General features: G+C 54.7%; 179 protein-coding genes, 2 pseudogenes and 1 other annotated feature (2 of these 182 running past the window's edge). Of the genes and pseudogenes, 46 read left to right on the forward strand and 135 right to left on the reverse strand.

The features are described 5' to 3' along the window. From ACKGJP_RS28005 to ACKGJP_RS28050, 10 genes are all read right to left on the reverse strand, one after another. Positions 1-827 carry the 5' portion of a response regulator gene (locus tag ACKGJP_RS28005; protein WP_409342067.1) on the reverse strand. It extends 826 nt beyond the left edge of the window, so the window shows 827 of its 1653 coding nt (coding positions 1-827); its start codon is at positions 825-827; its stop codon lies beyond the left edge, outside the window. Then, complete coding sequence (locus ACKGJP_RS28010) at positions 824-2578, reverse strand: sensor histidine kinase (protein WP_409342068.1); 1755 nt, start codon at positions 2576-2578, stop codon at positions 824-826. The genes ACKGJP_RS28005 and ACKGJP_RS28010 overlap by 4 nt, the downstream gene beginning before the upstream one ends. A gap of 96 nt (positions 2579-2674) precedes the next feature. Further along, the gene (locus tag ACKGJP_RS28015) at positions 2675-3559 is read right to left on the reverse strand and encodes a carbohydrate ABC transporter permease (RefSeq protein ID WP_409342069.1); all 885 of its coding nucleotides are present in this window, start codon (positions 3557-3559) and stop codon (positions 2675-2677) included. Positions 3560-3652: 93 nt separating this feature from the next. After that, positions 3653-4552, reverse strand: coding sequence for an ABC transporter permease (locus tag ACKGJP_RS28020; protein ID WP_409342070.1), 900 nt, complete (start codon positions 4550-4552; stop codon positions 3653-3655). 175 nt (positions 4553-4727) lie between these two features. Continuing rightward, positions 4728-6407, reverse strand: a complete 1680-nt coding sequence (locus tag ACKGJP_RS28025; RefSeq protein ID WP_409342071.1) for an extracellular solute-binding protein — start codon at positions 6405-6407, stop codon at positions 4728-4730. Between the two features lie 240 nt (positions 6408-6647). Next, positions 6648-8657 (reverse strand): hypothetical protein, encoded by a 2010-nt coding sequence (locus ACKGJP_RS28030; protein WP_409342072.1) that lies wholly within the window; start codon positions 8655-8657, stop codon positions 6648-6650. Positions 8658-8669: 12 nt separating this feature from the next. Then, positions 8670-9836, reverse strand: coding sequence for a M20 family metallopeptidase (locus ACKGJP_RS28035; RefSeq protein ID WP_409342073.1), 1167 nt, complete (start codon positions 9834-9836; stop codon positions 8670-8672). A gap of 501 nt (positions 9837-10337) precedes the next feature. Then, a complete protein-coding gene (locus ACKGJP_RS28040; RefSeq protein ID WP_409342074.1) occupies positions 10338-11780 on the reverse strand; it encodes a sialate O-acetylesterase in 1443 nt (480 codons plus the stop codon). A gap of 231 nt (positions 11781-12011) precedes the next feature. Continuing rightward, positions 12012-13745 (reverse strand): dihydroxy-acid dehydratase, encoded by a 1734-nt coding sequence (locus tag ACKGJP_RS28045; RefSeq protein WP_409342075.1) that lies wholly within the window; start codon positions 13743-13745, stop codon positions 12012-12014. Positions 13746-14160: 415 nt separating this feature from the next. Further along, entirely contained in the window at positions 14161-16485 is a 2325-nt protein-coding gene (locus ACKGJP_RS28050) for an AraC family transcriptional regulator (protein WP_409342076.1), read from the reverse strand. A gap of 217 nt (positions 16486-16702) precedes the next feature. Between ACKGJP_RS28050 and ACKGJP_RS28055 the strand changes: the two genes are divergently transcribed. From ACKGJP_RS28055 to ACKGJP_RS28075, 5 genes are all read left to right on the forward strand, one after another. Beyond that, positions 16703-18235: an extracellular solute-binding protein gene (locus ACKGJP_RS28055; RefSeq protein ID WP_409342077.1), complete on the forward strand. Its 1533-nt coding sequence runs from the start codon at positions 16703-16705 to the stop codon at positions 18233-18235. A gap of 21 nt (positions 18236-18256) precedes the next feature. Continuing rightward, positions 18257-19165: an ABC transporter permease gene (locus ACKGJP_RS28060; protein ID WP_409342078.1), complete on the forward strand. Its 909-nt coding sequence runs from the start codon at positions 18257-18259 to the stop codon at positions 19163-19165. Continuing rightward, the gene (locus tag ACKGJP_RS28065; RefSeq protein WP_409342079.1) at positions 19159-20010 is read left to right on the forward strand and encodes a carbohydrate ABC transporter permease; all 852 of its coding nucleotides are present in this window, start codon (positions 19159-19161) and stop codon (positions 20008-20010) included. The genes ACKGJP_RS28060 and ACKGJP_RS28065 overlap by 7 nt, the downstream gene beginning before the upstream one ends. Positions 20011-20059: 49 nt before the next feature. Continuing rightward, a complete protein-coding gene (locus ACKGJP_RS28070; RefSeq protein WP_409342080.1) occupies positions 20060-21421 on the forward strand; it encodes a hypothetical protein in 1362 nt (453 codons plus the stop codon). Between the two features lie 79 nt (positions 21422-21500). Next, complete coding sequence (locus tag ACKGJP_RS28075; RefSeq protein ID WP_409342081.1) at positions 21501-23600, forward strand: exo-alpha-sialidase; 2100 nt, start codon at positions 21501-21503, stop codon at positions 23598-23600. A gap of 81 nt (positions 23601-23681) precedes the next feature. Here the strand turns inward: ACKGJP_RS28075 and ACKGJP_RS28080 are convergent, their stop codons facing one another. The 6 genes from ACKGJP_RS28080 to ACKGJP_RS28105 form a co-directional block, all read right to left on the reverse strand. After that, the gene (locus ACKGJP_RS28080) at positions 23682-23801 is read right to left on the reverse strand and encodes a hypothetical protein (protein ID WP_409342082.1); all 120 of its coding nucleotides are present in this window, start codon (positions 23799-23801) and stop codon (positions 23682-23684) included. Between the two features lie 27 nt (positions 23802-23828). Beyond that, the gene (locus ACKGJP_RS28085; protein WP_409342083.1) at positions 23829-29267 is read right to left on the reverse strand and encodes an Ig-like domain-containing protein; all 5439 of its coding nucleotides are present in this window, start codon (positions 29265-29267) and stop codon (positions 23829-23831) included. 29 nt (positions 29268-29296) lie between these two features. Further along, on the reverse strand, positions 29297-30184 hold the full coding sequence (locus ACKGJP_RS28090; RefSeq protein WP_409342084.1) for a carbohydrate ABC transporter permease: 888 nt from the start codon (positions 30182-30184) through the stop codon (positions 29297-29299). 24 nt (positions 30185-30208) lie between these two features. Beyond that, complete coding sequence (locus tag ACKGJP_RS28095) at positions 30209-31111, reverse strand: ABC transporter permease (RefSeq protein WP_409342085.1); 903 nt, start codon at positions 31109-31111, stop codon at positions 30209-30211. Further along, complete coding sequence (locus ACKGJP_RS28100) at positions 31104-32105, reverse strand: zinc-dependent alcohol dehydrogenase (RefSeq protein WP_409342086.1); 1002 nt, start codon at positions 32103-32105, stop codon at positions 31104-31106. The genes ACKGJP_RS28095 and ACKGJP_RS28100 overlap by 8 nt, the downstream gene beginning before the upstream one ends. A 220-nt stretch (positions 32106-32325) precedes the next feature. Further along, a complete protein-coding gene (locus ACKGJP_RS28105; RefSeq protein WP_409342087.1) occupies positions 32326-33981 on the reverse strand; it encodes an extracellular solute-binding protein in 1656 nt (551 codons plus the stop codon). 412 nt (positions 33982-34393) lie between these two features. On the opposite strand from ACKGJP_RS28105, the gene ACKGJP_RS28110 reads away from it, so the two are divergent. Beyond that, positions 34394-35770: an extracellular solute-binding protein gene (locus ACKGJP_RS28110; RefSeq protein WP_409342088.1), complete on the forward strand. Its 1377-nt coding sequence runs from the start codon at positions 34394-34396 to the stop codon at positions 35768-35770. Between the two features lie 66 nt (positions 35771-35836). Here the strand turns inward: ACKGJP_RS28110 and pdaA are convergent, their stop codons facing one another. From pdaA to bioA, 6 genes are all read right to left on the reverse strand, one after another. Further along, complete coding sequence (gene pdaA / locus ACKGJP_RS28115) at positions 35837-36664, reverse strand: delta-lactam-biosynthetic de-N-acetylase (RefSeq protein ID WP_409342089.1); 828 nt, start codon at positions 36662-36664, stop codon at positions 35837-35839. A 79-nt stretch (positions 36665-36743) separates the two neighbouring features. Next, on the reverse strand, positions 36744-37583 hold the full coding sequence (gene bioC, locus ACKGJP_RS28120) for a malonyl-ACP O-methyltransferase BioC (protein WP_409342090.1): 840 nt from the start codon (positions 37581-37583) through the stop codon (positions 36744-36746). After that, positions 37577-38380, reverse strand: coding sequence for an alpha/beta fold hydrolase (locus ACKGJP_RS28125; protein WP_409342091.1), 804 nt, complete (start codon positions 38378-38380; stop codon positions 37577-37579). The genes bioC and ACKGJP_RS28125 overlap by 7 nt, the downstream gene beginning before the upstream one ends. Next, entirely contained in the window at positions 38381-39565 is a 1185-nt protein-coding gene (gene bioF, locus ACKGJP_RS28130; protein ID WP_409342092.1) for an 8-amino-7-oxononanoate synthase, read from the reverse strand. It abuts the gene before it with no gap. Beyond that, on the reverse strand, positions 39558-40271 hold the full coding sequence (gene bioD / locus ACKGJP_RS28135) for a dethiobiotin synthase (RefSeq protein ID WP_409342093.1): 714 nt from the start codon (positions 40269-40271) through the stop codon (positions 39558-39560). The genes bioF and bioD overlap by 8 nt, the downstream gene beginning before the upstream one ends. Continuing rightward, positions 40268-41623 carry an adenosylmethionine--8-amino-7-oxononanoate transaminase gene (gene bioA, locus ACKGJP_RS28140; protein WP_409347271.1) on the reverse strand — a complete coding sequence of 452 codons (1356 nt, stop codon included), beginning with the start codon at positions 41621-41623 and terminating at the stop codon, positions 40268-40270. The genes bioD and bioA overlap by 4 nt, the downstream gene beginning before the upstream one ends. A 193-nt stretch (positions 41624-41816) precedes the next feature. On the opposite strand from bioA, the gene ACKGJP_RS28145 reads away from it, so the two are divergent. Beyond that, positions 41817-43244: an amino acid permease gene (locus tag ACKGJP_RS28145; RefSeq protein ID WP_409342094.1), complete on the forward strand. Its 1428-nt coding sequence runs from the start codon at positions 41817-41819 to the stop codon at positions 43242-43244. Between the two features lie 883 nt (positions 43245-44127). Here ACKGJP_RS28145 and ACKGJP_RS28150 read toward each other — a convergent pair. Beyond that, a complete protein-coding gene (locus tag ACKGJP_RS28150; RefSeq protein ID WP_409342095.1) occupies positions 44128-46014 on the reverse strand; it encodes a family 20 glycosylhydrolase in 1887 nt (628 codons plus the stop codon). Between the two features lie 134 nt (positions 46015-46148). Here ACKGJP_RS28150 and ACKGJP_RS28155 point away from each other — a divergent pair, with 134 nt between their 5' ends. Continuing rightward, on the forward strand, positions 46149-47063 hold the full coding sequence (locus tag ACKGJP_RS28155) for an AraC family transcriptional regulator (protein ID WP_409342096.1): 915 nt from the start codon (positions 46149-46151) through the stop codon (positions 47061-47063). A 68-nt stretch (positions 47064-47131) separates the two neighbouring features. Next, complete coding sequence (locus ACKGJP_RS28160) at positions 47132-47470, forward strand: L,D-transpeptidase (protein ID WP_409342097.1); 339 nt, start codon at positions 47132-47134, stop codon at positions 47468-47470. Positions 47471-47506: 36 nt separating this feature from the next. Here ACKGJP_RS28160 and ACKGJP_RS28165 read toward each other — a convergent pair whose 3' ends face one another. Genes ACKGJP_RS28165 through ACKGJP_RS28185 form a run of 5 tightly spaced genes read right to left on the reverse strand, consistent with a single transcriptional unit; the run spans position 47507 to position 53522 of the window. After that, on the reverse strand, positions 47507-48628 hold the full coding sequence (locus ACKGJP_RS28165) for a Ger(x)C family spore germination protein (RefSeq protein WP_409342098.1): 1122 nt from the start codon (positions 48626-48628) through the stop codon (positions 47507-47509). Continuing rightward, entirely contained in the window at positions 48625-49722 is a 1098-nt protein-coding gene (locus tag ACKGJP_RS28170) for an endospore germination permease (RefSeq protein WP_409342099.1), read from the reverse strand. The genes ACKGJP_RS28165 and ACKGJP_RS28170 overlap by 4 nt, the downstream gene beginning before the upstream one ends. Positions 49723-49765: 43 nt before the next feature. Next, positions 49766-50887, reverse strand: coding sequence for a Ger(x)C family spore germination protein (locus tag ACKGJP_RS28175; protein WP_409342100.1), 1122 nt, complete (start codon positions 50885-50887; stop codon positions 49766-49768). Continuing rightward, positions 50884-51984 (reverse strand): endospore germination permease, encoded by a 1101-nt coding sequence (locus tag ACKGJP_RS28180; protein ID WP_409342101.1) that lies wholly within the window; start codon positions 51982-51984, stop codon positions 50884-50886. The genes ACKGJP_RS28175 and ACKGJP_RS28180 overlap by 4 nt, the downstream gene beginning before the upstream one ends. Continuing rightward, entirely contained in the window at positions 51984-53522 is a 1539-nt protein-coding gene (locus ACKGJP_RS28185) for a spore germination protein (RefSeq protein WP_409342102.1), read from the reverse strand. The genes ACKGJP_RS28180 and ACKGJP_RS28185 overlap by 1 nt, the downstream gene beginning before the upstream one ends. 284 nt (positions 53523-53806) lie before the next feature. On the opposite strand from ACKGJP_RS28185, the gene ACKGJP_RS28190 reads away from it, so the two are divergent. After that, entirely contained in the window at positions 53807-54625 is an 819-nt protein-coding gene (locus ACKGJP_RS28190; RefSeq protein ID WP_409342103.1) for an MBL fold metallo-hydrolase, read from the forward strand. Between the two features lie 159 nt (positions 54626-54784). Here the strand turns inward: ACKGJP_RS28190 and ACKGJP_RS28195 are convergent, their stop codons facing one another. Beyond that, a complete protein-coding gene (locus ACKGJP_RS28195; protein ID WP_409342104.1) occupies positions 54785-54970 on the reverse strand; it encodes a hypothetical protein in 186 nt (61 codons plus the stop codon). A 218-nt stretch (positions 54971-55188) separates the two neighbouring features. Here ACKGJP_RS28195 and ACKGJP_RS28200 point away from each other — a divergent pair, with 218 nt between their 5' ends. The 3 genes from ACKGJP_RS28200 to ACKGJP_RS28210 all read left to right on the forward strand — a co-directional run bounded on the left by ACKGJP_RS28200 (position 55189) and on the right by ACKGJP_RS28210 (position 58229). Further along, positions 55189-55803 carry a nitroreductase family protein gene (locus ACKGJP_RS28200; protein ID WP_409342105.1) on the forward strand — a complete coding sequence of 205 codons (615 nt, stop codon included), beginning with the start codon at positions 55189-55191 and terminating at the stop codon, positions 55801-55803. Positions 55804-56104: 301 nt separating this feature from the next. Further along, positions 56105-57025, forward strand: coding sequence for an ATP-binding cassette domain-containing protein (locus ACKGJP_RS28205; RefSeq protein ID WP_409342106.1), 921 nt, complete (start codon positions 56105-56107; stop codon positions 57023-57025). A 49-nt stretch (positions 57026-57074) separates the two neighbouring features. Beyond that, positions 57075-58229, forward strand: a complete 1155-nt coding sequence (locus ACKGJP_RS28210; RefSeq protein WP_409342107.1) for an ABC transporter permease — start codon at positions 57075-57077, stop codon at positions 58227-58229. Between the two features lie 231 nt (positions 58230-58460). On the opposite strand, the gene ACKGJP_RS28215 is transcribed toward ACKGJP_RS28210, so the two are convergent. Together ACKGJP_RS28215 and ACKGJP_RS28220 are read right to left on the reverse strand one after the other, a co-directional pair. Then, positions 58461-58982 carry a DoxX family membrane protein gene (locus tag ACKGJP_RS28215; RefSeq protein WP_409342108.1) on the reverse strand — a complete coding sequence of 174 codons (522 nt, stop codon included), beginning with the start codon at positions 58980-58982 and terminating at the stop codon, positions 58461-58463. A gap of 819 nt (positions 58983-59801) precedes the next feature. Next, positions 59802-60818 (reverse strand): CobW family GTP-binding protein, encoded by a 1017-nt coding sequence (locus ACKGJP_RS28220; protein WP_409342109.1) that lies wholly within the window; start codon positions 60816-60818, stop codon positions 59802-59804. A 228-nt stretch (positions 60819-61046) separates the two neighbouring features. Between ACKGJP_RS28220 and ACKGJP_RS28225 the strand changes: the two are divergent. Beyond that, a pseudogene (locus ACKGJP_RS28225) lies at positions 61047-61385 on the forward strand (ArsB/NhaD family transporter); the annotation flags it as partial. An 89-nt stretch (positions 61386-61474) separates the two neighbouring features. Here the strand turns inward: ACKGJP_RS28225 and ACKGJP_RS28230 are convergent. The 10 genes from ACKGJP_RS28230 to ACKGJP_RS28275 all read right to left on the reverse strand — a co-directional run bounded on the left by ACKGJP_RS28230 (position 61475) and on the right by ACKGJP_RS28275 (position 72715). Then, positions 61475-62797, reverse strand: coding sequence for a uracil/xanthine transporter (locus ACKGJP_RS28230; protein WP_409342110.1), 1323 nt, complete (start codon positions 62795-62797; stop codon positions 61475-61477). Between the two features lie 199 nt (positions 62798-62996). Beyond that, positions 62997-64022, reverse strand: a complete 1026-nt coding sequence (locus ACKGJP_RS28235) for an asparaginase (protein ID WP_409342111.1) — start codon at positions 64020-64022, stop codon at positions 62997-62999. Next, positions 64009-65721, reverse strand: a complete 1713-nt coding sequence (locus ACKGJP_RS28240) for an adenine deaminase (protein ID WP_409342112.1) — start codon at positions 65719-65721, stop codon at positions 64009-64011. The genes ACKGJP_RS28235 and ACKGJP_RS28240 overlap by 14 nt, the downstream gene beginning before the upstream one ends. Positions 65722-65739: 18 nt before the next feature. After that, a complete protein-coding gene (locus ACKGJP_RS28245; protein ID WP_409342113.1) occupies positions 65740-66795 on the reverse strand; it encodes an ABC transporter ATP-binding protein in 1056 nt (351 codons plus the stop codon). Positions 66796-66858: 63 nt separating this feature from the next. Next, positions 66859-67644, reverse strand: a complete 786-nt coding sequence (locus ACKGJP_RS28250) for an ABC transporter permease (protein ID WP_409342114.1) — start codon at positions 67642-67644, stop codon at positions 66859-66861. A 14-nt stretch (positions 67645-67658) separates the two neighbouring features. Then, on the reverse strand, positions 67659-68477 hold the full coding sequence (locus ACKGJP_RS28255; RefSeq protein ID WP_409342115.1) for an ABC transporter permease: 819 nt from the start codon (positions 68475-68477) through the stop codon (positions 67659-67661). Next, positions 68478-69404 carry a ribokinase gene (gene rbsK / locus ACKGJP_RS28260; RefSeq protein ID WP_409342116.1) on the reverse strand — a complete coding sequence of 309 codons (927 nt, stop codon included), beginning with the start codon at positions 69402-69404 and terminating at the stop codon, positions 68478-68480. It lies immediately after the preceding gene. Positions 69405-69425: 21 nt separating this feature from the next. Beyond that, on the reverse strand, positions 69426-70349 hold the full coding sequence (locus ACKGJP_RS28265; protein ID WP_409342117.1) for a nucleoside hydrolase: 924 nt from the start codon (positions 70347-70349) through the stop codon (positions 69426-69428). 4 nt (positions 70350-70353) lie between these two features. Further along, positions 70354-71541: a M20 family metallopeptidase gene (locus ACKGJP_RS28270; RefSeq protein WP_409347272.1), complete on the reverse strand. Its 1188-nt coding sequence runs from the start codon at positions 71539-71541 to the stop codon at positions 70354-70356. A gap of 103 nt (positions 71542-71644) precedes the next feature. Continuing rightward, the gene (locus tag ACKGJP_RS28275) at positions 71645-72715 is read right to left on the reverse strand and encodes an ABC transporter substrate-binding protein (protein WP_409342118.1); all 1071 of its coding nucleotides are present in this window, start codon (positions 72713-72715) and stop codon (positions 71645-71647) included. Positions 72716-73178: 463 nt separating this feature from the next. Between ACKGJP_RS28275 and ACKGJP_RS28280 the strand changes: the two genes are divergently transcribed. After that, entirely contained in the window at positions 73179-74369 is a 1191-nt protein-coding gene (locus tag ACKGJP_RS28280; RefSeq protein WP_409342119.1) for an MFS transporter, read from the forward strand. A gap of 365 nt (positions 74370-74734) precedes the next feature. Here ACKGJP_RS28280 and ACKGJP_RS28285 read toward each other — a convergent pair whose 3' ends face one another. From ACKGJP_RS28285 to ACKGJP_RS28305, 5 genes are all read right to left on the reverse strand, one after another. Next, positions 74735-75745, reverse strand: a complete 1011-nt coding sequence (locus ACKGJP_RS28285; RefSeq protein ID WP_409342120.1) for a LacI family DNA-binding transcriptional regulator — start codon at positions 75743-75745, stop codon at positions 74735-74737. A gap of 208 nt (positions 75746-75953) precedes the next feature. Beyond that, positions 75954-77381 (reverse strand): sulfatase, encoded by a 1428-nt coding sequence (locus ACKGJP_RS28290; RefSeq protein WP_409342121.1) that lies wholly within the window; start codon positions 77379-77381, stop codon positions 75954-75956. A 104-nt stretch (positions 77382-77485) separates the two neighbouring features. Then, positions 77486-78361: a carbohydrate ABC transporter permease gene (locus tag ACKGJP_RS28295; protein ID WP_409342122.1), complete on the reverse strand. Its 876-nt coding sequence runs from the start codon at positions 78359-78361 to the stop codon at positions 77486-77488. Between the two features lie 20 nt (positions 78362-78381). After that, positions 78382-79269 carry a carbohydrate ABC transporter permease gene (locus ACKGJP_RS28300; RefSeq protein ID WP_409342123.1) on the reverse strand — a complete coding sequence of 296 codons (888 nt, stop codon included), beginning with the start codon at positions 79267-79269 and terminating at the stop codon, positions 78382-78384. 179 nt (positions 79270-79448) lie between these two features. After that, a complete protein-coding gene (locus ACKGJP_RS28305) occupies positions 79449-80762 on the reverse strand; it encodes an ABC transporter substrate-binding protein (RefSeq protein WP_409342124.1) in 1314 nt (437 codons plus the stop codon). 126 nt (positions 80763-80888) lie between these two features. Here ACKGJP_RS28305 and ACKGJP_RS28310 point away from each other — a divergent pair, with 126 nt between their 5' ends. The 5 genes from ACKGJP_RS28310 (at position 80889) to ACKGJP_RS28330 (ending at position 87377) form a co-directional block, all read left to right on the forward strand. Further along, positions 80889-82394 (forward strand): sensor histidine kinase, encoded by a 1506-nt coding sequence (locus ACKGJP_RS28310; protein WP_409342125.1) that lies wholly within the window; start codon positions 80889-80891, stop codon positions 82392-82394. A gap of 86 nt (positions 82395-82480) precedes the next feature. After that, positions 82481-83164 carry a response regulator gene (locus tag ACKGJP_RS28315; protein ID WP_409342126.1) on the forward strand — a complete coding sequence of 228 codons (684 nt, stop codon included), beginning with the start codon at positions 82481-82483 and terminating at the stop codon, positions 83162-83164. 151 nt (positions 83165-83315) lie between these two features. After that, the gene (locus ACKGJP_RS28320; protein ID WP_409342127.1) at positions 83316-83789 is read left to right on the forward strand and encodes a MarR family winged helix-turn-helix transcriptional regulator; all 474 of its coding nucleotides are present in this window, start codon (positions 83316-83318) and stop codon (positions 83787-83789) included. Next, on the forward strand, positions 83786-85519 hold the full coding sequence (locus ACKGJP_RS28325) for an ABC transporter ATP-binding protein (RefSeq protein ID WP_409342128.1): 1734 nt from the start codon (positions 83786-83788) through the stop codon (positions 85517-85519). The genes ACKGJP_RS28320 and ACKGJP_RS28325 overlap by 4 nt, the downstream gene beginning before the upstream one ends. A gap of 46 nt (positions 85520-85565) precedes the next feature. Further along, positions 85566-87377: an ABC transporter ATP-binding protein gene (locus ACKGJP_RS28330; protein WP_409347273.1), complete on the forward strand. Its 1812-nt coding sequence runs from the start codon at positions 85566-85568 to the stop codon at positions 87375-87377. Positions 87378-87538: 161 nt separating this feature from the next. Here ACKGJP_RS28330 and ACKGJP_RS28335 read toward each other — a convergent pair whose 3' ends face one another. The 9 genes from ACKGJP_RS28335 to ACKGJP_RS28375 all read right to left on the reverse strand — a co-directional run bounded on the left by ACKGJP_RS28335 (position 87539) and on the right by ACKGJP_RS28375 (position 98451). Then, positions 87539-89500, reverse strand: a complete 1962-nt coding sequence (locus tag ACKGJP_RS28335) for an FAD-dependent oxidoreductase (RefSeq protein WP_409342129.1) — start codon at positions 89498-89500, stop codon at positions 87539-87541. A 27-nt stretch (positions 89501-89527) separates the two neighbouring features. Beyond that, positions 89528-89923 carry a DUF2304 domain-containing protein gene (locus tag ACKGJP_RS28340; protein ID WP_409342130.1) on the reverse strand — a complete coding sequence of 132 codons (396 nt, stop codon included), beginning with the start codon at positions 89921-89923 and terminating at the stop codon, positions 89528-89530. Then, positions 89920-90651: a glycosyltransferase family 2 protein gene (locus tag ACKGJP_RS28345; RefSeq protein WP_409342131.1), complete on the reverse strand. Its 732-nt coding sequence runs from the start codon at positions 90649-90651 to the stop codon at positions 89920-89922. Before ACKGJP_RS28345 ends, ACKGJP_RS28340 begins: the two co-directional genes overlap by 4 nt. Next, positions 90632-91861 (reverse strand): glycosyltransferase family 39 protein, encoded by a 1230-nt coding sequence (locus ACKGJP_RS28350; protein WP_409342132.1) that lies wholly within the window; start codon positions 91859-91861, stop codon positions 90632-90634. Before ACKGJP_RS28350 ends, ACKGJP_RS28345 begins: the two co-directional genes overlap by 20 nt. A gap of 174 nt (positions 91862-92035) precedes the next feature. After that, positions 92036-93136, reverse strand: a complete 1101-nt coding sequence (locus tag ACKGJP_RS28355; protein ID WP_409347274.1) for an ATP-binding protein — start codon at positions 93134-93136, stop codon at positions 92036-92038. Positions 93137-93208: 72 nt separating this feature from the next. After that, positions 93209-93901: a response regulator transcription factor gene (locus ACKGJP_RS28360; RefSeq protein ID WP_409342133.1), complete on the reverse strand. Its 693-nt coding sequence runs from the start codon at positions 93899-93901 to the stop codon at positions 93209-93211. Between the two features lie 227 nt (positions 93902-94128). Next, complete coding sequence (gene dnaI / locus ACKGJP_RS28365; protein WP_409342134.1) at positions 94129-95079, reverse strand: primosomal protein DnaI; 951 nt, start codon at positions 95077-95079, stop codon at positions 94129-94131. Positions 95080-95115: 36 nt separating this feature from the next. Then, a complete protein-coding gene (locus ACKGJP_RS28370; protein ID WP_409347275.1) occupies positions 95116-96657 on the reverse strand; it encodes a helicase DnaB in 1542 nt (513 codons plus the stop codon). A gap of 579 nt (positions 96658-97236) precedes the next feature. Beyond that, positions 97237-98451: a DegT/DnrJ/EryC1/StrS family aminotransferase gene (locus tag ACKGJP_RS28375; RefSeq protein ID WP_409342135.1), complete on the reverse strand. Its 1215-nt coding sequence runs from the start codon at positions 98449-98451 to the stop codon at positions 97237-97239. Positions 98452-98681: 230 nt separating this feature from the next. Between ACKGJP_RS28375 and ACKGJP_RS28380 the strand changes: the two genes are divergently transcribed. Continuing rightward, positions 98682-99575: a helix-turn-helix domain-containing protein gene (locus ACKGJP_RS28380; RefSeq protein WP_409342136.1), complete on the forward strand. Its 894-nt coding sequence runs from the start codon at positions 98682-98684 to the stop codon at positions 99573-99575. Between the two features lie 133 nt (positions 99576-99708). After that, positions 99709-100524, forward strand: coding sequence for a hypothetical protein (locus ACKGJP_RS28385; RefSeq protein WP_409342137.1), 816 nt, complete (start codon positions 99709-99711; stop codon positions 100522-100524). 137 nt (positions 100525-100661) lie between these two features. Here ACKGJP_RS28385 and ACKGJP_RS28390 read toward each other — a convergent pair whose 3' ends face one another. The 6 genes from ACKGJP_RS28390 to ACKGJP_RS28415 all read right to left on the reverse strand — a co-directional run bounded on the left by ACKGJP_RS28390 (position 100662) and on the right by ACKGJP_RS28415 (position 105732). Beyond that, a complete protein-coding gene (locus tag ACKGJP_RS28390) occupies positions 100662-100850 on the reverse strand; it encodes a twin-arginine translocase TatA/TatE family subunit (RefSeq protein WP_409342138.1) in 189 nt (62 codons plus the stop codon). 34 nt (positions 100851-100884) lie between these two features. After that, entirely contained in the window at positions 100885-101616 is a 732-nt protein-coding gene (gene tatC / locus ACKGJP_RS28395; protein WP_409342139.1) for a twin-arginine translocase subunit TatC, read from the reverse strand. A gap of 90 nt (positions 101617-101706) precedes the next feature. Further along, positions 101707-103428 (reverse strand): GMC family oxidoreductase, encoded by a 1722-nt coding sequence (locus ACKGJP_RS28400; protein ID WP_409342140.1) that lies wholly within the window; start codon positions 103426-103428, stop codon positions 101707-101709. A 12-nt stretch (positions 103429-103440) separates the two neighbouring features. Further along, positions 103441-104211, reverse strand: a complete 771-nt coding sequence (locus ACKGJP_RS28405; RefSeq protein ID WP_409342141.1) for a gluconate 2-dehydrogenase subunit 3 family protein — start codon at positions 104209-104211, stop codon at positions 103441-103443. Positions 104212-104387: 176 nt separating this feature from the next. Next, positions 104388-105281, reverse strand: coding sequence for an alpha/beta fold hydrolase (locus ACKGJP_RS28410; RefSeq protein WP_409342142.1), 894 nt, complete (start codon positions 105279-105281; stop codon positions 104388-104390). Between the two features lie 169 nt (positions 105282-105450). Beyond that, positions 105451-105732, reverse strand: coding sequence for a YuiB family protein (locus ACKGJP_RS28415; RefSeq protein ID WP_409347276.1), 282 nt, complete (start codon positions 105730-105732; stop codon positions 105451-105453). A gap of 193 nt (positions 105733-105925) precedes the next feature. Between ACKGJP_RS28415 and hemQ the strand changes: the two genes are divergently transcribed. After that, on the forward strand, positions 105926-106672 hold the full coding sequence (hemQ, locus tag ACKGJP_RS28420) for a hydrogen peroxide-dependent heme synthase (RefSeq protein WP_409342143.1): 747 nt from the start codon (positions 105926-105928) through the stop codon (positions 106670-106672). 125 nt (positions 106673-106797) lie between these two features. Here the strand turns inward: hemQ and ACKGJP_RS28425 are convergent, their stop codons facing one another. Both ACKGJP_RS28425 and ACKGJP_RS28430 read right to left on the reverse strand, forming a co-directional pair. Next, complete coding sequence (locus tag ACKGJP_RS28425) at positions 106798-107058, reverse strand: hypothetical protein (protein ID WP_409342144.1); 261 nt, start codon at positions 107056-107058, stop codon at positions 106798-106800. 146 nt (positions 107059-107204) lie between these two features. Next, the gene (locus tag ACKGJP_RS28430) at positions 107205-108395 is read right to left on the reverse strand and encodes an NAD(P)/FAD-dependent oxidoreductase (protein WP_409342145.1); all 1191 of its coding nucleotides are present in this window, start codon (positions 108393-108395) and stop codon (positions 107205-107207) included. A gap of 421 nt (positions 108396-108816) precedes the next feature. Here ACKGJP_RS28430 and ACKGJP_RS28435 point away from each other — a divergent pair, with 421 nt between their 5' ends. Both ACKGJP_RS28435 and ACKGJP_RS28440 read left to right on the forward strand, forming a co-directional pair. Further along, positions 108817-109815, forward strand: coding sequence for an NAD(P)/FAD-dependent oxidoreductase (locus tag ACKGJP_RS28435; RefSeq protein ID WP_409342146.1), 999 nt, complete (start codon positions 108817-108819; stop codon positions 109813-109815). Between the two features lie 133 nt (positions 109816-109948). Next, positions 109949-110203 carry a hypothetical protein gene (locus tag ACKGJP_RS28440; RefSeq protein ID WP_409342147.1) on the forward strand — a complete coding sequence of 85 codons (255 nt, stop codon included), beginning with the start codon at positions 109949-109951 and terminating at the stop codon, positions 110201-110203. Positions 110204-110214: 11 nt separating this feature from the next. Here ACKGJP_RS28440 and ACKGJP_RS28445 read toward each other — a convergent pair whose 3' ends face one another. The 4 genes from ACKGJP_RS28445 to ACKGJP_RS28460 form a co-directional block, all read right to left on the reverse strand. Further along, positions 110215-110358: a sporulation histidine kinase inhibitor Sda gene (locus ACKGJP_RS28445; protein ID WP_409342148.1), complete on the reverse strand. Its 144-nt coding sequence runs from the start codon at positions 110356-110358 to the stop codon at positions 110215-110217. A 230-nt stretch (positions 110359-110588) separates the two neighbouring features. Then, positions 110589-110780 carry a hypothetical protein gene (locus tag ACKGJP_RS28450; RefSeq protein WP_409342149.1) on the reverse strand — a complete coding sequence of 64 codons (192 nt, stop codon included), beginning with the start codon at positions 110778-110780 and terminating at the stop codon, positions 110589-110591. Positions 110781-111013: 233 nt separating this feature from the next. Further along, positions 111014-111373: an iron-sulfur cluster insertion protein ErpA gene (erpA, locus tag ACKGJP_RS28455; protein WP_409342150.1), complete on the reverse strand. Its 360-nt coding sequence runs from the start codon at positions 111371-111373 to the stop codon at positions 111014-111016. A 136-nt stretch (positions 111374-111509) separates the two neighbouring features. Continuing rightward, positions 111510-112454, reverse strand: a complete 945-nt coding sequence (locus ACKGJP_RS28460) for a DMT family transporter (RefSeq protein WP_409342151.1) — start codon at positions 112452-112454, stop codon at positions 111510-111512. Positions 112455-112600: 146 nt separating this feature from the next. On the opposite strand from ACKGJP_RS28460, the gene ACKGJP_RS28465 reads away from it, so the two are divergent. Beyond that, a complete protein-coding gene (locus ACKGJP_RS28465; RefSeq protein ID WP_409342152.1) occupies positions 112601-113965 on the forward strand; it encodes a PLP-dependent aminotransferase family protein in 1365 nt (454 codons plus the stop codon). A gap of 57 nt (positions 113966-114022) precedes the next feature. On the opposite strand, the gene ACKGJP_RS28470 is transcribed toward ACKGJP_RS28465, so the two are convergent. Beyond that, on the reverse strand, positions 114023-114205 hold the full coding sequence (locus ACKGJP_RS28470; RefSeq protein WP_409347277.1) for an aspartyl-phosphate phosphatase Spo0E family protein: 183 nt from the start codon (positions 114203-114205) through the stop codon (positions 114023-114025). 384 nt (positions 114206-114589) lie between these two features. Between ACKGJP_RS28470 and mqnE the strand changes: the two genes are divergently transcribed. The 3 genes from mqnE (at position 114590) to ACKGJP_RS28485 (ending at position 117831) form a co-directional block, all read left to right on the forward strand. Continuing rightward, positions 114590-115696 carry an aminofutalosine synthase MqnE gene (gene mqnE, locus ACKGJP_RS28475; protein WP_409342153.1) on the forward strand — a complete coding sequence of 369 codons (1107 nt, stop codon included), beginning with the start codon at positions 114590-114592 and terminating at the stop codon, positions 115694-115696. A 113-nt stretch (positions 115697-115809) separates the two neighbouring features. Further along, entirely contained in the window at positions 115810-116706 is an 897-nt protein-coding gene (locus ACKGJP_RS28480; protein WP_409342154.1) for a M23 family metallopeptidase, read from the forward strand. Between the two features lie 60 nt (positions 116707-116766). After that, complete coding sequence (locus ACKGJP_RS28485) at positions 116767-117831, forward strand: NAD(P)/FAD-dependent oxidoreductase (protein ID WP_409342155.1); 1065 nt, start codon at positions 116767-116769, stop codon at positions 117829-117831. Positions 117832-117836: 5 nt separating this feature from the next. Here the strand turns inward: ACKGJP_RS28485 and ACKGJP_RS28490 are convergent, their stop codons facing one another. Continuing rightward, positions 117837-118091: a YuzB family protein gene (locus ACKGJP_RS28490; protein ID WP_409342156.1), complete on the reverse strand. Its 255-nt coding sequence runs from the start codon at positions 118089-118091 to the stop codon at positions 117837-117839. 95 nt (positions 118092-118186) lie between these two features. Between ACKGJP_RS28490 and ACKGJP_RS28495 the strand changes: the two genes are divergently transcribed. Both ACKGJP_RS28495 and ACKGJP_RS28500 read left to right on the forward strand, forming a co-directional pair. Further along, the gene (locus ACKGJP_RS28495; protein ID WP_409342157.1) at positions 118187-118432 is read left to right on the forward strand and encodes a NifU family protein; all 246 of its coding nucleotides are present in this window, start codon (positions 118187-118189) and stop codon (positions 118430-118432) included. A gap of 187 nt (positions 118433-118619) precedes the next feature. Continuing rightward, positions 118620-119873, forward strand: a complete 1254-nt coding sequence (locus ACKGJP_RS28500; protein ID WP_409342158.1) for an alpha-L-fucosidase — start codon at positions 118620-118622, stop codon at positions 119871-119873. Positions 119874-119894: 21 nt separating this feature from the next. Here the strand turns inward: ACKGJP_RS28500 and ACKGJP_RS28505 are convergent, their stop codons facing one another. From ACKGJP_RS28505 to ACKGJP_RS28540, 8 genes are all read right to left on the reverse strand, one after another. Continuing rightward, entirely contained in the window at positions 119895-120359 is a 465-nt protein-coding gene (locus ACKGJP_RS28505; protein WP_409342159.1) for a YdeI/OmpD-associated family protein, read from the reverse strand. 51 nt (positions 120360-120410) lie between these two features. Next, entirely contained in the window at positions 120411-121193 is a 783-nt protein-coding gene (locus ACKGJP_RS28510; RefSeq protein WP_409342160.1) for an SDR family oxidoreductase, read from the reverse strand. A gap of 30 nt (positions 121194-121223) precedes the next feature. Next, positions 121224-121934 carry a Cthe_2314 family HEPN domain-containing protein gene (locus tag ACKGJP_RS28515; RefSeq protein ID WP_409342161.1) on the reverse strand — a complete coding sequence of 237 codons (711 nt, stop codon included), beginning with the start codon at positions 121932-121934 and terminating at the stop codon, positions 121224-121226. Between the two features lie 5 nt (positions 121935-121939). After that, a complete protein-coding gene (locus ACKGJP_RS28520; RefSeq protein WP_409342162.1) occupies positions 121940-122977 on the reverse strand; it encodes a DMT family transporter in 1038 nt (345 codons plus the stop codon). After that, positions 122937-124703 (reverse strand): UbiD family decarboxylase, encoded by a 1767-nt coding sequence (locus ACKGJP_RS28525; RefSeq protein ID WP_409342163.1) that lies wholly within the window; start codon positions 124701-124703, stop codon positions 122937-122939. Before ACKGJP_RS28525 ends, ACKGJP_RS28520 begins: the two co-directional genes overlap by 41 nt. Before the next feature lie 132 nt (positions 124704-124835). Continuing rightward, entirely contained in the window at positions 124836-125744 is a 909-nt protein-coding gene (locus ACKGJP_RS28530; protein ID WP_409347278.1) for a COX15/CtaA family protein, read from the reverse strand. A 269-nt stretch (positions 125745-126013) separates the two neighbouring features. Continuing rightward, complete coding sequence (locus tag ACKGJP_RS28535) at positions 126014-126355, reverse strand: thioredoxin family protein (RefSeq protein ID WP_409342164.1); 342 nt, start codon at positions 126353-126355, stop codon at positions 126014-126016. Between the two features lie 269 nt (positions 126356-126624). Further along, positions 126625-127125, reverse strand: coding sequence for a hypothetical protein (locus ACKGJP_RS28540; RefSeq protein ID WP_409342165.1), 501 nt, complete (start codon positions 127123-127125; stop codon positions 126625-126627). An 80-nt stretch (positions 127126-127205) separates the two neighbouring features. Between ACKGJP_RS28540 and ACKGJP_RS28545 the strand changes: the two genes are divergently transcribed. The 3 genes from ACKGJP_RS28545 to ACKGJP_RS28555 all read left to right on the forward strand — a co-directional run bounded on the left by ACKGJP_RS28545 (position 127206) and on the right by ACKGJP_RS28555 (position 129459). Further along, on the forward strand, positions 127206-128264 hold the full coding sequence (locus tag ACKGJP_RS28545) for a CotH kinase family protein (protein ID WP_409342166.1): 1059 nt from the start codon (positions 127206-127208) through the stop codon (positions 128262-128264). Positions 128265-128406: 142 nt separating this feature from the next. Further along, positions 128407-129249: an SPFH domain-containing protein gene (locus ACKGJP_RS28550; RefSeq protein WP_409342167.1), complete on the forward strand. Its 843-nt coding sequence runs from the start codon at positions 128407-128409 to the stop codon at positions 129247-129249. Positions 129250-129264: 15 nt separating this feature from the next. Next, complete coding sequence (locus ACKGJP_RS28555) at positions 129265-129459, forward strand: hypothetical protein (RefSeq protein ID WP_409342168.1); 195 nt, start codon at positions 129265-129267, stop codon at positions 129457-129459. A gap of 171 nt (positions 129460-129630) precedes the next feature. Here the strand turns inward: ACKGJP_RS28555 and ACKGJP_RS28560 are convergent, their stop codons facing one another. The 4 genes from ACKGJP_RS28560 to ACKGJP_RS28575 form a co-directional block, all read right to left on the reverse strand. Beyond that, entirely contained in the window at positions 129631-129837 is a 207-nt protein-coding gene (locus ACKGJP_RS28560; RefSeq protein ID WP_409342169.1) for a hypothetical protein, read from the reverse strand. 94 nt (positions 129838-129931) lie between these two features. Beyond that, the gene (locus ACKGJP_RS28565) at positions 129932-131194 is read right to left on the reverse strand and encodes an MFS transporter (protein WP_409342170.1); all 1263 of its coding nucleotides are present in this window, start codon (positions 131192-131194) and stop codon (positions 129932-129934) included. A 22-nt stretch (positions 131195-131216) separates the two neighbouring features. Further along, the gene (locus ACKGJP_RS28570; protein WP_409342171.1) at positions 131217-131669 is read right to left on the reverse strand and encodes a MarR family winged helix-turn-helix transcriptional regulator; all 453 of its coding nucleotides are present in this window, start codon (positions 131667-131669) and stop codon (positions 131217-131219) included. Positions 131670-131886: 217 nt separating this feature from the next. Further along, positions 131887-133368 (reverse strand): copper amine oxidase N-terminal domain-containing protein, encoded by a 1482-nt coding sequence (locus ACKGJP_RS28575; protein WP_409342172.1) that lies wholly within the window; start codon positions 133366-133368, stop codon positions 131887-131889. A gap of 185 nt (positions 133369-133553) precedes the next feature. Here ACKGJP_RS28575 and ACKGJP_RS28580 point away from each other — a divergent pair, with 185 nt between their 5' ends. After that, the gene (locus ACKGJP_RS28580; RefSeq protein ID WP_409342173.1) at positions 133554-134915 is read left to right on the forward strand and encodes a DUF2515 family protein; all 1362 of its coding nucleotides are present in this window, start codon (positions 133554-133556) and stop codon (positions 134913-134915) included. Between the two features lie 937 nt (positions 134916-135852). Here the strand turns inward: ACKGJP_RS28580 and ACKGJP_RS28585 are convergent. The 5 genes and pseudogenes from ACKGJP_RS28585 to asnB form a co-directional block, all read right to left on the reverse strand. After that, positions 135853-137484 (reverse strand): oligosaccharide flippase family protein, encoded by a 1632-nt coding sequence (locus ACKGJP_RS28585; RefSeq protein ID WP_409342174.1) that lies wholly within the window; start codon positions 137482-137484, stop codon positions 135853-135855. A 77-nt stretch (positions 137485-137561) separates the two neighbouring features. Then, positions 137562-138041 (reverse strand): DUF456 domain-containing protein, encoded by a 480-nt coding sequence (locus ACKGJP_RS28590; protein ID WP_409342175.1) that lies wholly within the window; start codon positions 138039-138041, stop codon positions 137562-137564. A gap of 51 nt (positions 138042-138092) precedes the next feature. Next, a pseudogene (locus ACKGJP_RS28595) lies at positions 138093-138185 on the reverse strand (GNAT family N-acetyltransferase); the annotation flags it as partial. A 55-nt stretch (positions 138186-138240) separates the two neighbouring features. Next, positions 138241-138987, reverse strand: a complete 747-nt coding sequence (locus ACKGJP_RS28600) for a Cof-type HAD-IIB family hydrolase (protein ID WP_409342176.1) — start codon at positions 138985-138987, stop codon at positions 138241-138243. A gap of 149 nt (positions 138988-139136) precedes the next feature. Next, positions 139137-141011: an asparagine synthase (glutamine-hydrolyzing) gene (gene asnB, locus ACKGJP_RS28605; RefSeq protein ID WP_409342177.1), complete on the reverse strand. Its 1875-nt coding sequence runs from the start codon at positions 141009-141011 to the stop codon at positions 139137-139139. Between the two features lie 389 nt (positions 141012-141400). Here asnB and ACKGJP_RS28610 point away from each other — a divergent pair, with 389 nt between their 5' ends. Then, positions 141401-142249, forward strand: coding sequence for a sugar phosphate isomerase/epimerase family protein (locus ACKGJP_RS28610; RefSeq protein ID WP_409342178.1), 849 nt, complete (start codon positions 141401-141403; stop codon positions 142247-142249). A 114-nt stretch (positions 142250-142363) separates the two neighbouring features. Here the strand turns inward: ACKGJP_RS28610 and ACKGJP_RS28615 are convergent, their stop codons facing one another. From ACKGJP_RS28615 to ACKGJP_RS28655, 9 genes are all read right to left on the reverse strand, one after another. After that, a complete protein-coding gene (locus ACKGJP_RS28615) occupies positions 142364-143260 on the reverse strand; it encodes a metal ABC transporter permease (protein WP_409342179.1) in 897 nt (298 codons plus the stop codon). Continuing rightward, positions 143257-144189, reverse strand: coding sequence for a metal ABC transporter permease (locus ACKGJP_RS28620; RefSeq protein ID WP_409342180.1), 933 nt, complete (start codon positions 144187-144189; stop codon positions 143257-143259). The genes ACKGJP_RS28615 and ACKGJP_RS28620 overlap by 4 nt, the downstream gene beginning before the upstream one ends. A 5-nt stretch (positions 144190-144194) precedes the next feature. Then, positions 144195-144956 (reverse strand): metal ABC transporter ATP-binding protein, encoded by a 762-nt coding sequence (locus ACKGJP_RS28625; protein ID WP_409342181.1) that lies wholly within the window; start codon positions 144954-144956, stop codon positions 144195-144197. A 31-nt stretch (positions 144957-144987) separates the two neighbouring features. Continuing rightward, positions 144988-145941 (reverse strand): metal ABC transporter solute-binding protein, Zn/Mn family, encoded by a 954-nt coding sequence (locus ACKGJP_RS28630; RefSeq protein WP_409342182.1) that lies wholly within the window; start codon positions 145939-145941, stop codon positions 144988-144990. 218 nt (positions 145942-146159) lie between these two features. Further along, positions 146160-148214 carry a peptidoglycan D,D-transpeptidase FtsI family protein gene (locus ACKGJP_RS28635; RefSeq protein WP_409342183.1) on the reverse strand — a complete coding sequence of 685 codons (2055 nt, stop codon included), beginning with the start codon at positions 148212-148214 and terminating at the stop codon, positions 146160-146162. 58 nt (positions 148215-148272) lie between these two features. Continuing rightward, positions 148273-148977 (reverse strand): HAD-IA family hydrolase, encoded by a 705-nt coding sequence (locus ACKGJP_RS28640; RefSeq protein WP_409342184.1) that lies wholly within the window; start codon positions 148975-148977, stop codon positions 148273-148275. 215 nt (positions 148978-149192) lie between these two features. After that, a complete protein-coding gene (locus ACKGJP_RS28645) occupies positions 149193-150311 on the reverse strand; it encodes a transglutaminase domain-containing protein (protein ID WP_409347279.1) in 1119 nt (372 codons plus the stop codon). A 167-nt stretch (positions 150312-150478) separates the two neighbouring features. Continuing rightward, positions 150479-150910: a hypothetical protein gene (locus ACKGJP_RS28650; RefSeq protein WP_409342185.1), complete on the reverse strand. Its 432-nt coding sequence runs from the start codon at positions 150908-150910 to the stop codon at positions 150479-150481. Positions 150911-150954: 44 nt separating this feature from the next. Continuing rightward, positions 150955-151104 (reverse strand): hypothetical protein, encoded by a 150-nt coding sequence (locus ACKGJP_RS28655; RefSeq protein ID WP_409342186.1) that lies wholly within the window; start codon positions 151102-151104, stop codon positions 150955-150957. 163 nt (positions 151105-151267) lie between these two features. Here ACKGJP_RS28655 and ACKGJP_RS28660 point away from each other — a divergent pair, with 163 nt between their 5' ends. Beyond that, positions 151268-152455, forward strand: coding sequence for an MFS transporter (locus tag ACKGJP_RS28660; protein ID WP_409342187.1), 1188 nt, complete (start codon positions 151268-151270; stop codon positions 152453-152455). 361 nt (positions 152456-152816) lie between these two features. Here ACKGJP_RS28660 and ACKGJP_RS28665 read toward each other — a convergent pair whose 3' ends face one another. The 3 genes from ACKGJP_RS28665 to ACKGJP_RS28675 form a co-directional block, all read right to left on the reverse strand. Then, positions 152817-154451, reverse strand: a complete 1635-nt coding sequence (locus ACKGJP_RS28665) for an S-layer homology domain-containing protein (protein WP_409342188.1) — start codon at positions 154449-154451, stop codon at positions 152817-152819. Positions 154452-154620: 169 nt separating this feature from the next. Next, complete coding sequence (locus tag ACKGJP_RS28670) at positions 154621-155640, reverse strand: Gfo/Idh/MocA family protein (RefSeq protein ID WP_409342189.1); 1020 nt, start codon at positions 155638-155640, stop codon at positions 154621-154623. A 55-nt stretch (positions 155641-155695) separates the two neighbouring features. After that, positions 155696-156469 (reverse strand): sugar phosphate isomerase/epimerase family protein, encoded by a 774-nt coding sequence (locus ACKGJP_RS28675; protein ID WP_409342190.1) that lies wholly within the window; start codon positions 156467-156469, stop codon positions 155696-155698. A gap of 131 nt (positions 156470-156600) precedes the next feature. Here ACKGJP_RS28675 and ACKGJP_RS28680 point away from each other — a divergent pair, with 131 nt between their 5' ends. Continuing rightward, a complete protein-coding gene (locus ACKGJP_RS28680) occupies positions 156601-157419 on the forward strand; it encodes a helix-turn-helix domain-containing protein (protein WP_409342191.1) in 819 nt (272 codons plus the stop codon). Positions 157420-157574: 155 nt separating this feature from the next. After that, positions 157575-157928, forward strand: a complete 354-nt coding sequence (locus tag ACKGJP_RS28685) for a toprim domain-containing protein (protein WP_409342192.1) — start codon at positions 157575-157577, stop codon at positions 157926-157928. Positions 157929-158316: 388 nt separating this feature from the next. Here the strand turns inward: ACKGJP_RS28685 and ACKGJP_RS28690 are convergent, their stop codons facing one another. The 3 genes from ACKGJP_RS28690 to cyoE all read right to left on the reverse strand — a co-directional run bounded on the left by ACKGJP_RS28690 (position 158317) and on the right by cyoE (position 160947). Then, positions 158317-159240 (reverse strand): AEC family transporter, encoded by a 924-nt coding sequence (locus ACKGJP_RS28690; RefSeq protein WP_409342193.1) that lies wholly within the window; start codon positions 159238-159240, stop codon positions 158317-158319. A 34-nt stretch (positions 159241-159274) separates the two neighbouring features. Further along, complete coding sequence (locus ACKGJP_RS28695; RefSeq protein WP_409342194.1) at positions 159275-159895, reverse strand: SCO family protein; 621 nt, start codon at positions 159893-159895, stop codon at positions 159275-159277. Positions 159896-160005: 110 nt separating this feature from the next. After that, on the reverse strand, positions 160006-160947 hold the full coding sequence (gene cyoE, locus ACKGJP_RS28700) for a heme o synthase (RefSeq protein WP_409342195.1): 942 nt from the start codon (positions 160945-160947) through the stop codon (positions 160006-160008). A 365-nt stretch (positions 160948-161312) separates the two neighbouring features. On the opposite strand from cyoE, the gene gerQ reads away from it, so the two are divergent. Then, on the forward strand, positions 161313-161825 hold the full coding sequence (gerQ, locus tag ACKGJP_RS28705) for a spore coat protein GerQ (RefSeq protein ID WP_409347280.1): 513 nt from the start codon (positions 161313-161315) through the stop codon (positions 161823-161825). Positions 161826-161886: 61 nt separating this feature from the next. On the opposite strand, the gene ACKGJP_RS28710 is transcribed toward gerQ, so the two are convergent. The 13 genes from ACKGJP_RS28710 to ACKGJP_RS28770 all read right to left on the reverse strand — a co-directional run bounded on the left by ACKGJP_RS28710 (position 161887) and on the right by ACKGJP_RS28770 (position 187521). Continuing rightward, positions 161887-162489 carry a GTP pyrophosphokinase family protein gene (locus ACKGJP_RS28710; RefSeq protein ID WP_409347281.1) on the reverse strand — a complete coding sequence of 201 codons (603 nt, stop codon included), beginning with the start codon at positions 162487-162489 and terminating at the stop codon, positions 161887-161889. A 218-nt stretch (positions 162490-162707) separates the two neighbouring features. Next, positions 162708-164501 carry a carbon starvation protein CstA gene (gene cstA, locus ACKGJP_RS28715; RefSeq protein WP_409342196.1) on the reverse strand — a complete coding sequence of 598 codons (1794 nt, stop codon included), beginning with the start codon at positions 164499-164501 and terminating at the stop codon, positions 162708-162710. A 150-nt stretch (positions 164502-164651) separates the two neighbouring features. Next, positions 164652-165398: a LytR/AlgR family response regulator transcription factor gene (locus ACKGJP_RS28720; RefSeq protein WP_409347282.1), complete on the reverse strand. Its 747-nt coding sequence runs from the start codon at positions 165396-165398 to the stop codon at positions 164652-164654. Further along, on the reverse strand, positions 165373-167160 hold the full coding sequence (locus tag ACKGJP_RS28725; RefSeq protein WP_409342197.1) for a LytS/YhcK type 5TM receptor domain-containing protein: 1788 nt from the start codon (positions 167158-167160) through the stop codon (positions 165373-165375). The genes ACKGJP_RS28720 and ACKGJP_RS28725 overlap by 26 nt, the downstream gene beginning before the upstream one ends. A 199-nt stretch (positions 167161-167359) precedes the next feature. Beyond that, complete coding sequence (ileS, locus tag ACKGJP_RS28730) at positions 167360-170440, reverse strand: isoleucine--tRNA ligase (RefSeq protein ID WP_409342198.1); 3081 nt, start codon at positions 170438-170440, stop codon at positions 167360-167362. Positions 170441-170493: 53 nt separating this feature from the next. After that, positions 170494-170751: a binding site (T-box leader), on the reverse strand. Between the two features lie 91 nt (positions 170752-170842). After that, positions 170843-172477 (reverse strand): response regulator, encoded by a 1635-nt coding sequence (locus ACKGJP_RS28735; protein WP_409342199.1) that lies wholly within the window; start codon positions 172475-172477, stop codon positions 170843-170845. A gap of 108 nt (positions 172478-172585) precedes the next feature. Continuing rightward, entirely contained in the window at positions 172586-174337 is a 1752-nt protein-coding gene (locus ACKGJP_RS28740) for a histidine kinase (RefSeq protein ID WP_409342200.1), read from the reverse strand. Between the two features lie 118 nt (positions 174338-174455). Next, positions 174456-176069, reverse strand: coding sequence for a hypothetical protein (locus tag ACKGJP_RS28745; protein ID WP_409342201.1), 1614 nt, complete (start codon positions 176067-176069; stop codon positions 174456-174458). A 106-nt stretch (positions 176070-176175) separates the two neighbouring features. Then, the gene (locus tag ACKGJP_RS28750; RefSeq protein WP_409342202.1) at positions 176176-177063 is read right to left on the reverse strand and encodes a carbohydrate ABC transporter permease; all 888 of its coding nucleotides are present in this window, start codon (positions 177061-177063) and stop codon (positions 176176-176178) included. A gap of 192 nt (positions 177064-177255) precedes the next feature. Then, positions 177256-178221 (reverse strand): ABC transporter permease, encoded by a 966-nt coding sequence (locus ACKGJP_RS28755; protein ID WP_409342203.1) that lies wholly within the window; start codon positions 178219-178221, stop codon positions 177256-177258. A gap of 239 nt (positions 178222-178460) precedes the next feature. Further along, a complete protein-coding gene (locus ACKGJP_RS28760; protein ID WP_409347283.1) occupies positions 178461-184490 on the reverse strand; it encodes an FIMAH domain-containing protein in 6030 nt (2009 codons plus the stop codon). Positions 184491-184877: 387 nt separating this feature from the next. After that, positions 184878-186488: a diguanylate cyclase gene (locus tag ACKGJP_RS28765; protein ID WP_409342204.1), complete on the reverse strand. Its 1611-nt coding sequence runs from the start codon at positions 186486-186488 to the stop codon at positions 184878-184880. Between the two features lie 142 nt (positions 186489-186630). Continuing rightward, positions 186631-187521 carry a LysR family transcriptional regulator gene (locus tag ACKGJP_RS28770; protein ID WP_409342205.1) on the reverse strand — a complete coding sequence of 297 codons (891 nt, stop codon included), beginning with the start codon at positions 187519-187521 and terminating at the stop codon, positions 186631-186633. A gap of 142 nt (positions 187522-187663) precedes the next feature. Here ACKGJP_RS28770 and ACKGJP_RS28775 point away from each other — a divergent pair, with 142 nt between their 5' ends. Both ACKGJP_RS28775 and apgM read left to right on the forward strand, forming a co-directional pair. Then, entirely contained in the window at positions 187664-189151 is a 1488-nt protein-coding gene (locus tag ACKGJP_RS28775) for an SLC13 family permease (RefSeq protein ID WP_409342206.1), read from the forward strand. A gap of 38 nt (positions 189152-189189) precedes the next feature. Continuing rightward, on the forward strand, positions 189190-190431 hold the full coding sequence (gene apgM / locus ACKGJP_RS28780; protein ID WP_409342207.1) for a 2,3-bisphosphoglycerate-independent phosphoglycerate mutase: 1242 nt from the start codon (positions 189190-189192) through the stop codon (positions 190429-190431). A 1039-nt stretch (positions 190432-191470) separates the two neighbouring features. On the opposite strand, the gene ACKGJP_RS28785 is transcribed toward apgM, so the two are convergent. From ACKGJP_RS28785 to ACKGJP_RS28840, 12 genes are all read right to left on the reverse strand, one after another. After that, complete coding sequence (locus ACKGJP_RS28785) at positions 191471-192535, reverse strand: FAD-dependent oxidoreductase (protein ID WP_409342208.1); 1065 nt, start codon at positions 192533-192535, stop codon at positions 191471-191473. Further along, a complete protein-coding gene (locus ACKGJP_RS28790; RefSeq protein ID WP_409342209.1) occupies positions 192532-194436 on the reverse strand; it encodes an FAD-dependent oxidoreductase in 1905 nt (634 codons plus the stop codon). Before ACKGJP_RS28790 ends, ACKGJP_RS28785 begins: the two co-directional genes overlap by 4 nt. Positions 194437-194522: 86 nt before the next feature. After that, entirely contained in the window at positions 194523-196403 is a 1881-nt protein-coding gene (locus tag ACKGJP_RS28795; RefSeq protein ID WP_409342210.1) for a cadherin-like domain-containing protein, read from the reverse strand. Positions 196404-196416: 13 nt separating this feature from the next. Further along, entirely contained in the window at positions 196417-198531 is a 2115-nt protein-coding gene (locus ACKGJP_RS28800; protein ID WP_409342211.1) for a hypothetical protein, read from the reverse strand. Positions 198532-199310: 779 nt separating this feature from the next. Then, entirely contained in the window at positions 199311-200294 is a 984-nt protein-coding gene (locus ACKGJP_RS28805) for a carbohydrate ABC transporter permease (RefSeq protein WP_409342212.1), read from the reverse strand. After that, positions 200291-201187: a carbohydrate ABC transporter permease gene (locus tag ACKGJP_RS28810; RefSeq protein ID WP_409342213.1), complete on the reverse strand. Its 897-nt coding sequence runs from the start codon at positions 201185-201187 to the stop codon at positions 200291-200293. The genes ACKGJP_RS28805 and ACKGJP_RS28810 overlap by 4 nt, the downstream gene beginning before the upstream one ends. Further along, positions 201184-203445, reverse strand: a complete 2262-nt coding sequence (locus tag ACKGJP_RS28815) for a DUF5696 domain-containing protein (protein ID WP_409342214.1) — start codon at positions 203443-203445, stop codon at positions 201184-201186. The genes ACKGJP_RS28810 and ACKGJP_RS28815 overlap by 4 nt, the downstream gene beginning before the upstream one ends. Continuing rightward, positions 203438-205495 (reverse strand): YIP1 family protein, encoded by a 2058-nt coding sequence (locus ACKGJP_RS28820; RefSeq protein WP_409342215.1) that lies wholly within the window; start codon positions 205493-205495, stop codon positions 203438-203440. The genes ACKGJP_RS28815 and ACKGJP_RS28820 overlap by 8 nt, the downstream gene beginning before the upstream one ends. 27 nt (positions 205496-205522) lie before the next feature. Further along, the gene (locus tag ACKGJP_RS28825; RefSeq protein ID WP_409342216.1) at positions 205523-206380 is read right to left on the reverse strand and encodes a carbohydrate ABC transporter permease; all 858 of its coding nucleotides are present in this window, start codon (positions 206378-206380) and stop codon (positions 205523-205525) included. Next, on the reverse strand, positions 206381-207355 hold the full coding sequence (locus ACKGJP_RS28830) for a carbohydrate ABC transporter permease (RefSeq protein WP_409342217.1): 975 nt from the start codon (positions 207353-207355) through the stop codon (positions 206381-206383). It lies immediately after the preceding gene. A gap of 3 nt (positions 207356-207358) precedes the next feature. Next, complete coding sequence (locus tag ACKGJP_RS28835) at positions 207359-210349, reverse strand: extracellular solute-binding protein (RefSeq protein ID WP_409342218.1); 2991 nt, start codon at positions 210347-210349, stop codon at positions 207359-207361. After that, positions 210346-211479, reverse strand: coding sequence for an ABC transporter ATP-binding protein (locus ACKGJP_RS28840; protein WP_409342219.1), 1134 nt, complete (start codon positions 211477-211479; stop codon positions 210346-210348). Before ACKGJP_RS28840 ends, ACKGJP_RS28835 begins: the two co-directional genes overlap by 4 nt. Positions 211480-211840: 361 nt before the next feature. On the opposite strand from ACKGJP_RS28840, the gene ACKGJP_RS28845 reads away from it, so the two are divergent. Next, positions 211841-213217: an extracellular solute-binding protein gene (locus ACKGJP_RS28845; protein ID WP_409342220.1), complete on the forward strand. Its 1377-nt coding sequence runs from the start codon at positions 211841-211843 to the stop codon at positions 213215-213217. Between the two features lie 116 nt (positions 213218-213333). Next, positions 213334-213702 carry a RidA family protein gene (locus ACKGJP_RS28850; protein ID WP_409342221.1) on the forward strand — a complete coding sequence of 123 codons (369 nt, stop codon included), beginning with the start codon at positions 213334-213336 and terminating at the stop codon, positions 213700-213702. 733 nt (positions 213703-214435) lie between these two features. Here ACKGJP_RS28850 and ACKGJP_RS28855 read toward each other — a convergent pair. The 8 genes from ACKGJP_RS28855 to ACKGJP_RS28890 form a co-directional block, all read right to left on the reverse strand. Beyond that, positions 214436-215587: a hypothetical protein gene (locus ACKGJP_RS28855; protein WP_409342222.1), complete on the reverse strand. Its 1152-nt coding sequence runs from the start codon at positions 215585-215587 to the stop codon at positions 214436-214438. After that, on the reverse strand, positions 215584-216345 hold the full coding sequence (locus ACKGJP_RS28860) for an SDR family NAD(P)-dependent oxidoreductase (protein ID WP_409342223.1): 762 nt from the start codon (positions 216343-216345) through the stop codon (positions 215584-215586). The genes ACKGJP_RS28855 and ACKGJP_RS28860 overlap by 4 nt, the downstream gene beginning before the upstream one ends. Positions 216346-216408: 63 nt before the next feature. Next, positions 216409-218733 carry an FAD-dependent oxidoreductase gene (locus ACKGJP_RS28865; protein WP_409342224.1) on the reverse strand — a complete coding sequence of 775 codons (2325 nt, stop codon included), beginning with the start codon at positions 218731-218733 and terminating at the stop codon, positions 216409-216411. Positions 218734-218759: 26 nt separating this feature from the next. Next, entirely contained in the window at positions 218760-219506 is a 747-nt protein-coding gene (locus ACKGJP_RS28870; protein ID WP_409342225.1) for a glycerophosphodiester phosphodiesterase, read from the reverse strand. Beyond that, entirely contained in the window at positions 219503-221743 is a 2241-nt protein-coding gene (locus ACKGJP_RS28875) for a hypothetical protein (protein WP_409342226.1), read from the reverse strand. Before ACKGJP_RS28875 ends, ACKGJP_RS28870 begins: the two co-directional genes overlap by 4 nt. Positions 221744-221745: 2 nt before the next feature. Further along, on the reverse strand, positions 221746-222861 hold the full coding sequence (locus ACKGJP_RS28880; RefSeq protein WP_409342227.1) for a hypothetical protein: 1116 nt from the start codon (positions 222859-222861) through the stop codon (positions 221746-221748). A gap of 444 nt (positions 222862-223305) precedes the next feature. Then, complete coding sequence (locus tag ACKGJP_RS28885; protein ID WP_409342228.1) at positions 223306-224076, reverse strand: IclR family transcriptional regulator; 771 nt, start codon at positions 224074-224076, stop codon at positions 223306-223308. A gap of 73 nt (positions 224077-224149) precedes the next feature. Further along, positions 224150-224935, reverse strand: coding sequence for a creatininase family protein (locus tag ACKGJP_RS28890; protein WP_409342229.1), 786 nt, complete (start codon positions 224933-224935; stop codon positions 224150-224152). Between the two features lie 110 nt (positions 224936-225045). On the opposite strand from ACKGJP_RS28890, the gene ACKGJP_RS28895 reads away from it, so the two are divergent. After that, the gene (locus tag ACKGJP_RS28895) at positions 225046-227946 is read left to right on the forward strand and encodes an ABC transporter permease (protein WP_409342230.1); all 2901 of its coding nucleotides are present in this window, start codon (positions 225046-225048) and stop codon (positions 227944-227946) included. A 131-nt stretch (positions 227947-228077) separates the two neighbouring features. Here ACKGJP_RS28895 and ACKGJP_RS28900 read toward each other — a convergent pair whose 3' ends face one another. Then, complete coding sequence (locus ACKGJP_RS28900; RefSeq protein WP_409342231.1) at positions 228078-229685, reverse strand: diguanylate cyclase; 1608 nt, start codon at positions 229683-229685, stop codon at positions 228078-228080. A 915-nt stretch (positions 229686-230600) separates the two neighbouring features. Here ACKGJP_RS28900 and ACKGJP_RS28905 point away from each other — a divergent pair. Continuing rightward, positions 230601-230686, forward strand: the start of a protein-coding gene (locus tag ACKGJP_RS28905) for a response regulator (RefSeq protein ID WP_409342232.1). The gene runs 1060 nt beyond the window's last position; the window shows 86 of its 1146 coding nt (coding positions 1-86); the start codon lies at positions 230601-230603; its stop codon lies off the right edge, out of view.

A 230686-nucleotide genomic window follows, 5' to 3' on the forward strand; every position in this document is an offset into this window, starting at 1 on the left:
GATACGGACAATTTCAACAGCTCCTGGCACTTTCGCTGAATTCTCTCTAGCACGCCGTTGACATCGTGGAACGTTTTTTCCCAATCTTCGTTCTCCGTAGCCTTCGGCTGCAAAACCCACACCATCTTGGACGATTCATAGACGAGAGACAGCATCTGAGCGGACTCGGCTAAAAATTCCTCGGCGATATTTTGCACGGCATAAATGATGAGCGCTTTATCGGGCGCTTTCGTGATTTCCTTCCAGTCGTCCACCCGGCAGATCAGCAGAAACACGGGATACTTCGCTCGGAAAGGCAGTCGGATATTGCCGAAGTGCTCCGCCAGCTCTTCGGGCTCCACCTTTTTGCCTTGCAGCAGCGACCATACGTAGTCCTTCTGCAAGGTCGGCAGCGCCAGCTTCATATGCGCCTCTGCCTTCTCGATCAGCCGTCTCTCGTCATCCTCCTTATCAAGAAACTGGATGGCTTTCTCCACGCAGTGGACGATTTTCTCGTCGCCCTCCGTCTTTAGAATGTACTCCAGTCCGCCGAGCGACATCGCGTTCTGTACGTAATGAAAATCGTTATGGCTCGTCAGCAGGATCACTTTGCACGCCGGCCATTTGCCGCGAATGTCGCGCAGCAGCTCGATTCCGTCCATTCCGGGCATCAGGATGTCGGACAACACGATGTCGATCCGATGCTTCTTCATCAGCTCAAGCGCCTCGAAGCCGGAGTATGCTTTATACACCTCCAGTTGCAAATGCGTTTCCTTCGCGAACTGCTCCGCCAAGCCGTCCGTAATGATCGGCAAATCGTCCACAATCAGCAGTCGGTACAAAGTCATTCCCCTCCTTCCTTCAAAGACAACCGGATCGCTGTGCGAAGTCCGCCGAGCTCGGAGCGCGACATCAGGAGCCCGTACTCGGAGCCGTACTTGATCTGAATGCGCCGGTGAACATTGATTAGACCCGTCGTATCCTCGATCGATTGGGCGGATCGGCTCAGCTTCCGGTTCAAGCTCTCCAGATCGTCGTCCGTTAAGTTGCCGCCGCTGTCTTCCATGTAGATCGTCAGCTCGTCGCCGTCGTAGTCCATATGAATCCACAGCTTGCCGCCGCCCAGCATATGGGATACGGCATGCTTATACATGTTCTCGACGATCGGCTGGAGGATAAGCCGCGGTACTCTTCGCTTCGCGTAAGCCGGATCCAGCTCGTCGAACTGCACCTGTATTCTCGATCCGTAGCACACCTTCTGAATGTCGACATACGTGCCCGCGTGCTTCATTTCCGTCTGCAGCGGCACCTCGTCGGAATCGTCCCTCGTAATGTATTGAAAATAATCGCCGACATACTGGCAGAACCGGTAAGAGAGCTCCAAATCCTCCGATTTGATCAGTCGGCACAGCACGAAGAAGCAATTGTACAGGAAATGCGGATTGATTTGCGATTGCAGCCTTTTGAGCTCGGAGCGCTGGCTGTGAATCTTCTCTTCGTAATTTTCGCGGATGAGCGTCTTCAGATGGATCGCCGTTTCGTTGTAGGCCGTATAGAGGTAGCCGAATTCGTCGTGCCGCTTGACGTTCCCGATCGGTTCGATATCGCCGTTTCGCATGCGCCTGAACGCGCCGATCAGTCCTTTGAGCGGACTGTGGATCATCCGGTAGATCGACATGGAGAAGAAGAGGACGATGAAGACCGAAAGCACCGAAACGCCGAGAATCCACATTTGATATTTGCCGATGGGTCCGGTAATATGGCTCTCCGGAACGTAGCTGACCAAATAGCTTTCGAGCGCATCCGAATACGTGTAGGAAACGAGGTAAGGCATGCCGCCGAACCGCAGCGTATCGTATCCCGCCCGCATATCTTGCATCGACGGATCGCTCAAATAGCTACGAATAGCGGAGAGGATCGAGTCGTCCGTTTCGCTTGAAACGGTCCAGTTCTGCTTCACGTTCAGGAGCGCCGCATTCCCGCGAGGCAAGCTGATCATCCCGCTGAGCGACTGCTTGAGCTTCCCGACCGACATCTCTACGCCGACCAGGAACAACGGCTTACGGCCCGCGATAAGCGGGTACTGCATACCGACGAACAGCCGGTCATTCCAGTACGTCAACGCTTTGCCATGCGTGCTGTCCAGCTTCAGGGCGTTGAATTCGTCCGCATCGACCGACGTATCGATGGTCGCGCTGAGTATCGTTCTTTCGATCAGCGGGATATAAGCTCTCACTTCCTGAATGTAGTGGCTGTTGTATTTGATCAGATTCAAGCGCCGCTGAATCGCGACGATATTGTCAATTTTCTCGTAATCGCTTATAAAATTACCCGCGGTGCTTAGCGCCATCAGGTCCTTATCCACGACATACTCCGGAAGCACCCGAAGCACCCGCTCGACTTCCAGCTGCAGCATGTTCAAATAGAAATCGTTCCGGCTCGCCAGCGATTGCGAAATTTCTTTGCGAATGCTGTCCGCACCTTTCTCGTTGATGACGAGCGTCAGCAAATAGAGCGGCGCGAGCACCGCGACGAACGTCAGCATCAGCTTGGCGAAAATCGTTTGACGGTTTTGCTTCAGCGCATTCCGAATTCCCATGAGTAGTCCCCCTGCTTGGAGCGTGTCGATGTCGGTTCCTTATCCCTATCGCTCTCTATCACACTCTATCATACAAGCCGGGAACCGAATCGCCTATTATTCCTTCACGCTGCCGAGCACGATACCCTTGATGAAAAACCGCTGAAGGAACGGGTAAACCATCAAGATAGGAAAAGATGCCACGAAAATTTGCGCCGCCGTGCTCGTTCGATCCGAAATCATCCTCAGCAGCTCCAAATCCTCCGTACGGAGAAATCGGGTATCTTTCATGATCACGATCGTTTGCAGAAACGTCTGGAGCGGATAATGCTCCGGCCTGTTCATCAGAATGAGACCGTCGAACCAACTGTTCCAATGCGCCACCATCGTAAACAAGCCGACCGTCGCCAAAGCCGGTTTGGACAAAGGCACGTAGATGCTCCACAGCGTACGGAAATGTCCCGCTCCGTCCATTCTCGCCGACTCGTCCAGCTCCTTAGGAAGTCCCCGGTAAAAATTCAGCAGCAAAATGATGTTGAATACCGCAAGCGCCCCAGGCAGCACGAGCGCCCATATCGTGTCCATCAAGCCGAGCGTCTTGATCGTGATAAACCAGGGTATCAGACCGCCGCCAAACAGAATCGTGAATACGAAAAACCATGTATACAGCGTCCGGAACTGAAAGGCACGCGGTTCCTTCGAAAGCGGGTAAGCCGTTATTACGGTAATGACTAAGCTGATCGAAGTGCCGAGAACGAGCCGCTGCGCCGAGATCCAGAACGCATTCAAATATTGCGGCTTGTTCAAAATATTGCGGTAAGCCGCCGTATTGAAATCCACGGGCCACAAGCTGACTTCTCCCGCCGATGCGGCCGAGCCCGAGCTGAACGATAAAGCGAGAATATGAACCAAAGGAAGAATGCACAAGACGGAGAGGGCGGTCAGAAACGTATAGTTGACTGCCAGAAACACTCTTCTTCCCGCGGTTGGACGTGATGTCAAGCTGATCTCCCCTCTTTCCGGGAACTCCGTAAAGCCGCGCAAGCATGTAAAGCGTCTGCCCTGCCGCTTACGCGGAGCCCCTCTATATCTTTTTTAGAAAATGCGGTAGCCTGCATAGCGGTAAGCCATGAAATAAGACACCGATAAAAGGATGAACGAAACGACCGATTTCATAAGCCCTACCGCCGTGGCCAGGCCGTATTGCACCTTCTCGATGCCCATGCGGTAAACGAACGTATCGATGATGTCGCCGCTCTCGTAAACCGGCGGGCTGTACAAATTGAAAATTTGCTCGAAGCCTGCGTTCAAAATATTGCCTATGCTAAGCGTAGCCATGAGCACGATAATCGGCATCATGCCGGGCAGCGTAATATGCCACGTTTGCTTCCAGCGGTTCGCTCCGTCCATCTCGGCCGCTTCGTACAAGGATGGATTGATGCTTGTAAGAGCCGCCAAATAGACGATCGTGCCGAAGCCGAATTCCTTCCAAATATCCGAAACGACGAGCGTGATCGGAAACCAGCCGTTGCTTGCAAGAAAGTAAACCGGGTCGATGCCGAACAGCTTCAAAGCCTGATTCACGATACCGGTCGAAGGCGATAAAATATCGATCAGAATGCCGCCGAGCAGCACCCATGAAAGGAAATGCGGCAAATAGACGAGCGTTTGTACGGTCCGTTTGAACGCCGCTATGCGCAGCTCGTTCAACAGTATAGCGATCGTGATCGGAACGAAAAGCCCGCCGGCGATTTTGAGTAAAGCGATGTAGATCGTATTGAACATGACCCGGCCTATGTCGGGATAATTGAACATCATTTCAAAATTGCTCCAGCCGACCCAAGGCGATCCGAAAATGCCCTTCGTCGGGATAAATCGTTCGAAGGCGATCAGAATGCCCGCCATCGGCACATAGCTGAATATAACGGCTAGCACGACCCCCGGCACCAGCAGGAGATGAAGCGGCCATTCCTTGGCAAATCTCTTGATGATCACAGCGGACCTCCTCTACACTCCCCATAATTGCTGTCCTCCGCAGTTGCGAGCGAAGGTTTCCTGCATTCGGGCGAGTTTCCGAAACAGATGATTTCTCTATGGCACTGCATAGGATGTAAAACATGGGGGCTTTTGCGAATACCTTTTGCGAAAAGCCCCATCCCCTTGCTGCCCTCTACTTTTTAGCTGATTTGGCGTACAATTTGTTGACTTCTTCCGTCATTGCATCGCCGCCGATTTTCTTCCAATCCGCTACGAATTTGTCGAATTCGTCGATCGGGAGCTGGTTCATGATGATTTTGATGTAAATTTCGTTCATCTTCGTCTCGAGCACCGGCTTTTTCTCCGTCATCACGGGACCCGGAGCGCCGGTGTAGCCGTTGATTTGATACCTTTTATCCTTCAAATATCCGCTCATGATCGAGAAGGAGCCGCCCTGACCGGAGATCGCCCACTCGCCCCACTGGGTAAGATCGCCGCCCAAATATTTCATTACCTTGTTGTAACGGTCGAGCTGATCCGCGTCGCCTTGCACCAACGATTGATCCTTCGCTTGAATCGCTTTCGGCAACACATCGCCGTTTCTTACGTTCTGATCCTGGGAGAACACGCGAATCGGATTAAGCAGCCAGTAACCTTGAGCATCGGCGTTGCTCAGCAAATACGTTTTCTTGTCTTGATCCGTCGGTTTGGTCAACACTTGAACCCACTTGTTCAGGAGCTTGATGACCGCTTCCGGATTTTTGGCTTTCTTGGAAACGACCCAGTAGCCGTCGACGCCCAGTTCGGCTTGCGTCATAGCCGGCTTGTCGTCTATCGAGACGATCGGATAAGGGACCCAGTTTTGCACGAGCTTGCCGTCTTTGACCGCATTGTCCAGCAGCGGGTAAACGCTGAGCCAGAATGGGCCGTACACGACGCCGATTTTGTTCGAGGCCACCAGCTCGTTCTCTTTCACCATATCTTTAACGGCGAATTCCGGATCGATCTGGCCCGCTTTATACATGTCCTGCAGCTGCTTGAGAGCGGCCTTCATTTCAGGCTGAACGCTTCCAAATACAAGCTTCCCGGAGGCGTCTTTGACCCATTGACCCGGATAGGCATGGAAGCCGTTAAAAAATCCCGTAATGGCAAAGGCATCTGCCGCGGCATCGATAAATACGTTCTTCGTCAGCGGAAGACCGTATGATTTGCCGGTTCCGCCCGGATCCTGTTTCGTAAAGGCCTCGGTTATTTTCAAAAGCTCCTGCATCGTTTTCGGCTGGGCAAGTCCGAGTTTATCCAGCCAGTCTTTCCGGATCCATATTTCCGAGGCGGCATTGTAAGGACTGTTCGTCGCCGGAATGGCAAGAAGCTTTCCGCCTTGCTTCGCGGATTCCATTTGCAGGCCGCCGTCGCCTGTTAAATACGCTTTCGTTTCCGGGGATGCCGTTTTTTCGTATATGGCGTTCAAATCCATCAGCATGTCGGCTTCGATCAGCTGCTGAAACTGATTCGCGTTGACGAACATCAAATCCGGGATATCGTTCGAGGAAATGCTCATTTGCAGTTTTTGCTGGTACTGCGAGCTATCCGCCACCCACAAGTTTTTGATTTTGATGCCCAGTTCTTTTTCGTACGCATCGGAAACGGCGTTTTTGTCCACCGATTCGCCGTTAAGGAACTTGATAGCTCCGGATTGCTCCCGGACCATCGTGACTTCAACCGTTTTGGCGCTCTCATTGCCGGCCGTTGCCGCAGGCGAGCTGCTCTTCGCCGGATCGGGCGCTTTCTCCTTCGTTTCGTTGCTGCTGCACGCCGCTAACAGCGCCGGAACCAACATACAGGATAATGCCGCTTTGCTCACACGCTTCATACTCTAACGCCCCCTGGTCATGTAGTATTAAAACGCTTTCATTCGAATGGGATTTTGTGTCAGTTAGCTTCACTTTGTAAGTAAATCTATCTGACACATTCCTTCCTCTTATCTTCATTATAGGCAACGCATGTTTCTGGCTCTATACACTTGACTTGACATTCATGGACTTTTGTTTACGAGATTTGACGATGCATTAGCATTTGCCGATCCTTGCGATCGGAGCAAACCCGCCCCGTTCTATTGCACGGTTCTGTGCAGCACCATGAGGGATAAAGGCGCTACTCTGCAGTTAACGAGCGTACCGCTTCCCGTGCTTCGCAAGACCGTATTTCGCCCTTCCGGCTCCGTTCGGCTGTATTGTTTCCAGCTGTCCCCGCTTACATCCGCACCGGCAAATTCCATGCTCTCTACCTCGTCCAACGAATGGTTCGCAATGGCGATCGTATGCTTGTCTTCCGAACGGAACTCATATACGGACACATGCGGACAATAGCTGCGGATCATGAGCGGAGCGCTTTCTGCAAGCTGCAGCAGGAACTCTTGGATAACGGCGCGCCGGATCGGGTTGAGCAGCGCGGCTTGCGCATGGTAGCCCGAGTAAGGCAGAACGAACACGCTTCCGTTTACGACCGTCATGCCCGTGCATAGGACCTCGCCGCTCACGCTATGAATATTCGAGACGACGGCTGCCGCTCCCTGCTCGTAACTCACATCCAAGCAGCGTCCCATGCTGAGATAAGGCCTCAACCGCCCGGCTTGAATGCCGGCGTATTGGCGATCGCCTTGGATTTGTTCGTACGCCTGAACGTTCCGCCATTCCGCCTGCAGCGCCCCGCATAACGAACCCAGCCCCATTTCGCACAGCGTCCTAACCGCTTCTCCCTCCAGCAGAACGGCATGCTCGGCGAACAGTTTGCGTATTTCTTCCTCGCCGTAATTGCGCAGCACTTGTCCCGACAAGGCTACGACGCTTCCTTTGCCGCTCGCCTTCGACGTATACCGGTTTGCCACGCCGAACGCGGACAGAAGGCTGCTCCAGAACGTTTCCCGCGGATACATCTCTTCCATCGAAGAGCCTTTCGACGTATGCAAATGATAGGAGGATTGCTCGTTCACAAGCACTTGCACCCCCGACAAAGCTTGAACGCGAAGCTGCAATGCCGCTACCGCCTGCAAGAAAGGCTTCTCCTCGCCGAGCCACTCCTCGGCGCGTTCTTCCGGATAAATGCCGTTGCCGGCCATGTCGATGATATTCAGCGTAATGCCGCGGCTCCCAAGCAATAGGGACGTCTCCAACTGGTATTTCTGAAAGCCGGCGGATTTGGAGAAAAGCGTATACGGCACATTTTCCAACTCCGGGAATGCCTCCGTCTCTGCCGGAAGGAACGCTGCCGTCAAAGCCGCCGCATGCAAATCCCAGGCGTACTGCATACCCGACGCTTCCCTATACGCCGGCAAGTGCGGACGGACGATCGCGGATCCCGGACGTTTGCCGTCGAAAGCGCCGAATAGACCGTGCCAATCCCTGCCTTCCGCGGCATGCACGATCGGCGAGCTCGTCATGAGGCCGATCCGGGTTTCCGGCGATACGCGGTGTACCGCCTCCGCTATTTCTTTGGCCAGCTCCGGCATCGTCCGTCTGCAGGAATCCAGCCATATTTTCCTGTATCCGTGCGGATCGCCCCGCTTAAGCATTCCTTGAACGAAGTCCTCCCGCTCTAGCGAAGGAACGCCGGCTTGACGGGCAAACTCGCGCAGATGCGTCTCGCAGAAACAGCCTCCCCATGCAAGCGGCTCGTGGTTATGGAAGCGGAAATCGTCCTCCACCCACAGCGAGTACGGGCGAACCGTCGCATAGAACGCGTACATATCCTTTATATAGCGGCGCCACTCGGGACAAAGCGGACATACCGCAACCGACGAGCGCTTTCCGTTTGGATCCGTCATCAGCCGAAAATGCTGGCCTTCCAGCAGCGAATTGGCGGCGGAATCATGAATGAGCGAATTCAGCGGATTGACCGAGGCGGTCACGCCGTAAGGAGCAAGCTTATGCTTGGCTCGCGTGATCGTCTCCAGCCATGGCTCGACCTCCGCCTGCGTCATGTGGCGCAAATTCATCGGATCGATGAAAAACATGACATCGTCGATACCCGCCGAACGGCAAAACGCGATAAGCTCTTCCAGCCGCTCCTCTTCCAAATGACCCGGCTGCAGCACGAAGCGCAGCATGTAACGATAGGTTGTCATCCCGATTCCTCCTCAGGCCGTTTCGATGAACTCGGCAATAAATTGCAGGTATACCTTGACCGTAAGGTCAAGCTCTTGCATTTCCACATATTCCACATCACCGTGAGCGGTGCGAAAATCCGGCCCGTGACAAAGCGCGGGAACGCCCAAAGAGCGGGCAAAAATGCCGGCATCCGTCACGACCTTCTTGCCTGTGGCCGGACAATCGATGCCCCTGACGGCTGAGACGGCGCGGCGCAGCGCGAGAACGGCCGGACTTTTTTTGTCGATCCGGTAGCCGTCCCTTACTTTCTTCATATCCAGCCGAATCCTTACGCCGTAGCTTGCGGCAATCGCATCAAGCCCGCTTCTCATCGCGCGCTCCACGTCCTCGTACGTTTCCGCCGGATCGTAGCGCCTCACGCCCGTTAGAGCCGCTTCTTTCGGAAGCTGGTTATAGAACTGCCCGCTCTCGATCGCCCCCACGAAGAAGGATGCATACCCGATATCCTCGATTTCCGTCAGCTCCAGTTCGCGGTTCCATTCGTCAAGCCGGCGGACGATCGCGGCCGCGACCGTTATCGGATGCGGCGTGCCGGTCGGCGCAGACAATTGATGGCAAGGCTCCCCGCCGCGGTCGATCGCGATTTCGAAGGTGGCCGAGCCAAGCTGGGCCACGGTGCAATCCGTCGTAGCGCCTTCCATGACGACGACCGCGTCCGCCTGCAGCGGCACTTTCTCCATCAGGGCGATCAGGTCCTCGCCTCGTCCGCCCGGACTCTCGTGCAGGCTGTTCGCGACCACAACCAGCCGGCCGGGCAGCTTAGTCTTTGTTTCCTGCAAGCAGCGCAGCACCTCCAGGATGCAGGCGAGCGAGCCTTTCATATCGCAGGCTCCCCTCCCGTACACGCGCCCGTCCCGTACCTCCGGCGCATCATGGGCAAGCGGCACGACGTCCATGTGGCCGTTGAACAGGATCGCCGGACCCCCGTTGTCCTCTCCGTAAACCGCGACAAGCGTCGGATTGTTCGGAATAAATTCGTAGCGCCGCACCGTACAGCCGGCTTCCTTCAACATTTGCTCATAGCGGTCGGCTAAACGCCTCGTATCGCCGGTTGCGCTTTCAATCGAGACGAGCTCAAGCGTATCCTGCACGACGCGATGTACATCCACCTGCTCCGTCATTCGGGAAAGTGACATCGAAGTACGCCTTCTTTCTCTTAGTATTGATTGACCGATTCTAGGTTGTTTCTGTCAATAGAGGACGGAATCTCGCCGAGTCGGCGCGTTCTTTCCTTGCCGATTGTCTCTTGCCAATTGCCTAAAAAGCCGCCTCCCGGTTTCCGCCTAACGTCGCTCCCATACCCGGCAAAATCCCCCGCAAACGCTCTCCCGGACGTTTTAGACGACCCTAGAGACTCCTATTCCCTGCGAAACAGGGCAATTGCGCCGATTAGACGACGTCAAAGACTCCTATTCCGAGTAAAATCCCCCGCTGACGCACTGCCGGACGTTTTAGACGACCCTAGAGACTCCTATTTCCTCCGAAACGTACAAAATGCGCCGATTAGACGACGTCAAAGACTCCTATTCCGAGTAAAATCCCCCACTGACGCACTGCCGGACGTTTTAGACGACGCCAGAGACTCCTATTTCCTGCGAAACAGGGCAAACGCGCCGATTAGACGACGTCAAAGACTCCTATTCCGCTGAATATTCACCAGGCTGTGATTGCTCAACCCTGAGCCCGTAAAAAGCAAGCATCGGCATCTGCGTCACCGTGTCGATCGGCAACAATGCCGCCGGATTCGCTTCGTAAGCGCCATGGACTACGGTCCGACCTTCTGCCGTTCTTGGCAGCTCCAGTTCAATCCGGTCTTTGCCTGCGATCCGCCAGCTTGAGATCGGCATGATGCCGTTCCGGTCCTCAATGGAAAATACGAGCTCCCGCGGGCCGATAGCGAACAGCTCTCCGGCGACATCCGTAAACGTCAACCTAACCGTTTTCTTGCCATCCGCAGGATCGGGGCCGAATTTCGCTTCCTTCACGCTCGGAGCCCGGTACGCCATCGGTTTGCCGTATATGCCGGCAAGCGCCGCTCTGGCCGAACGCTCGCCAATCACCAAATTGCCCGCCGGGCTGTTGTGGATCGTATCCGATAACGGACAATCCAGCGCCGGCACGACAAACACATTAGGGATCTGCGCAGCGGCCGTCCGCTGCGCTTCGCGAACGATGCCCCAGCAGCGATTCCCTTCTTCCCCGTCCGCATATGCTGCGTATCGGTTCAACTGCACCGTCAGCACGGGAAGTTCGGCATCGCCCAAGTCGTCTCGCCAATGTTGCACCACGCGCGTAAACCTTTCCAGATAGGTGCCCGCATGGCCGGCATCGCAGTCGCTGCACCCTTGATACCACAGCACGCCTTTCACGCGTCCGCCCGCCGACTCGATTACGGTCATCATATTGCGGTATAGATCGCCAATTTCGTCAGGGTTCCACCGTTCCAGCGGTGACCCTCCCAGCGCGGTTTGAAGAAGCCCGATCGGTATTCCCGTCTCCTTCTTGACCAGCCTCGCGAATGCCAGATAAGGAGAATGGCCCGGATTAACGGGCTCTCCATTCAACGGCTGCACCGATTCCGTCGATTCGTTGAAAGGATGCGTGGCCATGTCCCAGCGTCCGCTGTGGCGCAGCAAATGAATGCCAGGCTCCGGCGGATCGCTAACGGGTCCTCTGCCATACCCCGCCGCATTACTTTGTCCCGCGATCACCCAGATGTCGCCGACGCCGATATGATGAATCATGTCTCCGCGCGTCGCGAGCTCCATCTGTTGCTCGGCGAACAGCATCAGGCACGTTTCGACCCGGTACAAGCCGCCTGCAGGAATACCCGAAAGGACGGCGCTCCACTTCTCCTCGCCGCTCATCGAACAGGGCTGCCACGGAACGATCATACCGCCTTCGTCTTCTCTTACGACGCGAGCATATACACGGGCATTGACCGATTCGATAGCGCCGGCCCCGCTTTTCTTGGACCAAAATCCCTTCACCGCAATGGTCCCGAAGCCTTCCCGCTGCTGAATAATGGCCCAGTGCTGCGGCCCTTCGGTTATGTGAACGCCGAATCGTGCGATTGACATTGGCGCCTCCATTCTCTCCCCGCGCGACGAGGGGGGGAACAAATTTAAGCTTCTTCTGCCCTAACTTGGCGGGCTGAAGCCTACCTTCCCGGCCATTCCGGTCAAGTGCACTTCATTACTAGGAATAGCCCACTGCCGGGCTGGAAACTACCTCACTCCATACCCCGGCCATTCCGGCCGATTACACTTCGAGCTGCCTTATCAGCCCACGGGCTGGATCTATCCGAATCCCTACCCCCGGCCAACAATCGGCGGGACGAACGCCGCCTCTTCCTTGCTGTTCGGACGCAGCACGTCCAGGTCGCAGCCTTCCGGCGCCTGCAGCGTATGCTCCGCGAACAAACGCGGATAGCCGCGCTTGTGCTGCGCTTCCGGCGGCTGCCACGCCGCGAGCCTTGCGGCAATCTCGCTGTCCTCGAGCATCAGGCTTATCGTCGCCGCCTCGATGTCCAGCTCGATCCAGTCGCCGTTCCTCACGATCGCGAGCGGCCCTCCGATCGCGGCCTCAGGCGCGGCATGCAGGATGACGGCGCCATAGCTCGTGCCGCTCATTCGCGCGTCGCTGATCCGCACCATATCGCGCACGCCTTGCTTCAGCAGCTTCGCCGGGATCGGAATGGAGCCCCATTCGGGCATTCCTATCGCCACCGGTCCGCAGTACTTGAGCACGAGCACATGCTCCTCTGTTACCTCAAGATCGTCGCTGTCGATCCGCGCCAGCATGTCCGAGTAGCTCTCGAAGACGACGGCCTGCCCGCGATGCTTGAACAAATGCGGAGAGACGGCCGACTTTTTGATAACCGCGCCCTGCGGCGCCAAATTCCCTTTCAAAATGCCCAGTCCCGCACGCTCCTTGAACGGAGCCTCGAGACAGGCAATGACTTCCGCGGTCGACTCGTACTCCGGCTGCTCCGAGCCGTAAATGCGGCCGATCGTTTCGCCCGTGCATCCCAGGCAATCCCGGTCGAGCAGCGGCAGCAGCCTGTGGATAACGCGCTGCAAGCCTCCCGCTTTATGAAAATCGTCCATGCTGTAAGCCCCGCTCGGCTGCAGGTTGACGATCAGAGGTACGTCTTCGGTCAGCTCCGCATAACGCTCGATCGGAATGCGGATGCCGAATCTGCCCGCAATGGCGGTCAAATGAATCGCCGCATTCGTCGAGCCGCCCATCGCCGCGAGCAGCTTGATCGCATTGTGGAATGCCTCTTCGGTCATTAAACGGGATGGAGTAAGGTTTGTCCGCACCATCTCGACGATTCGCATGCCGGTCGCTTCCGCCGCTATTTTGCGTCTGGCGTCGGTAGCCGGAATGCTCGACGTCCCCGGCAGCATCATGCCGAGCATCTCGGACAAGCTCTTCATCGTAGAAGCCGATCCCATCACCGGGCAGCCGCCCAGCGTACAGGAGATGGACTGCTCCAGCTCCCGCCATTCCTCTTCGGAAAGCAGTCCCGCTTTATAGTCGTCCGAATACTTCCACAGGTCCGTCCCGTAATTGACCGTCCGGCCGCGAAAGCTGCCGGACGACCGGTGACCCGCCGCTAATTGCAAAGCCGGCAGGTCGCAGCTTGCCGCCGCCATCAGCTGGCCCGGCGCCGTTTTATCGCATTCGCATAGGAGCACGACCCCGTCGATCGGCTGAGAACGCACGCTTTCCTCGAGATCCATCGCGAGCAGATTGCGGTATAGCAGATCGGACGGCTTCATAAAATCGGACGGCGTCGAGATCGTATGCAGTTCGATCGGATAGCCTCCGGCGAGCAGCACGCCTTTTTTGACGTATTCCACAAGCTCCTTATGCGGATAGTTGCAGCTGTTGAAGTCGTTCCACGCGTTGAAAATACCGATAATCGGCTTGCCGGCGAACGTCTCCGGATTATGTCCCATCGCCCGCATCGCGGAACGATGCTGGAAGGTTAGTTCCGCATTCTCATTATTGAACCACTCGCTGCTGCGTAGCTTCATGACTCTCCCCTTTCGCTCCTGCTTCATTGCTGTAGTGTCATTCGCACTTTCCCAGTCTGAACCCGCCCCGTAACCGGGAGAAAGCACCTTTCATCATTTGCCGGGAAGCTCTCAAATCTACCTCCCGTCTGCCAATGCCGCCGTACGGCGGAAAAACAAAAAAACACCCGCAACACCGCATCGCGCCTTGCAAACGGCGGAATGACGGCTGCTTGAGTGTATTATAGGTTCGAACGACGAGGCTTCTCTATAACCTTGTCTTTACTTTCATGCACAATCCTTTACCACATTTGCGCCGTTAGGAGCGGCATGTTGCCTGGTGATTTCTCCGTTTCACCTGCGTGCCGGTCCGCAGCATAAAGCCGTATCTTGTACGAAACGCAGCAGGTTTTCCTGCATCGCCGCCCTCTTCGCGTCAAGTCGCGTCGCCCGGCATTCCGGTGCGCAGCCGGCTTTCGCCATCCCGGTATTCGCCTGGGGTCAAGCCCGTCTGTTCCTTGAACAGCTTGATGAAATAATGTCCCGTTTTGAAGCCGACTTTCTCGCCGATTTCATAGATTTTCAGATCGGTATCCACCAGCAGCGCCTTAGCCCGGTCAATGCGCAGCGCGTTTATATAATCAAGCAGGGAGATGCCTTTGTCCTTCTTAAACACCCGTCCGATATACGTCGTGCTCAGGTCGAACGTTTCGGACAACAACGTCATCGATAAATCGGGATTGGCGTAATGCGTTTGAACGAAGCTTGAAATCTTACCGGCCCAGCCGCTCACCTCGACCGTCGTTTGGCGGCTGTAATAACCGGAAATACTATCGATCAGCCTGTGAAACCAAGCTTTGACGGCCGGCCAATTGTTTAAACGAAGCAATTCCTCGTATACATGGCGGTCATCCCCGAGCAGCTCCTTCCTGGCTCCCGGATCCGCATCCAGTACCGTGATCACCGTATGCAGCAGCTTGACCAGCTGCTCTTGAACCCTTGCAGGGTCGGGATAATGCTGAAGCGGCGCAAGAAACGCTTCCGCGCATTCCCAGGCTTGCTCCCCGCTTCCCGTTATGAGCAAATTCGGAATTTTGTCGCTGTCCAGCTTCAGCTGCCGAAGCGGCGGAACTTCTCCCGTACCGGCTCTTTCCTGAATATTCATGATGATGCCGGTGCCGAGACTGATCTTATACTTGAACAAATCGCAAATCTGCTCGAAGCAGCGGCCAACTTCCAGCAAACCCCCGCCGCTTTTGCCGACGCCGCAGGATACAGCAACCGCCAGCCGGTTCTCCGCCTGTTCCTGCATCTCCTTGCACAGCGCGAAGGCAAACTGGTTAAACTCCCCGTCCTCCATATCCGTAGCGACGAATGCAGCCGCCCAGCGGTCTTTCCCCACCTCCACCATGCATAGCGGCGACCTTGGCAAATCCAGATTTTCGAACAGGTCCAAAAACAGAAGGCGTACCGCCTGCTGCTCCTCGCTTTTACCGTGCGGCGGGAAATCCAGCTCCATCACGACGAGTCCAAGCGTCTCTTTCTCTATAGGAAGGGCGAGCAGCGCGAGCTGTTCTTCGATCGCGGACACGGACGTATATTGGCCCGTAAACAGCCGGAAGAAAAACCTGTCCTTGATCTGCGGCAGAAACTTGCGATACGTTTGGCTCAGCTGTTTATTTTCGGTAAGCATCGTTTCGACGGAGAAACGGATCGACTCCAGTTCTTCCCGTAAGGGTGCGGGCTTCTCCCCTGTCTGCTCGCCGGATAACATCCTCTTGATGCCGGCAACGGCAAGGCCGAGCGGCCCGTACAAGTATTGAGACAGAAAACGGGCCACCGCCAGGCTGAGGAGGAACCAGACCACATTGCCGGCGATAATGACGAGCTTGAACATGTATTCCGTACGAAACCATTCCCGTTCAGGCGCGACTTTGACAATCATGCCTCCGAATGATTGAATTTCTTTATGCAGGCGAAGCATGGTTTTCCCGTTATTATCGAATCGCTCCGCAGCTGCTTCATTCGCGGCTTCGCTAGCAAGAGGCGGCGCAGACGACGCGAACAGTCCCGAGAACGGACGATCCAGGTAAGGGAGGGGCCGCAGTACAAGCCCCTGATCGTTGACGAAATATAGGCTGCGGTCCTCCCAGTCCATATCCGTCGTTTGATCGATAAGGACGCCGATATCCACGTTGATCAGCATCATGCTCGTCTTGTTGAGCGAATAATACGGCATTCTTATCCCTATGCTGGATAGAACGCTTTCCGAGCTTCCGGAATCGGGACTGGCAACCGTAGGCATAATTTCTAGAGACTGACGCGACGTCCGAAAAACGTCCCGCCATTTCGGATCGACGCTCACCCGGAAGCCGGAAGTAGACGGATCAAGGACGGATAACGCTTGATCCGCATTTTCGTGCAGGAAGACGATGGACCGGATATACGGGTTGGATAACCGGATTTCGTCAAGCTTATTGATCAGACGCAGCGTTTCCACCTGCCCGGCATGGGGGAATTGAGCGGCCAATTCGTTCAATTCCCCGTCCGATCCGTAAGCGCCGGCCTTCTCCAGTATTTGCTCGTACGCCATGCGGATCTGTTTCTCGTATTGGTCAAGAATGAGCTGCTCGGTTTGCAGCTTCTGGCCGATCGCCTTCGTAACATTTTTTTGATATAAAATGACGCTGAACACGATGCTGGGAAGAACAAGGCTGGCAAATACAACGAAATAGAACCTTTGCGGCAACCTGACTTTCATGATTCTCCCCCCTCCAGTGCAAACGGTTTCAAATTTGACTTCATACTACTACAGCCCCTTTCTTTTTTCAATCTTCCAGTTTAAGGAATAGCAGGAATCGCGTAATTTTGTTATCCGGTCAAAAAGTTTGTATGTACACATCCGAAAATCCCCATGTAGGATGGGGGTGTCAATCGTAACAAACCAATCAAGCCACTACACAGCAGGGGGAGATGCAATGGTTCAAAAGGGAAAGAAAGCGCTAACAGGAGCCGCGGCCGTTTTATTGACGCTGACCGCAGCGGCCGGCTGCTCCAATACGGATGCGCCATCCGGTTCGAAACCGTCCGATTCGGGCGCCGGCAACGATTTCGGGAAAATAGTTTTGGTGCAAAAAGCGATTTACAACAAGTCCGGCGTCCAGAAAGTTGCGGATTACATTAAGAAAGAAAGCGGCGTCTCCATCGAAAGCGTCTATGCGGACGATACGCCGACCAAATTCAACCTCATGATTACGTCGAAGGAGCCGGTGGATGCCATCCTGCTCGACCGCAACAACTATTTGAAAGCGCTGAACAAAGGCCTCCTGATGCCGCTGGACGAATTTCTGGACAAATACGGGCCGACGATCAAACAAAAGGTGAATCCGAATTTGTGGAAGTGGTCGAAGGGCAGCGACGGCAAAATATACGGCATTCCAAGCGAAAGCATCGCTTCGCCTTACACGCCGATGATCCGCACGGACTGGCTCAAAGCAGTCAATCTGCCCTTGCCCAAAACGATCGGCGAATTCGAGCAAGCGCTTCAAGCGATCAAGAAAGCAAGTCCCTCCAAGAAGCAGAACCAGGAGCTTTATCCGCTGTTTATCGGGCCTACCCAGACGGACGAAGCGTTCTTGGGCGCTTTCCTGCCGAAAGGCATGTCCTGGTGGAAAAACGCGGACAACACGTATTTGCCCCCGGAGATGGCTCCCGAATACAAAACGTATTTGGAAACGCTGCAGCGATGGTATAAGGAGAAGCTGATCCATCCCGAATCGTTTATCGTCATGTCCAAGGGCAAGCTGAACGATTTCGTCACGCAGGACTTGGTCGCGGCTACGGCCGGCTGGTATTCGCAGCCGTTCGTCGGCGAGTTCGACAAGCTTCTCGCGCTCGCTCCGGATGCCAATTACGACGCCGCTCCGCTAAGCGGAAGCTTCGACAACGGCCTTATGAAGATTGAGGTCCCGAACAATATGATGGCCATCAGCGCCACTTCCAAAAATCCGGAAAGCGTCGTACGCATCGTCGAATGGATCGCCAAAACCCGCGAAAACATGATCGTATCGCGCATCGGGCTGCCCGGCATGATGTACGAGTATTCGAACAAAGACAAGTATGAAATCAAGACGCTCGCGGCTCCGGACCCGAATGCGGCCTTCACGCCGGGAACGTTCGAATTTCTGGACTTTCAGCCGCAGCCCGATACGACGGAAGTGAATACGAATAATCCCCGGACGCTCCTTTACTACAAAACCTGGAAGACGCTAAGCCCGGTCAAAAAGTACGCCACGCTCGATACCGAGCTCGCACTGGATGAAGCCGGACTCGCTTCGACGGTCAAGTACAAAGCGACGCTCGACACCGCCAAGCAGGAGCAGTTCATCCGCATCGTGACCGGAGAAAAGCCGGTTTCCGATTGGGACGCCTTCCTCGCCGGCTGGCGCAAAATGGGCATGGACGAGATTATCAAGGAAAAGAATGAACTGTACCGAAAAGCGGGGAAATAAACGCATGCGAGGGCCGGACACATGATTTTAACGATGAGAAGATATAGCGCTTTTTACCTGATGGCGATTCCCGGCCTGCTCTATTACTTTATTTTTCACTATTTGCCTATGGCGGGCGTATTGATCGCTTTTCAAGATTATTCGCCGCTTCTCGGGATCAAAGGCGTATTTACGTCCCCGTGGGTCGGGCTGCAGCACTTCGAAACGTTTTTCAGCTCGCCCTATTTTATTCGTATTTTACAAAATACGGTCATCATCAGCGGGTTAAAGCTGCTTTTCGGCTTTCCCGCTCCCGTTCTGCTCGCGCTCCTGCTGAACGAGCTGCGCGGCCGAATCGTCAAGCGGTTCGTGCAGACGATCTCTTACCTGCCGCATTTTCTTTCCTGGGTCGTCGTTGCCGGCATGATGATTCTGCTGATGTCGCCTTCGCTCGGCATCGCGAACCCGATCCTCGAACGGCTCGGCTTTGACGGAAACGCCAATCTGCTCGGATCGTCCGGCACGTTCCGTACCGTGCTCGTGGCAAGCAGCGTCTGGAAGGAAATCGGCTGGAACAGCATCATTTATTTGGCCGCCATCAGCGGAATCAATCCCCAGCTCTACGAAGCGGCCGAAATGGACGGCGCCTCCCGCTGGAAACAAGTCCGGCACATTACGATTCCAAGCCTGCGCCATGTAATGAGCATCCTGTTTATATTACAGGTCGGCCATTTGCTCGACGCCGGGTTCGAACAGGTGTTTCTTCTCTATTCTCCTGCCGTTTACGCGGTCGGCGACATTATCGATACGTATGTGTACCGGGAAGGACTTATCGGGCTGAACTATAGCTTCGCGTCCGCAGTAGGCCTTTTCAAGTCCGTCATCGCGATGATCCTGATCTTGTCGGCAAACCGCCTGGCGAAGCGTTTGGAGGCGGAAGGCTTATGGTAAGCAGAATATCCCAAGTTTTCATAAGCGCGGCATTGCTGGCTTTGACGGTCAGCATCCTATTCCCTTTCCTCTATTTGCTTGCCGTATCGCTTACGAATGAAACGCAGCTAACCAACATGGCTTTATCGAAGCTGTCGCTCGAATCTTACCGGATCTTACTGGCATCCAACGACCAGCTGCTGAGGGCATTCGGCATGTCCGTCATTCGCACGGCGCTCGGAACCTTACTCAATATGGCCTGCTCCGTGCTTCTGGCATACAGTCTTTCCAAACCGGCCATGCCGGGGCGTAAAGGTCTGACGATCTACATGATCGCAACCATGGTGTTTTCCGGCGGACTGATTCCGGTTTACATGATCGTCACCTCGCTCGGGCTAAACAATACGATTTGGTCCATGGTGCTCCCTACGCTGGTCAGCGCGTACAACGTGATATTGCTTCGCAACTTTTTCATGGACGTTCCGGCAGCGCTTGAGGAATCCGCCAAAATCGACGGGGCATCCGACTGGCTCGTTCTGGGCCGGATCATCCTGCCCCTATCGAAGCCGGTGCTGGCGACCATTACGCTGTTCTATGCGGTTTATCACTGGAATGAATGGTTCCAGATCATGCTTTACGTCGGGAATCCCAAGCTGTGGACCATCCAGGTATTCCTGCGGAACCTGATCATGGAGAGCACGCAGATGGACAACATGATGCAGGTCGGCAGCGAGCTGATGAGCGTATCGCCCGAATCGATCAAGATGGCGACGATCCTAGTCGTGACCATCCCCGTTGCGGCGGTTTACCCGTTCGTCCAAAAATATTTCGTCAGCGGCATCCAGCTCGGGGCCGTTAAAGAGTAATGCCAAGACGCAAGCATTATCCAATACGAATGATCGGGAGGAAAACAAAGTGAAAGAAACGGTGGAAATCGGCACGCGCGTAGAGATGTTCGTGGACGACTGGCTGATCGAGGATATGCGGGGACTGTCCCTTAAGCTTCACCAGCCGGTGAAGCGCGAAGTCGTTCTGGTTCTCGACAAACCGTGGGAAGGCAAGTTTTGCTGTTATTTTACGGTGATGCAGGAAAAGGACCGCATTCGCCTCTATTACCGAGGTAACTGCTTCCACGATGACGACGATACGCAGGTCGCTTGTTATGCCGAAAGCCGGGACGGCGTTCATTTTGAGCGGCCCGATCTCGGACTGTGCGAATTCGGAGGTTCCAGAGCAAACAATATTATGCTGACGGGCATGGATGCACACAACTTCGCACCGTTTCTCGACGCAAATCCCGACGCTCCTCCGCAGCAAAAGTACAAAGCCGTCGCCGGCTTCGGCCCCAAGGGACAATCGGTGTACTTGAACCAAGGGTATTTGATCGGGTATTACTCTGCGGACGGGATTCACTGGAGGAAATGGGAGGAGCCGATTATCCGGGACGGCGGCTTCGATTCTTTGAACGTTGCATTCTGGGATAAGGTTCGCGGGGAATACCGCTGCTATTCGCGATCGTTCACGGCGGATAAAATCCGTGTGATCCAGAGTGCCACGTCAGCCGATTTCCTACACTGGGGCGGCCATGAACCGAACCGCTATGCGGAGAACGTTCCGCTGGAGCAGTTTTATACGAACGCCACGCTGCCGTGTCCGGGTGCGGAGCATACGTACCTCTCCTTCCCCATGCGGATCGATTTCGAACGCAAAAAGGTGCGGGAACATCTGTACGACGGCGTTTCCGATGCCGTATTCATGAGCAGCCGGGACGGGAGGAACTGGGACCGCCGGTTCATGGAAGCCTGGGCAAGGCCCGGCGGCGACATCCGCAACTGGACCGACCGCAACTCGATGACCGCTTGGGGTATCGTCGAAACCGCTCCTGACGAGTTCTCCATGTATATCAGCGAGCATTACCGCTGGAACGACAACCGGCTTCGCCGTTTGACCGTCCGCAAGCACGGATTTGCTTCCGTCAACGCGAATTATGGCGGCGGCGAAATGGTCACGCGACCGCTTGTTTTTTCCGGCAGCCGTCTGCTTCTCAATTACGCTACTTCCGCGGTCGGGTCGATCCGGGTCGAAGTGCAGGATGCGTCCGGCAAGCCGCTTGAAGGCTTCGCCTTGGAGGATATGGACGACATGTTCGGGGACGAGATTTCCGGAGAGGTCAATTGGAACAAAGGAAACCGGTTGGAGGAGGTGAAAGGCCGGGTTGTGAGATTCCGCTTTGTCATGAAAGACGCGGATCTATATGCCATGCAGACTAGCGATTGATCTTCCGTTCGGAAGGACGCCAAGGAACGCCGGCAGAGGATAAGCATGGGAATGATTTGAAAGAAGGAGGATTTGCACGATGCGAAAGCTCATGAGGTGGAAAGGCGTCTTGCTCGTGGCTGTATTGTTCATGGGGATGGTACCCGAAACCGGTTTGGCCGCCGGTCCCCAAGTCGACGATCCAACTATTCCCGATGTCATCATCGAGTCACCGCAAAATACCGAATGCGTTCCATGGGATAAAGATAAAAGCCGGCCGGAGAATGAAACCGTCGTCTGCCCTTGGTTCCCTTCCATGGTGAAATTGGCGAACGGCGACCTGTATCTCGCTAATTATGAATCGATCAGCCATTCCCACAGCGGAGTCATCGTAGCCCGGCGCAGTACGGACGACGGGCTGACATGGTCGAGTCCGACCGTCATCGTGGACGATACGGTCGACGATCGGGAGCCCAACCTTCTCGTTCTCCGGAATGGCAATATGCTTATGTCCTACTATGATTACGTCCCTTCCCGAATCAATCGCCGTAGGGTGTATGTCAGAATGTCGACGGATAACGGCGCGACCTGGGGCCCCCCCGCGATTCCTCCGACGCTTGCTTACGATAATATAAGAGGGCAAGCCGCCGCGAGCGGAGAACCGGTCGAGCTGAATAATGGCGATATTCTGCTGCCCATTTACGTTATCCGGTCCCATGACGGCAACCTAGGTAAATGGGGCACTCACGTGCTGCGGAGCCGCGACGGCGGACATACGTGGCTGAAGGAGGATGAACGCGTCGTGATGTGGGACGGCGTGGGCGGCACGACCGATTATACGGAGCCCGCACTGGCCGACCTCGGCAACGGCCATATCATGATGGTCGCCCGGACAGCCAGGCCGGTAGGCGATCCGAATGCGGATATCGCAAAGATCAGCCACTCCTACGATTACGGCGAAACATGGACAACGCCGGTTGACGAACCCTCCCTGAAGCCGCATGGCCCCCATATACTGAAGCTGAAGGGCGGCAGCCATTTTCTGACTTACGGCGACCGTTCGAACGTTTGGGGACAGGGGAGGCCGGTTGTCGGCCGGATGTACTTGGATACCAAAGGGTGGTCCTATACCGAGAGCAAGCTAATCTACAACACTTCCGGCGTTTTCTTCGACATGGCTTACCCGACCAGCGTGGAATTGGATGACGGCCGCATTTTCACCGTGTACTACGACCGGTGGCGGGGCATTCTTGCCGGCACTTATACCCGGCCAACCCCTTACAAGCTTGATTTATGGAAAATGTTCTTGAACGGCAAGGCGACTTATCAGACCGATCTGACGCACACGGCTTCAAGCAGGCCGATGATGCAGCCTTGGGCGCCTTTGGACGGCAATATTTCTTACTGGAACGGCGCGACGGCAAACGCTGCCGCACCGCCCGCTAAATATTGGCAGGTTACGTTCGATCAAGCGTATCCCGTAACGGATATCGGCGTCGTGCTGAAGCCCGGTTACAAGGAATCGGCGACGGTGTCCGTGTCCACTTACGGAACCGGAGACTGGCAAACGGTTAAGACTTACACAATGAAGCAGACCGACGACTACGATTGGACGGCGCTGCGGCCCGAGCAGGATGTCAAGCAAGTGCGGGTCGATATTACCGACACGTCGGGCAACGGGGATGCGATGTTCAATGACCTGGCGATAAAGGTAGCGCCTACTACCTTCGAGCGTTCCCGGTCGCTCAAGATGGACCTCTGGCAAATGATGCGAACGGGCCGGGCAGCGATCGGAGGCAGCATGAACTATCTCGATCCGACTACCGCCAACCCCGGGCTCAACCCGCTTGGCCCGATCGACGGAAAGGCGAACTACTTGTATGCCGCCACCGCAAGCTGCAGTCCGACCTGCGCCGGAACCTGGCAGGTGTCGCTCGATCAGGCGTACGCGGTAAATAAAGTCGGCTTGATGCTGAAGCCCGGTTATTCGGAATCGGCCGTAGTCGAGACTTCCGCCGACGGAGTCGCGTGGAACGCCGTTGCCAGTCTTACCATGGCCAATACGGCGGCGGTTCAGTACTTCACCTTTCCTGAAACATCCGCCAAATTCGTAAGGGTAACCGTGACCGCAGTCAGCAGCGGCTGGCCGCTGCTCGCGGAGTTCGAACTTTTTACGGCTACCCCCATGATCCAGCCTTAGCCGTACATCAAGTAGGGCAGTATCCGATTCGACGGACACTGCCCTTTTTCATTTTATACATTCTTCATGCAATAAGAACGCTCAGTTGCTCCCCCACGCGGCAATCAACGCATTCACATCATTCGCCAACGCCTGTTTAGCTGTCGGTTCGATAAGGAACTGCATGTTCGGATGGTTCCAATGATCCATAAAATCACCCATATGCTTGATCTCCTATGCCGTTCTCCCCTATTTACTGCTCGACAACATCCGGGCATCTCTGAGCAAGTAATCGGCGGCATCGCCGGAGATGTGCTTCCCGGCCAACGCTTCGATTTGATTGATAAAACTGCCGATGCTGCCATGTTCCAGCTTCTGCTGCAGGCTGTTCTCGATACCTTTGTTATCAATCCATCCGCTTTCCGCGAAACGGGCAACAAGCGCCTTTAACGAAGCGATGCTTGCAGCGGTTTGAAACGTCACCGTCTTGGTTACGCTGTTCCCCGCCTTGTCGGCCGCCGTTAACGTCAACGTATGCGAACCAAGCGGCAGCTCATACAGCGCAACTGTCTCTCCCCGCTCCAGCGAGCGACCGTCCAGCGTCCCAGCCATCATGGCATCATCGACGCCGGACATATCGTCCGTCACCTCAAACTGCAGCGTCAAATCTTCCGCATCGTTGTAGGTTTGCCCTTCAAGAAAAGAAGAGGATATTATCGGGGCGGATACGTCCACGGCAAAGCTAACCGTCTTCATGACCTCCGTATTCCCGAGCAAATCTGCGGATCGATAGCCAAGGGTATAGTCACCGCTCCGATCAAACGCAATCGGCGCAGTATAGACTACCCAGTTGACGCCCCCATCCAGGCTGTATTCGGTCTTCGATACCCCGGACCGGTTTTCTTGCGCCGATAAACGAACGGTTACCGGCTGCATATACCAGCTATTCTGACCATCCGGCTGTTCAGGTGAAACGGCAGCGGTTGTACTGGGAGCTGCCGCGCACAAACAGTCATACACGTTTACCTCGCGGATGGATGTGAACGCAGACGCTGTATTCCCATGCCCCCGGAGTCGAACGAATCGGGCAGCACGTTCCGGGAAGCTATAGAACTCTTCGTTCTCAGTCGTACCGCTGCTATACCCCGACCAAACATTACTCCATGTTGATCCGTCCTCGGATACATCGATATCGAACGAGTACTTCCGCTGGTGGCCCAAATACCAGGCAATCGAGACTTGATTCACCATATGGACGCTGCCGAGATCGTATTTGGAGAAATTTTCACCGTTTACAGCCCAGTACGTATTTAGCGAATCATCGTATAAATGCGTAATCGGAAATGCCGACGAACTATCGGATGTAACGGAACGGTAACTGAGCAGGCTGGTATTTTCCAACTTAATCACGTAGTCCACCTCCGCAGTGCCGTCCGCCGACGTCACGTGAAGACGCAGTTCCCGTTCGGGCTGGCCTGACGTGACAACCGTTACCTTCGCGTTTCGGTCGCTTGGAATGCCCGCAACCGGAGCAATCTCCCGTTTCCATGTTTTCGGTATCGAGTATGAATGCGTATTCGGGCTAAATTCTTGCAACGGATTACCGTTCACGAATATTTGGGAAAGCGTCGCATCAGCGCCGGAAGGTTTGGCAGCCGGACCGGTCGTAACCGAATCGTCGGACAAATCGAGACTTACAGCTTTGTCCCCTACTTCAAACCTCCATATATTGCCGTTTTCCGTAAATTTAACGTTCGCCGGAACGTGCTGTCCATCCGAGAAGGTGAAAGCAACGGCATTGCGCCATTTTGTTTGGCCGCTGGTCTGAAACCGCAACGCCAGCTTGTCGGCAGGCGTATTGTAATAGTCGTAAACGGGAACCTTCTCCGCGGATACACTAGTTCCGGGCGATGACGTTAACGGCATCACGTTGAAGTTCGTCTTCAAGCCAGGTATCCAGAAACTGCCGTCTGCAAGTGAATATGCTTGCTGCTTCTCTGGGTAAAATCTAAGTTCCAGCTGTTTCGGCTGTTCCGTCTCAATATCGTCTACGACGATCAGAATGTCCGGCTTGACATAAAGCAAATGCCGTTTATACGTTTTCAATGTTGAAGCGGACGGATAAGCTTGCGCCGCATCTCCGATCATATGGCTGTATTCCGACGTTGAAACGGCCTTGAGAATTCGGGGCTCCGCTTTTACGCTTTGCGGTTCAGCCGCGGCGAACCACAGTTTTCCTTCGCCCAACTGCCCTTTGCCGTCTATAAGCAGCGTATTTTGGTTCGACGTATATTTGTAGTTGTATCCGTCGTCCCGGATTAACCAATCGCCGTTCCCGTACCAAACAAAATGGTTCGCATCGGGGTGAGCGTGTCCCCCTCCCCAATCGTCGAGCGAGTCATTCTCGTGTAAGGCCTTATGCCCGATATAGGGGCCGCTTTTGAAAGCGATGACAGATTCATTGCCTGACCAGTCCGAGCGATCCATTACGATTCCCATATCCTCGAAATGCCGCATAGTCGGCAATTGGCTTAGCGGTATTTCCTCCACTTCCGGGTCATACCAAAGTATCCCCATCCATTCCGAGATTGGATTGCTTACACCGCTCTGTGCGGATACTCTTGCCATCCACTGCGCATAGCCGTTCTTGTATTCACTTGCCAGTACGCGAAGCAAATAGTCCGGTCCGTTAAAATTAAACCTGTCTTCGTCAGCGAAATTGATATGATTGTCTTGATTCCACCAGCTATTGACCGGAAGCGACAAATAAATTTGGTAGTAGGCCGCATTCTTAACCCATTCTGTCGAGAACTTATCTGCGCCTAAAAACTTTCTTGACAGATCCAAATATTTCAATAACGCTTCCAGACCGTACTGCGCGTATCCGTAACCTTCCTGACTAGCCCCGTCTGGGCCAAGCAGCCCGGTCGTACGAAGTAAAAGCCCCTGACCGGCCTTCAGCCAGGCTTCGACTTCCGGCGCTTCGTCGTAGACTGCCAACCCGGCAGCAAGCAGTCCCGTAAGCGCAATCCAATTATGATTTTGCAAATATTGCCGGTTCCAGTGCCAACTATCCGGACGGGTCGCCGCTTTATACATGTCGTTTCCCCGGCTTAGCAGCGTCTCCCGCAACTTTTTCCTTGTGGAATCGTCCAAATCGTTATACAGCCAGTCGTAGACAAGCGCCACGCTATAAAGCATATGGCCGCCCGACAGATCGGTATTTTGCGCAGGTGGCCGCCCCCATGTCGGATAATTGCAAGCCGCTAGCGCCCAAGCTTTCGCCGCATTGAAATACTTGCTGTCACCGGTTAGTAGGTAGGCATATGCCGCATTGATCATCGTAAAAGAAACGTCCCTCTGCCATAGCTCTTCAACCGACGGATCCACATAGTAAACCGGCGGAGCCACGCTGATCTGTTTATCCACTCGAGATTTGAACGCATTCCACAGCTCAGCGTGCGTTCCTCCCGGAACAATCACCGGTTTCAGCGCATCGATCCTTTGCCCGTCGAGGTGGAGCCGCGGATGAATTTGTTTATAAGGCTCTAAAGTAAAAGCCGGGAGACTGACGGTAACGGTAATTTCCGCCGCAGCATATCCTCCGGTGCCATCCGCTGCCGATACGAGAAAGCGGTCTGTTCCGGCAAATTGCGGCTTGGGCGAGTAGGTCCATGTCCCGTCAGGTTGAACCAAAGCCGTTCCGTGTTCAGGGTCCGTCACTTTCCGATAAGTCAATACTTGCGAGTTCTCGCTTATACCCGATATCCGCTGCGTGATCGGAGTGGCGATCGCAGTTATGACCGACATATCGGTCAAGGTAATTCCGGTCATTCGCCCTACGATGAGCGCTTTCGTCTCGCGATAACCTCCCTCGACAGACGAAACGGTAACTGCCGCAACACCTTCTCCGATCGCCGTTGCAATTCCGCCGGATACAATGGCGACAGCGGGATCCGATGAGGACCACGTCAGCCGCTGATCATTCGCATCCGCCGGGATCACGGAGGCGGTTAACGGCACGCTCTGCCCGACATGAAGCGGATTGGGAGCAGGAGCAAGCGTTACTCCGGTGACCGGCTTCCACGGGACGATGCGCAAATCGTCGAACCAGGCCTTCCCCTTTCCTGTGTTCAAAATATTTTCCAGACGCATTCTCACCGTATTCGCCGGAATTTGGAAGATGCCTTCCGCATACGTCCAATCGGTCGTACCGGTCAGTTTGCCGAACGAAATCTCGCTGCCGGTAAGCGTATCGCTGCTGCTCATAAAGTTGATTCTTGCGTAGGCGCCCCCGGCGGTTGATACAACCTGATCCGTCCGGAACCAGCCGCTGAATTTATATATTTCCCCTGGCTTCATGGAGGTCATATCCTGAAACGCGGTTACTTTGCTCGTCTGCTCCGCGCTAATCTGCAGCGACTTGCCGCCCGCGCGGTATACCGTATCGCTTACGGTTACGACAGGAGTGCCGCTGAAGCTGCCGAACACATACGGGATCCATCCGTTCGCGGCACGCCCCGTCCATCCGCCGCTTGGCGCGGACACCATCTCAAAGCTGCCGTTGAGAAGAACATTCTGGTTAACCGTGACGTCAAAAGAAGCGGAATACCCGCTGCTGACAGACGTTGCCGTAATTCGAGCGGTCCCCGGTGCGACCGCTGTCACGATTCCCCCTGCCGCTGTTGCGACTGCAGGATTGGACGAAGACCACATGAGCCGTTTATCCGATGCGCCTGCAGGCAGCACTTCCGCATCGGCCGGAAAACTGTCTCCCGGCAGCAGAACCGTGTTCTTGCTGCGAATCACAACACCCGTTACCGGTACGTATGAAGTTCCTACCGTTACAACAGCGGTCGCCGAAAATCCGCCGTTGGACGTCTTTGCGGTAATATACGCCGTTCCTTGACCAACCCCAAAGACCTCTCCCTCTTTGACTGTCGCAACAGCCGGGTTCGATGTGGACCATACGACTTTTGGATCCGTAGCGTCCGCTGGAGACACTAAGGCATTCAGAAAAGCAAGCTCTCCGACAGCGATGGAGACGACCTCCCGGTCAAGTTCAATTCCCGTGGCCGGCTTCCACGGGACGATGCGCAGATCGTCAAACCAGGCCGTCCCCGTTCCTATGTTCAAAATGTTTTCCAGACGCATTCTCACCGTGTTCGCCGGAATTTGGAAGATGCCTTCCGCATACGTCCAGCCGGTCGTGCCGGTCAGTTTGCCGAATGAAATCTCGCTGCCGGTAATCGTGTCGCTGCTGCTCATGAAGTTGATTCTTGCATAGGCGCCCCCGGCGGTCGATACAACCTGATCCGTCCGGAACCAGCCGCTGAATCTGTACATTTCCCCCGGCTTCACGGAGGTCATATCCTGAAACGCGGTTACTTTGCTCGTCTGCTCGGCGCTGATTTGCAGCGACTTGCCGCCCGCGCGGTATACCGTATCGCTAACGGTTACGACAGGGGTGCCACTGAAGCCGCCGAACACATACGGGATCCATCCGTTTGCGGCATAGCGCGTCCATCCGCCGCTCGGCGCGGACACCGTCTCAAAGCTGCCGTTGACGAGCAAACTGCTTTCAGCCGTCTCGGCACGGGAATCGAACGAATCGATCGGGATGATTGCAACCATAAGCAACACCGCAATCAACAACCGGATGAATGGTTTTTGCCATCGCGTAAACATAGCTTCCCTCCCTCATTCTATTGAGATCATTACCCCTTGATCGCCCCGATCAGCATGCCTTTGATGAAATACCGCTGCAGAAAAGGATAAATGGCCAGAACCGGCAAAATCGCAACAACGACGGTTGCCATTTTTACCGTTTCCGGAGGCAACTGCTGCAGCTCGCTTACCGACACCATCAGCTCCTGGCTGACGCTCGGCGTCTGGATCATGTTTCGCAGCACGACCTGGATCGGATAAAGCGACTTATTGGTCAAGTACATGATGCCGCCAAAGTAAGCATTCCAATGCCCTACCCCGTAAAAAAGCCCGATCGTCGCCATGATCGGCATGGATAGCGGAAGCACGATCCGATAAAGCGTCGAGACGTCGCCGCAGCCGTCTACCTTCGCCGCTTCCTCCACTTCAGACGGAAGCCCTTCGAAATACGTTTTCATGATCAGCATGTTGAACGTGGAGACGAGCCCGGGCACGATCAGCGCCCAAATCGTATTTGTCAGGCCGGTCGCCCGGACGATCAAATAGAGCGGAATCAGTCCTCCGGAAAACAGCATCGTAAAAACGATGCCGAGCAAAATCGCGTTGCGCCCCGGAACCGCCCTCTTGGACAGCGGATAAGCAAGCAGCGTCGTTACAGCCAAGTTGCAGAACGTGCCGAGCAGCGTAACGGTTACCGTAATCTTGAGCGCTTGCGGAATGACGGAACTTCCAAATATCGAGCGATAAGCTTCAAAGGTCATTTTGCCGGGCAGCACGATAAACCCTCCGTTGCGCAGCACCTCCGTATACGGCGTTACCGACATAATGAAGACGTAGTAAAGCGGAAACAGCGTCACAAGCGCGAACAGGGCCAGCACGGCGTAGATGACCGTATCTGCAAGCCGGTCGGATTTCGTTTTATGAATGACGAATGACATGATTGCTTCCTCCCGACCGTTTGCTTACCATATCCCGGAGCCTCCGAGTTTTTTGCCGAGCCGATTCGCGCCGACGACAAGCACAAAACCAACGACCGATTTGAATAAACCCGTAGCCGCCGCAATGCTGAAATTCAGCTCCTCAAGCCCCCGGCGGAACACCCATGTGTCGATAATATCGCCGACTTCGTACACCCTTGCATTGAGGAAAATGTAAATCTGTTCGAAGCCCGCGTCCAAAATATGGCCGATTCGCAAAATGACCAGCAGCAAGAACACATCCTTGATACCCGGAAGCGTAATGTGCCACATTTGCCGCCACCGCCCCGCCCCGTCTACAACTGCGGCTTCGTACAGCTCGTGATTGATCGCCGCCAGCGCGGCCAAATAAATAATCGCGCCGAAGCCCGTGCTTTTCCAAATGTCCGTCACGATTATAAGAGGCCGAAAATAATCGGTGTCGGTAAGCACGTTCAGCGTCCCCCAGCCCGCATCGCGAAACCATGTGCTAATCAACCCGGAGTCGGGTGCGAGAAACGAAAACGCAAGCCCGTACACGATAATCCACGATAGAAAATATGGCCCGTACGTCACCGTCTGTACAGCCCGTTTGAACCATTTGACGCGAATTTCGTTCAGCATGAGCGCCAGCAGCACGTCCGGTATCATATTGAACATAATCCGGTACAAGCTTATAATGAGCGTATTTTTAAGCAGCACGAAAAAATCCGGCGTTTGAAACATCTCGCGGAAATACTTCAGTCCAGCCCACGGGCTGTCCCAAATCCCCTTGATCAAATTGTAGTCCTTGAAGGCGATCAAGAGTCCGCCCATCGGCAAGTAATGATAGACGACATAGTACAGCAGCCCCGGCAGCATCATCGCATAAAACCAGCGAAAGCGGTAAAACCTCCGGTAACTAGGCATACGCAAATACCACCCCGAGCGTTTGGTGCGGATCATTGACAAACCGCTCGTAAACGAAGGAAGCGTCCTCCAGTGGTACTTGGTGCGTGATGAGCTGGGCAACAGCGATACGCCGGCTCGCAAGCAACCGCAAATACTCGGCCATGTTCCGTCCTTCCGTCCACCGGACGAAGCCGATCGGGTAGTCGAATCCTTGCGCCTCGTAGACCGGATCGTATCGGCCTGGGCCGCCCGCCCGCGATATAAGCAGCTGCGCCTCCTTTTGAAACATCAGTTCCCGGGTACACGTCATATCAAGATCGCCGACGATGACCACTTTGCCCCGATCGCGGAGCCACTTGAGGCTCTGATCGATAAGCCAGGTTTCCCGGCCGCTCGCGCAGACGATCACCGCATCGACGCCCGCGCCGCCGGTTTGCAAGCGGATCGCTTCTTCGGTCTCTTCCACGGAAGTGCAGACCGTGATGCTTCCCGTCCCGCGCAGCCTATCGCAGCGCCCCTGAAGCACGTCATATGCGATAACCTGAGCGGATGCGGCATCGGCAAGCTGCGCAACGAGCTGGCCGAGCAGCCCGAGGCCGATGACGACGACATGCTCGCCGAACCGCAAATCCGCCTGCCGCAGCGCATGGACGGCAATCGTCCCGAGCCCGACCGTCGACGCTTCGAGCAGACCGACCCCGTGAGGCACAGGAACCACTAAATGTTTAGGCACCAAAATGTATTCGGCATGCTTCACATACGGGCTCCCGTAACAAGCGACGCGATCGTTCGCCTTAACATGCCGTACTCCGCCGCCGACTTCGGCGACGGTCCCCGCCGCGCTGTAGCCTAGCGATGCAAAGGACGTACCCGCATATTTGAGGCCCGTCATTTCCGTGCCCGCGCTGATTGCCGAAAACGCCGTTTTCACTAGGACGAAGCCCTCTTTCACTTCTTGAACGTTCTCTTCGATAACTAGCGCCTTTCCGTACTGTCCTACAACTGCTCTCATTCTTTTCTCTCTCCTCCGTCCGATCCCGGCAAAAGCAACCTTCACATCCGATTCCGGAAAATTTGCAGCAAGTTCGGTATTCAAAAAAAACAAAACGAAACATAACCGCGGGAGCAGCGGGTAACAAAGGCCGTACGCAAGCTCCTCTTGCAGAGCAAGTTCCGGGCTTTGCTGCCCCGCTCCCGAAGCGGATATCTTTCGCAATCACGACTAGTTGCTTTTATTTGAACGGAACCAGCTTTTTGCCGGTCGCCTCGTTCGTCTGATCGACATAAGCCTGAAATATTTTTTGGCCGTTATATTTCGTCATCAGTTCTTCCCGGTATTTTGGCCAGTTCGATGCGTCCTTGTCGTCGAAAATGACCTTCATCTGCATCTTCGCCATTTCCTTGCGGAAGTCGCCGATGTTCATGCCTTGCGGCGGCGCCGGACTGATCGGAAGACCTTTATGCTTCGGATAGCCGTAAATCGTTTTAAGAATCGACCTGTCGCGATCGGACATGCGGGGATCGATGTATTCGAGCCCGAGAACGTCCGGCGTTACCCGCATAAAAAAGCTGTATAGGCCGTCGAGGAAGTTGCCGTTTTTGGCGATATCCCGCTCGTACGCTTCGGGAATGAGCGTAATTTTTTTGCCGTCCTTTTTGTAGTGCGTTCCCTCGATCCCGTAGTGGGTCAACAGGTAGCCCTCTTCGCTCGCCAGCCAGTCGAGAATGTCGATGACGCGCTGAATTTTCTCCGGATTTTTGTCTGCCACCGCTTTCGGGAACATGAACGGCGCGGCGTTGCCCGGCCCGTTCTCGGAACCGATATACGGGGTATTGAACGGAAAAATCGGCAGCCATTCCGCCTTCGGATTGAGCGCTTTCGTCTTGCTCTGCACGCTATTCGGATCGCTGTCAAGCGCGAAATTGCGGTCGCCGCTCGAGTAAATGACGCCGATTTTGCCCTGAATCGCCTTGTCGATATGAGACGGCGATTTGCCGACAAACCAGTCGGGATCGACGATTCCTTCCTTTATCATATCTTTCACGCCCTGCAGCACCTCTTGCATCTTCGGGCTCGTTACATTGTCGCTGAATTCGTCGCCGGTTATCTGAAAGCTTCCCGCGAGTCCTTGCTGTAGCAATTGCGGGAAATCCATCGGCAATCTGTCGCCGCCGGCAGCCGCGGAGAAGCCGTACGTATCCTTTTTGCCGTTGCCGTCCGGGTCGTCGTTCGTAAACTTGCGCATAGCCTGAAGCAGCTCGTCGTACGTTTTCGGCGGAGTCAAACCGAATTTGTCGAGCCAATCTTTGCGGATGTAATACGAAACCGGCATATTCCGTTCCCAAGGGATCGGGGCGCGGCCGAATACGGCGCCTTTCAGCTGGTAGCTCTTTACTTCGTCCTGCTGAATGACTTTAAAGTAGTTAGGCATCCTCTGCGGCGTCAAATAGGAGCTCAGGTCGGCGACGAGGCCGTCGTTCACATATTTTTGCGATACGCCCGCATCGGCAATGAAAAAGTCGGGCAGATCGCCTCCGGCCAGCATCACGTTCAGCTTGTTGTTGAAATCGGCCCCGTACGTCATATAATCGATTTTTAAGTCCACATTGAATTTCTCTTCGATTTTCTTCTTCACGAAATCGTTCGCGGCCGGCGGCAGCGCCGTCTTGCTGTCAAATACGTAAAGCATGAACTTTAAGCCAAGCTTCTGCGCGTACTTCGTATTGGCCGCTTGCGTTTCTTTCGGACTTTGCGATGGGGGCGCCGACGATGACGGCGAAGACGTGCTTCCTTCCTTTCCTCCGGCAGAGCAAGCGCTTGCAAGTAGCGATATGGCCAGCAGTGCGAAACCGGCAGCCTTCGGTTTGGCGAAAGTAAAATGTTTCACGGAAAAATCCCCTTTTCAGCAAATATGTACACAACATAAGTACAAGAAAAATAAGAAGTGATTCTTACCTACTTCCCCTTGCGACCTCCTGTTCCGCATTAATATGATCCGCATTTTGTTTTCCCTTCCATACAAGAAACGCTTAATCATGTTCATATCTTGTATTTATTATCATGATAACGGATACATTTGAATGTAGTCAATACATGTTTTTCTTTATTTTAAGCTACTTCGTTTCCATATCGTACTTTACTTGTCTTTATCTTTTCAATCAGCAACAACCCGCGCATGACAAACCGTTCATATATCGGTATAATATAACCGTATTGGGCCGCTATTTCTTCGATATTGCACAATAAATATAAACCTGATATGCACAATGATTCATTGGAATATTGCAGAGGTGAATAATATGACCGAAAAACCGAAACGGACGACGTTTCGCAACCGAATGGAAGAAATGGCCGCTTCGCTGCGGGAAGATATTATTACGGGTCGACGAACGGCCGGAGACTATCTGCCCTCGGAATCATCTCTGGCCGAGCAGTTTCAATTAAGCCGCAATTCGATCCGCAAGGCACTCGAGCAGCTTGTTTCCGAAGGATATGTCGAAAAGGTGCCGCGAAAAGGCAACCGAATCGTCGGACCGGACAGGAACAATGTCGTAACGCTGCGCTTCGGCTATTATCCTTCGCTTGTCGAAGAGGCTGACATTCTGACGCTCGTCGATCTTTTTCAGAAAAAATATCCGCATATTGCCGTTGATCCGCTTCCGATGCCGCACTCGCATCAGCATTTGACCATTCGCGACTTTCTGCAAAACGATCTGGTAGACGTGCTGACGGTCAACGTTGACAATTTCACGTTCGTTTTCAACCCTGGCGAACAAGCGCAGATGCTGGAACCATTGGAAGGTACCTACGACTTGTATCCGTATTTAACGAAGCCTTTTATGCACGGTGATGCGACCTACGTGCAGCCGCTCATTTTCTCGCCGATCATTCTGTGCTACAACAAGGATCATTTTGCGGAGAAGGAATTGTCGGAGCCCGACAGTAGCTGGAACTGGGACGATCTGCTTAAAGCGACCAGCTTGCTTGCCGACGGCAAAGAAAGGTTCGGCTTCGGCTTTCACTTGTTTTCCGACAACCGCTGGCCGATTTTCCTTCTCCAAAGCGGCATCAGGCTGGAGCGGGACGAATCGGGAAAGTACGACCTGGCGAACGAAAAGCTGCTCGAAGGTATGCGCCTCAGCAAGAAGGTAATTGAAAACGAGGGAACGTTCCCGTACTTTCTGTGCGAGAACGACACGGAAGCGGAAAAGTTTTTCCTGCAGCGGAAAATTTCTATGGTGATGTCCAGCTATTTTCGTTTGAATATGATCAAAAACGCGGACATCGACTTCGATATCGCAACGCTGCCGCACGGCGAGCAGCCGAGCACATTGCTGATCATCATCGGTCTCGCCATCAGCAAGCAATCGAAGCAAAAGCTGGCAGCCCAAACGTTCATCGACTTTATGTTGTCGTACGAAGCACAGCTGCATATCCGGCTTAGCCGGCTCAGCATTCCGGCGCTTAAAAAAGCTGCCGAATACAAAACTTCGGACAACCCTCCCATGCCTTCGCGGTTTCATCTTTACCGGGAAATTTCCCCGACGTTCCGGCTGCATACCGATCTGAATATCCACTTCACGCAGCTGGACAGGATACGCAAGGAACTCAAGCTATACTGGTCCGATCTGAGCGATCTCGATACCGTCCGCCGCAAGCTGGAAGAGGAACTGTAACGAAAATGACCGATAAACTCCAAAAAACGCCGGATCCGTATCACATCACGGACCGACGTTTTTTTGTTACAGAGCACCCGGAATTTCGTTCTCCGGCCTGATCTCTTTCAATTGATGCAAGCTGTAAAACTCGTAGCCCTGCTTCCGCGCGCCGTCGATAATCCGGCCGAGCGCTTCCGCATTGTCCCGCGAGATCGAGTGCAGCAGCATGACCGCTCCCGGGTGCAGCTGGCTCATCACTTTCTCGTAAGCATATTGGGCGCCTTTCTGGGCGTTAACGTCCCAATCCATATAAGCTAACGACCAGAACACGTTCGTATAACCCATATTTTTGGTTACGGCCAGCGTCCGCTCGCTGAAAATACCGCGAGGAGGGCGAAGAAACGTCATATCCGGCTGCCCGGTAACCCGAAGCGCCGCTTCTTTGACCTTATCCAGCTCTTCCTTGATTTTGGCATCGGAAATGGTCGTCATATCCGGATGGCTCCACGAGTGGTTGCCGATAATATGCCCTTCCGCCGTCATCCGCTTCAACAGCTCCGGCTGCTCCCGCACGAATTGCCCCGTGACGAAGAACGCAGCCGGCACCTTTTTCTCCTTCAAGGTGTCCAAAATACGCGGCGAAAATCCGTTTTCGTAGCCGTTATCGAAGGTCAGGTAGAGCGCTTTGCTGCCCGTATCGCCGAGAAATACCGCGCCATGCTTATCGATAATATCCTTGAAGCCTTCTTCATTGATCGAAGGAAGCTGGCCGTTCCTGCTCTTCTTGAACCCGAAATGGTAAGGCCCCCGATCCTGCGCGGAAACGGTAAAAGCGAGCGCCAGCGACAGAACGAGAACCGGCAACAATACTATCCGCAAACGTTTCAACCTTACATACACTCCTTGCCGCATAGGGTTTGCGCGAGCCGGACGCTCGCTGTCTTGTTGTATTTTTCCACATGAGGCAACGAATTATGTACCGGGCGACGATTCAATTGCGGTATCCCGATATTTCAATCGTTTCGTACGTGGCATACACGCCTGCCGCCGACTTGAATCGGCGATCGTAACGATCCATCACTTCGAGCAACAGTCTTCTGGCTGCGCCGATGCTCTCGCTGCTTTCGCTGTAGCTCGCGCCGACGGCTTTGATCGAACGAAGGAAGCTGCGGCAATCGTCGAAATGCCAGGTTTCGCACCGGGCATGGACGGCAACGTCGCGCATTCCCGCAGCCAGCAGGAACGCTTCCCATTCTCCGGCTTCGCGGAGCGGCAAGCTGTGACGGCGCTGCGGCATTTGCCTTTCGTCCTCGACTTCCCGAAAGAGCGCGTTCAGCTCCCGGAACGTCTGCGGCCCGAAGGTCGACGCAAGGAGACGTCCGCCCGGCCTCAGACAGCCGGCCAATGCTCGAATCGTATCCGAGGGGTGCTTGAACCACTGGAAGGCCGCATTCGAGACGACCAAATCGAATCCGGACGGATCCGGCCACTCCATCGTTTCCGCGTCGCCTGCAATGAAGCGGACACGCGATCCCGGAGCCAGATTCTCTTGTGCCGTGCGAATCATCTGCTCGGCGATATCCACTGCGGTAATCGCCGACTCAGGCGACTTCTCAAGCAGCAGCCGCGTCAGCAAGCCGGTTCCGCAGCCTATTTCGAGGATATCGCTCCAAGGCTTGTCCGATCCTGCTTCAGGGCATATGGCGTAGCCCGCGCTAGGGTTGAATGCCTTCGCCGCAAGCCGCTCCGCCATCCTTTTCTGAACGGAAGCATGCTCTTCATAAACGCCGGATGCCCGGTTGAACTGCTTGGCCACAACCGGATTCAGCATAGACGGTCACGCATCCATTCATAAAAGCGGTCCGGCTCCGTCCAGAAAGGCAGATGGCCGGCATGCTTCCAGCATGTGAACTCGCAGTACGGCATGCTCCCCGCAAGCTGCTCGGCACCTTCGGGCGGGCAAACAACGTCCTCCCCGCCTGTCAGCAAATGGACCGGTATCCGCAGCCGATCCAGAGACGGGTAAATGTCAAATGCGCTTAAATAAGCAAGTCCGGCAATAAGCGCGGCTGGGGAGACGAAACGCTTGTTGGAGGCATCCCTCCACGCATCGAGGAATCCGGCCGCGGACTCCGTATGCGAAAACATACGCCCATCGAAATCTCTAAGCATGTCCTCAGTATCGTGTGCGGTTGCGGATAGCCGGTCACGCTCCAGCCGCTTGACCATCCGATCGACGATCCGCCGGTCCCAGCCGTAAGGACAATCGGCAGACCGGACGAATGCTCCCGTTCCGCCGACGGCAACGACCGCAATGGCTTCGTCCGGATGGCGAAGCGCCAGTTCCAGAGCGACCATAGCTCCGAGCGACCAGCCGATCAGCACGACAGGCTTTCGCTTTAACCGGAGGAAGGCCGCCTCCGCGCTCGCGAAGACATCGCTTGCCGTGTGGCAATCCGTGAAATCGATTATCACGTGCTCATGATCCGGCCAACGCTTCGCCTGAGCTTCCCATACGTTCTTCTCCGCCGACCAGCCCGATAACCATAGAAACGAGCAGTCCCGCTTGATTCCCTTCAAACGAATTCCCTTCTCCTCTCGAATGCTTCGAACGAAGCTTTCCTGCATTCAGATCACCTCCAGCTGTTTGCCGATATCGGCAATCGCCGGCAGCGCCCGCTCCAGATCGGCATCTTCATGGGCCGCCGTTACGGTGAAACGGATGCGGGACGTCCCGCCCGGCACCGTAGGCGGGCGGATGGCGACGGCCATAATGCCGCTCTCGGACAGCATGCGGCTGAACGCGAGCGTTCTCTGTTCATCCCCTACGAGAAGCGGCACGATCGGCGTTTCCGAGCCTCCCGTATCGAAGCCGTATGCACATAAGCCGGCGCGGAATCGGGCGCTTTTCGCCAAGACGTCTTTGCGCAAATCGTCCCTATGCTCTACCAGCTCGAGCGCCTGACGAATGCCCCCGATAACCGCTGGCGGAAGCGCCGTCGAAAAGATGAAGCTTCGGCACGTTTGGATGAGATACCGGATCCACTCCCGGCTTCCTGTCACATACGCCCCGTACACGCCGAACGCTTTGCTGAAAGTACCCATGTGCAGATCCACGCCCCCCTCCAGCCCCAAATGGTGCGCAATCCCTTGTCCATGCGGTCCGTACACGCCGCTCCCGTGCGCTTCGTCAACCATGAGTGCGGCGCCGTATTTTTCTTTCAGCGACACGATATCGCGGAGAGGCGCGATATCGCCGTCCATGCTGAACACCGTATCGGTGACGATCAGCTTGCGTTTGACGCCTTTGCGGTCCGCTTGACGGAGCAGCGACTCCAGATGGTCCATATCCCCGTGCCGGTAGCGAAAATGGTTCGCTCCGCTCAGACGGATGCCGTCCACGATGCTCGCGTGATTGTACCGGTCGCTAAACGCCGCGTCATGCCGTCCGAGCAAGGCCGGCAAAATCCCTACGTTCGCCATATAACCGTTCGCCATCACCAGTGCGGACTCCGCTCCCTTGAACCGGGCAATGCTTCGCTCCAAATCGTCATGCGCCAAATCGCTGCCGACGATCAGGCGAGATGCCGTCGCCCCGGCTCCGCGCTTCGCCGCCGCTCGTTCGGCCTCCATAATCGCCGGGTGTCCTGCCAACCCCAAGTAATTGTTGGAGGATAAGTTCAGTTGCGGGCGGCCTTGATGCATCAGGATGGGACGGGAAGCGTCCTCGATCGTCCGTAGCTCCCGGCGAAGTCCGGCGGACGTCAACTGGTCCATATGTTCCCGTATGGAATGAAGCCAGACGTCACTCACCCGCTTCACTCCCCTCCCTAAGCGGAGATAGATCGACATGACGAGCAAAGGCTGACATCAGTTCCTCCGGACCTTCCCCGCGTTCCAGCCAGGGCAAGGTGCCGAGAACCGGGACGCCGCCGAACGCTTCGATCAGCCGCGCATTGTCCTTCACGCTAACGTCCGCCGCGGCGTCTCCGCTCCGCAAGCCGTTCAGGATGACGCCCGCGGGATGCAGTCCGAGCTGCCGCGCGGCCATTATCGTAAGGACCGTATGATTGACGGTGCCCAGACCCGGCCGCGCGACGATCAGAAGCGGGAATCCGATCGCTTTCGCCATATCCGCCACCGTCCAATCCGCGCCGAGCGGGACCATTAAACCGCCCGCTCCTTCCACCAACAGAAGATCGTATCGTTTGCTCAGCCGTATGGCCTGCTCCACGATACGCTCCGGCCGGATCGCCACGCCTTCTTGCTCCGCCGCCAAGCCTGGCGCAACGGGCTTCCGAAAGCTGTAGCCGACGATATCTTCGATCGGATCGGCGGCGCTCGTTAGCCGTTTCAGCCGCATCCCGTCCCCGTCCGGATCGTCGGCCACATGTCCGCTTTGTACCGGCTTCATCACGCCTGCCCGTAAACCTCTAGCTTGCAGCGCTAGCGAGAGACCGGCCGTCACGACCGTTTTGCCGACCTCCGTATCGGTCGCGGTTATAAAATAGCCTCTCATGCCTCCGTCACCTCTTCGATCGCGCGGGCGATGATGGCGGTCATGTCCTGCAGCTCCGCAAGCGTTGCGGCCAGCGGCGGCAGGAAGGTGATGACATTGCCGAGCGGCCTCGTCAGCAACCCGAGGTCGCGGGCACGGCGGCATACGCGGACGCCCGTCGCCTCCGCCCATTCGTATGGCGTCTTCGCTAGCTTGTCCTTCACGAGCTCGATGCCGATCATGAGCCCGAGCTGCCGGACTTCGCCGACATGGCGAAGCTGTTCCATCCGTTTAAGGTCCGGCGCAAGCTCCGCACTCGCCCGTTGCACGTGCGCGATCAGCCCTTCTTTTTCATACAGGTCCAGGTTGGCGAGCGCGACGGCGCAGCCAAGCTGATTGCCCGTGTACGAATGGCCGTGAAAAAACGTTTTGGCCTCCTCGTAATCCCCGTAGAAGGCGTTATAAATATCGTCCGACGCCAGCGTCGCCGCGACCGGCAAATAGCCGCCGGTCAGCTTCTTCCCGAGCGTCAGCAGATCGGGCTGTACGCCTTCATGCTCGCAGGCGAACATCGTGCCCGTGCGACCGAAGCCGGTCGCCACTTCATCGGCGATCAGCAGCACGCCGTATTCCCGGCATAGCTTCTCGACCCCCGACAAATACCCGGGCGGCGAGATGACGATGCCGCTCGCGCCTTGCACCATCGGCTCGACGACGACGCCCGCGATTTCATCCGCTTTTTGCTCAAGAAGCTCCCGCAGCTCCTTCAGGCAGGCATCCCGGCATTCGTCCGCACTTCCCTCATAGCGGTAGACGTAAGGGAACGGCACTTTCTCCGTCTTAAACAGCAATCGTTCGAACGCGGCATGAAACTGATCGATTCCGCCGACGCTTACCGCACCTACGGTGTCGCCGTGATAAGCGTCCTTCATGCTGACGAACGTCTGTTTCTCCGGACGCCCGCGATGCTTCCAGTACATATAGGCCATCTTGAGCGCGATTTCCACCGCTTCTGCCCCGCTATCCGAATAGAACACCTTTTGAAGTCGCTCGGGCGTCAGCCCCGCCAGCCGTTCGGCCAGCAAAATAGCCGGTACGTTAGCCGCTCCGAGCAGCGTGGAATGCGCGATTTTGCCAAGCTGCAGGGTAATGGCGTCGTTCAGCTCCTTGCGGTTATGCCCGTGCGGATTCAGCCAGACCGAAGCGAACGCGTCGTAATATTCGTTTCCGTTAACGTCGATCAATTTCACGCCGTTTCCCCGCTCGATGATAAGCGGTTCGTCCTGCAAATACGTCTTCATCTGCGTAAAAGGATTCCATAAGTAAGCGCGGTTTTTGTCCAAAAGCTCTTCATAGGTAAACGTCACGCCGATTTCCCCCGATCCGAAACAAATAAACGTTAACCAAAATAATAATTGGTAGTTAACATATCGTTTCCGAGTATACCATGGGCGTTCAGGCGTGTAAATTCCATCATTTTTTTAACGCGTTTTTTTGTAGGATTATGTAGTTTTCGAAGGGAATACGCTTACAATCGGAGAAACATCGGAGAAAGCGGGAATTCTCATGAATCTTTTTCGCAAAAAAACGATCGCATCGCTTATCGCCCAGTCGGAAACCAAAGGGGCTTCGTTAAAAAAAGAGCTGGGCGCTTTCGATCTGACCATGCTCGGCATCGGCGCGATTGTCGGTACGGGCGTATTCGTGCTGACGGGCGTAGCCGCCGCCGACCATGCCGGGCCCGCACTCGTGCTTTCATTCATGATGGCGGGACTCGTTTGCGCCTTTGCCGCGCTTTGCTACGCGGAGTTCGCGTCGACCGTCCCGGTATCCGGCAGCGTCTATACGTACAGCTATGCCACCTTCGGCGAGCTATTCGCATGGATATTGGGCTGGGATTTGCTTTTGGAGTACGGTATTGCCTCGTCGGCGGTTGCCAGCGGCTGGTCCGGTTATTTTCAAGGACTGTTGTCCGGCTTCGGCATTCATCTGCCTACTGCGCTAAGCGGAGCGTATAGCCCGGATAAAGGGACGTTCGTGGACCTTCCGTCCGTGCTGATCGTGCTGGTCATCACCTTGCTGCTGACGCGCGGCGCCAAAAAATCGGCGAGATTCAATACGATCCTCGTCATCATCAAAATCGTCGTTATTTTGCTGTTTATCGGCGTCGGCGTCTGGTACGTCAAACCGGAAAACTGGTCTCCGTTCATGCCTTTCGGCTTTTCCGGCATCACGTCGGGAGCGGCCACCGTGTTTTTCGCCTTTATCGGGTTCGATGCGGTTTCAACGGCTGCGGAAGAAGTCAAAAATCCGAAGCGAAACATGCCTATAGGCATAATCGCCTCGCTCGCCGTATGCACCGTGCTGTATATTATCGTATCGCTCATTTTGACGGGCATCGTGCCTTACGGGCAGCTCGGCGTGTCTAACCCGGTCGCTTTCGCTCTCCAGTTTATCGAACAGGATTGGGTTGCCGGCTTTATTTCGCTTGGAGCCATCGCGGGTATTACGACGGTGTTGCTCGTCTTGCTGTATGGTCAAACCCGGCTTTTCTACGCGATCAGCCGCGACGGGTTTTTGCCGAAAGCCTTGTCATCGGTTCATCCCAAAACCAAAACCCCCGTCTTCAATACGTGGCTAACGGGAGGGATGGTCGCCTTTCTCGCCGGCGTGCTGCCCTTGAACGTCTTGGCTCAACTGACCAACATGGGGACGTTGTTCGCATTCGCGGTCGTATCCGTCGGGATCATCGTCCTGCGAAAGTCCGAGCCGGATTTGCAGCGCAGCTTCAAGGTGCCGCTCGTCCCGTGGATTCCGCTGCTAAGCGTTCTTTTCTGCGGATTTCTGATCATGCAGCTCCCTCTCTCCACCTGGATCGCGTTCGGCGTATGGCTGGTGATCGGGCTCGCCATCTATTTCGGCTACGGCTACAGAAACAGCGCGCTCGTCAAAGCGGTCGCGCCGATGCGGCAGCCTGACGGGTCTGCCGGCTGATTGAAGAGGGACAGGCTATGTGCCCGGTTGATAAGCAAAAAAAGGTTGAGCAGCATACGATGCTTGCTCGACCTTATTTCGAAAATTGCTGGGAGGTCCATCGGCCATCGTTTCCTTTGCAGGGAAGCTGTACTTCACGGCTTCACTACGATCTCCATCTGATCGTTTAATGAATCTGAGTTCACTATTAGTGAACCTACATTCACTAAAATTACTCCATTCCCCCTTATTCGAGCAGATAGTGAACCAAACGGGACTATTTGGCCGTAAGGTTCACTAATAGTGAAGTTTACTTCACTATTTCGCATGGGGGCATGTTTTGGAGTCCGGATAGTGAACTTAGGTTCAGTAATAGTGAACTTTGGTTCACTATCCTGTCATGACATCCTCAGTTTGCCGTGGCTTTGCTTAGACGGCTGTTCGGCCCCTGTTTAGAAACCGCTGTTTAGTCCTCTGTTTGGTCCTCTGTTTGGTCCTCTGTTTGCTCCTCTGTTTGCTCCTCTGTTTGGTCCTCTGTTTGCTCCTCTGTTGCTCCTCTGTTTAGAGTCCTCTGTTTAGTCCTCTGTTTAGTCCTCTGTTTAGTCCTCTGTTTAGTCCTCTGTTTAGTCCTCTGTTTAGTCCTCTGTTTAGTCCTCTGTTTAGTCCTCTGTTTAGTCCTCTGTTTGGTCCTCTGTTTGGTCCTCTGTTTGGTCCTCTGTTTGGTCCTCTGTTTAGTCCTCTGTTTAGTCCTCTGTTTGGTCCTCTGTTTGGTCCTCTGTTTGGTCCTCTGTTTGGTCCTCTGTTTAGTCCTCTGTTTAGTCCTCTGTTTAGTCCTCTGTTTAGTCCTCTGTTTGGTCCGCTGTTTGGTCTTCTGTTTGCTCCTCTGTTTAGTCCGCCGTTTGTATTAAAAATGCTGCGCCACCCGGCTCGCCGACGGCATGTAATGATAAAAGTAGCAATCCACGAGTCCGTCCTTGCCGTTGAACGGCAAACGCTCCTCCTCGAGCTCCTCCAGCCGGTCCAAGCGGCCCGCCGTGAAATCGCCGATTCGCTCGGCCGCCGTATCGATGCTCATCAGCAGGCCGCCGTAACGGACGTCCATGACGTCCCAGCCGAACGCCTTATTCGCCCGATGCCAGCATATGCGGTGATACTCGCGCAGCGAGCGCACCCTGGCATACAGCTCCGGCAGCTCCCTCTTCGCAATGGCGGACAGCAGGCCGTTGTCCCCCGCTTTGTACGCGTCGGCGATGCGATTGCCCATATCCGCCTTCATGCTAAGCACCGCGCACAGCTTGTGGTACAGCTCGAAGACGAAGCTGAGCCCGCCGTTCCGGCCGGCGTACGTTTTCATTTCCTGCGCCCATTTGGCGTAGTGTTCGGACATGCCGAGCCCGCGAACGTTCCGATCGAATAGGCCGGCCATCACGTTCTGCCACAGCAGGTAGCGCGAAGTGTTGTACGTTTCGAGGTTCCCCGGCGAAATGCCCGGCGTCTCGTCCACATACTTGATGTTCATGAAGTCGTCGTACCGCGCTCCCGTGCAAAACTCGAACCGGCGCTTCAGCTTCGCCTCGTCCAGCTTCTCCGCGTATCCGTGCTCCGCGAACAGCTGCAGGCCGAGCATGGCCGCGTGCCAATCGCACTCCGTGCCGTCGTCGCCCCAGAGCGTAGCGATAATTTCCGTGACGCCCTTACGTTTGCATACGTTGAGTGCGGCTTCCGTCGAAGCGAAGGTCGCGCCGTAGTTGAGGCAGAACCCTTTCCAGTTCCAAATGCCGCCGGCGAACACCGGCTTGGAGCCGAACCGTTCATGCCGCTCGATCCACTCCTCGTAGAACGCCTCGTCGTAATGATAGTAGTCCCAGTACACCTGCTGGACGCCCTTCGGCATATCTTGAATGACCTCGTCCGGGATCACGCACGCCTTATCGTAATAACCGCCCGTTCGGGAGCCCGCGCGGAAGTACATGTCGCTCCACATCATCGGCTTCAGCCCATGCTTTTCGGTGATCGCCAAAACCCGCTTCACATGCTGGTTCATGATCTCGAACTTGGTGCGGTACCCGTTCTGCTCCAGGTAACGGCCAAGCCCCAGCTTCCAGGCTTCGTCCAGCCCGATATGAATGCGCTTCGTACGGACCGGCGCCATCGCGGCGGTTATCATCTGCTCGATGAATTCGTAGGTTCGCTCGAAGCCGACCAGCATCGTTTCCTCGTCGTCCTTCAGGTCGGCGAAGGCTTTCCATTTCAAGACATCCCGCAAATGGCTGAGCGTCTGGATGCACGGAATCATTTCGATGCCGAGATGATCCGCATAGTCGTCAAGCTCCTTCAGCTCCGCTTGCGAATACCGTCCCCGCATATAGCCGAAATACGGCTGCTCGGCAACGTCATAGCTATCCTCCGTATACAGCATGATCATGTTCATGCCCATGAGCGCCATTTTGCGCATAAACAGCTTGACCGTGTCCACCTTCATAACCGCATTGCCCTGCGATACGTCGAACATCGGGCCGTTCGTCGCGAATTGCGCCGTTTCTTCGATCCGGAACGCGCCGTTCTCGCGCGCCGCTTCAGCCAACAAACCGAACGCCCGGAAAAAATGCGCCTTCTCGCCGTATACGATACGGAATTCGCTGCCGACTCCGCTAACCTCAAGCTTATCCGGCGCACCGCGCAGAACGCGAACCTGCCGTCCGCTCTCCCCGAGCTCGATGCCGAGCTCCTCCGCCACAATCGCGGCTCCTTGCTCCAACCCTTCCGTATCTCCGGTAAAATACAGCTTCATATGTCCCGCTCCCCTCGGTCGATTTCATTCGCGTCACGGGTCGTTCCCCTGCCGCTCTCCACATTCATCTGGTAAAATAAGATCAATTACACCCCTTACATTAACAGGCGGAACGAACGGAGGGTATGCTTGCCATGACCAAGTTATTGGACTATATGGTCAGTCCGCTCCCGATTCGCATCGAGGAGCTGAAGGTCGATCGCGCGCTGCTGCGGATCAAGGGCTTGACCGTGTCCCAGTTCGGGCACCTTCCCGGAAGAACGCTGCGGAACAAAGTCACGCCTCACCGGCACTGGGCGTTCACTTACATCGTGAGGGGAACAGGCTTCTACCAGGCCGGAGACGGTCCTGCGCAAAAGCTGGAGACGGGCAGCTTGTTCTGGGAATGGCCGGGGACTACGTTCCGGTACGGACCGGAGGAGGGCGAAGGCTGGGACGAGTACTACGTCATCTTCGACGGAGGCCGGGTTCAAGAGTGGCTTGACAACCGGATTTTGGAACCGGGCAGCGTGTGCCGGATCGGGGTGGACAGTACGTGGGTCCGCAAAATCGAAACGATCGGCGACTATCTCGAGAGCGGCATCCCGGACAATGCCGACCGCGCCGCGCTGCTGCTGGAATCGCTTGTATACGATTTCTCGATTGCCGGCGCCGGCTTTAAAGCTAGCGGCAGGCCGACCCGAAAACCCGAGTTCGTCCTGCGGGTGCTGGAGGATATCGCCAACAGCCTGTACCAGCCGTGGGACGAGCGGCAGGTGCAGGAACGCAACCATGTGTCTAGATCCACCTTGCGCAGAATCGTCAGGCAAAATACCGGCTACGCGCTGAACGAATACGTAAACCGGCTCAAAATCGCCGAGGCCAAGAAGCTTCTGCGGTTGACGCCGCTGCAAATCAAGGAAATCGCGCACATGCTCGGGTACGAGGATCATGCTTACTTCTCCCGCCTGTTCAGGAAGTTTACCGGCATGACCGCAGCCGCATACCGCACCGAACTCCCTAACCAACGCAGCGGCAACTTCTCAATGGAACACGTTTCAACCGAATAGAGCCGGCGAATGAAAGAGGGGAGCATTTCCCCGCCTCTCCACATAGGCTGTAAACAGAGGTGATAGGAATGCCGGACTACAGAATCATCGTAGACCTGTCGGATCGTCATCTGTACTTGATCGACGACCATATGATCGTCAAATCGTATCCGGTCGGCATCGGAAGGATGGTTACGCAGACGCCTACGGGCGAATATACGATCATCAATAAAGCCCCTGATCCGGGCGGACCGTTCGGGGCGTTCTGGATGGGATTGTCGAGGCCGCATTACGGAATCCACGGAACGAATGATCCTTCGTCCATCGGGAAGCTAGTCTCCCACGGCTGCATTCGCATGCAGAACCGCGATGTGCTGGAATTGTCCAAGCTCGTCCCGATCGGCACCAGGGTGACGATTCGGCCTTAGCGCCGCAAGGACACTCGCCGAGAGTGTCCTTGCGCATTATCTGATGGATCCCATGCTTCGTATTCGCACATGAACGGCAACGTCGGTATCCGATTGGGCGAACGCCTTCCCCCATTCGTTCTGTACGCCCTTCCAAGCTTCATATTGATAGGCTCTCGCATACAAGCCGAAGCCGACCGGATCGATTTCCGCCTTCTTTAATTTGCCGAGAATACTGGTAAACTGTTTCTCAAGCTGCTCGGCAATCATACGCTCCAGCTCTTCTCCGCGCTTAAGAACATCGAAAGGAAATAGCCGCTCGCTTAACCCTCCCGATAATTGGACATCGACGGCAAACCGGAATTTGCCGCCTTCGTAGCCGCATCTGATTTTTGTCCGAACCTTATCGGTAACGATCGTGAGCTTGTCCGTTTGGATAGGGACCCCTTTCTCTTTCCCTTGTCCCGGGATATCCATCGTCAAGGTCATCTCTTTATGATTGATTCGCTGCATGATACGCAGCAGCTTATTTTCCTCCGGATTCACCTCCGTCATGAACTTCCCCTTCTGGTTCAGCAGCGCCGTCCCCTTTACTTCAATCTGCTGCCTCTTGCCGAGAAAAGTAAAAAACGGAGTAATCCCTCTCTCGTACATTTGCCTGTGCAGCTGCTGCAGGGTCGTTTTCGTCGTGAGGTTGCGTCTGTCTGCGGTATCGATCAGCTTGGAGAGATGCAACGGAACCGGCGGCTTGTCTTTCCGAAACGTATATACGATATCCTCGACCGGACCGTCAACGGCCACAATTCTCGTGTTGACGGCGAATTTGGCGTCGCGGTACAGCACATCGAACAGCGTAAACCAATCCTCGTGCTCCAACACCCGCTTTCCGAGCAGACAAACTTGATATTTCCCGCCGACCACCAAGGTATGATTCAGCGAATCGAATTTCATTCTGACCTGACGCAACGAGCTCCCCGTCGCTTCGTACTCTTCATTCTTTTTCCGGGCCTCTTTGCCAAATACCGGGCTCGAGAAATAGAAGACCAGCTCATTGCTCTCATCCACATCGATTCCGAACACAAGCCCTAGCGAAATGTCTTCCAAAATCAATCGGTCTGGACTTCCGGGGATCAGGAGGACAATCATGGCCGCAACGAACCATGCGCTTAACCGCTTCATGAAGGTCTCCTCCCGAGAATCATTTGGCGGATGCGCAAATATCCCCACAAGCAGACCGGGAACACATAGGCAAACCCAATGATGAACCGGCTATACAGCTCTTGCCAGCGGTCGTTTTCATTGAAATACGGACGATGGAACAGCAGGATAACGAACATCGCAAGCAGCAGAACGATCAGCGTTCTGTTCGAATGGGTAATGCCGAACAGCCGGTTTGCGGCAGTGGCGCTCCAGAACAGGAAAGGCATCCATGTCGTGGAGACCACGAACAAATAGAAGGCTAGGAAGATGAGCTCCAAACGTTCGAGAAAATGGAATTCGATAACTTTCAAAATAGTAAGTGTCGGTTCGTTCGTATCGAGTATTCCTTCCGGGCTGAAAAAGACGAAGCAGATGACTGTGATGCCCATATAAACTAGCATCGTAAGGGTGTTCGCAATCACGATGCCGGCGGATGCGGACTCTTTTTTCCGGAGAAACGGATATAGGAAAAAAGCAATCTCGAAACCGTCGAAGGAAGTGACCGTATCGGGGACGGCTTTCAACACAGGCATCCAGCCTTCCTTCAATACGGGAAGCAGGTAGAGCCAATGAAAATCCGGAAAGGCGAACAAATAGAAGAAAGGCATCCAGATCAAGATGAGAAAGACGAGCTCCGAGTATCTGCCCAACACGCGAACGCCTTTGCTTAAAATAAGGTAGGTGGGAATCGCAAACAGCAGGAAGAGCATGTAATCGGCGGTACGCGGCAATATAAACGCTTTGATGAACAAGATGGCGCGGAACATAACCGTCATCGTAGCAAAAGCGAAAGCGGCGGCGATGACGAGCGCTCCCGTTTTCGCCGCCCATTTGCCGAAGACGCGATCCAGCAAATCGATAATCGTGCCTTGGGGATACATCGCCATTATTTGCACAATGAGCAGACTTACCGCCATCGATAGCAGCCAGCTGACACCAATCGCAATCCAGCCGTCCGTGCCGGCCTTCTCCGCCAGCATACGGGGCATTTGCAGAATGCCGATGCCGACCTGCGAACCATGGATGATAAAAATATATTGCATCAGCGTGATTTCATGCCGCTTGAAATTCATGATCTGCCACCTCCCGAAACGGTGAGCCAGCCCGCTCCTGCCGTCATTTGACAGCACCCATGTATTTGATCTTCGCCTTTACCTCGACTTGAATATCCGCTTGAGCAAGCGCAGCGCCCCAGCGATTCTGCACTTGCTTCCATTCCGGGTAACGGTACGCGCGGGCGTATGAGCCCAGGCCGAGCGGATCGATACGGTAACGCTGGATCTTTTCGATGAGCTCTTGAAATTTCAACCGCAGCTGTTCCTCGATCATTTGCTCCAGTTTCTCCTGCTCTTTCCTGACATCGAAAGGAAACAGTTTCTCCAATATTCGAACGGTCACCCGGACTTTCATGTCGAAATGAAAGCGTCCGTTCCGGTAATCCGTCGTCACTTTAACGGAAGGGTTATAGACGGCGAGCGTGAGCTGGTTTCGATCGAAGAGGTCTTTCTTCTGACCGGCGGGAACCTTCAGCGCGAGCGAAATATCCCCCTTTTGCTTCCGCAAAATTTGCAGCAGCGCACTGTCCTGAAAACTCACGTCGGCCGCGAACTTCCCTTGCTCGTCAAGCAGCGCCGTTCCTAACAGCTCGACGTCGCCATCCTTCCTGATTTGCGAGATGGCGGGGGTTACCGCCTTGTCCGTCATTTGCCGGCGCAGTTCTTGCAGCGTCGTATTCACCGTCAGTTGTCTCCGGTTACCCGTATCGATCAGTTTGGACAGGAAGGTCGGCAGGCGGGGCTTGTCCGGCTTCATGTATTGAATGATATCCGAAACGGGCCCGTCCACGGCAACGATCCTTGCGGTGACGTTTGTTTGCGAGTCGCGGTAGAAATGATCGAGAAGCTTGGTCCACCCCTTCTGCTCCAACAATTTTTTGCCGACCAGAATGACCTCCGTCTTCCCGTAAACGGTGAGCGCAGTTACGCTCGAATCGAACTTCTCTCTCGCTTCGCGAAACGTCGTCGCCCTGTAGCCGATTTCTTCCTCCTTGTCTTTGGCGTTCTTGTTGAACACCGGGCTGGATTCGTAAATAACCAGCTTGCCCTCGCTGTCGAGATCGATACCAAGGACAAGGGCGATCGTCAAATCTTCCAGGTCTCGCCTATCCCCGCAACCAACAGTCAACAGGATAAGCGCGGCAAACAGCAAAAAGAGGCATAACGCTTTAACGCGTATCATCCGCTTCTCCTCCCTTGAATCCGATCGTACACGAAGAAGTACGCAGCCAGCAGCACCGGCACCCCGAAAGCGCCGAACAATGCGAAGGAGCTTGCCGCCTTCATCCACTTTTCCACCAGCATGAAGGAAGGATCCAGAATGGCGGCCGTCGCAACCAGCGAGCCGATCAGCAGCGCCAAATACGTCTTCGGATCAATCCGCGAAAACAGCTTGTTCCCACAGTACGCAATAACGAACATGTCGGGGATCCACGATGTAGAGATCATGAACATGTAAACGGCCAAGAAGACGATATCCAATCGTTCCACGAAGCGGAATTCGATCACCTTGAGCAGGTTAAGTGCCGGCTGATTGTACTCGATGATTTCATCTGGACTGAAATACAAGAAACATGTCAACGTAATGACGAGATACACGATCAAGGAAAACGTATTCCCGAGGACGACGCCGAGCGCCGCCGACTTTTTATTTTTCAAATACGGATACGCGAAAAACGCGATTTCGAAGCCGGCAAACGACAACACGGTCGCCCGGACCGAATGAAGCACCGGTCCCCAGCCGTCCTTGAACAGCGGCAGCAGGTGCAGCGGATTGCTGTCGCTTAACGGCATCAGCAGGAAAGCGGACAGCGGGATAAACATGTAAAAAACGAGCTCGGCGTATCGGCTCATCGCCTGCATGCCTTTCGAAACGATGATAAAACTCGGGATCGCCAATAAAACAATCAGCATATACAGAGGGGTTCTTTGAATCAGCCAGCTTTTGATGATTTGTGTCGCACTGAACATGATCTCGTAGGCGAACAAGCAATAGTAAACGGCATATACCGCCGCGCCGAGCTTTCCGATCCATTTGCCGAAATAGTGCTCGAGCAGGTCGATCAACGTACCGTCCGGTCTTCTGCGCATGACGCGAATGATCAGCAGGCTAGCCGCAACGGAAATCGCGTAACCGATAAATAAAGCCAGCCAGCTGGACGATCCGCCCTTCATCGCCAGCTCCCTCGGGAGCGACAGCTGGCCGATGCCGACCTGAAGGCCGTGAATCAAGCAAGCGAATTGCAAAAAGCTAATCTTTTGCGCTGAACGGTTGTTCATCAGCCGTCGCCCTCCGGCCCGCTTGTCCCTTTTCTTCGCGATTGGATCGCTTTGGTGCCATGCGGCCGCTTTATCATTCTCCACAGCGGGAGACGAACGACCGTATCCTTCCAATCGGCAAACCGGACCGGCGCGAATGGAATGCCGTATGGCATGCCGAGCGACTCCAGCGCGATCAAATGGCCGATGAGCGTCATCAGCCCGATTACGATGCCGACGATACCGAACATATACGAGATCAGCATCATCGGGAACCGCAGCAAACGAATCGCGGCCGCCATGTCGTAATTCGGTATGATGAACGAAGCGATCGCCGTGAACGCTACGACGATGACCATGATATTGCTGACGATCCCCGCTTGCACCGCCGCCTGACCGATGACGATACCGCCGACGATGCCGACCGTCTGACCGATCGGAGCGGGAAGACGAACCCCCGCTTCCCGCAGCATCTCGAGCGTTACCTCCATAAGCAGCGCTTCGACGATCGGCGGGAAGGGGACCCGCTCTCGCGATTCGCCTATCGACAGAAGCAATTTCAGCGGAATGACCTCGTAATTGAAGGAAATGACGGAAATATAAACCGCCGGCAAAAAAATGGCGATAATAAATCCCAATAACCGAAGCAGCCGGATAAACGTAGCGACCAGCCAGCGAGTGCTGTAGTCGTCTACACTCTGGAAGAAGGCCATGAAGCTGACCGGTCCGATCAGAACGCTTGGCGAGCGGTCGACCACCAGCACGTATCTGCCCTGCAAAATTTGCGACGCCGCCGCATCCGGCCGTTCCGTCAAGACGAATTGCGGAAAGGGAGAATACGCATTGTCTTCGATATATTCGACCAGCTCGCCGGTATTGATGATGGAATCGAGATTCAGCCTTCCGATACGATCCGTCAGCTCCTGCAGCAGCTCCGGACTGGCGACGTCTCCAAGATATAAAATTGTGATACTCGTCTTCCCTCTCTGTCCGACGAACATCTCCTTAATTTTGAGCTCCCGGTTCGGAATGTACCGTCTAATCAAGGCAATGTTCATGCTTGCCGTTTCGACGAATCCCTGATGGGCTCCCTTCAAGGACGATTCGATCTGCGGATCTTCGATAGCCCGCTGCGGCCAGCCGTGCGTATCGAATATATACGCTTCATGGCTGCCGTCGATAAACAAGACGCTGCAGCCCGTTAAAATGACCGTTTCGAGCTGTGACCAGCTGCTCTCTCTACGGATGTGGCCGACCGTAACCGGCAAGTCGCCTTCCGGATCCCCTCCGTGAGTTCCACTCTGCAAGGGTCTGATCACATCGTTATTGATAGCATTTTTATCCGTAAGCCCATCAAAAAAAGCGAGCACCGCTTCACTGCCCGACTGGGCAATCGTCAATCGCCTCAAGATAAGATCGGGGCTATGGCTGAACTGTTTATGCAGTACCTCGATATTGTCCGCCAGCGTATCGCTAATGGGACGGTCACCATGATAGCCGGCAGTTTGGCGAACCGGCTGCTTCTTTTGACCTTTGAGCAAGCTGCGCCATAATCCCACGTTCATCCCCTCCTCTGTCCGGACCTCGTTTTCTGGCGAAATGCCGCCCTACCGAGTTAGGATGCAATTGGGAAGGAAAAGTTATGCATTGCGGCCGTTTTTACCCTTATGTAAAGAAACGCATAGGTTTGCCGAAATGGCAGATGGCGCATCTGCCACTGGAACAAATACGTCGTCACGCTCGAAAAAATGCGGTGAAAGATCACTTGACTATTTACAAATCCCGTCTCGAAAGGTATATGAAAAAGTAGGCTCGTCATTACGCATAGGAGTGTGAGGGATCGATGAAGGTACATTTTCTGGGAACGGCGGCGGCCGAAGGGTTTCCGAACGTATTCTGCCGTTGCGAGGCGTGTCTGCATGCGAAGAAGCTTGGCGGCAAAAACATTCGCACGAGGGCTTCAGTAATCGTAGACGATGTGTGGAAGTTCGACTATTCCGCAGATTCGCAGATGCAGGCTTTGCGCGATCAAGTCGATTTGGGACGAATCGAGCATTTACTTGTCACGCACACCCACTACGATCATTTTTATCCCAAAGATTTAATTAGCCGCATCGAAGGCTTCGCACACGGAATCGAGCACCCCTTGAACATTTACGGCAACGATCTTGTGATGTATCATGCCAGGCAGGCATTGGAACGGTTCGAGGGCCCGCGGTTCGACTTCCGGCACATGAAGCCTTTCCATCCGGTTTCGATCGGGAACGCAACCGTCACCCCGCTTCGGGCGGATCACGACCCTATGGAAACATGCCTGCTCTACTTCGTCGAGAAAGACGGACAGACTTTGTTTTACGGCAATGATACGGGCTGGCTCCCGGACGACACGTGGGCATGGCTTAAGGGGAAGAGGATCGACATGGCGATACTGGACTGTACGCACGGCCTCACGGGAAACAGCCGTCAGCGCGGTCACATGAGTGCGGAAACGATTCTGGAGGTTCAAGGCGAATTCCTCAAGGAACGAATCATAACGCCGGACAGCCTTTTGTACGTAACGCATTTCACCCACAACTCCGGTCTGCTGCACGAAGACTGGGTGAAGCTATTCGAGCCTAACGGCATTCGCGTCGCATACGACGGGTTGACTGTCCGATTCTAAACCTTACAGGAGCATTCACGAACGAACGGTCCCCGCAATTCCTCCGGGATACCGCAACCGCGGATATGGCGTACGTTTCCGGGAAACAGCGCTAACCATTGCCTCCTTACATAAAAAACTCGCCGGCCACGATTAATCGTGACAGGCGAGTTTTTGGCGTTAGTCGTCCATTCCGGCGCGGCAATTGGAATCCGGTACGTCCCCGCCCTCATGACTTTTCTTGCTGTAGGCGATCAAATTTACCGGATATCCGAGCGATTCCGTCATTTTGGCTTCCAAATGGATAAGTTCGTCGATTAAGTCTTGGCGGTGGTGAAGATCGGTATAGTCGTATGGAACTGACATAGTTTCTCCTTTTTGCGGATTGTCCGTTGGTTAAGTAAGCTTCTGCCCTCTTGCGTCAGCATCTAGTATGGGCAGCTTGCTTGAGATTTAATCATCCGTACGGATTCCATGCAGCGCTTTTGTTGACAAAGGATAGACGTCTAGTGTAATATAGTTACGAAAAGTTAGTAACAAACAAAAACGCATAAAACATACGATTGGGAAGGGATGAGACCATCATGGAATTGCAACAATTGTTGGAAGCACGCATTTCCGTTAATAATTTTGACCCTGCCGGCGAAATCAGCCGCGAGCAGCTTGAGGCGATCCTTAAAGCCGCTACATCCGCTCCTTCCGCCTATAATCTGCAGCACTGGCATTTCCTTGCCGTGACGGATAAAGACCGTAAGCTTGCGCTCAAGCAAGCGGCGTTCAATCAGCAAAAAATCGAGGATGCGTCGGCAGCCGTCGTCGTTCTCGGAGATCTCGACGCTTACAAGAAAGCCGGTCTTATCGCCGACGATTTGTCGGCCAAAGGATATTTGCCCGAAGCGTATAAAGACAACCTGATCAATACGCTGCACGGCGCCTACGGCAATGAGAGCACGCAGCGCGAAGAAGCGATCCGCGCCTCGTCCTTCGCAGCCATGACCCTGATGCTTGCGGCTAAAGACAACGGCTTCGGCACTTGCCCGATGACCGGCTTCAGCCCGGATGCCGTTCGCGAAGCGTTCAACATTCCGGCTAACCTGTTCCCGGTTCTGATCGTAACGATCGGCAAAGAGCTGGAAGAAACGCGTCCGCAAAAGTTCCGCCACTCGGTTGCAGAAGTTACGACTTTTAACGGATTCTAATTCTATCCGGCAGGACCGTATCCTATAGGGATGCGGTCCTTTTTTTTGCGCAAGCCGTTCCTGTGTTCCAGGGAGCGGCTTTTTTGGGCATGGAATGACGGACGTCAGCTTCCGTATATATCCAGCATGACTTTTGTCATATGTAGATCATGACGATATCTACCTTTGCCCGAAGCGATCCTCAGGTAAGATAGGTTCACAAGGATAAACGAGTTTGGCAAGTCATCCCAACGAAGTTCTCCCGAGATTCGCAGGGAAATCAGACACGGCAACCGGGTATATATTTAGGAGGAATCAATCGATGAGCAAAGTGCTGGAAGTCAATCAACTGGTGAAACGATACGGGGATCATACGGCCCTCCACGGCGTATCTTTCTCGGTGAACGCAGGAAGCTGCTTCGGGCTGCTTGGACCGAATGGAGCCGGGAAATCGACGACGATGAAAATCATCACAAGCATCATCGAATCGAATGAAGGAACGACGAGCGTGTTCGGCAAGGACATACGCAAAGAAGCGGACGCGATTCGCCGCCAGGTCGGCTACGTGCCGCAGGATATCACCCTGTTCGAGAAGCTGAGCGCACGCGACAACCTGACGTTCTTCGGGGAAATGTACGGCGTCCGCGGCAAAGAGCTGAAGACGCGCATACACGACGTGCTCGAGCAAGTCGGGCTGACCGAGCGCGCCGGGGATGCGATCGGCACGTTCTCGGGCGGCATGAAGCGGCGCATCAACATAGCGGCCGCACTGCTGCACAAGCCGAAGCTGGTCATACTCGACGAGCCTACGGTCGGCATCGACCCGCAGTCGCGCAACCATATTTTCGAAATGATACGGGAGCTTAAAGCATCGGGCGTATCCATGATCTATTCGACCCACTACATGGAAGAAGTCGAGGCACTCTGCGACGATATCGCCATCATCGATCACGGCAAAGTCATCGTACAGGGCAGCCTGGATCAGCTGCTGGCGACGTATGCGACCAAAGCGATCTATATGGAGGCCGAAGGACTGACGCAAGCCCCGGCGCTTCCGGGTGTCGGCAAGACGTACGCGGAAGGCAAAGGCTGGGTATATGAATGCGGCGACGTATTGCAAACGATGGCCGAAGCGAGCCGGACTCTCGCGGAACGGGGTCTGACGGTCAAGGCGCTGGAAATATTGCGGCCGTCTCTCGAGAGCGTGTTCCTCAAGCTGACTGGCACGACGCTTCGCGACTAGTTTACGGCGATCCCGACCGAAATACCATCGACAAAGGAGAATTAATCCTATGATTTCTACGATAATCCGCAAGGAACTGAAGCAATTGCTGAAAGAAAAAGGTACGTTTTTCTGGCTGATCGGCCTTCCGATTCTATTCATCGTCCTCTTCTCTTCCATCTTCAGCAACGCAAAAGATACGTTTACGATCAACTATTACGACGCCGATCAATCGCCGCAATCGCAGCAAATGATCGCCCAGCTGTCCGAAATCAAGGGCTTCGAGATGAAAATCGACGCTTCGCTCTCCCTCGACGACCAGCTCGCCAAAATCAAATCCGGCAAAATGACCTCCCTGCTCGTGTTTCCCAAGGGATTCGGCGCGAGCGTTCAGTCGGGCGGCAAGCAGCAAGGAACGTTCGATCTGTACCGGGACTCGGCGGCCGATACGGCTGTGGCTCCTATTCGCGCGCTGCTCGACAGCTTCGCCGCCAAATCCGGCGAAATGAAGCTGCAAGGCGTCCTCAAATCGGTAGGCATGAACGATACGCAAGTCAAAGAAACGATGCAGTCTCCGATTACCATCAATGAAATCAAAGAAAACGCGACGACAACGAACGCTTTAACGCAATACATTCCGGGCTACACCGTTATGTTCGTCTTTTTCATCATCATCACGATGGTTCGCAACTTCATTAAAGACCGCGAATCCGGTATGGTCGCAAGACTGCGCAGCACACCGATGAAGCCGGTCACCTATTTGATCGGCATGTGGGTGCCGAACATCATCGTGGTTCTGATCCAGTGCGCCGTCCTGCTCGGCTTCGGCAAGCTCGTTTACGATGTGGAGCTCGGCGACCTGGCATCGATCGCAGCCGTCGTCATCTGCCTGGCGATTTGCGCGACCGGCATCGGCTTGATGCTGACCATGCTCGTCAAGAGCGAGAATCAAGGTCTTGCTTTTACGCAAATTTTGACGATGGGTGGCGCCGTACTCGGCGGTCTTTGGTTCCCGTACGATTTTATGCCCGACTTCATGCAGCTGATCGGCAAAATCACGCCGCAGTACTGGGCGCAGCATTCCTTTCAAGACATCATGGTCCGCGGCGCGCATCTCTCCGATATTTTGCCGACCGTCGCTGTGCTGATCGGCTACGGATTGCTCGGCCTCGCCATTGCGAGCCTACGCTTCAAGAAGTTCATTCAAACGGCTACGCAAGGGTAGTACGCTGGCGCCGTGCGGTTGACGGCGGACATGTAGCCCTCCTCCGCTCGCTGGGAGGTGCGCGCAGTACACAAGGATAAACGCCTGCCGGCGTCTTATGACGCCGTGCATTTACCGGTGAAATATAAGCGCTTATCGTGTGAAACCTATAAATTCTTATATTTTAAAGAAAGAGCCTTTCCTATCGCCCGAGGGCGTAGGAAGGCTCTTTTCGTTTCTTGTACCTGCCGGCTATCCTTTTATATCGGTACCGCCGCCGATGCGGTCAAGCTTCAGCCATTTGCGCACATAAGGGAGAACGAAGCGGTCTCCGCCGAACCGTCCGGCATTCGCGCCGGCAATCAGGATGACGAAGCCGAAGAGCATCAGCCAAGGATTCGTCGAGACGGTACCGGCCAGCATAAACATAAAGTTAAGCAGAAGACCGAAGAACGCAGCCGCCGTCGTCAGTACGCCGAGAATCAATCCGAGCCCGATAAGAAACTCGCCCCATGGGATAAGCACATTGATCAGCTTCACGTTCGGCAAAGCGAAATTATCGATAAACTTAGTAAACGTCGGGTATACCAATTCCTTCGTACCGCTGTCGACGATCGGCTTCTCGATCGCTTTCTTCAGAAAGCCCGAAGCGTCGAAGCCGTCCCCTGTAATTTTGTGCCAGCCCGCATCCAGCCACTTCCACCCCAGATACAGTCTCGCTATCGCTAAGATTGCCGAAGCATACACATTTTCGCGGATCCATTTCATCACCATGCCGGTCACGCTCCCTGTTTGCTAATGTTTTCCTTATGCCTTCATCCTACACCGATGCGCGGGTCGGCGTTGTGACAATCGTCACAGGTTCGGCGGAAAATGAGCGGATTTCGTGACTTGTTCGCTTATGCAAACAATCTCATCTTGTGCTGCCCAGTTTGAGGGATAGTGAACCAGGGTTCACTAATAATGAACCTAAGTTCATTATTTTTGTTGGAAAAAGGCTTGACGGGGACATAGTGAGCCTGGCTTCACTATTTGTGAACCTCACGGCCAAATAGTCCTCTCCGGTTCACTATTCCTTCAAAAATCCGATAAGGAGCAGCAAATAATGAAGTTAGGTTCACTGTTAGTGAATCTAACTTCATTATTTTACTGTTGCGTACCTTGGTTTCTAGCCTCCTGCTTCTCCATAAGAAGCTTTTGCCCGATTGTGTTTGCCGAAAACCGTATCGCGGCTTCTAAGCCTACTGCTTCTCCATAAGGAGCATTTCTTCACTTATTTTGCTGTGAACCAAGGTCATAATTTGCTGAAACATACCTTGGCTTCTCCCCCTGCTGCGTACCTTTGTGAGGAACAAACGCAGCTATACTCACTACTTTGGTGAACGAATGGAGGTGAGATCGGCCAGGTCCCTAATTCCGGAGAGCTGCAGAGGGAGAAAAATCGTAAACCGAAAGGGGAATCAGTTCCTTCACCTTGTGCCGCTCATCTTCATACACCATTAACGGAAATGAGACAAACCAAGGCACATTACATAATTAAAGCTGCCCCTCCGTCATTAGCATGACGTTGGGGCAGCTCCTTTTTGGTGCAAGTTACAGGTTATCCAGAGCCTCGCGCAACTGCTCTTTCGGCATATGCTCGCCGATCAGGACGACGACGTCCTGGACGTCGCCCTGCGGCGTTATTTTCATAAAATCGGCTTCCCGGTACGCATACTGGAACAAAAAGCGGCTGTTCCCCGTATCCGCAAATGTTAGCACGCCTTTACCGCGGTAGACGCTTGCCGGCAGCCCGGCTATAAACTGCTCGAACTTCTCGCTGTCGACCGGCCCGCTCAAATAATGAGTGTAGACCATCACATGCTCGTGCGAGTGATGGTGCTGCGCGCGGCCTTCGCCGTGTTCGTGTTCGTGATCGTGGCGGCAGTTGACGCCGCATTCGTACGCGTCTTGGCTGGGGATACCGCCATGACCGGCATGGTCCGGGAGTCTGCCGTTTCCCCGCTCCGCCTCGTCGAACAGACGCATATCCGCCTCGCATTTGACCGTATGCATCACCTCGGCATACTCGTTCCAGTCGCGGATCAGCCGCTCGATTTCCGCCAGCTCGTCCGCCGAAACGAGATCCGTCTTGTTCAACAACAGCGTCGACGCGCAGCGGACTTGATCCTGCATGAGCCGGAACGTCTTGCCCGTTCCCTTGCGGCTGAGCTCAAGCAAGTGACGGCAATCAACGACGGTCACAACGCCTTTCGTCTCCGCACGGGCGAGCAGAGACGCTTCGGTTACTCCCTCCAGCGTTTCGATCGGATTCGCGACGCCCGTCGATTCGATGAAGATGACGTCCGGCTGCTGCTCTTGGATCATCGACATGATCGTCATGCCGAGGTCGCCGCGTACCGTGCAGCAAATACAGCCGCTAAGCATCTCCGTCATGGGCACCTGCACATCCACCAGCAATCCGTCCAAGTTGACGTCACCCAGCTCATTCATAATAACAGCGGGCAGCTTTCCCTGCGCCTTGTAGTGATCGATTGCCCTCGTTAAAAGCGTCGTCTTTCCGCTGCCGAGAAACCCGGACAAAACGAAAACCGGTACCGGTTTGTTCATGTAAAACCACTCTCTTCTCTTGCTTATTTTCAATTTCCAGAAGGTTACCACTATGTGCTGAAGGCCGTTCCTTTTCTGCAACCGTAAGCTTCCCTCTATTATCGGCCAATCCGCGGCCCGAAACAACATCCGAAAATTAAAAGTAATATTTACGATAAAAACACATTATTTACTATACCGCCGCTTCCTTACCATGTCAACGAATGACAACTTATCGGATCCGCTTCTTACGCCTCTACAGTGGGAATGAGCTTCCTGTCGGCCGTTCTCTCCTCCGTGATGAACAATTTGCCCTCCGTCATGGTCGGCGCGCTCGCGATCGACGGCTCGGGCGCAACCGGCATGATCAGAGAAGCGCTTATTTACGCCAACGTCATCGGCTGCGATCTGGGCCCCAAAATGACGCCGATCGGCTCGCTCGCCACGATGATCTGGCTACATATTTTGGCCAAAAAAGGCGTCCGCATCACATGGGGCTACTATTTCCGAATCGGCGTGGTCCTGACGATCCCGACCTTGCTCGTCACTGCGGCCGGACTGTATCTGTCGCTGATCATGTTCGGCTGAGCGAGTTCTCTAGCGGTCACGCACAAGACGAAAAGACATTTCCGCCTTCCGCGAAGATGTCTTTTCGTCTGTTTGTCCTTATCGCCTTATCATCTCTTTACACTAGCTCCGGTTTCGGGCAGCCGCCCTTCATACCTCGACCAATCGACCGTTAGCTCAAGCACGATTGCAAGCAAAACGCCCATCAAAAGTCCGTTGCCGACAATCGGACGGATCATGCCGGGCAAAGCGGCAAACGCTTCGGCCGGCACATTCAGGATCGATATGCCAAGCAAAGCGGGCGCCGCAATCCGGTAAACGGTTTTCGGATTGAACGTGAACCCTTGCAAATTTCGGAACGCCGAGCCGAACAGCTGCAAATAAATGACGAATAGCACCGCATTCCCTACGCTGACCGGCATCGATGCGAAAAACGCCCCGAATGCCGGGACAAATCCGAGCGTAACAAACAGGGCGCCACCCAATACAAGAGCCGACCGGTCCAAAATTTTGGTGCTCTCGAGAAAACCGATCGACGACGTATAAGGACCGTACGGCACCAAGCCGAACAGCCCGGCCAGCACCGAATGAAAGCCCGTCAAATGAAAGGCCCGCTTGTACTGCGAAGACGTGCTTACGGTGTCATACAACTTCTCCGCCGTGCTCAGCGCTGCGATCGTGTTGGTCATGTTGATCAATCCCGCAAGCATCGCGGCGATCATGATGCCGAGCTCGAAATGCGGCGTCCCCCATGGAAACAGTTCGAAGACGAACCCGCCGCCGGCGCTTCCGGATTCCGCTACCGCTCCCGGAAAGAGGAGGCGATATGCCGCCCACCCGGCCGTCATCCCGATCAAAATCGAAAAGTTCGCGAGCTTTCCCCTTCCGGTAACGCCGATCCAACCTACCAGCAGAGCGACGGCGCCGGACAAGGCAGCTACGGGGAGGTTCATGCGGCCGTCTTCCAAGCCGATCATCCCTCTGAAAAACTCGGCAATCAATTGACAAGATAGAAGAAATAAATACACGAACATGACGATCTGCGTAAACGCTTTTTTCAGCACACGGGCGAAGCCGAGCGCTCCCAGCAGCGAAGTGGCGGCTCCGGAAGCAAGAATCCCGACGGTAAGCGCGCCTCCCAATTGCTCCAAACTCATCCCCATCGACGGGGCGGCAGCCGCCAAGCTCAGAATGAGCCCCCACCATAGCCCTGCCGGTCCTTCCATCAGCGCGTACCGGTGTCCGATGAGCGCTTGCAGAATGCTTGCCGCACCGGTAACGACGAACGTGACCTTCACGACGGAAGCCGTCAGCTCGGACGAGAAACCGAAGGCGGCTCCGACCGTCAAAGGCACCATAATCGTATTGGCGAACAAAAAGAAAAACCACTGCACGCCTGCCAGCCAGAACGATGCGGAGGTTAATTTTGTCATGATGCTCCCTCCCTATGTCGTCATTGGCGCGATATTTGAATTGAAACGATAGCGAAGAAAACAGCTCCGGCGGAGTGCGCCCGATTTCACGCGGATACCCGAAGCTGACGGAAAGCGAATAGGCGTTTTCAGGCAGCACAAAGTACGGACCGCTGCCTGCCATCCGGTTTCCCGGCATGACGCACAGCGATCCGTATCATCAGTACGTATCGAACAGACGCTGAACCCGCGCCGTATCGGCCGTTTGCGTAAGCGCCAGCATCAGCAAAATGCGCGCCTTCTGCGGGTTCAGGGTGTCGGCGGTCACGAAGCCTTCCTGCAGGTCGGCGGGTTTCGCCGTTACGAGTCCGCTGCCCGTACGGGAAGCGCTGACTACGACGATCCCCCGCTTGACGGCATCCGCAAGCGCTTCGCGGACGGCGGGAAACATCCCGCCGTTCCCCATGCCCGCGTGAACGATGCCTTTGGCGCCTGCAGCCGCTGCGGCATCGACGAGCTCGCGGCTGCCGCTGCCGTGGCCGTACAAGATGTCGACCCGGGGCAATTCGCGCAGACCGCTCGTCAGAAATCCGCTATCCTTCGTATGCGCCCGCATGCTTTTGTAATAAAAGCGGGGCTTGCCGTCCACCATGTACCCGAGCATGCCGAAATCGGGTGCGCCGAACGCATCCGCGGCCGTCGTATTGAGCTTCGACATGTCGCGGGCCGAGCCGATTTTGTCGTTCAGCATGATCATGACGCCCTGTCCGGCCGCCGCTTCGCTTGCCGCAAGGGCTACCGCGTTGTACAGATTTAGCGGGCCGTCGGCGCTTATCGCCGTTGCCGGCCGCATCGCGCCGGTTACGACGACAGGCTTATCGCTTTTGACGGTCAGGTTGAGAAAATAGGCCGTCTCCTCAAGCGTATCGGTCCCGTGCGTGATGACGATGCCGTCGCAGCCGCCGCCTTCCAATTCCGTATTCACTTGTTCGGCGAGCTCCAGCCATAACCCGTCGGTAGCGGCGAAGCTCGGCATGTTGGCCACTTGCTTCCAGCCGATGTCCGCCAGCTCTTTGATTTGCGGAACTTCGGCAAGCAAGCTGTCGATGCCGATCACGCCGGCGTCGTACTGCGTCGTCCTGCCGCTGTCGCTCCCTTTTCCCGCAATCGTCCCGCCGACGGCAAGCACTTTAATCCGCGGAATACGGGCTTGCGTTTCGCCATGATGCCGTTCACTGCTGCTCAAACAGATCGACAACCTTTCCTTCCTTCGTCCGGATCAGGCCGAAGTCGGTAATTTTAAGCGCCGGACTTACCGGCAAGGACAGCGTACTGAGCGACATGATCGGGTTGTAGTGCCGGTAACCGAGCCGCTCCATCGCTTTCCGCAGCCGGCCGGTCGCTTCCGCCAGCTCGTCCAGCGGTGCTTCGGAGAGAATGCCGCCTACCGGCAGCGGGAGAAACTCCAGAACCTCACCGTTCTCAACCACACAATAGCCTCCCTGGCTTTCGATGATCGTATTCGCGGCGAGCTCCATGTCCGCTTTGTTCCTGCCAAGTACGAGCAAGTTATGATTGTCGTGGGCATAAGTCGTCGCTATGGCGCCCCGCTTGATCGCGTCCCCTCCGACCAAACCGAAGGCGCGGTTGCCGTTCTTGCCGTAGCGTTCCATAATCGCGATAAGCGCGTACGGACTTTGCTCCCAGATAAGCTCGCTGTCGTTTACGGGAATCGCTTCCACATGCTCCCTAGTAAACGTCGAGCCGTCCCCGACCAGCATCACCCGGCAGTTCGCCTGACCCGATACGAGCGGCGCCGCGACGGTAAAATCGGCCTTCTCCACCTTCGGCAGCTTGACGCTCTCGTAAAAATCGGCGGGGAACTGACGGCCGGCGGGCTTTTCTTCGTAAGCCTCACCGGCGTCATACACCTTATTGCCGTTCTTGTAAACTTCGCCGACGGCAAATCCGGCAAGATCGTCAAGCAGGACGAAGTCGGCGATCCGGTTCGGCGCAATCCGTCCGCGGTCCTGCAGATTCATCCGCTTCGCCGGCGTCATCGTAGCGGCATATATCGCCGCCTCCGGCTGCATGCCCATCCGAATCGCTTTCCGCACCAAATGATTCAAATGGCCGTGCGCAACGAACGTATCCGGCATGACGTCGTCCGTCACGAAGCAAAAATGCTCGCTCCGGTCGTTCGCGATCAGATGGCCGATCAGCTCGGGCGACATCGATTTCTCCTGGATCTCAATGAACATGCCTGCGCTGATGCGCTCCTCGAATTCCTCGACCGTTTGCTGCGTGTGATCGGAGTCGATGCCCGCGAACACGAACCGGTTCAGCTCGACATCCGATACTTTGGGGCAATGCCCTTCGATGATAAGCTGCGGATAACGCGTCCGAACATGGCGCAAAATCCGGTTCATTCTTCCGTCCGGGTTTGCCGCCATATCGGCGTAATCCATCACTTCGCCAAGGCAAATGACGTTATCGACCTTCAGCAATTCGTCGATTTCCGCCACGTCGATCGCGCCGCCCGTCGTTTCAAGAAGCGTGGCGGGCACCGAGCTCGGAATCCCCCAGAAAATATCCGCCGTGCAATCGCGGCCCGCATCGATCATTTCGCGGACGCCGCGGATGCCGAACACGTTCGCCATCTCATGCGGATCCGCCACGATCGACGTCACCCCGCAGCGAAGAATCCCGTGCGAGAACGTGCGCGGCGTCACCATCGTGCTCTCGATGTGAAGATGAATGTCGATGAGTCCGGGAATCATGAAGCGCCCCCGGCCGTCGATTACTTCGCCAGCCTCGAACGTTTCCGCCCCTTTGTCCCCGATGTAGAGAAAGCGGCCTCCGGCGATCGCGACGTTTCCTTCGCGGAACGTTTTCAGCGCGCTGTTGTAAACCTTAACGTTGACGATCAGTTTATCCGCCTTCATGATATCCCCTTCGTTTCCTTATAGTACGGTTACCAGCTTGTCCTTGGGGAAGCTTAGCATGACCCGGTCGCCGTGCTCGAACGGTACGGTATTATCGCTGTTGACGATAAACTCGCCGATCGCCGTATCGACGACATATTGGTATTTGCGTCCGAGATAGGTCGTTACCTTGATTTTGCCTTTTGCGGCATTCTCCCCCGATTGCTCGCCGTCTCCGTATTCGATCCGGATATCGTCGGGACGGATGGCGCATTTGATTCCGCCCTTCGAATCCGCCGTGCCTTCGATTGTGAACGGACTGCCGTCCTTAGCCTGGTAGCGCGATGAGCCCGTAGCGGACAGCGCCAGCTCGATAATGTTCTCGAAGCCGACGAAGCGTGCGACGAATTCCGTTTTCGGCTGCTTGTAGATCACTTGCGGCGTATCGAGCTGCTCGATGACGCCCTTGTTCATGATGGCGACCTTATCCGAGATCGAGAAGCATTCCTCCTGATCGTGGGAAACGTAAACGGTCGTCACCTTGAGCTCCTTCTGGATACGGCGAATTTCCATCCGCATCTGCACCTTCAGGTTGGCGTCGAGGCTGCTGAGCGGCTCGTCGAACATAAGCAGATCGGGCCGGATAACGAGGCTGCGCGCGATCGCCACCCTCTGCCGCTGACCGCCGGACAGTTGGGAAGGATACCGTTTCTCGAAGCCTTTCAAGTTTACCGCTTCCAGCATGTCCAGCACTTTCTTTTTCGTTTCCTGCGCGTCCGTTTTCCGGAGCTTCAGACCGAAGGCGACATTCTCGAAAATCGTAAGATGCGGAAACAGCGCATGGCTTTGAAAGACGAAGCCGAATTGCCGCTTGTGAACCGGCACTTTCGTATAGTCTTGGCCGTCGAACAGAAATTGTCCGTCCTTCGCCTCGTTGAAACCGGCGATCAGCCGCAGCGTCGTCGTTTTTCCGCAGCCGCTCGGGCCGAGCAGCGATACGAACTCGCCTTTTTCGATCGACAGGTTGAAGTTTTGCAAAATATTGTTTTTCTGGTCGTAGGCAACCGTAATGTTTTTCAATTCGATCAGCGCCATATTCATACCTCCAGCTTTAGTAGGGTGATGCGGCATCGTCTTTTCACAAGGGCCGGACAACCGTTATTTCGTAAAGAAACGCAGTCCGAGCGTCCGTTCGATCGCTGCGATCAGCAAGGCTGTCATCAGCATAAGCAGCACCGAAATGGCGGCAATCGTCGGGTCGAAATAATATTCCACGTAATTCAGCATGCTGATGGGCAGCGTACTGACGCCCGGGCCCGTCATGAATACGGAGACGTCCACGTTGTTGAACGATTCCAGGAACGCCAGCAAAATGCCCGCGATAATGCCGGACCGGATATTCGGAAGCACGACGACGAAAAACGTTTTGAGCCGGCTGGCCCCGAGACTCATCGCCGCCTCTTCGACGGAATAATCGAAATTCATCAGACTGGACGAAATAACCCGGATCACATAAGGAATCATGATGACGACATGCCCGATGAGAACGCCCGGAAAAATCGGAATATGGTACGTAATGACGAGATATTTCAGCAAGCCGTAGCCGAACACGATTCCCGGAATGATGATCGGGGAAATGAAAAAGGACGTGAAAAAGCTTTTTCCTTTAAACTGGTAACGGCTAAGCGCATACGCTGCGGGTACGCCGAACAGAAACGAGATGATTATGCCTAAGAAAGCGATCAGCATGCTGATCTTGAATGAACTCCAGAACATTTCCACATGAAAAATGTTTTCGTACCATTTGAGCGAGAACCCCTTGGGCGGAAAGGCCAAATAGTTATCGGGTCCGAATGAAGCGCCGATAATGATGACAAGAGGAGCCAGCAAAAATAAATAAACGACAAACGTAATCGAGCCGAGCAGCGTTTGTTTTTCCTTCATCGTCTACCCCCCTGCTAACCGTTCGGGTTAAGTTTTTTGGCTAACGCATTCATGATCCCGATCAGTAGGAACGTGATGGCAATCATGATCGTCGCAATGATCGAGGCCGCTTTCCAGTCGTTCAGCGTCATCGTGTTCTGAAATAGGAGCGTCGCGAGCACCCGTTTCTTCCCGCCGAGCAGCTGCGGAGTGGCATAGGCCGTTAGGCTGCCGACCAGCACCAGCGTGCTTCCCACAAGAAGACCCGGAATGCTGAGAGGCAGAATGACCTTGACGAACGACTTGAACCGGGAAGCGCCGAGACTTGCAGCCGCTTTCACCAGATCGCCGTCGATGTTCTCCATAACGCCGATCAGCGAAATGATCATAAGGGGCAGAAACAGATGGACCATCCCGATAATGATGGACGTTTCGGTATACAAAATTTGCAACGGTTTATCGATGATATGCAAATCGAGCAGCAAATTGTTGATAAGTCCGGTTTTGCCTAGCGTCACCATCCAGCTGAACGAACGGACAATCGCGCTTGTGAGCAGCGGAAAAATGGCGAGGGCCAAATAAATGCCGCGGCGGCTCACTTTGGTCCGGGAAATATAATAGGCGGTCGGATAGCCGAGTAAAATGCATATGACCGTCGAGATCAGGCTGATTTTCATAGTCGTCCACAAAATGCCGAGCGTGTACGAGTCCGTGAAGAACGAGCCGTACCCGGCCAAACTGAAGCTTCCGTCATTCTGAAACGTGGACAAAATGATCATGGCGATAGGAATGACCATAAAAACGGTCAAGAACAGCGCGCCCGGTAACACAAGCAAATAAGCGGGTTTCTTCATCTAGCGTTCCGCCCCCCATAATTGTTCAAATCTCCCGGCTTCTTCCTCCGTCGGGAGCGCCGCTTGCGCACCCAGCTTCATTACCGTTATCGCGGAAACTTTGATCGCATAGCGGATCGCATCCTCGACCGCCTCCCCGCGCGACAAACGGCTGGCGAAAGCGCCGACGAACGAATCTCCCGCCCCGGTCGTATCGACCGCTTTCACCCGGTAAGCGGGGAACCGGTCGACCCGGACATCGCCGATATGCGCGGCGCCGTCCGCACCGAGCGTCAGCACCACATGCTTGCAAGGCAGCGCCTTCAGCCCAGCGGACAATCGATCGAAATCGGTTACGGAAATGCCGGTCAGCTCCTCGGCTTCCACTTCATTCACGATCAAGTAGTCGACATTCCCTAAAGCCTCGGCCGGCAAAGGCTGCATGGGCGCCAAGTTGAGCACGACGGTTTTGCCGAGCTGCTTGGCCTTCTCTATGCTGTAAAGGACGACATCCAGCGGAATTTCCATCTGCAGGACGACAACGTCGCAAGCTTCGAACAGCTCCAAATGCCCGTCGATATCGTGTTCCTTGAGATGGCTGTTCGCTCCGGGCACGACGACGATCGAATTGGCTCCGTTCTGATCGACGACGATCTGCGCCGTACCGGAGGAAACGTTATCCACCTTGCGGATGCCTCCGGTATCGATGTGCTCGCGCGACAGCGAAGTCCGCATGTTGTCGCCGAACGCATCGCTGCCGAAGCAGCCGATCATCGCTACCTTCGAGCCGAGCCTTGCGGCGGCAACCGCTTGATTCGCGCCTTTGCCGCCCATCATCATATCAAAGCTATGCCCGATAATCGTTTCGCCTATTCTGGGCATGCTGCGGACCTGCGCCACCAAATCCATATTGAGACTGCCGATCACCAAGACAGATCCGTTCTTCATCGCAAGTACTCCTTGATTGATTTATTGTTTCAACGCCCCGACAAACATATCCAAGAAACGGTCCGAATCCACTTGCAGGCAAACGTCGATATTCGGCGTACGCTTCAGCCGGTTCTGAAAATCGCAAACCGTTTGGCCGTCGCACAGCTCGCTTCGCGTTTCCACATCGACGAATAGCTTGCGGGTTTGCACGATGCTTTTGTCGATCGCTACGCCGACGGCGAGCGGATCGTGCAGCGCGCACGCCCGGATCCCGTTCACCTGGCTGTACCGGTCGATATAATGACGCGTGCAGGTTTGTACGAAATCCCCCACCTCGTTCCCCAGCAATTGCTCGATATGCCCTTCGTGCAGCAGCGCCTTCCGGGTGACGTCGAGGCCGACGAGCGTAATCGGGATACCCGAATGGAAGACGATTCTAGCCGCTTCCGGATCGACGTAGATGTTGTATTCCGCGACCGGGGACATATTGCCGTGAGCGGATACGACGCCGCCCATAATGATCAGCTCTTGAACCCACTCGGCAAGCCTAGGCTCCTTGCGAAGCGCAAGCGCCATATTCGTCAGCGGCGTCATCAGGATGAGCGCAAGCTCCCCTTTATGCTTTTGCGCCTGCTCGATGATGAAATCCGGAGCGAACCCTTCGTCAGCGGGATCCGCCTCCATGTTCTCAAGCGCTCCGCCGAGCCCGCAAGACCCGTGCACGCTCGTTTCGAAGAGAGGTTCGCGCATAAGCGGCCGGGATGCTCCGCGAATCACGGGAATGTCTTTATCCTTGCCGAGCAGCTTCAGCACTTTCTTCGTGTTGGCGGTCGCTTGGTCCAACGAAACGTTGCCGCAAACCGTCGTGACGCCCACAATGTCGAGCTTTTCGCTTCTGACCGCCAGCAGCAGCGCCAGCGCATCGTCAATGCCCGTATCCGCGTCGATAATCACTTTACGCATGCCGTCATTCCCCTCCCTGCAGGTAATTTACAATCGATTGCGAAACGACCGCGACTCCGTATTTCAAGGCGTCCTGATTGACGCGGAATTGCGCATTATGCCAAGCGGCCCCTTGGCCGGGCTGCGCATCCGGACCGCCGGTTCCCCATTCGATAAACACGGACGGCACTTCTTTCGCAATGTAAGCAAAATCGTCGGCGCTCATGTAACCGTCCTTCAGCTCGACGACGCTGGCGGAGCCGAGGCACTCGGCAGCCGTTCGTCTTATCAGATCGGTCATGCCCTTGTCGTTCCACGTAATCGGATAGCCGCGCACGTAATCGTACGTGAACGTCCCTCCCCAATTGGCTGCGATGCTTTCCAGCAAACGCCCGAGCTTCGCCTCGATCCGGTCCTGCGTTTCCGCTCGAACCGTTCGCACCGTCCCGGACACGTATACCCGTTCGGCAATCGTATTCGGCGTCGTACCGCCTCTGATTTCGCCGATCGTGACGACGGCATTATCGAACGGCGATACTTGGCGGGCGACGATGTTCTGTACGGACACGATCAATTGTCCCGCCATCGCCACCGCATCCACGCATTCATGCGGCGAGGCGGCATGTCCGCCCTTGCCGATCAGCTGAATATAGAAACGGTCGGCGTTCGCAAGGATACATCCGTCCTTCAAGCCGAACGTGCCTGCAGGCAAATAAGGATTCGTATGGATGCCGATGGCGGCATCCACCTGCGGATTCGCCAAAATCCCTTCGGCAATCATCGGCTTGGCGCCGCCGGGATGCTTCTCCTCGGATGGCTGGAACATCAGCTTGACGGTTCCGGCCAGCTCTTCCCGGATCTCGCTCAGCATGGACGCCACGCCGAGAGCGACCGTCATATGGGCGTCGTGTCCGCATGCATGCATGACGCCTTCGTGCCGTGAGGCGTACGGAAGATCCGTCGCTTCCTGGATCGGCAGCGCATCGATATCCGCCCGCAGCAGGATCGTCTTGCCGGGACGCCCCCCGCGAATTTCGGCGCATAGTCCCGTTCCCGCCATCTCCTTGTAAGGGATGCCCAGCCGGTCCAGCTCGCCCTTCAAATAAGATTGCGTGGCGAATTCTAGTCCGCTCAGTTCGGGATTCCCGTGAAGATGCTCGAACGCTTCCCGCAAATAGCCGCCAAGCTTCTCTTCTACAAGTTCTACAGTCATTCGTTTCACCGCATTTCACTCCGCTTCCATGCTTTTGGCTTTTGCGAACCTTCCCATAATTTGTTGAAGCGGCTCACGGATGAGCCGCTTCAAGGTATTCTCTTTATTTCGATACGACCTCTCGGTTCCACTTGTCGATCCATGTTTTCATGTTTTTGTTGACCGTATTCCAGTCGACGCGCTTCAGATTGTTCATGATATCCGCGCCGTAGGTAAGTCCTTCCGCTTCCTGTGCCGTAAGCTTGACGTTCTTGTTCGCCGGGGAGTCGACCTTGTCGATCGCATTGGCCTTCTGAACCTGCTCGCTGAGCCACCAGTCGATGAATTTCTCGCCCATTTCTTTATTTTTCGTGCCTTTGACGATATTCATCATGTTCAGAACGGCGTACGAGCCTTCCTTCGGAGTCACCCATTCGACGTTCGGATTCGCCTTTTTGACCGTGGCGAGTACGAAGTTCTGAACCGTCGCGATAGCGATTTCCTTCTGGTTGAACATATTGGCGAGGTCGGAGCTCTTCATGTAGAACTTCAAGACGTTCGGCCCGATCGTTTTCAGTTGTCCGAACGCTTTATCCGTATCCAGCGTTTGCGAGCCCGCTACCTTCGAAGCGAAGTCGACGACGAACGCGCCGTCCGTTGTCGAGATGTCGGGAAGCGACAGCTTGCCTTTAAATTCCGGCCGCCACAAATCCGCATAAGAGGTTACAGGCGTGCTTGTCGCCGTTTTGTCGTAAATGATGCCCGAGCTACCGATCGTATAGGCCGGACCGTAGTCTTCGCCGAGCGGCGCTTTGGCGATATCGTACAAATTGTTCACATTCGGAATTTTCGTGCGGTCGATCTTCTCGAACAGCCCTTCCTCGATCCCTTGCGCGGCAAAGCCTTCGGCCAGCATGATGACGTCGACTTGATGCGCTTTCATTCTTACTTTGTTCAAGCGGTCCGCATTGTTGCCGACCTCGAGCGTGATTTTTACATTGTTCGCTTTTTCGAACGGCTCGAACACGTTTTTCTTCAGCAGGTCTTCATTGAAGCCCCATGTCGAAATAACGAGTTCCTTCGTTTGGCCGCCGCTTTGCGCTCCGCCTTCTTCTTTCTTGGACGAAGAGCAGCCCGTCAGAGCCATGGAAGCGATTATCGTTGCAGCGAGCGAGACAGTCCACATTTTCTTCATGACATATACCTCCCGATGATGGTTGAGATCTTAGCAAAGCTTTCCCTTGATCGCGATTGTTTATCGCATTTTCCCTTGCGGAAATGCCGACTCGCTCATCGCCCCCTCTTGACGCCGCTTTACGGCGGCTTGTCTACCCCTTCGATCAGATCCTTGCAGATGGCCGCTTTCCGGAAATGATTTCAATCGCCGGAAAACGTATATAGGTAACCTGTTACATATTCAATAAATCCACTATATAAAGCTTTGTTTATTGAATTGCGGTAACGGTTACATATATAATAAAGTCCTATTCGAAGCTTGTCAATGACAGAAAACGCCACCATTCGACACTTCTCTTTTAGAGGATTCCAAGCACGTTACATATATAACCGATTCGAAAACGAGCAGCCGCCATGACATAAAGGCAATCTTGCGTTGACTCTTTACGAGCACCTACTAATCGAATGGAGATGACTGACAAATGGCAAGATGGCAAATCAATTTGGCCGTGCTCGGCACCGGACAATTTTTCGTCAATGCCGGGATGACGATGATTATTCCGTTCCTTCCCCTGTATTTGCAGGAGATGGGCATGCGCGATAACCATCAGATCGCCTTATGGGCGAGCATTATTTTTTCCGCCAACTTTCTGACTTCCTTCGTTTTTCAGCCGATATGGGGGAATTTGGCCGACCGCTACGGCTGTAAATTGATGGTGCTGCGCTCCGGCTTCGGCATGGCGGTCGTCATGACGCTGATGGGCTTTGCAGGCGGAGCCTGGCATCTGCTGCTGCTGCGGCTGATCAACGGCATCGTATCGGGCTTCTCGCCCGCTTCCATTTCGCTCATGTCCAAAAACACGCCGCGCGATAAAATCGGCTTCACGATGGGCACCCTGCAGGCGGGCGGCGTAGCCGGCACGATACTCGGTCCGTTTCTCGGCGGCATGCTGGCCGGCCGGTTCGGCTATCGTCCGATCTTTTACATGACAGGCGGGCTTATCCTGATCGCCTCGCTCCTTGCCTTGCTGCTCGTCAAAGAGGAAAGACCGGTCAAATCAATGAAAGAGCGGGCGAACTCCCCGCTGTTCGGAGGGTTTCGCCCGCTCTTTCAAATTCCGGAGCTGTTCATGCTCAATACTACGACGGTCGTCATTCAATTGGCGCTTCTGAGCCCGATCGCGCTTATTCCGCTGTTTGTGCAGGAACTGCACCAGCAGGCGGCGTCGGTAGCCTTCTATGCCGGTCTCGCTAGCTCCGTTAACGGCTTGTCTAACATTTTCGCTTCGCCTCTGCTCGGCAAGCTCGGCGACAAGGTCGGCGCCTCCCGCATCCTTTATTTCTCGCTGATCGGGTCAGCCGTCGTCTGCATTCCGCAAGCGTTCGTTACGGACATTTGGCAGCTGCTTGCCGTCCGATTCCTGCTCGGCTTGTTTATGGGCGGTCTCCTGCCTTCCATCAACACGCTGATCGGCAGCTACACGCCCGAAGCGGCCGAAAGCCGTTCCTACAGCCTAAACTCCAGCATGTATGCGCTTGGAAGCCTGCTCGGTCCGCTGATCGGAGGCGCGGTGTCGGAATCGTTCTCCATCCGCGGCGTCTTCTTGCTTTCAGCCTTCTTGCTCGCAGGCTGCGCCCTATGGGTAAGGATATACGCCATTCGGCGTATTTGAAGCCAAACGTTTGCCGGGAAATGGAACAATCAGCGGAGGATATTTGAAGCGTATTCCGACTACTTTGCAGAGAGCGCCGGATTTATTTCTTTAGTAGAGGTTGTTTAAAAAGCCCCCTTTTGATAACGAAGCAGAACTGTGGGTTATTCGACATCGAATCTTGCATTCATCCGGTAACTGCGGTACTCACGTAGGTTTTGCCTACGCTCCGTGTCCTCGTTCCTCGGATTCATCCAACCTTCTCGGTTCTGAAAAGTGGCCTTTTTAAACACGCACTAATAATAAAAAAACAATGCCGGAGCATGATGCTTCCGGCATTGCCAAAAAAGGGCAGGACCTCCGCCGGCATCCGTTCCCCGCCGGGGCTATTCCCCGGTAAGGACCGGACGCCGCGTCGATCCTCTGGCGAGCAGCGTAACGTCGCATTCGTAAGCTTCGTTGCCGACGTTCTCGCCTTCGATCCGCTTGATGAGGAGCCGAGTCGCCAGCGCGCCGATTTCGTATATCGGCTGCGCGATCGTCGTTATTTCAGGCTCGGTGATGACGGTCAAGTCAATGCCGTCGAAACCGACAAGCGACACTTGCCCGGGGACGGAAATGCCGAGCTGCTGCAGCTTTTTGAGCACCCCGAGCGCCATCAGGTCGTTCCCGACGAAGATGCCGTCGATGTCGGGATGCCGCCCGATCAACCGTTCGACGGCTTCCATTCCCCCCTCGATGCTGAACCGGCCGGGCTCCATCAACGTCGGCGTATACCAGGCGAACGAGCGCACCGCTTCTTCGTATCCGATCAGCCGTTCTTTGGCCGTCGCCGTTTCCTGAGGTCCGTAGATGTGGGCGATTTTGGCGCATCCGGTTTCCAGTAAATGGTTGACAGCCATCTTCGCCCCTTCGTTGTTTTTGGAGCGTACGACCAAGCAAGGGACATCCGCCGGAGCCCGGTCAAGAACGACAAGCGGAATAAGCGCTTTGTTGAGCGTGACGACATCGGCGGTCCGCAGCGTATGGCTGGCGAACAAAATACCGTCGACGTAACGGCTTTTCATTACCTGAATGTAGCGCTGCTCCTTGTCCGTATCGTTATCGGAGTTGCAAAGGACGACCGTGTACCCGTACATTTGGGCGACGTCTTCCACGGCTCTCGCCACTTCGGCAAAGAACGGGTTGGAGATGTCCGGCAAAATAAGCGCCAGCGTTTCCGTCCTTTTGCTGGCGAGGCCTTTGGCCATCGTATTCGGCTCATACTGCAGCATTTTAATTGCCTGCTGCACCTTTTCTTTCGTTTCTTTATTTACATAGCCATTGTTGTTCAGCACTCGTGACACCGTGGCAACGGATACTTCCGCAAGCTTTGCCACGTCTCTGATCGTCGCCATTCCGCACCTCTGATCCCATTCGTCCGAATAATGTGTAACATATGTGGTATCGGTTACATAAATCATTTTCATCTTACCGGAACGCGCGACGGGTTGTCAAACGGTGGAAACGGTATTCTGCCGATCCGGATTATGTTCGTTCCGCATGTCGAAGCTAGAAAAAAAGACATTCGCGCCAGCCGGCGAAAATGTCCTTTTTCCAATTCAATCACAGCTCGAACGGATCGTTCGTCCTCGCCAGCCAGCCCCGCAGCTCGCTGTCCAGCCATTCGGTTACGACGTGGCGCACAGGGTCCTCGACCCGCTCCGGAGCAACCTGGTAAGGATCCGACTTTAAGTCATACAGCAGCCGATCGACAGGGGCGTCAGGCGCGTAGCCGCGGTGGACGACGTACGTATAGCGCTTCGTGCGAACGCCGCGCCAGCCGTAACGCTTGTTATCGAGGCTCGCAGCCTCGAACTCGCGGATTGCCGGCAGCCGTCCCGGAAAGGCCGACAGGAACGCCGACGTCACTAGAGGCGGCGTACCGCCCCGTAACGAAGCCGACAAGTCGGTTCCCTCCACCGCAGGCGGCACCTCGCAGCCGGCCAGCGTCAGCAGCGTCGGCATGTGGTCGACGCTGTTCAGCAGGATGTCGGACGTTCCTGCCCGAATCCGGTCCGGCCAGCGGATCAAGAACGGAATGCCGATCGACTCCTCGTGCCACGAATGTTTCGCCATCAGCCCGTGGGCCCCCATTAACTCGCCGTGGTCCGCAGTTAGGACGACGATCGTGTCGCCCTCCAGTCCGAGCTTCCGAAGCGTCTCCAGCAATCTGCCGAACTGCTCGTCGATGCCGGTAACCGCGGCGAAGTAATCGCGCATATATTGCTGCAGCTTGTCTACCCCGCCTTCCATCGTCTCGCCGGTATGCGCCGTCAGCGGTTCGGCCTTCACGTTCGGCCGCAGCGGCATATTCCGGCCCTCGTACAGCTTCCTGTACTTGTCCGGCACCAGCTCGAAAGGGCTGTGAGGCGGGTTCCACGAGATAAACAGCGCGAACGGCTTATCCTCCGCGCCTCGTGCTTTGCGCGATTCCAAGAAGGAGATCGCCACATCCGTCTCGTGCTCCGGCGACCACTGCTTCACGCCGATCATCTCAGGCGTGTCGCGCCAGTAATGCGGCTCGAGATGATGATCGTAAGCGCCGTAAGAATACCAGAAATCGAAGCCATGGCGCTTCGGTCCGGGCGGCGTGTAGGCATCCCAGTCGCGGGCGCCGGAAGGCGGCTCCGGCGTCACATTCTGCTCCGGCAAATCAAGATGCCACTTGCCGATATACCCGGTATCGTAGCCGGCTTTCTTGAGCACGTCGCCGATGCCGGTTTCGTCCTCGCGCAGCATGATATCCGCGCCCAGCTTGCAGTTCGTATACACGCCGGTCGTCAGCGGATATTTGCCGGTCAGCAGCGCGGCGCGATGCGGCGAGCACAAGGGCGTGCAGCTCAGAGCATTGCCGAGCGACAAGCTTTCTTCCGCAAAACGGTCCATATGCGGCGTTATAACCGGGTCCTCATTGCGAAACCCTACCGCCTGTCTCCGCCATTGATCGGCGAACACGTATAAAATATTCGGTTTCTTGCCAGCTTGCGTCATGAACATTCCTCCAGCTGTCGACTCTAAGTTGGGGGGGGGGCCGCAAAGGACCCGATATTCTCATCTAAGGATCGAGTCATTGGGAAAAGCTTACGCCCCGTCACTTACCCCTTCACCGCACCCGCCGAGATACCTTCGATGAAATGGTCCTGCGCCATGAAGTATACGACCAGCGTCGGCACGATCGCCGATACGGCCGCCCCCATAAGCAGTGCGTATTCCGTCCCGTATTCCGATTGAAAATGCTGCATGCCGAGCTGCAGCGTAAACAGCTTATCCGAGTTTATATAAATGAGCGGCCCGAGAAAATCGTTCCATGAATGCATAAAGGTGAAAATGACCAAACTCGCGATCGCCGGCCGCATAAGCGGCATCAGAATGCGCAGGTAAATGCCGAACTCGCTTAAGCCGTCGATCCGCGCCGCCTCCGACAATTCCTCCGGAACCGACATATAGAACTGGCGAAACAGAAACACGCCGAACGGGCTGAACGCCCCGAGCAAAATAAGCGACCAGTGTGAATTGATCAAGCCGAACTGCTTCATCAGCAAAAATTGCGGAATCATCATTACCTGGAACGGAATCATCATCGTCGCCAAATACACCACGAACAGCTTATCCCGCTCGGGAAAACGCACCTTCGCGAACGCGTATGCGGCCATAGAGCAGGTAATCACCTGCAGCACCGTCGTGATGACGGCGATTTTGACCGTATTCAAATAGTAGGTAAGAAACGGAACCTGCGTCCAAACTTTGACGTAATTATCCCAATAGATGGTGCTCGGAATCCACTTGATCGGAAACCCGAATATTTCCGCCTCCGCCTTAAGCGACGCCGACAGCATCCATACGAAGGGCACGACCATCGACAGCGAAACGATCGTCAACAGCCCGTACAAGATTCCTCTCCGGAGCAGCGCGCCCGGCTTATTTTTGCTGCGCGAACCGGCGGCACCTCCGCTTCGAATCACTGCTTCCATATTGCGTCACCTCGCTTGCTCTAGTAGTTAACCCATTTCTTCTGGCCCCGGAACTGAATGAGGGTAATAACCAGAATGAGCGCAAACAGCACGTATGCCATCGACGACGCATAGCCGTACTCGTAGCGCTGGAAGGCCGTATAGTAAATATCGTAGACGAGCACGCGCGTCGCACGCCCCGGTCCGCCCTGCGTCAGGACGTATATCAAGTCGAACACCTTGAACGAATTGATGATGCCGATAATAACGGTAAAAAAAATGACGGGCGACAGCATCGGCAGCGTTATTTTACGGAATCGAACAAACGCGCCTGCACCGTCGAGCTCGGCCGCCTCGTATAAATCTGCAGGAATTCCTTGCAGCCCTGCCAAATACAAAATCATATAATAACCGACGGAATGCCAGATGTTCACGATAATGACGGATAGGAGCGCCCATTGCGAGGAGGCGAACCAGCCTGGAGGATGATCGATCCCGATGCTGTGCAAAAACCCGTTGATCGGCCCCATCGTAGGGTTGAACAGCAGCTGCCACACGACCGCTACTGCGATTGTCGATGTAATGTGAGGAAGAAACAGCGCCGTACGGAAAAACTTGATGCCTTTAATCCCTTTATTTAGCGCCACTGCGGCGACAATCGCCAAAAAAAGCGTGGCCGGCACCGTGATCACGGTCATAATGATGCTGTTGAGAAACGAAATGCGGAAGCTTTCGTCCGACCAGAGCCGGATGTAGTTATCCAATCCGATAAAGCGGATGTCGCCGAAGCCGTTCCATTCGGTAAAGCTCATGCCGAACGAGGCGAGGACGGGAAATAAAATAAAGACGACGAATCCGATGATGTTCGGCAGCAAAAAGCCGTAGCCGATCAGCCGGCTGCGCCTTACGGCCGCTTTGGCGCTCTTCATGAAGCTCAACCCCTTTTAAGATAACCCCACAAAGCGAGTGGAGCCTTCGTAGCGAATTCTTATTCCATTGCGGGGAGCCCCCGAAAACATTCTGTGTTAAAGGGCATGCGCTTCCGTTTTCGGACCTCACAAAACGGTTCGGCGCATGCCCCGATTGGCAACGACCATTAGCCGGATAGTTACTTTTTACCTGCCGTAAAATCTTTGCCGTACTTATCGGCCCATTCCTTCTGAACGCGCTCGGCGATTTTCTCAATCGCCTTGTCGACGGATTGCTCTCCGGTCAGCGCAAGCTGCGTCTCCTGCGTAAACACCGTGTTGACGATGATGTTTTTCACGCCAGGCAGGAAAGGATACTCCGGATATTCTTTTTGTTCAAGGAAATAGTGCAGGTTTTTCGGTTTGCGGCTGCCATCGCCGATGTACGCTTTCTTGATATCGTCGTTCGTGTAGCCGGTCAGGAATCCTTTGGAGACGAACTGCTTGGCGCCTTTCGGACCTGCCAGGTACTGCAGCACTTTATAGGCTTCGTCCTTATGCTTCGACTTTTTGTTGATCATGATCGATACGGGATTCGCGAGACTCGTATTGGCCGGCGAGCCTTCCGGATGCGGAACCGGAACGACGTCCCAGTCGAAGCTTATTTTCTTCTCGTCCTCAGCTTGGCGCAGCTGCGCGACATGCCAATCGCCGATCAAATTCATGGCGACGTTGCCCTTCTGGAAAGCGGCGTTGTAATGCGCCGAAGTCGTAATTTGCTCCGCCCATGGCATGATCGAGCCGTCCTTCTCCATATCGAGGCGGAGCTGCAGCCCTTTTTTGAACGGGGTCAAATCCTTGTCGATAATCGAAGCTCCGGCCTGGACCGACTGCATGTACCACGTTTGCGGCCACTGCTGCACATAAGCGCCGTAAACTTTATTCGCGCCTTCGCCCTTGGTCATCTTCTTCGAAAGCTCGCGGAATTCGTTCCACGTCATATCGGCTTTCGGATAAGGAATGCCGGCTTGATCGAACAGCGTTTTGTTGTAATACAGCATGTAATTCGATTTGCGGTAAGGCAGGCCGTACGTCTTGCCGTTTACCTTCGAACCGTCGTAGAGCGGTCCGTAGCCGGAAACGTCAGTATTGTTTTTCTTGATGTAGCCGTCGAGCTCTTCAAGAATGTTCGTATCGAGAAACACGTCCATCGTCCCGCCGATCAAATCGATATCTTCGCCCGAGGAAAGCTGCATTCTCACCTTCTCGTAATATTGCTTGACCGGAACGGTTTCAAAATTGACCGTAATATTCGGATTCTCTTTTTTGAACTCCTCATACGCCGCTTTCATCGTTTCGAGATCGTCCGGCAGCACCGACATGCGGAGCGTGACCGGCTTTTGCTCGCCCTCCGCGCCTGCGGCCGGCGTTGGTTCCGCTTTCTTTTCGCCGCAGCCTGCTAGAATCCCGCCCGTCAGCACGACGGATAATGCAAGGGACAACGTTTTTTTCATTGCCATTTCCCCCTTACTCTATGATAAGATTTTGTGTACAAGGCAATTATATAGAGCAGCATGATAGGACATAAGGTGAAAGTTTTATGCCCCTTTCCCTCCTACAGGCCTCAAGGGGGTGTATCGATGATTTTTTTGACGGTACTGTTTCTCATCTTTTCGGTGTTGTTTACGTACAAACATTTGACAAGCGTGTCAACCCGGTTCCTGTACGGCATTATGCTGGGCTGGGTGCTTTCGTTCGTTTCGTTTATTTTGTACCTAAGCAAATTCAACTATTATTACAACGTGATCAGCCGTTTTTTTGACTTCAGCCCCGGAACGTGGAACCATCTCGTTCTCGTCAATTTCAATCCCGACGTACTGATCCGGATGCTGAACGGCGGCGTTATTTTGTTTCAATTCTCTTTCCTCTGTTACGCGGTCTCGTTCGTCAAACGGTCCAAAAAAGGGAAGTCCCTGTACGTGTACGCGCTCATCGGACTCGTCTCCGCCATTCAGCTGGCATACTACGATCCAAGCATCAACCTGCTTCTGCAGGACCGGTTCGGCGGTACCTCCGCGGAAGGCCGCGCCCTGTTCGCCGCGGTGACCCAAACGCTCAACACCGGCTTTCAGCTGGCCAATTACGGCTATTTGCTGCTCGCTTTCGGACTGCTGCTGAACGATTATTTCAATACGCCCAAAATCAAATTTTTGAAAAACTACGCCCTGTTCAATATTCTCACCCTCGTCCCGGTCGCGGCCATTCACGCGCTTACGTTCAACTGGGCGCCGAAGGTGCTGGTCAAAGCGACGGTCATGCCGGGCTATCACAATTATTTGCAGCCACAGATCGGCACGTATACGGCGGTATTCAACGTCTTTCCGTATGTGGCGTTCGCCGCGCTCGCCTTCATGATTGCAGTTATCGTCAAATACAGCTCGATCGAAACGTATCACCGCAACCGCGACGTGCAGATAAGCAAAAGCATCGACACCGCATCCCTTGGCGTCAGGGCGTTCACCCACGCGCTCAAAAACCATCTTCTTGCCATTCGTTCGGAAGCGGAGTTTTTGAAGGAAAAGCATGCAAACGACAATGAAACCGCATACAGCCTGGAGCTGATGCTCGATTCCTGCGCCAAATCGTTTGAAAGCATCGATTATGCTGCCGATAAGCTCAAAACGATCGAGCTTAATCTCCAGCATACGGTGCTCGATGCCCCCGTCCGAACGGCGCTGGCACGATTTCAAGCGTCGAAGCGCCAGCATGCGCAGATCCATTTCCGTCTGTCCGGCGACATCCCGGCTGTGTACATGGACGAGTTCCATATGAGCGAAGCGGTGTTCAATATCGTCGAAAACGCGCTCGAATCGTTCGGGGACAGGCAGGACGGCGTCATCGAAATCGAGATCGGCCAGCAGAACGGCTGGGGGGTCATCTCGATCCGCGACAACGGTCAGGGCGTACCGTCCGAGCATCTGGACAGCATTTTCTCTCCCTTCTTTACGACCAAGTCGTCCGTAACCAACTGGGGGATCGGCTTGTCGTACTGCCACAAAATCGTAGCCGCGCACGATGGCGACATTACAGTCGAAAGCGGGCCGCAGGCGGGCACGTTGTTCAAAATCGTCTTGCCAACGATCTGATCCGCAGGCATAGGGGGAATAAAACATTCCCCTTGCCAACCGTTCCAAAGCTAACTATAGATAGTTCAGAGGGAGGCGAACGCGTCATGGAGCCTAAAATCAAACTGCTCGTGGTCGACGACATGGAAGCGCACCGCAGACGGCTCGAAAGAATTGTCGCGGAATGTCCCGACATGGAGGTCCTCGCATCGGCGAAGTCGGGCTACGAAGCCGTGCTCGACGCGGCCATGCATCAACCCGATATCGTGCTGATGGATATCGAAATGGAAGACGCCATGGCGGGCATCAAGGCGGCGAAGCAAATCCACGAAAAACTGCCGCACATCAAAATCATCGTATTGACGGTGCATAAGGACGACAATTTTATTTTTGCCGCTTTTCAGTCGGGCATTATGGATTACGTCCTCAAGACCGCGCCCAAGGAGGAAATCGTCGAAGCTATCCGCTCCGCCTATCAGGACCGTTCGCCCATCCGGCCGATGATCGCCCAGAAAATAAGAAGCGAATTCCAGCGCGTCAAGAAGACGGAGCAAAGTCTGCTGTACGTCATTCAAATCATATCCGAGCTGACGCCAAGCGAGCTGCATGTGCTGAAGCTGCTGTGCGAGAACAAGCCGCGCAAAAAGATCGCTGAAGAACGCAGCGTCGAGGCCGAAACCATCAAGAAACAGATCGGCAGCATTCTCAAAAAGTTCCAAATGGACAATATCGCCTCCGTTATCGCAAGCGTCAATGAACTGAACATTTTTGAAATATTGAAAAAACTGTAGAAAACGAAGGCGAACCGCCTTCGTTTTCTACGTTTCTCCCTTCCGTCATTCGATAGTTTCCTTCTTGACGGTCTAATGGAAGCCGGCTTACACTATTGTTTAGCCGACTAACGTTTAGTCGGCTAACTAATAGCCGAAACCGGAGGAAACGATGAATCTTCACCAAACCAATTCGCTCACTCACCTGCTCGTGCAAGTGATGAAGCTGCACCGCCATAGCATTCATCTGCTTATCCGCGACTTCGACGTGCATCCCGGTCAGCCGCCGCTGCTCCGCCATTTATCGGAGCGAGACGGACAGAGCCAGAAGGAGCTGGCCGGCAGCATGCAGATAGCCCCTGCGACGATGACGGTCATGCTGAAGCGCATGGAGAAAGCGGGACTCGTCTACCGGCGGCCGGACGAACGCGATCAGCGGGTTATCCGGGTCTACTTGACGAAGCAGGGCTGCGAAGCGCACGAAGCCGTAAGGGAAGCGCTGCGTGAACTGGAGGCGAAATGCTTCGAGCATTTTACGGAAGAGGAAAAAAGCTCGCTCCGTCACATGATGCTCCGTGCGCATGAAAACTTGACGGCCGTCCCCGGCACCATGCAGCCTATTCGCAAACGAGGTGCCGATGCATGAGAAACCTGATCGTTTATGTAAAGCCTTACTGGAAGGCGGCTGTCTTAGCGCCTTTATTTATGCTGCTTGAGGTATACATGGATTTGCTGCAGCCGAAGCTCATGGCCCAAATCGTCAACGTCGGCGTTGCGGAACGCGACCTGGCCAATATCTGGCAATCCGGCGGCATGATGCTCGGCATTGCGGTTATCGGGCTGATCGGGGGCGTAGGCTGCACGATATTTTCCAGCATCGCATCCCAGCACTTCGGCGCCGACGTCCGCAAAGATTTGTTTCAAACGGTGCAAACGTTCTCGTTTCGCAATCTGGATACATTCCAAACGGGCTCGCTTGTCACCCGCTTGACCAACGACGTCGTTCAATTGCAAACATTCGTGCAAATGACGCTGCGCATTTTCGTCCGTGCGCCGTTTCTGTCGCTTGGCAGCGTGATCATGGCGATCACGATCAGTCCACGGCTCGCCCTTATTATGGCCGTATCGATTCCTATCCTGTTCGTCGTCTTGTTTCTGGTCATCCGCTATGCCTTTCCTCTTTTCTCCAAAGTGCAGAGCAAGCTCGACGGCGTCAATACCGTCCTGCAGGAGAATCTGACGGGCATCCGCGTCGTTAAAGCGTTCGTCCGTTCGGAGTTCGAAGGCGAGCGGTTCGGCCGCGCCAATCGGGATTATATGGATATGGCCATGAAGGCGACCCGAGCGATTGCGCTCAACATGCCGATCATGCAGCTGATCATGAATGCAAGCGTCGTCGCTGTGCTTTGGTACGGGGGCCAGCGCTATTGGACGGGAGACATGCCGATCGGCGACTTGATCGCCTTCCTCAATTATGTGACGCAGGTGCTGTTCTCTCTGCTGATGGTGGGCATGATGATCATGTCCGTTTCTCGCGCCAAGGTTTCGGCGGCACGCATCAACGAGGTGCTGGAGACGCGGCCGGAAATTACCGATACGGCTGACGCCGAAGGAAATTCGGTGCGCGCCGGCAAAGTCGCGTTCAACGATGTTTCGTTCGGCTACGATACCGGGCGGGAGCCGGTGCTGCGCAATATTTCCTTTACGGCCCAGCCCGGTCAAACGGTTGCCATACTCGGCGCCACCGGCTCGGGCAAATCGAGCCTCGTCGGTCTAATCCCTCGCCTTTATGAAGCTTCGTCAGGCAGCGTGACGATCGACGGCACCGATGTCCGCCATATCGCGCTCGATCACCTGAGAAGCCGGATCGGCATGGTATTTCAGGAATCCATGCTGTTCACCGGCACGATTCGCGACAACATCCGCTTCGGCAGAACGGACGCATCGCAGGAAGAAGTCGAAGCCGCGGCACAAGCCGCTCAAGCGCACAACTTCATCTCCCTCATGCCGGATGGCTACGATACGGTTCTCGGGCAGCGGGGCGTCAATTTGTCCGGCGGACAAAAGCAGCGGGTTTGCATCGCGCGGGCGCTGCTCGTCAAGCCCGGCATTCTGATTCTGGACGACAGCACGAGCGCCGTCGATCTCGGTACGGAATCCCGCATACAGAAGGCGCTCAAGGAATTGATCCGCGACAGCACCTGCTTTCTGATCGCACAGCGCATCTCCTCGGTTCTGGATGCCGATACGATCATTTTGCTCGAGGAAGGACGCATTGCCGCGCAAGGCACGCATCGCGAGCTTATGGCCGTAAGCCCGATGTACCGGGATATTTACCGCTCGCAGCTGGGGAAGGAGGATGTCGTTTATGTCTGATTCTCCTAAACGCGAAGAAGGAGCCTTCAAGCAGCAGGGACCCGGAATGGGACATCCCCCGGGCATGCCGGGCGGTCCGGGACCGGGCGGCGGTCGCGGCATGATACCGAAGGTGCGCGCGAAGAATACGTCCGCTACGCTGCTGAGAATTTGGCGCTATTTGGGCAGACAGCGGGCCGGGTTGGTCGGGGTGTCGGTTCTAACCGTGCTGAGCTCCGCGACGGCATTTCTCGGGCCTTACTTGATCGGGATTTCCGTCGACCGCTACATCGTGTCGCGCGACGAGCAAGGCCTGCTCTGGCTATGCATGCTGCTGCTCGGCGTTTATGCATTCAGCTCGGTTATGGCCTGGGTACAGGCGTATGTCATGGCCGGCATCTCGCAAAGAACCGTATGGGAAATGCGCCGCGATCTGTTCGAACGGCTTCAGAAGCTGCCGCTTCGCTTCTTTGACGGCAAGACGCACGGCGAACTGATGAGCCGGACGACGAACGACATCGAGAACGTCACGAACGTGCTCAACCAGAGCGTGACGCAGCTGCTGACCAGTATCCTGACGCTTGCCGGCTCCCTAGTCGTCATGCTTGGCCTCGACATCCGGCTTACCCTGCTCTGTCTCGCGACGATTCCGCTCGTCACGCTCGTGACCGGGCGTATCGCCAAGTACACCCGCAAACATTTTACCGGGCAGCAGAAGCACCTGGGCGAATTGAACGGATTTATCGAAGAAACGATTTCGGGGCAGAAGGTCGTGAAGGCGTTCCGCCGCGAGCGCATTTCGACGGAAGCGTTCCAGTCGATCAACGGCAAGCTGCGCGATTCCGGAACGAAAGCCCAGATCGTATCCGGCCTGATGGGGCCGGTCATGAACGTGTTCAACAACGTGAGCTTTGCGCTGATTGCGGCCGTCGGCGGCTGGATGGTGCTCCGGGATTGGACGACGATCGGCGTCGTCGTCAGCTTTCTTAACTACTCGAAGCAGTTCGGCAGGCCGATCAACGAGCTGGCCAACCAGTTCAACATGATCCAATCGGCCGTTGCCGGCGCCGAGCGGGTATTCGAAATCCTCGATACCGAGACCGAATATCAGGCGGACGCCTCGGCACGCAAGCTGGAGAGGGTTAGCGGCGAGGTCGCGTTCGAGAACGTCTCCTTCGGATACAAGGAAGGCTCGCCCGTCCTGAAGAACGTTTCGCTCAAGGCGAAGCCCGGCGATACCATCGCCCTCGTCGGGCCGACCGGCGCCGGGAAAACGACGGTCGTCAATCTGCTCACCCGCTTCTACGACATTGAGAGCGGCACGGTGACGATCGACGGCGAAAGCTTAAACGCCTACGACAAAAACAGCCTGCGGCAGCAGCTTGGAATCGTCCTCCAGGACGCCTATCTGTTTTCGGATACCATTCGCGAAAACATTCGCTACGGGAAGCTGACCGCTACCGACGCGGAAGTCGAAGCCGCCGCAGGGCTGGCGAATGCGGACGGCTTTATCCGTAAGCTTCCTTACGGCTACGATACGATGCTGACGGCGGAAGGCGGCAACCTGAGCCAAGGCCAGCGGCAGCTCGTCACGATTGCCCGGGCAATATTGGCGGATCCCGCCATCCTCATCCTAGACGAGGCGACAAGCAGCATCGATACGCGGACCGAAATGCATATTCAGGAAGCGATGAAAACGCTGATGCGCGGACGTACCAGCTTTGTCATCGCGCACAGGCTCAGCACGATCCGCGATGCCGACGCGATTCTCGTCATAAGCGGCGGCGAAATTATCGAACGCGGCACGCACGAACAGCTTTTGGAGCGGCAGGGCTTCTATTACGAGCTGTATACGAGCCAGTTCAAGCGCGTGGTATAAGCACGATAAGTACGATAAATTACGATACGCTGCGAACTCGCGCGACTTCACGTTACGAAGCCTATAATCACGAAGAAGGAGCTGCCCTAATCGGCAGCTCCTTCTTCGGTTCTTCGTCGTCAACATCCCCCTGGACTAAAGCGGATGGACGATCCCAAACGTCAAAACGTATTCCCCGTCTTCTTCTCGACGGCGTCCTTCAACATCATGAACACGTCCCCGTCGGTCAGCTTCTCTTTATTGCCGATCCCATCCACCGTCGCTTTACTGAGCATGCCCTTGCTCTCCAGTTCGGCCTGAGCGTCGTCCTTCCCGGCTTGCAAGCCCGCAGCCAGCGCGATCGTCAAGCTTGCCTGCTGCAAGCTAAGCGACTTTTTGGCAGGCTCCTCCAGCCCTTTCAAAGCAGCGGACGGATCGCCCTTGAAATGGTCCTTATACATCCTCCGCACGCTGTTCATTTGATTGACTGCTCGCTGCGGATTGGATACGTTGTCCAATTGAAACGCCTCGTTGTTGTAGGAGCCATAAGCAATTCCCATATAAACGGCCGCTTTGAGTCCGGAATACGCTTTATGCTTCATGAACGGCTGCTTCTCCAGCTCATAAGGCTTCAGCTCCATGCCTTGCTCGTTCAGCCGCTTCTGCAGCTCCGCGACGAGCGGCTTCGATTCGGATAGCTTCCGGAACGAAACCCCCTGCTCCACGGCCAGCTTGGCTGCCGCTCCCGCCGCTTGCCCTTCCGCCATGCCGACCGGGATGACCCGGGAGCTGCCGTGCGCAAGCGTATCGTAGCTGGCGGATCGTCCGACGACCAGCAGGCCGTCCACATTCGGCGGCACGATGCTGCGGAACGGCACCGTATACCGGAGCGGATGAACGACGACGGCGCCGTTGTCGTTCGGCGATAGACGCTGAATATCCGCCGGGTAAGAGCCGAAGGCAATGCGGTCCCACTGATCGCGGTTTTCCAGCAGATCGACGATCGAAAGCCGGTAAAGTCCCTCCATATGCCGCGTTTCGCGAACGTACAGCTCCGGCGCTACGGCATCCAGCTCCACGTTCTTGAACTCTTTATACTGCTTCAAATAGGCGACGACGTTAGGAATTTCCTTGTTGGCGATTTCGAACGCCTCTTTGCGCGACTCCTCCTTCAGTCCGTCGATCTCGAATATTTGCAGCGCATTGATTAAAATAGTGCCGTCAAGCTGCCTGCCGATGTTCAGCCCGCGCATTTTCGCGCGTTGCTCGTTAACCGGTTTGTAGCCTTTCATTTCTTCGCCGTATCCCCAAGCGGACATTTTGCTGACGCCGGTGTTGCTGTCTCCGTCCCCGTTTAGGCGTTTGGCGATAAGCTCCCATTCCTGATCGCCGACATTGCGCAAACGAAAAATGGCCGTGACCGCCATTCGCGCATTTTTGTCCCCGATATCCTCGCGTCCTAGCGTGAACGGAACCCCCGCCGCTGCGGCGACGTCCGCATCCTGGGTCGCGTCGATGACCGCTTTCGCCGTTACTTGGCTTTTGGTTCCGTCCGCCTTGGTGACGGCAACCCCTTCGAGCTGCGACGACGCTCCTTGCTTGGCAACGATCGGCTCGACCGCCTTCGCCGTCATATAGAGATCGATGTTCGCCTCCGCCCGAACGATATCGTAGAAGGCGTTCGCCGCAGTCGTAACATCGAACGAGTGGCCTTCCGTCTTTTTGTACCATTCCGTAAAAATCCCCTTGTTCAAATGATCCTGCTCCCGGCCCGGCAGCGGAGCCGACGTCCGATCCCAGTTCATGTCGATGCTGTTCAGCCAGCCTGCCGTCATCAGTCCGCCAAGCACCTCCCGGCCCCTGCTGTCGACCAGCAGCGTCTTAAGTCCGTTGCGCGCTGCCGAAACGGCGGCGCTGATTCCTTCCGGGTCCGTACCGACGACGACGACGTCATAGCCGCTTTTCAGCTCGTTAACGGAATCGACCTTCTTCAGTTCCCGCTTCTCCGGCTTTGCGGAGCCCGAGTAGCCTGCGCCCGGAACGCCGTCCGCCCCGTCCTTTTGACCTCCGTAATAGAGCATGGCTCCTCCGGCAGCAAACAATATACAAATCGATATAACGAGCAAAATCCATTTACGCGACATGATGCACCTCGAATTAATGTATTTGATTTAATGATCGATTTCCGGCGGCCGCTCGGCATCCCTTAGCCGATCGTTCCGCTCTTTCATTTGGTGAAGCTGCTCCTCGCAGAGGGATAAGGCTTGCGCCAGCGTAATCGTCCGCTCCGTCAGGGCGGAAACGACCAGCGTCACATGCAGCAAAATCGACATGATGGCCACGATCGCCAGCACGTACAGAAGCGAAGGCGCATACGAGACCTGCAGCCAGCCGGCTACCCGGTCCAGCCCGCTAGGGAATAAGGAGGCGAGCATCATCAGTCCGCTTAGGGCGAGCCACAAAAGCGAATACTGCTCCCTCAGCTTCTTCTTGCGGATCAAGCCGAGCGTAACGAGGAAGAAGACCAGGCTCAGCGCAAAGCACATATAAAAAACCGAAGCGCTCATACCGTTTCCTCCGCTTTCAGCCGCCGGGATTGCAGGAGAAGCACGGCCAGCGTTACCTTGATCATGTAGTACGCCGATTTCAGCGCTGTTATGCTCGACTGTCCGTACAGCCGGGGACGCATGCTGACCGGGCATTCGACGAAGCGCAGTCCGTGCTTATGCAGCAAAACGAGCGCCTCCACCTCAGGGTAGTCGGTCGGATACCGGTCCGCGAACAGCGCAATGGCCTTACGGCCGCATACGCGGAAGCCCGATGTCGTATCGGTCGCCTTGCGGCCGGTCAAGCGCGTCACGAGCCCCGACAGGAAGCGGATGCCGACCTGTCTCATCCGCGTGGACTGGTAGCCCGTCTTATGCAGAAAGCGGGACCCGACGGCCATATCCGCTCCGCTATCTTGTAATGCCTGCATGAGCTTATCCAGCTCGGCCGGATCGTGCTGGCCGTCCCCGTCGATTTGCACCGCGAACGCGTAGCCGCCTTTGCGCGCATAGCGGTATCCCGTCTGAACGGCTCCCCCGATGCCGAGGTTATACGGCAAATCGAGCACCGCGACGCCGGTTTGCCGCGCCCGCTCCAGCGTATCGTCCTTCGAGCCGTCATTGACGACGACGATGTCCGCATGAGGGACGTGAAGCTTTATATTTTGAATGACTTGCGCTATTTGGCCCGATTCGTTATAGGCCGGCACGATTATAAGCGTACTGGCGTCAGACTGGGAAAGCGGCATCGTTATCCCCCTTCGTTTTGCGTAAAAGTCCGTATGCCCACTTCGCCAGTCCGATCGCGGCAACGCCGACCACGATGATAATGAGCGGCATGGACATGACGTTGTATCGGTATTCCGGCACGAACGCGAGCCGGATCATCGTCATGGCTGCGACGACGGCAATGAGCAAGGTCGCCGCTTGCTTCCAGCGCCAGAGAAGCGCCAGTGCGGCTGCCAGACCGAGATAGACGAGCCAGCGGTGAAAGACATTCGGCTTGATCGCGGGCGGAAGGATGTTGTCATAAGGCTGGTGACCGCCCCCGAAATAGGCGCTGGAGTAAATGTAATCGAGCTTGCCGATCGTATACCATTCGATATATAGCCAGGGCTGTGTCGAAAAGCCTTTCTTCAGCCGTTCCACCGCTACCTCCATCTCCGTCTTTCCCTCCGGATCGACCAAGCCGTCATCGTAATTTTTGTACGGGTACGTACCGGCTTTGAACGGATTGGCTTGCGTTGCGGTTACGACCCATTCGTTCAACGTGACGACATTGCGGACCCACCACGGCATTAGTACGAGCGCAAGGCCCGCGGCCGAGCAGGCGAAAAGTTTGAGCGTTCTTTTCATATCCCGCTTCCATAACCAATAGAAGCCATAGTTCACCAGGAGCAGCGGCAAAAATTCCGGACGGACGAGAACGGTCAGCCCTAACAGCAGCCCCGAAACGAAAGCAAGCGGCCCGCCCGGCGAGCGAAACGTCCGGATTTGCGCGAACACATGGCCAAGCATCAGGAAGATGCCGAGCACCTCCGTCAACACTGCACCATTCGCCCATACGAATGGCGGATATACCGCCGCGGCGAATGCGGCTGCCAGACCGGCGGCGTCATTCGATAGCTCTTTGCCGATCCGGTATATGAGCCAGAGGGAAGCCACGCTTAGCAGCACTTGGATGTACCGAATCCAAGGCAGCGGATCATGCAGCCGATAATCGGCCAGCTTGTACACGGCGGCCATAAAAAGCGGATAACCCGGCGTTATTTTCGCATTCGGCTCCGTATCGGCATACGCGTAAACCCCATCCTCCAGAAGCTGTCTCGTCATGGCGTCATAATTGATCGAATCGGGGGACATTTCATGCTCGACCGACCTTAAGAAGTCGACTCGCAGCCAGCCTCCCGCAAGTAAAATGACAAGCAGCGCAACTGTGGCCGCAATTTTTCGCCTCATCTCTCCATCTCCCTCCGCTTCACTCCTGCAGTATACAAGGGCGGCATTAAGGACCTGTGAGGAGCGGCTTGCGAACCGCTTAAGCGTTTCTTAATAAAAATTAAGAACTTCCCTCTAAAAAATCCCATAAAAAAGAGGCCCGTTTTGGAAACGGCCCTCAACTTAAAAGCTTTTCTATTCGGCGGCGTTCGTCATCAGCGGAAATCTCGTTTCGAACACGGTTTGCTCCCGGCTGCTCCGAACCGTAATGCGCCCCCCGTTCAGCTCCATAATGCTTTTCGTAATCGCAAGGCCGAGCCCGGATCCGCCGGATTCCGACGAACGCGATTTTTCCGCCCGGTAAAAGCGGTCGAAAATATGAGGCAAATCCCGCGCCGGTATCGGTTCGCCATAGTTGACGATCTGGATGACCGCCTCGCCGCCGTTTCGCCCGATCCGGATGTCGACGAATTTGCCTTCCTTTCCGTAACGCACGGCATTCGAAATGATATTCTCGTACGCGCGCATCAGCTGATTGCCGTCCGCGTGAATGTACAGCGTCTCGTCATCGGCATTCATCCGATACGCCATGCCCGCCTTCGTCAAAATCGGCATAAATTCTTCAGCAAGCTGCTTCAGCAGGCCGTTGATGTTTATTTTTTTCATTTCGAGCATCGGGCCTTTGTCGTGAATCGACGTGTATTCGAACAGATCGTCGATCAGCTTTTTGAGCCGTTTGGCTTTCTCGTAGGCGACGTTGGTGTAGTAGCGGAATTCGACCTCGTCCTGATAACGGTCGTTTTCGATCAGCTCGAGATAGCCTAGAATCGAAGTAAGCGGGGTGCGAAGATCGTGGGATACCCCGGTGATCAGCTCGTTTTTGGACCGCTCGGCGTTTCGTTCCTCTTCGATCGACTTTTTCAGCTGCTTCGTCATGCCGTTGATCGTTTCGGCCAGCATGCCGAGCTCGTCGGACGATTTGGCGGCGATTTCGTAAGTAAGATTTCCTTTCGCAATCTCCTGCAGGCCGTGCATGATTTCGCCCAGATAACGGATCATTTTGCTGCTCAACATAAAGAAAAGCGCAAGGAACAGGAAGGCGCCGCCGACCACCATGACCGGAAGCGAACCGGTTTTCCCTATCAACCAATTGATCGGAGGCCTGTACACGTCCATTTTCGCCAGCCACGTACACAGTTGATAGAAGAGCAACACGATCGCCACGGATAAGCCCGCGCTGAGCACGAACACAAAGATAAATTTCCAGCGTATGGTGCGGATGAAGCTGTTTTTCATTCGGATCTCCTCGGATTCGATAAATTCGTTCGATACCGTTATTGGGCTCTGCTCGATCATGCAATCACCCGGTCACTCGATCACATACCCGATCCCCCATACGGTCTTGATGATTTGCGGGCTGCTCGGGTCCTTCTCGATTTTTTCGCGGATCTTGCGGATATGAACCATCAGGGTATTGTTGGACTCCAGAAAAGGGTCGTTCCACACCTCTTCATAAATTTGCTCCATGCTGAGCACGATTCCCCGGTTTCTGGCCAACACCTCCAGAATCGCGAATTCCCGCGGCGTCAGCCTGACTTCGTTCTGATCCACGCTTACTTTATGGGTCGCCACGTTGATCACGAGCTCGTCGATGACGATTTCGTTATCGTTCTTCGTGCGGGAAACGTTCAGCTGCCTGTACCTTCTGAGCTGCGATTTCACGCGGGCGATCATTTCGAGCGGGCTGAACGGCTTCGTGACATAATCGTCGGCGCCGATGCTGAGTCCCGTTATTTTATCGATCTCCTGCGTTTTGGCCGACAGCATGATGATCGGCATCTGCTTCTCTTCCCGAATTTTCATGCAGGCTTGTATGCCGTCCATCTGCGGCATCATGACGTCCAGGATGATCAGATCGACGTCGTGCTTCGTTAAGAGCTCAAGCGCCTCGGCACCGTTGCTCGCTTTTAGAAGCGTATACCCCTCGTTTTTCAAATAAATTTCCAAGAGGTCGATAATTTCCTTCTCATCGTCAACGAGGAGAATCGTTCCTCCAAACATGCCGAGCCCTCCGTTCCAGTAGATTGTCCCTATTATACAGCATGGGGTGATAAGGCAACTCTTAAAAAAAATTAAGGAGCCGCATTCCTTCAGCAGAGAATAAGCCGAAGAGAAGAGCGTATTCCCCTTCCTATCCTCGCATAGAAAAAGAACCTTCCACGACAGAAAGGCGTCCGGCGCCCGCACATCGTGTCCGGTTCTCTACTTCCATCCCTTACAGCCTGCCGCTACGACCCCCGCTTGTTCCGGCCCTTCACGTACACCGTATCGACAAAAGGCCGAATCCGGTCCATGATGCGCTGGCCCTTCAATTCCTCTTCGCCGTCCTTGCTCGTAAAGCTGAAGTGCTTCTCCAGCGCGTCCAGCTCGTAGTTCGACGTAAAGAAGGTCGGCTTCCGGTTCATCCGGTAGTTGAGGATCGCCCCCAAAACATGGTCCCGCAGCCAAGGGTTCATGTTTTCGGCCCCGATATCGTCGAGCACGAGCAGATCCGTCTCCTTCAGGAGATCGATCGTTTCCTTCAGCTTCTGCGGCTCCCCGAACATGCTCTTCAAGTCCTCGACGAATTCCGGCATGTATACGATGGCGCCGGTCATGCCGACTTTGGCCAGCTCATGCAGCATGTAGCACATCAAGAACGTTTTGCCGGTGCCGAACTTTCCGACCATGTACAGGCCGCGCGGCTGCAGCCCTTTTTCTTGCGTAAGAAAAATGTAGTCGATGATTTGATCGACCGCTTTGACGCGTTCCATATCGTTGTTGACGATCTCGTCCAACGAATATCCCTGCTGCAGCAGCCGGTCATCGACATTGAAGCTGTGGATGCGGCTCTTCAGCGCTTCCTGCGACTGACGAGCCGTAAACTTCCGGCAAGCGACTTTATGATCATAGATTTGCGAAGTCCCGGCGTTCTCGTCGATCGAGAGCATCGTGTAGTGCCCCTCCAGATCGTTCGGACACTTCTCAAGCCCCGGGCAATTGGCGCAATGATTCATTTCGAGCACGTATTGATGAATTTTATTTAAATTGAGACGGATGTCGTGGTCGGTTACATTCGTATATTTTTGCCGCCATTTGACGACGAGGGGGTCGGCCAGCAGCTCCAGCCGTCTTTGCTCCGCCCTCTCCAAGTATGCGCGGCTCGGTATCGATTTGAGCAAATCGCCCAGCGATTCCATGCACTACCCCTCCCTTACCGTAAAAATAGTTTCCCGTCAGGATCTATTTCGTTCCAGCCGCTGCGCCTTGCGCCTGATTTCTTCCAGCTCCTCCTGCGTAACGGGCGTGTCGTTCGGCTCGTTTGCGACCATCGGGATTTGCGGCTTTTGCTTGCCGCCTCCCCGCGTTCCGCGCTGGGAATAGCCGGGCCTGCGGTCCTTCTCTTGCGCGGCGCGCGCCGCCGCCTGCTCGCGGAAGCGCATTTTCTCGCGGATATAGTCGACCGCCTGCTCATAGCTGACGATTTGCTTGCCCAGCATGTCCGACGCAACCGCCTCGATCGAGGATTTGGCCCAAGAACGGCGGTCCGCATGAATGAAATGAATGAGGACGTTGATGACTTCTTCGTGAAGCTTATAGTTTAAATCTATTTTCTCGAAAATGTCGAGCACGCCGTCAGGCACGGAGCCTTGGGCGAAATAGCGCTTCAGAACCAGCGTATAAGGCTCGTTGCGGAGCAGCATATTATACTGATGAACGTTGCACTGGCCTTGAAAAATGGTCGGGACTTCGAGGTAGAAGGCCATTTCGACGGTTCTTTCCGCTTCATCCGGATTCGTTTCGGAAGACGGCTCGCCTTCCGTCGACGAAGCCATTGCGGAAGAACGGCCGCCGTCGATCGCTTCCATCTTGCGCACATACCGCTCCGCCTGCTCGTCCCGCCGCTTGTCCTGCCGAAAAAACAAGTTCGCCTTATACTGCATCAAATCGATCTGGAGCTCGCCTTCTTCATCGAACACGCCGTCCTCGTCAAGCAATCGGCAAGTTTCCTGCAGCGACAAATGATATTTCTTCGCTACGATATTGACCGCCGCAAGCTGGTCGGTCCGGAATTTGAGCGCTTCGACGCATACCCGGTTACGGGAGCCGCGCGGAAAGCGCATGATGATCTCGCTATAATCGAAGCCTTTGCTCGTTACGTCCAGTGCCGCCTTCGTTTGTCTTGCGGGAGCCGTCTGATAAAGCGCCTGCTCCAGCTCGTAATCGATCACCTGCGTGTTCAAACGGAATAAATCGTAGAACGGCACCGACAGCTGCTCCGCCTGCGACGCGGCCAGCTCCTCCGGCTCTTCGGCGATCAGGTGGTCGCGCAGCGAAAGCACCATATATTTGCCCACCTTGTCGCGAAGCAGGAGCGTCAGATGCTGGTTTTTGAAAAACTCGTTCGGCGATAGCGGCTGGGCCAACTGGTACTCGTAAATGTAATCTTCGCTTTCCTGCATAAACCGCCGCGACGTTTGAAGGAGGCCTACCGCTTCGAGCTTCGAAGTCTGTTCGACGAAAAACTTCCTGCCCCGTTCGCCCGGTTCAAGCTCAAGCGATAAAAACAGCCTACGCTGCTGCTCCAGCTCCGAAAATCCCGCCTTCTCCCCGGCAAGCTGCTGATAGAGCGTGGTGTAAACGCCTACGGCAAAAGCGCCGATCATCGGCTGATATATATTCGTGAGCATCCGGTAATCCATCCCGCTAAGCGCAAAATCGCGATAGACGCAAAACCTGTGGTGCTCGGTAAAGTGATGCATATTCGTCATTCGCATAATGCACAGGCTCCATCCGCTCCATAGTTTGTCCCTCCATTTTAACATAGAATCGGCCGCCCGGGGCAATGAAACTTCTTCAAGTCACGTACATCCGACGACTTCTCCGCCGCACTAACTGTAATTCCTCACGTTATTTTACTCCACGCTGCTTTTTAGGAGGACTAACTGTATTCCCTACATTTATTTTCCCAAAAACCAGCCATTTTCCTTTCCATCGCATTGATTACATGCATGTTTTCCAGTTAGTTCATTCATTCCTCCATAAAATGCAAAAAACAACTGTAGGTTTTACATTTGCTTTTCCGGCGGCTCAGACATCTTGCCTTACACTACTGTAAAAATTCCACAATTGAAGCTTCGAAACTTCCGAACATCCGCACTCCTTTTAGCCCTCCAAATCGCCAACTTCCAACCTCCAACCTCCAACCTCCAACTTCCAACTTCCAACCCCCAACCTACCGCGAAGTCATTGATTACCGCCCCTTCTTGCCTTGTGAAACAGCTCTTGCCGGCTGCTCCCGTCTTTCCAGCAAAAAAGCGCCTCCCGCAGGAAGCGCCTTACTGCCTTACATTCCGTTAGACCAGCGAAGCCGTAACCTTCTTCAACGCACGCGCAATGTCATGCATCGCCTGCTCGTCGGCCAGCAGCACGTTCTGATGCAGCCAGACCACTTCCTTCTCGCAGAGCCGCTCGCAAACCGGACAATCGTCGATCCGTTCTTCGCCGGTCCACTGCCGCACCTTCTCCAAGACCGCTTTGTTGCGGTTCAGCGGAATGTAGCCCGAGGTAGCCGGAATGCCCTCCGCCTGCAGCCTGCCGAGAATCTCCTCCTTGCCGGTCTTAGCGGTGAGCGCTTCATCCAGCTTGAACATATAGAGATGCCAAGCATGCCGCGTTACGCGCGGATCCCGCTTCAGCAGCCGTATACCGCCGATTTCGCCGAGCAAGCCGTTCAACATCTCCGCGTTGCGTTCCCTAAGCGCCATCTGCTCCTCCAGCCTGGACATCTGAGCCAGCAGAACGGCCGCCTGAAACTCCGTCATCCGCAGGTTCAAGCCGAAGCGTTCGTGCTGGTACCAGCCTCCTTCCGGTATGCGGCCGACGTTGCAGAAGGACCAAGCTTGCTCCCACAGCTCTCTATCATTAGTCAAAATGACGCCGCCTTCTCCGGCATTCACATTTTTGCTCGACTGAAAACTGAAGGTGCCGAAATCGCCGATTGCCCCGACGCCGCGGCCTTCCCATTGAGCGCCGACCGCTTGTGCGGAATCCTCGATCAGCCTTAGTCCGTGCTTGTCGGCTATCGCCTTCAGCCTCGTCAGATCCGCCGGCGCTCCGCCGATATGGACCGCAACGATCGCTTTCGTCCTCGGCGTGATGGCTTGCTCGGCTTTGACGGGGTCCAGCAGCAGCGTATCCTCCTCGACATCGGCGAATACCGGAATGACGCCGTATAGCAGGGCGGACGTCGCCGTCGCAATAAACGTGTACGGGGGCATGATAACCTCGTCGCCCGGCCCTACGCCCGCCGCATGAAGCGCCGCGGTAATGGCGATCGTCCCGTTGACCACCGGCACCGCATACGACGCATCGTGCAGCTGGCGGAACGCTGTTTCGAATAACGGCAGCTTTGCTTGGTACCCTTCCGTTTGAACGGCTCCCGAACCGCCCCATTTGCCTGACCGCAGCGCTTCGATCAGCAGCTTTTCCTCCAGCTCTCCGTAAACCGGCCATGCCGGAAACGGTTGTTGACGTACCGGAGTTCCTCCGTAAACCGCCAGTTTCTCCATCCCGAGCTCCCCCATTCGCTTCGATCTCCGTCCTTCTTTGGACGAGACCGGTCGTTATTGCTTCTTAGCCACTATCCTAATCGGAATGAAGGTGAACGATAGGCCAAAACCGAAACGATGTCAGCCATTTTTTAGCCTGCAAGACAAAAGATACTCCCGAACGACGGAGCCCGGCTGTATAATAGCACTAAACATAGATTCGCACTCGAGACGGGCCGGGAGGACGGGACGTGACCATTTATCCGGAATATCAGGACTTGCTGGAAGCGCTCGATATTAAAAAGGATCAGCTGCCGTTCTACATCGGCATTCATACGGTCGAGTCGTCCCCGCTGCATCATCACGACTTTGTGGAGCTGTCCTACGTATTTGAAGGCTCCGGGACGGAAACGATCAACGGGCGGCCGTACGCCCTTAAACCCGGCTGCGTCTCGTTTCTCCAGACGCATCATATGCACCGGATCGACAGCGACCCGGGAAAGCCGATCCGGAAGTACTGCTGCATGTTCGATATCAATATGCTGATAGGCTCGCCGTTCGACCATGAATGGTACCGTCCTTTATTCCGGCCAGGCGGCGCAGTGCAGCCGATTTTCAAGCTGTCTGCAGCCGACGCCGAACGGATGAACGGCATTTGCGAAGCTTTGCTGGCGGAGTACGGGAGCGAGGCGAAAATGGGGCGGAACAGCTTCCTGTGCACCAAGCTTGTCGAAGCGCTGCTCCTGTATGTTCGGAGCGGAAGCGCTGCCGAAGCGAAGCATGCCGGCGTTAGCCGCAGCATAGAGGGGGAAGGAGGCATATGGCCGATCCTTCAGCACGTGCACACCCACTATGCCGAGAAGCTGACGCTTGAAGATCTGTCCAAACGGTTTCATCTGAGCGTGCCGCACATAAGCCGTGCCTTCAAAGAGAAAGTGGGCAAAAGCTATCTCGACTACGTGCACGAGCTGCGTGTCGAAAGCGCCGCCACTCTTCTCATCTCCACCGATATGAGCATTACGGACATTGCCGTCGAAGCCGGCTTCGAGTCGTTTCGGACGTTCTCCCGCGTGTTTCGCGAATTCAAGGGCATGACTCCGAGCGAATATCGCGAATTGCCCAAACTCCAGTCCGCGAAAGCTTGACACCCGAACAAACGTACGGTATATTGGGAACAAATAAACAGTTGCGGCCTACGGAAGCACCGTAAGTCAAGGCATATTCGCCTTGCTTACCGGTGCTTTTTGCTATGTCCGCAACTGCAAGGAGGAATCGTTCATGAAGAAAATCGCTCAAACGCTAATCGGTATCGCCCTGCTCTCGTCCGTCGCTCTTACCCCACTCACGGCTTTCGCAGCCTCGTATGAGCTGTCGCCAACGATGAAGACCGCCTTTGACAAAATGGCGGCTGCCGACGGCAAACTTAGCGATAAATTGCCGAATCAATATGCCGAAATGGTAGAGCTGCAGAAGCAGGCTCTCGACTTGGATGCGTCCATCAAGTCTCTGCATGACGGCAATGAAGAAGCCGCAGCGGCCGTCCGCAAGCAGCTGAAGCTCATCGATGCCGATAAGCTGGACAAATTGAAGAAGGACGTCGAGCAAACGAAGGCGCGCTACAAGCCGGCGATGGACACGTACACGGCCATGAACAAGCAAATCGCCGCCGCCCGGCCGTTAAAGAACAAAGACTTGAACGCCATGCTTCGCATGCAAGCGGATAGTCTGAAAGTTGCGGTGCAGCTGGCCAGGCAAGATATCAAGCTAAAGGAAGCCTCGCTCAAGAAAGCGAAGGATTCGGCTGCCTCCGCCCAGAAGAAAATTACCGATTCCCTCAAGGGCATCGATCCGCTGGAGGACAAAATCAAAGCCGAGCGTGCAGCTGCGAGCAGCGTCAAGAAGCAGGCGGACGCCACATGGAAAGCATTCACCCCGCTCGTTAAAGCCGGCTCAGCCAAGCCTTCGTCAGATTCTCTCTCCGCCTTGGGCTCGCAGTTCCGGCAGATCGTTAACCATAAGCAAACGATCGTCAGCCTGGAGAGAAAAATCGGCGACATCCTATCGAATGCGAAAGCGCAGCTTCCGGCTAGCTAAACGTCTACCGCATGCGGCAATACGAAAGCGATAAACCCGCTTCGTCATCTGCAGAAACGCAAGCAGAGCGCACATAATAGCTCCGCTGCGCGCAAAAGCCGTCAGCGCTTGCGCCCTGACGGCTTTATAAGAAAATACTATTGAAGCCTCTTCGGTTCTTCCTTCTCGTCTTCCTCTACGTCGACGATGCCTTTGGTCGAATTGCGGAATTCGCGGAGCGTGTCGCCGAACGCCCTGCCGAGCTGCGGCAGCTTAGCCGGCCCGAACACGACGAGCGCAATCAGCAAAATGATAACAAGTCCCGATACGCCGATATTATTAAACATAATCGGTTCCTCCCTTCTTAAGCCTTGGCCTCAGCTATGTGATTGCTTGCCGGTAAGCGATTTTACGGGCATACCATCCGGAGACCAGAACGCTAAACTCGAATAACACGATGAGCGGAATCGTCACCGACAAATGCGAAACGAAGTCCGGCGGCGAAATGCAGGAGCCGATGATCGCCAGCGCCAGATAAGCGTACTTGCGCGTCTGGCGCAGCCTGCTAGGCGTCAGGAGACCTAGCCTCGTCAGAAACATAGCGACGACCGGCATCTCGAACGCCAATCCGAGCGGCAGCATCAGATTGAACAGAAACGAGAAATAGCGGTCGATCCCATACGTTTCCACGGCACCGATGCTCTGATTCATCGTCGTCATGAACCGGATCATCATCGGAAACACGACGTAATAACTGAACGATACGCCGGCCACGAACAACAGGAACGAGACCGGCACGTAAATGAGCGCGCCTTTTGATTCGCTCTCGGTCAAGCCGGGTCTCACGAACGCCCATATTTGATACAAAATGACCGGCAGCGTGAACAGCAGCGCGAACAAAAAGGCGCAGCGCATGTAGACGAACAAGCCGTCCGTAAACGCAAACACATTCCATTCGACCGGAGCAGCCAGCGGACGGGATTTCAAATAGCGCAAAATATCGGGCGCCGCATAAAACCCGAGAATCAGCGCCAATAGAAACGCGCCGCCGGCGATCATCAGCCTTTTGCGCAGCTCGGTCAAATGGACGATCACATCGTCCTGGATGTTCATAAGGTACCCCCGCAACCGATTCCCCGCCAGCGAAGCTAAATGGTGCGGCGGGGAACCCGTTTCATCTGAAACATGTTGTTGCAAATCTCGCTAAACCAGAGCGCCCGGCTGCTTCAAATATTTCGCTATGCCTTCCGCCGCCCGGTACGAGAATGCCGTCATCGTGCCGGTCGGATTGTAGCCGCTGTTATGCGCGAAAGCCGAAGCGCCGACGACGAATACGTTCTCGGCGTCCCACATCTGAAGGTAGTTATTGATTGCGGATGTCTTCGGATCCGCTCCCATCACGACGCCTCCGGTATTGTGAGTCGATTGATACGGCACGATGTTGTAGTTGGTCATCGAAGCGTTCGATTCCAGCTTCGCCGGATTCATTTCCTTCATGATCGCCGCTGTTTTCGTAGCGAGGAATTTGACCATTTCCTTGTCCTGATCCTCGAAATCGTACGTTATCCGGATAAGCGGGGTCCCGTACACATCCTTATATTCCGGATCGAGATCCATATAGTGATGCCGCCACGGCATGTTGCTGCCTTGCGCCCCTACGGAGAGTACGCGGTTCCAATACTTGACCGAGGCTTGCTTAAAATCTTTTCCCCAGCTGGGCGTTCCTTGAGGAGTCGGATTGACCGCGATCGGCCGCGTGCCGGTTTGCGTGAAGCTGATGTTGGCACCGTGAATGAAATTCAGATCCTTATGGTCGAAATTGTCCGCGTTGAAATCGTCGAGACAAATGCCCAGCGCGCCGGCCCCCATGAACGTATTGAACTCTTTGTCGTCAAAATAACCGACGGTGCTCCCCCCGAGAATCTGATAAGCGTAGTTGCGGCCGATGACGCCGGTGCCGTCGGTAGGGTTATACGGCTTGCCTAGCTTGGAAGTCAGCAGCAGCCGTACGTTATTGAACACGTAAGAAGCGAGCACCACCACGTCGGCAGGCTGTTCGAATTCTTCCCCGGTCATCGTATTGATATAAACGACACCGCTTGCTTTCTTGCCGTCATGCAGCACCTTCGTTACGTTCGAGAACGTCCGCAGCTCCAAATTGCCCGTTTTCTCGGCAACCGGCAGCACGGTGACGACGGGATCCGCCTTCGCCCCGTATTCGCAGCCGAATCGCTCGCAGAACGAGCAATATTGGCAAGCTGCGCGGGAAATGCCGTCCGGATTCGTATAGTTATCCGACAGATTCGCAGACGGCATCATGTAAGGGTGATAGCCGAGCTTCTTGGCTGCCTCTTCGAACATCTTTATGCCCGGCGTCTTCTTCATAGGTGGAGTAGGGAAAGGGCTCGACCGTTTGCCGACCATCGGATTTTGCTCCGGCTCCCCGGAGATGCCCGCCATTTTCTCGAATTTGTCGAAGTAGGGCTCAAGCTCGTCATAGGTGATGCCCCAGTCTTGAATGATCATGCCATCGGGTATTTTGTTCTTCCCGTAGCGCTCTACCGTCTTCGAATAGATTTCGAAGTCATAGGGCTGAAACCGGAACAGTTGTCCGTTCCAATGAATGCCCGCTCCGCCGAGACCGTCGCCCAGCAAGAAGGAGCCGTACGTACGCATGGGTAACGCCCGGAATTTTTCGCTATTGCGAAAAGTGATCGTCTCGCGGGAAAGATCCTGCATCAGATCGTAACGCTGCGCGTACCTCAGCTCATCATGGACCATAAAATAGTCTTCCGTCTTCCGGCCTTTCCCGCGCTCCAGTCCGACTACCTTGACGCCCGCTTTCGTGAGCTCGGCGGCCATGATGCCGCCCGCCCATCCCATGCCGACTATGACAACCGGCACTTTCGGTAATTTCGTAGCCACGCTCATGTCTCCTTAATGGTTCATATGGTTATGCAAGCTGGACGGCTCCATACGGAACGGTGCGTCTTGTTCAATAACGTTGTAATAGCTCATTTGGTCGCCCGGGTAATTTTTCATTTTCCAGCCCATCATATTTTGGTTTCCGCCATATAGCGGATCCGCATATACCCCCTCGATCGCGAGCGAACGAAACAAGCTGAAAAACACTTTGGAGGACAAGCCGTACGACTGTACCTCTTCGCCCTTCTCGAGCACCTTGAGTACTTCGTCCTGCTCCGCTTCGCCGAGCTCATCGAATGACTTAGAATATTTCTTCTGGCTGTATTCCTTCATGGCCATCAGCCCGTTCGTCACAAGCTCATGACGCTTGAAGCTGGATTGGTAGCCTTGCGTGGCTTCGGCTTTATAGAATGGCCCGATCATGTAATCCCTGGCATTCATGCCGTAAGGACCCGCCATTTGGTGATCGATATAGTAGGCGACTCCAAGCTCCTTGGCGCCCGGACCGATGTCATCCTTCGGAAAAATACGCTCCGCAGCCGCTTCGGCCAGCCGAAACTGTTCCTGTGTAAAAAACATAAGCGCTTGATTGTAATTGACGCTTTGCTCTTGGCCTTTGTCCGGGGTTGTCTCCTGCTTCGCCTCTTCCTTCTTTTTGAAGCCCCCCGTTAGAGCTGTCCCGACAACGCCGCCTACCACAAGTCCGCCGATGGCGAGTCCCGAATTCTTCAAAAAATTACGTCTGGAGTCGTCTCTCGGTTGATTGGAATGCTCTTCCGCCATGCTGCAACCTCCGATTTCCTTGTTCGAATATAGTAAAGGTAACCGTAGTATGAGCAGCCGAACGTTTTTTATTCCACATTAAGGGTTACTTGTCAAAATCATCTCCGTATAGCTCCGGCAAAAGAAAAAAGCAAACCGATTGCCCGCCTGTGCGGATAAAGGTTTGCCTTATAGAACTACGTATCGTGCAGTCGGTTTTCCCCGTCCTGAAAGCATTGCCCGGTATCGAAAGCCGCAGCCGCATACTCATCCGGCATGCATCCCGGCGCCGTCTCCTGCTTCCCTCCCGGCTGCTCGATGCCTAGACGCTGCGTGATCCAGCACTGAATGAGTCCGTTCATACGGGATGCCGCTTTTGTCGGTATTTGATGCTTGGTTCCTTTTAAATACAACAAACTGCTGTTTGGCAGCCCGCAGCGGAGAATTTGCGCATACCGGTGGAATAGACGGTCGTCCTCTCCGTACAGCAGCAGCATCGGGTGACGGATTTCATGCAACCGGGACGTACAGGAATAGCGGAGACTGCAGCGGAAATACTGCATGGCATTTTTCATATGATCCTGTACCGCGTATTTGTACATGTTTGCGAACGTCGCGGATTGATCCGCATTCCCCCTCGCGATCGCCCACGACAGCAGCCGCTTGGCTTCCCAGCCGGCAAGCTTCGTCCCGACATAGATTCGGCTCTTGAGCTGCCAATCGCTTACCTCCGACATCGCGCTGATCAAGATTCCCCCGTGGAAACGGCTCGGATAGCGCAGGAGGGCCTCCAGGGCCACGGATCCACCGGACGAATAACCTGCGACAAATGCTTTTTCCACCCCTAGCTTATCCAGCAGCTGGACGAGATCTTCGGCGATTAGCGGGTACGTAATGGGCGTTTCGGACGGGGCGCTTTTGCCGTGTCCGCGAATATCGAACAAAATAACCTTGAATAAATCCGGCAGCTGCGCCTTCTGGTAAGCAAAAACGGATTGACCCAGCAACGGCGGATGGATGAACACGATCGGAATGCCCGTCCCTTTGACATGGACATGCAGCCGCGTTCCGTTAACGTCGACGATCGGCATGCAGCCCCCTCCTTCTGTCTTCGTTCCTTCCTGTTAGATTTTCCCGTAAACAGGCAGGCCATACGGGGACGCCTGCATGGTCTGCCGTATAGGGAACAGCTTCTCCCTCTTACGTTTTGATAGTTCACCAAAAAAAGAGCCTTCCCGGTCACGGGAAAGCCCTTGCGTATTAAAACATTTTAAACCCTTTTACTCGAAGCACCCGTATCGTATGGCCGCTGGTGATCGCGCCTCCAAGACCGCTGATAAGCGGCAGCACGTCGGCAACCGTATACCCTTTCAAGTTCGTCCAGAACGACTCGGCGCCCCAGGACCAATAGACGAGAAAAATAACGAATGCAATATATGCGTAGATCGGGAACCAGGTCGTTTTCATCAGCATGTTGATTATGAAGCCAAGCCCGAAAAACATCGTAAACGCCAAAAAGATTAGCACGACCAATTGAAGCAAATCGATAATCACGAACGTACACTCCTTCCTACAGTTATGGTACAAATCAAGCGGACAAAAGTCAATTGGGGCGGTTGTGTACCTTTTGTGACAAATAGGCCGTGCGTTTGCTCTCGCCTCTTCCAATCGGCTACAATAAATAGCAGGAAACGTCGATCCTAGCGATCGAACGGCATACGAAAGGGTGTTACCGATGAGCGAAGCGGTTCAAACGTTAGAGGGCTGGTACTGTCTGCATGATTTCCGTACGATCAATTGGTCCTCCTGGAAATACATTTCCGAGGAAGAGCGCCGTCAAGCGCTCGATGAGCTTCAGTCCTTGTTCGCCGAATGGCGGCAGGTAGGCGAGAGCAAGCAAGGAAGCACCGCGACCTACACGATCGTAGGCCAAAAAGCGGACATCGCGTTCATGCATCTGCGCGAAACGCTGGAAGAGCTGAACGAGCTTGAAACGGCGTTCAACAAGTCGCTGTTTGCCCAGCATACGATTCCGACCTACTCCTACGTTTCGGTTGTCGAGCTTAGCAGCTACATGGCGAAGCCCGGTACGAATCCGATGGAGGATCCGGAAATTATGGCCCGCCTCAAGCCGGCGCTTCCGCAAACCAAGCATATTTGCTTCTACCCGATGAACAAACGCCGCGAAGGGAACGACAACTGGTACATGCTTTCCATGGAAGAGCGCCGCGGTTTTATGCGCAGCCACGGCATGATCGGCCGCAGCTATGCCGGACGCGTCAAACAGATCATTACCGGCTCGGTCGGACTCGACGACTGGGAATGGGGCGTCACGCTGTTCAGCGACGATCCGCTTACATTCAAGAAGCTCGTCTACGAAATGCGTTTTGACGAAGCCAGCGCGCGCTTCGGAGAATTCGGCGACTTCTATGTCGGCAACCTGCTTACCGCGGACAAGCTGACCCAAATGCTTAGCGACTAGCCTTCTTTATATCAATAGACAAACAAAAGAAACCTCCGAACCGCTTTTGAAGCGATCGGAGGTTTCCTTGTTTATGTTTGTACAGACGGAACTTGGCTCATTAAAGCGCAGCCAGATCGAATTGACTATTCGTCGTCGTCCTCGTCATCAAGCAGTTGCTCTTTGCTGCGCAAATATTCCTCGGTATCCCTGTCGCGCTGGCGCCCCTTCTCTTTCAGCCGTTCGATTGCGGGTAAAATAAGCGTGTCGATTTCCTTCTGAACCGTATAAACAAAATCATACCGGTTTTGCGTTTCTAGGAAATGGCCGACCTCGATGAGCGCGTTGTAACGGTCCAGCTCTTCGCGGGTCAGCAATCCGCGTACTTGCACGCTGCAGTGCCGCACTTCGTTTCCTCCTTGCTTCTCCATATCGTAACGGATCGTCCAAGCATAGTCGGTTACCCCGTATGCTCCCCGGCCCGGTTAAGCCGGGTTTCAAAAAATGCCCGGGCTTTCACCCGGGCATTCGCCGCTTTCATCCAAGCTATGTTTTAGAAGCGTCCTTTTTTCAATACGAGCGGAATGCCGCCAATAATGTACAAGTAACGCATATCGACGATCTTCTTCATCAGTGCGGCGCTACCGCCCTTGATTTTGCGGGAGCCGACGATACCGATCGCTTCCCCTTTGCCGAGAGACGCCACAACGCCTTTGTTCGAGAACTTGAACTCCTTCAGCGGCGCGTTGCGAATCGAGGCGACAAGGTTATTCGCGCAAATTTCGCCCTGCTGCGTAGCGATTTGAGCGGTTGGCGGGTACGGTCTGCCTTCCGGATTCATCACGATCGAGCAGTCTCCTACGATGAAAATATTGTCATGACCCGGCGCGCGCAGATGCTCGTCAACCTTGATCCGTCCGCGCATCGTTTCAAATCCGGCTTCCTCCAGCATATGATTGCCGCGGATGCCGCCGGTCCAGACGACGGTGGACGATTTGATCACTTCGCCCGTAGCGAGCACGACGCCGTCCGGCGTACATTCTTTGATCGCCGTTGCGATTTTGAACGTGACGCCCTTGTCGGCAAGCACCTTCATGCCGTATTCGACAAGCTCAGGATCGAAGCCTGGAAGCGCGCTTGGGGCCGCCTCGATATTGTAAATTTTCACGAGCGACGGCTCCACGTCAAACTCTTTACACAGCTCCGGAATGCGGTCCGCCAGCTCGCCGACGAATTCGATGCCTGTAAATCCGGCTCCGCCGACGATGAATGTCAAGTAGTCCGTCCGGGAAGGCTCGCGTTTGAATTTGGCAAATTGATATTCGATATGTTCACGGATGAGACGAACGCTGTTAATGCTTCGGATGTTCATCGCGTACTCGCGCAAGCCCGGAATGCCGAACGTTTCCGGTTCTCCGCCAAGACCGACGACCAAATAGTCGTAAGACAGCGTGCTCTCTTCAAGCACGACCTTACGTTCCTGCGGCTTGATTTGCAGGACGGTCCCTTTGACAAAGTCAATTTTAAATTCGTCGATCAGTTTCGAAATATCGACCCGGGCGTTCTCCGGGTTGTCCGTTCCGGCTGCCGGCATATGCAAATGCGTTGTAATATAGTGGTAGTCATGCTTGTTTACCAAGGTTACATCCGCTTCGTTATAATTTAATTCCTTCTGTAGACGAATCGCGGTTACAATACCGCCATATCCGGCTCCCAGAATGACGATTCTTGGTATACGGCTCATCTCATATCCCATCCGATTCTGTATATTTTGTACGGTCCCTATATGTGAAATTTTACACAATGCCTCTCAAAAAAAGATGTTCATTGCGTCCTTAGTATCCACGATGCTGGTCCGGATTATGAAAACCGCATGTTTCGACAAAAAGATTTCACGATAAGGCGACCTATTCTTATGAAATGATATAAAAATTCATGTTAAATAGCAAGAAGCATTTTTGGCTAAAAACCGAACATTATCGCACAATAAAGAGGGAAAACGGACCGTACCCCTCGAATGCTTACGATATTGTTCACAAATGTTGGTTTTGCACCCTGAAGATGATCAAAATTTCAAAATGTTATGAAAAAATGGTTTTCTTCCCCGTATGCTTCCGCTTATAATTGATAACGATTGTCATTTCGAACCGGAGGTGTCTTCGTACGTGGCAGAACAGCAGCAGCACGAATTTGTTGACGTAATCATAATTGGTGGCGGTCCTGCGGGAATGTTCGCCGCTTTTTATGGCGGTATGCGCCAAGCGAGCGTAAAAATAATCGAAAGCATGCCGCAATTGGGCGGACAGCTTGCGGCATTGTATCCGGAAAAATACATTTACGACGTAGCAGGCTTCCCTAAGGTACGGGCGCAGGAATTGGTCGATAGTCTGAGCGAGCAGATGAAGCATTTTCCGATCGAAACCTGCCTGGAAGAAAAAGTCGTGCAGGTGGAGAAGAAAGAAGAGCGGCACTTCATCGTCACAACGGATAAAGGCGTGCATCATTCCCGGGCCGTTATCATTACCGCCGGCGTAGGCGCTTTCGAGCCGAGACGCCTGGAGCTTCCCGAGGCGGCTCGCTTCGAGAAGAAAAACCTGCACTATTTCGTAAACGATTTGAACGCCTTCCGCGGACAAAAGGTGCTCATCAGCGGAGGCGGAGACTCCGCCGTGGATTGGGCGCTTATGCTCGAGCCGATCGCCGAAGAGGTTACGCTTATTCACCGCCGCGATAAATTCCGCGCGCACGAGCACAGCGTAGAAAATTTGATGAACTCGAAAGTGAAGGTCGTCACCCCGAAAGAAATCACAGCGCTGCACGGAACGGACCGTATCGAGAAATTGACGCTTACCGACTGCAAATCGGGTGAAGAAACGATTCTGGACGTCGATGCGGTTATCGTCAATTTTGGTTTTATCTCCTCCCTCGGACCGATCGCCGAATGGGGACTGGAGATCGACAACGGCTCCATCATCGTCGATTCCCGTATGGAAACGAGCATCCCCGGCTTTTTCGCCGCCGGAGACATCACAACATACCCCGGCAAGCTTAAATTGATCGCCGTCGGCTTCGGCGAAGCGCCTACCGCCATCAACAACGCCAAAGTATACATCGATCCGGAAGCGAAGCTTTCGCCTGGACACAGCAGCAACATGAAATTTTGATCGTTCCTCTTGCAACGGCAGATTGTCTGCTGAAGATTCTGCTCCCATGAACGGCATCCCGACAGCTTTCCGGAATAATGGAAGACGAAACAAGGGTATTCTATTCCCAAACGATGCTTGGGGAGGAATACCCTTGTCCTATTATTGTCCGGTATGCAACGGGTTACAGAATGCTGCCATCCGCTGTCCCAAATGTATGGAAAATGCGAAGGATTGCGGACGCTTCAACGATTTTCTCGGTCCATACGCGCCTTACCGCGCAATCGACGACATGAATCTGAGCAATGGCTTCTACGATATGGCCAATCATGTCTGCGTGCATGTCATGCACTGCGAATCGTGCGGTCATGAATTTCAGACCTATATCCATGAATGGGCGCAAGCGTAAAAACGTAGGGGCTACTGTGCTTGATTGTAGTAGGGAATATGCAGGTTTCTTCGCCTGATCTCCTTAAGCAGCAGGTTGATGAAATCCTGCTCCAGCTTCAAATCCACCGCTCGAAAATACGAGTCTACGAGTAGTTCGTTGCTGAGCAATTTCATCGCGATCACCCTTTACATCATTTTACAAATTATAATAGCATGTCCCAAAAAGGAGAACAAGCGTTCGAAATATCCACACCCCCTTGTGCATATCCTGTGAATACCATGTGTATAATCGTCATAATCCGCATATTTTCGCGTGTTAATATTGTGGGTAAGGTTATGCACAGCCGCTGATTCACTCTATTTATGTCGAAAAATATTTTCAGAAAGGTTCGATTAATTAGGTTCTATTCCTGTTCTTCCCCTTCAGCAACCTCCCATTCGATCCGGATCCGGTCATTTGCCCAATTTTTTACAAGAATTTCGATCGCCGCTTCGATTTCTTCTTCCGAAAGCTCTTCCAATTTATAATCATCAATCTCAATCATCCCGTCGATTTGCGCTTCTTCTCCCACTTTCATGCTGACCTTGACCTTCATGTGCGCCCTCCTTCCCGCTTCAGAAATCCTGACTCTTTATCCACAGCCATCTGTTCGTAACCGTGGATAGACTGGGGATATCACCCCTCATTCCCCGCACTGTCGCCTGTGAACATTGTGCACAATGTTATACACAAGCATGGGGATAACTGCACTCAAAAAGCCTCCCCCAATCGATTCCTGAAAAGAAATCGTTCGGAAGAGGCTGATTCCTCGTGAATCGGCTTATCGCCTTAGTCGTCGCATTTCTCCGGCGTACCTTCGTAGCCGGCCGGCTTAAACGAAGATCCGCAGCCGCAGGACGCTACCGCGTTCGGGTTGTGAATCGTGAAGCCCCCGCCCATGCCGGAGTCCTTGTAGTCGATCTCTACGCCGTACAAATATTTGGCGCTTTCTCCGTCTACGACGATGCGCAATCCGTTTTGTTCCAGCCACTTATCGTCAGCCTTCTCTTCGTCGTCAAAACCCATCCCGTATGAAAAGCCGCTGCATCCGCCCTCTTTAACTCCGACTCGCAGGAACAAGTTCGGCGTTTCTTCGGCGGCCAGCATTTCTTTAATTTTCTCGGCAGCTGAATCGCTGATAGTAATCATAAAACGATCTCCCTCCTCATGCTACATGGTTCGAAGCATTATTCGGACCTCTGCCTCAAGTATACCCCTAAAAAGGCGAGCTAACAAGAGGAAGCGGATGTTTCCGCGGTCCTCCCGCCGCCAGCCGCATTCCCGTTTACGCCGTTTTGCCGGCGCTAACTGCAGGCTTCGGGGCGCCTTGCTTGCTTCTCCCGAAACGGTTCATCCCGATGACGCCGGCAATGATCAGCACAGAGCCGATCAGGTGATAAACCGTAATCTCCTCGCCGAGAAAGAGCGCGCCCGCTGCGATCGATACGACAGTGGACAGATTGGAGAATACGCTCATTTTGGACGCCTCCAGCTTCGAGAGCACGTAATTGGACAATAGCGAGGTGATTAAGGACGAAATCACGCCCAAAAACAAGATCGCGATAAGGAACTTCCCATCGGCAAGCGGTGAGAAGTAGCCGGACAGCGTGCCATTCGAAACATGCCCCCAGACCGAGAAAGCCAAAAAGGTAACGAAGCCGAACCCCAGCGTCGCATAGCTCAGCTCGGTGGGACGAAACTGTTTGGTCAGCGACCGCGCAAGTACGCCGTATCCGGCGAATGTGAGGCAGGACATAAACAGCAGCGCGATGCCCGTCATGCTTTTGAGCTCGATGCCGCTTCCTTTCATGGCAAAAATGAAGACGACCCCGAACGCGGAAAGCAGCAAAGCCAGCTTCTGCTTCCCATTCGTCCTTTCCTTGAGCACGGCCGAGGCCAGCAGCGTCGTCAGCACGGGGGTGAAGGCATATAGTATGCCGCCTTCCGCCGATGAAGCATGAACGAGTCCGAACGCCTGCAGGGCGAAGAACGATGCCGGATAAAACAGTGCCAGCAGCAGCAGCTTCCCTAGCGGCTTTCCCTTGTAATCGAGCTTAATCCACCCGAATGCAACCGGTATCGTCATGACGGCGAAGGACGCGATGAAGCGAAACGCGAGCGTATCCATAGGACTTGCGGATTCCAGCGCTTGCTTGGTAAACAGAAACGAAAAGCCGATTATCGCCGCATTCGCGACTGCGCAAATATAAGCGAGCCATAGTCTTTGCATGGGGATCCGCCTCCTGGTCGGTCTAGTGTATGTTGCCTTACCCTGTATTTAAAATATGGCAAATCAACCGGCTGAACAATAACGTTTTGCGCTAATTGTATCGATACAGTACACTGATAAGAACACATTGGCCGAAGGAGCCCTCTATGAACAAATACGCCGAAATCATGAATGATATCGAACATAAAATAAAGACGGGCACCTACCCTTCCGGGCAAAGGCTGCCTTCGGTCCGGGCGGCGGCGGCGCATTACGGCTGCGGCGTCGGCACCATCGTTCGCGCTTATGCGGAGCTGGAGAAGCGTCACGCGCTGTATGCGATGCCTCAAAGCGGCTATTACGTCGTCCACAAGGAAAAGCCGCAGGCGCCGGAAGCGTCCGACGATACGATCGATTTTGCCTCGGCATCGCCCGATCCTGACGTCTTTCCTTATTTGGATTTCCAGCACTGCCTGAACAAAGCGATCGACACGCACAAATACGATTTGTTCACATACGGCGATTCGCGCGGACTGAAGACGCTCCGGCAAACGCTCGTTTCCCATCTGGCGAACGACCAGGTTTTTACCCGCGCCGATCATATGATCATTACCTCCGGGGTCCAGCAGGCGCTGATGATCGTCACGCGGATGCCTTTTCCGAACGGGAAAAAGACGATTTTGGTCGAGCAGCCGAGCTACGATATTTATTTGCGCTATTTGGAGATGGAACATGTTCCGGTTATGGGGATCCGAAGGTCTGCGGCAGGCATCGATCTGGAGCGGCTGGAGCATCTGTTTCAAGACGGGGAAATTAAATTTTTCTACACGATGTCAAGGCATCATAACCCTCTCGGCCTGTCGCTCAGCGCGAGCGAACGGAAAAAAATCGCGCAGTTCGCAGCCAAATACGACGTGTATGTCGTAGAAGACGACTATATGGCCGATCTTGCTCCCGACAGCGGCTTCGACCCGATCTACGCATACGACCGGTCCTCTCGCGTCATTTACTTAAAGAGCTTCTCCAAAATCATTTTTCCGGGCTTGCGCATCGGCGTGGCCGTTCTGCCCGAGCTTCTGGTGGATTCGTTTCACTTGCACAAAAAATATGCCGACATCGACACCTCTTTCCTCTCGCAGGCATCGCTCGACATTTATATCAAGAACGGGATGTATGAACGCCATAAGCATAAAATAGGGGCGATGTACGCAGAAAGAATCGCTGCGCTCACCGAGGCGCTGCGGCCGTACGGCGGCATGAACGTCAACCCGGACGGAAAAGGCAAGGAATTGCCCCATTCCGGCGTTTACAAGCAGCTTCCATTGCCCTCGACCATCAATCTGGACAGACTGATAAAACGTTTACAAAAACGCAAAATAAGCACCGTCGCAGGGACGGGCTTTTACTTGAGGGAGTCTATGGAGCGGGAAAAGTTTCTGCGTATCAGCATTTCAAGGTCTTCCGCAGAGAAGATCGGCTTGGGCGTACGAGCCATCATCGAGGAAATCAAAAGAAGCGGACCGGGGTATTGAGAAGCGTCGCGCACCGGCAAGACCCGATTACCTGGTTTGGACGGTCGAAGTCCCAGCTTAATTTTTGTGCCTGCGGCGTTTCTCCATCGCATAATGCTGAATCAACAGCTTGTCCAATTGTTGGCTGCATTTCATAACTTCCGGATGAAGCAGCCCATGCGAGCAGCCGAGCACGTTCATCTGCTGCCGAACTTGTTCGATTTCGCTGCAAATATCTTCGGAGTGACTGTGCACCATCATCGTTTTCACCGTATTCTCACCTTTAATAGGAGTGCATTAGTTCGTCTAGGTCATCGCCCGCGTGCCCGGAGAGCGTTTGTTAATTGCCGTTCAGACATGGGAAAATTTAACGTTAACACTAGTACCGTGAGATAGTATACCTTATTTTCAAGAAAATAGGAAACATTATTTCAACAAAAAAAGCCAATAACCGCGTTACATTTTGTATCCTTCCATTTTCACAAATTTGTCGAACTTTACACAGTCCCCTGTCACACTTTTGTCACCTGTATTGCCCCTGCCGGATAGGAGGTTTATAATGTGGGAAGTGAAGAAACCAATGGTCTACACGATGTAGCGGAATTTGGTTTCATTTAGCTCGTTTAAAGACATTGGAGGGATACCATGAACATAGCTATTCGAACGCCGGACAAGCAAATGGCCGAAATTGCCGAGAAAGTGAAAAACGGCGAGAGGCTGACGAAGCAGGACGGCTTGTTCCTGTATGAATCCGACGACCTGCTGACGATCGGGCAGCTGGCCAACGAGGTAAACCTGCGCAAGAACGGCAACAAGGTTTATTTCATCGAGAACATGAGTCTTTACTTCACGAACGTGTGCGAAGCGCACTGCGCATTCTGCAATTTCCGCAAGGATTTGGGAGACGAAGGCGCTTATACGCTCAGCGGCGACGAAATGGTCGAATACGTCTCCAAGCATTATCATCCGGGCGTTCGCGAATTCCACATCGTCGGCGGACACAATCAGCACATGCCTTTTCAATATTATGTCGATTCGATCAAAGCGCTCAAAAAGAGCTTCCCGTCCGTGACGATCAAAGCGTATACGGCGGCGGAGATCGAGTTCTACACCCGCATCAGCGGACTGTCGATCAAAGAAGTTCTCCAAGCCCTTATCGATGCAGGACTGGAGTCGTTGACCGGCGGCGGCGCAGAAATTTTATCCGACCGCTACCGCGACAAAATGCATGTCGACAAAGCATCCTCCTCGCAATATTTGGAAGTCCACCGGACCGCGCATGAGCTCGGGCTGCGCACGCATACGACGATGCTATACGGCTCCCCTGTCGAGACGCTTGAGGAACGCATCCAGCATATGATGTATTTGCGCGAGCTGCAGGACGAAACGAACGGCTTTCTCGTCTTCATTCCTCTGGCGCTGCAGCCGATCAATCCGAATGCGGGCATCAAACGCAGAAACTCCGCCTTCGACGATCTCAAAACGATTGCCATCAGCCGGCTGATGCTGGACAATTTCCAGCACATCAAAGCGTATTTCATCAACATCGGTACGCAGCTGACGCAGGTGGCGCTCACCTTCGGCGCATCCGATGCTCACGGCACGATCATCAAGGAGCGCATCAGCCATGCGGCAGGCGCGGTTACCCCCGCCGGTTTGACGCGCGACGAGCTGATCTGGCTGATTAAAGGCGCAGGCCGCATCCCGGTCGAACGCGATACGTTCTACAATGAAGTAAAAGTTTACGAGTAGTTTGGCATACTAAGGCATACACCCGTTAAGCGGCTGCTGAAGTTTAGAAACCCGTTTCCGCCGCTTTGCGGGAAGCCCCATAACAACTCTAATTACCAGCGAGGTCAAGAGGCGTGGACTGGATACTTGCATTGTTCCTGGTTTGGGGATCGCTGACCGCAGCCGCCGACGAGCAAGCCCGGCTGGATGCGGTGCAGCGTGAAGCGGTCGCGAAAGAGGAAGCCGCATTGTTTCAAGAGCAGGCGGACGCCGTACTCAAGGAAGATGTCGCCCTTCTTCCCGATACGACGTATCCGGGCGATGCCGTGCTCGTCCGTTCCAAGTCGCAGGGCGATATCGTTTGGCAAAATAAAACGTATCCCCTTCAGCCTTATGCGAACGGCTTTTACGCGATGTTGCCCGTAGCGATCGATGCCAAGCCTGGAACCTATACGATCGCCGGCAAAAAGCTGCAAATCAAAGCCAAAACGTTCGATGTCGACCGGCTTACGGTAACGAAAGAGCAGGAGCAGATGCGTCAGGATACGCAGCGGATCGCCAAAGATCAAGCGAAGATCGATTTAGCCCGAAGCAAGTCCGAGCCCGACTTCCTCTACAAGGAACCGTTTATTCTGCCTGTAGCAGGCCGTTTGACCACACCGTACGGCTACACCCGTTACGTGAACGGAACGTTTAGCGGCACGCACGCCGCGCTCGATTTGGCAGCCCCGACAGGCACGCCCGTCAAAGCGACGAACGCCGGCAAGGTCGTGCTGTCCGAAGAGCTTTACTTAACCGGGAATTCGATTTATATCGATCACGGCATGAATTTATTTTCACAATACGCGCATTTATCCAAGCTGCTCGTGAAGGCGGGCGACGAGGTAAAAGCGGGCGACGTCATCGGGGAAGTCGGCTCAACCGGCTTCTCAACGGGACCTCACTTGCATTTTACGTTCTGGGTCGGGAACAATCCGGTCAATCCGAATTTATTTTTCGACACGGTTCCCTTCCGCTGGAAACCGAAATGACCGGCCGGCCAGAAGGATAAATGACTGTAAATTTCGCACAGAGAGGGTTTCGCGCCAATCATGAAAAAGCTTGTCATTCTCGGCGGTGGGTACGGGGGTCTTACCATCGCGCATTCACTTCTAGAAAAGGATACCCCGGACGACATTTCGATCACGCTGGTGGACAGGATGCCGTATCAAGGCCTCAAAACTGAATATTACGCCCTTGCGGCAGGCACCGTTTCGGATCTCGCGGTCCGCGTTTCTTTTCCCGTCGATCCGCGCATCACGCTGAAGTACGGGGAAGTTACCGAAGCGAATCTGGAGCAAAAAGAAGTCGTATTCGCAAATGGAGAGTCGCTGGGATACGATTGGCTGATTATTGCACTCGGCTGTGTCGACAAATACCACAGCATCCCGGGAGCCGAAGCTTATTCCAACAGCATTCAAACGCTCTCCTCCACCCGCATCACGTATCAGCGCATCAACGACGTCGCTCCATACGGCCAAGTTTCCATTATCGGTGGCGGCCTGAGCGGCGTTGAAATCGCAGCGGAGCTGCGGGAAAGCCGTCCGGACCTGAACATCCGTACGATGGACCGCGGTCCGAGCGTTCTATCCGCATTTCCGGGCAAAGCGCAGCGTTTCGTTAGAGATTGGTTCCAGGAGCACGATATCGAGATGCTGACTAACGCGGGCATTACGCGTCTGGAGGATGGCGTGATCTACAACCGAGAGGACGAGGTGTTGTCGGACGTAGTCGTCTGGACGGCCGGCATACAGCCAAGCCCGATCGTGCAAAAGCTGAATGTGGAGAAGGATTCGCAGGGGCGCGTCGTGATTGACGCCTATCATCAAATCCCGGGGCATTCCGGCGTATTTGTCGTCGGCGACTGCGCCAGCCTTCCGTTTTCGCCAAGCGCGCAAGCGGCCGAAGGCCAAGGCAAGCAGGTTGCGGAAGTGCTGAAGGCCTACTGGAAAGGAGAAACCCCCAAGCTCGGACAAATCAAGCTGAAGGGGGTTCTCGGATCGCTCGGCAAAAAATGCGGGTTCGGCCTCATGGGCAAGTCTACCGTCATGACCGGCAAAGTGCCGCGGGCCATTAAAAGCGGCGTTCTCTGGATGTCGAAGCATCATTTCGGCTGATACGTCTATTCCCCCAAGAGATCGAACATGGCTTCGATCTCTTTAATTTTGACCATAATTTGCTCATATAGCTCGTCTGCGGTCGGCGCCGCCACGATTTCTCCGTTGACTAGCGCATAAGGGAACAAGGAGCATTCGCCGCAGTTGCCCAGGCAGCCGTATTCGATGACGTCGTAGTCCGGATTTTCCTCCAGCTTTTTCATGACGTCTCCGGTGCCGTGATGCATATTGTTCACGCAAAATTCGATAATAGGTCTCATGAAGTCCACCTTTGCTTTTGGATAACCGATAGATGACGACCATTTTATTTTTGCCCGTTATGTACTATAATAAAGGAAGAAGGGAGATGAAACAAATGAGTGAACAAACACAAAGCACGATGTATGATGAAGTTCTCGAGGTTTTAGATAAATTGCGTCCGTTCCTGCAGCGCGACGGCGGTGACGTGGAGCTCGTCGACGTAGAAGACGGTATCGTCAAGCTGAAGCTGATGGGTGCTTGCGGCAGCTGCCCGAGCTCCACAATTACGCTGAAAGCCGGTATCGAGCGCGCGCTGCTTGAAGAAGTAGAAGGCGTGCAAGAGGTCATGCAAGTATTCTAAATCGACCCGACTCCCCTATCGCAGCCAGCTGCCGATAGGGGAGTTTTTTTGCGTTTTGCTGCGGTTACCGAGCTAAAAATGGGTATTGTCGGGTGGATCGAACATCAGCTATGATGGAGGAGTAACTTATCATATAACCTGATAAGTGAACGGATGAGCGATTCTTACATACCGAAGGAGTGTTACGGTGAACACACAATTGCGCCTGAAGCCTACAGCAAGACAGCTAGCCTATCAGGACTGGGAATTCGGACTGTTCCTGCACTTTGGCCTGCGTACCTTCTATGAAGGCTATGTCGATTTCGACAAGCGGCCGATGTCTACATCCGCCTTTAACCCGTTTAACCTGGACTGCGAGCAATGGATCCGGACAGCCAAGGAAGCCGGCATGGAGTATGCCGTGCTGACCGCCAAGCATCACGACGGATTTTCCAACTGGCCGACCCGGTATTCCAGCTTCACGGTGGCCCAAACGCCTTGGAAGAACGGAAAAGGCGACGTCGTCAAGGAATTCGTCGATGCCTGCCGCAAGTACGACGTTAAGCCCGGGCTCTACTATTCCCCTTACGATGGCTCCGCCGACTTCTACGCGCAGGACGAGAAGGCCTATGACGATTATTTCGTCAATCAGATCACCGAGCTGCTGACGAATTACGGCGATATCGATATATTATGGTTCGACGGCTGCGGCTCCGAAGGCCACGAATATGATTGGAAGCGCATCACCCGCGAAATTCGCCGCATGCAGCCGAACATCCTCATCTTCAACATGGGAGATCCGGATTTCCGCTGGGTCGGCAATGAAGACGGCATCGCGCCTGTCCCTTGCTGGAACGTGGTCGACTCCACGGCATTCTCCATCATGACGGAGAATGTGGATAAGTTGGGAGAGCGGCTGTGGCTGCCGGCGGAATGCGACGTACAGCTGCGCAAAAACTGGTTCTACAGCGATAGCGACGAGTATTCGGTGAAAAGCGTCGAGGAGTTAATGGGGCTTTATTATCATTCGGTCGGACGCGGGGCCAATCTGCTGCTGAATATCGGTCCGGACCGCGAGGGAAGGCTCCCTCAGCTCGACGCGGAGCGGCTGCTCGCCTTCGGCGAGGAAATCAGGAGCCGTTTCGCCAACCCAGTCGCAACTGCAGAGCAATTTAAGCAGGATGGTGCCAAATGGGTGTACGAAGCGGCAACGCCGCACTTGATCGATCATCTCGTCATCGAAGAGGATTTAACGGACGGTGAAAGCATCCGTCGCTATACCGTGACGATCGTCACCGCCAAATCTTGGCGTCCGTTCACGGTATTCGAAGGACGCAACGTCGGTCATAAAGCGATCGTTCGCATCCCCGCCGTCAAGGTGAAAGGGATCATCGTCGAAGCGACGGAGCACGACGGAGAACCGGCTCTCCGCAGCATTACCGCGCATCATGTCGGGGAGTAGAAGGCAACGGCATATAGCGGATTAACGAACCTTTAACCCTGCGGCAAGCCGCTCCAGCGCTTTCCGGATGCGGTTGTCGCGGGTTTCTTGCTTTTTGGCGGAGGCGACCCAAACGGCGTACTCCTTCTGGTTCGTATAAGAAAGACGCTCATAAGCATCCTTGGCGGCTTCGTTGAGGCTCAGCGCATGGCGAAGCTCTTCCGGGAGCTCGACTTTACGCGGCTCGTCGTCACGCTCCATTTCTACGGCTACGACATCGCCCGCCGAAACACCCATCGTTTCGCGCATGGCTTTATTGATCCCCATATAGTGAATGCCTCCATAGGGGTGAATCGAGCTGCGGAACGGATGGCCGTTGATCGTTCCCCGAACCTTTATCTGTCCTGACGTTCCGAACGCCGCTCTCACGTCGAACGGCACCGCCAGTCCGATCCCGCTAGAGTCTTCATCCTGAAACAGCTTTACTTCGAAGCGCTGTCTGCTCACCCTGTCGTCCTCCTCCGGTTATTCAAAAAAAGCGAGCCGCCATTCCGGCGCTCAGCTTTTTTTGTTCGTGCTTGGTATGGGCCGGATCGGATCGAGCCCGCCCGATATATCCATAATGTTACCGGTGATGAAATCGGATTGCGGCAAGCAAAGAAACGCAATGACGCGGGCGATATCTTCGCCCGTCCCCGGACGGCCGCGCGGCGACTCCTCGTCGATCACATGCTCGACGTCCTGGATATGCTTCTCTTTGTTGGCACCGCGAATATCGCCCGGACAAATCATATTCACGGTCACGCCGTTGCCCGCTTCCTCTACGGCCAGCGTCTTGGTAAACGATACGAGACCGACCTTGGCTGCGGCATAAACCGCGCGATGCGGCCAAGCTCTCGCTTCCGCGGCATGTCCGAAGCCGAAATGGATCACTCGGCCCCAGCGCTTGCGGCGCATTAACGGCAGCACCAAATGATCCAGCTCGATAACGCCCAGCAAATTTCCGCGCATTAAATAATCGATCTCTTCCGGCGTATAGTCGGCAAACAAGCGGCGTTCCCGTATAAAAGGCCCTGCATTATTAATTAAAATGTCGATGCCGCCGAGACGGTTCTCCGCTTCCTCCACTAAGCTGCGCATTTCCGCCGAACGCGTAACGTCCCCTTTGACGGCTATGCACCGCGCACCTTTCCGCTCAATGGCTTGCTGCAGCTCCTCCGCTTCATCGCGGCTATGTACGTAGTTCACGACGATATCGCAGCCTTGATCGGCGAGCGTAAGCGCCGTCATTTTGCCAAGGCCCTTGGCGCTTCCCGTAATGAGCGCAACCTTTCGTTCCATGCCAACCCCCCAGAACGACCGACAGGTCGGTTAACAAATTTTCTTGCTTTTCAAATGTGTAAAGGCAAGCAAAAGCGTCCGGCATACCATCTCGTAGCTTGCGGCCAAATCGTTCATGTTGGCTTTCAAGTTTTCAACGGGCGTAAGCCCGTCGTCATCGCCGCTCTCGGCATTTTTGACGTCGTCCGCCATTTCCGCGTTGAGCGAATGGATTTCCATGTTCCGCTGCGAACGAAGTCTGCCCAGCGCATCCTGATTTTTGGTTTTCAGCTCGAACAGTTTCATTTCCAGCTCCGGCAGCGTCTTTCTCTCATGCATTTGCCGCAAAACCGTAAAGTAGGAGTACCGCGATTTGACCCGCTCGGTTTTGAGCTCAAGCACCTGATTCAAAATAAAGCCGAGTTTGTCCAAAATGGAAAACACGCGAATAAACCCGTTTTTGTAGAAGTATACGTGTCTGCGGTATTGCTCCCACTCTTCGTCATCCATCTCTTCGAGGTGCCGTTTATGGATAGCGGCGGCTGATCGTTCGCAAGCATACTTGCTCTGCTCCAGCTCGTCAAGCGCACGCTCGAAGCCATGGATTTGGAGCTCAAGCTTATTCAGCGAGTAAGGTCTGCGCATGCGGCTCTGTTCCTGCTGCTTAAGGATAAAGGCCCGGTAGGCTTGTATCGCTTTCATCGTATCGAGCAGCAATCCCTCGTCGATCCTTTTCTCCTGGCCAAACATGGCTCTGAGCATGAACGTCACCCCTTATGTTGGTGTTCGGCTGCTGAACGGCTGATCGGATCTCCTGCCCGTTTCTGGTATCTGTCCCTCTGCACGATATACATAGCCGCCAAGACTCCCGTTCCCCCGATAAGCTGATAGGCCGAAAGCGACTCGTTAAGCAGCACGTAGCCGGCGATCGCAGCCATGACGGGCAGCAAAAAGCCGTAAACGGACGCTTTCACCGGCCCCAGCTTGCCGAGACTCCAATTATGCGCGTAGAAGCCGAGCACGGTACCGAACAAGGCCGTATAGGCCAAGCTGATCCAGCCGCTTGCGGACATCGAAGTCAGCATATTCGCATCTACCTGGATAAGCACGGCAGGCAGCAGCGCAGCGGCTCCGGCGGTCATTTCGATAGCCACCAGCAGCGGCAGCGGGTATTTTTTGACCAGCCGGTTCATGCCGATCAAATATAGGGCGCCAAGGATGCTGCGCAGCAAAAGAAGAACGTCGCCACGCAGCGTTTCCGCGGTAAAATGAAGACCTTCGCTTCCGCCTGCGACAACGATCGCCACGCAGCAGATGGCAAGCGGCAATCCGACGAGCAGCCGCGGAGTCAGGCGTATTTCGCGCAGCCAGAGGGCGAAGAGCACGGTAATGACCGGCATAAAACCCCGCCCCAGCACGGCGCCGTTGGCCGCGTTGGAATACTGCAAAGCGTACGAGAACATCGCTTCCAAGCCTACGGCCGACAGGACGCCTAATCCGATAACCAGCCATAAGTCGCGGCGTTCCATCCGGTAGGAAACAGCCTCTCCTGCCGGCCGGCTGCGATTGGCGCTATACCGGTAATACAAAGCGTAACCCCAAAGAACGGGTAATATGCTTGCATACCGCAAACCGTTGAATACCAGGGGCTCCCACTCTCGGCCGCCCACTTTCATCGATATGATGTTGATGCCCCAAAGCATGAAGGAAGCGACGAGAGCCAGGTGCGGCAGCGCGGACTGCGGCTTGTTGTCGATCATCCGCTTAAGACCGCGGGAAATATTCCATCCAGCGCTGATCGACAAGCTTGACGATGTCTTCCCGCGGGAACAGCTCCTCCGGATAGCCCGGCTTCATTCTCGCATCGATGACTAGCGGCGGTTCGTAGCCGACGTGATGACGGCTGACGCGCGACTCGGCGTATATGTCCGATGCCGGATTAAAGCGGGTAAAAACGGTCCATAAGAAGGCCGTTTGACCGCGGGCGACGTCGGCGTCGTCGACGAGCACGACGAGCGGCCACTCGCGCAAGCGATCCGCGGAATGCTCCACGACTCGCTTCGCCAGCTCCGGCTCCTCTTCGTAGGACGCGCCTGCGATAACGAGACAGCCTCCGCAATAAACCTGCACGTCGTCGATTTCCGGAAGCTCTCCGCCCGTGTAAGCGCGCGGCAAGCTGCGTACGGGATCGCCTACCCCAAGAAGCAAAGCTTTGCTGCCATGGTTCAGCTTATGTCCGGTATAGTCGAGCGTATCGTGAGACGTGTTGCTGAATATAAACAAATCCTGCCTCAGGTCGGCGCGTTCCAGAACCGCTTCCAGCAGCGTCGGGAAATTTTCCAGATCGACGGCTTGATCGGTGAGGATGAGAAATTTCGTCAGCGTAAGCTGCCCTTCCCCGAGAATACGGAACGCGGTTCCGAGCGCTTCCCTGCTGTAGCTTTCTCTTACGATTGCCGCCGCAAGCGCATGGAATCCGGTTTCCGCGTAAGTCCACAGCTCTTTCACGCCCGGCATGACAAGCGGGAAAGCAGGCGACAGGAGCCGCTGCAAAAACTCGCCCATGTAATAATCTTCCTGGCGCGGCTTGCCGACGATCGTCGCCGGGTAGATGGCGTCTTTGCGGTGCCAAACATGGCTAACGTTAAACACCGGGAAATCATGCGTTAAGGAGTAATAGCCGTAATGGTCGCCGAACGGTCCTTCCGGTCTGCGAATATGCGGCGGAACGGTTCCGCAAATGGCGAATTCCGCTTCGGCTACAAGCTTGTGCTTGCCGTGCGGGTCCGCAGTCACCGGCAGCTTTTGGCCGAGAATGAGCGATGTGAGCAGAAGCTCCGGAAGATGCTCGGGAGCCGGCGCGATCGCCGAGGCGATCAGAGCGGGCGGGCCGCCGAGAAACACCGTCACCGGAAGGGCTTCGCCCCGTTTCTCGGCCTCGTGATAGTGGAAACCTCCGCCTTTATGTATCTGCCAGTGCATGCCCGTCGTATTGCCGTCGTACACCTGCATGCGGTACATGCCGAGATTGTGGTCGCCGCCTTCGGGATGCTCCGTATAAACGAGCGGAAGCGTAACGAACGGGCCGCCGTCCTCCTGCCAGCTGGTCAGCACCGGCAGCTTCGACATCGGCGATACGCGGTCGCACACTTGAAGGACCGGGGCTTCCGCCGGGGAGACCGTTTTCGTGCCGACCTTCGCGAGGCCGAACAGCAGATCGCGTTCGTTCCAAAGCGCCTTCGGCGTCGGCGGAATGAGCGTATCTTTCGCTGCCAAAATGCGCCGCATGAACTGCTCCGGACGAGGACCGAACGCGAGATCGACCCGACGGCTCGTGCCGAACAAATTCGTGACGACCGGAAAGGAGCTCCCTTTCACATTCGTGAACAACAGCGCGGGGCCTTCTTCGTCGATAACCCGGCGGTGAATTTCCGCCAGCTCCAGATTCGGATCCACAGGGGCCGTTATTTCCACTAGCTGCTTTTCGGCGCGAAGCACACCGATAAAGTCGCGAAGGTTACGATGAATCATGCAGCAGGTACTCTCCCTTTTTTCATGAGATTTGTTGGTAATCTTGTACGAATGTCTTAAGGAATGCGCGAGCGTTGGCTGACTTTCGGAAAGACCTCAAAAAGTCGACAAGCGGGCGCCGCGAAAGGACGGTTAACCCGTCCGTTTCGTTGAACCCGCTGGAATGACGATGACGCTTAAATAACATAAGATGGAGAACAAACATGAAATAATGACCGTATGCAGCAAGCTCGCCAGAAGGTACCAGTCGGAACCGAAGGCGAACGTGACGAACGCTCCGCTGAACACCTGTAAAGCCACCAGATAGAGCGCCCATTTCCCGGAAAGCTTGATCCGTTTCGGCATGTCCGATTTGGACGAAGCGTAAGCGAGAAACGCGATGACGATAAACAGCAGCAGCGCGCCGACGCGGTGCATGAAAACGACGCCCGTTGCGCCGGAAAGTTCCGGCACGACTTCCCCGTTGCAGAGCGGCCAGCCGACGCAGCCGCCGGACGACTCCGTATGCCGGATGTAGGCACCCAAGTACACGACTACATAACAATAAGCGAGCGTCAACCACACAAGCCTGCGGAAGCCCTTGGCCACCTGGACGGCACCCGGATTCCAGCCGGAAGGTTGAGGCCGCTTCGCGCCTGCGCCCGATGAATCCTGTTTATTTTCTTCCCGGATCGCAAAATACAGCAGGACCGTAAAGGCGAACGCGAGCAGCGAAATGCCGAAATGCAGCGCCAGCACCGCGGAGGATTGCGGCCACATGACCGCCATGGCCCCTAACGCGGCCTGAACAATCGTAAAGAAAAGTACGCCGGAGGCGTGAATTTTGGCATCGAGCCGTTTGCTTCTCCGCAATACGACTAGGAAAGCCGCGAACACGATCAAGCCGACGATCCCGGTCACAAACCGGTGGCTGTATTCAATCATCGAATCGATGGTGTAAGCCGGCACAAATTTGCCGTTGCATAGGGGCCAATCGTCCCCGCAGCCGCGTCCTGATTCGGTCTTCGTAACGAGCGCGCCCATCAGCAGCACCAGAAACATGCCTACCGAGTTCGCCAAGCACAATCGCAGTATAAACTTGTTGTTCAACCCAAGCACCTTCTTTGCTGGTTCGAAGTTAAAATGCCGGTTCGTAACCGTGTTGTTATACAGGCAGCATCATGTCTCATTATAGCGATATTTGTCGGGCAAATCCATTCGCAAATGTGACAATGCATTGAATACCCGGAAGCCTGCCAGAGCAGCCCTAAAAGTGCAAAAACGCGCCCATAAAGGACGCGTTTTTGGCATTTGCGGCTGTATGCCGCCGGTTATCCGATTGCTCCGGCAACCTCTACGGAACGGTCGAGGAATTGCTCGATTTCTTCCCGCGTTTTGCGCAGCTTGCTGACAAAGCGCGTGAGCTCTTTGCCCCCGCGGAACGCGATAAAGCTTGGAATGCCCAGAATATTCAATTGCTCGCATAAATCCGGGAGCTCATCCCGGTCGATTTGGATGAATGTCAGCTTGTCCGCATAATCTTGCTCTACTTGAGGCATGAACGGGTCGATAAAATGACAGTCCTTGCACCAATCCGCTTTAAAAATGGCGAGGGTCGGTTTGTCGCTTGCGATATGCTCATGAAAAGCCTGCTCCGTTTTCACTTGAATCATGGCAGGGCCTCCTTCTTTCGAAACGATTTCCCTCTTTATAGCATGCGGCCTTGCGAAAGTCAATTCGATAACCGGATCGGCCGGTATCCCCTATAGATCGGCGGCATCCGGCCTTTCTTCCCCTCTACCATCTTTCGTCCTTTCTATCTTTTCCCCTTCTAATCTCCCGCCTTTTTTTGAGTTGCTAAACTACTAACCAAGCAGCGCTCTACCCTCGGCCATAGAATGAAGCATATCAAATGAAGGGGGGATTTTTTCGATGTCGAGTCCTAGAATCGATGATTTGTCCAACGGCCTCGTATACGAAAGCTGCTGGGATTGCTGTGATAACTGGGGACGTGAGGACAAATCGGATTGCAGTAAATCGGATGTAAAATCCGATAGATCCGGAAGGTCCGATCGCTCGGGTCGCTCGAGAAGCCGTCGTTCGGGTCGTTCCCGTAGCGGGCGTCCGGGTCGTTCCGGTCGTTCCCGTAGCGGGCGTTCCCGCAGCGGACGTTCCGGTAGCGGACGTTCCGGCAGCGGACGTTCCGGCAGCGGGCGTTCCGGCAGCGGGCGTTCCGGCAGCGGACGTTCCGGCAGCGGGCGTTCCGGCAGCGGGCGTTCCGGCAGCGGACGTTCCGGGCATTCCGGACATTCCGGACGTTCCGGCCGTTCTGGACGTTCCGGCCGTTCCGGCAGCGGGCGTTCGGGTCGTTCGGGTCGTTCGGGAGGACGCAGCCGTTCGAGACGTTCCGGCCGTTCCGGGCGCAGCTAACGCGTCTTTTCAAACAAATAGGCGAAAAACCTATCGGTTTCTTCTCAACTGATAGGTTTTTCAACGACTATTTCCAGAGGCTGGTGCCGCGCTATGAGCTTACCTGTCCGACGTGTCGTCATCTCCGAATCGCAGATGAAAAAGCTGCAGGAGGACGTATGGAGCGATGTTTTCGTGAAAGCCACAATGATAACCGGATCCGGCCGACGCGAGTCGATCCGTATTCGGTATCGGGGAAATCATACGCGCAAATACAACAAAAAATCGTATGAAATCACCAACGGCTACAAAACGCTCCACCTCAACTCGGAATTCGACGACCCTTCGATGATCCGTAACGCGCTGTCCTTTACCTATTTGCGCTGGATTGGGCTTACCTGTCCGGTGGTCAGGCATATTCGGCTGGATCTTAATGGACAAGACCTGGGCGTCTACCTCGAGATCGAAGGCGTGAACCGGCGCTTTTTTAACCGCAGGGGCATCCCCTTCTCGCTGCTCGTTTACGCGGTTAACGATGATGCGAATTTCGGGCTGAACGGCTACGATTCGTCCCGGCGCAAATCGTCGCTGTTTAACGGCTACGAGCATATCATCGGTACGACGACGGAACGTAAACGGCTGCTGGAGTTTATTCGTAACATCAACACGCTGCGCGGCCAGAAGCTGTTTAAATATTTAAAGCTGCGCCTGGACGTCGACAATTATTTGAAATGGCTGGCGGGCGCCGTGTTTACCAGCAATTATGACGGATTTGAACAAAACTACGCGTTATACAAGCACAAAACCAAGCTGAAATACAGGATGCTTCCCTGGGATTATGAAGGCACGTGGGGACGCAACTGTTACGGCCGGAAGACGGCCAGCGACATGGTCAAAGCGACCGGCTATAACGAGCTGACCCGGATATTGCTTTCCATCCGCCCGTTCCGGGAACGGTATAAGCAAATTTTGCTGGAGAACTTGCAATCGACGTTTACGACTTCCAAAATCATGCCGGAAGTTTACCGGATGCACAATGCGATCGCACCTTACATCCGTGAAGATAATATGCGGAACTGGTCTTATTCCGTATTCGAAGACGAGCCGGAAGTCATAGAAACGTATATCAAGGAACGCCGGTCCTTTCTTAAGCAAGCCATCCAGTCCCTTTAACCGTATACAAAAAAATACCTCCCTTTACGCTTCGCCGTGCGAGAACGGCGATTTTTTTTGCGTAGAGATTTACATATTTTATCAATTGTGATATCATAAAAATATCAAACCAATACCACACTCACCAAAGGGGGATTTCACCATGAACGAGAAAAAAGCGCTGGCCGTAAACGGCTTCCTCGCAGTCGTACTGCTCGTCGTACTACTCGGCGGAGGCATCCTGCTGCTGTCCCAGCAGCAAGTTGTGACAGGCATCATTGCAGAGGCGATCGTGCTTATTATTATGGCAAGCTTGACCGTCGTACAACCGAATCAGGCGGTAGCCATTACCTTCTTCGGCGATTATAAAGGAACGATCCGCAAGAGCGGACTATGGCTGACGGTTCCGTTCTCCATCCGTAAAACGGTATCCCTGCGCGTGCGCAACTTCAACAGCGCCAAGCTGAAAGTAAACGACGTCGAGGGAAATCCGGTTGAGATCGCCGCCGTCGTCGTGTTTAAAGTAGTCGATTCCGCCAAAGCGCTGTTCGACGTCGACAATTACGAGCAGTTCGTTGAAATTCAGAGCGAAACCGCTTTGCGTCACGTCGCCAGTAAATATCCGTACGATAACTTTGCCGGAGAAGCCTACTCGCTTCGCGGAAACTCCGACGAGGTGGCTGCCGAGCTGAGCCACGAGCTGCAATCGCGGCTTGCCGTCGCCGGCGTGGAAGTCGTCGAAGCGCGCTTGACTCATCTCGCCTACTCGACGGAAATTGCCAGCGCGATGCTTCAGCGCCAACAGGCGGCGGCGATCTTGTCCGCCCGTCAGAAGATCGTGGAAGGCGCCGTCGGCATGGTGCAAATGGCGATCGGACAGCTCCAGGAGCAAGGCATCGTCGAGCTTGACGAAGAGCGGAAAGCGGCCATGATCAACAATCTGATGGTGGCGATCGTATCCGACCGTTCCGCCAGCCCCGTCATCAACACGGGGACGTTGTACTAAAGGAAGCGGCGCGTCATGGCTCCCAAAAAAAGCTTTCCGCTGCGAATCGACCCGCAAATTTACGAAGCTTTGGAACGATGGTCCGCAGACGAATTCCGCAGCGTCAATGCCCATATCGAGTTCTTGCTGCGGGACGCGGTACGCCGTGCGGGCCGGCTGCCGGGGGCGGCGCCTCCGCCTCCCGAGCCGTCCGAACCGGACGAAACCTGAAGGCCTGCCGTTTACCCGGATATGAAAAAGGACAGCTCTCTCGAAACCGCCTCCGGCATTGTTGTGCGTCTGCTGCACGAACGCCGGACAGTTCGAAGGAGTTGTCCTTTTGGGTTAGGTATTGTTCACAGAGGCGACGATCCGTCACCATGCCGAAGCATGCCTCTTCTTTTACTCTTCTATATACGGCTTGGCTTTGATGTTGCCGATAATCGTACCGCCTACCACTCCGGCCACGACGCCGGGTATGATGCCCGTAGCCGGGTTTTCGAAAAGAAAACCGACTGCCGAGCCGATGACGACGCCTACGGCGATCGATAAGCCCAAATACTTATTTCGAATCCGAACATGCTTCGGAATGACCTCTTCTCTTCGCACGCTTCCTGCCTCCCCGTTCGCTATCAGACATTATTATAGCATAACGGAAAGCGCGTTACCCGAGATTGCGGAACGCCGCCTGCAAGCCCTATTCTTACAGTTGTCCGCTGCTGGCCGTTTGACCTCGCTTGCTTCCTTGACTTAAATAAGACAGCCCGTAGAAGAGCAGAAACAGCACGAGGAATCCCGCCGAAAGCCGGTACATCATCGCATAGCTCGTTTGCGTGGCGACGATGCCCAGCAGGAGCGATCCGATGGCGATGCCGAGGTCGGTCGAATTGTAAAACATCCCGGTAGCCGCTCCGCGTCTTTCCGGGCTGACCCTTTTAACCGTCCAGGCCTGCAGGGATGGCTGCAGAATCCCGTATCCGATCCCGTAGCTGACCGCGGCAACAATCATGACCGCAGTCGAGGCGGCGAACGAAAGAAGGACAAGCCCGGCGATAACGAACAGAGCCCCGGCCGGCAAAACGGCAACAGGCCCGTTTCGGTCGAACAGCTTCCCGGCGAATGGTCGTACGAGCATGACGGCAAGCGCGTTAAACAGAAAGAACCAGCCCACGTTGGCGATATGCGTCTCTTTGCCGAACATCGTAAGAAAGCTGATTAGGCCGCCATAGGTTACCGTGAAAAACAAATTTAAAAAGCACGGCAGCAAAACCTCTTTGTCGATCAGCCGCTTCCGCCCGTTTTCCGCGCTCCCGCGTTTTTCTTTAGCGCCGCCGTCCTCCGCACGACGCTTAGCTTCAGCGGCATGAAGCCCCCCCGCCCCCTCTTTTCCGGCAGCCCGCAGAGAAACCGCAAGCGGGAACACAATCGCGACAAGTATCGCCGAAACGAGAATCAGCACGTCGAAGCCGAAGCTCTGGTAAACCGCCAACCCGATGACCGGGGCTAGAGACATGGACAGGCCGCTCGACAACCCGAAATACCCCATCCCTTCGCCGATCCGTTTGGGCGGAATAATGTCCGAAGCCATCGTCCCTACCGCCGTGCTCGTCAAACCGAAGCCGACGCCGTAGAGGATGCGAACCAGCATAATAAGCGCGATAGCTCCCGCCCAATAATAGCTGGCCGTCGCCGCCAAATAAATAATAAGACCGATCAGCAGCATTCTGCTTTTGCCGAGCCGCATAATCGCGTTCCCCGCATAGAAACGGGTCAAAATCGCAACAAGCGCAAAAATGCTGATGACCCAGCTGATCGTCACGCTGCTTGCCCCGTATTCCGCTGCAATGAAAGCCGGCAGAACAACCGTAATCATTTGCAGATTAAGAAACAGAAATAAATTGGACAAGGTTACGGTAATAAAAGGCTTCGTCCATAACCGAGGCAATGATTCTTGTTGCCGTTCCATGTTGCCACCTCATATTGTAATGTCATTTTTCTTGGTCCGAACGATGTCTGTCCGCATTCTCGATCATGGCGCATAGCGTTTCCCGGAACAGCTCGAGCCGCTCCTCCGATATCCCTTGCGTCACATCCGCCAAAGCCTGGTGAAAAAGCGGCAGCAGCTCCTCTACGACGCGCTTGCCGGGCTCGGTCAGATGAATCAGGTAGGACCTTCGGTCTTCTTTGTTCGTCGCTTTGCTTATCAATCCTTTACGGTCCAGGCAGTCGAGAATACGCGTTATTGTCGGCTGGTCCTTCAGGCTCCGAATCGCCAGCTCCTTCTGGCTGATGCCCTCCTGCTCGGCAAGACGCGCAAGTACGCTCCACTGCTCCGTCGTAATCTCGTATGGACGGAAACGCGCCGTCAGCACGTGGCCGATCTTCCGGTACGTTAAGCTAAACAATTGGCCAACCGCTACTTTGGTCAGATCTGTCGTCACAAAAACAAGCTCCCTCGCTAAAATAGTTGTCATAACAATTATATGTGCAGCAAATAAAAAAGGCAACCCTGCGCCTCCCATGTGGATACGCCGATCATCGCACTCCCCTAAATCGATTTCCGCCCCGGGCAACAAAAAAACTCCAGCCCTGCCGGTAAGCGGGACTGGAGTTTTGCCGATATACTCGCATGGTGCGAGCTGGCGGCTTCGAAAAGACTTAGTTTTTCTTAATCGTTACTGTGCGAGTATCGTTATTCCATTCCGTCGTAGCGCCGAACAAACGAGCGAGCCAAGCGCCAGGCACGTAAGTGGAGCCTTCTACAATCTCCGGCGCAACTTCCGGCTCGTCTGCGGCCTTCAGCTGTTGCCCGTCGACCAGCACTTTTTTGCTGTCGATGGCAAGCACTACCGTCTTGCCGGTCATGATGTCGGTAACCGTTACTTCGCGCGTATCGTTGTTCCATTCCACATCCGCGTCGAGACGCTCCGTTACGAAGCGTACGGGAACCATCGTGTTGTCTTGTTTGATGAACGGATTCAGAGTATCTGGAACGTGAGCTCCGTCTGCGGACATTTGAAGGTGAATTTCTTTTTTGAGAATTTGCAGATCGTTCACCAGCAAACCGTAGAGTGTCGATTTAGGCTCAAGCGTTTTGATGAAATGCGCCATTTTCGTCTTATCGGTTTGTTCCAATGCGCCCTTGGAAACATCTACGGCTCTTGCCGTTACCGGCTTGTTCAGATTCCACTTGTCCATCGTACCCGTAACCTTGAAGCCCGTGAAGCCGTCCTGCTCCAAGTCCGGCAAGCTGAGGCCTAGTTCAAAATTGGTTTTGCGCTGATGCAGATCGCCGTCATAGAACAGATCCGTTTTGAGCGTAAATTTATCGTTAATAAATTCAGATCCGGCAAGCTGCTTGTCGATATTCGATTGCAGGTCTTGAAGGATCGGCTTGATGAATTCGACCGCTACGCCGCTGAAGTCGAAGCCTCCTTGCTCGGAGCCTTGGTTCAGGAACAGCTTCACTAAACCGCGCAGCCCTTCCTCGTCGGCAAGAACGTTTCCGATAAATTGCTTGATCAATCCGGCAACTTCGGGGCCTTTGATTTCGGCGTGTACTTTGTTCAGGCTGACCGGCTCGTTATTGATCGTTTCCGTCGCTTTGTCCACCGTGATCACGGATGGATTCGGCAAGCTCTTGGCGATAAACGGCATGAGCTTCGATATGACGGCGATCGGATTGCCCCCAAGCGCGTCAAGCGGAAGATCGTACGGAATCAGCTTTTTGAGCGAAATGGTTTCGTTCAGGTTAAGCACGTAAGGCTTGGTTGCGCCTTCGAATAGAACGGCGAGCTTCTCCTTGCCGATCGATAGGGTTACCGGAATTTTACCGCCGGCATAAACGATCTCTCCCTTGGCAGAAGTCAGGTCCGGAGATTCGGTCTTTATTTCCGTCAAGTTAATCGTCAATTTTTTGAGCAGCTCTATGTACTTGAGCATATTCGTGTTTTCCGCGTTCGCTTTGCCGTTTCCTAGAAGCTCAAGCGTGATGGAGGCGGAGCCTTCCGAAGATTTCACCTCTGCTCCTGACGATAGCGCCTTATTCAGATCGACGCCGCCTATCGTTTGGCAGCCTGTAAGCGCGAGCAGCAGCAAGCTGAGCACGGCGCACAGCACGGCCATTTTTCCTTTCCTCATTCCCGATCTCTCCCTGTCTCCCAATTTGGGCAACGACTGGTTTGCGACTGCCGAAGACAGCCGCTGACGCCTACAATCGTAACCTCATACTAGTATATACGCTGCAAACGCCCATAGGTTTCTTTTCCTGCCAAAAAGGAAACGATAATTTCGTATCGTTCCCACCCGGAGAAAGGAGAAATCCGATGCCGACTGCTTCAGGATCGGAAGGAATCGTCAAGCTTGCCGGCCGATTGGCCTCCAGCGGCTGGAGACTCCTTCAAGGAAAGCTGCGCGGCTACGCCCGATCGGCAGTTTTACTTCGCTCAGCGTATTCGCTGCGAATAAAGCTAGCGGTTTCGCAAAAGCTGCGCGGAGAGCTCGAAACCCGGCTGCATAAGCTCCAAAGCGAAAACCGCAACAATCGCCGGTTCTCCAAACAATGGAATACGGAGTTCGGCGCCATTTCGGATTCGCCGCCGACAGCGGACGATCAGGCCGTCGTAGAAGCGATCCTCGAGGAAACCAATCGATGCAATCGCAACAATATTACGCGAACGGAAGCCTATTGGCGCCTATATGCGGAACATCCCGAGCTGCACTGGGCGCTGCTTGCCCATATGGTATCCCGCAACGGGGGCTGGGCGATGACCGATTTGCGGGGAGAGCTGCTGTCCAGAATGATTACGCCCGCCCAGAGCGAGCGGATGTTTCAGTTTATGGAGCGCGCGAACGCGCTTATTTTCGGCGATGCGTTTCCGCAGCTTCTCCTCTACGCAGAGGGCAAAAAGCGCGGCATCGGCATGACCCGGCTGCTGCCGCATTTTCACGTTTCCGCTTTTATGTCCCCTGTCTGGGAGCAATTTCTTAAAGACGGGGATCCCGTGCCGCTTACGATCGGCCTGATCGTTAACGAACAGAATTATATCGAAGAGCGGGTCGTCCAAAACCGGACGTTTCGGGAGGAATTGCTGAATACCGCCGCCTTTCACGCTTATGCCTGGCTTCAGCTTACGCAAGTGCTCTTTCCTTACGCTCCCGTCACGGCTCCGGTTAAGGGGGCGCCGCATTCGGTATCCACCGGAGCGGGGCAACTCCAGACGCCGCCAAGACTGGCCGGGCTCGTGCTCGAAAGCTTTGCCAGCCTGGAGGAGCGCATCGGCGTCGGCAAAAAGCTTTACGCTTTGCTGTACGGCGTTCCCGACGTACTAAAGGGCGTGCTGGCGTTCGCCGAATCGACGCCGCATACGGGCACGCGTGCCGATTACTGGCCGCACCTGTTCAGTGACAGGAGGAGCGGTTCGGCAGGCTCCCGGTATACGGCCAGAATGCAAGGAAACGCGCTCCGGACCGGCGCTGCTCCGCTCTACAGTCCGAAGCTGACGGAGGCCTGGCCCGACCAGACGATCGCCGAGCCGCAGCAGTACGACTGGTTTTGCGACAAGTCCGGCCTTGCCTGGTTTACTTCGGTTCGGCCGCCTTTTCCGCTGGACATGACGAACGAAGCGTTCTTCGGCTTAGGGAAGCTGGAGCTGGCGGTGATAGCCGCGGAAATGATGCACGATTAAATGCAGCCGAGCGGCCATACGGCGTGCTGGGGGCAAAGAAGGCAAGGAGGATGCTGGGGGCAAAAACGATGGCAATGCAGTAGCAAAGGCAGTTGCTTTGCTAGGCGGGCAGCGACTTCGCTGGCGGGCGCGACTTCGCTTGGCGGGCTGGCGACTTCGCCAGGTTTGGCAAATACGAAAAGATAAAAAAGACCATACATGCTGGAAAAGCCGGAGTTAGATAAGGCAGTCAAGTAACAAGTGGCCGTAAAGTGTGTAGGATACGGTAAAGTGTAAATGGGGGCGTCGTAAGGAAGTCAAAAAAATAGTGAACCTAGATTCATAAATAATGAAGCAAAGTTCACTATTTGGCAGCAGAATGGAGCATATTCAGCGAATAGTGAACCAAACCGGATCTATTTTCCTATCCGGTTCACTATTAATGAACCTAGATTCACTATTCGTCTCATCAAGCCCATTTAACAAAGATTTAGTGAAGTTTGGTTCACTATCAGTGAACTAAACTTCACTATTTGTTTTTTTAAAGGCAAGCAAGGGTTCGGGGTTCGGGGTTCGGGGTTCGGGGTTCGGGGTTCGGGGTTCGGGGTTCGGGGTTCGGGGTTCGGGGTTCGGGGTTCGGGGTTCGGGGTTCGGGGTTCGGGGTTCGGGGTTCGGGGTTCGGGGTTCGGGGTTCGGGGTTCGGGGGGGTTCGGGGTTCGGGGTTCGGGGTTCGGGGTTCGGGGTTCGGGGTTCGGGGTTCGGGGTTCGGGGTTCGGGGTTCGGGGTTCGGGGTTCGGGGTTCGGGGTTCGGGGTTCGGGGTTCGGCGTTCGGGATTCGGGGTTCGCCGCCAAAAAACAAAGCGGCAGGTCGAGACTTTCGTCCGGACCTGCCGCTTATCTATGCTGAACGATCCAGCATTTGTCCCGAAAATGTTCCCATACGGGTATCTTGCCTTCGTTACCTGCCGAGCAGGCGCTGTACCTTGCCGATCAGCTTACGGATTGGCGCCGGGAAGGTCGCGATATCCTCTTTCGTGACGACCCGCGTCGCCATGAGCATGAACGGGTAAAGCGCGCCCGCGAGGCCGCCGACCACAAGCGTTTGAAGCAGCGCGTCAAGCTTCAGCTGCCCGAACGGCTGGAGCCACTCCAGCCCGAAATAAGCCGCGCCGCCTCCTACCGCGGATATCACCAATATGCTTGCGATTAGTCCCGGCCAACGCGAGCCCAATATCGTAAACGGCACTTCTTTGCGCAAATAAGCGATATTCAGCGTCGACGCCGTGATAAAGCAGAGCGCTGTGGCCGCCACGACGCCGTACATGCCGAACCATTGCGACAAAACGACGGTGCCTACGATTTTGACGGCGATACCGGCAAGCACGAAGCCGACAAGCGGCTTCATTCTTCCCATCCCCATTAGAATGGCGCCGGATGTCATCATCAAGATTTGGAAGATCGTTCCTGCCGTCAGCAGGGTCGTTAGCTCCCAGCCGTCCGATGAAGTGAACAGCAAAGCGTTGATCGGCGCCGCTGCCGTGCAGATGACAAGGATGACCGGCAGCCCGGACAGCACGGCCAACCGCAGCGCAAGCGATGCCTTCCGTCCGACCTCGGCCATGTCACGGCCGGCGAATGCGGATGAAATGACCGGTACGAGCGATTGGCTGATCGCCGTTGCGAAAATGACCGGTATTCCGGCCAATGATTGCGCTTGGTAGGCAAGCCAGCCGTATTGCTTCGTCGCCATCTCCAAACCGACCTGGGACTCGATCAGCCGGATCGCAAAAGAATCGATAAAATAAACGATCGCGACTGCGGATGAGAAAATGACGATCGGAATCGATAAGCTAAGCAAAGCTTTGTATATCGCCTTGGTCGACATAGCCGGCAAGCCCGATGCTTTCACGCTCTCCGAAGCGGCGGCCGTCTCGCGGAGGGCGGCATAATCGCTGCGCCGCAGCTTGCGCATGTAGTACATCATGACGGCAAATGCGCCGACTGCGCCCATGACGCCGCCGAACGAAGCCCCTGCGGCAATCCAATCTTCCCCTGATCCCGCCCACAGAAAAATAGCCGCAAAGCCGACCGAAGTCGCCACGCGGGCAAACTGCTCCACGATTTGCGAAATGCCCCCCGCCATCATCATCTGGCGTCCCTGGAAATATCCTCGCATCATGGCGATGACCGGAAACAGCAGCAGCGCCGGCGCAATGGCCCGAATGGACAAGGCCGAACCCTGCACCTTCACGTAGTCCGCATAATACGGAGCCGCTATGAACATGGGCACGGTAATAACGATTCCCGCTATGATGGCAAAACGAATCGACGCCCGATAAATATGCTCGGCCTGCTCGCGCTGACCGAGAGCGATTTTTTCCGAAACGAGCTTGCTGAGCGCGCTCGGAATGCCTGCCGTCGCAAGCGGCAGGAGCATTAAATAAACATTGTTCGCTTGGGCGAACATAACCGAACCCGCAGTGCCCAGCAAATAAACGAGCGGCACCCGTTGCGCGATACCCAGCACTCTCGCGACAAGAGCGGCCACCGATAAAATCAGCGTTCCTTTTAACAATGAATCCTTCGCCAAAACCGTACCTTCTCCCTATAAAAGCTGTTCGGAAGCCCGGCGGACCGGGTAGGTCCGCACGGTGACTTTGCCTTACTCTATAGCACCCAAACCAAAAACAAGACGATCATAATCAGCTGCAGAACAAGCTTGACGACCGTGCTTGAAAACAAGCCGACCACCGCGCCGAAGCCGACCTTAAGCGATTTTTCCGCATTCGAGCCGGCAACGAGTTCTCCGAGAAAAGCGCCGAGGAACGGCCCCAGCAGAAGTCCCGCCACCGGGATGACGAACGGGCCGGCGATAATGCCGATCGTACTGCCGATCACGGAGGCGCGGGAGCCGCCGTATTTTTTCACGCCCCAAGCCCCTACCGCATAATCCGCTATCGTAATGACAACGACAATCGTAATTTGGATAAACCAGAACCAGAAGCCAAAAGGAGCAAAGCCGAGAAACAGCCCGTATGCGACAAATCCGAGCAAGATGGCTACCGCTCCGGGCAGTACCGGCACAATGGCGCCGGCCATGCCGACGGCAAACAACGCGATCGTAATCAGCCAACCGATGATGGCCAAGTGTGTGACCTCCTTGAATCGCCTTATCCGACTGTAAACAATCCGTCTCGTCTACAGCAGTTTTTCCAGCTCGATTTCATCCCGGATCGGGATGCCGTCGTTGCCGAGCAGCGGAATTTGCGGTTTGATTCGCCTGGCTTGCCGGGCCGCGTCCCGATGAACGGCTACGAGCGAATAACGCCCTTCCAAGCGCGTCCCCTTACACGCGCTCTCCGAAAATATGCTCGCGAATGACCCTTGCAACGGCGCTTTCGTTATTCGTTACGGTGACAAGCTTCGCCGCGCGCTTCAGTTCTTCCTGAGCGTTGCCCATCGCGATGCCGAGTCCGGCCGCGCGAATCATCGCCATATCGTTCAAGCTGTCGCCCATTGCGATGACCTGCGACATGTCCAGCCCCAGCATGCGGCATACTTCGTTCAGGCCGCTCGCTTTGCTGATGCCTTTCGGATTCAGCTCCAAGTTGCTCGGATGCGAATTCGTAATTTCAAGCACATCCCAGCTTTCGAGCGTCTTGCGTATGGCGGCGAGCTTGTCCGCTTCTTCGGTGTAGTAACCGAACTTCAGCCACTCGATGCCGGTTATGTCGTCCGTCCATTTTTCCTTGTTAAATACCCCTTCCACCGCATACGACCAAAACCAGGTATCGTACTCGACGGCTATTTCATGCATCTTGCGAATCAGCTCGACATCCATCCGTACGCGCTTCAGCAGCACGTTCGGCTCCTTCCAAACCTCGCTGCCGTTTACGGCGACGATCGGCGTCTTCAGGTTAAGCTCCTCGGCGAACGGAAGCGCGCTTTGTACGCCCCGTCCTGTAGAAAACATGACCGTAACGCCCTCTTCCAGCGCCGCATGTATCCATTTGGCGTTTTCCTTCGAAATATTGGAATGCTCGTCAAGCAGCGTACCGTCCATATCGAGCGCAACCAGTTTGTATGTACTCACAAGAATGCCCCTCTCCGTCGTTGAAATAAGCGCGTGCTGAGTCTTGCCTGTTGAAAAGAAACGGCCGGCATGTCCGCATGCGGCGAACCTGCCGGTCGTCCTCTGTTACCGGTCCTCGGCGATCCGGACCCGACATAGCGCACCTGCGGCTATACGGCCGAGAACGCTCTAGCCGGCTGCTCCTGCATATAAGTCGCATGCCATAGCGCGAATACGTACAGCACCCACAAACGGCGGGAATAATCGCCCTGTCCGTTGCGGTGCCGGGTAACCATCCGTTCGACCTCATCCAGCTTTACGTAGCTGTCGATGCCGCTCGCCTTGATTTGCTCCAGCAGCACTTGTCCCTGCGGGCCTTTCAGCCAGTCGCGCATCGGGACCGGGAAGCCGAGCTTCGGCCGGTTCAGAATGAAATCGGGGATGATCCCTTCCATCGCCTTGCGGAATACATATTTCGTCGTGCCTTCGGCCAAGCGGTATTGGACGGGAATTTTGCGTGCGACCTCAAACAGCTCCTTGTCCAGAAACGGAACGCGCAGCTCGAGCGAATGCGCCATCGTCATTTTATCCGCCTTCATCAAGATGTCGCCGGGCAGCCACAGGTTCATGTCGATATCCTGCATCCGCGATACCGGGTCGAGATGGCGCGTCCGCGCGTAGAAAGCCGCCGCAACCTGAAGCGGATCGCGATAACCTTTCAGCTGCTCGGCGCTCATTTTGACAAGCTCCGCTTTCATATCCTCGCTGAACACTTTGGCGTTGCCGATAAACCGTTCCTCAAGCGGCGTCGTGCCGCGCAGCATGTAATTGCGCCCGGTCATGCCGGCAGGCAGCAGCTTGACCAGCCCGTGCAGCAGCCTTTTGAGAGGCAGCGGCATCCAGGAAAGCGGACGCAGCGCCTGCGGCTCCCGGTAAATCCGGTAGCCGCCGAACAACTCGTCGGCCCCCTCGCCGGAAAGCACCACCGTCACATGCTCGCTCGCCAGCTGCGCCACATGATACAGTGCGATCGCCGACGGATCCGCGACAGGCTCGTCCTGATGCCAGATCGCCTTCGGCACGGCGTCAAAAAAGTCCCGCTGCGTAATGATCTTCTCGTAATGCTCGGTACCGAGCGCAGCCGCCGTCTCGCGGGCGATGACCGTTTCGTTGTTCGCGCCGTCGAAGCCGACGGAGAACGTGCGCAGCGGCTCGATCCGCTTGATATGGGCGGCGATCGCCGTAGAATCGATGCCGCTGGACAAGAAGCAGCCCCGCTCCACGTCGCTCACCAGGTGGTGCTTGACCGAATCCTGCAGCCCGGCGCGAATTTCTTCCACATAGTCGTTAAAAGAACGCGACACCGGCTCGAACATCGGATCCCAGTATCTGCGGATCGACATGGTGCCGTCCGCCGTAATCTTGACGCTGTGCGCGGGAGGCAGCTTGGCAATGCCGCGGAACATCGTACTTGGCTCCGGCACGTATTGAAACGTCAAATAGTTCAGCAAACTATCCGTTTCGACCTGACGGGTGATCCCGTCCGCTTCCAGAATGCTTTTGATTTCCGAGCCGAACACGAACCGCTCCCCGTCCCGGTAATAATAGAAGGGCTTGATGCCGAAATGATCGCGCGCGCCGAACAGCTGCCGCTTGTTCCGGTCCCAGATCACGAAGCCGAACATTCCCCGCATATGATTGACGCAAGCTTCGCCGTATTCCTCATAGAGATGAACGATAACTTCCGTATCGCTATGGGTTTTAAATTGATGGCCTTTATCCTGCAGCATACTCCGCAGCGCCTTGTAATTGTATATTTCGCCGTTAAAGACGATCCACACCGTTTCGTCTTCGTTGCACAGCGGCTGATGGCCTTCCGCCAAATCGATGATCGAAAGCCGGCGGAAGCCGAGACCGATGCCGGGATCGGTGTAAAAGCCCGTATCGTTCGGACCGCGATGATAAATAATGTCCGTCATTCGTTTAAGCTCGGACTCGGAAGGCGTCCTTCCGTCCGCATACATAACTCCTGCTATCCCGCACATAAATGCCAAAATCCTTTCTTTACCGCGATGACACGTCGTCCGGCCGTTTTCTTCCGAAAACGGCGACGACGCGCGCCGCGTCCTGTCGTAACGCTTTTTTCGTAAGTATACCACACCTTTCTCATGAACTGAAAAAATTTGACCCCCGTTAAACGGCCGGACAAATGCTCCGCCGCGTTCCGCAAACCGCTGCGGCCGTGCCAAAATCGCATGTAAACAACACAAAAATGACAATTGTGCAGGCTCAGGGAAAAGGCTACTGTTAAAGCGTAAGACTCCATATCGCTAGTCTAACCCGCATAGAAACGATAGCCCCGCAAGCGGCTATGTAGATTTTTTTAGTGGAGCCGGAAACAAAACCGGCATGAACATTTCGAGGAGGCGCAACTATGATCAAAGGTTTATCCACAGCGGGACTCGGCAATATCGGCGGGCTCGAGGCCTTCGCCGAGAAAGCGGCGCAATACGGCTTTCAGGCGATCGATACGTCCGGCAGCGACTTGCGGAAGCTGATTGACGAACGCGGACTTGAAGGCGCGCAATCGTTCCTTAAAGAGAACGGAATACGGATCGGCTCGATTAATCTGCCGGTAGAATGGCGCCAATCGGAAGAAAAGTTCCAGGAAGGCATCTCGAAGCTTGCGCTCGATGCGGAAGCCGCAGCCAAGCTCGGCTGCACGGCTTCCTGTACGTACGTGCTGCCTTCGACCGATCATAAAGCGGCGCATTTTATGGCCATTGCGACACGGCGGCTTCGCACATGCGCGCAGGTGCTCGGCGCATACGGCATCCGCCTCGGACTCGAATTCGTCGGTCCGCACCACCTGCGGACGGCATGGAAGAATCCTTTCATCTGGACGATGCGTGAAATGCTCGACTGGATCGAAGCGATCGGCGAACGCAACGTCGGCCTGCTGCTTGACGCTTACCACTGGCACACGACGGAAGGAACCGTGGACGAGCTGCTGGCGCTCAAGCCGGAACAGATCGTTCACGTTCACCTGAACGACGCGAAGGATGTGCCTGTCGCAGAGGCGCTTGACAACGACCGCCTGTATCCGGGGGAAGGCGTCATCGACCTTGCCGCCTTCTTGAAGGCTGTAAGCCAAATCGGGTACACGGGCGTCGTAGCTCAAGAGATTTTGGCTAAACAAGCTCCTGCCGAAAGCAGCGACGAGCTGCTCGGACGTTCCGCAGACGGCTACCGCAAAGTGTATACCGCAGCAGGGCTCGAATAGAATGACCAGGACGTCTCCCTCTTCCTTGCGCTATTCTCAGAACTCCTCGAACTACAAAAAGACTCGGCTTCCGCAGAACGCTGCGGGAACCGAGTCTTTTTTGAGCCTAACCATTCAGGCGGACAACGCGGCGGCTTCCGCCAACGCGCTCCGGCGCTGGCGTCTTTTCTTCCAGACGACGCCATGGCTCGGCGAGAACAAGAAGGCGAGCACGAACAGCGCGCCGGCTACCGAAATCATGCAGCCTGCGATCGAAGCGTCCAGCAGTACGGCGGCATAATAGCCGGCCGTCGAGCAGATAACGCCGATGACAATGCTGTAAGCGATCATCCTGCCGAGCTTATCCGTAAGCAGGTAAGCGGTCGCAGCAGGGACGACCAGCATGCCGACGACAAGAATGGCGCCGACGCTTTCGAACGATGCGACGGTCGTTATCGAAACGAGCCCCATCAGCAGGTAGTGGAACAGGAGGACCGGTATGCCGAGAGCCGCGGCCAGCGCCGGGTCGAACGCACACAGTTTGAACTGCTTATAAAACAACCCGACGATGCACACGACCAGCAGAAGGGTAAGGCCCAGCGCCCATACGGCCTTCGGCCCTACATTGACGCCGCCGATCTCCATCGTATCCCAGCCGACATAGGCGATTTCCCCGTACAATACGCAATCGAGATCAAGATCGACCTGTCTGGCGAACAGGCTGATCAGCACGATGCCGACGGCGAACAAAGACGTAAACACGACGCCGATCGAGGCGTCGGATTGAACGCCGCTCTGGTGCAGCGTCTGAATGAGGAAGACGGTGACGAGGCCGAGTATCGCCGCGCCGAATAGCATCAGCAGGGAATCCCGCGAACCGCTGAGGAGGAACACGATCACAATGCCCGGCAGCACGGAGTGGCTGATCGCATCGCCGATCATCGCCATTCGGCGGAGAATCAGGAAGCAGCCGAGAACGCTGCAGGAGCAGGCGACAAGCGCGCCCGTCAGCAAAATCCAAAAATCGTTCATAGCGCGCCTCCCTCCTCAACCGCCATCCGTTTTCCTTCGACTCGCACGGCTTTCTTCGCTCTCGCGCGAAGCAGCGCCTTGGCGACTAGGCCGCGCCGCGGCGCGAACAGCACCGATACCGCAAACCAGACGGTCGCCGCAAGCACGCACAGGGGCCCCGTCGGCAAATTGTCGGCGAGCGTGCTGATCCAGGTGCCGACAAAGCCGCTCAGAGCGCCGAACAAGCCGGCCAGCGTCACCATGACGCCCAGCTTCTCCGTCCAATAGCGGGCGGATACGGCGGGCGTAATGAGCAGCGCCGCCATCAGGACGACGCCGACGGCCTGAATGCCGACGACGACCGTTACGACGATCAGCAGCATAAGCAGCTGGTCGAGCAGGGCGACCGGAAAGCCCATCCCCCGCGCGAACCCCGAATCGAAGGCAAGCAGCTTGAACTCTTTAAAAAACAAAGCGCATAAGAACACGAGCACGAACGATATGACAGCCATCGTCGTCACGTCGGATGCGATCATCGTCGCAGCCTGCCCGAACAAAAATTTGTCCAGCCCGCTCTGGTTGCCGCTCTCGCTGTGCTGGATTTGCGTCAGCAGCACGATGCCGATCCCGAAGAACACCGACAGCACGATCGCGAGCGCCGTATCCGGCTTGATCCGCGAGTGGCGTGTTACCGCTCCGATGCCGAGCGTTGCGGCGATGCCCGACACCATGGCGCCGATCAGAAAGAGCACGATCGATTTCGAACCGGTAAGCATGAACGCTACGCAGATGCCGGGAAGCGCCGCATGCGCGAGCGCGTCGCCCATAAGCGCCTGCTTGCGCAAATAAGCGAAGCTGCCGAGCACGCCGCTGCTTAAGCCCAGCAGCACGCAGCCCATAATGATCCAGCGCGTATTCGGATCGGCAAACAGTTCCCTCAAGCTCTCCATCGCCGTCACCTCGCCCCTATTCCGGTCTCTTGATCGTTACGCTCCAGTATGGCAAGCCGTCCGCCGTAGGTGCGTTGCAAATTCGCCGCCGTAAAGACGTTAGCGGTCGGGCCCGCCGCCACCAACTCCACGTTGAGCAGCACGACCCAGTCGAAATATTCGTTCACGGTAGCCAGATCGTGATGCACGACAAGCACCGTTTTCCCTTGCGCCTTCAATTCGTTCAACAGCGCGATGATCGCCTTCTCCGTTGCGGCGTCAACGCCGACGAACGGTTCATCCATGAAATACAGCTGCGCATCCTGCGCCAGCGCCCTTGCAAGAAACACCCGCTGCTGCTGCCCGCCGGACAGCTGGCTGATTTGCCGTTCGGCGTAATCCGCCATCCCGACCTTAGCGAGGCATTCCATTGCGATGCGCCGCTCGTTCGCGCCCGGTCTGCGGAACCAGCCCAGATGGCCGTACCTGCCCATCATCACGACATCAAGCGCGTTGGTGGGAAAATCCCAATCGACCGATTCGCGCTGCGGCACGTAGCCGATCAGCTTCCTCTGCTCGGCGTACGGCCGTCCGTAAATCGCCACCTCGCCGGATAGCCGAGGCACGAGTCCCAGCGCCGCCTTGATCAGCGTCGACTTGCCGGCGCCGTTCGGACCGATGATGCCGATCAGCTTCCCTTCCGGAACCTCCAGCGCAATATCGCGCAGCACGGGCTTTTTTTGATAGGCAACCGATAACCCCGAAATGCGGAGCGGTGTATGTTTCATCGTCCTCCATCCCCCTTCATCGCTTTAATCTCTATTTCAACGCCTTGATGATCGTATCCACGTTATGCCGGACCATGCCGATATAGGTGCCTTCCGTCGTTCCTTCCTTGCCCATCGCGTCCGAGAACAGCTCGCCGCCGATCGTAACGGTATGATCCTTTTTCTTCGCTCCTTCGATGACGGCGTTGATCGCTTTCGGCGACACGCTCGATTCCACGAAAACCGCTTTGATCTTGTTATCGACCAGGAAGTCCCGCAGCTGGTTCGTATCCTTCGTTCCCGCCTCGGAAGCGGTGCTGATGCCTTGCAGCCCCATTACTTTAAGTCCGTACGCGGCCCCGAAATAACCGAATGCATCGTGCGCCGTAACCAGCACGCGGCTTTTCTCGGGAATCGCCGCGATTTCTTTCTTCGCATACTCGTGAAGCTCTTCAAGCTTCTTCAGATAAGAAGCCGTATTGGCGCGGTACTTGTCGGCATTCACCTTGTCGTTCTCGATAAGCGCGTCCCGGACCGTTTCGGTCGCGGTCATCCAGTGGCGGACGTCGAACCAAATATGCGGATCGTGTCCGGCCGTTCCGTCGTCGGCATTGCGCAGCTTGTTTTCCGGAATGTTTTTGGATACGGCTACGGTAGGCTTGCTCTTCGTCATCTTCTCGAAAATGTCCACCATCTTGCCCTCCAGATGAAGGCCGTTGTAGAAGATGATGTCCGCTTGCTCAAGCTTTTTGATATCCCCCTGCGAAGCTTTATAGTAATGCGGGTCGACGCCGCTCTTCATCAAGCCGACTACCTCGACGCTGTCGCCTCCGACTTCTTTCACGATATCGGCGATCATGCCGATCGTCGTCGTCACCTTCATCTTGCCCTGCTGCCCGCTGAACGCCGGCTCGGCGCTGCCGCAAGCCGCAAGCGCAACGGTCATGCTTAGAAAAATAATGCCGATCAAAAAACGTTTTACCGATGAATGCCATTTTCTCTTCATTCTATCTTCTCTCCTCCGCCTTCTCTTTTGCCCAAAAGACTTTTTGTTTTATTAATCAAATTTTGTTTCTTCCGTGACTATATGTTTATTATATTCAATAATGTTTACCTAATGCAACATTTATCACAAAAAAAATGTTCGCAGCCTTGTAAAAAGACTGCGAACTCCTTCTTTCATGCCGGCTGCCGGAGCGTTTCCGGCCGTGTAATGAAACGGTTTTACTTGTCGTACAAACCGATCGCCTGATCGTAGGCATCGAAAATATGACGAGCGATCGGCGCCGCTCCCCACGAGCCGAAGCCGCCTTCCGGCACGACGACCGCTACCGCCAGCTTCGGCTTGTCCGCCGGCGCATAGGCGATGAATACGGCGTTGTCGATCGTTTGACCGGCAACCTGCTGCTGCGAGGTACCCGTTTTACGGACTACGGAGTAGCTGACACCGTCAAAGCCTTGGATAAAAACTTCCTTCATCCCTTTCTCAAGGACGTTCCAGTAGGCTGCGGGTATGTCCTCCTGATTCAGCAGCTCCGGCTCAAGCGTACGGACCGTATCTCCTTCGTACGTCGTCACCTTATCGACGAATTGGGGCTTGTACCGCTTGCCGCGGTTCGCCAGCATCGAAGCGTACTGCGCGAGCTGCAGCGTCGTATAACGGCCCTGCTGCCCGAACGAAGCGTAGATGAGCGCGGACTGCGTACTTTCTTTGACCGCTGAATTATAGTAATAAATGTCGCCCTCGTATTCGCCGGGCAAGCCGCTGCCCGTTTTGACGCCGAGTCCGAATTTCTTCATGTAGCTGTCCCAAATTTTGATCGCGTTGCCGTTGTCCGCATCCGGATTTTTCTTATCGAAAGGCGGGTACTTCGAGCTTTTGTACAACCGGTCTCCGATCATTTCCGCCATGAACGTATTGGACGATTTCTCGAGCGCCCTGGAAGGCGTAAGCACACCGTAATTGGCCTTGTCCGAGTTGCTGACGCCGACCTTGTACCCTTCCCGTCCGAAGAAGAACGTCGTCGGGTCGTTATATCTTTCGTTCACGCTGATAAGGCCTTCGTTCAAGCCGAGCAGCACGGACAACGGCTTGATCGTCGAGCCGAGCGGCACGAGCGATGTCGGATGCTTGCCCCGCTCCTTGTTGTCGTGGATGTCCGGAAGCCGCTCCATAATCGTTCCGTTCGTATACCTGTACTGGATTTCCTCGAGCTTGGCCGTGCTTATTCCGCCGGTCCATACGTTCGAATTATAATCCGGCATGCTCGCCATCGCCACGACGCGCCCCGTATTGACTTCCATCGCCACCGCATAGCCGGACACCGCGTTTTTGCCGATCGCCGGGTACTGCTTGGCTCTCGCATCGGCGGACTTCATATAGGCCAGCTGGTCCACGATACCTTTCTCGGCCGCTTCCTGTATGCTCTTCTCGATGGTCAGATGGAGGTTATGTCCTTTCTCCGGCGGCGTAATTTCGACCTGTCCGATAATTTGCGCCTGGGCGTTGACCGGGTAGCTCTTGGTGCCGTTCTTGCCGCGAAGCTCGTCCTGGTACAAAAATTCAAGCCCGTCGAAGCCGACATACTCGTCATTCAAATACTCGCCTTGCTTGTCCTTATAGACGTTCAAATACGTCGCTTTCTGGTTCCGCGCCACGTTATACGGGCGTAAGTAGCCGACCAGCTGTACCGCGATCTGATCGTCGTCGTAAATGCGCGTGCTCTCTTCGGTTATTTCGAGGCCCTTCAGCTCGTCGCGGTGCTCGGCGAAATAAGCCAGCTCGTCCTTCGTCAACCGCGATTTGATGCGGCGCGGCAGAAAGGTGTAGCTCGGATCCTTCGTCTTGTTGCCGTCGATGTCGATGCCCACGTCCATGTTCTTGATAATATCCGCCGCCGGCAAAATCAGCTCGCCGCCGTTCAGATCCGTAAAGATTTTCTCCAGATTCCTGGCCAGGGCGATCTTGTCCTCGCTCTTCTGCCCCGGCTCCACCCGGTAAAACAGCGATTGCGCGGATATCGTCGAGGCGATCGGCGCCCCTTTAAGATCGTATATGTTGCCTCGAATCGGCGAAATCGTAATCGTCCGCTTCGTGCTCTGATTTTCCAGCTCGCTTAGTTCCTGCCCTTCGACAAACTGCAAAATGGCGAGACGGATGATCAACACGGAAAACACCACGAATGTGGCGAAAAAGAACATGTTGATGCGCGCCGAAAAATGATTCCGTTTTTGCCGTTCCTGCCTTTGCGGTTCGCCCAGGCCTTCCGAATGCTTCATCTGTCTGCCCTCTCCTGATCGTATCTATCCCGGCCGTACGGCTTCGACTTGCAGGGCTCTACTTTAGCTCCGCGAGCGAATGAATGCCGCTGCCGGTGTGATAATCGTAGCGTTTGATTTTTACGGCGTCGATGCCCGCTTGCTGCGGGGCCCAAATATCGTTCTGATCGTGGTCGCCGACATACAGGACGTCCTGCGGCTCCAGCCCGGCTTCGGATAGCGCCAGCCGGAAAATGTCCGGATTCGGCTTTTCCAGCCCGACCTCCGTCGAAACGATGACCGGATCGAAATAATGAAGAATGCCTTTATGTTCAAGAATGCCTTTGAGCGTAGGCGCGAAGTTCGAAATAATCCCGAGACGCAGTCCCATGCCGCTAAAGCGTTCGAGGTTGCTTTTCACGTCATCGAACAGCTGGTATTGTTCCGGCTGCGTGAACATGTCGTATAGCTCGTGGCAGCAGCGGTGAATTTCTTCGTCGTCCAATTCCTGCTGCGCGCCGAGACGATCGAGAATGTAGCTGTACAGCTTCATCCAGAAAGCGCGGTCCGACTCCGGCGAGCATACCTCGTCCGGATTGAGCTGCTTCCCGTAATAGAACAGGCGGAACGCCTCGGTAAACAAATTCCCGATTTCTTCTTCCTCGCGGAGCAGCTTGCGGCTGGCCAAAAACTGCTGCATGATGACGCGCGCCGCCGGGATCGTCATCAGCGTGTCGCCCACGTCGAAAAATACAGCTTTATACGCGTTCAGACTGTTATGCATATAAGCACCTCCCGAATGCATCCGGCATGAAAGCCGAAATGATAGCGTAACCCAATGTATGCCCTCGAGGCTATGTTTCATGATAGCATATTTTGCACCCCGATACGAATCGACGGACAGCCCGAAACAAGGACAAATGTTCCCATTCCCTTTCCGGGCCGGATCCTATCAAAAAAAAACCGTGCGGATGAAAACCGCACGGTGCTCGTTAATGGTTAGGCGTCGCGGATGTGCGTCGCATCGAAATTCGGCGGATTGAACCAGTTGCCGCCGCTCGACACCCACGTAGAATCAAGCGGGAGCCATTCCTTGCGGTCGGCCACGTACACCTCGTTCCACGCATGAGGCCCGTAGCCGCCTTTGCCGTCGTAGCCGAGCCCGGTCACCACCTTCACATCCAGCCCGACCGATCGAGCCATGACGGCGTACAATCGGGAATAATCGATACATACGCCCTTGCGGCTGGCGAACGTGTCCTCCGGCGTCTGCTCCTTCCAAATCCGCTTTTGCTCGTATTGGTTGACTTTATCCCAGTCGTATTGGACGCGCGAGCCGACCCATTGGTAAAGCGCCTTCGCCTTCTCCTCGTCCGTCTTCACCTTGGACGTCACTTCCTGCGCGGCAAGCGCGATGTCGTTCGGGATGCGCGCGTCGATAACCTCGTATTTGCGCTGTAATATATTTTGGAACTCATGCTCGACCGCCTTCGTGAACACCGGCAGCTGCTTCGTGATCAAATCGCCGGTGAACGGCTCTATCACTTCCTTCGCGCCCTTCTGATAGAGCGCCGACTCCTGGATATAGCCGGTAAACGCGGCGTGCGGGAACAGCGCGGTATACATGAATAAGACGGCGATCGCCATCAATGCTCGGCCGGCGCCCGTAAGGGAGCCGATCGCACCGCCTACGACGCTGCTGGTCCAGGTAACGCCGCCGGTACGCTCGTTCACCTCGGCATATTTGCCTGCGCGATACAGGATCGTATCGATGATGGCGTGCAGTGCCGTCTTCAGCACCGCGTAGCCGACCAGCAGAAGGACGCCCGAACGCATCAGCGAAAAATCGCGCAGCGCCGTTACGATCGTGTAATACATTTGCCGCAGCCAGCTGATCTCCTCGTTCGGGATGACGATGTTTCGCGATGTCAGCCAAGCGCCGAATGCCGGAGACAGCGCTGCGGCCAGCTTCCAGGCGAGCAGCAGGCTGATCACCGTGACAACGCCTTCCTGAATGAGCAGGAAGAGATGCTTGGCCGAGCCGGACGTCCCTCTCGCCGCCCCCTGCACGATCGATATCGCTATGATGGCGACCAGCAGCACGGACAACAGATTCATACTCGTCAGCGATCCGATAAAGGCATTCACCTTGCATCCCCTCCTCCCTATAGTCCGGATATCCTGTCCCGCTAACGGCGAATACGGCCCGACCGAGCCGTACCGCCTCCCATAGCAAGCGCTCCTTATGAACGCCGCTATTTCCTATGTACTGGAATGCGACAGCCTTATTTTTGCCGGGCTTGCGCTTGATCGATTACTTTTTGCAGCGTTTCGTCGATATTCAAAGTAAACGATTGTCCCATAAATGTAACCTTCGCTTCCTTAGATCCGGGCTTCGCATCGATCCGCAGACTTTTGGTAGACACGGTGTACGAGCCGTCGTCGTTCTTCTTGTAGGTCGCATCCTTCGCTTCGTTCGTGACGGCCTTCAGGGCTTGATCCTTGATCTCGGTCGTCACAGCGGCGCCGATGCTGTCCGTCACTTCTAACAGCTTATCCTTGTAGCTGGCTCCGTAAACGATTACGGCCGCAACGATCGCCAAAACAAGCACCCATTTGATGACCGTTTTGACCAGCTTCACGACGAGAAACAAAACCACCACAGCCAATACGACAACAATCCAGCGATCCTGTAAAAACGCGGATAATTGATCCATTCGTGCGTCCCCTCCTATTTTCTATATGATACTATAGGTAATTGTCATTCTTCATCCCTTTTTTTGCGCAGTTCTTCGAGCTTTCGCTTGATCTCTTCGCTCCTGTCCGAGCGGGACTGGCGGAACGTGCGGCGCAGCCGCAAAAAAAGGTACCCCGCGACAAGCGCAAGCACGAAGATCATCAGCGGATCCATTCCGTATCTCCCCTTTCTCCGGAGGCTGCCGCAGCCGTTAAAATATCCGTACTACAAGCCTGACAAGCTGCGTACAAGTATAAGAAACAGGGTATCGGACGAACTGCGGGCGTTTGGCGTCCAAGCGTTCCCGGCATCCCCAATACTAGCGGGTGGTGGCACTATGAAAACGGCCGTTTGGCTTTATTTGTTCATGTTCGTCGCTTTTTTCGATCTGCATGCGCAATATCCGATGCTGTCTCCGTTCGCGTTGTCGCTTGGCGCAGCTCCATCGTTCATCGGACTGATCATGGGGGTTTATTCGCTCACTCACTTGCCCGGAAATTTGCTCGCAGGCATAGGCGTCGACCGCTACGGTAGCAAATATTTTATCGTCGGCAGCCTGCTGACCGCCGGCACCGTCCTTGTTCTGCAATCGCAGGTGACCAATCCGTGGCAGCTGCTCTGGGTGCGATCGATCAGCGGCTTCGTGCTCGCTTTCTTATCGCCGGCTTGCTTGTCGATGCTTGCGAAAATCGCCAAGGACCGGGTGCAGCAGGGCAAGCTGATGGCCGGCAACGGCTTCGTGCATACGCTCGCTTCGGTAGGATCGCCTGCGGCCGGCGCTTTTCTTGTCGCCAAGCTCGGGTTTACGACCTCTTTCCTCGTTCTCGGCTGGGGGCTTATCGCAACCGGCGTTTTGGCCATTTTCGGCGTTCGCGAAACGAAGCAGATGCGGAATCAGCATGCCCCGCAGCTGGACGATGCGCATGGACACGGCGCTCCGCAAGCGGGAGCGGCGGACATGCAGGACGAGCATGCGAGCGCCGGCAAAATCCCTTGGCTGTTTTTCGGCATACCGCTCGCCTTGTCATGCTCGCAGGGCATTTTGTTTTTCGAGCTTCCGCTTATGAAAGCAGCGATGGAGTCGATCGTCACATCCGGCCTTCTCTTCTCGATGGTCAGCTTGGGGGCGCTCGCCACGCTTAGCCTGCTTTTCTTAAACCGCATTGCGCCGCTGCTGAGGGTCGTGGCCGGGAGCTTGTCGCTGGCGCTCGTTTTTTTCGGGATGGCCGTCGAATGGCCGCTTCCGCTCGTCGTTTCCTTGTTCATGATAGGCATGGCCAAAGGCGTCATCTACCCGGCTATCGCCACTTTGCTCGCCGGACATACTTCCCGATCCCGGTACGGACGCGTTTTCTCGCTGCTCTCGATCTCTTATTCGCTGGGCGCCTTTTTCGGTCCTACGGTCGCAGGACACCTTCGCGAAGCGTTGTCCCCTTACTTCGTCGCTTTCGTCGTCCTGATGATCGGGCTGTCGCTGCTGCCGTTCAACCGTTTCCGGCTGCTGGGCTCGCAAACCGCAGGCTAAAGGAACTAACGGACGAGGGGCGATCCGCCCTAACCGTTTCATCGCAAATGGGCTCACGCACAGTCCCCTTCGGCTTCGCTCGTCATATGTTGTAGCAAACGCCCTAGCGTACCGATCCATTTAACTCGCATATTCGTTCCACGAACCGTCGCAGCTAAGCGCCTGCCGGGGAACCCCCGTCTCCTACGAGCATTCAACCTTTGTTCTTCTCCTTCTGCATCCCCTGCAGCGCAGCGGCTTGAGCGATCAAGCCGTTTTTGGTTTCTATCAATCACTTGTCTCAGCGTTTGGAGCAGGAATCGAAGCCTTGCACCGCGCCGTTACCCGATGTTCAGGATATCGCATCGCTTCGTTATATTTGCTATTTCTTCGCCTTTTCCTTGGAGATCAGCGCCCAATCCTCTGCCGTAAAGTTCCCGATATGCCATAAAGCGACGCCCTTCAAGCCAAAATAACGGGCCAGCTCCAGCTTGGCCGAAATGCTTTTGGTATCCTCGTACCAAAGCTCGTTGCTGCCCTCATTCGTTGTGAAGAAAGCATGGCGCAAGAAGAACGGCAGCTGGAATTGCTGCTGAACGCCGTCCATCGCCAGTCTGCTCTCCACCCGGTCGATCGAAGGCGAAGGGGATGTCAAGTCCCCGTTTGCTTTCGTGATCCACTGGTTGGCCTGTTTCGAAATGCCTAGCAGCAGCTTCTCCTTCGGAATGCTGCGCAGCGCCTCGGCGAGACTTTCCCGCACAAGCGGCAATGGCGCGGAAGGAAGACCGCTCTGCCTATGCGTAAAATCGTAAGCCATCAGCACCGCCTCGTCGGCCAGCGCTCCGATTTCCTTCAGATCATAGCCTTTGTAATACATGACCGGAGGTACGGCAACGGACAGTGTTTTGGCGCCGATCGCCTCCTTGACGCTGCGGAGGAAAGCGGTATAAGGTTCTCTGTCATTTCCCGAAATCAGCCCTTCGAAGTCGATGCTCACACCGCTCATCGGCAGGGCGATCAGCTGTTCCTTCAACGACTGAATAAACGACTGCTTCGCTTCCCCGTCCTGCAAAAAGCGGCTCAGCTTGCCATCCGCGTTGTCGGAAAATATCATCAGTTTATCAGGCAGCGCTTGCTGCTTGGCCGTGTCCACGACCGTATTCCAGCCTTCGGGCATTTTGAACGTACCCGTGTCCGTCTCAAGCTTGGCCTTCCCTTCGCCCGTATAGCCAAGGTTCGACCAGCTGAACGTAATGCCGGACAAGTTTTTCAGCTGATCGATGTTGCGGTACGAATTAATGGCATAAAATCCGTGTACCTCGAGCGCATGACGCTCTACCTTCTCGCCGATCGTACGCCGAATGATCGCCGCCGCTTCCTTGCGGCTTAACGCCTCGCCCGGATGCAGCTGCTTCCGGTCGTCTCCCGTCATGATGCCGCGATAGGAAGCGTAGTAAGCATAAGGACGATACTCCGGAGCGAGCTGCTCCGCATCCAGAAAGCCGCGTGCCGCTTCCTCTATTTTCCATTTATTGTCGAGCCACAATGCCCGCTCCTGCTCGCCGACCGTATCCAACAAATAGCGGCCGATCAGCACGGCCACTTCCGCTCTCTTAATCTTCTCTTCGGGCAGAAAGCTGCCGCCTTTTATCATGAAAGAAACATAGCCTTTAGCGGCAGCATCCCGAATGACCGGATACGACCAGCGATCCTCCGTTACATCGGCGAACCGCGAACCCCCGCTTTGCCCGCTGTCTCCGGTTTGACCGGGCAGCGAAGTCATGAGCATTTTGACGAACTGCTCGCGCGTAACGGAAGAATCCGGGCGGAAAGAACCGTCTTCATAACCCGAGACGATATCGTATGCCGTTAACGTGTACACGTCCTCCTCCGACCAGTCGCCCGCAGGCACATCCTTAAACGGCTTCAATTGCGATTCGTAAGCCGAGGCCCCGGATGCGACCGCCAAGAACAGGGCGGCACCCAGAGCAAATGTCCGTTTCCAAGTCTTTTTCATTCGTTACCTCTCCCTCTTTCCGATTCTATCAATCTATCAATATACGAAATGACGGATTGGAAGTCAAATGGAAGAAACCGGCGCCGGTGTCCTTACGGTCCTATCCGATCCTGCACCCATGGCAAAAACGGCACCCTCACGGATGCCGTCTCGCTTAAAATGCGCTATTTTATAGTTTTACGACTTTCCCCGTCTCCTGCGATTCGAAAGCGGCCAAGATGACGCTCAGCGACTTGCTTCCTTCTTCGCCGGAAATGCTCGGAGGCGTTTGCGTCACGATGCTCGTAACGAAGGCGTCGATGACTCCGCTGAGCGTTTGCTTCTCGTTCGTCGCGATCGCTCCGACCTTGTAGGTATCGATATTCCCGTTGCGATGCTCGACGACTACCTTGTCGCCGCTCTCCTCGCCGATTCTCATGACGCCGTTCTCGCACCATAATACCGTGCTGTTGTCTCCGCCCTTATAATACGTCCAGCTTGCGACAAGCGTGCCGAAGGCGCCGCCTTTCATACGGAGCAGACAAACCGCGTTGTCGTCAACGTCCGTCCCCTCTTTGTGCAGCGTCCCGATAAACGAAACGACTTCAGATACTTCATCGTTAAGCAGATAACGGATCAAGTCCGACTTATGGACGCCGAGATCGCCCATCGAGCCCATTGCCGCATCCTCTTTGCGGAAAAACCAGCTTTCGCGTCCGTCCACGCTCCAGCCTTCCGGTCCCGGATGGCCGAACGACGTGCGGAACGTGATCACTTTGCCGAGGACGCCGGTTTGCAAAATCTCCTTGGCTTTAACGTGCGGCGGCATGAGCCGCTGATTGTGGCCGACCATCAGGTAAACGCCGTTGCTGCGGGCCGCTTCGATCATCGCTTGCGCTTCCGCATCCGACGTCGCCATCGGCTTCTCGACCAGCACATGCGCGCCTGCGTTAGCGGCTGCGATCGATGCCGGCGCATGAAGCGCGTTCGGCGTGCAGACGCTGACCGCGTCCGGCTTTATTTGGGCAAGCATGCTCTCGTAGTCGGCGAACGCTTTCGCTCCGTACTGCTCGGCGTAGTACTCCGCCCTTTCCAATACAGGATCGACAAAAGCCACAAGTTCCACGTTCGGGCTTACCGCATATTCAGGAATATGTCTATGCTTCGCAATGGAGCCGCAACCAATGACAGCTACTCTGATTTTACTCATGTTCCCCAACTCCCCCATCTTCTCTAAAGCTTCGGATAAAATCAGTCAACGTAACCTAAAACTGAGACAAGTAGTTCGTTTTCAGCCAGTTGATGCTTGTTTCAATGCTTTCGAGCGGCGGATTCGCGCAGCGGTCCTGCTCTACGATCAGCCATTCGGAGCCTGCTTCGGATGCTGCGGCAATGACGTCCGTCAGCTTGATCGTGCCGTGTCCGAGCTCGACGGTATCGATCTTGCCTTCCGCGTCGATGCGGAAATCCTTCAGATGCACGAGCGGCAGTCTGCCGGAATATTTACGAATATAGTCGGTCGGCTCGAAGCCCGCGAACTGCACCCAGCCGATGTCCATTTCCACCTTCACTTGCTCGGGCGCCGTAGCGGAGTATAGCGCATCGAACGCGTACTCTCCGTCAATGTTCGTTCGAAATTCAAAGTCATGGTTGTGGTAGCCGAATACGAGTCCGTGCTCGGCCGCTTGCTCGCCCACTTGTCCGCACAAAGCAAAAATGCGCTTCCAGCTCTCCTCGTCGGACCGCTCTTCTCCCGGAATCCCCGGCAGGACGAGATAGCTCGCGCCGATCGTCTTCAAGTAAGCGATTTCCTGCTCCAGATTCGTTCTCAGGTTGTTCAGGCCGACGTGACTGCCGATAGCCTTCAAGCCAAGCGATTGCAGAAGATCGCGCATTTCCTCAGCGGGAATGCCGCCGTAGCCCGCAAATTCGACGCCCTCATATCCGAGCTCCGCCACCTTGCGCAGCGTTCCCTTGAAATCTTTTGCCATATCCTCGCGAAGCGTATACAGCTGTACGCCGATCCCCATTCTGTTCACGTTGATCACTCCTTCTGATTTTGGCTGAGGTTGCTTGAAGTATCTAGTTCCGATTATAGAAAGAACGCTTTATAATGGAAATGAAGAATATGGTCGGCACCTCAACTATTTGGCTATAATGGAGAACACCTATGATGAATCCTCCCGTTTTGAACGTTCTGATGTGCAGCTATTCGTACCACTCGCAGCGGTTCCATATTAAACAAGAGAACGAGGGACTGAAAAACTACCTGTTCCGTCTTCAAACGGAAGGACACGCCAAAGCGCTCGTGAACGGGGTCATGACCCCGTTGCAAGCCGGAGACCTGCTGCTGTACCGTCCAGGCATGCCTTACAGCCTCTTGGTCGACGAGCACGAGCATGATCGCCGCGGTCCTTCCGCATCCAGCGGAGACTACTACTTGTATTGCCAGGGAACTTGGGTCGACGATTGGTGGAACCGTTCGCCGAAGCAGGTAAAGACGCGAATCGACCTCGACGATAAGCTGCTGTCCGTATGGAGAATGATCCTGACCGAAAAGCTCAAATTCGAAGAAAGCAACGAGGAGCTGGTCGGCTATTTATTCCGTTCCTTATGCTTGATGCTGGACAAGGCGATCGTGCCGGCGCCCGCTCTCAAGGGCACGCTTTTTACTGCAGCGAGAATGAAAAGCTACATTGAAGAGCATGCGACTACGCCGCTCAAAATCGAAGATATCGCCCGTCACGTCAGCCTCAGCGTCTCGCGGGCCGTCCATCTGTTCAAGGAATGCTACGGCAAATCGATGATCCAATATACGCTGGAAATCCGTCTTTCCATTGCCCGGGAGAGAATGGCGTACAGCATGATGACGCTCGAGCAGATCGCCGAATCGTGCGGCTTCGGCAGCTATTCGTATTTCCACCGCATCTTCCGGGACAAGCACGGCGTAACGCCGACGGAGTACCGGAACACGCTGCGCGGCGGTTGAGGAGTGCGAGTTGCTGACACGGCGGATTGCCGTCTAGTACGCATAACGCAAGGGAAGCGAAAGATTGGATAAACTAACCTATGCATATAGCCGGTCATGACCGAACGAACTGCCGACACGCAGAGGTTCATGCTGACTGGCCGACAGGAGGTACCATGACCTACGCCATTATTGTAGAGGGTAAAAATGACCGAAGCCGGTTGCGGCGGGTTCTGCGGGAAGAAGCGATGATTCTGTGCACATACGGAACTCCGGGTACGGAACGGATCGAAGAGTTGAAGAAAAAAGTTGGGGACAGCGACGTGTTTCTGTTTACGGATAACGATTCCTCGGGCAAAAAAATACGCGCCGCGCTCCGCGAAGCGTTTCCGGATGCCGAGCACATCTATACGCGCAGAGGCTATGCCGGCGTGGAAGGAACGCCTGAGGAATACTTGATTCAGCAGCTCGAAAAGGCGGGTCTCGAGGAGCTGATCGTCTACCCCTCGCCGACTCTCGAGCCGGAGTGATTTAAGTTCAATAATGGAGTTCATACGAGGCACGCTAGATGAATAGCGAAGAAAACTTCACTATTAGTGAACTTAACTTCACTATTTGGGCTCAAAAAAGGCACTCTAGATGAAATAGTGAAGGAAACTTCACTATTAGTGAACTTCACGGCAAAATAGTCCTTTTTGCTTCACTATATGACCTGAACGTAGCATTTCGGGAGAAAATAGTGAACATAGGTTCATTATTAATGAACCCAAGTTCACTAGGAGCTATTCGGGCTCTCCGCTCTCTGCTCACCCTCACTTATGAATGAAAAAAAGCCGGCCAGAAATCTCCGGCCGACCTACGCTTACGAAAAGCTGTCCCAAGGTCGGAATAGAAGCTTGGGACAAACGAACTTGCTCGCTACCCCACGTACTGCAGCAAATAAATAACCGTCGTCACCGAGAAAATGCTCAGCACCGTCGATGAGAATACCGCCTGCGAAGCGAACTCCGCCTCGCTGTCGAACTCGACGGCGAGCAGCACGCTGCTGAGCGAGGTAGGTACGGCGCAGGAGAGCACGAGCGCCTTGGCCATCATCCCCTCGATGCCGAGCGCCCAGACGATCGCAAACCCGAGCGCGGGGCCGACGCACAGCCGCAGCACATTGGAAAGCAGCACGTCGGACAGCTTAAGCGCCCATTTCATGTTGCCGAGCTGCACGCCGAGCGTAAGCAGCGCCGTCGCGACGAACGCGTTCGAAATCTGGTTAATCGGATCGTAAATCGGCTGAGGCACCGGGATGTCGAATCCGCGCATGAGGAAAGCGATCGGAATCACATAGATGACCGGCATCGTCAGCATCGTGCGCACCGTGGCTCTTATATCGCGCTTATGCGCATTGACGCTGTATACGCCGTATGTGTTCGGAAGCAGGCTCTGCATCATCATGACGATGATCTGGATCGACAGCGTAAACGGGTCGCCCACGAACACGAGCTGGTTCAGCGGAATCGCATAGTTGGCGCTATTATAGAAAATGACACTGTTTCGCATCGCGCTGCGCATGCCCGGCTCATACCGGCGAACCCGCACCACAAGCTCCATCAGCAGAAACAGCAAGCCGAAGAAGATCGCGAAGAATAGCAGCACCTGCATCATGATGCCGAGCGACAAATTCGATTCGTACAGCATTTTGAACATGACCGCAGGCGAAAACAAGTAAAAATTAAGCTTCGACAACGTCCGGATATCGAGCTTGAACAGCCGCTGCAGCAGGATGCCAACCGCGATCATGATCGATAACGGGATGATGTTGTGAAGCAGGATGTGCGTGAAGTACCCCATTTTGCTCTCCGCTTCCCGTACCCGTTATCCGGTTTTATTTCTCTTTGCCGAGCGCTACAATGTCGTTCGCCACGACTTCTTTGGTCAGCTTCAAGTCGCTTACGTCATAGAACTTGCGGATCTTGCCCTTCTTGTCGACAAGCGCAATCGAGTTCGTATGCGAGAAGTTTCCGTCCTTGTCCTTGACAACGCCCACTTTGTATTCCTCCGCCAGAGCGAATGTCGCTTTCTCTTCCCCGCGGACGAAGAACCAGTTGTTCGTATCCGCGTTAAATTGATTGGCGAACTTCGTGAGCCGTTCCGTCGTATCCCTCGTCGGATCGAAGGTGATGGAAATAAATTGGGCGGACTTGCCGAACTCGCCCTTCTCGACCAGCGCGTCGCGAACCGTCGACAAGAAAGCCGTTGTCGGCGTGCATACGTCCGGACAATACGAATAGTAAAAATAGACCAGCCTTACTTTGCCGTTCGTATTCTGAATGCCGATCTTTTTACCGTCCACGTTGTCCAGCGCAAAGTCGGCCGCAGGCAAATCAACCGTAAATTTCGACCCTGAATCCTTCGGCAGCGCGTTATAGCCGATAGCCCCGATAATGACTAGCATGATGGCGACCGTTGCGAATTTAAACCAATGCTTGGCGAAAACTCCATTCATCCCTTAATTCCTCCACAATAGTTAATAGTAAAATGTAAGGATACGAGCCCACAAAACCTTCCAACAAAACACAAATCCCATGCCGTCAAGCAGGGGATTCGTGGTTGCCGTTATTGACCGACCGTATCGATCACCATGATCAGGAACAATATCGTCAAATAGTTGATCGAGAACAGGAACACTTTCTTCGCCCATTGCTCATTGTCCTTGGCACGGAAGCCGGCCATGCACATCACCACCCAAATCAAGCCGAGCAGCGCGGAGCCGATCAAATAAACGACGCCGACATAATCGTACAAGTAGAGCAGCATCGAAACCGGTACGAGCGGAATGACGTAACGCATCATGCTTACCTTCGTTTGATAAATGCCGCGAACGACCGGGAGCAGCGGATAACCGGCAGCCCGGTAATCCTCCACGCGCCGGATGCCCAGCGCCCAGAAGTGGGGCGGCTGCCACAGGAACATGATTAGGAACAGGAGCAAGGCCCCCATGTCAAGCTGGTTCATGACGGCCGCATAGCCGATAACCGGAGGCACCGCGCCGGAGATGGCGCCGATCGTCGTGCTCCAGACGGATGTCCGCTTCAGCCACGCCGTATATACCCATACGTATACGAACAAGCCAAGCAGGCCGAGCAGCGCGGACAGCATATTCGCGGTTGCGAGCAGTACGGTACCTGCGATGCCCAGCGTGATCCCGTACGTCAGCACGGTCTTCGGCTGCAGCTTGCCTGTGGGCAATGCGCGCTTGCGCGTCCGTTCCATTTTAATATCCATATCGCGATCCAGATAGTTGTTCAGCACGCAGCCGGACCCCATTACAAGCGCCGTTCCGACCATCGCAATCACCAACGTCATCCAGTCGATATTCCACTTCGAAGCGATCCAGAAACCGCCGAACGTCGTAATCAAATTCGAAAAAATAATGCCCGGTTTTGCGAGATTGACAAAATCCCTCCAGGTTGCCTTCCCGACGGATTGAGCGTTTACGGCTGCTTCCGTTTCCGCTATTGGCGTAACGCTTTCATCCGCACTCCACGTCTTTTCCATCGTAATCCCCCTCTTCTCAAGCGTTCCTTGCGGAACGCAGCATCATGCTATAAAAGCGTAAGCCCCAAACACCACTCTCATCATATCAACCTAGGGATACTTTGACAACAATTCCGGCGCGATTTCAAAATATTGTCGAAACTACGGAATTCGCACTTTTCCTTATCGTTTCCTTTTTTGCCTGTCACCAATCCGGGCGCCCCGCTATATGTTAAGGAAGAAGGCATTCGCCTATACGCTTGGGGACATGTCCGGACGTTTCGGACACATAATGCCCCGTTGTACGCGCATATGGTAAGAACGAAGACCTTTCATAAGGAGGAATATTCGATATGAACAACAGCAATCCGAGACCACCCGTGAACATGGGCGTCCCTTTCGGGTACCCGTCGGGAGGCTGGCAGCAGCAGCAGGGTATGGGTATGGGCATGGGTGGAGCTATGCCCGGACCAATGATGCCGCAGGGGCAAATGCCCGCTCAGATGATGCCTGGACCAATGATGCCGGGTCAAATGATGCCGCAAGGACAAATGCCGGGCGGCATGGTGCCGCCTATGATCCCTGCAGGCTCCACGATTCCGGGCGTTATGCCGGGTCCGGGCCAGCTGCCGATGGAGCAATCATACATCGAGAACATTTTGCGGCTGAATCTCGGCAAGGTCGCTACGATTTACGCTACTTACGAGAACAACAGAGAATGGAACGCCAAAATTTTTAAAGGCGTCCTTGAAGCGGCCGGCCGCGACCATATCATCATCAGCGATCCGAAAACCGGCATGCGTTACTTACTCTTGATGGTGAACGTCGATTACATCACGTTTGACGAGCCGCTCAACTACTACTACCCTCTGCAGCAAACGCCGCAACCGCGCGAATAGCAAAGAAGGGCAAACCCGGCCGACTCGCCGACGTTTGCCCTTTCCTGTTTCCGCACCGCGTTCAAACCTTGCTGCTCTGCGCTTCTTCGTTCAGCATCAGCATCCGCTCGTCGAGAGCGGCGATAATCTCCGCCGTTTCCTTCAGCTTACGGCTAATCGATTCCGGGACGCTGGCTTCGAATTTATAATAGATTTTATGCTCCAGGCTGGCCCAAAAATCCATCGCGCTTGTCCGGATTTGGATTTCTACCATAATCCGCTCGGTACCGCTCGTCAGAAAGATCGGGATTTCCACGATCATGTGCAAGCTTTGGTAGCCGTTCGGTTTCGGATGCTTGATATAATCCTTCACTTCGATGACTTTAAGGTCGTCTTGGCTGCAGAGCATTTGATAAATCCGGTAGATGTCCGTGGAGAACGAGCAAATAATACGGACGCCGGCAATATCGTGAATATGCCGTCCCGCGCTTTCCATCGAGAGCTCCAGATTTTTGCGCTTCAGCTTGGCTGCAATGCTTTCCGGCGCCTTAATGCGGGTTTTGACATGCTCGATCGGATTGTAATCGTGAATGAATTGGAATTCCTCGTTCAAAATATTCAGCTTCGTATGTACTTCGTCCAGCGCAAATTTGTAAGTAAGCAAAAAGCGCGCCCATTCTTTCATTTTCTCCCGGTCGATCAATGCGGTTCCTCCTCGTGCTGCCACCATCTTCGGCTGCTTGTCAGTGCGATAACGTTATTATATGCCATTCCGGCATGAAACCCCAATTTATGCAAAAGACAAGACGTCTTCGCTCCAATACGGCTTGATCTCATAGGAAGAGATACATTCAAAAAAGCTCATCCCCCTAACAAGGGAGACGAGCCGAATGCCTTCCATCACTAATTGGTGAAAGCTTCCATCCGTACGCGAGGCGTATTCATAAGCTCGATCCACTTGCGAACAGCCGCGATCAGAATGATCATGCCCAGCACCAGCATAATGATCGACAGAACGCCGTTCAGCACGTTATAGCCGGCTGCATCCGTGTTGAGATACACGTTCTTCACCATCCAGTACCCCGCGTAATTCACCGTAACGAACAGGTAGGCGAGCGGAATGAGGCAGGTAAGCATATACCGCCGTTTGTCGGCGACCTTCAAGATGACGGTCGCTCCGATAATGAGACCGATCGAGGCCATCAGCTGATTGGATACGCCGAACAGCGTCCATACCGAGCCGATATCGCCCGAATTCAGCAAGTACCCCCACATCAAACACGCAAGCGCACTGGAGAAAATCGTGCCGGGCACCCAGTCCACCTTTTTGAGCGGCTTGTACATCTCCCCGAAGAAATCCTGGATCAGATAGCGGGCCGTACGCGTTCCGGCATCGATCGCCGTCAAGATGAAGACCGCTTCGAACATGATAACGAATTGGAAGAAATAGGGGGCCAGGTTGCTGAACCAAGGAATTTTCGTAAAAATATACGTCATGCCGACCGCAAGCGTAACCGCTCCGCCCGTTCTCCCCTCCAGATTCAAGCCGATTTCCTGGCTAAGCTGCGGCAGATGGACGACGCTCATCCCGAGCGTTTGAAAAACCTCCGGCTTGGAGTTGATCGCGAAATAATCGGCAGGCTGTAAAGCGGTTGCCGCGATTAAAGCCATAATGCCGACCAGGCACTCGACCAGCATCGCTCCGAAGCCTACTACTTTAATGTCGCTCCAGCGGTTCAGCATTTTGGGCGTCGTACCGGATCCGACAAAGGCGTGAAAGCCGGAAATCGCTCCGCAGGCGATCGTAATGGAAATGAACGGCCAAACCGGCCCCGGCAAGATCGGCCCTCCGCCGCCTACGAATTCCGTAAAGGCAGGAAAAGGAATGCCCGGATTGATAATAAAGACCCCGATGATCAGAGCGATGAACACTCCGATTTTCATAAAGCTGCTTAAGTAGTCGCGAGGCGCAAGCAGAAGCCAGACCGGCAATGCCGCCGCGAAGAACGCATAGATAGGCAAGATGAGCGATAAGGTTTTGGTATCCAGCGTGAGCCAGTCGCCGATGACGGTGCCTTGAATCGACGGGCCGACGAAAACGCCGATCATCAGAAGAATAAAACCGACGGTCGAAGCCAATTTCAAATTCCCCGTTTTTCTATAGAAAAGGCCGACGCCCATGGCGATCGGGATGGTGATGCCGACGGCGAACGTTCCCCAAGGGTTATTCTCCAACGCATGCAGCACGACCATGGACAAGCCTGCCATCGTAATCGTAATAATGAAGAGCATCGCGAGTCCGGTGCAGAAGCCGGCTATCGGGCCCAGCTCTTCCTTCGCCACTTCGGACAGAGACTTTCCTTTCTTGCGCATGGACGCGAACAGGACGACGGCGTCATGAACGGCTCCTCCGATTACGGCTCCGATCAGCAGCCACAGCAAGCCGGGAAGATACCCGAACTGTGCGGCCAAAATCGGCCCGACAAGCGGACCCGCTGCGGCGATAGCCGCAAAATGATGGCCGAAGGACACCCATTTGTTCGTCGGCACATAGTCTTTCCCGTCGTTCAGCGCGTGAGCCGGAGTAGGAATAGCATCGTTAAGCTTCATTACTTTTGCCGCCATGAACGTCCCGTAGATTCGGTAAGCAATCATCAAAATACACATCGAGCCGATGACGATTGTAATCGCATTCATTTTCATGACCTCCCTGTTGTCTTTAAGTAAAATCATCATACTAAATGAAAAAGCAATCATGATGTTTTCAAGACAAAGCGCAAAGGCCAGGGGCTGAGCCGCAAAAATATTGGTTTGGAATGCAGCCGCATCGGCGCGCGTTATTTTCTTCTAAAAGCCGATCAGCTGCTTCAATTCCTTCAAATAAGTCCGGCTGACAGGAACTTTGGAGCCGTCCTTCATCAATAAATTATAGGTGGAATGAAACCAGGGCTCGATTTCGACGATCGCGTCCAAATTCACGAGAAAGGCGCGGTGAACGCGGACGATCTTCGTATTGGCCAGCTTCTGCTCGTAGGTGACGAGCGGCTCGTTCACTTTATACTGCTGTTCTTCCGTAGCGATGATTGTTTTGCCCTCCAAGGAGCTTATATACATGATTTTGCTTACGTGTACGAGCAGGATTCGCTCATCGACGAGGAGCGCCAGCTTCTCGGTCCGTTCCTTCTGGGCCGGTTTGTTATCCGCGCGGGCCGTATGCACGGTGTCCCGGTTGGTATGCAGCCGAAGCAGCTTGTCCACCGTCCGATGGATCCGCGCTTCATCGAAGGGCTTGAGGATATAGTCCATCGCGTTTAATTCGAATGCCTTAAGCGCATACTCGTCATAAGCCGTCGCGAAGACGATTTCCGGCCTGTAATCCAGCTCCAGCAGCTGCCGGGCCAAATCCAATCCGCTGTCTTCGGCCAGCTGAATATCCAGAAACACGACATCCGGCTTCACCCGCCTGATGTCTTCCAGTGCATCCTCCACGCATTCGGCTTCCCCGGCGATCTCCACGCGTTTGCTGCGGCGCAGGATATGGGCCAGCTCGTCCCTGGCAAGAGGCTCGTCATCTACTATATACGCCTTCATAATGCTGATCCCCCCACTTATTTTGGCTCAATGGCACCGTGATGATTACTTTCGTTCCCTCACCAGGCTCGCTCTCCATGTGAAATTCCGCCTCGCCTCCGTAAATCTCTTCGATCCGCTTGTGAATATTGCTCAGCGCCGTTCCCGTGCCTTCCGCGGAACGAACCGTTTGCTTCCCTAGAATGCTTAGCAAATTTTCAGGTATGCCCTGCCCGTTATCCTCGGTTATGAGAACCATTTGGTCGTTCTGCTTGTAAGCCCGGATCGTGACGTGCCCGTTTCGCTTGGCTTGCATTCTCGGAAATGCATGGCGAATCGCGTTTTCCACCAAAGGCTGCAGAGTAAAGGGCGGAATCGGCACCTCCTCGAGCGTCGGATCGATGTCCAGCTTGACCGTATATTTATCCGGAAAGCGGGCCTGCTCCAGCGATAAATAGGCTTCCACATGCTCGAGCTCTTTGCGAAGCGGGATGAGCATTTGACGGGCTCCCTGCAGGTTGCTGCGAAAGAAGACGCTCAATCGCAATAACAGCTCCCTCGCTTTTTCGGAGTCGGTCCGGCATAAGACGGAAATCGTATTGATCGCGTTAAACAAAAAATGCGGATGAACCTGCGCCTGCAGCGCTTTGATCTCGGCATCCCTCAGCAATTTGCTTTGCAGCTCGGCATCCGCCAACTCCAATTGGGTGGAGAACAGTTTGCCCAGTCCTTCGGCGAGCTCTTGTTCCACCTGGTTCATCTCGCCCGGATCGGTAAAATAGAGCTTTAGCGTGCCTACCGTCTTGCCGTGAACTTTAAGAGGGAGCACGATAGCCGCCTGCAGCGGGCAATCCTTCTCGTGGCAATGGATTTCCTCGGGCGATTTGGCCTTGCTGATCCTGCCTTGCTCCAGTACGGTTCTGGTTAGCTGGGTGGAGATGCTCTGCATCGGAATATGATGATCGGAGCCTGCTCCGGCATGGGCGAGAACCTGATGCTGATCCGTAATGGAGATGGCGTCGGCGCTCGTCCCTTTCAAAATAATCGCCGCTACTTCCCGGCAGGAATGGATGTTCAGCCCTTGTCGGAAATAAGGAAGCGTTTGATCGGCGATGTACAGCGCTTTATGCGTTTGCAGTGCGCGCGTTCGCTCCTCCTCCTGGAGGATGGATTGAATGATGAGCATAATGAGCAGCATGCCGAAGCCGTTCATGACGATCATCGGAAGGCTGATGATTTGGACAAGCTCGTATGCGGCATCGAACGGCTTGGCGACGGCTAGAATGATGACCATCTGGAAGCACTCCATAATGAGGCTGATGGCAACCGCCCGCCACGGGGTGTTTTTTTGCTTCTTCTGCAGGCTCTTGCCGATCATTCCGGTTACGAGGCCGGCCAGAATCGTGGAGAAGCCGCAGGCGACGGCCGTATAACCGCCCAGCGTCAAGCGGTGCAGTCCGGCGATCAACCCGCACCCTAGCCCCACAAGCGGACCGCCGAGCAAGCCGCCCAGGGCGACGCCCAGAACCCTCGTATTCGCAATGGCGTTGTCGTAAGCGACCTCCGTTTGCCAGCCTTGCGAGGTAATGACGCCGGCGTGAATCTCGATTCCGGTATAGTTGCTGATGATGCCGAAGGTGCCGAATACGGCGATGAGCAATATTCTTTCTCTCGTGCCGTGCTCGTTATGAATGATTTGACGGAAGGAGCTCATCCGGGAGAGCAGGAACACGACGATCAAGAGGATGCCGACCCGCTCCAGCATCAAGATCAACAAGGTAATCAATCCGCTTCACCTTCTCTCCTATGATCTATTTATTATACATAGAGTCGCTTCTTTCATGCATAAAAGGTTACGTGCGGGCTGTGCTGCTTGCTGCTAAGCGCTCTGGAATCGATATGGGATCTGCAAAAAAAGCAACGGGCGGCCGATTCGTTATCGGCCGCCTGTTGCTTGCTCATGGATAAACATTTATGCACGCTGCTTACTCGACAAGCAGACCCAAGGTTTTATCCCCGATCGCCACGGTTTCCATGCCCGCTTCCTTCGCATAGCGAACGGAGGACAGCAGCACATTTTCCTGCAGCACATGATCGAACCGCTCAAGCGCCGTGCGCAGCTGCGAATCCGCATCGAGCACGAGGTTTACGCGCTTCTCGATCGGCAGCTCCAGCTTTTTGCGGTAGTCCTGGACGGCGCGCACGACTTCCCGGACGAGCCCCTCCTGCTGCAGCTCCTCCGTGATCGCCGTGTTGAGGGCAACCGTGATCTGATAGCCCGCCGCGGAAGCGAAGCCTTCCTTCGCTTGCTTCTCGACAAGCAGCTCTTCCACGGTAACGCGGAGCGTTTCTCCGTCAAGGGTTACATCCAGGCCACCGCTATCGACAGCCAGCTTGGCTTCGGAAGCGGACAGCTGCTTCAGATGGTTTTGCAGCGGTCCGACGAATTTGCCGTATTTTTTGCCGGCAACCTTAAGGTTCAGCTTCAGGCTGAAGTCGACAAAACCGCTGTCGCCCTCCACCGGACGGATCGCCTTCACGTTGATCTCGTCTTTAATGATGTCCTCGAACCGGCTCAGGTTGAAGCTGCGGTCCAGCGATACGAGCAGCGCGGACAGCGGCTGGCGCGTTTTGATGCCGGTCTCGTTGCGGATATTCCGCGCCAGCTCGACGATTTGCCGCGCGGTTTCCATGTCGCTCTCCAGCGTAGCGTCGATGACCGAAGCATTCGCCTCCGGATAGTCCGCCAAATGAACGCTGCCTTCGCCGCCAAGGTTGGCGTACATGTCTTCGGCAATGAGCGGCGCATATGGCGCGATCAGCCGCGCAAGCGTTACGAGCACCTCACGAAGGGTCTGATAGGCCGACACCTTATCCGTCGTCATCTCGCTTCCCCAGAACCGGTCGCGGGAACGGCGGATGTACCAGTTGCTTAGCTCATCTACGAACGTTTCGATCTGCTTGGCCGGGTTCAGGAAGTCGTAGCCTTCCAGACCCTTCCGCGCTTGCTGCACGGTGCTGTTCAGCTTCGACAAAATCCAGCGGTCCAATTCGTTCGCGGACGCTTGCGCCGGATGCTCTTCAGGCTTGTAGCCGTCGATCGTCGCATACAAAGCATAGAAAGCATGCGTGTTATGGATCGTATCGATCACCTTCGACTTGGCCTCGGCCACGATCTGCTTGGAGAACCGTTTGCTGTTCCACGGCGCGCTGTCGGACAGAAGCGCCCAGCGGAACGCATCCGTGCCGAATTCGTCGATGATTTCCCACGGATCGATGACGTTGCCCTTGCTCTTGGACATCTTCTGCCCGTTCTCGTCCAGAACGTGTCCGGTCGAAATAACGGCTTTATAAGGCGATTTGCCGTTAAACAGCGTGGAGACGGCAAGCAAGCTGAAAAACCAGCCTCTCGTTTGGTCGATGCCTTCGCAGATGATGTCGGCCGGGTACTGTTCCTGGAAAAGCTTCTCGTCGCCGAACGGGTAATGGTATTGCGCGAACGGCATCGAGCCGCTGTCGAACCATACGTCGATCACCTCCGGCGTCCGATCCATCGTGCCGCCGCACGAGCAGCGCAGCTTCACTTCATCCACGTACGGCTTATGCAGCTCCAGGCTTTCGTCGATCGGCTGCTCCGCTCTTTCCTGCAGCGCCTTGAAGCTGCCCGGCGCGTATTCGCAGCCGCAATCCCGGCACAGCCAAACGTTAAGCGGCGTCCCCCAGTACCGGTTGCGGCTGATGTTCCAATCGACGAGTTCCTCGAGGAACTTGCCGAAACGGCCTTCGCGGATGTGGGACGGATACCAGTCGATTTGGCTGTTGTTCTCGATGAGCTGCTCCTTGACCGCGGTCGTTTTGATAAACCAGCTTTCCATCGCGTAGTAGAGCAGCGGCGATTTGCAGCGCCAGCAGAACGGATAGCTGTGCTCGTAGCGCTCCTTCGAGAAGAGCAGGCCGCGCTCGGATAAGGTTTTGACGATATCCACATCGCAATCCTTGACGAAGCGTCCGGCGAATTCCGTGATCTGATCGGTATAACGCCCCGCCAGGTTGACGACGTTCACGAAATCCAGTTCATGCTGGCGGGTCGTGCGATAGTCGTCCTCCCCGTGAGCCGGTGCCGTATGCACGATACCGGTACCGCTCGTATCGCTGACATAGTCGGCGTCTACGACGATAAACCCTTTGTTTGCATTGATGTAGCCGAAAGGCGGCTCGTACGGCGTACCTACGAACTCCGCGCCTTTATGGGCGGAAAGGATTTCGTAATCATCCTTGAACACCTTCTCTGCAAGGTTTTTCGCGACGACATAAACCTCGCCGTTCTGTTTCACCTTGACGTAATCGATGTCCTTGTTCACGGCTAACGCCACGTTGGCCGGAAGCGTCCACGGCGTCGTCGTCCATGCGAGGAACACTTCGTTCCCGCGTTTGCTTCTGAATTTGACGGTCGCGCTCAAATCCTTGACGTCCTCGTAGCCTTGCGCCACTTCGTGCGAGCTGAGCGTCGTCTGGCAATCCGGGCAGTACGGACTGACCCGATGCCCTTTGTACAGCAGGCCTTTGCCGTGAATTTCGGACAGCAAATGCCAGACGCTCTCGATATAATCGTTCGTTAGCGTCACATAGGGGTTGTCCATGTCGGTCCAGTAGCCGATCGCTTCGGTCAGCTCGCGCCACTGCTTCTCGTACTCGAATACGCTGCCCTTGCACTTCTCGACGAATTCGGCGATCCCGTATTTCTCGATTTCCTGCTTGCCCGAGATGCCGAGCTGCTTCTCCACGCCAAGCTCGACCGGAAGGCCGTGCGTATCCCACCCGGCTTTGCGGACGACGCGGTAGCCGGACATCGTTTTGTACCGACCGATGAAATCCTTGATGACGCGCCCGAGCACGTGCCCGATGTGGGGCTTTCCGTTCGCGGTCGGCGGCCCTTCGTAGAAGACGAAGTTCGGCTTGCCTTCGCGGTTCGCGATCGATTGGCGGAACGTATCGTTCAGCCTCCACTGCTCGAGAACCCGCAGCTCGCGGGTTCTCGCTTTTTCTTTGACGTCAACCTTTTGCATAATGTGCGACACCCTTTCGTTTAGAAAATGAAAACACAAAAAAATCCCGCCCCGTAAGGGACGAGATTGTCTCTCGCGATACCACCCTTGTTCCGCAGCGATCATACTAGCTATGATCCTACGGCCCTCAACCTGCGCACCAGCATGCGCGTCCCTTGTAACGGCGGGATCCCGGGGCAGCTTACTCGCTTGCTTCAGCTTTCCTTCTCGGAGAGGATATTCGGCTAACTCTCGAACGTCGGCTTTCAGCGCGGGGCCGACTCTCTGGGGAACAAGGGTGTTAGCGTACTCGTTCTCGTCAATGAATTTATGCGATTCATTCGGATAAGTTCATTTTTACACCAATCCCAATAAAATGTCAACCATCGCCACTCGACCCTTACAAGCCGGAAGGAACGCGGTTTATCGGCTTTTATTTTTATAATCCGTCGGCGTCGACCCGATAATCTCTTTGAATAATTTGCAAAAGTACCGGTAGCCGGATATGCCGACTGCATGGGACACCTCGTATACTTTCATATCGGTTTGGTCCAGCAGCTCCTTCGCTTTTTTCATCCGCACGCGGTTTAAATAGTCGGTAACGTACTCGCCGGTTTCCTGCTTGAACAATTGGCCGGCATAGGCGGCGTTCATTTCTACGGCGGCGGCAAGATCCGTTATGAGCAAATCCCGGTCATACTGCTCGTGGATGATCCGGCACATTTGCTGAACTTCTTTGCGCACGGTCATATGCTCCCGGACGATGCCGGACGACTCCAGCTGCAAAATCGCTTCCCGCCACCAATCGCAGTAATCGGACCATGTTTCGAGCCATTGAAGCTTCGACAAGAGCGAATGCTTCCTGCCGGAATCCGTCCAAGGCCCGGTTTCCATAATCGTTCTTGCCGCATGCTTCAGCTTGAGCGGGGAAAAAGGCGGCTGACGCATAGTCGTCAGCTCCGTCGCCGCCTTTTTCAAATCCTCGACATTGCCGCCGTGGAACGCCCTGGCCGCAAGAGCCACCAGCTCCGCCTGATACAGCCGGGACCAGTCTTGATAAACGATCGTGTCGTTAGCGGTAGCAAACGCGGTTTGCTTATAGAAGTAAGCGGCCAGCTTCTCCTGACTGCTCCGGAACATCGGCAGCGTCAGCTCCGGCGAAGCGACGATCGAGTCGGCAAATAAGAAGCAGCCCGCCTGTACGATCTCCTTCAAGACGCCGAGACACCGGCTTGACCAATGATGAAGCTTCGCCTGAAACGACGAGACGCCATATGAATAAGGAGCATGCAGCAATACAAGCAGTCTGTTCGTACGGTAAGGATATACGCAAAAGCCGAACGGTTCCTTCTCTCCGCCGCCTTCGGCAAGCAGCTTCTCGATCTCCCGGCCGGCTTCCCGCTGTTGCTTGTTCATTTCGGCAGCGGTTATGCGTTTATTTTGCACCGCCTCATGCCAGTCCCAGCCGATTGAAAACAGGGCGAAATTGCTGCCGGGACCTCCCGATACCGCAATAATTTGCTGCTGGAGCGTATTGGCGGCGATTTGGTCATCAGTCGTACCGTTGCGCTCATCCCCCGCGATGACGTCCTCCATCAGCTGCCTTTTGACCTCCCATTCCTCTTCCGATCTCCGTTTCTCGTGATTCGTCAGCTTCTCCTCCGCCTCGAGCTCGCGGGAAATGTCCTCGGCTATCGTTCGGCATGTCTCCAATATTTGATCGCTTGATTGCGTCGCTTTTAGCAAATACCCTTTCGCTCCGAGCATGATCGCTTTCTGGGCGTAGGCGAATTCGCTGTAAGCCGTCAAAAACACGACACGTACCTTCGGCCACCTGCCGCGCACATATTCCGCGAGAGCAAGCCCGTCCATCACGGGCATCGTAATATCCGTAAGCAGAAGATCCGGCATCTCCTGCTCCATCATTTCGATCGCCTGCCTGCCGTTCACCGCAGCCCCGATCAATTGAAATCCCGCCTTATCCCATGGGATTCTTACGGAAAACCGCTCTCTGATCAGCTGCTCGTCGTCCACGATAAGCACCTTCAGCTTCTGCATCCTGCTCCCCCCGAACGATTATGATCATTCAGCCTTGAATTGAAGTTGAACTAGCGCATGACGGGAGTCCGCTGCGTTCTCTCTCTCCCGACGTTTCTTAGATTCGGCTTAAATAGAATCCTTCGGCTTTCCGAAAGAACCCGGGAGTCTGATTTGCACCAACAGCCCTTGCCCAGGCTCATTCTCGAGATGAAGTCCGTAGTTCTCGCCAAAATACAGCTGAATCCGTTCATGGATATTGCGGATGCCCAGATTGTTCAAGCCTTGGAATGTGCCGCTGCCGTCAGCGTTTCTTTGGATCAGCAAATCCTGCAATTGGGCGGGATCGATGCCTGGTCCCGTATCGGAAACCTCGATCGTGATTCCTCCGCTGTTTTCCATATTTGCTGCGATAATAATATGATTGCGCTGCTCCGTCAGGCCAAGCCCGTAAAAAATGCTGTTCTCGATCAGCGTAATTAAAGTGAGCTTCGGCAGCGGCACAGGCAGCGAATATTCCGGCACGACGATATCAATATCGAACACATCGCCGAATCTCAGCTTCATCAGATCGACATAATGGCCGACCTGCCGCAGCTCTTCTTCCAAAGACACGATATCGCCGACTTTATCGATCGAATAATGAAGCAGCCCCATCAGCGAATGAATCATCGGGCCAAGCTCCTTGATCCGGTCTGTTTCGCACAGAAGGTAGAAGGAGCTCAGCGTATTGTACAAAAAATGCGGGTGAATTTGCGATTGCAGCGTCTTTAATTCCTGATAACGCTTTCTTTTCTCGGCTTGCTTCAAATTTTCAAAAAGCTCCTTGATGTTGCTCATCATTTTGTTGAAATTGTTGGCGATCGAAGCGAATTCGTCGTTCCGCCGGAGCTCGATGCGGGCATCCAAATTTCCCATCGCCCCAAGCTTCATCTGCCTTGTAATGCGATGGATCGGATTTTTGATATAGGAGGCAAGCCTATACGAAATGATCAGCGAAATGATCACCCATATGACCATGATCAGAATGATTTGCCTGTTTATAATCGTCAGCAGCGGGTAGGCTTCGGATTCATTAATGACCGCAAAGACGACCCACTCCCACCGGTTGTTTTCTCGCTTCAGCACTTTCCAATTGCCTTCCGGAGCGTTTAACGTTTCGAACTCGCTGCTGCCGCCAAGCGCCAGGAGACGAAGCTGCTCCTTCATGCGGTCCAAATGTTGAAATTCCTTGTAAAGCTTCGGTTCCTTGCTTGTCGCGATAAAATCGCCGTCCCGGGTATAGAGGAAAATGCTGCTTTCCTTCTCGTTCGACGCCATCGCTTTCACAAGCTCGACGACATTGATATCCAGCGCAACAACGAGCGTTTTGCCGCTGGCCGGGTTTTGAAAGCTTTTGGCAACCGTGACCCCCTGTCCTTGTCCGGAATCATGGGGCTTGCTCCACCAAAAGCCTCTTCGCCCGGTTTCCGCGCCGACCTCCGCCAGCCATTCCGGGGAGACGAAATATTTAAAGCCGTACGGCACGCTTGCCAGCAGCCGGCCATCCTCGATGACATAGAAGAAATGAATCTCTTCGGAGTTGATCGTCATCATATTTTCCAGCGTCCGCGTATAATCCGTTTCGGATAGCTTGTTGTAAATTTCCGGATTGGCCAGAAATAGCAGCTGGGTCTGAATATTTTTCATATACGATTTCAAATATTCTTCAACCTGGATGTAGGAGGCTTGCAGCGTTTTGACCTGATTTTCCTTGATCATCACGTAAATATTCCGATAAGCGATAAAGCCGATAATAAATAGCGCGCATAGAACCGACAGGAAGGATATCAGAAACACTTTTGTGCCGATGCCGGTAAACATGGTTTTGATCCGCCTCACCGTACGCCCCCGTTTCTATCCGTGCTATAAGCACACGTTTCCGCCATTTTAACACGCGCGCGGCCGTGCAGTCTTGGATCATTGCCAAAAAGCCCGGCGCAAACCGGGCTATCCATGCTTAATTGTCCGCCTTAAAGGTATATGTTTTGCCATGCGCCTTCGTAATTTGCTCCGCATAATAATCGAAAATCTGCTTGCCGCCGTACTTGTTCATCAGCTCTTGACGGTATTTCGGCCAATTCGACGCATCCTTCTCCTCGAACAAAATTTTCGACTGGTACAAGTACATTTGCTTTCTTAACGAAGCGAGATCCATGCCTTCCTTGACGGAAACGCTTGTGCCGATCGACGGCAAATATTTATAAGCGGCAATTTTGGCGAGAATCGCGCGGTCGCGGTCCGTTTCCTGCGGGTTGATCAGTTCAAGGCCAAGCGTTGGCGGCTCTGCCGGCGTAAAGAATCCGTAAATTTCCAGGAAGTTGCCGTTATCGGCGATGTCTTTCTTAAACGCATCCGCAATCATCTCGATTTTTTTTCCGTTCTTCTTGTAATGCACACCTTCTTTGCCATAATGCGTCAGCAGGAAGCCTTCTTCGCCGGCCAGCCAGTCCAAAATTTCCGTCGATCGCTTCACCTTTGCCTCAGAGGACTTCACGCTGAACAGGAACGGAGAGCCCGGAAGCGGGTCCGTATACACGCCCGATTTGGCCCACGGGTGGAACGGCTGCCAATCGACTTTCGAATCGCCCGTAACGTCCTTCGTTTTCTTCTGATAGCTGGCCGCATAATTATCCAGCGCCGCTTCTCGCGTACTCCCGTAGAAAATCCCTACCTTACCTTGCACAATCGCATTGTCCTTCTGATCCGCCTTATTCAAAAACCAGTTCGGATCGTACAGCTTCATATCCATCGATTTTTTCAAATCGTCGAGCGCCTGGCCCATTCGGATGTCGGTTCCCACCTCGACGAACTGTCCGTTATCCAAATAAAATGCAGCGATAAGGCCATTCTTGAAAAACTCCGGGAACTCCCGCACCACGTTCGTGCCGCTCCCTGCGGCCGTCATCCCATACGTATCGTTTTTGCTGTTGCCGTCCGGGTCCTTCTCGACGAACGCCTTCATCACGTTGATCATATCGTCGTACGTTTCCGGCATTTTCAGGTTGAGCTTATCCAGCCAGTCTTTGCGGACGTAGTAGCTCCAGTACTGCTTCTGAGCATACGGCTTTGGCGCCCGCACGAACATATCAAGCACCTGATAGCGTTTCAGCACGTCCTCGGAAACCCAATATTTAAAATAGTTCGGCATCGTTTGCGGCGTCACCACTTTGGAAATATCGAGCAGCACTTTATCTTTGGCATATTTGAGCGAATCGGTCCCGCTAGCGATGAACATGTCCGGGATATCGCCGGAGTTGATCTTCATGTTCAGTTTATTCGCGTAGTCTTGTCCGTCCTGCATATATTCGATTTTCAAATCGACGTTGAACTTCTCGTCGATCGCCTTCTTGACGAAATCCTTGTCCGCAGACGGCAGCGAGACACCGTTCGGCACTGGCACCATCCATTTCAGCTCCAGCTTTTCCTTCTTCTCGGCGGCAGCCGGACTTGGCGACGCGCTGCCGTTCGCAGACGACGGCGACGGCGATGCTCCATTATCCGTCTTCCCGCATGCGCTGGCGAGCAAAGCGGAGGAGATGAGAAAAATCGCTGCTTTAGAAAACTTTTTCATAGGATTGACCTCCCTGTATTTGGACTAACCGGAAAACCTCTTTCACTACCACCCGTTTCCATACTTCTCGATCCGTAACCTGCTCTTGAACGCTCACCTCCTTCTATCAGCCCTTGATGGCGCCGATCATCATGCCTTTGACGAAATATTTTTGCAGGAACGGATAAACCGCGAGGATCGGCACGAGGGCAACGACTACAGTTGCCATCTTGACTGTTTCCGGCGGCAGCTGCTGCACCATTGTTTGCTGTACGCCCAATTCCTGGCTGATGCTCGGCGATTGAATCATGTTCCGCAGCACGACCTGGATCGGATAAAGCGAACTGTCCGTCAAGTACATAATGCCGCCGAAGTACGCATTCCAGTGGCCCACGCCGTAGAATAAGCCAAGCGTTGCAATAATCGGCATCGACAACGGCATGACGATCAGGAACAACGTCCGCAAATCGCCGCAGCCGTCGACTTTGGCCGCTTCTTCCACCTCCGCCGGCAAACTTTCGAAATACGTTTTCATAATCAGCGCATTAAAGGTAGACACCAGTCCCGGTATAATCAGCGCCCATAGGGTGTTGATGAGACCCGTCGCCCGCACCGTCAAGTAAGTCGGGATCAGGCCGCCGGAGAACAGCATCGTAAAGACGAGCGCGAGCAGAACGATGTGACGGCCCGGCAACGATTTTTTGGACAGCGGGTACGCCAGGAACATCGTCACGAGCAAGTTCAGCGCGGTGCCCACGACCGTGATGAATACCGAAACTTGCAGCGCCCGAGGCACGACCTTGCTGTTGAAAATCGTTGCGAAAGCCTCGAACGTAAAACTACCCGGCCAAATGACGAAGCCTCCGTTGCGCATCACTTCCTTAAAAGGGGTTATCGACATAATGAACACAAAGTAAAGGGGAAATAAAGTCGCCAGGCAAAACAATGCCATACATCCGTATAAAATGACATCCACGACCCGATCCGCTTTCGTTTTGTGTATGGCAAACGACATTGCACTGTCCTCCTCAAGTTTGTCTAGGGCGTGTCTGAATACGCCGAGGGTAGCAGATTTTGCCGAATTTTCGTTCCCTGCAAGGCGCGTTTGGGAAGGCGTACCGGGGTACGTCGAGCAAACGGAACGAAGCAGGGGGCGAAAAGGCGGTGAAAGATGACCCCGAGTGCGTGTTCAGACACGCCCTAACTGTTACCATACGCCAGATCCGCCGACCTTCTTGGCGATTTTGTTGGCGGCGATGACGAGAATAAATCCGATGACCGATTTGAACACCCCGACGGCGGCCGGCAAGCTAAACTCCATTTGCTCGATGCCTCGCCTGAATATCCACGTATCCAAAATATCGCCGACATCATATACTCTCGCATTCAGGAAAATATACACCTGATCGAACCCGGCATCCAAAATATGGCCAATTCGCAAAATCAGCAGCAGCACGAACACCTCGCGGATGCCCGGCAGCGTAATATGCCAAAGCTGTCTCCAGCGGCCGGCACCGTCCACGACGGCGGCCTCGTACAATTCCTGGTTGATCGAAGCGATGGCAGCCAAGTAAATGATCGCGCCGTATCCCGTGTTTTTCCAAATGTCAGTGAGAATGAGCAGCGGCCGGAATGCCGCGGATTGCGTGAGCACATCGATGTCTCCCCAGCCCATATCGCGGAATAAAACGGTGACCAGGCCGTTACCCGGCGCAAAGAAAGAGAATACGAGGCCGTACACGATAATCCATGACAAGAAGTACGGGCCGTACGTAATCGTTTGGACGAGCTTCTTGAACCACATGACGCGAATTTCGTTCAAAATAAGCGCCAGCGCCACATCCGGAAGCATATTGAACAAAATCCGGTAGATGCTGATGACGAACGTATTCCGCAGCAGCAGCGGAAAATCGGGCGAGTTGAACACTTGCCGGAAATTGTCGAGACCGACCCACGGGCTGCCCCAAATGCCATCCATCAGCTTATAATCCTTGAACGCGATCACCAGACCCGCCATCGGCACATAATGGTAGATCAAGTAGTAGAGCACGCCCGGAAGCATCAGCATATAAAGCCAGCGATGCCTGTACATCGATTTCCAGATCGAACTTTCGCCGCGTTGCCGCGTCTGTCGTTCCTCAGGCAATGTTATGCTTTGCGAGTCTGTTTGCATTGTTCCCTCCTCCTGAGAGCGACCATTTCCATGAAGCGCTTTCACTTGTTTCTCATTATAAAGCCGCCCCATCGCCCGTTATAGACATCTAATTTTAGAAAAGTGTACAAAATATTCATACGTCGGCCAAATCACGTTTACCGAGAAGTCGAACAATCAGTGAGGATAAATAGAAAAAACGCCCGGATGATCGATGATCACCGGACGTTTTTTCGCCATTGCAGGACTGATGTAAGCAGTTACTCCCACATTTGCCGCAGCGCCCCGATATCCGCCGCCAGAGCGGCTTTCGCCTGTGCAGAAAGTTGACTCTGATGCGCCGTGTTGTCCATATGCTTCATGAAATCGTCCAAGCTTTTAAGGGCCTGCGCCTTCCGGCCGGCTTCCCAATGATGGACGGCCTGCATCATATTGTTGCGAAGCTGCGAAGCAATGGCATGGCCCAGCTCGCCCGCTGCCTCGTAAGCGTCAATGAGCTGTGTGACGGAAGCGGGGCTTGTCGTCACTTGAATGGTTACCGTTCCCTGTACCCGGTTGCCGGCATGATCCTCAACCCATATGCCGATCGTATGGGTGCCCAATTGTCCAGCCCAATTCAAGGACATACCTTCCTCATATACTTGGCCGTCGACGGTCATACCCTGCGAAGCTATGCCGGATAGCCCGTCAGTCGCCTGAAGAGTCAGGACTACAAGCCGGCTGTCTTCGACGATGGTCCCGTTTAACAATGCCTCGCCTCCCGCGAGCAGCGTGAATGCCGGCGGCACGTTATCCACCCTGACGACGATGGACTGCACCGGCTCCATTCTTCCTGCGGCGTCCGCCGAACGAAATGACAGCGTATGCTCGCCGCTTTCCTGCAAGACGAGCGGAGCGGTATACGCATTCCAGCTCTGCCCTCCGTCCAGGCTGTAAGTTGTCGTTGTCACCGACGAGGACAACCCGCCGTATACGCTCAATTGAACCGTGGCGTCGCCTTTATACCAGCCGTTATACACGTTCCCCGTGACGGTAGCCTCCGTATGCAGAAGAAACGCTTCGGACGGCAGCGGGATGACAAACGACGCGTCCTCCGCAAAATCGTAAACAAATCCCTGGCTGAGATTCCCGCTGTTCGCATAGGAACGAACTGGCGACATATCGCCAATATCGAGCCGGTACTTGCCATCGCCGAGCGCGGATACGCCTTTAATCTCGTACGAGGCGTTGCGGATGCCGTCATTGACGATATAGAGCCATTTGCCCGCAAGCTCTTCCATCTGAATACCCGACAACTCCATCTGCACGTCGATATGATTGGCAAGGCTCAATGTCTTCGTGAAATCCGTTACCGTTCCCGTCACCCTCCCCGGAGACCTCTCCGGCGAAGCGCCGATCGGCGCGATATGCGAACCGTCGTTGACGTAGCCGTACACCTGCCTGCCGTCCTTCTCGGCGTACATCCCGAAAAATCCGCTGAATTCGATCCTATCATCGATCGTATAGGTGATTTCCGGGTTCATCGCGCTGACGATGTAATCGGTTCTGCCGTTCGTCAGCTCTACTTTCACCGCCTTGACTTCCAGTTCATTCGTCACCGGAACGCCGTTCGCTTTGACAACCGCCGGGCTGATGCCTGCGACGAAGCGCTGCCCCTTGTACGGCTCAATGACCGATGCGAAATGGCTCTCCAGGTTCGTTCCTGTACGGTGAGCCAGCAAATAAGTCAAGCTCTGCGGATTGTTCGGCTTATTGGTAGGAGGAACACCGTCCGCGAGCGCGACATCGTTTGCCCCGGCAAGCATCGTCAAGCGAAGATGAATATCCGCGGGCTCCTTCAGCACCTTGTAGGTGTCCACCGCATCCCAATCCACGCTGAATTGACCGGACGGCGTCTCGTCCTTTCTTACATTTTTCAGGTAATGGAACCCGCTTCCCGTATACCCTGCCCCGCTTACGCTATCGACCCGCTCGCCGTACGCAACGTTCGGACCCGCATAAGTTCCCGTCGGCTGGGTAACAAGCTCCAGTCCCTCGACGGAGGCGCTGCCCTCCGGACCGTGAAAGCTGAAGTGATGATCCGTTCCGCCCTTCACCCGGAAGAAGTCGACGGCGTACGAGTTTTCTTCGTCCACCTGGATCATCGCCGTCGTTCTCTTGTACAAACTTGTCTGCGAATAAACGCCCGGCGCTTCGACGTCGACTAATTGGACAATGCCACTGTCGTCAAAATGCTTCGGTGTTCCGACCCACTGCGCCGCCTGCTTCGACTTGTCGACAACGACGGTATTATGGCTGACCGTATTGTTCACCCATTGATGCCTGTGCATATCGTTGCTGTCGGCAAATTCCGGATAGCCCAAATCGGGGGCCAAATCTAACCCGAACGCATGAAGGCCCAAATTCAGCGTATCCCGGTGGCCGTGTGAGGAGCTTCTGCCGTAGTACATCCACACGTCGCGCAGCGTATTCGATTTACCCGCGGCCGCCTCGCGGTCCGCCACCGCCTTGCTGTCCAGGAGGGAAAGCTCCCGCAAGCCCATTTTATAGTTGGTCGCGATCTCGCGCTTACCGACGCCTTCAAAGCGAATCGTATGCTTGCCCGCTGCAAGCGGCATGACGGCAATCGTCTCCTTCTCGGAGCCCGATCCGTAAAAATCGAAGTCCTTCACGAAAACGCCGTCAATCAAAATCCGGTAAATCCCGTACGAAGCCGCTTTTAACGGCAGCAGCGCAATTTCGTACTGATCCGTCTTTGGCGCATCGAATTCGAAGCTGATGAAGCCGCCGGGCGCGGTCGCCTCCAATTGGAGCGTTCCCGTGTTTGTAAACAACTTGTATGGGGTATGCTCGCCAGCGACCGTTAAAGTCGGGAATGCGTAGGTTATGCCGAAAACATCAAGCGGATGAACGCCGTCACGCAGCGCGGCGAAGCCGTAGCCCGTCAGGTTGGCGCTGTCCAGCTTCAGCGGACCATACTGCTCGATCACCTCGCCAATCCGATTCGCGATCAGTTCCGGATTAGCCGTAAACACATCGCTGTGAATGCCTGAGGTGTGATTGTTATTCAAGAAATAGGCCAATTGGGCATGAACAGGCTTGCCGTATACTTCGAAGGCTCTGATGACGCTTTCTCTGCTTAGCAGATTAAGGCCCGGATTGCCTGTTTGTCCGGAATCGCCGATCTGTGCAATGTAATTGTCGCTCAGCATGAGCGGATAAATCCCGTCATATATTTTTTGAAATTTCACATTTTCATACAAATCGGCCTCAGGATAAATGTCGTTCCCCAGCAAAATATCCGCAACCAATTGATAATTTGCCAGCCACAATGCATTGTAGCCCGGCGCCGCTTCATTGCCGTTGCCGTCGCGGTCCACCGCACCGACCAATGATGCCATAATGTTGCCGCCCGTCACTTGCAAAGTCGGCGTGCTGACCAGTCCTCCCGCCTGGAAGTTGAAATCCAGCCATTCCTTCGATTCGGGCAGCGTATCGTACACGATCGCCGCCATTGCCAGTGCGCTTTGATGCATCCCGTCGTTGCCGCGAATTTGCGCGCTGCGGATCGAAGGGAACACTTGCCTCACAATGCCGTCCTCGATATTCCGCCTGATTCCCGCCGCCGTACGCTTCCGAGGGCCAAGATCGTACGCTGCCGCTTTCGCCTGCAGAAAATCAGTGATTACAGGGTCATCCATAGCCGGGAAAAACGCATCGTATGCGCTTACGAAATCTTTGACAATCGTCGTCTCCCAGATGGAGCCGATCGCCTTGCCCTTCCCGGTTCCGCCGTGCGAGTTCAAATATACATTCTTGTCATATGCCGAAATATCCAGTTGCGGGTACACATCGGCAATGCGATCAAGCAAAATCGTACCCGCTCTGGCATATTTCGCGTCCCCTGTGTACAGATAAGCGTTCTTCAACGAATTCAGCGCATGCTGAATGTTGCCTTCCCGCTGTTCGCCATACCACAGTCCCCAATGCACATAGTAGGCGATAAACGTATAACGGTTCCCGTTCGCATCCACCCAGCCGGTGCTGTCGTCCACTCCCCAGTTTGGCCCTTTTTCCGGGTAAAGCTCATTGACCAGAAGCGCGCGATTCGCCAGTTCGGGTCTGAAAATGCCGTTCTCGTCCAGGCCGCTTCGATAATAAGCGCCGAAATCGTTAGTCGGGTACTTGTAATATTGACCGTTCGCATCCTTCGCGCTCGGATCGATCAGCTTCCACGGCTCGTTGACGGGATCGATCAAAAAAGGATAATTGCCGAAGGCGTTAATTTGCGTGCCGCTGACCGGGCTTCCCTTGACCTGGTTCACCCCGTAGCTGCGCGGCAGCGTCTGCGGCGGAACCATATTCCAGAGATACTCGTAGCCGAGCTGCACAACCTTGTCTGCGGCGCTGACGGCGGAAGTCTTCATACTTCTGGCCCAATCGAAATTTTGCACGTTGCTTCTAGCCGCCGCTACTTTCTCAGGGGTGTAGAAGGTAGCTCTTGTCTTCTGATTGGTCACTTCGACGACTTGCACAGGCAGCGTCTTCGTCAAGGTCGTTCCATCCAGCGTCACGGCAACCGTGATGTCCGCAGCGCCGACCGCATGCGCGGTTATTTTAGCCGTGCCGTCGTCGACCGTTGCAATCAGGCTGTCACTGCTGGAAAAAGCGATATCCGCCTGCGACAAATCCGCAGCGCTGCCGTCCAGCAGTTTGCCCTGTATCGTCAAGTTTGCCTTTTCCGTAACGAATAACACGTCCTTGTCGATCGCAACCGTTATTTCGGCAAGCGCATTATTCACAACCTCTACCGGCACGATCACATGCTTCGTCACTCCGGCCATCGCGACCTCGACGCGCAAGTCCGTCTGTCCGAGCGATCGTGCGGTCACCGTTCCGGGAGCATCGAAAGATATGACGTCTGGATCACCGCTCGTAACCGTTATCGCCGCGCCGATGAGGTTTGCCGCCTGACCGCCTGTCAGAAAGCCGCGAACCTTGAACGTTTCCGTGCGGCCATTAAAGATCGGCGAGTCGAGTTGCGCCTCAATGCGATCAAGAACCCCTTCCGCTACTTGAAGCTCCAGGCTGGCTTCCTTCGTTATTCCGTCCAACTCAACCGCAACGTCAACCGTAGTGGAGCCCGGCTGCAAAGCTGTCACTGTCCCGCTGCCGTCTACCGTCGCTACAGCTTCGTTGCTGCTTGTATAGGTCACGGCTGCGCCGGTTAAATCCGCATCCGTACGATCGGTGAGCTTGCCGGCCAAGGTCAATTGCATCGTTTCATTTGCAACCAGCGTCGTTTTGGCAGCCGATAACGAAATCGCCTTCAAAGAAGGAACTTCTGCGAGCAGCAGCTCGGACGGATACATGTCATTGCCCCAACCGTCCCGCAGACCGGTCGCCTTAAACATAATTTTGTGCGTGCCCGCATCCAATTGCTGCGTACCGAGCGTCACCGTTTGGCTGTACTGGCCTGCAGCCGCATAAAAGTTGTACGTTGAAAGCTTGATCCCGTCGATGAACACGTCCGCCTTGCCCCCGCCTGTGGACAAATAGCTTTTAAACTTGACTTCATATTTGCCCGATTCCGGGACATCGAACTGAAGCGTCAGCTTGTCGTCTTTGACGAGCCCGTTCATATGCAAGCCGTAAGGCTGCTCCCGGTATTTCGGCGTCGTCTCCCCTGTCACGATGCTCCAGCCGGGCTGCGTCCCTTGCGTGCCGACCCCCAGCTTGCGGAAATCGAACGCGTGCTCCGCTCCGAACTGAACCGGATGGAACTGAAGCTCCGACGGATACATGTCATTGCCCCAACCGTCGCGCAAGCCGGTCGCCTTAAACGTAATTTTATGGGTGCCTGCGTTCAATTGCTGCGTACCAAGCGTCATCGCTTGGCTGTATTGGCCAGCTGCTGCATAAAAGTTGTACGTCGTAAGCTTGATCCCGTCGATGAACACGTCCGCCTTGCCCCCGCCTGTGGACAAATAGCTTTTAAACTTGACTTCATATTTGCCCGATTCCGGGACATCGAATTGAAGCGTCAGCTTGTCGTCTTTGACGAGCCCGTTCATATGCAGACCGTAAGGCTGCGCCCGGTATTTCGGTGTTGACTCCGCTGTCACGATGCTCCAGCCGGGCTGCGTCGTTCCCGCCGCGTCCAGCCCCAGTTTATGGAAGTCGTAAACGAGGATGCCCGAATTGTCCGATTGAGCCGATTCTGTTGCTTCGGCAAATGCCGCAGGCATTCCCGATATAGCCATACTCCAAACCAGCAGGGCAACAACCATTTTTGACAACCAGCTTCCGCGTACTCGTGACGATGACCTGTATGTTCGCAACATTTTCCCCTCCCGTTTTCGTGTAAGTCGTACTTCCTCGCGCTGTTGACAGCGCTTTCAACAAAGGCCGATTCAAAGGAACGGAACTTCAAGTTCTCTACATGTTTACATTCATCAGCCCCCTCCCCCGCCTTTGATTTCTTCATTATAATTCTGGCGCCTACCCGGTTATAGGTCACTATTTTTGAAAAGTGTACAAAATATTTATAAAATCGTAAAAACACCCGCCCAAACGGAGGCAGGTGTGACATCCTTTAATCGTTATATTGCGGAATAAAACCGGTTAAAGCTCAAAGCGACTTGGCAAAGCGAGCGGCAGGCAACGCTTCCTCTATGTCATTTTGCCGACTGTTCGAGTACTTGGGCCATGACCGCCCGGTTGCGTCCCGCTCGCTTTGCCATATAAAGCGATTGGTCGGCCAGCTGAAACAAAGCTTCCGCCGAATCGGCGTGCTGCGGATAACAGGCGACGCCCAGCGAAACCGTTACCGTTCTGCCGACCGGATTATCGCTCGATTCCATCGATTGACGAATGCGTTCCGCGACGATGTAAGCATCCGTATCCGCTGCCGAAGGAAGCAGGACTACGAATTCTTCTCCGCCGAACCGGCAGCACACGTCATGCGGCCCGACCGCCAGCTTGGCGATGCCCGCCAGATGCTTCAGCACTTCGTCGCCGGCTTGATGACCGAACGTATCATTGATGGTTTTGAACTTGTCCAGATCCATGATAATGATGGAGAAGGCGGTCTTTTCGGCTGTCCACCGGCTAATCAACGATTCCATCGTTCTCCGGTTCATCAATCCTGTCAAAGGATCCGTCGTAGCGGCGCGCGTCAATTGATCGGTCTGCTTCCTTATCTCTTCCAGGGCTAATGTAACGGTTCGCGTCAATAGATCGGCTTCCCTGTTCCAATGGTTACTAAGGGCCGGAAGTTGCTCTTTATCCGTCCCGATATTGCTCACCAGATCGGCAAGGGATACGAAGGGTTTCGCCAATCTGCGCGCGAGCCATATGGCCGCCAGCATCAGCAGCAGAAAAGGAGGGAGCGTGTACAACAGCATGCCTTTAATATGACGGTTCAATTGCTCGTAAACGACTTTCATAGGCGATTGCATGACAATCCCCCATCCGTTTTCCGATATGGAGGAGTATCCTGCAAGTAAAGTCACACCTCTTGAATTGACCACCTGTTCCTGTCCGCTTTTGCCTTGGAGAAGCATCTGGACGACTTTATTGGCATTGCTGTTATTTTCGCCCAGCCGATTTTTGTCGGGATGGAAAAGCAGGTTGCCGTCGGCATCCACGACATAAAAGTAGGAGCCCTTTTCGTCAATCCTATTGCTTCCGAAAATCATATTCAATACGTTGTTTTCCTGCAAATAGATGGTGCCTGCGATAAACCCGCGGTATAAACCGTCCTTGTCGAATATCGGCTCGCTCATGAACACAAGGAGGCGTCCCGCCGTAGAGGTATAAGGCTTGGATAAGTAGGGCTTTCTTAACGATAACGCTTCCTTGGCCGCTTCCGTTGCGACGCTCTTCCCGGCGGAGCCGAGGGATTGGGGTGCGACGCTGCGAACGAGTCCCGTTTCATCCACAAGGGAGATGGAGTTGAAGTAATTGCTGTTATGCCGCAGCAATTCGAGCTGCGTATTCCATTCTTTCTCGTTCGGCGAGTAATGCTCCGAAAAATACGAAGCGGTATACTTGAGGCTGCCCCGCATCGATTTAAATAAGGAATCCATGGTCTGACTCATGTTGGCCGCGGTCGAATGATTCAGGGAAAGCGTCGTCTCGAATAACGATTGCTTCTGCGACTGATAGGACGAGACGAGCAGAATCGTTAGAGTGAGCATGACTGAAAGAGCCGCTAGTCCGGATAGCAGCGTGGCAAGGCTGATTTTGTTTCTTTGATTTTCCTGAATCTCGCGCAGTATGGGCATAGCCCGGTCCCCCATTGTTAGCAAATAGACTTTCGTTCCTATTCGACATCCCGCTTCCTATCCCTTCCGGATGTCGGCCGCACTTGACCCCGTGCAGCGTTTCGCGATCCCGCTTTCCCTCAGCGGTACCCTATCGGCTTCGTTACGCGTCCATCGCGTCAAGAAGGGCAATCATCCGCTTCGCTGCCGGGGATAGATGCTTATTTCTGTAATGAACATACCGGATGCCCCGTTCGAACGACAAGCCTTCGATCGGAACGCATGCCAGCAAACCGCCAGCCAGCTCCTGCTTCACCGCAAACTTGGACACGATCGACACACCGAGACCATGGACGACCCCTTGCTTGATCGCCTCCAGCTGATTGAACTCGATCTCCCTCGGAAACGTCACGCCCCGTTCGGCGAATTTTTGCTCTAGAAAGCTGCGGGTGGCCGATTTTCTCGGCTTAACAATGATCGTTTCCTGCTCCAGCTCCTGAACGGTACATCTCTCCTGTTGCGCCAGCCGGTGACCGGGAGGCATAATCAGGATGAGCTCGTCCCGGGCGAAAGCCGTTGCCTCGAAACGGGCTTCGTCAATCGGAATCTGATCGGAAAGCACGAGAAATTCCAGCTTATTCGATTCGAGCTGCTGCCATAAGAGTGTCGAGGAAGCAATGTTCATATTGATTTTGATGCCGGGGTGCATCCGGTTATAGACGCCTAAAACAGACGGCAGCAGGTAAACGCCGACAAAATTGCTGGCCCCGAATGCCAGATTGCCGCAGGACAGATCGTCCAACTGCTGCAGATGCTCTTTGGCCGCTTGCAAGGTGTGGATCATTTGCTCGGCATACGGCTTGAATTGCTCCCCTTGCTTCGTCAAATAGAGCTTTTTGCCGATGCGGTCGAACAAGGGGACGCCCAAATCGTGCTCCAGACTTTGGATCTGCATACTGACGGACGGCTGCGAGCAAAACAACTGCTCCGCCGCTTCGGTAAAGTTCAGACACTCCGCCAGAGTGATAAACGTTTGCAGTTTGGCCATGTTCATGCCGCTTGCGCTCCTTTCCTTGGACGGCCGCTATACTATAACGATTCCTTATGATTATCCAAATCAAATCAAATTGTTTTATACATTGTACACCCCCTATAATGAAAGCGCAATCATCCAGTTCTATAGGAGGCATCATTCCATGAGCGATCGCATGTCCGAATCTGAAACACCGTCACCTTCGCCGAATCCCCCCCCGGTCAAGAGCAAAGGCCGCTTCGAGCGATGGATGCAAAAATGGGGAATTCCCCTTGCCGTTATCGTCTTTCTCCTGCTGTTCTTCATGCCGGCTCCGGAAGGGATGAAGCCGGAAGGACAACGGGCGCTGGCTATTTTTGTCGGCGCTTTGGTGCTCTGGGTCAGCAACTCCTTGCCGATTTATTTAACGTCGCTGATTGCGATCGTCATGCTGACGCTCACCCAAACGTACGAAGAAGACAAGGTGCTCGGAACGTTGGGGTACGACGTCATTTGGCTAATGGTATCCGCGTTCATTCTTACCTCCGCCATGGTCAAATCCAATTTGGCCAAGCGCTTCGCGCTGTGGATGGTGACCCGCTTCGGTCAAACGCCGGTTCGGACGCTTGCCGTACTCGTCTTCATCAACTTCGCGTTGGCTTTCTTCGTTCCGTCCACAACGGCAAGGGCGACGCTGATGGTGCCCATTTGCATGATTTTGCTCGAGGTGTATAAAGCGATGCCGGGCAGCAATCTCGGGCGCGTCATGATGCTGCAAGGCGTCCAAGCGGATGCCGTCGCCACCTCCGGCATCATGACGGCGACGTCGGCGAACATTATCGCCGTCGGGTTCATTAACGAACAGGCGGGAGGCTCGATCGGCTACATCGATTGGCTGCTGGCTTCGATGCCGACGGCGATCGTCACGATGGCGATTACCTTTTTCGTCGGCTTGAGGCTATTCTCTTTCAAAGGCGAGGCCTTCGGCAATGCCATGTCGACGCTCAAGGAGGAGCTGGGCAAGCTCGGAGCGTTTACGCGAGACGAGAAAAAGGCGCTGGCGATATTCACGTTAACCGTTCTTCTCTGGGCGACCGAGGATTACCACAAATCCCTGTTCGGCGTGGAGATCAGCGTACACATGACGGCGATCATTGCGGCTCTGCTCTGCCTGCTGCCGAGAGTCGGGCTGCTTACGTGGAAGGAAGCGAAAATACGCTGGGATTTGATGATATTCGCCGCCGGCGCTTATGCGGTAGGCAACGCGCTCGAGAAGACGAAAGGTGCGGAATGGCTCATCGATAACGTCGTTCAAGCGCTGGGCCTGGAGCGGATGAGTCATGGGATGGTATATGTGATCGTCGTGTTCATCAGCATGTTCAGCCATCTTATTTTTACGAGCAAAACGGTGAGGACGACCATTATGATTCCCGCATTCATAGCGCTGGCCAAGTCGCTCGGCATGGATCCGGTCGCGCTGGCGCTCGCATCCGCGATGACCCTGACGTATACGATTACGCTGCCGCCGCATTCGAAGGTCAACACGATTTATTTTGCGACCGGCTACTTCAGCGTGCTGGATCAGGTGAAATACGCCATCGTCACTTGCTTGATCGGGGCAACGGTCATCAGCCTCGCTCTATTTACTTGGTTTCAACTGCTGGGCCTATAACGAAACGGGAAACGGGATTCTACTTACAGGAGGACAACATGTTACGCAGAAAAGTGATTGTAGCGATAGCCGACGGTCTGGGGGACCGCCCCCATCCTGCCTTGCACGATAAAACGCCCTTGGAATACGCCAATACCCGCAACCTGGATCAGCTCGCCATTCAAGGGATCACCGGCATGGTCGATCTCATCGGCCCGGGCATACCGGTCGGCACCGACATGGGACATCTCGTGCTATTCGGGCATGAGCCTCGCCATTATCCGGGACGAGGGCCGATCGAAGCGCTCGGCGTCGGTTTGGAGGTGAAACCGGGAGACATCGTGCTGCGGTGCAATTTCGCCACGGTGGACGAGAAAGGGATCGTTGTGGACCGGCGGGCCGGGCGCATCCGCGAGGGGACGGACGACATTGCCGCGGCGCTGGACGGCATGGAGCTTGGAGAAGGCGTCCGCGCGTATTTCAAGCCTGCAACGGAGCACCGCGGCGTCTTGATTCTGCGGGGCGAAGGGCTAAGCGACCGGATCGGCGATTCCGATCCGCATGCGCCGAACGACGGGCAGCCGTACCGGGAAGTACGGCCGCTTGACTCGTCTTTTGAAGCGCAACGGACGGCCCGGCTGTTGAACGCGTTCCTGCACCAAGCACACGACACGTTATCGAAGCTCCCCGTCAATTTGAAGCGGATAGAAGCCGGAGAGCGGCCCGCCAACTTTATTTTAACGAGAGGTGCGGGCCGAATGGTCCGGCTCGAACCCGTCACGAGCCGGATGGGCATTACGGGGAGCTGTATCGCAGGAGAAAGCACGGTGCTTGGCGTGGCGAAGCTTGCCGGTTTCGAAACGGCAACCGACGCCAGCATGACCGGCAACGCCGATACGAACATCGAGCTGAAGGCGAAGCTCGCGCTGGAGCAGATTGCCGGCCATGACATGGTCTACGTGCACATGAAAGCGCCGGATTTGTACGGGCATGACGGACTGCCGCTCGAAAAGGCCCGGGCGATCGAACGGTTCGACCAGATGGTCGGCATAATCGCGGAGGGGCTGCCCGCGAACACCTATTTGGCCGTTGCGGCCGACCATTCGACGCCATGCGAAATCGGCGAGCATACCGGCGACCCTGTGCCGGTGCTGATTTATGGCCCCAGCATACGCAGGGACAGGGTGTTCCATTTTAGCGAGATCGACTGTGCCCATGGAGGACTGGGCCGTCTCTCCGGTCAGCAGTTCGTCTCGACGCTGCACGGGCTGATGGGTGTCGTCCCCAAGCAAGGCAATTGATTCCGAGCATATGGCTGTCTCTCTTAGCCATGAAAATGGCGGAGGGGCAGCCTTTTATTGGAGCGCCCTACAACCGGCCCCCACAAATTGCGGCCTAACCCTATTTACTGATCTCTACTAACTGGCTTTTACTAACTGACTTCCACTTACTGAGCTCCACTTACTGATCTCTACCAACTGAACCGTACTTCCTGACTTCCTCATACTGAGCTCCATATACTAACCCCCACTCTCCTCTAGCCGACCTCTCTTACTCCCCAATGACTGCTCCCCTCTAGCTGACCTCTCTTACTCCCCTACACTTACTGCTCCCCTCTAGCTGACTCTCCACTTACTCCCCCACACTTGCTGCCCCTTTAGCTGACCTCTCTTACTCCCCCAGACTGCTCCCCCTCTAGCTGATCTCCCTTACTCACCCACACTGACTGCTCTCCTCTAGCTGACTCCCCACTTACTCCCCCATTACTGCTCCCCTCTAGCCGATCTTACTTTACTCCCCATTCTGACTGCTCTCCTCTAGCTGACCTCTCTTGCTCCCCCATGACTGCTCTCCTCTAGCCGACCTCTCTTACTCCCCCACACTTGCTGCCCCTTTAGCTGATCTCCCCTACTCCCCCTAATATAGGGGATGCACGAACAGGATAGTGAACACAAGTTCACTAATACTGAACCTCTCTTCACTATCTGGGTTCAAAAACGTGCCGCTATACGTAATAGTGAAGCAAACTTCACTAATAGTGAACCTCACGGCCGAATAGTCGCGTTTGCTTCACTATCTGCTCGGAATAGGGGAAATGGAGGAAAAATAGTGAACTTATGTTCATAAATAGTGAACTTATGTTCACTCGGGACCATGAGCCCTTCCCGTGACCGGACTTCACCTGTCACGCCCCAAAAGAAAAAAGAATTTAGCAGAAATCGATATTCTGCTCAACCCTGGTGTCTTTTTCAGCTCCTAGGACTGCCTTTTCCGTTGCCCTTCTAAATCGGAGATTCAAGCGTAATGGTGTAAGGCCAATCTCCCGTAACGACTCGGTCATCACGCGTTCCTCCGCTGCAGCGCCGCACGGCCTGCCGAATCGCCGAGCGCGAACGCATTCACAATGGCGGCCTCCTCCCGGCCCGGATCGAAGGGATAGCCTTCCAGCCAAGGACCGGCCAGGTACAACCCGTCCGCAATATCCGGATTGCACAGCATGCCGCGAGTGATCGCAACCGTGAACAAGCCTTGCGTATGCTCCGCCTCGGCATCAGGGCTTATCGCATAGCCCACGATCTCGCTATCCTCGGAGCCGGTGGATATCAGCATGTTCGGGTACTCGCTCGCATCGTCGCCCATATGCGCCAGCACGCCGCTTCTTAAGGCGGGGATCTCCTCCCGCAGCTTCATCGTGATCTCCTCCAAAAGCAGCTGCCATTCCGGCCGGCCGAGCCTTCTGTCCAAAGCAAGCGAAACGCGCCATTCGTTGCTCCAGCGCGTAGGCCGGCAAGCGACATGCAGTTCCCCGGCTCCCGGCATGCTTATTGTCTTCTCGTCCGGACATTCTCCGGTCACGCCGTTATAGATCAAATGTACGATCGAAGCCAGTTTGTTTGATGGAGCCGAGCGAAACCCTGCACTGCCTAACTTGCCGTGCACCGACGCATCGATCACGACAGGCGCTTCCAGAAGAATGCGGCCCGATCTGCAAACCACCTCTGCGCCGATAACCTTCTTTCCATTTAAGACCAAACGGGAGGGCCATACATGAAAAAGGACGTCAACGGAATACCGTTCCAGCATATCGTCAAAAGCCAGCGCCGCTGCCGCCGGGTCGAGCTGATCCCCGAACATGCCGTTACGGCTGCGCAAACAAGCAGCATATTCGCAAATGGAAGGAGACTGCTCCGCATAATCGGAAATTCTCGCGAACATATGGTAAGCGCGAGTGATTTCCCGCCCCAGCGTCCCTGTCGGCTCGAGAAGAGCCACGCGTCTTCCCGCCGCCGCCAAGGCTCGCGCGGCGCATACGCCGGATATTCCGCCACCGAACACGATGGCGTCATACGCGCCGTAGGTCAGCACGGCATCGATACTCCTGTCCCTTCGTTTCACCTCGCTCATGCCTGCGCCTCCCCCTTCCATTCCGCTAAACGCCTCGTCAGCCTTTGCGCCGCCACTCTCGCATACGCCCGGCGGTCATGGCGATATCGCTCGAGTATCGCTTCTCCCGAAGAACATCCGATCAGCTCCAGCAAGTACCCGGCGGCAAGTTCCAGCCCCCATCTCATTGAGCGGGTGTCTTCGGTAGCGGGAAGCACGGGACCGGCGCCGTGGAGGACAAAGTCATCTCCTAGATTCTCATCTGTCAGCATCGCAGCAACAGATTCAACTATTTCCGCTTTCAACCCGTCGCCCAGCCGATCTGCCACCGCGATCAAATAATGAAGCAGGAAAAGAAGAGTCGCGCTGCGCCGTTCGCTGCGCAGTAGTCCCGGCACGTCGGAGGCGACGGCTGCATCCCCCATCCGTCTCAGCAAAATAAGGGCGGCGATCCATTTCTCCTCCGTACGGGCTAACTCGTTGGGCCGTTCGCCGTCCCGGATGCGGAACGTATCCGCAAGAAGCGGGATACTGTCCGGATGCCGCAGCAGGCCGAGCGCGAACGCAACGCCTCTCTTCTGCTTGCCTTCCGAGCGGTCGAGCGCTTCCAGCAAGAATGGCGTACAGACGTCTCCGAACGTCCACAGCCACCACAATGCCGCCGGCTCCTCGTCGCCGCCCAAATGGCCAATGAGCATTTCCACGTCGGCTGCTTCGATGCCACCTTCCAGAGGACGATGTCGATCTTGCCTGGTTTCGCCTTTAAACGTTAACCAGGGCGCACTTTCCCGGGACAAATCTTGCTCCTTCAGCACTCCGCGCGCGATTAGCCTGCTTTGCAGCCGTTTCACGTTAACCTGCCTTGGCGTTACGCCGTCCTTCACGCTAAGCGCGGCGGCCGTCCCGGCGGCTTCGCCTATTTTGTGCAAATCGCGCTGCATCCGCATCATCGTCGCGTTGTCGTGATCCTGCGAAAACGCACGGCAGCCGATCAGTAAATTTTCGATGCCCACAGGGAGTAAGCAGCGATAAGGAATATCGCCGCCGAAGCCAAAGCGCCACATGCCTAGCACGGCCACCCAAATTTGGGACCATTCGCTTTCGTTTGCGTAATCGAACGCGTGATTTTCATGGTGAGCGAAGCAGCGCATCACGACGTCGTCGAAACGCCGGTCCAGCAGCAGGTCGTTCTGGGTCAGCCGATATTCACCTTGAATAAGGCGCCCTTCCCGTACGCCCAGCTGCGGACCGATCGTCGTGTAGCGGGTATTGACCGGGTCTTCCTCTCCCCGCCAGGCATGGCGCCGGCCTATTCGATAAGCGCGTGAAACGTCGGCGATGTCGGTGACATCAGCCCAGCCGACATCGAAATTTTTGCATCGCAGCTGGTTGTTCTTATCTACATAACGCGGAACGAGCGAGTAGTTGTGCAGTCCCCCATCCCAATCACGGCCCAGCGTATATGCCGCTCCGGCCAAATAGGCGATATCGCCGTCGCCGGTCGCATCTATCGTGACAGTCGCCGTAATCGTCAGCGCGTCACGCGCGCATTCGACGATTACTCCGCAAAGCCGCGCCTCGTCCATGATCACCTCCGACACGACGGCATCGTAGATGACGCGGATGCCCAGCTCGGCGACCCGTTTCGCAATGGCGAGTCCTTTGGACTCCGGGATAAACCCTTTGGCTGTGCTGCCCATCCGTTCATGAAAGCCCAACGCCGCCTGATCCAGCATATCCTGGACGCCGCCCGTCGTACCGAGATAATAGAAATGTACGCCGGCACGGACCCCGACGCCTCCTAACCCGCTATCGCGTTCGACGAGCACTACGCCGGATCCCTCTTCCGCCGCGGCAATCGCCGCGGTCACGCCGGCCGTTCCTCCACCGACAACCAATACGTCCGTTCGCAAGCTGTCCATTTGATTCTCCTTCTACTGCGGATAGAGAAAGAGGGGGCAGTTAGCCCCCGTCTTTTCCAACCCTATGTCGTAAGTATTTCCGTTACTTAATGCGGAACGGTTACCGTGACCGTCGCCGTTGTCGTCAGACCCGCATTGTCGGTTGCGGTATACGTCACCGTATAGATGCGGCCGTTCCCGCCTCCCGCTCTCTCTGCGCGAAGGCTGAACGAAGTGTCGGCTGTTCCGATATCGGCGCCAGCAATATCACCTGTCGTATTGCCGTCGCCTTCTCCGTTATCCGGCTCGTTGCTTGTGACCGAGGTCAGCTCGATGGACGCGATTCCCGAAATAGCGTCGCTATTCGCGAGCGTTGCCGTAATCGGCACCAGTTGATGATTCGACTGCGACAAAACCGTCCGATCCAGCGTGACGTTCAGCACCGGAGCCGTCTTGTCGATCTTGATCGTAACCGATTTCGCGGCTTCCGCATTGCCGGCTATATCGATGCCGCGATACTCCAGCATGTTGACGCCTTCCCCGCTAACCGGAATCGGGCCGTTATACACGTTCCACGCCCCGCTGCCGAGCCGGAATTCCGTTCTCGCCACCCCGACCAGATCGTCATAGGTCGCCAGCGTAACCGAAACATCGGTCGTGTACCAGCCGTTATTGCCGTTCGGCACAGCTGGAGTCAACGTTGCCGTCGTGACGGGACCCGGAGTGACCGTCAGATTGACCGTCCCCGTGACCGTGCCTCCGCGCGAGTCGGATACGACCGCCGTAAAATGATCTTTGCCGGTGAAGCCCGCATTCGGCGTATACGTCCAGCTGCCGTTCGCGTTCACCGTAACCGTACCATGGGCAGGCGCCGTTCCGAGCGAATAGGTTAATGCGTCCCCGTCTTCATCCGTGCCTGCAATCACACCGCTTGCCGGCGTATTCACCATCGTGACGTACGTCGCATCGGTAACAGTCGGAGGCTGATTGACGTGCATCAGCAGCTTCTTCAAATACTGCTGACGCGAATCGTCCACGTTATACCGAAGCTCCATCCAATCCGCAACCTGACCGTAAAGAAGATTCGTTTGTTCCGCATTCAGATTGGCCAAATTGCTCATCTGAGCGCCGGCGGCCGTTCCTTCGGCGATCAAAGGCGAGATGGTACGGTTATAAAACGTTTGGTCCGATGTTGCGGGGTTCGTCGACCAATAATTGGTCAGCTGCCCGGACGTTGTTTGGAACTTATTCCATGACTTCGTCAGCATATATTTCTGGATCGCCGTACGCTGTTGCGCCGTAGGCGTCTGGAAGTGAAGCAGGTTGAACCGGCCCGGCTGATGCACGTTTCCTCCCCACGAAGGGGCGACGGTCGGCGACCAGCGGATCACGTTGAATTCCCAGTTGCCGCCGTCTACCGGTACGTAATCATAAACGGCCTCCCAAGGGATGACGACCACAGTGCCCCATCCTGTCGGAATTTGCTGGGAATTGACCCGCACATTGTCCTTAAGAGGACGGTTATGCCGATTTTCGGTCTGCCATTCGTAGTACTCGATGTTCTGTCCGTCGGTCGGCACAATCATTTGATGATACGGGAGATCCCCCTCGCCGGTCTGCAAATAAAACTCCAGCCAGCTCAGCTTCAAGTTGCCGTCCGCTTCGGTTTCCGACTCGTTGGACTGGAAAAACATATACAGTCCGTCTTCTTTGTAGGCCATATAAAAAGCAGTCTCGCGCGGACCGCCCGGCGGAACCGGAGTCGTGCTGCCATAGTTCTCGAAACGCGTTTCCTTATATTGCGGGTTATTGAAATATTGACTCTGCACCCAACTCATCGGAGTCGACAAGTCTTCAGTCGCCCAAGTGACTTCGTATACTTTTTTTGCAGGTGCATCCGCAGCATGCGCCCGCGGCTGACCTGCAGCGGCAAATACCAGCACGGCCAGCAGCAGCGACACGACGAACCGATTCGTTATTTTCGACATGGCTATCCCTCCCTTATTGAGCATTTTCCAGATCAAGCATATGCAGAATGTGGCGAATCATCTCCAGCCTCAGCAAATCTTGATTCGTCGAGCGCTCGTCGACAGCATCCAACCAAGTCAAGGCTTTGTTAGCGGCCGTTACGCGTTCTTGCTGACCCGAGGCGATCGCAGCCGCAGCCACCTGCTTCAGCTTCGTCGCATAACGGATATCGTCGATCCCTTCGCGGAAGCCTTCCCATGCAATCGTGTCGATCACATCCGATCGGGTCGGATAAACGAGGTTGAAGGCGCGATAAGGGAACGTTGCATTATAGTTGTCATTCCAAAGGTTGTCGGGATTTTCATACCAAACATAGTTGTAGGTAGCGTCATAGTTGGCTTTGTACAACCACATCCCGTGACGCTGACGCATCAAGTCCGGGTTCTCCGGCCCGGTATGCGGGTAGGCATAGCTTGTAATCATTTTATCTGCGCCTAAAGCATGCCATTGATCCGCTTTCTCGCGCGTCATCTCCCCGGCCCAGTCCAAGAAATCTTCCGGAGTTTCCAGGTTCATGTGGGACGCATTGCCTGTGGCAAACACCTTGCCTCCCACTACTTCCTTGATGTATTTCCACATTTCCTGCTGGTATTGAAGCAAACTCCAGCCCGCTTCGTCCCAACCGTCAAAGAAAAGATTCGTGTGGCCGACTGCGTTCGATACCGTGTTGAAAGCGTCCGCTACATATTGCTTATGCGTGTCGATCCCTTTACGCCAATTGGTATAGTGTTTTTCCATCGTAAGTCTGTTTGCTTCGGTCGGATTTGCCTCGTATGTCGCTTTGGCTTTCACATAATTGTTGTAGTCATTAAAGTGCTGATAAGGAGCAAACGCCTGCCCTACGCCAAAAAGCGGGTTCAAATCAAGCCCGGCTTGCTGCATAAGCTGAAGCTGGCGGAGGAAGATGGCCTGATCTTTGGTCGTATAAGGAAAGTTCGGAGGGATATTCACCGCGTTATGCTCGGCCAGGTTGCGGAATTGGTTCAGCAGCGACGTTTCTACGAGGGCGGTATTCCCTTTGGACTCTGCCAAAGATTCCTTATAGCGAGCATGGTGCATGATCATGACATAGAAATCCTTGTTCAAATCATAGTTCGTCTTCGGCTGAGGCAGCTCGAACGGCAGGACACGAACGGTTAGCGTAAGCTGTCCGGCCGGAGCGCCGTTTGCGGCAATATCAATGGTCCCGGTATAGAATCCGGCGGCCATTCCGCTTGGCACCTTCAAGGTCAGCCACATTTGCTTGGACTCTCCTTGCTTCAGCGCGATCGGCAGCAGCGTCGAGCTGTCTTCAACCGGCTGTGTCCAGCGATCGAATTTCGTAGCTGGAATATTCGAAATGTCTACATACTGGGAACCTGCCGGGTAATCGACTCGGACCGAGTTTCCTTTGCGGGTGTGATCCACTTGGACGAGGTTTTCGTCGTGCAGCAGCAGCTCGGGCACCAACACGCTTTTGGTCGGGTCGGCAAAATAGCTCTGCCATGCTGTTCCCCCTTGGTACCAGGTTTTCACTACGCGCAGGTCGACTGCGCTGGCCGGAATCGTTCCGCCCTCTCCCGTGAGGGCGTTCGGCGTGAAGGTAACCGCATTCACATCGCTCAGCGGAGCGAGTACGAAGGAAGCGGCTTCATATTCGTTTTGCGCCGAAATGATCGAAAGCTTATCGCTTACCGTACCGTCGCTCGGCAGCGTATCCGGCAATCGCTTATCCGGGCTTAGCGCCGGCGTATCGTACACGATGAACGGCGTGTTCGTCCATAGAGCGGCATTGCCTTCCTTATTGACGTCGGCCGCCAGCTTCAGCGCATACCGCAAAGCCTTGTTCGTTTTCTTGCCGTCTCCATCCGAAATCTCCGAAGACCCGAGCACCGTATTGGCGTTATCGCGCACGCTTTCCAGGAACTGTTTCAGCTGCGACCGGCTAGTTGCGGGAATCAACGCATTGAGCTGACCGACTTGCTCCGTCAGCGCTCCCCTCGACCAGGATTCGTCGGAATCGAGAGCCGATGTATTTGCCATTGCCGGTGAAATCACCATCAACAGCATACATAGCATCGTAATTCCAACAATCAGACGCTTTACCATATCATAATCACTCCCTCTAGAGGTTGATAATTTCTCGTAAAATCTCATGAATGCTTTGCCTTTCATTCACCCGAATCGTTCGTGAGACGGAGAGAGCATGTAACCGGGCCTTGATTTCAGTAGAGCGGTTGGAGAAAACGAAAGGTGTCCGCCGATCCCGATTCCGCGGCAATCGAGGGCTTGGCCTTAATTCGTTCCCGCGACGACGTCTGCAACCGTTTACAAAGCTTGGCTTGGCAATGTTCTTCCTGCGACGATCACTCCTCTTCGTTTGCTGAATGCTGCGGTCCTTGGTACATATATTTCACTGCAATACGGTCGTCGATTTGAGTGGCCATCCCAAATCATTTCTCCGCAGCAGGAAATAGCCATGTTATGCCTATGACCCAAGCTGTTATATATCCCTTTACTGTCTTATATTGGATAACGGCCGACACCCTTTATACTACCATTTCTCGATGTAAAATCAATACATTTTTCTCATATACAAAAATTATTTTTATGAATATAAATTAAATTAGGATCTTATTGGAGTAAGGGAATAACCATGGAGGGGGGAAAATGAAGAAAGAGCCCCCGTCGATAAGCGGGAGTCGAGCTTGGCTGGTCGAACGCCGCCAAGGGGGCTCTATGTGCATACCATCGTATGCCTTTACATGCGGAGCTTTACCGTTTCAACGAGCCGATCACGCACAAGGCAACGCAACCGCCGATTCTCATCGTCCGTGCCGCAGCCAAGCGGTTATCCCGATACGGCGAATCCTCGCGAACGACGGCAATTATTCAACCAGACCGGTCCGTTCGATGCCTTCCGTAAACCACCGCTGAGCGATTAAATAAACGACGAGAGGCGGTAAAATGATCAGGAGAGCCGCAGCCATCTTCGGCCCCTCCGAGACGGGATCCTTGAGCGCCGAGGCGTCGAAGGTCAGCGCCTTGTTGCCGAGCAGCTCCAGCTGCAAGGAGTTTAACCGCAAGGACAGCGGGGTGAAGCCTTTGCTCAGGAACATCGAAGCCTCAAAATGCATATTCCAGTACCAAATGAACGAGAACAGGAATACGACGAGACACGCCGCTCCGGCAAGCGGCATCATGATGCGGAAAAACAGCCGAAAGACGGAAGCCCCGTCCATTTTGGCCGCTTCCTCGAGCGATTTGGGCTGGGACAGGAAAAACTGCCGGAAAATGATTATGAACAAGGCGCCGCGCATCCCTTGCCCGAGCAAAGCGGGAACGAGAAAGACGAGCGGGGTATTGAGCCACCCCAGTTCGCTGAATATCATGTAGAGCGGAATAATCGTGATTTGCGGCGGGACCAGGAACGTCACAAGAATCAGGAAAAAAAACAGATTTTTCCCGGGAAATTTCAATCGCGCGAGCGCATACCCGGTAATGGCGCACGAAAACACTTGAAACAGCGACCCGAAGAAAGCGATGATGATCGTATTCCGGAACGCTTCCCCGTAGTGGAGCCCTTTTAGCGCATCCGTATAATTATTGGAGTAGATCCCCCTCGGAATCAGCCCGACTATCGGGTCGATCAGATCGGCGACGCTTTTCATGCTGGTCGAGATCATATAAAGAATCGGTTTCACGTACAAAAAGGCAATGACGGACAACAACACTAGAATGATCGCCTTGGCGATAAAGCCGTCATTCACATTTTGGCCGAGCGTCAGCTTCTTCAGCTGCTGCGCGCGCCGGCTGGAAACCGTTCGCACAAGCTCGATTTTGGCCTGCCGGTACGTCTCCGATAATTTCATCGCATCTCTCTCCTTCCTTTGCTCGCTCTGTAGGTGAGCCACAACGTCACGCCGAGCAGCACCATAATTAAAGCGAAATACAACCAAGCCATCGCGCTCGCGTATCCGTAGCCCGTTGTGGGCGAGAACATGTTCCTCTGCACGATTTCGAGCACCGGATTAAAGGGAAACGTGGATAAATCGACGATCGTAAAGACCGCGTTCAGCCCGATGAACGGCATCATGCCGGGAAACGTAATTTTCCAGAAGCTTTCCCACGGCGTCGCGCCGTCTACGCGGATCGCTTCGTAAATCGTTTTCGGTATCGTCTGGAAGCCGGCGATAAACAGCAGGATCTGTACGCCCGAATACCATAAAATAATGACCGCTTTGCTCAAAATGTCGAGTATCATCTTCGCCGTCTTTTCGCTAAAAAACTCGCTGACGAGCCCTGTCAAATTGTACTGTTCGATGAACGGCAACTGGCCCTCGCCTTGCGCGAACAGCTCCATCAGAACCTGCCCCGTTGCGAAAATGACCGGCAAAAAGAAAATGGCGCGCATGATCCCCCGGCCGGGAAATTTCTGATTCAGCAGCAGCGCTACGAAGAAGGAGAAGATCAGGATCAATGGAATCATGATCATCATTTCCTGAAACAAGGTAAAGAGAACGATCGGGTAGGAATTGTCCTGGATCAGCATTCGTTTGTAATTGTCCAAGCCGACCCATTCGTAAGCGAATCCGCCGGCGTTCGTCTTCACCTTGTTGAAGCTGTTATACAAGGACCAGCCGAGAGGGAAAGCGACAAACGCGGAAAAACCGATAATCCAAGGAAGCATGAACAGATAGCCGACGCCGTATTCCTTCCAGCGAAACAGGAGGTACCCCTTGCGCCGATCCCATGATGTCTTCATTGCGCTCCCCCCTTCGCCACGTCGAAGCTTTTCGTCTTGTAATCGACCGTCACTCTCGTGCCGTCCTCATACGTGGTCACGTAAATACCGTCAGCCTTTTTCTCGTGATTGACCATCCGCTTATCGTAAACGGCAGCCAGCTTATTGAACTTTCCGTATTCATCCACAATCCGGCTTTTCCAAATGGCGTATTCGCTGCTGTACACGTAATCGAAATCGGTCTCCTTCAGAGCCCGGCTAGGCGAATACGTCAGCCTGAAATACGGAATCGCGCCGTATTCGATCGCTTTGAGCAGCCCCGTATCGTAAACGCCGCGCAGGTTGGCCGCCGTTGTCGTATATTCGACGGCGCCATGGACGACCATCGGATAGAACGGTACCGTCTCGTCGATGATAAAATCGTAGCTCGATTCGCTCGGCAGCTCTTGGATAAAATCGGCATGGCCAAGCGAGTAATCGTTGCCTCGGAGGGCGCCGACCGTGCCCAACTGCTCACGGGTATAGTCCATCAGAGACCGGTAATAGAATGCCGTATCCTCCCGCGAGAGCGGAGCGTCCGGAAGGTAATCGCTATAGACGACATTCCCTGGCCCGTCGACGTAATGAATGCCGTCCACGCCGATTTCCTTCAAGGAATCGATCACTTCTTTTTGCTTGGCGACCGCTTTAACCGGATTGACGATGAAGCGCCCGACGAGTTTCTTGGCGGCGGTATCCTGGCTTCCTCCAATCCGCCTTTGCAGCACGGTGGAATCGATGCTCCGGATGCCGTCGGATTTGACGGAGAACAGGGAATGGTCCGGATTTTTCCACGCCAGATAATCCTCGAACAGCACCTTAATCCCTTTCTCATGCATGCTGCTGACGAATCTTTCGGCGCCCTTGCTTCCGCCTATCGCTTGTACGACCGGGAATCGCTCATCCGTTTCCGCATAGCCGCTATGCTGCCAGCCTTGATAAGTCACTCTCATGTTGGAGATGCCTTGCTGCCTCAGCTCCTCGACCACCTGCTCCGCCTGATCGAAGGTAGTCGCCGCCTCATAGCTGTGTCCGCCGAATTTAGGCTTCGTTCCGCCTCCAATGAAAGACAGCTGCAGCGGTATTTGGTTCGTCGCTTGCAATTTGCCGGCAAGCTGTCCGCTTTCCTCCAAATACGTCCGATAAGCCTGAGCCATACCGACATAATCGGCGTTTTCGCCCGACAATAAGCGGAATTCCACGCGGCGGTCCTGCTGAATCCGTTCGTTCCGGATCGTATTCACGACCTCCTCCGTCAGCCCGCTGACTTTCCGCCCGTATTCCTCCCGGTAGCTGAAGCTCGCGCTTAACGAATGGTAGGTAGAGACCATTCCGGACGGCTGAGCCTTGATCGAAGCCGTAAACTTCCCTTCCTTGACGATAGCCGCAAACGCTTGATCCCCGCGCTTTAAGCCGTACACCGGGTAGCTGATTTGCTCCCTCTGCGTCTTTTTGTCGAGGTTTTTCAAGTTCGCGGGGTCGTCGCCGTAAATAGGAAATTCGTAACCGACTCCGGCTGCAGGCCTTTTATTCTCGTAATGAATCAATCCGCCGGGGCCGTCGGGGACGAACAGATACCCTTTCTCCTCGGCGCCCGAAACCGCGCCGAAGAACGGCAGCAGACTGAGCGTAAACAATTTGTTCTCTCCCGATTCCTCGATGCCGTTGCTCGGAATCGCGACCTCCAACCCGTGCTCCGTTAACGTATACTGAATCGCGATCGACAGCTTCAGGCCCGTGTGCGTATACGTCGCTTGAATGCCGTTCTTCATGGGCACATAGCCGATCGTCAGCTTCGGATCCAGCGTGTTCGTAAGCGTGCGCTTCGTACCGGTCCCCGTCACGTATTCCAAAATATAAGGTGACTGCAAGTTTTCCAGCAACGTCCCTTTCACCGTTTCTTTACCCAGCTTGTCGTTAGCCGGGTTGCTTCGCCATAGGTACCCGTTCTGTTTATTCCGAACGGCGATTTGACTTGTCTTCGGATTCAGAAACAAGGCAAACTTCCCGTTCTCCGTTACTTTCGCCAAACCGCCTTCGTCGACGGCCGGCGCTTGCCACGCTTCTCCCTGCACGACAGGCAGGAGGAGAGCAGGCGGAGTCGTCACATTCATTTCCTTGAGCCGCTGTAAGGGATCGTCTTTACCGGTCATTACGACAACGGCGTAAATGACGACGATAAGGGCGAGTACATAAGCGAAACGCAGCTTCATGCTCGCCGGCCAAAACCATTTACCCATCGATGGTCACCTCCCGGTAGATCTGCATGATAAAGTCGTACAGATTTACGCCGAGACCGGACATAATGATGACGAACACCCAGATGACCCCGATGGTAAACAGCGTGATACCGGCGTTTTTGACCGCCTCGAGGAAATCGAAGTTATGAATAACTTGCGTCATGACGAAGAGCAGAAGGAAAATCCAAACCCACATCGCTTGCGTCATCAAGTCGATCACGACCCATTCCTCGGTGACCAAAATGTTAGTCAAAATGGTGATCGGGATCATCATCACGATAAAAGGGACAAGCGCGAACGTGCTCGCCTGCAGGACTTCCCGGAATCGGCCCTCGCCGCCTTTGACGGAGCTTACCAAATAATTGGCGATCACCCATGTGACCCAAGGCACGATGAGCATCCCGAGCGAAAATTTGATATTGAGATAGCCGCGTTCGTACGGAAAATCGATAAAGCCGGCGCTGAACATATTCAAAAGCTTGACGCCCAGCGCAAGCGCCAGGATAAGCAGAATGACGAACCAGGAAACTCTCCGGTCTTTGAGCCGGTAGAAGCCTTCATAAGGATGAATAATCAAGTACAGCGCATCTCGGATTTCACCGCCGTATTGCTTCGCAGCCTCGGACCAGGTCCGTTTTCGGGCGAATGCCGCCGCTCTTCTGGAGAGGAAGACGAGCGCCCATACCGTTATCGCAAGGATAACCAGCGCAGCCAGAAAGTGATTCTGGATCCATTCGTAACGCACCTCCCAGAACGCGTCGGAATAGCCTTTGGCATCGTGGGATTTCTTGAATAGATCGAGCGCCGTATCGTAATCCTTGTCAACCTGCGCTATTTTGCCGAGACCGTTAAACGAAATGTCCAGCATGCCGTTCTCGCGTATCAGCTGGTCCCAATATGTCTTGCTTTCAGCATATTCGCCTTCCAAGTACAGATGGGCGGCGGTCAGGAACGTATCCCCGAAGCTTGTGCGCTTGTACACATGAATCAGATTGAGTCCGCTGTCCGCAAGCCATATTTCGTTTTTGCCGTTGATGGCCATGCTGGTCGGATAGCTGGGCACCCCGATCTGACGGGCATTCTTCTCGCCTGCGCCGAAATAGAACATGACGTTGCTGTTCGGATCGTAGATCGAAAAGACGCCGTCAAGCCGGTTCATCCCATATAGGAACCCATTGGAATCGACGGCCGTGTCGACCAATTCCCATTCATAAAACGCCTTGTTCTTGAAGGCGTCGACGCCGCCGGCGTTCAGCTTCTTGATCTGCCCGTCGAATTCGCGTCCGAAGCTGTTCGTAATGATAAAGCCGTCGTCCGTGAGGGAAACGTTCTCGATGGCGTTGGGACGTTTGGCAACCTCCTTCGCCAGCTGCTCTTTATTGAGCAGAGTCCGCTTTACCCTATCCATCCAGGTAAGCTTCGTTTTGTTGGCTCCGAAAAAACCGGTGAACTTCCCTTCCGGGCTCAGCCGCATCAGTCCCTGGTACGAATCCTTGACGACGACATACATCACGCCGCGTTTATCGACGACCAGCTTCGTCGGGATAAAATGATAGTCGTCATTCAGCAGGTTCGATTCCGGCTTGGCGAATACGTTCTTCACTTGGCCGTCGGCAGCGAAGGCTACGATGTTCCGCTCTCCGGAATTCGCCACATAAACGGTCCCGCTGCCGTCGACGTAAACCCCTTCCGGCTCGTTCAATTTGCCGGTGCCTTCCTTCTGGCCGATGCTGCGCACATACGCCCCGGCCGCATCCAATTCGACGATCCGGTTGTTGCCTGTATCGGCGATATACACATGGTCATTGCTTGCCACGAACAGATCGCTGGGCTTGGAAAGCGGCAGCTCCATGTTATTTCCGTCGATCACCCGATCCGGGACATAGAGCGGCTGGATCGAAAATTGCCTGAACGTCTCTTGATCCACGAACCACGTCCGATAAGGGATCTGGGCGGAAGCAAGCGATGGAAAGAGCATGCTCAGCAGGCACAAAGCGATCACGATCTTCGCGGTTATCCGTATCCCGCTGTTGGTGATGCGGACGATCATCTGTAGGACCCCCTCTCTTTCTCCATGCTACTTCACGCCCGAATGCAGCATCGTTTGGATCATTTTGCGCTGGAAAATCAAGAACACGATCAGGTTCGGCAGAAACATAAGGAGCCCGACCGCGGCGGCAATGCTCTTGCCTGCGGCAGCGGATACGTTAATCGAAAAGGATTGCGCATAGAACGCCAATGTTTTCATCGTTTCCTTCGTCATATACGTCGACGACACTTCCAGATCCATGTATACGGCCTGGAACGTAATGATGGATACCGTTGCCACCGCCGGGGCCGTAAGCGGAATAATGATGCGCGTGAACATGTACAGCTCGCTGGCTCCTTCCAGCTTCGCCGCTTCCGTTAACGCATCCGGAATCTGGTCGATGAACTGCTTCATCAGAAATACGGCGACCGGCGATGCGATAAACGGCAGCACGTGGGCAAAGTAAGTGTCCACCAACCCCAGGTTGCTGATCACCAGATAACGCGGAATGAGAACGGTTTGAGGCGTAAACATGAGCGAGATCATAATGAGCGCCATGATTAACGCCTTAAAATGAAAGCGGTGCTTCGATAATACGTAGCCGGCCATCGTACTGACCAAGATGACGGCAGCCACCGTAACGAAGGAAATGATGACGGTATTGAACAAATACCGCGTAAACGGCACGATTCCGGCCGTGGAGTGGAGCAGCAGCTGCTCGAAATTATGCCAGGTCGGGTGCTGGACGAATATCGTCGGCGGAAACAGAAACAGCTCGTTTAACGGCTTGAACGCATTGTTGAACAGAAAAATAATCGGCAGTAGCATAAAGAGGCCCACTGCGCTTAGAAAAGCGATCAAGACGATCCGAGGGACGGACAGATGCCTTCTGATGCTGCGAATCATTTACTCATCCCCCTTCGATCCGAATAACAGGTAGCTCAGCCTCATCAGCCCGTAGCTCATCAGCAGCAGGACGACGGATAAGGCGGACGCGTATCCCCACTCAAACCGCAAATACGCATAATCGTCGATATGATTGGCAATCAGATGGCCGGCATATTGAGGGGTAATCGTCATCCTCGTCAGCTGGGTGGATATGCTGCCCGCATTCATCGTGCCGACTATGGCCATAACGGCGCTAAACAACATTTGCGGCTTCATCGACGGGATCGTGATGTAGTAGACCTCCTGCAGTCTGTTTTTGATTCCGTCGATCCGTCCCGCTTCATACATCTCCGTATTGACGGTTTGCAAGCCGCCTAGCATAGCCAGGAAGCCTACGCCCATACTCATCCATAACGAAACCAAAATCATGACGTACATCAAATATTTCGGGTCCTGCAGCCACAACTGCGGCGTATCGATGAAGCCGAGCCGCATAAGCACATTGTTCAAATAGCCGACCTGGTCCCCGCTGAAGATGGCGGACCATACGACGGATAATGCCGTCGCCCCTACCATCGACGGCGCATATAAAGCGAGCGTAAAGTAATCGCGGACGCTCTTCGGCAGCTGATGAATCAGCCATGCGAAAATAAATGTCAGCACATAGCCGCCGGGGCCGACGATCACGACGAATTTCAGCGTATTCGGAAGCGTATGCTTCATGAACACGACATCCTGCGTCACCATATTGATAAAATTGTCGAGACCGATGAAACGCGGAAACGATATCCCGTTATAAGAGGTCACGCTCAGAAGCGCCGCCATCAGAACGGGGACGATGATAAAGCAGGCAAAGCACAGCAAGAACGGCGCGAGAAACAAATACGACAACCGGTCGCGCCAGCATTCGCGCAGAAACTTTTGCAGCCGCCGCCAATAAACGGGCGAACTCGGCTGTGAGCCTGCCGACGATGTAATAGGTGCGTGCTCCATGGCTTATTCCCTTCTATACGGTTTGTCGTATGGCGTAACATGCAGCTGATTATCCGGAGTAATGCCCAATTCTTCTTGTTTGCGCTTCATTTCCCGCATCAAGGTCATTTGGGTTCTTTCCAGCGCTTCTCTCGGCGGCTTCCCTTCCAGCACCGCCTCGTTCCAGGCAAAATCCATTTCGCGAGGCAGGAGATAATAGCCGGGGACGAACGGCATGTTTTTCGCCCAACTGTCTTGCTCGTTGATCGCGCTTAACTCTTCATCTTCCCATAACAGGTGTTGCATGGCGTTCGTATTGGAGGTATACCAGCGGTACAAAATGCCTGCAAACGATTCGATATCGATGCCGTACTGGGTTTGCACCTTCTCGGACGTCCACCATTCCAGGAACTTCCACGCTTCCTCTTTCTTGTCGCTCTTCTTCATGATCATCGCGGATTCCGTTCCAAGCATCGACCAGCGCGCGACCGTACCGTCCTGCTGCCGGGTTCCGGGAATCGGGATCATCTTCCAATGTCCGGCCAGTTCCGGAGCGGCGGCAACCAATTGAGGATACATGTTGATATCGCTTACTCCGATCGGCATATCCCCGAAACGGAAATGGTTGAAAAACGCCGGTACCTCCTTCGGCACATTGTATTTGCTGAACCACTCGGTCCATTGCTTGAATGCGGCTAGCCCTTTGGAATCCGTAAGCTGCGGCTGCAGCCCGTCGGATGTAAAGAACTCGGCGCCCTGCTGGTAGTACGACATCAGAAAATCGGGTTTGGCCGGCATAAACGTCGTGCCCTCTTCCTGAGTCGGCAGCTTCGGATACATGAAGCTCATGCCGTTCTCCTGCAGCGTCGGCAATATCGTCAGCACATCCTCCCACGTATCCGGAGGCTTGATGCCGAGCTGCTCGAAAATATCGGTCCGGTAGAAAAGCATGTTATAGAGCTGCGTTTCCGGGAATCCGTAAACTTTATTTTCGTATTGATAAGAGCGCATGACCCCGGGATTGAACCGCTTGACGACCTCCTCGAAGCCGGGATAGGACGACAGGTCTTCCGCTGCTCCGCGCATCGCATAGTCGACCGGAGCCTCCATGCTGACGCCAAGCGCCAAATCGGGCTGGTCGCCGGCGGCATTGCCCATCAGCAGCACGTTCTGATTCTGGATCAGGTTGACGTTCACCTTTATGCCCGTCTTGGGGGTGAAATCCTGCTCGATCGTCTGCTGCAGCAAATCGACATAGTCCTTGCCGCGTTTCACCCAGATGGTAAGCGACTTCTCGTCGTTCGCTTCCTTCATGTCGTACTTCTGGAAAAACGTGCGCATAAAGTTAACCGTCGTGTACTGCACTTTATTCCACGTATTCGGAACCTTTAAGCCCGGATCGGTCTCCGGCGTACGGATAACGAGATAATCAAGCTGCAGCGGTTGGTTTTCAATCGGTTTGATCCACGTGTTGAGGCTGGTCTTGATATCCGAGAACATCTTGATTTTGTTCGGGATGTCGTTGACGTCGTCCGCCAGTTGTTCAAGCTTATCGATCGAAGCGCTCAAAGCCGTTGCCGGATCGGTAACCGCTTGATTCAATCCGGTCACGTAATCGCGGACGCGCTTCATATCGCCGATCAGCGATTGCAGCTTCGCTTCGATGTCCGGATCGTATTTGGCCAGATCCCATACGCGGCCCTCATCGAGATTCTGATCTGCCGCAAACCCATAGTTCCCGGTCAAAACACGGATGTCGCGCTCGATAGCCGTTAATCGGTCATTCATTTGGTTAAGCGCCTGGACGGCCGGACGAAGCAGCGAATTGTCGGCGATCATCGCCAGCCGGTGCGTCCCTTTCTCCAAATAAAAGAGATAAGGCTTTCCTTCGGAATCGGCGAACGTCTTGATCGCCAAGGAATCGTTCGCGGAGAAGCGATAATGCAGCATTTCCCGGAACGGCACCTTGCCGTCTATTTGGACGGTCCGGTAAACGTTCGCACCGGTGTTAAAGCCTTGGAAATATTTATGGTCGATGGCGTAAAAGCCGGTCTCCGGGACGGTTATTTCCCACTCGATCGTCTCTCCGGGCTGCTGCCAATATTCGCCGCCGACCGTATTGTACACGAGCCTTCCTTTCGGATCCGGTGACACGTAAGCCTCCGATACGCTCAGCGTCCTGATGTTTACCGCTGTTTTTTGTTTGAACTTCTCGGCTTCAACCAGCTGGAACCATTCCTTCGATTTCCCTCCTGCGGGATAACCGCTAACGTACTCTTTATAGGAAGGCAGCTTAACCGGCGAAGCCAGCGCGAGCGAATGCAGAGAGACCGGCTCCTTCATGCCCACTAAACGAATGGTATGTACACCTTTCGTTAGCGCCCAGCGAAGCGGCTCCGAGGATAGCGAATAATCGGTCACTCGGGCTGCGTTCCAAGCTTTGAGCTCCTGCTGAAGCGGCCGAATCTCGTTGCCGATCGAATTTTGGTCGTAGGGAAATTTGCCGTCCTGCCAATACCGGTCCAGACGAATATGCTCCGCCTCGCGAAACGGATAGTTGCCGTCGATCCGAATGCCGCGCTCGATAGGCGAGAACGTTCCGGCAATCGGCGCATAATCGATCATAAGATCGTATAAGCCGTCCTGCGGCACATTGATCTTCCATTCCATCCAGCCTTTGGCGTTGTTCCAATCGATGACGTCCGCCCGCTTCGTTTCGTCTTGACGGCGCTGGACGGAAGCGTCCGGCGACGCCGCGCTGAAATCGGTTGCAAGCACCTTCGCTTCAACCTGTTCCGCCTGCTTGAATGCCGCATATTCCTTGCCGCGGACGATCTGCGTGTAAGACAACGTCCCCCCTGCCGCCGGCGCTTGGATAGACGTGAAGAGTTCATCTTCCGAAAGTATGGGATAACTGCCTGCTGTACTCGATAACGACCGAAAAATAACGACAAGAGCAATCCCTGCTATAAGTATGCCGGTTATCGCAATCCCCTTGATCCTTCTTCGTTTCATGAAGTACGCTCCCCCTGCGACGCCAAGGATACTCCGGTCTCTCGATCAAAGAAATGAGCTTTATCCATGCGAATGACAAGCTTCATCGTATCGCCAGGCTGCACCGATGTATGCGCTTCCGTTCGGCATATTAACGTATCCTCCCCGAAAGTCACATACAGGAACGTATTGGAGCCCATCGGCTCCCTCATATCGACCGAGGCGGATAATTGCCATTCCGGGTACTTTTCCAGCGCCCACGCCTCGCAAAAAACATATTCCGGGCGGACCCCCATCGTGACCTGGCGCAAATTCGTCGTTGCCGACCGGATATAACGATTGTAGCTTTCCGGAATGTTCAGCTTGAGCCGTTTGGTCTCGAAGAAATATCGTCCGTTCTCGGAGACGATCGCCCCTTCGATAAAATTCATCTGCGGCGTGCCGATGAAGCCCGCTACGAACATATTGGCCGGCTCGTCGTAAAGCTGCTGCGGAGGAGCCACCTGCTGGATCTTGCCGTACCTCATGACGACGATTCGCGTTCCCATCGTCATGGCTTCCGTCTGATCGTGGGTGACGTACACCATCGTCGTCTTCAGCTGGCTATGCAGCTTGCTGATCTCCATGCGCGTCTGGGTCCGAAGCTGGGCGTCCAGATTGGACAGAGGCTCATCCATCAGAAATACTTGGGGCTCGCGCACAAGCGCCCGGCCCAGCGCAACGCGCTGCTTCTGGCCGCCGGACAGCTGACCCGGCTTCTTGGTCAAGAAGTGCGCGATCTCCAGCATTTTCGCCGCCCGGTTCACGCGAAGCTCCACCTCGTGCTTCGCTACCTTGTGGAGCTGCAGGCCCAGCGCCATATTTTCGTACACCGACAGATTCGGATAAAGCGCATAATTCTGAAAAACCATGGCGATATCCCGATTCTTAGGGGATACGTAATTCACGAACTTTCCATCTATAAAAATATCTCCTTCCGACACTTCCTCAAGCCCAGCCAGCATTCGCAGGGTTGTGGATTTGCCGCATCCGGACGGCCCGACCAGAACTAGAAATTCGCCATCGGGTACTTCCAGATGAAAATCGTTGACCGATGGTTGAGGCTCCCCCTTGTAATATTTGTACACGTGGTGAAATGCTACGTTCCCCATAAATGACTACCCCCATGTGTAATCTCAATGATAGTAAAATAATAACAAAAAACCGCCTACGAAGTAAACAAATAAATTCTTAAATATAAAAATGATTCATATATATGAGTGAATTCGTAAATTTCTAAACATTTTTCCGTTTTCTTTTCTTTTATATGTGAGAAAAATTCCTTGACATGAAAAAACATCGTGATAAAATCGAGTCAAGAACGACTTCCATGTTATGTCATTAGATGGAGGTGTTTACATGGTTAAACAGAGGGGGAGGGCATATTCACCATTTTTCATGATTCATCCGTTTACGTCTGAAGAGGTTGACTGTTCTTTCATTATTCTTACCATTTGATGAGGGGGATTTTGAATGCGTTTACGTAAGGGAAGATCGAGAAGGGTTAGCCTTATTTCTTTGCTGCTAAGCTCTATGCTTGTATTGACGGTCGCCTGTTCAAGCAGCGGTTCCGGAAATTCGCCGTCGCCGTCCGCCAAATCCGGCTCGCCGTCTCCAAGCGGCTCCGCGTCGCCGAGCCCTGCAGCCACCCAGAAGAAAGATCCGGTCACATTGACGGTGCTGACCTGGTTCGTCGGCCCGAATCAGAAGCTGTTCGATAAGTTCCACGAAATGTATCCATGGATCACGATCGAAGCGAATACCAAAATCAATAAAGGCTTAATCAATAACGTGATTGCCGGCGACAATGCGGATCTTCTGATGCCCCTGGACAACGGGTTGTCTCAGTGGATGTCCGGCGACTTGCTGGAAGATTTGACGCCTTATATCAAGAAGGATCAACGCATTCAGAACGCCAAAAAAATCGACGGCTTCCTCGAAGCGACCCAAACGGGCGGCAAACAGTATACCGTTGCCTATTCCGATATCCCGAACTGGATTCTCGTCAACAAAGATATGATCAAGAAATACGGCTTGACGATGCCTAAGAACGACTGGACCTATAACGATATGCTGGAAATGGCTAAAAAAGCGACCAATGCTGCCGCAAACGACTGGGGCATGATCGGCATGGGGATTGCGGACATTCTGGCCATGGCCAACGGCAATGCCGACAACGTCCGGTTCATGAACAAAGACAGAACGCAAAGCGTTGCCCATACGCCCGGCGTGCTGGAAGATCTGAAATGGGTTCAGGAGCTGACGACCAAATGGCATGTTCAGCCAACCGTAGAAGAAGCGAAAAAGCTTGGCTATGGTACCGATGGCGGAGTTGAATTTTTGAAAGGGAATTTCTTGTTTAGTCTCGGGGCTGACTGGTATCTGGAAGGTCTCAACAAAGACGCCAAATTCGAATGGGACGTTCTGCCGATGCCGAAGGGCAAAGTCAAGCAAGCGACCAATCATCAAGCAGGCATGATCTCGATTCCGAAATCGTCGAAGCATAAGGAAGAAGCATTCCTGTTCATCAGCTTCCTGTTCGATATCGCAGCGCAAAAAACGATGATCGAAAATGGCTCCAATGCCTTCGTCAAAGATCCTGCACTCGATAAATACTACGAAGAAGTGAAGATGTGGAAAGGCAAAAACGTAGAAGCCATCAAAATGCAATCGAATTTGTGCTGTCAGGGCGTCGACGCCAACGTAGTCGATCTCGGCGATTATATGAACAAGGTCGTCGCGCTAATGACGAAAACGAACAATGAAGGCGGCAATTTCAGCGTCATCATTCCGGCAGTCGAAGCATACAACAAGAAAGCGTTGGAGACGCGTAAAGCACTCGGCTGGTAAGGTTCATGCTGCTTGAAGCGCGGGGCTGCCGGTCATGCCGGCAGTCTCCCCTTCCAACTAGCTAAATTCAAATAGCACGCGATATCTTGTGCGGGAGAGGAACATGATCATACACTATGGAAATCAATTATGGAACAGCAGAACTTCCTTTTTCCACAGCGACGCAATCGGAAACGCTACTGTTTGTCTCCGGACAGGGGGGACTTGATCCGACTACCGGCAATGTGCCGGTTAACGACCTCGAGAGCCAGACCATTCTCACCATGCAGAACATTCAGAACATCCTAGCCGAGTCGGGCTTAACGCTCGAGGATGTGGTGAAGGTTAATATTTTTCTGGCGAACCGCAAAGACTACGAAGAATTTAACCGGATTTACTCCCGTCTGTGTCCTCGTCCTTATCCGGCACGCACGCTCGTCTATTGCGAATTGAACTTTGATCTGCTCGTGGAAATTGATGTCATCGCCAAATTGAAGAGCGTATGAGAACAAATGCGCGCGATTGAAACCGCCTCGCAGACTCCCCTCGCTAATCGCTGTGAAAGTGCTGCCTAATCAAATAAGGGATCACCGAAAGGGCAGACGAATGATTGCATTCGATCTGCCCTTTTTTTACGTTTGGCTGTGTAGCATGAAAGCTCGCTCCGACGCTTCGCCATTGTGGAATCACGGAACTGAAAACTGCCTTTTCGTTCGTAGACCTTGCGGAAGCATCTAACTGGAAAACATGACGTTCTTTTCGTTCATAGACCTTGCGGAAGCATCTACTGGAAAACATGACGTTCTTTTCGTTCATATCCGCTCTGCAGTAGCTTCTAACTGGAAAACATGACGTTCTTTTCTCGCTGGCACCCTATTACACAGGAATTTAACGGAAATAGATGGAGAAAATCCAGTTAGTTCAGTAATACGGGTCAAACAAGCAAATTAGCTGTAGCTTTTCCAGTTGCTTGCTCAGTGCTGGTTACTTGGTCAGAGCAGGTACTTATCGGTGGAGCTTATTTGGTCAGTGCTGGTTACCTATCGGTGGAGACAATCTGATTTGCCACTGGACTGTCGATCAACTAGTTCTTTTCGGCGTCCCCCAAAAAGTCGAGTATAGCTTTACGCACAGCCATTCATGACTGTGCGGCTGCTATAAGTTAGTTAAGATGTAGTAGCGATACTCGCATCCGCTTGCTGCGTAAAGAAACGCTTGGCCACACGCACGTACTCCCGGTCAGCTTCTTCCTGCCGCGTTATCCGCCGCCATCAAATACAGCTCGAGCGCCCGGGCAAAATCCGCTCCGAACCGTCGGCTGTTAGCCTCTGTGAATACGATGCCTCCGCTGCCGAAGTAAGGGAACTCGAAGCTGCACGCGAGCGGCGTCCCCGCTCTGACGAAATAATCGGCGCAAGCTCTGCCGTGAGGCAAATTCCAGTCTTCCCCCATCCCCAAGTCATGGACGGACAAATGCCGGATCGCGTCCTCCTCCGAACGTTCGCCGCTAACCTGCTCGAGCAATCCGCTCAACGCCTCGATTTGTTCTTTGACCGGCGAATCCCGCTTGACGAAAAAAGGAACGTCATTCCGATCCCCCCACTTATAAGGGTCGTGAAAATCGATGGCCACCGCCGTCCGAAGCCTGCCCGCATATTCCATCAAGGCCGCTGTCGAACGGTAAATCGGCGCATCGGTATAATCGCGGTTGTGATCGTGAGGAATGCGCGATTTGCCCTGATCGCCGTTCTCCACCCCGTCGATGTCCATGAACGGTATATAATGAAGCAAAAAATTTTCCAGGACGTATGAGGCATCCCGAGAAAGCAAAAAATCGAGCAACCCCTCCAGCATGTAAGCCGGAGTGGACTCGCACGCGTGATGCCTTGCCGTGAACACGATATGCCGTTCCGCATTTCGGTTTCCTATTCTTAATAACGGAACGGGCCGCAGCTGCTCGGAAAGGGTAAGCACATCCCGGTACACGTTTTGGCGTCCGGCGATCCGGGCGTAAAAACGTTCGAAATGATGCAGTTGGTAAGGCAAACCGAAGCTGAAATATACCTTATCCGCACCGCCGCGAAACGTATAGTGGAAAGCTTGCCTCGATAGAAGGCAAGCTTCCCCCAGCCATCTCCATTTCACGCCGTCCTCGCTGACGGCGGGTCCCCAAGGGCCGACCACTTCGCCGTTCGCAAATTCGAAACGCACCGTTCTTTCGCCTGACGGAACGGAGGGAACGGCACTAAAGTTCCAATAAAACCACCAGCCCGACGTATCCCTCAAATCTTGCTCGAGCGTAACGCAATTGTCTTGTACGGAGACGACCAGAATGTTGCCGCCGGCATGCCTGCAGCCGATTCGAACGGAAGGCAGCGATTCCGGATTCATAGATGGAACCCTCCGTCAACGGAATAGGTAGAGCCGGTAACGTACGAGGAGGCGTCCGACAGCAGAAAGGCGACCACCTCGTTAATCTCGTCCGCTCTCCCGCTTCGGCCGAGAAACGCGTTCCGCCGCATGCCTTCCTTCTCTTGAGCGGATTGCTTCGCGAAATCTTCATCCGACCGGAAATCGCCGGGGACGACGGCATTGGCGCGTATGCCGTGCTGCGCGTAATCCGAAGCCAGCACGCGCGTAAAATGAAGGATTCCCGCTTTGGCGGTTCCATAAGCCAAGCAGCCCTTCCCCGCGAATTGACCCAATACAGAGGACATGTTGACGATGGAGCCTCCTCCCGAGCGGATCATCAGAGGAAGCGCATATTTGCACACCAGGAAGGTGCTCGTCAGCGTCCCCCGAATCGAATCGTCCCACTCGGCGAGACTAAGCTCCATTGCCGGCTTCTCGACGTTCTTATACACATTGTGGTAAGTGCCGTCCAGCCTGCCGAAGCTGCGGTCGAGGTCCGCCATGACCGCCATGATCTCGCTCTCTTCACACACGTTCGCCTGCTTGTAAACGAACCTCTGCTCGCCGTACTGCTTCTGCAGCCTTTCGATTTCCGGAAAGCTGCCGATCGGATGAAGGTCGCAGCCGAACAGCGACGCTCCCCTTTCCAAAAACATCGATACCGCCGAACGCCCCGCCGCGCCCAAGCAGCCGGTAATCAGAATGACTTTATTTTGCAAGGAATGCAGCGCACTCACCTCTTCTATTTAGAAGTTTCACCCGCAGGGACGATACTTGCACTTCCGTTAAAGCAGCCGCATTCATTCCGCGTAACACCGGATTTCGTATATCGCGGCGGACGGATCGCCGTTGGTCGCCAGCACCGTAACGCGCAGCCGATCCGAGTAAACCGCCTTCTCCAGAAGCATAACACGCCGGCGCTGGTAATTACCTGCCAGTTGGCCGATCTCGATCCAGCGGCCGTCTACGAACGCTTCCGCCAGAACGTCCTTCGGGCATTGCGGATCCCGGTAAAAAGCCGGATAAGCACGGTAATCCCGCAGCAGATGTCCGGGGAAGGTCAGCTCGATCCGGCCGATCCCGACCGGCTCCTCCCATGCCAGCTCCAGCCATTGCGGCAGCGGCTCGGCCGGGTCGGAACGCCAAAGATTCGGGCTCCGATAAGGCCGGGTGATGCCGCTGACGATGCTTTGCGCTCCATAGCAAGGCTGCGGGGGCTCGATCCGGAAGCTCATCGTTGCGCCCGAGCCGAACCTTCGCATGAGCCCGTTCCCAAGCTCGAAGGCGCTCACGTGGCCCGGCTCGATCGAGCCGGCGGCATGCCAGCTCACGTTCGGATTCGCGAGCAGATCAAGCCGGACGTAGCGGCCGCGCTGCGCGGAGACGTCGATCCCGACCGGCCATTCCACCCATTGCTCCATGCCCGGCTTCACTTGGAGGACGGCTGAGGCGAGCGGCTCCCCCGGCTCGACGCGATAATCCCACAGATGTTCGACCGCATACAGTCGGGCTTCGACCGCCTGCACGGCATCCGAACCGTTGCCGAGGCAAAGGCGGAGCCGGTCGATGCGCTCTGCGCCTACCGCGATCCATTGCCCCCGCCTTTTATCCAGTGCGCCGCCGCCCCTGGAAGCAGCTTCGAAGTTCGCTTGCTGCGGCGGTGCGCTTCCGGACAACAGCGCTTCGCTGCTCGCGCGGATCGCCGCTGCCGGCCGGGCCAAATCGAGCGGATCCTCGTTCGCGACGTTCGGCAAAAAACAGCCCTCTCGCAGCAGCGTTTGCTGAACGTCCCGCACCGCCCGCTCCGGCACTTCCTTCACGGGCATCCCGGCGCGAACGGCCAAAGCCGCCGCCGTGCCTGCCGCCTGGCCCATAATGGCGGTCGTGCCCATGACGCGCACCGTGCCGAGCGCCGCATGCGTAACGCTCACGTTGCGGCCGGCCATCATCAGATTGTCGGCATCTTTCGCAATCAGAATGCGCAGCGGAATCCCGTACGGCCCCACATAGCTTTTGGCCATGTAGGCACCTGCGCCGCCTTCGACTGCCGCCATTTCGCTGAAAGGAGCGAGCAGCCCTCCCGGCTCATGCAGATCGATGAACCAGCCACCATACGCAATTTCGTCGGCAAACACCGTTTTCTGAAGCGGATCGTGTTCGGTCATCAAATACCGGCCCATGATCCGCCGACTTTCCCGCTTGCCCGGCACTTGGCCGATCCAGTCGAGCGCGTAATTCGCGGAGATCTCCTTGAACTCGGAGTCCCCGTTCTTGATCCAATCCCAGACCCCCAGAACGTGGCGGGTCAGCTCGTGCCGCAGCTTCTCATTATCGTAGATCGTGTGCCACGGCACGGATAATTCGATCCACCAATATCCGCTGCGGGTATCGCCCGGCCATCTCCCTTTCTTATAGAAAAAATCGGGATCGTCGTACCGGGCCGCCCATTCAGGCGCGACAAAAGGCACGGGATGCCCCATGTCCTTGGCCTTAAAGTGAATGGAGTTGCCCATAACCGCGTCGCTGGCGGTTTCCGGGGCGTGCGGCTCGCCGAATTCGTCTCTTCCTTCCGTCCCCATGCGCCACTCGCAGCCGGCAAGCGCGGCCACTATGCCGTCTCCCGTGCAGTCGATGAACGTATGCGCCCGCAGCGTCAGTTTCGTTTCGGCATGACCGACGCGTCCGATCACGGCGTCGATCGTCTTCTCGTCCCGCATCCGCACTTGCGTGATACTCGTGTTCAGATGGAACGTCAAATTCGGCGTTGCCATCGCCATATCGTACTGAACCAGGTCCCACACGCTATTAATCCATCCGTTGTCCCCCGTCGGCTGTTCATGGTTGCGCGCCCGTTCCTCGATCAGCAGCTCCGAGATGATGCCCGTCTCCCTCGCGTAAGCGTGAGAGCTGGCCGCTCCCTGCGGAGGAACCCGGATTTCCGAGGAGCTGTTCCCTCCAAAAACCGGGCGCTCCTGCACGAGACAAACCTTCGCCCCCTGCCGTGCAGCGGCGACAGCGGCGCAAAATCCCGCCAGCCCGCCCCCGCAAACGACAATATCGTATTGCTCTTCGACCGTCCGAAAGCCGTCTTCGGACAACCCGGCCATTTCGCTTATTCTCGTCATCCGGCATCAACCTCTGCTAGTGGAATCTACTTGTTTTCCAAGGCCGCTTGGGCCATTTTCCTCGCATCGTTGCCGAGAACGATGTCAACGCCCAAATCCGTCAGCCGTTTCATGCCCGCTTCATAATCCGACGCTAAAAAGGAGCCGTGTACCAGCTTGCCGCAGCGCTTGATCGCGGAAACCATCTCCGGCGTAACGGCGGCGCAGCTGACGCTGACCGCCGGGTGATCGTATGCGACCGCATTGCGGAGCACCGCCTCGTAGGCATCCGGGCCGGGAGCGCCGTCATTTTGCGTGAACGCGGCAGCCTCTGCCCGTTTCACGGCGTTTATCGCCTCCAGCCCTCCGAAGAACACCGCTTGCTCCAGCATGCCGCGGCTTTGAACAAGACGCAGCACGTCCAGCGCATCATCCTTCGGAAGCTGTTTAACATGCAGAATCAATTGAATGCCGCTGTCCCGGAACTCGTCAAGCGCTTGCTGCAAGGTCGGTATTTTCGTATCTTCCCGGCCTTTGAACGCTTCGCTCCTCCAAGCCCCCGCGTCCAGTGTCTGCAAATACCCCTCATAATCCAATTGCTCGATATAGCCGGTTCCATTCGTCGTTCGGTTCACCGACGGATCGTGCATCATGACGAATACGCCGTCGGCGGTTCTGCGGATATCCATCTCGATGCCCGACGCTCCGGCTTTCGCCGCTTCCCGGTAAGCCAGCATCGTGTTTTCCGGATAAACGTCGGATAAGCCTCTATGCGCCTGAATGTTCGGGGTCACGGGAACGCAACGCCTTGATAGCGGACGACACACCCGTAGCCTTCGCCCGAGGCGACGCACAAGCAGTCGTCGGCTTCCGCATACGCGATCGACGAGAGATAATGGATGCAAGCCCATTCCGTTTCGGCGTCGCGCAGCTCGTAATTGTCCTTGATGACTCTCGGTCTTCCCAAGTCAAAGAACCCGCTCTCGCGCGAGAAATGGAACACATGTCCGGCATCCTTCGGCCCGCCGTAGATGCCCAGCACTTCGCCGCTTCCCCGCTTGATCAAATTCCGCAGCTGTCCGGTCGAATACAGCCTGCCGTATACGGTCGTTCGGCTAAGGTCGGGCGTCAGCGTAAACAGGATGCCGTCATACGTACCGGCTACAACGGTGCCGTCCTCGAGAACGGTTCCTCCCGTTATGGCGGCCTTGAAAGCTCTTCCTCTAATAGAAGGAACGCGGACCGGCAGCGTCTCGGAACGCATCTCGGATATGTGGTAAAGCTTCATTTCATCGTTCGGGCCGGACAGCAGAATCCTGTTCTCGTCCAGCTTCACAAGCTCCGCATCTGCGGATGCGACGAGCAGCCCCGGCAGCATGCGGAAAATGCCGCTGTCCGTATCGCATGCATAGACGGCCCCGTCGCAGTCGCTCGCAACCAGCGTGCCCGATCCCGCAGCGAAGTGAAGCTTCGCAAGCCGGAGGCCTGCCGGAACCGCCAGTCTCGCACCGATACGTCCGTTTTCCAGATCGATAAGCGCAATGCTCCCGTCGGTCGTAAGCACCGCTACTTCATGCTCGCCCGCATCCGTACAAGATACCGGTGCGCCTTCCTCCCAGACGACTGCGATTTTGTTAGGCTCCAGCTCCTTGTAATCGGACTCGATCAGGTACACGCGCTCCTTGCCGCTGATCGAATAGACGCTTCCGTTCACTGCGCGCACGTGCTTGACCGCCGTATCCTTCCAATCCATATGCTGGTGCAGCGGCAGGGTACGGACCGTCTCGGCTACGATGTGCATGAAAGCCGGTTTTCCGACCCCGTTGTAATCCGGCTCGGTATACGGTCTGAGCTCCGCTCTTGGGGCGTCCGCTCCTGGCGGCTCCAGCTTGCCGATATCGACGGCGAGCACGTAAGGGGAAAACTCCCCGCAGACGTCGACCATATGCAGCCAGCCGTCCCGGTCGAAAATCATTTCGCAAATATATTGCGAATCCTTCCCCTGCGGGGTGACGAGACCGAGATTTTCGGGCTCCCCGCCGTTCAAAATATCCCAGCGGACGAGCCGGACCGGGCTGTATTCGTCGTACGTTTTCAGCCCGTAATAGATGACGAAGTTTTCGTCGGCGGCGAGTCCCCCGATCCCGTACGGGTTCGTTTGAGGTTGATCGCGAAGCGTGATAGGGCCGTGCCGGGTCACTTCCAGCGTTTCCGGATTCAGCTCGATCATTTCCCCGTCCATATTGTCGACCATGAACAAGGTGCCGTGCGGCGAGTGAAGCGCGAAAATAAACTGTCTCCGGTGCTTCGTTCCGTGCGGCGACATGAATCTTGCTTTCAAATCCTCGATCTCGTCCCGTTCGGGGTCGTATCTCCAAATGCCGCCCGTATAGGAGCTTCCGTAGAAGCGCCCCTTATCGTCCTTCACCAGCCGGCAGGAGGAGAATTCCGACACCTTGCCGTAATCCTTGACTTCGTTCGTTTCCAGATCGATTCTGTAAAAATGCCCTTTCATATACCCTAAGAAATAATAATAACGCGGATCGTTTCCGAGCATGCCCCCGTACATGCTTTCCCTCGGCACGGGAATGCCTCTGACCTGGACCTCGTTCGTATCCGGATTTACGATCATCAGAATGGAGCCGGGATAGCCTTCCCACGGATCCTCGTAATGCTGCTCGAACATCCACTGGTTATGGCCCGGCGCCGGAGCGGTGTTATGCGTCGCCATGATCAGTCTGCCGTCCGGCAAAAAATCGATGCTCGTATGGATTTTGCTCGGCGGCATTTGCGCGGAATCGACGATCCATATGTCCGCCACGTCGAACATCAGGCGCAGCTCGCCCGTCTTCGGATAATATTCGTAGAGCAAAGCCGTCAGCGGTTTTTCGTTCTCCCCGCACACGCTGATGAAGAAGCGGCCGTCCGGCGACTTCACGAAATCCCATACCGCATTGTGCCCGTTCTCGTTCGGCAGCTGCGTGAACCGGGTAAGCGCCGCCGGAATCGCCGCGTACAAGTTGTGTTCCATCTCTATTCCCCCGATTGATACGTAATATGGAGCGACGGCGTATCCAGCCTTCGGCCGGCATATAAGGAATCCATCGCCAAGCAGATCATTCCTGTCGTAAGCAGCGTCCGTTCCGCCGGAAACGGCGGCTTGCGGGCGATGACGAACGTTTCGGTCATGCGCGTCAGCCTCTCGAAGTGCGCGAACGGTCTGTCGTGATCGCTGTCGCACCGCGCTGCGGTGATTTCCCCGTCCCCGTTCCGGAAGGCGAAGCTCCAATCTTCCGTCAGCCTCTTGAATTGGACGATGAACCCTTTCGTTCCGTCCACATACTCGATCGCGAACAGCGAGGGCTCGGGCTCGCGCGTTCTCAGCTCGGCCGTATTCAAGCCCGGTAGGGCGCCCAGCGCTTCATGCAGCAAATCTTCCGGCCATTCTCCGCGGTCCATCGCGGCCCACGTCTCGCCTCCGGCGCCGCCGAGCAGACGAACGGAACGGACGCCTGTTTCCCCGCCGGATCGAAGCTCCGCGAGGGACTGGAGCACTTCCATCGCATGAAACCCGTAGCCTTCAAGCCCGCCGTTGCTGACAACGAGTATGTCCCTCACGTCGGATAAGCTTTGCGGATCGAACGCCGGCACATGGTCGCAATGCGGGATCGACGAGCCGCCCATGAACGGAATGCCGCGCGCCTTCATCTGCTCGAACATCCATAACGCGTCGCCGTAGTCATAGGCCAGATGCTTATCGGAGAAGATCGGAACGCATAACCCGAGCTCGTCGAGAGCGTCGATCGTCTCCTCCAGAAAACGCCGCCGCGGATACTCGATTTGCCCTTTCTCATTCGTCGGATATTGCCCGTGCTCGCCGATTAGAATGACGCCGTCTACCGGTCCGCCGGAGAGATCCGCCCGCACCGCTTCGCCGATCGTCGGATAGATCGGAATGCCGAGACGGGCGGCAGCTTCCCTGCTCATGTCGTTCTCCGGCACCTGGTCCGTGTAGATGGAGACGACTTCAACCCGGGGCTCGTAAGCGAAATCCCCCAGCAGCCTCCCGAGGATGACGTCGGCGTGGGAGTTGTACCGGTATTCGGTTACGATTACCGCCACTTTCTTTTTTATCGCATGATCGCTCATCCGCCGTATGCCTCCCTGTCTGCCTTGATGAAACCGTGACGCCGTCTTCCGGTTATGCGAGTGGCAGCTCCTTCTATGCGCGTTGCGCGTTTCAGCCGGAATACGCCCATTTGATCGACCCCTTGTTTTGGAAACGCTGTCACGGTATCATTGCAGCTGAATGCAGCGTGTTTTCTCGGTGCCGATTTGCCAATTTTTTGAACACGCACTTTTAAGAAAAGTGTATCCTCGCTCCATGGGATAGTCAATATTTTATTTCATGAATATATAATTTTTTTTCATTTATGAGAAGGATAATGGACTGGCATCGCTGAATAATTAAAAAATAAGGAAAAACGAAGCGTTCAGCAGACTTTTATCGGGGCGGCGTGCGAGGAATCTCGGTTGATACGCGAATAAAAAAAATAACTTTTCATTGTTATGAAAAGTTAAAGGTTTTTTCGCTCAATTTTGCCGGAACACTTTATTGCTAATCTCGCGGCAGGCTCTTTTGATCCAATAATGGGTATTCTCCCACACGTCATCCGTAATCCGGATAACCGGAATCGAGATGCTGACGGAGGCGACGACCATCCCCTCCATATCGTAAACGGGGCCGGCTACGCAGTGTACGCCTTCGACGGATTCGCCCAGATTGTAGGCGATTTCCTCTTGCCTGACCTTCTCGATTTCCGCTTTTAGCGCATCGAAGGTCGAGATCGTTTTGCTCGTATACGTTTGCAGCTTCTTTTTCGGATAAAGGGCGTGCAGCTCATCCTCCGATAAGCGGGAAAGCAATATTTTACCGGAAGCGGATGCATGCAGAGGCAGAACGGAGCCCATGTTGGTGGTGAAACGGAACGGCTGCGAGATTTGCTTCTCCGCGATGTAGACGACTTTGTCTTCACTGCGTACGCCAAGCAGCACTCCCTCGTTCAGGTCGTCGACGATTTTACCGGCAAGCTGGTAAAATTCCGCCGTCAAGCTGGTGCTCTTCCGGTGCTGGACGCGGATCTCGAACAGTTTGTTGCCGAGTCGGAACTGCTTGCCGGTATTGTCCGTTTCGAGGTAACCCCGGCTCAGCATATTTTGCAAAATCTGGTACGTGCTGCTGGAAGGCATGTTGAGCGCTTTGGATATTTCGGTCAAATTATAGGATTCCTTCTCTCCGGTAAACAGCTCGAATATATCCAGAACACGGTCCGCGGATTTCACTTTGGGCGATTGCTTTTCCATACATGACCCTTCCTTTGTAGGAGTGATTGTTCCTAACTTTGAAAATCATTATATCCAACTTCACATGGCGTGTCTATTGCAGGCAGTCCCCACCCTCTTGCATCGCCCGAACGGTCGCAACCAGCCAGTCCGCGACACTGCCGGCAATGACATCCAGATAGCGGCGACCGGCCTCCGCGGTAGCTTGATGAGGCGCATCGGTGAACCCGTCCGCGCCGGTCAGCTCGCCGTGCTTCCCGATAAACGAGCCGGCCGGGCCCGAATTGATCCATGGGCGCATCGTGTGGGAGCCGGCCAGCAGATCGGTCCGAACCAGCTCGGGCTTCAGCGCCATCACGGCAGCCGTTTCGAAGCCTCCGGCATGGCCCGGCACCATGCCGAGCGCGGAGGCGTCCGTCTCGTTCAAAGCGGCGCGCGACACGGTCCAGTACGAAGCTGAGGCGGTCCAAATCGGAAAACGCACGGCAAGGTCGTTGGCGGTTTGGGTCATGACCGGATCGTTGCCGCCATGGGCGTTCAGGAAGATGATTTTGCGGAAGCCGTCCGTAACCAGACTTTCTCCGATGTCCCGCAGCATCTGCAGGTAGGTGAACGACGTATACGAGAGGGTGCCGCCGAATGACAGATGATGCTGCGAGCAGCCTACCGTATGTACGGGCGTCATCAGGATCGGTACGGAGCCCGAAGCTTTGCGGACCGCTTCCGCTGCGATGTGCTCGCAAATCAAGCTGTCGGTGAATACCGGAAGATGGGGTCCGTGCTGCTCCGTAGCGGCGAGCGGAATGACGATTGCCGCCCCGTTGCGGGCCATTTCCGATATTTCCTCTCTCGTATGATAGTGCATGAAGATGGATTTCATTGTCGCCTTCCTCCTGTTATTCGGATATGTTACATGGCTGTTCTCTTTCTTAACAATGTACTACAAGAGTTAAAAATGTCCAGTACGAAATTGTAGGAGGGTTTTCATTCATGGCTATTCTCTTCATGATTTTGCGCAAGATGGCCAAGAACAAATGGCAGCAGCTCAGCTTGCTCAGCGGACTCGTCCTGTCCGTGGCTCTAGTCAGCAGCATTCCGATATACACCGACGCGATTTTGCAGCGCATGCTCGTTAAGGATCTGGAAAATTTGCAGAAGTCGACCGAAACCTATCCCGGCATTCACTACTCGAGTGTCTATTTAGGTGCGGCGACCTTCTGGGACACGGGAGCCTACAAGCCCGAAGAGCGACCGCAGGTCGTGAAGGACATTGACGATTTCATGCGGAACGAGGCCTCGCCAAGCTTCGGTCTCCCGGTAAATCTTCTTGTGAAGGAGCAGGCGACGGAAATTTACTCGTTTGTCCCGGCGGATACGGCCAAGATCGAATCGGGAACGAAGCGCGAAGCCAAGCTTGCGGCCAGATCCGGGCTTAACGATCACATTCGCTTGATCGACGGACGGCTCCCTGCGAGTCAGCCGGTTGACGGGGTCTACGAGGTGCTTGTCGTGGAAGAGGCGCTGCTGGACTTTAACATGGTGCTCGGAAACGTTTTCGTTATGGAAGATGAGGAGACGAAGACAAAGGTCGCGGTCCAGCCGGTCGGCGTCATCGGCAAAAAGGACGATGCGGATCCGTTCTGGTACGAGGACCCCGCGAATTACAGCAAAACGTTCTTTATCGATGACGGGCTGTTCGACAAGGACTTCGCCACCGGGAAGGTGCTCCCGCCGGTCAGCGCCAGCTGGCTGTTCGTGCTCGATTACGCCAAAACCGATTTGGAAGCCGCCCGGAGCTTCGTCCGAACGAGCGAACGCATCGATACGCTGCTCTACGACCGTTTCAACACCTACACCGTCGCTGCGCCCGCCAAGCAAACGGTCGAAGCCTACTTCAAACGCGAGGCGTCTCTGAAAAGAATACTGTGGTCGTTGCACGCGCCGGTCATGATCATGCTTGCCTTGTACCTGTACATGGTGGCGAACCTGATTACGGAGCAGCAAAAAACGGAGATTGCGGTGCTGCGCAGCCGGGGCGCCAGCCGCTCTCAGGTTCTGCTCGGCTATGTCGCCGAAGGCGTCCTGCTTGGCGCGCTCGCCTTTGCCGCAGGCCCTCCGGCCGGCATGTTCATTACGAAAATACTCGGCGCCTCGAACGGTTTTCTCGAGTTCGTGAACCGGTCGGCGCTGCCGGTTCACATGAACGCGGACGCCTACCGGTACGCCCTCTATGCGGTCGCCGGGTCCGTCTTCATGACGCTTATTCCCGCCTACTTCGCCGCGCGGGCGACGATTGTCAGCCAGAAGCAGCAGGCGGCCCGGCGTCAAAGCCAGTCGTTCTGGCACTTGTTTTTCCTGGATGTCGCGCTCGTTGCCGTGTCCTTCTACGGCCTTCGGCTATTCGGCAGACAGCGCGAGGATATGCTCCGGCTGGCTGCGGAAGCTTCCGATTTTTCCGTCGACCCGCTCCTGTTCCTCGTGCCCGCCTTGTTCATTCTCGGGATGGGACTGCTCGTGCTGCGGCTGTACCCGTGGTTCGTGCGCTTCGTCTATTGGCTGGGGAGAAAACGCTGGCCGCCTTCCCTGTACTCGACCCTGATTCAGGTAGGGAGATCGGGCACGCAGTACCAGTTCGTGATGATGTTCTTGATCATGACTACTGCAATGGGCCTATACAGTGCGAGCGCAGCCCGGACATTGAACAGCAATACGGAGCAAAAAATCATGTATCATAACGGAGCCGACATCATCCTAAAGCCGGATTGGCCCAACGATGCTCCGCTCGCGAATCGCGGCGGCCCTCCCGGCGGCGTCGCTCCCGATACCCCCGCTGCCCCTGACGAAGAAAGGGCGCCTAGGCGGATTCAATACGTCGAGCCTCCCTTCCAGCCGATCGCCGAGCTGCCCGGCTTGGAGAGCGCAGCCAAGGTTTTCGTCAAAAATGACGCGAGCTTCAGCTCCGGCAAGGAGCAGGGAAAAATCAAGCTGATGGGCATCGATAGCGACGAGTTCGGGCGAACGGCTTGGCTGCGCGACGGCCTGCTCGGCCATCATTTCTTCGATTACTTGAATTTAATCGCATCCGATCCGAGAGCGGTCTTGATTTCCCGCTCCATCGCCGATAAAGGCGTCAAAACCGGAGATACCGTTCAGATCGACTGGAACGGCGTCGAACCGAGGCCGTTCACCGTATACGGCATCATCGATTACTGGCCCGGCTTTAACCCGAGTCCGACGGCCGATCCCAACGGGAAGAAGCCGCAGACGCCGGCTTTAGTCGTGGGGCATCTTCAATATATGCAGAACGCCTTGGCGCTGGAGCCGTACGAAGTATGGATCAAGCTGAAGGAAGGCGCGGAACGTCAGCCTTTTTACGATGCGGTCACGGCCAAACGCATCAATCTGGTTTCCCTTACCGATACGAGGGAGGAGCTCGCGAACGCCAAGAACGATCCTTTTCAGCTGGCCGTTAACGGCGTTATGACGCTCGGATTCGTCATTTCGGCGGTCATATGTTTTTTCGGATTTTTATTATATTGGGTGCTTTCGCTATCCAGAAGGGTGCTGCAATTCGGGGTGCTGCGGGCGATGGGCGTCTCCTTCCCCCAACTGATCGGGATGCTGACGGCGGAGCAGCTGCTGACTTCCGGCGCCGCCGTCCTCATAGGCGGGGCGGTCGGAGCCGTGACGAGCCGGCTGTTCGTCACTCTTTTTCAAGTGTCCTTCGATCCGGCGAAGCAGGTGCCGCCGTTTCAAATCGTGTTCGATCCGAACGACTCCATGCAGCTTCTTCTGATCGTAACCGTCATGATTGCGTTCGGCCTGTTTATACTAGGCTGGCTGTTGTCCCGTATCAAAATCCATCAAGCGATCAAGCTAGGGGAGGATTAAGTCACGGTATCTTACCCGTAACGCTGTCGAATAAAAGGCAGCTGCCCGTCCAGTACTTTTTTCAAGTTCCTGACGGCAGCTGCCTTTTCATTTTTGGTCTAAACCGAGAAGCATGTATGCGTTGCGTAACGTTACGTGAGCTTGCGCTCGCGGATCTGAGCCATAACCGTCCGGTTCCTGCCTCCGCCCTTGGCCGCATACAACGCTTGATCGGCCAGATGAAACAAAGCTTCTCCCGTATCGGCATGTATCGGACAGTGCGCGACGCCCAGCGACAGCGTCACCTTCGTACCGACCGGATTGCCGCTCGCTTCCATCGTTTGGCGAATCCGTTCGGCAACGAAGAAGGCCTCCTTCGCCGATATATACGGAAGGAGGACGACAAACTCCTCTCCGCCGAACCGGCAGCATACGTCATGAGAACGGGTCGATTGCGTCACGATTCCCGCAAGATGCTTCAACACGTCGTCTCCGGCCTGATGGCCGAAAGTATCGTTGACGGATTTGAATTTGTCGATATCCATGACAATCATCGAGAAGGGCGTCTTTGCCTCCAGCCACAGATTCATCTTTAGCTCCATCGTCCTGCGGTTCATCAGTCCGGTCAGAGGATCCGTCATCGCCGCTTGGGTCAGCTGCGCCCTATCCCTCTTCATGTCGGCCAAAGCAAGCATGGTCGTTCGGGTCAGCAGATCGGCCTCCCGGTTCCAATGGTTCTTGGCGGCCGGAAGCTCGCTATCCTCTTCTCCGATCTGACTGATAAGATTCGTCAAAGCGACGAAAGGACGGGCTAATTTACGCGCCAGCCATACGGCCGTCAGCATGAGCAGCAAGAAGGGCGCCAGCGTGTACAGCAGCATCGCCTTAATATGCCGGTTCAACTGCTCGTATACGACGCTGATCGGCGAAACGACGACGACTCCCCAGTTGTTCGCCGGAACGATCGAGTAACCGGCAAGCAAAGCGACCCCTCTTGTATTGACCACCGCCTGCTGCCCGCTCTGACCCTTCAGCAGCTTCTGAACGACAGCATTCGCGTTCACATCCTCGCCAAGCCTGCTTCTGTCCGGATGAAACAACAGATGGCCGTCCGATCCGACGACGTAATAATAGGAACCCAGCTCGTCGATACGGTTGCTGCCGAAAATCATCGTTAAAATATTGTTCTCCTGCAAATAAAGGGTACCGCCGATAATGCCGCGATAGACTCCTTCTTTATCGAATAACGGCTCGCTCATGAATACGATGAGCCTGCCCGTTGAAGAGGTATAAGGCTTGGATAAATACGGCTTTTTCGACTCCAGCGCTTCCTTGGAGGCGTCTGTCGTGATCGGCTTGCCGACCGTGCCGGCGCCCTGAGGCGAGAAGCTCCGGAATATGCCGTTTTCGTCAACCACGACGATGGAGTTGAAATAATTGCTGCTGTGGCGCATCAGCTCCAGCTGTGCGTACCTTTCCTCTTCGCTCATTGCGAGATTGCCCGAGTACATGCCGGCGGTATATTGCAAACTGCTCCTCATCGATGAAAACAAGGAATCCATCGTTTGGCTCATTTTCGTAGCGTTGGAGAAATTCAAGGTTAGCGTCGTATCGAATATCGCCCTCTTCTTGGACTGGTAGGAGGCAATAAGCAAGATCGTCAAGGTAAGCAGGACGGAGAGGGCAACGAGCCCTGACAGCAGCGTGGCCAGACTGATTTTGTTATGATGAATGGTTCTTCTTCCGCGCAGTATGGGCATCGCACCGCCCCCTTATCCATTTCGATACCCGTTGTATTCGACAAAATTCTACAATTCCCTCCCTTCGGTGGCGACGGTTTTGTGGGATTTACTGGCGCAAGCATGGAAGCGTCGCTCGGGAAGCATTCGAGAAATGCCAAAAAAGCCCGCAGGGGGCTTCGGCATGCTTGGCGTTAGCCATAATGAGGACAACGAGGTCAATACTTCGGCATAATGACAGGCAGCCTCCTGCCTGCGGACCTGCGATGTCTCCCGATTTTCTCGTCTCCAACGGCGACCAGACGAACGGCAAGGAACAAGACTGGCTGCTCACGACGACGCTCCTGCGCAGGAATTGCCTCTTTTCCGGTAGCAAACCTTCTAGAAAAAGGAGATATTCCCTCCAGCGTATTTGAACGGACGTACATGTTGCAGAAACTACAACAATTTCGGTTGTTTCTTAATGAACCTCCTTCGTTTGTTGTAGAAAATGCAGCATTTCAACCCCAAAACACCTTTCTTGCCCCTTTTATTGAGATTTTGTTGCAAAATCTGCAACACTTGGTCGCCGACCTCCCTTTTAAGCCTCAAAATGTTGTATAAAGTACAACCGCCCGCTTTGACGTTTTTCATTGAGCCCCAGGCGATACGCGTTTAGGAAATCTCCCGGTTTTTCCCCTTTTTCGCCTGCGACTGTGGCTGTGGCTCGTTCTCCTCCCTTTCATCAAGCCCCTCGCGCCCCGCCCCCAACCGGTCTTTCATTATCTCCCCCCCCCCTTTTTCAACGCCATACTTGCCGGTATCGTCCTTTTTCGAGTTCAGCCGAACGTTGGCACAGCAAATGAAGGAGTATCTCAAACATTGTCGAAATAGTAATAAGATGGATGATCCCTTTTGCCGTTTTCTATAATCATTAGCTTGAAGTGGTGGGATGAAATGATTCGGGCATTACTCATAGATGATGAAAAACTTGCTCTTCTGCAATTGGAGAAATTGCTGAAGGACCTTACGGCCATTACCGT

It is taken from the genome of Paenibacillus litoralis, assembly GCF_046244365.1.
Taxonomy (GTDB): domain Bacteria; phylum Bacillota; class Bacilli; order Paenibacillales; family NBRC-103111; genus Paenibacillus_V.

Bases quoted from the DNA above. Each gene is read 5' to 3' on its own strand.
- ACKGJP_RS28290 (WP_409342121.1), bottom strand. From the start codon at position 77,381: ATGACGCAAGCTGGCAAGAAACCGAATATTTTATACGTGTTCGCCGAT.
- ACKGJP_RS28385 (WP_409342137.1), top strand. From the start codon at position 99,709: ATGAAGAAAATCGCTCAAACGCTAATCGGTATCGCCCTGCTCTCGTCC.
- ACKGJP_RS28390 (WP_409342138.1), bottom strand. From the start codon at position 100,850: ATGTTTAATAATATCGGCGTATCGGGACTTGTTATCATTTTGCTGATT.
- ACKGJP_RS28685 (WP_409342192.1), top strand. From the start codon at position 157,575: ATGACCTACGCCATTATTGTAGAGGGTAAAAATGACCGAAGCCGGTTG.
- ACKGJP_RS28775 (WP_409342206.1), top strand. From the start codon at position 187,664: ATGAGCGATCGCATGTCCGAATCTGAAACACCGTCACCTTCGCCGAAT.
- ACKGJP_RS28620 (WP_409342180.1), bottom strand. From the start codon at position 144,189: ATGGAGAGCTTGAGGGAACTGTTTGCCGATCCGAATACGCGCTGGATC.
- ACKGJP_RS28770 (WP_409342205.1), bottom strand. From the start codon at position 187,521: ATGAACATGGCCAAACTGCAAACGTTTATCACTCTGGCGGAGTGTCTG.
- bioD (WP_409342093.1), bottom strand. From the start codon at position 40,271: ATGAGAGGCTATTTTATAACCGCGACCGATACGGAGGTCGGCAAAACG.
- ACKGJP_RS28030 (WP_409342072.1), bottom strand. From the start codon at position 8,657: ATGACAACCTATCGTTACATGCTGCGCTTCGTGCTGCAGCCGGGTCAT.
- ACKGJP_RS28050 (WP_409342076.1), bottom strand. From the start codon at position 16,485: ATGAAAGTCAGGTTGCCGCAAAGGTTCTATTTCGTTGTATTTGCCAGC.
- ACKGJP_RS28820 (WP_409342215.1), bottom strand. From the start codon at position 205,495: ATGATCGTCCGCATCACCAACAGCGGGATACGGATAACCGCGAAGATC.
- ACKGJP_RS28710 (WP_409347281.1), bottom strand. From the start codon at position 162,489: ATGAAAGAATGGGCGCGCTTTTTGCTTACTTACAAATTTGCGCTGGAC.
- ACKGJP_RS28255 (WP_409342115.1), bottom strand. From the start codon at position 68,477: ATGAAGAAACCCGCTTATTTGCTTGTGTTACCGGGCGCGCTGTTCTTG.
- pdaA (WP_409342089.1), bottom strand. From the start codon at position 36,664: ATGCGGCAAGGAGTGTATGTAAGGTTGAAACGTTTGCGGATAGTATTG.
- ACKGJP_RS28460 (WP_409342151.1), bottom strand. From the start codon at position 112,454: ATGCAAAGACTATGGCTCGCTTATATTTGCGCAGTCGCGAATGCGGCG.
- ACKGJP_RS28430 (WP_409342145.1), bottom strand. From the start codon at position 108,395: ATGAGCCGTATACCAAGAATCGTCATTCTGGGAGCCGGATATGGCGGT.
- ACKGJP_RS28010 (WP_409342068.1), bottom strand. From the start codon at position 2,578: ATGGGAATTCGGAATGCGCTGAAGCAAAACCGTCAAACGATTTTCGCC.
- ACKGJP_RS28835 (WP_409342218.1), bottom strand. From the start codon at position 210,349: ATGAAACGAAGAAGGATCAAGGGGATTGCGATAACCGGCATACTTATA.
- ACKGJP_RS28575 (WP_409342172.1), bottom strand. From the start codon at position 133,368: ATGAGGAAAGGAAAAATGGCCGTGCTGTGCGCCGTGCTCAGCTTGCTG.
- ACKGJP_RS28550 (WP_409342167.1), top strand. From the start codon at position 128,407: ATGAACGAGAAAAAAGCGCTGGCCGTAAACGGCTTCCTCGCAGTCGTA.
- ACKGJP_RS28245 (WP_409342113.1), bottom strand. From the start codon at position 66,795: ATGGCGCTGATCGAATTGAAAAACATTACGGTTGCCTACGACCAGAAA.
- ACKGJP_RS28060 (WP_409342078.1), top strand. From the start codon at position 18,257: ATGATTTTAACGATGAGAAGATATAGCGCTTTTTACCTGATGGCGATT.
- ACKGJP_RS28295 (WP_409342122.1), bottom strand. From the start codon at position 78,361: ATGGAAGCAGTGATTCGAAGCGGAGGTGCCGCCGGTTCGCGCAGCAAA.
- ACKGJP_RS28370 (WP_409347275.1), bottom strand. From the start codon at position 96,657: ATGCGAATGACGAATATGCATCACTTTACCGAGCACCACAGGTTTTGC.
- ACKGJP_RS28210 (WP_409342107.1), top strand. From the start codon at position 57,075: ATGATTTCTACGATAATCCGCAAGGAACTGAAGCAATTGCTGAAAGAA.
- ACKGJP_RS28625 (WP_409342181.1), bottom strand. From the start codon at position 144,956: ATGAAACATACACCGCTCCGCATTTCGGGGTTATCGGTTGCCTATCAA.
- ACKGJP_RS28830 (WP_409342217.1), bottom strand. From the start codon at position 207,355: ATGGAGCACGCACCTATTACATCGTCGGCAGGCTCACAGCCGAGTTCG.
- ACKGJP_RS28545 (WP_409342166.1), top strand. From the start codon at position 127,206: ATGAGCTTACCTGTCCGACGTGTCGTCATCTCCGAATCGCAGATGAAA.
- cyoE (WP_409342195.1), bottom strand. From the start codon at position 160,947: ATGGAAAAGACGTGGAGTGCGGATGAAAGCGTTACGCCAATAGCGGAA.
- ACKGJP_RS28080 (WP_409342082.1), bottom strand. From the start codon at position 23,801: ATGGGTGATTTTATGGATCATTGGAACCATCCGAACATGCAGTTCCTT.
- ACKGJP_RS28350 (WP_409342132.1), bottom strand. From the start codon at position 91,861: ATGAGGCGAAAAATTGCGGCCACAGTTGCGCTGCTTGTCATTTTACTT.
- ACKGJP_RS28355 (WP_409347274.1), bottom strand. From the start codon at position 93,136: ATGAAAAACAGCTTCATCCGCACCATACGCTGGAAATTTATCTTTGTG.
- ACKGJP_RS28315 (WP_409342126.1), top strand. From the start codon at position 82,481: ATGGAGCCTAAAATCAAACTGCTCGTGGTCGACGACATGGAAGCGCAC.
- ACKGJP_RS28265 (WP_409342117.1), bottom strand. From the start codon at position 70,349: ATGCGTAAAGTGATTATCGACGCGGATACGGGCATTGACGATGCGCTG.
- ACKGJP_RS28090 (WP_409342084.1), bottom strand. From the start codon at position 30,184: ATGTCATTCGTCATTCATAAAACGAAATCCGACCGGCTTGCAGATACG.
- ACKGJP_RS28230 (WP_409342110.1), bottom strand. From the start codon at position 62,797: ATGACAAAATTAACCTCCGCATCGTTCTGGCTGGCAGGCGTGCAGTGG.
- ACKGJP_RS28635 (WP_409342183.1), bottom strand. From the start codon at position 148,214: ATGAAGCATTCGGAAGGCCTGGGCGAACCGCAAAGGCAGGAACGGCAA.
- ACKGJP_RS28150 (WP_409342095.1), bottom strand. From the start codon at position 46,014: ATGAAGCTGTATTTTACCGGAGATACGGAAGGGTTGGAGCAAGGAGCC.
- ACKGJP_RS28640 (WP_409342184.1), bottom strand. From the start codon at position 148,977: ATGCATAACAGTCTGAACGCGTATAAAGCTGTATTTTTCGACGTGGGC.
- ACKGJP_RS28815 (WP_409342214.1), bottom strand. From the start codon at position 203,445: ATGGGTAAATGGTTTTGGCCGGCGAGCATGAAGCTGCGTTTCGCTTAT.
- ACKGJP_RS28655 (WP_409342186.1), bottom strand. From the start codon at position 151,104: ATGGATCCGCTGATGATCTTCGTGCTTGCGCTTGTCGCGGGGTACCTT.
- ACKGJP_RS28755 (WP_409342203.1), bottom strand. From the start codon at position 178,221: ATGCAAACAGACTCGCAAAGCATAACATTGCCTGAGGAACGACAGACG.
- ACKGJP_RS28840 (WP_409342219.1), bottom strand. From the start codon at position 211,479: ATGGGGAACGTAGCATTTCACCACGTGTACAAATATTACAAGGGGGAG.
- ACKGJP_RS28765 (WP_409342204.1), bottom strand. From the start codon at position 186,488: ATGCCCATACTGCGCGAGATTCAGGAAAATCAAAGAAACAAAATCAGC.
- ACKGJP_RS28305 (WP_409342124.1), bottom strand. From the start codon at position 80,762: ATGAAAAAAACGTTGTCCCTTGCATTATCCGTCGTGCTGACGGGCGGG.
- ACKGJP_RS28810 (WP_409342213.1), bottom strand. From the start codon at position 201,187: ATGAAGACATCATGGGATCGGCGCAAGGGGTACCTCCTGTTTCGCTGG.
- ACKGJP_RS28025 (WP_409342071.1), bottom strand. From the start codon at position 6,407: ATGAAGCGTGTGAGCAAAGCGGCATTATCCTGTATGTTGGTTCCGGCG.
- ACKGJP_RS28330 (WP_409347273.1), top strand. From the start codon at position 85,566: ATGGGACATCCCCCGGGCATGCCGGGCGGTCCGGGACCGGGCGGCGGT.
- ACKGJP_RS28085 (WP_409342083.1), bottom strand. From the start codon at position 29,267: ATGTTTACGCGATGGCAAAAACCATTCATCCGGTTGTTGATTGCGGTG.
- ACKGJP_RS28445 (WP_409342148.1), bottom strand. From the start codon at position 110,358: ATGAAATTGCTCAGCAACGAACTACTCGTAGACTCGTATTTTCGAGCG.
- ACKGJP_RS28735 (WP_409342199.1), bottom strand. From the start codon at position 172,477: ATGCAGAAGCTGAAGGTGCTTATCGTGGACGACGAGCAGCTGATCAGA.
- gerQ (WP_409347280.1), top strand. From the start codon at position 161,313: ATGGGCGTCCCTTTCGGGTACCCGTCGGGAGGCTGGCAGCAGCAGCAG.
- ACKGJP_RS28680 (WP_409342191.1), top strand. From the start codon at position 156,601: ATGATGAATCCTCCCGTTTTGAACGTTCTGATGTGCAGCTATTCGTAC.
- ACKGJP_RS28760 (WP_409347283.1), bottom strand. From the start codon at position 184,490: ATGGTTGTTGCCCTGCTGGTTTGGAGTATGGCTATATCGGGAATGCCT.
- ACKGJP_RS28465 (WP_409342152.1), top strand. From the start codon at position 112,601: ATGAACAAATACGCCGAAATCATGAATGATATCGAACATAAAATAAAG.
- ACKGJP_RS28320 (WP_409342127.1), top strand. From the start codon at position 83,316: ATGAATCTTCACCAAACCAATTCGCTCACTCACCTGCTCGTGCAAGTG.
- ACKGJP_RS28410 (WP_409342142.1), bottom strand. From the start codon at position 105,281: ATGCCGATCGTCGACGTTAACGGAACGCGGCTGCATGTCCATGTCAAA.
- ACKGJP_RS28270 (WP_409347272.1), bottom strand. From the start codon at position 71,541: ATGACTGTAGAACTTGTAGAAGAGAAGCTTGGCGGCTATTTGCGGGAA.
- ACKGJP_RS28095 (WP_409342085.1), bottom strand. From the start codon at position 31,111: ATGCCTAGTTACCGGAGGTTTTACCGCTTTCGCTGGTTTTATGCGATG.
- cstA (WP_409342196.1), bottom strand. From the start codon at position 164,501: ATGAATGCGATTACAATCGTCATCGGCTCGATGTGTATTTTGATGATT.
- ACKGJP_RS28165 (WP_409342098.1), bottom strand. From the start codon at position 48,628: ATGAAGCGGTTAAGCGCATGGTTCGTTGCGGCCATGATTGTCCTCCTG.
- ACKGJP_RS28885 (WP_409342228.1), bottom strand. From the start codon at position 224,076: ATGGAAAAGCAATCGCCCAAAGTGAAATCCGCGGACCGTGTTCTGGAT.
- ACKGJP_RS28555 (WP_409342168.1), top strand. From the start codon at position 129,265: ATGGCTCCCAAAAAAAGCTTTCCGCTGCGAATCGACCCGCAAATTTAC.
- ACKGJP_RS28450 (WP_409342149.1), bottom strand. From the start codon at position 110,780: ATGAAGGTCAAGGTCAGCATGAAAGTGGGAGAAGAAGCGCAAATCGAC.
- ACKGJP_RS28530 (WP_409347278.1), bottom strand. From the start codon at position 125,744: ATGTTTCTGGTGCTGCTGATGGGCGCGCTCGTTACGAAGACCGAATCA.
- ACKGJP_RS28155 (WP_409342096.1), top strand. From the start codon at position 46,149: ATGACCAAGTTATTGGACTATATGGTCAGTCCGCTCCCGATTCGCATC.
- ACKGJP_RS28470 (WP_409347277.1), bottom strand. From the start codon at position 114,205: ATGATGGTGCACAGTCACTCCGAAGATATTTGCAGCGAAATCGAACAA.
- ACKGJP_RS28180 (WP_409342101.1), bottom strand. From the start codon at position 51,984: ATGAACAACCGTTCAGCGCAAAAGATTAGCTTTTTGCAATTCGCTTGC.
- ileS (WP_409342198.1), bottom strand. From the start codon at position 170,440: ATGCAAAAGGTTGACGTCAAAGAAAAAGCGAGAACCCGCGAGCTGCGG.
- ACKGJP_RS28580 (WP_409342173.1), top strand. From the start codon at position 133,554: ATGCCGACTGCTTCAGGATCGGAAGGAATCGTCAAGCTTGCCGGCCGA.
- ACKGJP_RS28300 (WP_409342123.1), bottom strand. From the start codon at position 79,269: ATGAAGAGCGCCAAAGCGGCCGTAAGGCGCAGCCGGCTGATCGGCTAC.
- ACKGJP_RS28250 (WP_409342114.1), bottom strand. From the start codon at position 67,644: ATGAAGGAAAAACAAACGCTGCTCGGCTCGATTACGTTTGTCGTTTAT.
- ACKGJP_RS28360 (WP_409342133.1), bottom strand. From the start codon at position 93,901: ATGTTTGGAGGAACGATTCTCCTCGTTGACGATGAGAAGGAAATTATC.
- ACKGJP_RS28665 (WP_409342188.1), bottom strand. From the start codon at position 154,451: ATGAAAAAGACTTGGAAACGGACATTTGCTCTGGGTGCCGCCCTGTTC.
- erpA (WP_409342150.1), bottom strand. From the start codon at position 111,373: ATGATTACTATCAGCGATTCAGCTGCCGAGAAAATTAAAGAAATGCTG.
- ACKGJP_RS28335 (WP_409342129.1), bottom strand. From the start codon at position 89,500: ATGTCGCGTAAATGGATTTTGCTCGTTATATCGATTTGTATATTGTTT.
- asnB (WP_409342177.1), bottom strand. From the start codon at position 141,011: ATGTGCGGGATAGCAGGAGTTATGTATGCGGACGGAAGGACGCCTTCC.
- bioC (WP_409342090.1), bottom strand. From the start codon at position 37,583: ATGCTGAATCCGGTTGTGGCCAAGCAGTTCAACCGGGCATCCGGCGTT.
- ACKGJP_RS28510 (WP_409342160.1), bottom strand. From the start codon at position 121,193: ATGGAACGAAAGGTTGCGCTCATTACGGGAAGCGCCAAGGGCCTTGGC.
- rbsK (WP_409342116.1), bottom strand. From the start codon at position 69,404: ATGAAGAACGGATCTGTCTTGGTGATCGGCAGTCTCAATATGGATTTG.
- ACKGJP_RS28690 (WP_409342193.1), bottom strand. From the start codon at position 159,240: ATGGGGTACTTCACGCACATCCTGCTTCACAACATCATCCCGTTATCG.
- ACKGJP_RS28800 (WP_409342211.1), bottom strand. From the start codon at position 198,531: ATGGTAAAGCGTCTGATTGTTGGAATTACGATGCTATGTATGCTGTTG.
- ACKGJP_RS28875 (WP_409342226.1), bottom strand. From the start codon at position 221,743: ATGGAACACAACTTGTACGCGGCGATTCCGGCGGCGCTTACCCGGTTC.
- ACKGJP_RS28220 (WP_409342109.1), bottom strand. From the start codon at position 60,818: ATGAACAAACCGGTACCGGTTTTCGTTTTGTCCGGGTTTCTCGGCAGC.
- ACKGJP_RS28790 (WP_409342209.1), bottom strand. From the start codon at position 194,436: ATGGACAGCTTGCGAACGGACGTATTGGTTGTCGGTGGAGGAACGGCC.
- ACKGJP_RS28145 (WP_409342094.1), top strand. From the start codon at position 41,817: ATGAATCTTTTTCGCAAAAAAACGATCGCATCGCTTATCGCCCAGTCG.
- ACKGJP_RS28695 (WP_409342194.1), bottom strand. From the start codon at position 159,895: ATGAATGGAGTTTTCGCCAAGCATTGGTTTAAATTCGCAACGGTCGCC.
- ACKGJP_RS28175 (WP_409342100.1), bottom strand. From the start codon at position 50,887: ATGATACGCGTTAAAGCGTTATGCCTCTTTTTGCTGTTTGCCGCGCTT.
- ACKGJP_RS28160 (WP_409342097.1), top strand. From the start codon at position 47,132: ATGCCGGACTACAGAATCATCGTAGACCTGTCGGATCGTCATCTGTAC.
- tatC (WP_409342139.1), bottom strand. From the start codon at position 101,616: ATGAACATCCAGGACGATGTGATCGTCCATTTGACCGAGCTGCGCAAA.
- ACKGJP_RS28865 (WP_409342224.1), bottom strand. From the start codon at position 218,733: ATGACGAGAATAAGCGAAATGGCCGGGTTGTCCGAAGACGGCTTTCGG.
- ACKGJP_RS28535 (WP_409342164.1), bottom strand. From the start codon at position 126,355: ATGATTCAAGTGAAAACGGAGCAGGCTTTTCATGAGCATATCGCAAGC.
- ACKGJP_RS28100 (WP_409342086.1), bottom strand. From the start codon at position 32,105: ATGAGAGCAGTTGTAGGACAGTACGGAAAGGCGCTAGTTATCGAAGAG.
- ACKGJP_RS28850 (WP_409342221.1), top strand. From the start codon at position 213,334: ATGGAAATCAATTATGGAACAGCAGAACTTCCTTTTTCCACAGCGACG.
- ACKGJP_RS28325 (WP_409342128.1), top strand. From the start codon at position 83,786: ATGAGAAACCTGATCGTTTATGTAAAGCCTTACTGGAAGGCGGCTGTC.
- ACKGJP_RS28405 (WP_409342141.1), bottom strand. From the start codon at position 104,211: ATGGCGGAAGAGCATTCCAATCAACCGAGAGACGACTCCAGACGTAAT.
- ACKGJP_RS28215 (WP_409342108.1), bottom strand. From the start codon at position 58,982: ATGGTGATGAAATGGATCCGCGAAAATGTGTATGCTTCGGCAATCTTA.
- ACKGJP_RS28275 (WP_409342118.1), bottom strand. From the start codon at position 72,715: ATGAAGAAAATGTGGACTGTCTCGCTCGCTGCAACGATAATCGCTTCC.
- ACKGJP_RS28795 (WP_409342210.1), bottom strand. From the start codon at position 196,403: ATGTCGAAAATAACGAATCGGTTCGTCGTGTCGCTGCTGCTGGCCGTG.
- ACKGJP_RS28630 (WP_409342182.1), bottom strand. From the start codon at position 145,941: ATGAAGAGAAAATGGCATTCATCGGTAAAACGTTTTTTGATCGGCATT.
- ACKGJP_RS28565 (WP_409342170.1), bottom strand. From the start codon at position 131,194: ATGGAACGGCAACAAGAATCATTGCCTCGGTTATGGACGAAGCCTTTT.
- hemQ (WP_409342143.1), top strand. From the start codon at position 105,926: ATGAGCGAAGCGGTTCAAACGTTAGAGGGCTGGTACTGTCTGCATGAT.
- ACKGJP_RS28285 (WP_409342120.1), bottom strand. From the start codon at position 75,745: ATGGCGACGATCAGAGACGTGGCAAAGCTTGCGGAAGTATCCGTTGCC.
- ACKGJP_RS28745 (WP_409342201.1), bottom strand. From the start codon at position 176,069: ATGAAAAAGTTTTCTAAAGCAGCGATTTTTCTCATCTCCTCCGCTTTG.
- ACKGJP_RS28065 (WP_409342079.1), top strand. From the start codon at position 19,159: ATGGTAAGCAGAATATCCCAAGTTTTCATAAGCGCGGCATTGCTGGCT.
- ACKGJP_RS28345 (WP_409342131.1), bottom strand. From the start codon at position 90,651: ATGCCGCTTTCCCAGTCTGACGCCAGTACGCTTATAATCGTGCCGGCC.
- ACKGJP_RS28280 (WP_409342119.1), top strand. From the start codon at position 73,179: ATGGCAAGATGGCAAATCAATTTGGCCGTGCTCGGCACCGGACAATTT.
- ACKGJP_RS28310 (WP_409342125.1), top strand. From the start codon at position 80,889: ATGATTTTTTTGACGGTACTGTTTCTCATCTTTTCGGTGTTGTTTACG.
- ACKGJP_RS28190 (WP_409342103.1), top strand. From the start codon at position 53,807: ATGAAGGTACATTTTCTGGGAACGGCGGCGGCCGAAGGGTTTCCGAAC.
- apgM (WP_409342207.1), top strand. From the start codon at position 189,190: ATGTTACGCAGAAAAGTGATTGTAGCGATAGCCGACGGTCTGGGGGAC.
- ACKGJP_RS28880 (WP_409342227.1), bottom strand. From the start codon at position 222,861: ATGAGCGATCATGCGATAAAAAAGAAAGTGGCGGTAATCGTAACCGAA.
- ACKGJP_RS28205 (WP_409342106.1), top strand. From the start codon at position 56,105: ATGAGCAAAGTGCTGGAAGTCAATCAACTGGTGAAACGATACGGGGAT.
- ACKGJP_RS28855 (WP_409342222.1), bottom strand. From the start codon at position 215,587: ATGAATCCGGAATCGCTGCCTTCCGTTCGAATCGGCTGCAGGCATGCC.
- ACKGJP_RS28035 (WP_409342073.1), bottom strand. From the start codon at position 9,836: ATGTCACTTTCCCGAATGACGGAGCAGGTGGATGTACATCGCGTCGTG.
- ACKGJP_RS28125 (WP_409342091.1), bottom strand. From the start codon at position 38,380: ATGCAGGAAAGCTTCGTTCGAAGCATTCGAGAGGAGAAGGGAATTCGT.
- ACKGJP_RS28845 (WP_409342220.1), top strand. From the start codon at position 211,841: ATGCGTTTACGTAAGGGAAGATCGAGAAGGGTTAGCCTTATTTCTTTG.
- ACKGJP_RS28615 (WP_409342179.1), bottom strand. From the start codon at position 143,260: ATGAACGATTTTTGGATTTTGCTGACGGGCGCGCTTGTCGCCTGCTCC.
- ACKGJP_RS28650 (WP_409342185.1), bottom strand. From the start codon at position 150,910: ATGGATCAATTATCCGCGTTTTTACAGGATCGCTGGATTGTTGTCGTA.
- ACKGJP_RS28660 (WP_409342187.1), top strand. From the start codon at position 151,268: ATGAAAACGGCCGTTTGGCTTTATTTGTTCATGTTCGTCGCTTTTTTC.
- ACKGJP_RS28110 (WP_409342088.1), top strand. From the start codon at position 34,394: ATGACCGAAAAACCGAAACGGACGACGTTTCGCAACCGAATGGAAGAA.
- ACKGJP_RS28805 (WP_409342212.1), bottom strand. From the start codon at position 200,294: ATGAAATTATCGGAGACGTACCGGCAGGCCAAAATCGAGCTTGTGCGA.
- ACKGJP_RS28240 (WP_409342112.1), bottom strand. From the start codon at position 65,721: ATGAAGGCGGATAAACTGATCGTCAACGTTAAGGTTTACAACAGCGCG.
- ACKGJP_RS28485 (WP_409342155.1), top strand. From the start codon at position 116,767: ATGAAAAAGCTTGTCATTCTCGGCGGTGGGTACGGGGGTCTTACCATC.
- ACKGJP_RS28825 (WP_409342216.1), bottom strand. From the start codon at position 206,380: ATGATTCGCAGCATCAGAAGGCATCTGTCCGTCCCTCGGATCGTCTTG.
- ACKGJP_RS28340 (WP_409342130.1), bottom strand. From the start codon at position 89,923: ATGAGCGCTTCGGTTTTTTATATGTGCTTTGCGCTGAGCCTGGTCTTC.
- ACKGJP_RS28040 (WP_409342074.1), bottom strand. From the start codon at position 11,780: ATGTCAATCGCACGATTCGGCGTTCACATAACCGAAGGGCCGCAGCAC.
- ACKGJP_RS28200 (WP_409342105.1), top strand. From the start codon at position 55,189: ATGGAATTGCAACAATTGTTGGAAGCACGCATTTCCGTTAATAATTTT.
- ACKGJP_RS28900 (WP_409342231.1), bottom strand. From the start codon at position 229,685: ATGCCCATACTGCGCGGAAGAAGAACCATTCATCATAACAAAATCAGT.
- ACKGJP_RS28170 (WP_409342099.1), bottom strand. From the start codon at position 49,722: ATGAATTTCAAGCGGCATGAAATCACGCTGATGCAATATATTTTTATC.
- ACKGJP_RS28515 (WP_409342161.1), bottom strand. From the start codon at position 121,934: ATGCTCAGAGCCATGTTTGGCCAGGAGAAAAGGATCGACGAGGGATTG.
- ACKGJP_RS28645 (WP_409347279.1), bottom strand. From the start codon at position 150,311: ATGAATCTGTTGTCCGTGCTGCTGGTCGCCATCATAGCGATATCGATC.
- ACKGJP_RS28375 (WP_409342135.1), bottom strand. From the start codon at position 98,451: ATGGAGAAACTGGCGGTTTACGGAGGAACTCCGGTACGTCAACAACCG.
- ACKGJP_RS28525 (WP_409342163.1), bottom strand. From the start codon at position 124,703: ATGATTCATCGTAACCTTCGCGACTTTATCGGTGTGCTTCGCGCCGAA.
- ACKGJP_RS28055 (WP_409342077.1), top strand. From the start codon at position 16,703: ATGGTTCAAAAGGGAAAGAAAGCGCTAACAGGAGCCGCGGCCGTTTTA.
- ACKGJP_RS28490 (WP_409342156.1), bottom strand. From the start codon at position 118,091: ATGAGACCTATTATCGAATTTTGCGTGAACAATATGCATCACGGCACC.
- dnaI (WP_409342134.1), bottom strand. From the start codon at position 95,079: ATGGAATCGCTGGGCGATTTGCTCAAATCGATACCGAGCCGCGCATAC.
- ACKGJP_RS28075 (WP_409342081.1), top strand. From the start codon at position 21,501: ATGCGAAAGCTCATGAGGTGGAAAGGCGTCTTGCTCGTGGCTGTATTG.
- ACKGJP_RS28750 (WP_409342202.1), bottom strand. From the start codon at position 177,063: ATGTCGTTTGCCATACACAAAACGAAAGCGGATCGGGTCGTGGATGTC.
- ACKGJP_RS28045 (WP_409342075.1), bottom strand. From the start codon at position 13,745: ATGAAGCTACGCAGCAGCGAGTGGTTCAATAATGAGAATGCGGAACTA.
- ACKGJP_RS28890 (WP_409342229.1), bottom strand. From the start codon at position 224,935: ATGAAATCCATCTTCATGCACTATCATACGAGAGAGGAAATATCGGAA.
- ACKGJP_RS28895 (WP_409342230.1), top strand. From the start codon at position 225,046: ATGGCTATTCTCTTCATGATTTTGCGCAAGATGGCCAAGAACAAATGG.
- ACKGJP_RS28195 (WP_409342104.1), bottom strand. From the start codon at position 54,970: ATGTCAGTTCCATACGACTATACCGATCTTCACCACCGCCAAGACTTA.
- mqnE (WP_409342153.1), top strand. From the start codon at position 114,590: ATGAACATAGCTATTCGAACGCCGGACAAGCAAATGGCCGAAATTGCC.
- ACKGJP_RS28610 (WP_409342178.1), top strand. From the start codon at position 141,401: ATGATCAAAGGTTTATCCACAGCGGGACTCGGCAATATCGGCGGGCTC.
- ACKGJP_RS28495 (WP_409342157.1), top strand. From the start codon at position 118,187: ATGAGTGAACAAACACAAAGCACGATGTATGATGAAGTTCTCGAGGTT.
- ACKGJP_RS28785 (WP_409342208.1), bottom strand. From the start codon at position 192,535: ATGAGCGAGGTGAAACGAAGGGACAGGAGTATCGATGCCGTGCTGACC.
- ACKGJP_RS28670 (WP_409342189.1), bottom strand. From the start codon at position 155,640: ATGAGTAAAATCAGAGTAGCTGTCATTGGTTGCGGCTCCATTGCGAAG.